Annotated in this window: 181 protein-coding genes, 1 tRNA gene and 32 pseudogenes (2 of these 214 only partly in view); 74 read left to right on the top strand and 140 right to left on the bottom strand. The window is 39.7% G+C overall.

Features of this window, described 5'->3' with window-relative positions; all coding sequences use genetic code 11:
- Positions 1-1,871, bottom strand: the 5' portion of a protein-coding gene (locus ACU8V8_RS07885; RefSeq protein ID WP_446889385.1) for a beta-ketoacyl synthase. Its footprint begins 28 nt before the window's first position; the window shows 1,871 of its 1,899 coding nt (coding positions 1-1,871); the start codon lies at positions 1,869-1,871; the stop codon falls past the left edge of the window.
- A gap of 126 nt (positions 1,872-1,997) precedes the next feature.
- On the opposite strand from ACU8V8_RS07885, the pseudogene ACU8V8_RS07880 reads away from it, so the two are divergent.
- Positions 1,998-3,009: pseudogene (locus tag ACU8V8_RS07880) on the top strand (GlxA family transcriptional regulator).
- A gap of 20 nt (positions 3,010-3,029) precedes the next feature.
- Here the strand turns inward: ACU8V8_RS07880 and ACU8V8_RS07875 are convergent.
- From ACU8V8_RS07875 to ACU8V8_RS07850, 6 genes and pseudogenes are all read right to left on the bottom strand, one after another.
- Positions 3,030-3,542 (bottom strand): MgtC/SapB family protein, encoded by a 513-nt coding sequence (locus ACU8V8_RS07875; RefSeq protein WP_446889384.1) that lies wholly within the window; start codon positions 3,540-3,542, stop codon positions 3,030-3,032.
- A 4-nt stretch (positions 3,543-3,546) separates the two neighbouring features.
- Positions 3,547-4,014 (bottom strand): peptidase C39 family protein, encoded by a 468-nt coding sequence (locus tag ACU8V8_RS07870; RefSeq protein ID WP_446889383.1) that lies wholly within the window; start codon positions 4,012-4,014, stop codon positions 3,547-3,549.
- 23 nt (positions 4,015-4,037) lie between these two features.
- A pseudogene (locus ACU8V8_RS07865) lies at positions 4,038-4,276 on the bottom strand (RimK-like ATPgrasp N-terminal domain-containing protein); the annotation flags it as partial.
- A gap of 186 nt (positions 4,277-4,462) precedes the next feature.
- The gene (locus ACU8V8_RS07860; RefSeq protein ID WP_446889382.1) at positions 4,463-4,939 is read right to left on the bottom strand and encodes a transcription elongation factor GreAB; all 477 of its coding nucleotides are present in this window, start codon (positions 4,937-4,939) and stop codon (positions 4,463-4,465) included.
- A gap of 146 nt (positions 4,940-5,085) precedes the next feature.
- Complete coding sequence (locus ACU8V8_RS07855) at positions 5,086-5,748, bottom strand: DUF2987 domain-containing protein (RefSeq protein ID WP_446889381.1); 663 nt, start codon at positions 5,746-5,748, stop codon at positions 5,086-5,088.
- Positions 5,741-6,543 (bottom strand): annotated as a pseudogene (locus ACU8V8_RS07850) (glucosaminidase domain-containing protein). Before ACU8V8_RS07850 ends, ACU8V8_RS07855 begins: the two are co-directional and overlap by 8 nt.
- Before the next feature lie 197 nt (positions 6,544-6,740).
- Between ACU8V8_RS07850 and ACU8V8_RS07845 the strand changes: the two are divergent.
- A pseudogene (locus ACU8V8_RS07845) lies at positions 6,741-8,031 on the top strand (anti-phage deoxyguanosine triphosphatase).
- Positions 8,032-8,107: 76 nt separating this feature from the next.
- On the opposite strand, the pseudogene ACU8V8_RS07840 reads toward ACU8V8_RS07845, so the two are convergent.
- Positions 8,108-10,264 (bottom strand): annotated as a pseudogene (locus tag ACU8V8_RS07840) (prolyl oligopeptidase family serine peptidase).
- Positions 10,265-10,417: 153 nt separating this feature from the next.
- Here ACU8V8_RS07840 and ACU8V8_RS07835 point away from each other — a divergent pair.
- From ACU8V8_RS07835 to ACU8V8_RS07825, 3 genes and pseudogenes are all read left to right on the top strand, one after another.
- A complete protein-coding gene (locus ACU8V8_RS07835; protein WP_446889380.1) occupies positions 10,418-10,738 on the top strand; it encodes an Mpo1-like protein in 321 nt (106 codons plus the stop codon).
- A gap of 65 nt (positions 10,739-10,803) precedes the next feature.
- Positions 10,804-12,651 (top strand): ABC transporter ATP-binding protein, encoded by a 1,848-nt coding sequence (locus ACU8V8_RS07830; RefSeq protein WP_446889379.1) that lies wholly within the window; start codon positions 10,804-10,806, stop codon positions 12,649-12,651.
- Between the two features lie 469 nt (positions 12,652-13,120).
- A pseudogene (locus ACU8V8_RS07825) lies at positions 13,121-14,638 on the top strand (DUF3360 family protein).
- A gap of 71 nt (positions 14,639-14,709) precedes the next feature.
- Here the strand turns inward: ACU8V8_RS07825 and ACU8V8_RS07820 are convergent.
- Both ACU8V8_RS07820 and nhaD read right to left on the bottom strand, forming a co-directional pair.
- A complete protein-coding gene (locus tag ACU8V8_RS07820) occupies positions 14,710-15,132 on the bottom strand; it encodes an MAPEG family protein (RefSeq protein WP_446889607.1) in 423 nt (140 codons plus the stop codon).
- Positions 15,133-15,537: 405 nt separating this feature from the next.
- A complete protein-coding gene (gene nhaD, locus ACU8V8_RS07815) occupies positions 15,538-16,974 on the bottom strand; it encodes a sodium:proton antiporter NhaD (protein WP_446889378.1) in 1,437 nt (478 codons plus the stop codon).
- A 308-nt stretch (positions 16,975-17,282) separates the two neighbouring features.
- On the opposite strand from nhaD, the gene ACU8V8_RS07810 reads away from it, so the two are divergent.
- Positions 17,283-18,485: an Nramp family divalent metal transporter gene (locus tag ACU8V8_RS07810; protein ID WP_446889377.1), complete on the top strand. Its 1,203-nt coding sequence runs from the start codon at positions 17,283-17,285 to the stop codon at positions 18,483-18,485.
- A 119-nt stretch (positions 18,486-18,604) separates the two neighbouring features.
- Here ACU8V8_RS07810 and ACU8V8_RS07805 read toward each other — a convergent pair whose 3' ends face one another.
- A complete protein-coding gene (locus ACU8V8_RS07805) occupies positions 18,605-20,836 on the bottom strand; it encodes a DUF5916 domain-containing protein (protein WP_446889376.1) in 2,232 nt (743 codons plus the stop codon).
- 141 nt (positions 20,837-20,977) lie between these two features.
- A complete protein-coding gene (gene fdxA / locus ACU8V8_RS07800) occupies positions 20,978-21,301 on the bottom strand; it encodes a ferredoxin FdxA (protein WP_290208426.1) in 324 nt (107 codons plus the stop codon).
- A 167-nt stretch (positions 21,302-21,468) separates the two neighbouring features.
- Here fdxA and ACU8V8_RS07795 point away from each other — a divergent pair, with 167 nt between their 5' ends.
- A complete protein-coding gene (locus tag ACU8V8_RS07795) occupies positions 21,469-23,079 on the top strand; it encodes an NAD(P)/FAD-dependent oxidoreductase (protein WP_446889375.1) in 1,611 nt (536 codons plus the stop codon).
- An 834-nt stretch (positions 23,080-23,913) separates the two neighbouring features.
- Here the strand turns inward: ACU8V8_RS07795 and ACU8V8_RS07790 are convergent.
- The 4 genes from ACU8V8_RS07790 to ACU8V8_RS07775 form a co-directional block, all read right to left on the bottom strand.
- Positions 23,914-24,060, bottom strand: coding sequence for a hypothetical protein (locus ACU8V8_RS07790; protein ID WP_446889374.1), 147 nt, complete (start codon positions 24,058-24,060; stop codon positions 23,914-23,916).
- Positions 24,061-24,315: 255 nt separating this feature from the next.
- The gene (locus ACU8V8_RS07785) at positions 24,316-24,753 is read right to left on the bottom strand and encodes a hypothetical protein (RefSeq protein ID WP_446889373.1); all 438 of its coding nucleotides are present in this window, start codon (positions 24,751-24,753) and stop codon (positions 24,316-24,318) included.
- Positions 24,753-25,886: an RHS repeat domain-containing protein gene (locus tag ACU8V8_RS07780; protein WP_446889606.1), complete on the bottom strand. Its 1,134-nt coding sequence runs from the start codon at positions 25,884-25,886 to the stop codon at positions 24,753-24,755. The genes ACU8V8_RS07785 and ACU8V8_RS07780 overlap by 1 nt, the downstream gene beginning before the upstream one ends.
- Before the next feature lie 240 nt (positions 25,887-26,126).
- Complete coding sequence (locus ACU8V8_RS07775) at positions 26,127-27,101, bottom strand: transposase (RefSeq protein ID WP_446889372.1); 975 nt, start codon at positions 27,099-27,101, stop codon at positions 26,127-26,129.
- A gap of 164 nt (positions 27,102-27,265) precedes the next feature.
- On the opposite strand from ACU8V8_RS07775, the gene ACU8V8_RS07770 reads away from it, so the two are divergent.
- Positions 27,266-27,412, top strand: coding sequence for a hypothetical protein (locus ACU8V8_RS07770; protein ID WP_446889371.1), 147 nt, complete (start codon positions 27,266-27,268; stop codon positions 27,410-27,412).
- 42 nt (positions 27,413-27,454) lie between these two features.
- Here ACU8V8_RS07770 and ACU8V8_RS07765 read toward each other — a convergent pair whose 3' ends face one another.
- From ACU8V8_RS07765 to ACU8V8_RS07740, 6 genes and pseudogenes are all read right to left on the bottom strand, one after another.
- Positions 27,455-27,961 (bottom strand): hypothetical protein, encoded by a 507-nt coding sequence (locus tag ACU8V8_RS07765; protein WP_446889370.1) that lies wholly within the window; start codon positions 27,959-27,961, stop codon positions 27,455-27,457.
- Position 27,962: 1 nt separating this feature from the next.
- Positions 27,963-29,444, bottom strand: a complete 1,482-nt coding sequence (locus ACU8V8_RS07760; RefSeq protein ID WP_446889369.1) for an RHS repeat domain-containing protein — start codon at positions 29,442-29,444, stop codon at positions 27,963-27,965.
- A 66-nt stretch (positions 29,445-29,510) separates the two neighbouring features.
- On the bottom strand, positions 29,511-29,960 hold the full coding sequence (locus ACU8V8_RS07755; protein ID WP_446889368.1) for a hypothetical protein: 450 nt from the start codon (positions 29,958-29,960) through the stop codon (positions 29,511-29,513).
- 61 nt (positions 29,961-30,021) lie between these two features.
- Positions 30,022-31,071, bottom strand: coding sequence for an RHS repeat domain-containing protein (locus ACU8V8_RS07750; RefSeq protein ID WP_446889605.1), 1,050 nt, complete (start codon positions 31,069-31,071; stop codon positions 30,022-30,024).
- Between the two features lie 313 nt (positions 31,072-31,384).
- Positions 31,385-32,359: pseudogene (locus ACU8V8_RS07745) on the bottom strand (transposase).
- An 89-nt stretch (positions 32,360-32,448) separates the two neighbouring features.
- Positions 32,449-33,702 carry an RHS repeat domain-containing protein gene (locus ACU8V8_RS07740; RefSeq protein ID WP_446889367.1) on the bottom strand — a complete coding sequence of 418 codons (1,254 nt, stop codon included), beginning with the start codon at positions 33,700-33,702 and terminating at the stop codon, positions 32,449-32,451.
- 38 nt (positions 33,703-33,740) lie between these two features.
- Between ACU8V8_RS07740 and ACU8V8_RS07735 the strand changes: the two genes are divergently transcribed.
- Positions 33,741-34,511: a hypothetical protein gene (locus ACU8V8_RS07735; protein WP_446889366.1), complete on the top strand. Its 771-nt coding sequence runs from the start codon at positions 33,741-33,743 to the stop codon at positions 34,509-34,511.
- Between the two features lie 56 nt (positions 34,512-34,567).
- On the opposite strand, the gene ACU8V8_RS07730 is transcribed toward ACU8V8_RS07735, so the two are convergent.
- The 32 genes and pseudogenes from ACU8V8_RS07730 to ACU8V8_RS07575 all read right to left on the bottom strand — a co-directional run bounded on the left by ACU8V8_RS07730 (position 34,568) and on the right by ACU8V8_RS07575 (position 68,480).
- Positions 34,568-34,858: a hypothetical protein gene (locus tag ACU8V8_RS07730; protein ID WP_446889365.1), complete on the bottom strand. Its 291-nt coding sequence runs from the start codon at positions 34,856-34,858 to the stop codon at positions 34,568-34,570.
- Positions 34,859-34,863: 5 nt separating this feature from the next.
- Positions 34,864-42,990: a SpvB/TcaC N-terminal domain-containing protein gene (locus ACU8V8_RS07725; protein WP_446889364.1), complete on the bottom strand. Its 8,127-nt coding sequence runs from the start codon at positions 42,988-42,990 to the stop codon at positions 34,864-34,866.
- A gap of 403 nt (positions 42,991-43,393) precedes the next feature.
- A pseudogene (locus tag ACU8V8_RS07720) lies at positions 43,394-44,696 on the bottom strand (DEAD/DEAH box helicase).
- Positions 44,697-44,763: 67 nt separating this feature from the next.
- Entirely contained in the window at positions 44,764-45,195 is a 432-nt protein-coding gene (locus tag ACU8V8_RS07715) for an excinuclease ABC subunit A (RefSeq protein WP_087532134.1), read from the bottom strand.
- Position 45,196: 1 nt separating this feature from the next.
- Complete coding sequence (locus ACU8V8_RS07710) at positions 45,197-46,009, bottom strand: MipA/OmpV family protein (RefSeq protein WP_290208430.1); 813 nt, start codon at positions 46,007-46,009, stop codon at positions 45,197-45,199.
- Positions 46,002-47,231 (bottom strand): beta-ketoacyl-ACP synthase, encoded by a 1,230-nt coding sequence (locus tag ACU8V8_RS07705; protein WP_446889363.1) that lies wholly within the window; start codon positions 47,229-47,231, stop codon positions 46,002-46,004. The genes ACU8V8_RS07710 and ACU8V8_RS07705 overlap by 8 nt, the downstream gene beginning before the upstream one ends.
- Positions 47,231-47,957: pseudogene (gene fabG, locus ACU8V8_RS07700) on the bottom strand (3-oxoacyl-ACP reductase FabG). Before fabG ends, ACU8V8_RS07705 begins: the two are co-directional and overlap by 1 nt.
- Positions 47,957-48,412: an ApeP family dehydratase gene (locus ACU8V8_RS07695; RefSeq protein ID WP_087532138.1), complete on the bottom strand. Its 456-nt coding sequence runs from the start codon at positions 48,410-48,412 to the stop codon at positions 47,957-47,959. Before ACU8V8_RS07695 ends, fabG begins: the two are co-directional and overlap by 1 nt.
- Before the next feature lie 3 nt (positions 48,413-48,415).
- A complete protein-coding gene (locus ACU8V8_RS07690) occupies positions 48,416-49,183 on the bottom strand; it encodes a beta-ketoacyl synthase N-terminal-like domain-containing protein (protein WP_446889362.1) in 768 nt (255 codons plus the stop codon).
- Complete coding sequence (locus ACU8V8_RS07685; protein ID WP_446889361.1) at positions 49,176-49,586, bottom strand: hypothetical protein; 411 nt, start codon at positions 49,584-49,586, stop codon at positions 49,176-49,178. Before ACU8V8_RS07685 ends, ACU8V8_RS07690 begins: the two co-directional genes overlap by 8 nt.
- Before the next feature lies 1 nt (position 49,587).
- Positions 49,588-50,076 carry a DUF3261 domain-containing protein gene (locus tag ACU8V8_RS07680; protein ID WP_446889360.1) on the bottom strand — a complete coding sequence of 163 codons (489 nt, stop codon included), beginning with the start codon at positions 50,074-50,076 and terminating at the stop codon, positions 49,588-49,590.
- A gap of 77 nt (positions 50,077-50,153) precedes the next feature.
- Positions 50,154-51,420: pseudogene (locus ACU8V8_RS07675) on the bottom strand (NAD(P)/FAD-dependent oxidoreductase).
- Entirely contained in the window at positions 51,420-53,747 is a 2,328-nt protein-coding gene (locus ACU8V8_RS07670; RefSeq protein ID WP_446889359.1) for an MMPL family transporter, read from the bottom strand. Before ACU8V8_RS07670 ends, ACU8V8_RS07675 begins: the two are co-directional and overlap by 1 nt.
- A complete protein-coding gene (locus ACU8V8_RS07665) occupies positions 53,725-54,309 on the bottom strand; it encodes an outer membrane lipoprotein carrier protein LolA (RefSeq protein WP_446889358.1) in 585 nt (194 codons plus the stop codon). Before ACU8V8_RS07665 ends, ACU8V8_RS07670 begins: the two co-directional genes overlap by 23 nt.
- Positions 54,299-54,727: an acyl-CoA thioesterase gene (locus tag ACU8V8_RS07660; protein WP_446889357.1), complete on the bottom strand. Its 429-nt coding sequence runs from the start codon at positions 54,725-54,727 to the stop codon at positions 54,299-54,301. The genes ACU8V8_RS07665 and ACU8V8_RS07660 overlap by 11 nt, the downstream gene beginning before the upstream one ends.
- 14 nt (positions 54,728-54,741) lie before the next feature.
- Positions 54,742-56,292: an HAL/PAL/TAL family ammonia-lyase gene (locus ACU8V8_RS07655; protein WP_446889356.1), complete on the bottom strand. Its 1,551-nt coding sequence runs from the start codon at positions 56,290-56,292 to the stop codon at positions 54,742-54,744.
- 24 nt (positions 56,293-56,316) lie between these two features.
- Complete coding sequence (locus ACU8V8_RS07650) at positions 56,317-57,303, bottom strand: LpxL/LpxP family acyltransferase (RefSeq protein WP_446889355.1); 987 nt, start codon at positions 57,301-57,303, stop codon at positions 56,317-56,319.
- A 15-nt stretch (positions 57,304-57,318) separates the two neighbouring features.
- A complete protein-coding gene (locus ACU8V8_RS07645; protein ID WP_446889354.1) occupies positions 57,319-58,056 on the bottom strand; it encodes a glycosyltransferase family 2 protein in 738 nt (245 codons plus the stop codon).
- 12 nt (positions 58,057-58,068) lie between these two features.
- Complete coding sequence (locus ACU8V8_RS07640) at positions 58,069-58,425, bottom strand: ApeI family dehydratase (RefSeq protein ID WP_446889353.1); 357 nt, start codon at positions 58,423-58,425, stop codon at positions 58,069-58,071.
- Complete coding sequence (locus tag ACU8V8_RS07635; protein WP_446889352.1) at positions 58,418-59,758, bottom strand: AMP-binding protein; 1,341 nt, start codon at positions 59,756-59,758, stop codon at positions 58,418-58,420. Before ACU8V8_RS07635 ends, ACU8V8_RS07640 begins: the two co-directional genes overlap by 8 nt.
- Complete coding sequence (locus ACU8V8_RS07630) at positions 59,742-60,308, bottom strand: hypothetical protein (protein WP_446889351.1); 567 nt, start codon at positions 60,306-60,308, stop codon at positions 59,742-59,744. Before ACU8V8_RS07630 ends, ACU8V8_RS07635 begins: the two co-directional genes overlap by 17 nt.
- Complete coding sequence (locus ACU8V8_RS07625; RefSeq protein WP_087532315.1) at positions 60,308-60,562, bottom strand: acyl carrier protein; 255 nt, start codon at positions 60,560-60,562, stop codon at positions 60,308-60,310. Before ACU8V8_RS07625 ends, ACU8V8_RS07630 begins: the two co-directional genes overlap by 1 nt.
- Before the next feature lie 51 nt (positions 60,563-60,613).
- On the bottom strand, positions 60,614-60,871 hold the full coding sequence (locus ACU8V8_RS07620; RefSeq protein WP_087532151.1) for a phosphopantetheine-binding protein: 258 nt from the start codon (positions 60,869-60,871) through the stop codon (positions 60,614-60,616).
- Positions 60,864-61,658 carry a lysophospholipid acyltransferase family protein gene (locus ACU8V8_RS07615; protein WP_446889350.1) on the bottom strand — a complete coding sequence of 265 codons (795 nt, stop codon included), beginning with the start codon at positions 61,656-61,658 and terminating at the stop codon, positions 60,864-60,866. Before ACU8V8_RS07615 ends, ACU8V8_RS07620 begins: the two co-directional genes overlap by 8 nt.
- Complete coding sequence (locus tag ACU8V8_RS07610; RefSeq protein WP_446889349.1) at positions 61,637-62,368, bottom strand: beta-ketoacyl synthase chain length factor; 732 nt, start codon at positions 62,366-62,368, stop codon at positions 61,637-61,639. Before ACU8V8_RS07610 ends, ACU8V8_RS07615 begins: the two co-directional genes overlap by 22 nt.
- An 82-nt stretch (positions 62,369-62,450) precedes the next feature.
- The gene (locus tag ACU8V8_RS07605; protein ID WP_446889348.1) at positions 62,451-62,573 is read right to left on the bottom strand and encodes a hypothetical protein; all 123 of its coding nucleotides are present in this window, start codon (positions 62,571-62,573) and stop codon (positions 62,451-62,453) included.
- Between the two features lie 11 nt (positions 62,574-62,584).
- Positions 62,585-62,974: a hypothetical protein gene (locus ACU8V8_RS07600; RefSeq protein WP_446889347.1), complete on the bottom strand. Its 390-nt coding sequence runs from the start codon at positions 62,972-62,974 to the stop codon at positions 62,585-62,587.
- Positions 62,975-64,060: a beta-ketoacyl synthase N-terminal-like domain-containing protein gene (locus tag ACU8V8_RS07595; RefSeq protein WP_446889346.1), complete on the bottom strand. Its 1,086-nt coding sequence runs from the start codon at positions 64,058-64,060 to the stop codon at positions 62,975-62,977.
- Entirely contained in the window at positions 64,060-64,332 is a 273-nt protein-coding gene (locus tag ACU8V8_RS07590; protein ID WP_446889345.1) for an acyl carrier protein, read from the bottom strand. The genes ACU8V8_RS07595 and ACU8V8_RS07590 overlap by 1 nt, the downstream gene beginning before the upstream one ends.
- On the bottom strand, positions 64,323-65,486 hold the full coding sequence (locus tag ACU8V8_RS07585) for an ABC transporter permease (protein ID WP_446889344.1): 1,164 nt from the start codon (positions 65,484-65,486) through the stop codon (positions 64,323-64,325). The genes ACU8V8_RS07590 and ACU8V8_RS07585 overlap by 10 nt, the downstream gene beginning before the upstream one ends.
- On the bottom strand, positions 65,480-66,403 hold the full coding sequence (locus ACU8V8_RS07580) for an ABC transporter ATP-binding protein (protein ID WP_446889343.1): 924 nt from the start codon (positions 66,401-66,403) through the stop codon (positions 65,480-65,482). The genes ACU8V8_RS07585 and ACU8V8_RS07580 overlap by 7 nt, the downstream gene beginning before the upstream one ends.
- A gap of 43 nt (positions 66,404-66,446) precedes the next feature.
- Positions 66,447-68,480 (bottom strand): FAD-dependent oxidoreductase, encoded by a 2,034-nt coding sequence (locus ACU8V8_RS07575; protein WP_446889342.1) that lies wholly within the window; start codon positions 68,478-68,480, stop codon positions 66,447-66,449.
- Positions 68,481-68,740: 260 nt separating this feature from the next.
- Here ACU8V8_RS07575 and ACU8V8_RS07570 point away from each other — a divergent pair, with 260 nt between their 5' ends.
- Complete coding sequence (locus ACU8V8_RS07570) at positions 68,741-69,541, top strand: hypothetical protein (protein ID WP_446889341.1); 801 nt, start codon at positions 68,741-68,743, stop codon at positions 69,539-69,541.
- A gap of 54 nt (positions 69,542-69,595) precedes the next feature.
- Here the strand turns inward: ACU8V8_RS07570 and ACU8V8_RS07565 are convergent, their stop codons facing one another.
- Positions 69,596-70,036: a DUF2141 domain-containing protein gene (locus ACU8V8_RS07565; RefSeq protein ID WP_087532161.1), complete on the bottom strand. Its 441-nt coding sequence runs from the start codon at positions 70,034-70,036 to the stop codon at positions 69,596-69,598.
- A gap of 83 nt (positions 70,037-70,119) precedes the next feature.
- Here ACU8V8_RS07565 and ACU8V8_RS07560 point away from each other — a divergent pair, with 83 nt between their 5' ends.
- The 5 genes from ACU8V8_RS07560 (at position 70,120) to ACU8V8_RS07540 (ending at position 73,634) form a co-directional block, all read left to right on the top strand.
- Complete coding sequence (locus ACU8V8_RS07560) at positions 70,120-71,040, top strand: dialkylrecorsinol condensing enzyme (RefSeq protein ID WP_446889340.1); 921 nt, start codon at positions 70,120-70,122, stop codon at positions 71,038-71,040.
- 9 nt (positions 71,041-71,049) lie between these two features.
- Positions 71,050-72,204 carry a beta-ketoacyl-ACP synthase III gene (locus ACU8V8_RS07555; protein ID WP_446889339.1) on the top strand — a complete coding sequence of 385 codons (1,155 nt, stop codon included), beginning with the start codon at positions 71,050-71,052 and terminating at the stop codon, positions 72,202-72,204.
- 12 nt (positions 72,205-72,216) lie between these two features.
- On the top strand, positions 72,217-72,618 hold the full coding sequence (locus tag ACU8V8_RS07550) for a hypothetical protein (RefSeq protein WP_087532164.1): 402 nt from the start codon (positions 72,217-72,219) through the stop codon (positions 72,616-72,618).
- Positions 72,619-72,720: 102 nt separating this feature from the next.
- Positions 72,721-73,077 carry a BtrH N-terminal domain-containing protein gene (locus ACU8V8_RS07545; RefSeq protein ID WP_446889338.1) on the top strand — a complete coding sequence of 119 codons (357 nt, stop codon included), beginning with the start codon at positions 72,721-72,723 and terminating at the stop codon, positions 73,075-73,077.
- Positions 73,074-73,634 carry a DUF4872 domain-containing protein gene (locus tag ACU8V8_RS07540; RefSeq protein ID WP_446889337.1) on the top strand — a complete coding sequence of 187 codons (561 nt, stop codon included), beginning with the start codon at positions 73,074-73,076 and terminating at the stop codon, positions 73,632-73,634. Before ACU8V8_RS07545 ends, ACU8V8_RS07540 begins: the two co-directional genes overlap by 4 nt.
- Positions 73,635-73,757: 123 nt before the next feature.
- Here ACU8V8_RS07540 and ACU8V8_RS07535 read toward each other — a convergent pair.
- Together ACU8V8_RS07535 and ACU8V8_RS07530 are read right to left on the bottom strand one after the other, a co-directional pair.
- Positions 73,758-74,685: pseudogene (locus ACU8V8_RS07535) on the bottom strand (electron transfer flavoprotein subunit alpha/FixB family protein).
- Position 74,686: 1 nt separating this feature from the next.
- Positions 74,687-75,437: pseudogene (locus ACU8V8_RS07530) on the bottom strand (electron transfer flavoprotein subunit beta/FixA family protein).
- A 196-nt stretch (positions 75,438-75,633) separates the two neighbouring features.
- Between ACU8V8_RS07530 and ACU8V8_RS07525 the strand changes: the two are divergent.
- From ACU8V8_RS07525 to ACU8V8_RS07505, 5 genes and pseudogenes are all read left to right on the top strand, one after another.
- Positions 75,634-77,280 carry an electron transfer flavoprotein-ubiquinone oxidoreductase gene (locus ACU8V8_RS07525; protein ID WP_446889336.1) on the top strand — a complete coding sequence of 549 codons (1,647 nt, stop codon included), beginning with the start codon at positions 75,634-75,636 and terminating at the stop codon, positions 77,278-77,280.
- Between the two features lie 98 nt (positions 77,281-77,378).
- Positions 77,379-77,849, top strand: a complete 471-nt coding sequence (locus ACU8V8_RS07520; RefSeq protein ID WP_087532169.1) for an acyl-CoA thioesterase — start codon at positions 77,379-77,381, stop codon at positions 77,847-77,849.
- Positions 77,850-78,086: 237 nt separating this feature from the next.
- Positions 78,087-78,659, top strand: coding sequence for an outer membrane beta-barrel protein (locus ACU8V8_RS07515; protein WP_446889335.1), 573 nt, complete (start codon positions 78,087-78,089; stop codon positions 78,657-78,659).
- 95 nt (positions 78,660-78,754) lie between these two features.
- A pseudogene (gene tsaA, locus ACU8V8_RS07510) lies at positions 78,755-79,460 on the top strand (tRNA (N6-threonylcarbamoyladenosine(37)-N6)-methyltransferase TrmO).
- Positions 79,461-79,550: 90 nt separating this feature from the next.
- Positions 79,551-81,276, top strand: a pseudogene (locus ACU8V8_RS07505) (proline--tRNA ligase).
- 50 nt (positions 81,277-81,326) lie between these two features.
- On the opposite strand, the gene ACU8V8_RS07500 reads toward ACU8V8_RS07505, so the two are convergent.
- Entirely contained in the window at positions 81,327-81,716 is a 390-nt protein-coding gene (locus ACU8V8_RS07500) for a hypothetical protein (RefSeq protein ID WP_446889334.1), read from the bottom strand.
- A 102-nt stretch (positions 81,717-81,818) separates the two neighbouring features.
- On the opposite strand from ACU8V8_RS07500, the gene ACU8V8_RS07495 reads away from it, so the two are divergent.
- Positions 81,819-82,649, top strand: a complete 831-nt coding sequence (locus ACU8V8_RS07495; protein WP_446889333.1) for a UDP-2,3-diacylglucosamine diphosphatase — start codon at positions 81,819-81,821, stop codon at positions 82,647-82,649.
- Between the two features lie 9 nt (positions 82,650-82,658).
- Here ACU8V8_RS07495 and ACU8V8_RS07490 read toward each other — a convergent pair whose 3' ends face one another.
- From ACU8V8_RS07490 to ACU8V8_RS07470, 5 genes and pseudogenes are all read right to left on the bottom strand, one after another.
- A complete protein-coding gene (locus tag ACU8V8_RS07490; protein ID WP_446889332.1) occupies positions 82,659-83,594 on the bottom strand; it encodes a response regulator in 936 nt (311 codons plus the stop codon).
- Positions 83,549-85,714, bottom strand: coding sequence for an ATP-binding protein (locus ACU8V8_RS07485; protein ID WP_446889331.1), 2,166 nt, complete (start codon positions 85,712-85,714; stop codon positions 83,549-83,551). Before ACU8V8_RS07485 ends, ACU8V8_RS07490 begins: the two co-directional genes overlap by 46 nt.
- A 140-nt stretch (positions 85,715-85,854) precedes the next feature.
- Complete coding sequence (locus ACU8V8_RS07480; protein ID WP_446889330.1) at positions 85,855-87,063, bottom strand: ABC transporter permease subunit; 1,209 nt, start codon at positions 87,061-87,063, stop codon at positions 85,855-85,857.
- Positions 87,056-87,843, bottom strand: a pseudogene (locus ACU8V8_RS07475) (ABC transporter ATP-binding protein). Before ACU8V8_RS07475 ends, ACU8V8_RS07480 begins: the two are co-directional and overlap by 8 nt.
- Positions 87,840-88,652, bottom strand: a complete 813-nt coding sequence (locus ACU8V8_RS07470; RefSeq protein ID WP_446889329.1) for a DUF3025 domain-containing protein — start codon at positions 88,650-88,652, stop codon at positions 87,840-87,842. Before ACU8V8_RS07470 ends, ACU8V8_RS07475 begins: the two are co-directional and overlap by 4 nt.
- Positions 88,653-88,758: 106 nt before the next feature.
- On the opposite strand from ACU8V8_RS07470, the gene ACU8V8_RS07465 reads away from it, so the two are divergent.
- Both ACU8V8_RS07465 and ACU8V8_RS07460 read left to right on the top strand, forming a co-directional pair.
- Complete coding sequence (locus tag ACU8V8_RS07465; RefSeq protein WP_446889328.1) at positions 88,759-90,384, top strand: M28 family metallopeptidase; 1,626 nt, start codon at positions 88,759-88,761, stop codon at positions 90,382-90,384.
- A 69-nt stretch (positions 90,385-90,453) separates the two neighbouring features.
- On the top strand, positions 90,454-91,626 hold the full coding sequence (locus ACU8V8_RS07460) for a putative manganese transporter (RefSeq protein ID WP_446889327.1): 1,173 nt from the start codon (positions 90,454-90,456) through the stop codon (positions 91,624-91,626).
- 49 nt (positions 91,627-91,675) lie between these two features.
- Here ACU8V8_RS07460 and ACU8V8_RS07455 read toward each other — a convergent pair whose 3' ends face one another.
- The 6 genes and pseudogenes from ACU8V8_RS07455 to seqA form a co-directional block, all read right to left on the bottom strand.
- Positions 91,676-93,229, bottom strand: a complete 1,554-nt coding sequence (locus tag ACU8V8_RS07455) for a dihydrolipoyllysine-residue acetyltransferase (protein ID WP_446889326.1) — start codon at positions 93,227-93,229, stop codon at positions 91,676-91,678.
- An 8-nt stretch (positions 93,230-93,237) separates the two neighbouring features.
- Positions 93,238-94,215: an alpha-ketoacid dehydrogenase subunit beta gene (locus ACU8V8_RS07450; RefSeq protein ID WP_446889325.1), complete on the bottom strand. Its 978-nt coding sequence runs from the start codon at positions 94,213-94,215 to the stop codon at positions 93,238-93,240.
- Positions 94,215-95,428, bottom strand: a pseudogene (locus ACU8V8_RS07445) (thiamine pyrophosphate-dependent dehydrogenase E1 component subunit alpha). Before ACU8V8_RS07445 ends, ACU8V8_RS07450 begins: the two are co-directional and overlap by 1 nt.
- A gap of 275 nt (positions 95,429-95,703) precedes the next feature.
- Positions 95,704-96,757, bottom strand: a pseudogene (gene astE, locus ACU8V8_RS07440) (succinylglutamate desuccinylase).
- A gap of 74 nt (positions 96,758-96,831) precedes the next feature.
- Positions 96,832-98,470: pseudogene (gene pgm / locus ACU8V8_RS07435) on the bottom strand (phosphoglucomutase (alpha-D-glucose-1,6-bisphosphate-dependent)).
- Between the two features lie 16 nt (positions 98,471-98,486).
- A complete protein-coding gene (gene seqA / locus ACU8V8_RS07430; RefSeq protein ID WP_446889324.1) occupies positions 98,487-99,071 on the bottom strand; it encodes a replication initiation negative regulator SeqA in 585 nt (194 codons plus the stop codon).
- 129 nt (positions 99,072-99,200) lie between these two features.
- Here seqA and ACU8V8_RS07425 point away from each other — a divergent pair, with 129 nt between their 5' ends.
- The 5 genes from ACU8V8_RS07425 (at position 99,201) to fur (ending at position 101,742) form a co-directional block, all read left to right on the top strand.
- On the top strand, positions 99,201-99,968 hold the full coding sequence (locus tag ACU8V8_RS07425; protein WP_446889323.1) for an alpha/beta fold hydrolase: 768 nt from the start codon (positions 99,201-99,203) through the stop codon (positions 99,966-99,968).
- Between the two features lie 95 nt (positions 99,969-100,063).
- Complete coding sequence (locus ACU8V8_RS07420) at positions 100,064-100,285, top strand: DUF2788 domain-containing protein (protein ID WP_256826032.1); 222 nt, start codon at positions 100,064-100,066, stop codon at positions 100,283-100,285.
- A 6-nt stretch (positions 100,286-100,291) separates the two neighbouring features.
- Positions 100,292-100,570, top strand: a complete 279-nt coding sequence (gene ybfE / locus ACU8V8_RS07415; RefSeq protein ID WP_058558703.1) for a LexA regulated protein — start codon at positions 100,292-100,294, stop codon at positions 100,568-100,570.
- Between the two features lie 14 nt (positions 100,571-100,584).
- A complete protein-coding gene (gene fldA, locus ACU8V8_RS07410) occupies positions 100,585-101,112 on the top strand; it encodes a flavodoxin FldA (RefSeq protein ID WP_087532186.1) in 528 nt (175 codons plus the stop codon).
- Between the two features lie 189 nt (positions 101,113-101,301).
- Positions 101,302-101,742 (top strand): ferric iron uptake transcriptional regulator, encoded by a 441-nt coding sequence (gene fur, locus ACU8V8_RS07405; protein WP_087532187.1) that lies wholly within the window; start codon positions 101,302-101,304, stop codon positions 101,740-101,742.
- Positions 101,743-101,812: 70 nt separating this feature from the next.
- Here fur and glnS read toward each other — a convergent pair whose 3' ends face one another.
- Positions 101,813-103,474, bottom strand: coding sequence for a glutamine--tRNA ligase (gene glnS / locus ACU8V8_RS07400; RefSeq protein ID WP_446889322.1), 1,662 nt, complete (start codon positions 103,472-103,474; stop codon positions 101,813-101,815).
- 227 nt (positions 103,475-103,701) lie between these two features.
- On the opposite strand from glnS, the gene ACU8V8_RS07395 reads away from it, so the two are divergent.
- Positions 103,702-104,772, top strand: a complete 1,071-nt coding sequence (locus tag ACU8V8_RS07395; RefSeq protein WP_446889321.1) for a DUF3083 family protein — start codon at positions 103,702-103,704, stop codon at positions 104,770-104,772.
- 80 nt (positions 104,773-104,852) lie between these two features.
- On the opposite strand, the gene trhO is transcribed toward ACU8V8_RS07395, so the two are convergent.
- The gene (trhO, locus tag ACU8V8_RS07390) at positions 104,853-105,860 is read right to left on the bottom strand and encodes an oxygen-dependent tRNA uridine(34) hydroxylase TrhO (RefSeq protein ID WP_446889320.1); all 1,008 of its coding nucleotides are present in this window, start codon (positions 105,858-105,860) and stop codon (positions 104,853-104,855) included.
- A 194-nt stretch (positions 105,861-106,054) separates the two neighbouring features.
- On the opposite strand from trhO, the gene ACU8V8_RS07385 reads away from it, so the two are divergent.
- The 4 genes and pseudogenes from ACU8V8_RS07385 (at position 106,055) to ACU8V8_RS07370 (ending at position 110,869) form a co-directional block, all read left to right on the top strand.
- On the top strand, positions 106,055-107,380 hold the full coding sequence (locus tag ACU8V8_RS07385; RefSeq protein WP_446889319.1) for a DEAD/DEAH box helicase: 1,326 nt from the start codon (positions 106,055-106,057) through the stop codon (positions 107,378-107,380).
- 2 nt (positions 107,381-107,382) lie between these two features.
- A pseudogene (locus ACU8V8_RS07380) lies at positions 107,383-107,514 on the top strand (S1-like domain-containing RNA-binding protein); the annotation flags it as partial.
- Positions 107,515-107,700: 186 nt separating this feature from the next.
- Positions 107,701-108,212, top strand: a pseudogene (locus ACU8V8_RS07375) (hypothetical protein).
- Between the two features lie 500 nt (positions 108,213-108,712).
- Complete coding sequence (locus ACU8V8_RS07370; RefSeq protein ID WP_446889318.1) at positions 108,713-110,869, top strand: AAA family ATPase; 2,157 nt, start codon at positions 108,713-108,715, stop codon at positions 110,867-110,869.
- Between the two features lie 552 nt (positions 110,870-111,421).
- On the opposite strand, the gene pyrF is transcribed toward ACU8V8_RS07370, so the two are convergent.
- The 9 genes and pseudogenes from pyrF to gyrA all read right to left on the bottom strand — a co-directional run bounded on the left by pyrF (position 111,422) and on the right by gyrA (position 121,676).
- Complete coding sequence (gene pyrF / locus ACU8V8_RS07365; protein WP_446889317.1) at positions 111,422-112,126, bottom strand: orotidine-5'-phosphate decarboxylase; 705 nt, start codon at positions 112,124-112,126, stop codon at positions 111,422-111,424.
- 38 nt (positions 112,127-112,164) lie between these two features.
- A pseudogene (gene lapB, locus ACU8V8_RS07360) lies at positions 112,165-113,298 on the bottom strand (lipopolysaccharide assembly protein LapB); the annotation flags it as partial.
- 2 nt (positions 113,299-113,300) lie between these two features.
- Positions 113,301-113,582 (bottom strand): lipopolysaccharide assembly protein LapA domain-containing protein, encoded by a 282-nt coding sequence (locus tag ACU8V8_RS07355; RefSeq protein ID WP_087532198.1) that lies wholly within the window; start codon positions 113,580-113,582, stop codon positions 113,301-113,303.
- A gap of 20 nt (positions 113,583-113,602) precedes the next feature.
- A complete protein-coding gene (ihfB, locus tag ACU8V8_RS07350) occupies positions 113,603-113,890 on the bottom strand; it encodes an integration host factor subunit beta (protein ID WP_087532199.1) in 288 nt (95 codons plus the stop codon).
- A gap of 65 nt (positions 113,891-113,955) precedes the next feature.
- The gene (gene rpsA / locus ACU8V8_RS07345; protein ID WP_256826045.1) at positions 113,956-115,623 is read right to left on the bottom strand and encodes a 30S ribosomal protein S1; all 1,668 of its coding nucleotides are present in this window, start codon (positions 115,621-115,623) and stop codon (positions 113,956-113,958) included.
- Between the two features lie 99 nt (positions 115,624-115,722).
- Entirely contained in the window at positions 115,723-116,433 is a 711-nt protein-coding gene (gene cmk / locus ACU8V8_RS07340; RefSeq protein WP_446889316.1) for a (d)CMP kinase, read from the bottom strand.
- Between the two features lie 106 nt (positions 116,434-116,539).
- Positions 116,540-117,817, bottom strand: coding sequence for a 3-phosphoshikimate 1-carboxyvinyltransferase (gene aroA / locus ACU8V8_RS07335; RefSeq protein ID WP_446889315.1), 1,278 nt, complete (start codon positions 117,815-117,817; stop codon positions 116,540-116,542).
- A complete protein-coding gene (gene serC, locus ACU8V8_RS07330; RefSeq protein WP_446889314.1) occupies positions 117,817-118,899 on the bottom strand; it encodes a 3-phosphoserine/phosphohydroxythreonine transaminase in 1,083 nt (360 codons plus the stop codon). The genes aroA and serC overlap by 1 nt, the downstream gene beginning before the upstream one ends.
- A gap of 80 nt (positions 118,900-118,979) precedes the next feature.
- Positions 118,980-121,676, bottom strand: coding sequence for a DNA topoisomerase (ATP-hydrolyzing) subunit A (gene gyrA, locus ACU8V8_RS07325; RefSeq protein WP_446889313.1), 2,697 nt, complete (start codon positions 121,674-121,676; stop codon positions 118,980-118,982).
- Between the two features lie 189 nt (positions 121,677-121,865).
- On the opposite strand from gyrA, the gene ubiG reads away from it, so the two are divergent.
- From ubiG to yfaE, 5 genes and pseudogenes are all read left to right on the top strand, one after another.
- Complete coding sequence (gene ubiG / locus ACU8V8_RS07320) at positions 121,866-122,576, top strand: bifunctional 2-polyprenyl-6-hydroxyphenol methylase/3-demethylubiquinol 3-O-methyltransferase UbiG (protein ID WP_446889312.1); 711 nt, start codon at positions 121,866-121,868, stop codon at positions 122,574-122,576.
- Positions 122,576-123,256 (top strand): annotated as a pseudogene (locus ACU8V8_RS07315) (HAD family hydrolase). Before ubiG ends, ACU8V8_RS07315 begins: the two are co-directional and overlap by 1 nt.
- A 377-nt stretch (positions 123,257-123,633) precedes the next feature.
- Positions 123,634-125,919, top strand: a pseudogene (gene nrdA, locus ACU8V8_RS07310) (class 1a ribonucleoside-diphosphate reductase subunit alpha).
- A 68-nt stretch (positions 125,920-125,987) separates the two neighbouring features.
- Positions 125,988-127,118, top strand: coding sequence for a class Ia ribonucleoside-diphosphate reductase subunit beta (nrdB, locus tag ACU8V8_RS07305; protein ID WP_290208487.1), 1,131 nt, complete (start codon positions 125,988-125,990; stop codon positions 127,116-127,118).
- A complete protein-coding gene (gene yfaE, locus ACU8V8_RS07300; protein ID WP_446889311.1) occupies positions 127,118-127,390 on the top strand; it encodes a class I ribonucleotide reductase maintenance protein YfaE in 273 nt (90 codons plus the stop codon). Before nrdB ends, yfaE begins: the two co-directional genes overlap by 1 nt.
- Positions 127,391-127,422: 32 nt before the next feature.
- Here yfaE and ACU8V8_RS07295 read toward each other — a convergent pair whose 3' ends face one another.
- Positions 127,423-128,445, bottom strand: coding sequence for a GGDEF domain-containing protein (locus ACU8V8_RS07295; protein WP_446889310.1), 1,023 nt, complete (start codon positions 128,443-128,445; stop codon positions 127,423-127,425).
- 240 nt (positions 128,446-128,685) lie between these two features.
- Positions 128,686-129,213, bottom strand: a complete 528-nt coding sequence (locus ACU8V8_RS07290; protein ID WP_446889309.1) for a YaeQ family protein — start codon at positions 129,211-129,213, stop codon at positions 128,686-128,688.
- Between the two features lie 146 nt (positions 129,214-129,359).
- Here ACU8V8_RS07290 and ACU8V8_RS07285 point away from each other — a divergent pair, with 146 nt between their 5' ends.
- Entirely contained in the window at positions 129,360-131,762 is a 2,403-nt protein-coding gene (locus ACU8V8_RS07285; RefSeq protein ID WP_446889308.1) for a TonB-dependent receptor, read from the top strand.
- Positions 131,763-131,886: 124 nt separating this feature from the next.
- Here ACU8V8_RS07285 and ACU8V8_RS07280 read toward each other — a convergent pair whose 3' ends face one another.
- The 14 genes and pseudogenes from ACU8V8_RS07280 to ACU8V8_RS07215 form a co-directional block, all read right to left on the bottom strand.
- Positions 131,887-132,504: an FKBP-type peptidyl-prolyl cis-trans isomerase gene (locus tag ACU8V8_RS07280; RefSeq protein ID WP_256826058.1), complete on the bottom strand. Its 618-nt coding sequence runs from the start codon at positions 132,502-132,504 to the stop codon at positions 131,887-131,889.
- Between the two features lie 93 nt (positions 132,505-132,597).
- Positions 132,598-132,984 carry a hypothetical protein gene (locus ACU8V8_RS07275; protein WP_446889307.1) on the bottom strand — a complete coding sequence of 129 codons (387 nt, stop codon included), beginning with the start codon at positions 132,982-132,984 and terminating at the stop codon, positions 132,598-132,600.
- Positions 132,985-133,032: 48 nt separating this feature from the next.
- Positions 133,033-133,123 (bottom strand) — tRNA-Ser (locus tag ACU8V8_RS07270).
- Positions 133,124-133,187: 64 nt separating this feature from the next.
- Positions 133,188-133,565 carry a hypothetical protein gene (locus tag ACU8V8_RS07265; protein WP_446889306.1) on the bottom strand — a complete coding sequence of 126 codons (378 nt, stop codon included), beginning with the start codon at positions 133,563-133,565 and terminating at the stop codon, positions 133,188-133,190.
- A gap of 194 nt (positions 133,566-133,759) precedes the next feature.
- Positions 133,760-134,308, bottom strand: coding sequence for an NAD(P)H nitroreductase (locus ACU8V8_RS07260; protein ID WP_446889305.1), 549 nt, complete (start codon positions 134,306-134,308; stop codon positions 133,760-133,762).
- A gap of 215 nt (positions 134,309-134,523) precedes the next feature.
- A complete protein-coding gene (locus ACU8V8_RS07255) occupies positions 134,524-134,817 on the bottom strand; it encodes a DUF3325 family protein (RefSeq protein ID WP_446889304.1) in 294 nt (97 codons plus the stop codon).
- Positions 134,818-135,234: 417 nt separating this feature from the next.
- Positions 135,235-136,389, bottom strand: coding sequence for a PepSY-associated TM helix domain-containing protein (locus ACU8V8_RS07250; RefSeq protein ID WP_446889303.1), 1,155 nt, complete (start codon positions 136,387-136,389; stop codon positions 135,235-135,237).
- A gap of 1 nt (position 136,390) precedes the next feature.
- Positions 136,391-136,681 carry a hypothetical protein gene (locus ACU8V8_RS07245; RefSeq protein ID WP_446889302.1) on the bottom strand — a complete coding sequence of 97 codons (291 nt, stop codon included), beginning with the start codon at positions 136,679-136,681 and terminating at the stop codon, positions 136,391-136,393.
- 46 nt (positions 136,682-136,727) lie between these two features.
- Positions 136,728-138,863 carry a TonB-dependent receptor gene (locus ACU8V8_RS07240; RefSeq protein ID WP_446889301.1) on the bottom strand — a complete coding sequence of 712 codons (2,136 nt, stop codon included), beginning with the start codon at positions 138,861-138,863 and terminating at the stop codon, positions 136,728-136,730.
- Between the two features lie 89 nt (positions 138,864-138,952).
- Complete coding sequence (locus tag ACU8V8_RS07235; RefSeq protein ID WP_446889300.1) at positions 138,953-139,246, bottom strand: ATP-binding protein; 294 nt, start codon at positions 139,244-139,246, stop codon at positions 138,953-138,955.
- Entirely contained in the window at positions 139,218-140,264 is a 1,047-nt protein-coding gene (locus ACU8V8_RS07230) for a histidine kinase sensor domain-containing protein (RefSeq protein WP_446889604.1), read from the bottom strand. The genes ACU8V8_RS07235 and ACU8V8_RS07230 overlap by 29 nt, the downstream gene beginning before the upstream one ends.
- Before the next feature lie 22 nt (positions 140,265-140,286).
- Positions 140,287-140,976, bottom strand: a complete 690-nt coding sequence (locus ACU8V8_RS07225; protein ID WP_446889299.1) for a response regulator transcription factor — start codon at positions 140,974-140,976, stop codon at positions 140,287-140,289.
- A gap of 155 nt (positions 140,977-141,131) precedes the next feature.
- Positions 141,132-141,947, bottom strand: a complete 816-nt coding sequence (gene dkgB / locus ACU8V8_RS07220) for a 2,5-didehydrogluconate reductase DkgB (protein ID WP_446889298.1) — start codon at positions 141,945-141,947, stop codon at positions 141,132-141,134.
- A 91-nt stretch (positions 141,948-142,038) separates the two neighbouring features.
- A pseudogene (locus ACU8V8_RS07215) lies at positions 142,039-143,209 on the bottom strand (MFS transporter).
- Between the two features lie 103 nt (positions 143,210-143,312).
- Between ACU8V8_RS07215 and ACU8V8_RS07210 the strand changes: the two are divergent.
- A complete protein-coding gene (locus ACU8V8_RS07210; protein ID WP_446889603.1) occupies positions 143,313-144,200 on the top strand; it encodes a LysR family transcriptional regulator in 888 nt (295 codons plus the stop codon).
- A 4-nt stretch (positions 144,201-144,204) separates the two neighbouring features.
- Here ACU8V8_RS07210 and ACU8V8_RS07205 read toward each other — a convergent pair whose 3' ends face one another.
- Complete coding sequence (locus ACU8V8_RS07205; protein ID WP_176372576.1) at positions 144,205-144,489, bottom strand: hypothetical protein; 285 nt, start codon at positions 144,487-144,489, stop codon at positions 144,205-144,207.
- 208 nt (positions 144,490-144,697) lie between these two features.
- Here ACU8V8_RS07205 and ACU8V8_RS07200 point away from each other — a divergent pair, with 208 nt between their 5' ends.
- Together ACU8V8_RS07200 and ykgO are read left to right on the top strand one after the other, a co-directional pair.
- Positions 144,698-144,949, top strand: a complete 252-nt coding sequence (locus tag ACU8V8_RS07200) for a type B 50S ribosomal protein L31 (RefSeq protein ID WP_087533968.1) — start codon at positions 144,698-144,700, stop codon at positions 144,947-144,949.
- 9 nt (positions 144,950-144,958) lie between these two features.
- Positions 144,959-145,102, top strand: a complete 144-nt coding sequence (gene ykgO / locus ACU8V8_RS07195; RefSeq protein ID WP_087533969.1) for a type B 50S ribosomal protein L36 — start codon at positions 144,959-144,961, stop codon at positions 145,100-145,102.
- A gap of 65 nt (positions 145,103-145,167) precedes the next feature.
- Here ykgO and ACU8V8_RS07190 read toward each other — a convergent pair whose 3' ends face one another.
- Entirely contained in the window at positions 145,168-145,557 is a 390-nt protein-coding gene (locus ACU8V8_RS07190; protein WP_087533970.1) for a cytochrome b562, read from the bottom strand.
- A gap of 155 nt (positions 145,558-145,712) precedes the next feature.
- Between ACU8V8_RS07190 and ACU8V8_RS07185 the strand changes: the two genes are divergently transcribed.
- Positions 145,713-146,789, top strand: a complete 1,077-nt coding sequence (locus tag ACU8V8_RS07185; RefSeq protein ID WP_446889297.1) for an ABC transporter substrate-binding protein — start codon at positions 145,713-145,715, stop codon at positions 146,787-146,789.
- Positions 146,790-146,847: 58 nt separating this feature from the next.
- Here ACU8V8_RS07185 and ACU8V8_RS07180 read toward each other — a convergent pair whose 3' ends face one another.
- The 5 genes and pseudogenes from ACU8V8_RS07180 to upp form a co-directional block, all read right to left on the bottom strand.
- Entirely contained in the window at positions 146,848-148,620 is a 1,773-nt protein-coding gene (locus ACU8V8_RS07180; RefSeq protein WP_446889296.1) for a sugar phosphorylase, read from the bottom strand.
- A 15-nt stretch (positions 148,621-148,635) separates the two neighbouring features.
- Positions 148,636-149,859, bottom strand: coding sequence for a glycosyl transferase (locus ACU8V8_RS07175; protein ID WP_446889295.1), 1,224 nt, complete (start codon positions 149,857-149,859; stop codon positions 148,636-148,638).
- Complete coding sequence (locus ACU8V8_RS07170) at positions 149,852-151,576, bottom strand: HAD-IIB family hydrolase (RefSeq protein WP_446889294.1); 1,725 nt, start codon at positions 151,574-151,576, stop codon at positions 149,852-149,854. Before ACU8V8_RS07170 ends, ACU8V8_RS07175 begins: the two co-directional genes overlap by 8 nt.
- 158 nt (positions 151,577-151,734) lie before the next feature.
- Positions 151,735-152,918 (bottom strand): annotated as a pseudogene (locus tag ACU8V8_RS07165) (uracil-xanthine permease family protein).
- 75 nt (positions 152,919-152,993) lie between these two features.
- A complete protein-coding gene (gene upp / locus ACU8V8_RS07160; protein WP_087533975.1) occupies positions 152,994-153,623 on the bottom strand; it encodes a uracil phosphoribosyltransferase in 630 nt (209 codons plus the stop codon).
- 212 nt (positions 153,624-153,835) lie between these two features.
- Between upp and ACU8V8_RS07155 the strand changes: the two genes are divergently transcribed.
- A complete protein-coding gene (locus ACU8V8_RS07155) occupies positions 153,836-154,675 on the top strand; it encodes a hypothetical protein (RefSeq protein WP_446889293.1) in 840 nt (279 codons plus the stop codon).
- Positions 154,676-154,677: 2 nt separating this feature from the next.
- On the opposite strand, the gene ACU8V8_RS07150 is transcribed toward ACU8V8_RS07155, so the two are convergent.
- The 4 genes from ACU8V8_RS07150 to ybaK form a co-directional block, all read right to left on the bottom strand.
- Complete coding sequence (locus ACU8V8_RS07150) at positions 154,678-155,550, bottom strand: Gfo/Idh/MocA family protein (RefSeq protein WP_446889292.1); 873 nt, start codon at positions 155,548-155,550, stop codon at positions 154,678-154,680.
- A 104-nt stretch (positions 155,551-155,654) separates the two neighbouring features.
- A complete protein-coding gene (locus ACU8V8_RS07145) occupies positions 155,655-156,611 on the bottom strand; it encodes a kinase (RefSeq protein ID WP_446889291.1) in 957 nt (318 codons plus the stop codon).
- Between the two features lie 173 nt (positions 156,612-156,784).
- Entirely contained in the window at positions 156,785-159,040 is a 2,256-nt protein-coding gene (locus ACU8V8_RS07140; protein WP_446889290.1) for an acyl-CoA dehydrogenase, read from the bottom strand.
- A 221-nt stretch (positions 159,041-159,261) separates the two neighbouring features.
- A complete protein-coding gene (gene ybaK / locus ACU8V8_RS07135; RefSeq protein WP_446889289.1) occupies positions 159,262-159,723 on the bottom strand; it encodes a Cys-tRNA(Pro) deacylase in 462 nt (153 codons plus the stop codon).
- Between the two features lie 349 nt (positions 159,724-160,072).
- Here ybaK and ACU8V8_RS07130 point away from each other — a divergent pair.
- A pseudogene (locus ACU8V8_RS07130) lies at positions 160,073-160,300 on the top strand (DUF3302 domain-containing protein); the annotation flags it as partial.
- On the top strand, positions 160,194-161,156 hold the full coding sequence (locus ACU8V8_RS07125) for an HlyD family secretion protein (RefSeq protein WP_446889288.1): 963 nt from the start codon (positions 160,194-160,196) through the stop codon (positions 161,154-161,156). The pseudogene ACU8V8_RS07130 and the gene ACU8V8_RS07125, both read left to right, overlap by 107 nt.
- A 61-nt stretch (positions 161,157-161,217) precedes the next feature.
- Here ACU8V8_RS07125 and dnaJ read toward each other — a convergent pair whose 3' ends face one another.
- Both dnaJ and dnaK read right to left on the bottom strand, forming a co-directional pair.
- The gene (gene dnaJ, locus ACU8V8_RS07120; RefSeq protein ID WP_446889287.1) at positions 161,218-162,363 is read right to left on the bottom strand and encodes a molecular chaperone DnaJ; all 1,146 of its coding nucleotides are present in this window, start codon (positions 162,361-162,363) and stop codon (positions 161,218-161,220) included.
- A 212-nt stretch (positions 162,364-162,575) separates the two neighbouring features.
- Positions 162,576-164,496: pseudogene (gene dnaK, locus ACU8V8_RS07115) on the bottom strand (molecular chaperone DnaK).
- 244 nt (positions 164,497-164,740) lie between these two features.
- On the opposite strand from dnaK, the gene ACU8V8_RS07110 reads away from it, so the two are divergent.
- A complete protein-coding gene (locus tag ACU8V8_RS07110; protein ID WP_446889286.1) occupies positions 164,741-165,556 on the top strand; it encodes an acyl-CoA thioesterase in 816 nt (271 codons plus the stop codon).
- On the opposite strand, the gene ACU8V8_RS07105 is transcribed toward ACU8V8_RS07110, so the two are convergent.
- On the bottom strand, positions 165,545-166,321 hold the full coding sequence (locus ACU8V8_RS07105) for a substrate-binding periplasmic protein (protein ID WP_446889285.1): 777 nt from the start codon (positions 166,319-166,321) through the stop codon (positions 165,545-165,547). The genes ACU8V8_RS07110 and ACU8V8_RS07105 overlap by 12 nt on opposite strands.
- Positions 166,322-166,474: 153 nt before the next feature.
- Here ACU8V8_RS07105 and ACU8V8_RS07100 point away from each other — a divergent pair, with 153 nt between their 5' ends.
- The 3 genes and pseudogenes from ACU8V8_RS07100 (at position 166,475) to ACU8V8_RS07090 (ending at position 169,977) form a co-directional block, all read left to right on the top strand.
- Complete coding sequence (locus ACU8V8_RS07100) at positions 166,475-167,692, top strand: PqiA/YebS family transporter subunit (protein ID WP_446889284.1); 1,218 nt, start codon at positions 166,475-166,477, stop codon at positions 167,690-167,692.
- 16 nt (positions 167,693-167,708) lie between these two features.
- Positions 167,709-169,363: pseudogene (pqiB, locus tag ACU8V8_RS07095) on the top strand (intermembrane transport protein PqiB).
- A complete protein-coding gene (locus tag ACU8V8_RS07090; protein WP_446889283.1) occupies positions 169,363-169,977 on the top strand; it encodes a PqiC family protein in 615 nt (204 codons plus the stop codon). The pseudogene pqiB and the gene ACU8V8_RS07090 overlap by 1 nt, the downstream one beginning before the upstream one ends.
- A 4-nt stretch (positions 169,978-169,981) precedes the next feature.
- Here ACU8V8_RS07090 and ACU8V8_RS07085 read toward each other — a convergent pair whose 3' ends face one another.
- The 5 genes from ACU8V8_RS07085 to ACU8V8_RS07065 form a co-directional block, all read right to left on the bottom strand.
- A complete protein-coding gene (locus ACU8V8_RS07085; protein WP_446889282.1) occupies positions 169,982-170,479 on the bottom strand; it encodes a GNAT family N-acetyltransferase in 498 nt (165 codons plus the stop codon).
- A 63-nt stretch (positions 170,480-170,542) separates the two neighbouring features.
- Entirely contained in the window at positions 170,543-171,562 is a 1,020-nt protein-coding gene (locus tag ACU8V8_RS07080; RefSeq protein ID WP_446889281.1) for a zinc-binding dehydrogenase, read from the bottom strand.
- A 17-nt stretch (positions 171,563-171,579) separates the two neighbouring features.
- Positions 171,580-172,956, bottom strand: a complete 1,377-nt coding sequence (locus ACU8V8_RS07075) for a TolC family protein (RefSeq protein ID WP_446889280.1) — start codon at positions 172,954-172,956, stop codon at positions 171,580-171,582.
- The gene (locus ACU8V8_RS07070) at positions 172,949-176,104 is read right to left on the bottom strand and encodes an efflux RND transporter permease subunit (RefSeq protein WP_446889279.1); all 3,156 of its coding nucleotides are present in this window, start codon (positions 176,102-176,104) and stop codon (positions 172,949-172,951) included. The genes ACU8V8_RS07075 and ACU8V8_RS07070 overlap by 8 nt, the downstream gene beginning before the upstream one ends.
- A gap of 8 nt (positions 176,105-176,112) precedes the next feature.
- Positions 176,113-177,282 carry an efflux RND transporter periplasmic adaptor subunit gene (locus tag ACU8V8_RS07065; RefSeq protein ID WP_446889278.1) on the bottom strand — a complete coding sequence of 390 codons (1,170 nt, stop codon included), beginning with the start codon at positions 177,280-177,282 and terminating at the stop codon, positions 176,113-176,115.
- Between the two features lie 118 nt (positions 177,283-177,400).
- On the opposite strand from ACU8V8_RS07065, the pseudogene ACU8V8_RS07060 reads away from it, so the two are divergent.
- Positions 177,401-178,347, top strand: a pseudogene (locus ACU8V8_RS07060) (LysR family transcriptional regulator).
- On the opposite strand, the gene ACU8V8_RS07055 reads toward ACU8V8_RS07060, so the two are convergent.
- Both ACU8V8_RS07055 and ACU8V8_RS07050 read right to left on the bottom strand, forming a co-directional pair.
- On the bottom strand, positions 178,344-179,381 hold the full coding sequence (locus tag ACU8V8_RS07055) for a GGDEF domain-containing protein (RefSeq protein ID WP_446889277.1): 1,038 nt from the start codon (positions 179,379-179,381) through the stop codon (positions 178,344-178,346). The pseudogene ACU8V8_RS07060 and the gene ACU8V8_RS07055 overlap by 4 nt on opposite strands.
- Before the next feature lie 152 nt (positions 179,382-179,533).
- The gene (locus tag ACU8V8_RS07050) at positions 179,534-180,391 is read right to left on the bottom strand and encodes a DUF6279 family lipoprotein (RefSeq protein WP_446889276.1); all 858 of its coding nucleotides are present in this window, start codon (positions 180,389-180,391) and stop codon (positions 179,534-179,536) included.
- A gap of 513 nt (positions 180,392-180,904) precedes the next feature.
- Here ACU8V8_RS07050 and ACU8V8_RS07045 point away from each other — a divergent pair.
- A pseudogene (locus ACU8V8_RS07045) lies at positions 180,905-181,631 on the top strand (tetratricopeptide repeat protein).
- 24 nt (positions 181,632-181,655) lie between these two features.
- Here ACU8V8_RS07045 and ACU8V8_RS07040 read toward each other — a convergent pair.
- From ACU8V8_RS07040 to ACU8V8_RS07010, 7 genes are all read right to left on the bottom strand, one after another.
- The gene (locus ACU8V8_RS07040; protein ID WP_446889275.1) at positions 181,656-183,098 is read right to left on the bottom strand and encodes a coniferyl aldehyde dehydrogenase; all 1,443 of its coding nucleotides are present in this window, start codon (positions 183,096-183,098) and stop codon (positions 181,656-181,658) included.
- A gap of 100 nt (positions 183,099-183,198) precedes the next feature.
- On the bottom strand, positions 183,199-184,671 hold the full coding sequence (locus ACU8V8_RS07035) for an SLC13 family permease (RefSeq protein ID WP_446889274.1): 1,473 nt from the start codon (positions 184,669-184,671) through the stop codon (positions 183,199-183,201).
- Positions 184,672-184,681: 10 nt separating this feature from the next.
- Positions 184,682-185,647, bottom strand: coding sequence for a porin (locus ACU8V8_RS07030; protein WP_446889273.1), 966 nt, complete (start codon positions 185,645-185,647; stop codon positions 184,682-184,684).
- A gap of 196 nt (positions 185,648-185,843) precedes the next feature.
- A complete protein-coding gene (locus ACU8V8_RS07025; protein ID WP_446889272.1) occupies positions 185,844-187,208 on the bottom strand; it encodes a sigma-54-dependent transcriptional regulator in 1,365 nt (454 codons plus the stop codon).
- A complete protein-coding gene (locus ACU8V8_RS07020; protein ID WP_446889271.1) occupies positions 187,205-188,941 on the bottom strand; it encodes a sensor histidine kinase in 1,737 nt (578 codons plus the stop codon). Before ACU8V8_RS07020 ends, ACU8V8_RS07025 begins: the two co-directional genes overlap by 4 nt.
- 27 nt (positions 188,942-188,968) lie before the next feature.
- Entirely contained in the window at positions 188,969-190,948 is a 1,980-nt protein-coding gene (locus ACU8V8_RS07015) for a TonB-dependent receptor plug domain-containing protein (RefSeq protein ID WP_446889270.1), read from the bottom strand.
- A gap of 121 nt (positions 190,949-191,069) precedes the next feature.
- Positions 191,070-191,333: a CBU_0592 family membrane protein gene (locus ACU8V8_RS07010; protein WP_087533711.1), complete on the bottom strand. Its 264-nt coding sequence runs from the start codon at positions 191,331-191,333 to the stop codon at positions 191,070-191,072.
- A gap of 334 nt (positions 191,334-191,667) precedes the next feature.
- Here ACU8V8_RS07010 and ACU8V8_RS07005 point away from each other — a divergent pair, with 334 nt between their 5' ends.
- The gene (locus ACU8V8_RS07005; RefSeq protein ID WP_446889269.1) at positions 191,668-192,582 is read left to right on the top strand and encodes a M14 family metallopeptidase; all 915 of its coding nucleotides are present in this window, start codon (positions 191,668-191,670) and stop codon (positions 192,580-192,582) included.
- 207 nt (positions 192,583-192,789) lie between these two features.
- Complete coding sequence (locus tag ACU8V8_RS07000; protein WP_446889268.1) at positions 192,790-193,203, top strand: hypothetical protein; 414 nt, start codon at positions 192,790-192,792, stop codon at positions 193,201-193,203.
- Positions 193,204-193,226: 23 nt separating this feature from the next.
- On the opposite strand, the pseudogene ccoG reads toward ACU8V8_RS07000, so the two are convergent.
- Positions 193,227-194,610, bottom strand: a pseudogene (ccoG, locus tag ACU8V8_RS06995) (cytochrome c oxidase accessory protein CcoG).
- Positions 194,611-194,764: 154 nt separating this feature from the next.
- A complete protein-coding gene (locus tag ACU8V8_RS06990) occupies positions 194,765-196,174 on the bottom strand; it encodes a sigma-54 interaction domain-containing protein (RefSeq protein ID WP_446889267.1) in 1,410 nt (469 codons plus the stop codon).
- A gap of 133 nt (positions 196,175-196,307) precedes the next feature.
- Between ACU8V8_RS06990 and ACU8V8_RS06985 the strand changes: the two genes are divergently transcribed.
- Genes ACU8V8_RS06985 through ACU8V8_RS06975 form a run of 3 tightly spaced genes read left to right on the top strand, consistent with a single transcriptional unit; the run spans position 196,308 to position 198,443 of the window.
- The gene (locus tag ACU8V8_RS06985) at positions 196,308-196,799 is read left to right on the top strand and encodes an ABC transporter ATP-binding protein (protein ID WP_446889266.1); all 492 of its coding nucleotides are present in this window, start codon (positions 196,308-196,310) and stop codon (positions 196,797-196,799) included.
- On the top strand, positions 196,777-197,244 hold the full coding sequence (locus tag ACU8V8_RS06980; protein ID WP_446889265.1) for a hypothetical protein: 468 nt from the start codon (positions 196,777-196,779) through the stop codon (positions 197,242-197,244). The genes ACU8V8_RS06985 and ACU8V8_RS06980 overlap by 23 nt, the downstream gene beginning before the upstream one ends.
- A complete protein-coding gene (locus tag ACU8V8_RS06975) occupies positions 197,241-198,443 on the top strand; it encodes an ABC transporter permease (RefSeq protein ID WP_446889264.1) in 1,203 nt (400 codons plus the stop codon). Before ACU8V8_RS06980 ends, ACU8V8_RS06975 begins: the two co-directional genes overlap by 4 nt.
- Positions 198,444-198,477: 34 nt before the next feature.
- Here the strand turns inward: ACU8V8_RS06975 and ACU8V8_RS06970 are convergent, their stop codons facing one another.
- Positions 198,478-199,023, bottom strand: coding sequence for a TIGR00645 family protein (locus tag ACU8V8_RS06970; protein WP_446889263.1), 546 nt, complete (start codon positions 199,021-199,023; stop codon positions 198,478-198,480).
- 282 nt (positions 199,024-199,305) lie between these two features.
- Between ACU8V8_RS06970 and ACU8V8_RS06965 the strand changes: the two genes are divergently transcribed.
- Positions 199,306-199,548: a hypothetical protein gene (locus ACU8V8_RS06965; RefSeq protein WP_446889262.1), complete on the top strand. Its 243-nt coding sequence runs from the start codon at positions 199,306-199,308 to the stop codon at positions 199,546-199,548.
- 92 nt (positions 199,549-199,640) lie between these two features.
- On the opposite strand, the gene topA is transcribed toward ACU8V8_RS06965, so the two are convergent.
- The 3 genes from topA to ACU8V8_RS06950 all read right to left on the bottom strand — a co-directional run bounded on the left by topA (position 199,641) and on the right by ACU8V8_RS06950 (position 206,464).
- Positions 199,641-202,346, bottom strand: coding sequence for a type I DNA topoisomerase (gene topA, locus ACU8V8_RS06960; RefSeq protein ID WP_446889261.1), 2,706 nt, complete (start codon positions 202,344-202,346; stop codon positions 199,641-199,643).
- 258 nt (positions 202,347-202,604) lie between these two features.
- Positions 202,605-204,329 carry a hypothetical protein gene (locus ACU8V8_RS06955; RefSeq protein WP_446889260.1) on the bottom strand — a complete coding sequence of 575 codons (1,725 nt, stop codon included), beginning with the start codon at positions 204,327-204,329 and terminating at the stop codon, positions 202,605-202,607.
- A gap of 32 nt (positions 204,330-204,361) precedes the next feature.
- Complete coding sequence (locus tag ACU8V8_RS06950) at positions 204,362-206,464, bottom strand: hypothetical protein (protein WP_446889259.1); 2,103 nt, start codon at positions 206,462-206,464, stop codon at positions 204,362-204,364.
- A gap of 205 nt (positions 206,465-206,669) precedes the next feature.
- Between ACU8V8_RS06950 and ACU8V8_RS06945 the strand changes: the two genes are divergently transcribed.
- Positions 206,670-208,001 carry a dicarboxylate/amino acid:cation symporter gene (locus ACU8V8_RS06945; RefSeq protein ID WP_446889258.1) on the top strand — a complete coding sequence of 444 codons (1,332 nt, stop codon included), beginning with the start codon at positions 206,670-206,672 and terminating at the stop codon, positions 207,999-208,001.
- 45 nt (positions 208,002-208,046) lie between these two features.
- Here ACU8V8_RS06945 and ACU8V8_RS06940 read toward each other — a convergent pair whose 3' ends face one another.
- The 4 genes from ACU8V8_RS06940 to ACU8V8_RS06925 form a co-directional block, all read right to left on the bottom strand.
- Positions 208,047-208,214, bottom strand: a complete 168-nt coding sequence (locus ACU8V8_RS06940; protein WP_446889257.1) for a hypothetical protein — start codon at positions 208,212-208,214, stop codon at positions 208,047-208,049.
- 12 nt (positions 208,215-208,226) lie between these two features.
- Positions 208,227-209,294, bottom strand: a complete 1,068-nt coding sequence (locus ACU8V8_RS06935) for a DUF4856 domain-containing protein (RefSeq protein ID WP_446889256.1) — start codon at positions 209,292-209,294, stop codon at positions 208,227-208,229.
- Positions 209,295-209,900: 606 nt separating this feature from the next.
- Entirely contained in the window at positions 209,901-210,914 is a 1,014-nt protein-coding gene (gene sohB, locus ACU8V8_RS06930; RefSeq protein WP_446889255.1) for a protease SohB, read from the bottom strand.
- Between the two features lie 111 nt (positions 210,915-211,025).
- Positions 211,026-213,455 carry a VolA/Pla-1 family phospholipase gene (locus ACU8V8_RS06925; RefSeq protein WP_446889254.1) on the bottom strand — a complete coding sequence of 810 codons (2,430 nt, stop codon included), beginning with the start codon at positions 213,453-213,455 and terminating at the stop codon, positions 211,026-211,028.
- Positions 213,456-213,707: 252 nt separating this feature from the next.
- On the opposite strand from ACU8V8_RS06925, the pseudogene ACU8V8_RS06920 reads away from it, so the two are divergent.
- Positions 213,708-214,461: pseudogene (locus tag ACU8V8_RS06920) on the top strand (YciK family oxidoreductase).
- A 62-nt stretch (positions 214,462-214,523) separates the two neighbouring features.
- Here the strand turns inward: ACU8V8_RS06920 and rluB are convergent.
- The 4 genes from rluB to ACU8V8_RS06900 form a co-directional block, all read right to left on the bottom strand.
- Positions 214,524-215,393, bottom strand: a complete 870-nt coding sequence (rluB, locus tag ACU8V8_RS06915) for a 23S rRNA pseudouridine(2605) synthase RluB (RefSeq protein ID WP_087534338.1) — start codon at positions 215,391-215,393, stop codon at positions 214,524-214,526.
- Positions 215,390-215,980, bottom strand: coding sequence for an SMC-Scp complex subunit ScpB (scpB, locus tag ACU8V8_RS06910; protein ID WP_446889253.1), 591 nt, complete (start codon positions 215,978-215,980; stop codon positions 215,390-215,392). Before scpB ends, rluB begins: the two co-directional genes overlap by 4 nt.
- Positions 215,981-216,128: 148 nt before the next feature.
- The gene (locus ACU8V8_RS06905) at positions 216,129-216,650 is read right to left on the bottom strand and encodes an EF-hand domain-containing protein (protein WP_446889252.1); all 522 of its coding nucleotides are present in this window, start codon (positions 216,648-216,650) and stop codon (positions 216,129-216,131) included.
- Between the two features lie 205 nt (positions 216,651-216,855).
- Positions 216,856-217,287: an exonuclease III gene (locus ACU8V8_RS06900; protein WP_446889251.1), complete on the bottom strand. Its 432-nt coding sequence runs from the start codon at positions 217,285-217,287 to the stop codon at positions 216,856-216,858.
- Positions 217,288-217,525: 238 nt separating this feature from the next.
- On the opposite strand from ACU8V8_RS06900, the gene xthA reads away from it, so the two are divergent.
- Genes xthA through rlmA form a run of 3 tightly spaced genes read left to right on the top strand, consistent with a single transcriptional unit; the run spans position 217,526 to position 219,810 of the window.
- Entirely contained in the window at positions 217,526-218,332 is an 807-nt protein-coding gene (xthA, locus tag ACU8V8_RS06895; RefSeq protein WP_446889250.1) for an exodeoxyribonuclease III, read from the top strand.
- A gap of 6 nt (positions 218,333-218,338) precedes the next feature.
- Positions 218,339-219,013: an energy-coupling factor ABC transporter permease gene (locus ACU8V8_RS06890; protein WP_446889249.1), complete on the top strand. Its 675-nt coding sequence runs from the start codon at positions 218,339-218,341 to the stop codon at positions 219,011-219,013.
- On the top strand, positions 219,010-219,810 hold the full coding sequence (gene rlmA / locus ACU8V8_RS06885; protein WP_446889248.1) for a 23S rRNA (guanine(745)-N(1))-methyltransferase: 801 nt from the start codon (positions 219,010-219,012) through the stop codon (positions 219,808-219,810). The genes ACU8V8_RS06890 and rlmA overlap by 4 nt, the downstream gene beginning before the upstream one ends.
- On the opposite strand, the gene yfbV is transcribed toward rlmA, so the two are convergent.
- Positions 219,807-220,253 carry a terminus macrodomain insulation protein YfbV gene (yfbV, locus tag ACU8V8_RS06880; RefSeq protein ID WP_087534345.1) on the bottom strand — a complete coding sequence of 149 codons (447 nt, stop codon included), beginning with the start codon at positions 220,251-220,253 and terminating at the stop codon, positions 219,807-219,809. The two genes, rlmA and yfbV, sit on opposite strands and share 4 nt — an antisense overlap.
- A 299-nt stretch (positions 220,254-220,552) precedes the next feature.
- Here yfbV and ACU8V8_RS06875 point away from each other — a divergent pair, with 299 nt between their 5' ends.
- The 7 genes from ACU8V8_RS06875 (at position 220,553) to ACU8V8_RS06845 (ending at position 227,183) form a co-directional block, all read left to right on the top strand.
- Positions 220,553-221,767 (top strand): acetate kinase, encoded by a 1,215-nt coding sequence (locus tag ACU8V8_RS06875; RefSeq protein WP_446889247.1) that lies wholly within the window; start codon positions 220,553-220,555, stop codon positions 221,765-221,767.
- Position 221,768: 1 nt separating this feature from the next.
- The gene (gene pta / locus ACU8V8_RS06870; RefSeq protein WP_446889246.1) at positions 221,769-223,919 is read left to right on the top strand and encodes a phosphate acetyltransferase; all 2,151 of its coding nucleotides are present in this window, start codon (positions 221,769-221,771) and stop codon (positions 223,917-223,919) included.
- Positions 223,920-224,118: 199 nt separating this feature from the next.
- Positions 224,119-224,511, top strand: coding sequence for an ACT domain-containing protein (locus tag ACU8V8_RS06865; protein ID WP_446889245.1), 393 nt, complete (start codon positions 224,119-224,121; stop codon positions 224,509-224,511).
- A gap of 2 nt (positions 224,512-224,513) precedes the next feature.
- Entirely contained in the window at positions 224,514-225,008 is a 495-nt protein-coding gene (locus tag ACU8V8_RS06860; protein WP_446889244.1) for a PTS glucose transporter subunit IIA, read from the top strand.
- Positions 225,009-225,013: 5 nt separating this feature from the next.
- The gene (locus ACU8V8_RS06855; RefSeq protein ID WP_446889243.1) at positions 225,014-225,361 is read left to right on the top strand and encodes an ArsC family reductase; all 348 of its coding nucleotides are present in this window, start codon (positions 225,014-225,016) and stop codon (positions 225,359-225,361) included.
- Entirely contained in the window at positions 225,358-226,488 is a 1,131-nt protein-coding gene (gene dapE / locus ACU8V8_RS06850; protein WP_446889242.1) for a succinyl-diaminopimelate desuccinylase, read from the top strand. Before ACU8V8_RS06855 ends, dapE begins: the two co-directional genes overlap by 4 nt.
- On the top strand, positions 226,485-227,183 hold the full coding sequence (locus tag ACU8V8_RS06845) for a M15 family metallopeptidase (protein ID WP_446889241.1): 699 nt from the start codon (positions 226,485-226,487) through the stop codon (positions 227,181-227,183). Before dapE ends, ACU8V8_RS06845 begins: the two co-directional genes overlap by 4 nt.
- Here the strand turns inward: ACU8V8_RS06845 and ACU8V8_RS06840 are convergent.
- Entirely contained in the window at positions 227,161-228,027 is an 867-nt protein-coding gene (locus ACU8V8_RS06840; RefSeq protein ID WP_446889240.1) for a DMT family transporter, read from the bottom strand. The two genes, ACU8V8_RS06845 and ACU8V8_RS06840, sit on opposite strands and share 23 nt — an antisense overlap.
- Before the next feature lie 181 nt (positions 228,028-228,208).
- On the opposite strand from ACU8V8_RS06840, the gene ACU8V8_RS06835 reads away from it, so the two are divergent.
- The 4 genes in view from ACU8V8_RS06835 to ACU8V8_RS06820 are tightly spaced (at most 17 nt apart) and all read left to right on the top strand, a layout consistent with a single transcriptional unit that may run on beyond the window.
- The gene (locus ACU8V8_RS06835; protein ID WP_446889239.1) at positions 228,209-229,582 is read left to right on the top strand and encodes a COG3014 family protein; all 1,374 of its coding nucleotides are present in this window, start codon (positions 228,209-228,211) and stop codon (positions 229,580-229,582) included.
- 8 nt (positions 229,583-229,590) lie between these two features.
- On the top strand, positions 229,591-230,016 hold the full coding sequence (locus ACU8V8_RS06830; RefSeq protein ID WP_446889238.1) for a YcfL family protein: 426 nt from the start codon (positions 229,591-229,593) through the stop codon (positions 230,014-230,016).
- 10 nt (positions 230,017-230,026) lie between these two features.
- Positions 230,027-230,656: a penicillin-binding protein activator LpoB gene (lpoB, locus tag ACU8V8_RS06825; protein ID WP_446889237.1), complete on the top strand. Its 630-nt coding sequence runs from the start codon at positions 230,027-230,029 to the stop codon at positions 230,654-230,656.
- 17 nt (positions 230,657-230,673) lie between these two features.
- On the top strand, positions 230,674-230,686 hold the start of the coding sequence (locus ACU8V8_RS06820) for a glycine zipper 2TM domain-containing protein (protein ID WP_446889236.1). It continues 455 nt past the right edge of the window; 13 of the gene's 468 nt are visible here — the first part of the coding sequence; it begins with the start codon at positions 230,674-230,676; the stop codon falls past the right edge of the window.

The raw sequence follows: 230,686 nt of genomic DNA, 5'->3' as shown, positions 1-230,686 counted from the left end.
TGACTCAAAGTAATGGATTTTTCAAAACCAGGGATTTGCATATCTTGCTCTGAGATGACGATGTCATTTTCATCAATCATGCCATCACCAAAACGGTAAATAAGCTCATAATTACCTAAGTCGGCTTGTTGCTGGTACTCAGCTTTGGCAACTTTAACCACTTGATGTAATTGCTGATAATTATTAATCGCAACTTCACCATGGCGTTTTTGTAACATATGCATAGTTACTGATGGTGATAATACGGTTGCAGTAGCATTGTTACCACCAAACCCTTTAGAGTTAATAAATGCAATATCCATTTGCCCGCAGTTATAGTGCTCTGTGCGAATATCTAAACGTTCGCTGTGCACGTCATCGGCTACTTTATCTATGGTTGTAATACCCGGCATAATATGATGTGTAAATACGCCAAGTGCCATTGCTAATTGATCGCCACTTGCAGGCGCAATTGTATGACCTACATATGCTTTAGGGGCCGCTACTTTCCAGTTATCAATGGCAAAGGTTTGTGCTAAGCGATGGTATATAAGTGATTCTGTAACGCGATTTTGCGGCGTGCTGGAGCCATGCGCTAGAATAAAACTTCGTTCTTGAACTGCTTCTTGGCCTAAAATACTCGTCGCTAATGCAACTGATTTAGCCATAGTAATATAATTTCCAGGGCCAGGTGCGGTAATTGATTTTTTAACACCATCTGCATTTACGTAAACATCTGGCACTGCTCCCATGATGTCAGCACCTAACTCAAGAGCAAGCGCATCATCCATTAATATCGCTACTTGTGCACCCTCACCAATAGTAAAACCACAGTTTTCACCAAAAGGACGACTAGTTCGACGATGGTCAACCACATCGGTGTTATCTAATCGTTTTAGCCCTTCTTCATTGGCTAATGCGCCCATATTACCAAAGCCTTCGATGATCTCAGGGGTAATTGCACATTCAGACGATGCAACAACCGCTACTCGCGTACGCCCTGCTTGAATATCATTAACCGCAGCACGTAAGTTATATAAGAATGTTGCACAAGCACCCGATGTAGTAAACGTTGTGCCTACATTACCAGTAACATATGCATTGATAAAATCGGTCGACATGGTATTTAAACCCAGTGCCAATTGCTTAGTACTTACACGTTCACCCTGTTGGCGAGAACGAATTAAACCACCAAATCCTTCATCGTTCACCTGTCCTGCAACAGAAGCTGAATAGGTACCAATTTGATCTGGTTGCACACTATTCATGATCTGTTGCCAATCAAGGCCAGTCGAGCGGATCGCATCTGTTGCTGCAAAAATAGTGGCTTGCAAACCACGAGGTTGATATCGGCTATTGTACATCACAGACGGATCAAACCCTGTTGGAAACTGGCCTGCAGCTTTAATTGGATTATCACGTGTACTGGCATGTTTTATGTCAATATCAGCCGCAATGGTCACTTTTACTTTTTTACCTTCTAGCTCCTCTACTTGCCAACTCGCAGGTATTGGTTGGGGTAAATCACGCGCGCGAGTTTCAAAAACAATCTTTTCATCATTTGACACACTTAAGGTCATTTTTTGCTGCCAAGACGTGGCATCAACATCAAAATGATTTTTTTCAATTTTACGGATCAACGTACCTGTAATAATCTGCTCACCATATAGTGCTTCGATATTAGCTTGCTCGACGGCTGCGCCATTTTGATCTACTAATTGGCCTTGCTCTAACTTAACGAGATTCATTAGTGAGGCTAAGCCTAAAAATGTTTCTTGGCGCGCTTTAGCATCTAAACGGTCTAACACGATACGACGATAACCTTGATGAAATGAAGTTCGGCCTGCGGCGTTGATTCCGCCCATACCGACAATAACGGGTAATGCTGTCATAATTTACCTTGGGAAAACGTGTTAATGAATATAACTGCAGTTTAGATGGATTCAACAAACTAAATTGTGCTTTAATAGCCAAATATCAGGCTTGAAATGCCAATACCAACTGGTCGGAGCAATTAAGTGGACAAACAAGAAGCCTATACACCATTAAAAATTAGTTTATTAGTCTATCAGCATTTATTGATAACCAGTTTAACCCTGCCAATTGAAATGCTCAGAGCAGGTGAAGCATTTGCTAAAAGTCATTTAGATAAAAACCAGTTTCGGCCGTTAGAAATTTACCTCGTTGCAGAGGAACAGCAGCCTATAAAAAATAGAACCGGTCTGGCTATCATTCCTGATTGCACGCCAAGCGATGCCCCAAAAAGTGACCTTATTATTGTGCCAGGTATATGGCGAAACCCTCGCCCTGTGGTCCGTGCTAACAACGCACTGGTCAATTGGCTTGAGCAAAGCTGGAAAAATAACAGTCAAATTATCGGGGTGGGCACAGGTAATTGCTTATTGGCACAAGCAAACCTGTTAGATGGTCATCCCGCGACAACTCACTGGCATTACGCCGAACAATTCAAACGTGATTACCCTAAGGTTCTACTTAAGCCTGACTTTTTTATCACTCAGTCAGAACGTCTGTATAGTGTGGCTAGTTTGAATGCTCTTGCCGACGTTATTGTGCATATCATTAGTCAATATTATGGACAACAAGCAGCTCAACATGTTGAGCGTAACTTTTCTCATGAAATAAGGAAGCCCTATGAAGATCAACGCTACCTTGAAGGTGCCGTTGACAAACACCCTGACGAACTGATAGCGCAAATACAGTTTTGGCTCAAAAACAACTTAGCTGGTGAGCATACTTTAACCGAAGTAGCTGAACTATTTGGTTTGAGTTATCGTACCTTCACGCGTCGATTTCGCCATGCTACAAATCAAAGCCCTGTTGAGTATTGGCAACAACTTCGGGTGCAATCAGCCAAAGAACTTTTTAGCTTCATCTAATCTTTCAATCCAAGAGGTGGCATTAGAGGTTGGCTATAACGACCAAGGGCACTTAACACGTGTATTTAAAAAATATTTATCGCAAACCCCCACAGCTTATCGCACTATTGTTAGACGTAAGTTATTTGGTTAAACAAAGTTACATAAGCACAATTAATGTTTAGGCTCTGTTGACTTAGTCTGCCGATAGTAACGTTTAGAATAAATCTTAACTTGGCGATGTACGCCTTTACTTAAACTTTTAAATTGAGCTTCGAGTACGTCTACACCATATAAGATACCAACCACCAAAACTGACAGCTTTATAGCAGCCCCATGATGCTGTGTCGCTATCATCACTCCTATTGATGCCAGTACCCAAATGGTTGCAGCCGAAGTCACTCCAACAACAGCACCATCCTTTGCTAACATTACCCCCGCACCTAAAAAACCAATACCAGTTATTATTTGCCCCACTACGCGAGAATGGTCAATCACATCACCATGGAGCATAAATGCAGATGCTAAAAACAAATAAGTACCCAGTATAATTAATACTGAAGTACGTATGCCCACAGGTTTTCCTCGCAACTGTCGCTCGGCTCCTATTAACGCACCACAAAAAGCAGCGGTGCCTATCGCGCTCCACGAATATGGGCTTACATCTAACACTTCATACAAAGTCACATTATTATCCTTTAAAACTCAAAGCAATGGCCGTTTTCAGCCGGTTTGAACCAAACGTAGCCATCTTTGAAAAATCAGCTCGAGCAATTGGCACATGTTGGCAATCTATCGCTAACTGTTTTTCAGTTTCACAAAATGGGTCATGCACATATAAACAGTGTTCATCTAAATGCGTTATACACACCCAATGGGGTGATTTCTTATCATCAAAACGATAAGTGCTGATCAGTATAAGAATAGCCATATCTGCTGCTAACCATTTAGCGATATCTTCAAGCGTAAAACCTTGGTATTTCACATCAAGCTGTTGATTAATCACTTCTTTGACAAACTGATTATGTACAGTATGCATAATTGCTTTTTTCTTCTCACTCCTTACACCATCAATAAACAGACTCTCACGGGTATTGAGCAACACTTGGGCATTAAACCCACCCTTTTTGCTGCCAAAGCAAGCCCCAGAGGGTGGCAACCGCCATGACCTGAGGTCATAAATAACGCATTGATTGTTTTTAAACTGGGTAATACTTGATGCTTGCGTGCTTGTACCAGTAATGAACAATTCAATACCCCTCACTCAAATATTGGCTTGAATCACACAAATTAATAATGCGTGTTTTTGGTTCGTTATGTTTTGGATAATCTCGTAAATAAGTATTGAATGTAATCACATTTTCAAAAGATTGAGCAAGTGATTGCTCATTGTTATCAACCACAATTAAGGTTTTAAACACGACTTTTGCTAAAGTAAGTCAAAAAAAATAATGCATATATAGAAACACCCATACTGCTAAGTGATGGTTGCAGACACGCTCACTTAACAGGATGGGTGCTTTAGCATAAGCTACAGGTGTTTTATAAATGCTTTTTGATTATTTGACTAACGAATAATTTTTAGCGTCAGGATAAGTAAAATTTATCTATAGAATTTGTTCAATAAAAAGCAGTTGTGTTTTATCTGCAATGGTAAAACTAAGCTCATCCTCTTTTTGTTTATTCATTAACAAGGAGCCTAAAGGCGAGTGCGGCGTTAACACGTAAATAAGCTGCTCTTTAATGGTCACGCTAAGGCCACCTGATAGTGGCCCAATAAAATACCACTTAGTGTTTTCGTCTTCATCACTCACACATACTAAAGACCCTATTGAAACTTTAGTCGAGGCAGACTCTTTAAATACTTTTTCAAATTCAATCATACTCAAATGGCAGTCATTAACACGTTCGGCTTGCCCTTGGGCTAAATACGCGGCTTCAAGACCTAATGTATCGTATTTATTTTCAGCTATATTTTCTTCGTGAGTCGCTGCATCGTGAGCCGTTTTCGCTGCTGCTTTCGCTGTCGCTAATTGTGCTTCAAGTGCAAATCGTAAATGTTCGATAACGTGAGCTTTAATCATAAGTTATTATTCTAATTACCAGTAATGAGGTGTATTTTAATCTGCTTTTTAAGTGTATAAAATGCTGTCAAAACTTATCACTTTAAGATGAAAAAGCAGCTAAAAGCACGCATAATTGTGCTTTTAACGATTAAGCCACGGGTTAGCTATTTAGCAATCCACGGGGTGACTTTTGTAAGGGAGGCTGAAACATCAAACGTTGTTTTATCGTCTTGCCAGTCATCAGTAACGCTCACGTGGCAAGTATTTTTTACACAATTAAAAGCTGCATCATCAATACTAACCGGCTCTGCAAATGTGAGTACCACGCCTTTTTGCTCAGGGAGTAAAAAACTCATCAGTTTACTAACAAAAAAACCTGATAAATCAGAGAGTAGTTCATCAAATTCATCATTCAATCTATAAAGTTGCTGCTTATTTAAATCGCTATTAGTAAATTCACGCGCTTCAATTTGTAATTTTAGCTGACAGTCATGGTTATCATTTTGTGGTTCAATAACAATCACAGCTTTGTCGGTATCAAGCTGCTTGTCATAAGGCAATAGCAACTGTGCGTGTTCTGTATAGTTAAGCGGATACTCTTGGCGTTCTGTTATAATGCGACCTGTTTTAATTAAGCACGCATCGTTTGAAGCTATATCTGTAATATAAAAATTTACTTGTGCAAACTGAAAATCACCTTTATTGACCACTTTTAAACGATCATAAAAACCATCATACGATACAACAAATTCTTTTGCCTGAAGCGTTGCACTAACAAAAATGCTGCACAACAAACCCACAAGTAAAGTAACGTTACACTTATTCATCAAAATAGGCCTTATTATGATTAATCATTTGGTTTAGCTCTTCTATATAAGCTTCACCGCGCTCTGAATACGACATTAAACCATAGCTGAGTTTAGTAGCGGTAACTGGCTTTTGTTGAAGGCGTAAATCAGCACGAATTGAACGTAGCTCTTTGTACGCTGCATGGGTGTTAATATTCTTAAAATAAGATGAAACTGCGTCACGAACAGATTTAAATGCGGCCACTTCATGTGCTGCACCAGAATTACGACGATTCGGGATCATGCCACAGCCCTGGCTGTAACACCATTGACCAAAAAAATTCAAGCCTATACGGGCAAAACGTGATGTCCCCCAAGCCGACTCGTTCGCCGCTTGCATTAAGGCAAGCTCTTTCGGAATAATATCCACACGCCGTAGTGCTTGGTTTAGCGATAAGTTATTTATTATATTAGGTAACTTATAACTATTTAGAATATTTTTTACTTGCTTCGTTTGTTTCGCATTCAAAGGCTCGTCATATTGAAGCATCATTAATGCGATTTCTAACGTAGCACGCTGTTGACGAATTTGTTTATTCTCAGCCTCGACGTGCGGGCGAATAAAATCAAAAAACGCGCGTTTTTTTCTTTTACATCAGTAAAGCTATTAAAGTCAGGTAGCTTTACACTGTGCAGTGGCTTTTCTTTTTCCTTGATGATTAATTGTTCAGTGCTTTCTTGCTCTTCGGGTTGAGTCGTTGTTTTAATAAATGGATAAACCAACGCCCAAATAAAAAATAGACTAACGAGTAATTTAACTAAGTACTTTAGCATGTATTCTCTCTAAAAAACTGATATCGATGCATGGCCATATTCACATGCATGTAGCCGCGTATTATACTTAATAACCGCTAATTTAGAAACATCAGCCCCTTAATATAGAAACTTTCATCAACTGAATGATTTATAATCTACTAAAATCCGTTACAATATTTATATCAACTTGTTAGAAGTCAGCGGAAAACCAATTCATGGAATTAGATTGGCAAAGTAGGATCATAGAACAGCAGAAATCTCGACCCAATGATAATCGCTCTGCTTGGCAAGTAGACCGTTCACGAATAATACACGCAGCTGCGTTTAGGCGACTTCAGGCGAAAACCCAAATTATGGGTATCGGGCTTAATGACTTTCATCGTACCCGTTTAACCCATTCACTGGAAGTATCGCAAATTGGTAGCGGACTACTACGTCATTTAGAAAAACAACACCCTGATTTTAATCATTTTCCAGATCAAAGTTTATTAGAAACCTTATGCTTAGCGCATGATATAGGCCATCCCGCGTTTGGTCATGGGGGTGAAATAGCATTAAATTATATGATGCGAGATCATGGTGGCTTTGAAGGTAATGCGCAAACCCTGCGAATAGTGTCTCGATTAGAGCCCTATAGTGATGGCCATGGTATGAACTTGACTCGCAGGACATTATTAGGCTTTATAAAATATCCAGCTTTTTATTGACGACCTATGGCATACAATTCCTGAACATGATTCTAGCAGAGCCTTTATAAAAGCAGATGATTGGCGACCAGCTAAAGGCTTGTACACTGATGATAAAACCACTTTTGAATGGATCATCGCCCCTTTATCAGACGCTGATAAAAACAATTTTAGTCAAGCAAAGCCTATTGACGAATACAGATCAAAGACACTGTTTAAGTCTCTTGATGCTGCAATTATGGAGCTAGCTGATGACATTGCTTACGCCGTTCATGATTTAGAAGACGCAATTGCCACTGAGCAAATAACCTTAAAAGAATGGCAGAACCATGCAATACCAGTATTACAAAGTGTTGACTGTGATTGGCTTGAAACAAGCAATATAACAGCGCGTCTTTTTTTAGGTAGTGAAGCTCAGCGCAAAGATGTAATTGGTGAATTAGTTAATTTGTTTATAACTCAATCTTCAATAACAAGCACCGATATTGTATTTGAGAATCCTATATTGAATTTTACCGTTGTATTACCAGAGTCTTACCAACACTTGCTCGAAGCACTAAAGTCATTTATCTACCATCGCCTAATTAGGGCTTCGCACATGCAGCAAATTGAATTTAAGGGTCAAAAATTGATTATTGAGCTTTTTGAAGCCTTTACGTGCGATCCACTGCGCTTATTACCCGAGACAACAGCAAACCTTTATCGTCACGCGCAGCAACAAAACGGGAATACTCATCGCGTAATTTGTGACTATTTAAGTGGCATGACCGATGAATACGCATTTAAAACACACCAGCGGCTGTTTTCAAGTAATAACTAACGATTAAAGTAAGAAGTAAGAATAGTTAAACGCCGAAACCATAGTTTCGGCGTTTTGTATTAAGGTAAAAGTGTTTTTACAGTGACTTTATGCCCATGTTATGCAATGTAAAACCATAGATATCTGCATACTGATCAATTATTTTACTCGTTGGTGTACCCGCACCATGGCCCGCATTAGTCTCTATGCGGATCAGATAAGGATTAACTCCAGCCCCTTTTGTTTGTAGTTCAGCGGCAAATTTATATGAGTGTGCAGGAACGACGCGGTCATCATGATCCCCTGTCGTAATTAATGTTGCTGGATATTCAACTCCTTGCTTAACATTGTGTACCGGTGAGTACGCTTTTAAATAATCGAACATTTCTTTACTTTGTTCACTGGTGCCATAGTCATATGCCCAACCCGCTCCAGCGGTAAATGTATGATAACGAAGCATATCTAAAACACCCACAGCAGGTAGCGCAACTTTAAATAGCTCTGGTCGCTGGGTCATTACGGCGCCAACCAGTAAACCACCATTTGAGCCACCACGTACTGCTAGGTAGTCACTTGATGTGTATTTTTTTCTCATTTAGGTATTCGGCTGCAGCGATAAAATCATCAAATACATTTTGCTTTTTCAGCTGAGTACCCGCATCGTGCCACGCTTTACCGTATTCACCACCGCCCCGTATATTTGCCACCGCATAAACGCCACCTTGTTCAAGCCATGCAGCAATCGTTGAGCTAAAACCTGGTGTCATACTTGCGTTAAAGCCACCATAGCCATATAAAATAGTTGGATTTTTACCATCAAGCTTGGTGTCTTTTTTGTATGAGATAATCATGGGTACCTTAGTACCATCTTTAGATGAATAAAAAACCTGTTCAGATGTATATTGCTCTGAATCAAATTGCGCCCCGGATTTACGATAAACGTCAGATTTACCCGTTTTCACATTAAATGCATAGGTATTACCTGGCGTTGTGTAGTTAGCAAACGAGTAATAGAGTGTGTCGCTTTGTTTTTTACCGCTAAAACCACGGGCGGTTCCCACCCCTGGAAGACTAATTTCACGAACTAACTCACCTGATTTATCAAATTGCTGAACTTTTGAGATTGCATCAACCATGTACTTTGCAAAAAGTAATCGCCACCTTTAGACATACTTAATACATTATCTGTTTCTGCAATTAAGTCTTGCCAATGATCAGGAGTCGGGTTTGAAGCATCAACAGTTACCACTTTTTTGTTAGGCGCATTAAGGTTGGTCACTAAAAATAGCTTACTGTCGTCGTTATCAAGTAGGTAAGTGTCTGATTCTGTGTGCTCTAAAATTGTCGTCAATTGACTATCAGGCTTTGATAAATCTTTAATGAAAAGCTTATTGCCTGATGTAGATACACTGGCTGAGATCAGTAAATAACGGTTATCACGGGTAACTGACGCACCAACATAACGGTGCTTTTCATCATCAGTGCCTCCATAAACTAGTTCATCAGAGCTTTGTGCTGTGCCTAATTTATGAAAATATACTTTATGCTGATCTGTTTTAGCTGATAACTCGCTGCCTTTAGGTTTATCGTAACTTGAATAATAAAAACCTTCATTAGCTAACCACGAAATACCGCTAAACTTAACGTCTACTAAATTTTCTTCAACAGGCTGCTTCGTTTCTGTATTTATAATAATAATTTTTCGCCAGTCACTGCCACCTTCGGAGATTTGGTACGCAGCCAGTGAACCATCTTCGGAAAATGTAAGGCCAGACATAGACGTTGTGCCATCATCACTGAACGTATTCGGATCTAAAAATACTTCTGCTTCACCATCTCCCAGTTTACGAAATAACACGTATTGATTTTGTAGCCCATCATTTTTATAAAAATAAGTGTATTTACCTTCAGTAAAGGGAGCAGTCACTTTTTCATAGTTCATTAACTTTTCAAGGCTGGCTTTTAATGTGTCACGATAAGGAATAGTGTCTAGATAGGAAAACGTCGTATTATTTTGAGTCTCAACCCACTGAGCCGTTTCATCACTCATATCATCTTCTAACCAACGATAAGGGTCGGCTACCTTTTCATTAAAATATACGTCGACAACCGCGCCTTGTTTAGTTTCAGGATAGGTTAACTGCTGTGCAGTTTCATTTTGAGTTGTCATATTTTTCTCGCTTTGGGTCGATGCCATATCCGAACAACCACTTAGTGCTGCTATGACAGCACAGGCTAAAACTTTTTTTAACATTATATTTTCATTCTCGTGAATTAGTTACCTTATAACATATTTTTTTACTGTTTAATTGTCTAGCGTAATGCGACTAATAGATTGTGCTACTGTGAATATATGTAAACATGCTAAATGCAAGTTAGAAAACTATTCACTTAAAAGGTGTATAAAATGGAACAACAAAATAAACAAAAAACCTTTACAACATTTAAAGATTTTTATCCATATTACTTAACAGAGCACAGTAATAAAATGTGTCGTAGGTTACATTTTTTTGGTAGTTGTCTCGTGATACTTGTTGCCATTTATGTGGTCGTCACACTCAATTTTGCCGCACTTTGGTTATTACCCGTTATAGGTTATGGCTTTGCTTGGATGGGTCACTTTTTGTTTGAAAAAAATCGTCCTGCTACGTTTAAATACCCGCTTTATAGCCTGTGGGGTGATTGGGTAATGTTTAAAGATATATTAGCGGGTAAAATTCGCTGGTAATGCGCCTGTTTTTATTTAGCTCCAATGCTATAGTAACGCTAATTTTTGCTATTTAAGATATTAAAATGTATCGACTATTTGAGCGGATGACAAAACCGTTCCCTGAACAACAGCCAACCCAACCACCTGCAACCCTGCTTGCCTTTTGCCTGCATTATACTAAGGGTATGGAGCTATCTTTAGTACTGATGTCACTCAGTGCCGCAATGCTGGCCATTTTAGAAGTATCTCTTTTTAGTTACATGGGTCAACTAGTAGACTGGTTAGGAACATACACGCCAGAAACGCTATTTGTTGAGCAAAAATCAGAGCTCATTAAGATGGCTGTTGTCTTGCTGGTGGTATTACCCATAGTTGTGTTTTTTCACTCGGCTATATTACACCAAGCACTTCTTGGTAATTACCCCATGTCGATTCGTTGGTTGGCACATCGCTATTTATTACGCCAAAGTGTTAGCTTTTATCAAAATGAGTTTGCTGGACGTATCGCCACAAAAGTAATGCAAACATCGTTGGCGGTTCGAGAAACCGTAATGAAGTTACTGGATGTACTGATGTATATTGTGGTTTATTTTGGCGCCATGGTATTTTTAGTTGCCGAGGCAGATTGGCGATTAATGATCCCACTACTAGTCTGGCTTGCACTTTATGCTGCAATTCAAATGTACTTTGTGCCAAAGCTAAAGCGTATTGCCAGCTCACAAGCCGACGCCCGTTCTGAAATGACTGGCCGAATTGTCGATAGTTATACAAATATTTCAACAATAAAACTGTTCTCATACACCCAGCGTGAAGAGCAATATGCAAAAGATAGCATGGACGTATTTTTACAACCTGTTTATAAGCAAATGCGGTTAGTCACCAGCTTAAATTTTTGCATTAATAGCCTTAATTATTTACTGGTTTTTAGTGTATCAGCATTATCTCTTTATCTTTGGTCATTAAGTGCAATCAGCGCAGGTGCAATTGCTATCGCTGTCAGTTTATCTCTTCGCTTAAATGGCATGGCACAATGGATTATGTGGGAAATTAGCAGCCTTTTTGAAAATATTGGCACAGTCAGTGATGGCATGAAAACCTTGTCGACACCGATTGATGTTGATGATGAACCAAATGCTAGTACACTGGCGGTTAGTGAAGGGCAAATTATATTCGATAACGTGTTTTTTAACTATGGTAAAGCGGCTAATGAAACCAACCGAGGCCCAGTTATTAATGGCTTAAATTTGAACATAAAACCCGGTGAAAAAATTGGCTTAGTGGGTCGTTCTGGTGCAGGTAAATCAACGCTCGTAAATCTATTACTGCGTTTTTATGATGTTGACAGTGGTGCAATAAAAATCGATGGCCAAGATATATCAAAAGTCAGTCAGCAAAGCTTAAGAAAATACATTGCGATGGTTACGCAAGACACCTCTTTACTGCACCGTTCAGTTAAAGAAAACATTCTTTATGGCCGCCCAGATGCAACCGATGAACAAATGATTAATGCCACAAAACAGGCTAAAGCCATGGAGTTTATCGAAGACTTAGAAGACAGCAAGGGCAATAAAGGGTTTGCCGCACAAGTAGGCGAGCGCGGCGTCAAACTCTCGGGTGGCCAACGCCAACGCATCGCAATTGCACGAGTATTGCTTAAAAATGCCCCTATTTTAATTTTAGACGAGGCCACAAGTGCCCTTGATTCTGAAGTTGAAGCTGCAATTCAAGCTAGTCTAGATGATTTAATGACAGGCAAGACGGTTATTGCCATTGCTCATCGCCTATCAACCATTGCCCAAATGGACAGACTAATCGTGCTTGATGAGGGCGGTATCGTAGAACAAGGCAGTCACGAACAGTTATTGTCTCAAAACGGTATTTATGCGGCGCTATGGACCCACCAAACCGGTGGATTCATAGGCGTTGAATGAAGGAAGCAAGTTAGCAAGTTAGCAAGTTAGCAAGTTAGCAAGTTAGCAAGTTAGCAAGTTAGCAAGTTAGCAAGTTAGCAAGTTAGCAAGTTAGCAAGTTAGCAAGTTAGCAAGTTAGCAAGTTAGCAAGTTAGCAAGTTAGCAAGTTAGCAAAGCTTAGTCGGTGCTTTAGGCTAGTCAATTTAAAGTTAAATATACTTCAGTTTTAACTATCTGAAGTATATTTAACATCGCTATCAAGCCTAAATAATCGAGACTAACATCAATTAGCATAGTCATATTGACTAAAGTACCGCTTGTAACTGTTAATATTTTTCTAACCTTCCCCCTTTTATAAGCTTCAATTCTAGACCTTTGACTAATCCCAACTTGTACAAACTTGCTTTACTCTAGGCATTCAATATTTATTGCTTTGAAAAAGCTGTATTTAATTTTGAAACAGAGCAGCAAGCATGTTGCCGGAGAAGTTATGACAACAACATCACAGGATAAGAATCCACCCAACGCTAACACCGGTGATCACGATAACAGTGTAAACGGTAGTTATGAAAACCTCCATAAGCCCAGTTCATCATTTGATACCCGAGATGAATATCTCGAGCATGAACTACAAATAATGCAGCCAAAACGCTGGCGAGCAAACTTGCCTTTTCGTGATTACCGTTTTGAGTTTGAAGATACTATTCCAGCTATGGCAGGAACTATAGGTAAAGTTGTGATGGTTGGTGCAATTGCTGCTACCTTTGCGGCTCCGCTCGGTTTAGGTGATGCCTTTATATTAGAGAATGTGCGCTACGAACTATTAATTGTCGCATTTTTCATTGTATTGTTTTCTGGATTCATTTTACCTACCGCTAATTTAGCGGGTACACATGGCCCTTTGATCCCCCTTATACCTATTGTGGTTGCAGCAGGCGGCCACCCAATGGCTTTTGGTTTATTGATAGGCGCATTTGGCTTTATTCTTGCCATCAGTAAAGGAGGTAGTTTACTTGCACGATTAACCAGCAAAGGTGTATGCGGAGGATTACTGCTCTATTTAGGGTTTATCGGTACTATTTCCCAGGTTAAAAAGTTATTTTCGTGGGCTGAAAGCATTAATATGAGCCACATAGCCTTCATTGTAATTTTAGCGACTATATTACTTTATGCACTCTTAGAGCACTTTAAAAAAACGTTGGCTTGCTGTGCCGTTAAGCTGCTTAATTGGCGGTGTCACAGCGTTTGCTTTAGGTGCACCTTTTGAATTCAAAACAGCACCTGGCCTACCAAATATGAATCCAATGTACTGGTGGGGTGAAAATACCGGCTGGATGCTTGGTTTACCTACCCTCGAAAGCTTTGTTGTTGTGTTACCTTTTGCCATACTCGCTGTAGCAATGTGGTCACCTGACTTTTTAGGCCATCAAGTATTTCAAAAAATTAGTTACCCGCAACGTACTGAAAAAGTACATATGAATATAGACGATACTATGTTTAGCGCATCGGTTCGTCAAACCTGTGGTTCGTTACTGGGGGCTCTAATTTCACCTCATCTTGGGGTACTTATATTGTGCCAGCGGCTATCGCTAAGCGCCCTATACCTGCTGGTGCTGTATTAACTGCCCTATTTTGTATTATTGCTGGTATTTGGGGATACCCTATGGATTTAGCCATATGGCAGCCAGTACTTTGCGTTGCGCTAATTGTAGGGGTATTTATACCACTGCTTGAGGCAGGGATGGAAATGACCCGCGAAGGCAAAACCACTCAGTCCGCGGCCATTGTTGTATTTGCATCAACGCTGGTAAATCCTGCATTTGGTTGGTCTCTGACAATGCTGCTTGATAACCTGGGTCTAATTGGTTGTAAAGAGCGAAGTGCTGAGCTAAGCCCGATGAGTCGTTGGAAAATCCCGTTAATAATGTTTGTTCTATTAACCAGTGTAATGGCTATGGTCGGAATGCTACCTGGAATACCTGCTCTGCTAAGTGATTTCAGACACTGATAAATAACCACCTTACACAAGCAGCAAACTGAAGGTTAGTTTGCTGCTTTTTATATTTTCTAAATAGATTTTTAAAAAGCAATTAAACGTAAACCTAATAGAACCAGCATCACCATATTTGCCCCTATACCCGCTAAAAAGAAATAGCTTCGAGGGCTTGGATTTTTTTCTGTCGCAATAACATAATAAAGAGCCATGTGAATACAGCGAGCAATGACGTAAACCCACATGCAAATTGCAAATATAGCACTGTGGTAACCAACTATAAATGAAAATAAAACCGTGCCTAAAAACAACACACTATTCTCAAGGGTATTTTGAAACGTACGATGCGCCCTAAAAACAAAGCTCTCGTGACTTAAATTAGAATCAATTTTACCTGGTACTGCATCTTTTCGGCTGGCTTTACTAAATGTGGCAACAGCCCATTGAGTAAAAATCATAATCAAATAAATATACAGTGCAAAATATGCGGACAAAGCAAGTTCAGTCATCATTATTCCTTTTATTGTTTAGATACTTACCCTAGAGCAAAAAACAAGCCTACAATAACCAACTGAATAATATGAAATTTTATATATATGATTATTGTCCAACATGTAAAAAATAGCCTTACTTGTATAAAAACTACATTAATGTGAGTCATCATGTTTTTGAGAGGTGTAATGTTTGTGGTATTAGATGGTTTTAAATGTAATAACAATAATGACTGCGGCTAAAATAAAGCTCACTGCTAATATTTTTTTAGATGACATAACATACCCAGAAACAAAAGATATATTAGTAATCTAATGTAAGCGTATTATCAATTGAAGTGTTCTAACAAACTAAGGTGTAATAAATTTTGATTGCAAAAAGCAAAGAAAACCTAGCTTCTTTGCTTTATAGAAGTTGTTTTGCTAAAACAAAGATGCATTTAACCACAAGTGCAACAAAATACTTGCAGCATAACCAAGTGCAATAACAGGCGTCCATTTTAAATGACCAAAAAATGTGTAGTAGCCTCTGGCTTGTCCCATCAACGCGACCCCTGCCGCAGAGCCTATCGATAACAAGCTGCCACCAACTCCTGCGGTGAGCGTAATGAGTAACCACTGTCCATGAGACATATCAGGCTGCATAGAAAGTACTGCAAACATCACAGGTATATTATCTATCACCGCTGAAATAACCCCCAAAAAGATATTAGCGGATGTTGCTGACCAATTGCCGTAAAGCATCTCAGACATTAAATTTAGATAACCCAAAAAGCCCAAACCACCGACACACATAACAATGCCATAGAAAAACAACAAAGTGTCCCATTCAGCGCGTGACACTTTACTAAACACATCGAATGGAACCACGCTACCGAGCTTAGCGAGACGGTCATTGTCACCAACTTGTTCTGCATGAGCCTTTTTGCGCGCTAAAGAGCCCGGTAATGTCATTCTTAAAAAGTAACCAAAAAACTGTAAATAGCCTAACCCCATCATCATACCTAGTACTGGAGGTAAATGTAAAAAGCTATGACATGCAACGGCCGTAGCTATAGTTAATAAAAACAGTGTTAGAATTCTCAGTGCCCCACGTTTAAGCTCTATTTTTTCATACACCGCTGAAGGCTGTTTATCTGCAACATAAAAACTCATAATCGCAGCAGGTACTAAATAATTTGCTAAAGCCGGTAAAAACAATACTAAAAACTCATTAAAATGAACGAGTCCTGCTTGCCAAACCATTAAAGTTGTAATATCACCAAAAGGACTAAATGCGCCACCAGCATTGGCCGCTATAACGATGTTAATACAACTTAGATTTATAAAAGATTTATCATCTTCAGCCACTTTCATTACCACTGCACACATTAATAATGCAGTTGTTAAATTATCTGCTATAGGGGAGATAAAAAACGCTAAAAACCCGGTGATCCAAAAGAGGTTCTTATAATTAAAGCCCTTTTGAATCATCCAAGAGCGTAGCGAATCAAACACACGTCGCTCTTCTAGGGCATTAATGTAAGTCATTGCAACGAGTAAAAACAGCATCAACTCTGCAAATTCAAGTAGATTATGCCTAAATGCAGACTCAGTAATGCCCGGCATATCATTGTTTACATAATACGCACCAATTAAAATCCAGATCAGGCCAGCAGCGACCAGTACAGGTTTAGATTTTCGTAAATGGAGTTTTTCTTCAAGCATAACCACTGCATACGCTATGCAAAATATAACAATACACAATAAACCAACGCTCGAAGTTGTGAGGTTTAATTGGCCTTCACTTGCCCATGCAGGAGAACAAAATAGTAGTAACACTAAGCTAAATAAACTTAAGCCTCGTAGTAAATTTTTCACACGGTATGTCCTGTTTTAATTTTAAATACGGTATTTTTATAACCAATTTTTTGTTGTAGTTATTATTAATGAGGGATGTTATAAAAAAAGTTGACGTAAGTTACCATAATTTTACATGAAGGCAATTATACTCAAGTCTAAATATGCATTCTTTGGTGTTATTTAAAAAATAATATAGATGAATACCTAAGCACGACTTTGAATTTTAGCCTGTATGGTTATAAACTTATTTATTGCACTTTTAACAACTTAGCTTTACTTGTAAGCTGTAGCTAACTAGTAACATCTACATTGAATTAAGGTAACTTATGCGATTAGGACCTGGTTTACTCGTCACTGCAGCTTTTATCGGACCGGGCACTATCACCAGTGCAAGTATTGCCGGTGCAAACTATGGCTTCGCGCTGATCTGGACATTATTATTTTCGGTAATTGCGACCATACTTTTGCAATCCATGGCAGCTCGTCTTGGCGTTGCTACAGGTTTAGATTTAGCACAAGCACTTCGCACTCATATACACACCCCTTTATTTAAGAAGCTAGCAGCAGTTTTAGTTATCAGCGCCATTGGGATTGGTAGTGCCGCTTATGAAGCTGGTAATTTGAGCGGCGCGAGTATGGGATTAATTGAAATATTCCCTGAAGTAAACGCTCAAATATGGACACCTTTAATTGCACTTTTTAGCGCTATCTTACTTTATAGTGGTAAACATAAAGTGGTGGAGTCTGCACTAATCCTGTTAGTAATTTTAATGAGTTTGGTGTTTATATCCACGTTAATCATGGCAGCCCCTCCTATTATGAAGGTTCTCGAAGGGTTTATACCCAGTATTCCAAAGGGCTCTATGACGACAGTGCTTGCATTAATAGGCACCACTATTGTGCCTTATAACCTCTTTTTACATTCAGGAGTGCTTGCAGCACAGCATGATAAAAATAGTGATAAATCCACCACTATCAAACAAACTAACCTAGATACTGGTTTATCTATTTCATTAGGGGGTGTGATCACCTTGGCTATTTTATCTACTGCTTCAGTTGCTTTTTATGGCACAGATGCCGGTAAAATAAGTGCTGCAAATATGGCTATGCAGCTAGAGCCGCTACTTGGCAATGCTGCACATTACTTTTTTGCTATTGGCTTATTTGCTGCAGGATTAACCAGTGCTATCACCGCACCTTTGGCAGGTGCTTATGCCGTTTGTGGTATGCTGGGTTGGTCTAACGATATGAATGAAAACCGATTTAAATTGGTTGCAGTTGTCATTTTAGTTTTTGGTGCCACAGTCGCATCACTTGGTTTAGACCCAGTTGCGGTCATTATTTTTGCACAAGCAGCTAATGGGTTGTTACTACCGATTGTTACTACCTACCTTGTATGGTTGGTCAATCAAGAGCCTGTGATGGGTGATTACACTAACTCACGATTTGTAAATTTTCTTGCGTTACCTGTATTAATACTGATTTTTTCACTCAGTAGTTATAAGCTAATTAGTTTATTGGTCAATTAATGCTAAAAAAGCCGCTATTGTTAAATAGCGGCTTCAAATATCTGTTTAGTTAAGAGTTGATAAACTTACGGTTAAAACAATAATTGATGGAAATAGTTTGTTCATTTTTATATCCTTATTTAAAGTTGCCAAGCGTAGCTAAGTTTAGTGAAAAAAGTACGCTGATCACGTTCTATATTTTTAAGTGAATCGTCTTGGTAACCTTTATCTGAATAGCCTAGGTAAAATAAAGTTTGGGCATTAATTTTATACGAGTAGACTAACTGACTACCATAATCACGATTTATTTTATCTACTACATAGTAATAAGCGTTTTCGTTGCGATCGATATCTTCAAATTGCAAAATAAGTTTAAGCATTGAACGCATATTGAATTTATAATAAATTCGTAAATCGGTCGGGTTCGCGGTAAATACATTATCCCCCTGTGGATTATTTAACCGACTGTAGCTATGCTCTAGTTGAACTTGCCAGTGATCATTTATATCCCACGTTAGTTCCGGCTCTAACGTAAATAAGTCCCCCAGTTGCTCATTGCTGTAATCTATTTTACTACCAAACTCAGTATATAAATTTAACGTGATATCCTTACTCGGTTTAAAACCGCCCCAGATATAGCCGATATTTTGGTTATAAAACTTATCGTCGTAGTTTTCATTTCTATGAACATAGCCAACCTCTAAAAATGACTGCATCTGCCCTTTTAGAAAAACATAGCCTTCGTATTCTTCCTCTAGCAAACTACCATCTTGCGCCCAAGTTTTATCCCAATCAACATTATATGAGTATTCCGTAACCAGCTCGTTTGCGTCTAAGTACCAAGTTTGCCCACCACCTAGTAACGCTTTTTTATAATCGACTTGAGCTTGATAGCCTAAGTCAGTGCGGTAGTCTTCACCAATATCTTCATAACTAGCCAGTAATTTATAATCACGTTTCTCACGGGAAAACTCGAGCTTATAAGCTGTATCTGATTGACTTTCATTTAAACCATAATTATCAATTAAAAAAGCTGAATTGTTAGTATCAGAGGTCGCAACTTGGTACAACACGCTATCTGATTGGTTAAACCAATAACTGCCATCAAGTGATAAAACCGTATTATGATAATTATCAGCTTCACGATGTGTTGTGCTAATACCAATTGTGCCTTGTTCGCCAATATCATACTGATAACGACCAACTGCAGCTTTTGATTTCTCTGCTAAATTTGCAAATCCTGAGCCTTGATTGGTCGGAAGTAAAATGCTGGTATTTTCATCATCAGCATACATGAACGCATAACTATGAGCGTCAGTTTTACCAGTTACTTTAGCCCCTATGTCAGGCTCGGCAATCGTACGGGTATAAAGTAGTTCGAATAGGCTACTTTTAAAATAGGATGCACCATCTAAAAAGAATGGGCGTTTTTCAGCGTAATAGATTGAATAAGTGGTGTTTACATCAAGCTCTAAACTATCAGTTTCAACTTGTGAAAAATCTGGGTTTATAGTGGCGTTTATAACAGCGTCTTGGCTAATACCCCAACGTATATCTAATCCTGCTTCGGTATCTATATCACCGTTTTGCCAATCTCCCGGCACTGTCTCTTTTACATCATGCCTTAGTGCTGTCAATGTGGGGGTTAACTGGATATTTTTACTGGGCTCCATCGCATTAAAACCCGTTATTTTATCAAATTGACAAAAGCTGCATTTTACATCACGATCAAAACCAACATTTGACATCTGATACATCACATCACGTGGGAAGTTACGCCACAAAGCGATACTCCACGTCATATCCGCTTTATTTTTTGGAAACCGTAATGCAGTGAAAGGAATGCGCATTTCTACCACATAACCTTGGTCAGTTATTTGCCCTGCACTATCCCAAATTGCATCCCAAGATGGGTCTTCACTCCAGCCATCAGTATCTGTCATACGCATATCTCCCTGCGCACCCAGTGGATTTACGTAAAACTCGTAACCTGTTCTTTCATCATTAAAGGTATCAATCATTAATGCAACATTGTCATCCGTCCACAATGTATCACGATCGCGAAGCGCAGCACGGATATTTTCAGGTTTGTCGTCATAAGCGATAATGGCAACATATAAATACGTTCCATCTTCATATAGATAAGCATCTGTTTTAACTGGTGGCGCGCCCTTTTCATTGGGTTCATTTTGATAGATTAGCGGAATCAGCGTGGCATCTTGCCAATGCGACTCTAAAAGCTGTCCGTCAAGATCAATTGATTGTTCAAGGTGAGCCAAGTTAAAGTTTTGTTTTTGTGCAAAAACATGCGTACTGAAATAAACCACAAAAATATAAAAAAGGGTTTTTATTATTTGATTTTGATACTGCATAAACATCCATTTAGGTTCGATTACTCAGCAGGAGTAAATTAACCAGAGGATTGTAATTTAGTAAGGTACATTTGTTAACACTTTTATAGCTAAAATGTTAAAAATAATAATTATTTCGCAGTGATTTGAGGCAAAGTTAGATTATGTTTCAATTAATTTTAGTTTACCCACCACACCATTCCAGCTGTCAGCATCATTGGGGGCTGTTTTTACTTCGGTTATTCGCGGCCATACTAACGCGAGCTCAGCATTCAATTCAGTAAACTCTTGCTGATCTTGAGGAAGTTCTTCTTCTTGATAAATTGCCTCAGCGGGACATTCAGGCACACATAAACCACAGTCAATACAATCAATTGGACTAATGGCTAAAAAGTTAGGACCTTCATAAAACGCATCGGCTGGACACACAGCTACACAATCAGTGTATTTACACTTGATACAATTTTCTGTAACTACAAATGCCATTATTCCGTTTACCTAAGGTTTATATACTGTCAGGGCGGGATCATACCCAACCACAGCGAAAATACAATAAATAATCGCTGCCATCATTAGCTAAATTAACGTAAAATACATGCCTATTGTGAGCATAGCTAATGCGTTATTGCTAAGACACCTAACAGAGAAAAAATATGATACGTTTAACAGAAATAAAGCTACCGCTTGATCATGAAGAAGATGCCCTACAACAGGCAATTTTAACTAAACTTGGCATAGAAAAAGCGCATTTAAATAGCTTTAATGTCTTTAAACGTGGCTACGATGCACGAAAGAAAACCGCTATTTTACTTATTTACACACTTGATATAGACGTCGAAAATGAAGCTGAACTGTTGGCTAAATTCAGTAAAGATCAACATGTAAAGCCCGCCCCTGACACATCTTACAAATTTGTCGCTCAAGCCCCAGCTAATTTATCACAGCGTCCAGTGGTTATTGGTTTTGGACCATGTGGTCTATTTGCCGGTCTTGTGCTTGCGCAAATGGGCTTTAAGCCTATTATTTTAGAGCGTGGTAAAGAAGTAAGGGAGCGCACAAAAGACACGTTTGGCTTTTGGCGTAAACGCACTCTAAATACTGAATCAAACGTACAATTTGGTGAAGGCGGTGCAGGTACATTTTCTGACGGTAAACTTTATAGTCAAGTAAAAGACCCTAAACATTATGGCCGTAAAGTGATCACCGAGTTTGTTAAAGCCGGCGCACCTGAAGAAATTCTATATGTAAGCAAACCACACATTGGTACATTTAAACTAGTCACCATGATTGAAAAAATGCGCGCGCGAATAGAAGAGCTTGGCGGCGAAATCCGTTTTAGCACTCGCGTTGACGATATCCTACTCGAAGATGGCCAAGTAACTGGTTTAAAGTTATCGACTGGTGAGCAACTCGATACACAACATGTCGTACTTGCTGTTGGTCATAGTGCCCGTGATACATTCCAAATGGTTCACGACAAAGGTATCTATGTTGAAGCAAAACCATTCTCGGTAGGCTTTAGAATCGAACATAAGCAATCAATGATTGATGAGTGCCGTTTCGGGCCTAACGCAGGTAACCCTATTCTTGGCTCTGCTGATTATAAACTGGTACATCACTGCGATAACGGCCGAACTGTGTATAGTTTTTGTATGTGCCCAGGAGGCACTGTCGTGGCTGCAACGAGCGAAGAAGGACGTGTTGTTACCAATGGTATGAGCCAATATTCTCGTAGTGAGCGAAATGCAAATAGCGCGATAGTCGTGGGTATTTCACCGGAAAAAGACTTTCCAGGCCACCCACTGGCAGGTATCGATTTGCAACGTAAATTAGAAGAGCAAGCTTATGCGCTTGGCGGTAGTAATTACGATGCGCCTGCACAATTAATTGGTGACTTCTTAAAAGGTAAAGACTCAAGTGACTTAGGTGATGTTAAACCATCGTATACACCAGGTATTAAACTCACTGATTTAGCTAAAGTATTACCAAGTTTTGCCATTGATGCGATCCGCGAAGCTATTCCAGCCTTTAATAAACAAATTCGTGGTTTTTCATCGAATGATGGTCTATTAACTGGCGTTGAAACACGTACTTCATCACCAATCTGCATTAAGCGTGATAAAACCATGCAAAGTATAAACACCCAAGGCTTATACCCAGCTGGTGAAGGGGCCGGTTATGCGGGTGGAATTTTATCTGCGGGTATAGATGGTATTAAAGTGGCAGAGGCGCTGGCGTTATCAATGCTAGAAAAACACAGCTAAAAGCACTTATAGATTCAAAAAGCCTGAACTTATCAGGCTTTTTTGTGCTTTAAAGTAACTGCGTGTTATTTCTTAAGCGTTAGTTTTTCACCCTTAAGTGACTTACGTACACCTGATATACGTGAGCGATTTTTAGCTCTTGCTTCACCTAACATAAATAGGCAGCCACTTTAATTGAGCAAATAAAACTGTGCTACTAAGTTTACTCTTTTGGGCTAAAAACCATCCGGTTTGACGTTGTTAGAGAAATTGATGAACGCTTAAATAATGACTTCAGCTCCTTAGCAATACTCTGTCATCCACTTTGGCAGCTTTTAGATAACACGCAGCCAACAGACCTGTTTATAAATCAAGTTTTAGCGCACTTACCCTACAACTACGCCAGTCTTTTATTCAAAGAATAATAGTCACGGCCAACTCATTAGAAAAGCAAAAGTTAACTCATAGTCATGATATTCATGCGTTAACATGCTGGCTAGCCTTTTGCCTAGAGAAAAAGGCGGTAGGATATAATCAAATTGACATCAACCAATTATGTGCAATTAAATATTTATTAAAGATAGCTATCGTTACACCATTTTCGTCAATTTCTGATGATTTTTATGCATATGTAAATGAGATGTTTAGTCCGCTGTACTCACACATGCCTGTGATGCGCTATCGTATTTTAATACCTAATAAAAATAACGGCCACACGGACTTTAGCCTCCCCATGAGATTAATATCTGGCAACTGTTTGACCATACAGCCAACGCTTGGTTTGTATAAAAAGCTATGCGAGCAAGCCATTAAAATTGGGCTAGTAGCTAATTCTTTTGAGGGGATGAATCGTTTTTATAATTTCATTTGCCATACAGAAATCGTTGAGCTTATAAACATTTTATTCCAACCAACTCCACCAACTCCACCAACTCCACCAACTCCACCAACTCCACCAACGAGCTTAAAGGCACTCAAACAACAAATTCTGTCACGATTCATTTAATTTATTGCGAACAACCACCACATAAATACAATTCATTAAGGGCAGTTTAAACCAGTACTGTGTTCATGTAAATTCAGTAAGCAGTGTTACTTAAAAACAGCAAAGCTAGCTATTTGAGCCAGCGCCACTAGGTAGTGGCACTGACACAAATTGCACAGCCTGCTGCTAGCAAGTGCGCAGTTCTACTGGGATTGGCTGCGCACCTCTATGCCTATTTAGTTTTAAAATCAGTCATAGGTAAAAGTAAAATGTTATAATTTTGAAGGTAATATTTCTTCAAGTAGTGGGTCTTCAGAAACCAATTCCCCTTTTAATAAAACATTTTGGTTAACCTTTATATCTCCCTCATTGATCAGTTCAACAAAAACTTCACCGTAGCATTCATTTAAAACAATAAACTCATCGGAATTGCCGCTTTTTACTAAACCTTTAATAATCGTGTGAGGTTTACGGTGTATAGGTTGCTCGAAAGAAGCATCCACTTTTTTACCTAAAACCAAAGAAGCTGAAATTAATTGAACTGATAAGCTAATGTCATTTTTTGAAAATTCGCTTAACGTGATAATTTCTTCACAGTAACTTCTGGAGTCCATAAAGGTAAAAGTAATTATTTTATCTCCGATATCAAAACAAATAAGGCGCTCGTACTCATCAGCTATTACTTCTTTTATTGTGCCAGTTAAAATCATTAATTTACCTTTTTAAAATAAGATTCTTTAGCTCTCATCACAGATTGAATCTTTCCGCTTTTCTGAATAACCATAACCCCTTTAGAGCCACCATTTGTAGATCTCATGAAATGTGCAGACCGACCATTTTCAAGATATCTAACATTTCCCTGCCGAATGATTAACTGAGCTTGCTCAGTAAATGCTTTAAAGCCTGTCCTACTATTACTAAATACTGTAGGGTTAATCCCTAAACTTTTAGCTATGCTTGGAATACGATCAGGGTATTGCTTTAGATATTGAAAATAATGCTTAATTCCTTGATTCGCACCATTTGCTACTCCCCATGAGTTTCTAATTCCATAGCTGGCATATGCACTATATACAACTCTTGCTCCAAACCCAATTGGCACAAAACTCGCTACCGTGCCATACATCTCTGCTCTGTTGTATAAATCGGCTTGAGTTAACTTTCCTGATAATAAGGCTTCAGTATCATGTTTACCCACATACAAATTGGAGTGGGTCATTGCTGTTTGTCCCCAATCACTCGGATCATGATTTAATGCAGCATTGTCATCATCTAAGTTGGCACCAAAGTCACCAAGGGTTTGCCCTCTATTGGCTTTCTGCTGATCGATATATCCGCCTGCGACCCCACCCGTTCCTTTAGAAGTACTTGATGGTGCGCCTATATCAGCTGTTGCAGACATATTGCCTATCTGAATATTAACCGTGCCATTACCATTGCCTGTCATGGTGCCGACTTTCACATCGCGTTTTATGCGGGAACCTGTGACAGATTGCTTCTGCGTAATATTTGCTTTTTCCTCTTTACCTAAACTTTCAGCAACTTCTTCGCAGCTTGCAGGATCTTCAACACTACAACTTGCATACCCTGTAGGGTCAGTACCACTGAGCGGGTTATTCATTATGTACGAATACGGATTTATACTCTGACTATTCGTTGGGCTTTGAATAATGGGGTCAACACTCATAAACCGACCAAGGTTATAATCGTACACCCGACCGTTCATATGAATGAACTCTACATCATCCAAGTGCTCATGGTCGGTAAAACCTCTGCGTGTTTTGGCTTTATCTAGATCATCCAGTTTTGAATTACCATACGCCTTTAAGTCGCCACTTGCCAGCCTAGGTTTACCAAATGGGTCAAAGTTACGCTGTGCAGTAAATAAACTAGACAGCCACCTTAATTGAGTAAATAAGACTGCGCTACTAAGTTTACTCTTTTGGGCTAAAACTTATCTCTTTTTCTATTATCACTTGCACATCTTGTATTAAGCGAGCGTTTATCACTGTTAAGCCTAAATTACACGCATAAAAATAACTGCATGATTGCAGTTATGGTTCTTTATTGAAGACTTATAACTTTATGCCAGTAGCTTTTCACTGTTACTGACGTTGCTACGCCGTTTTCTGTTCAAGCGTTCACAGTAACTCTCTTGTGAGGTCGTCCTACCTACTGCGCCATGAAATACGCGCGTAAATTGCGTGGTCAGTTTTAACCAGTTTTCTGGGGATATATTTACTCTTTCTAGTAAAGGTAAATGTGTGCTTTCAATATACCCGCGTTTGCCTTCTCGTATACAACGCCCTGTTAATTCAACCAGTTCAAGGTAGGATTTAAGTTCAAACGGTAATCCTTTTGGCATGATTTGACGTGGCATACCGGCAAAACGCAATAGTTTTTTTGGTTGTTTGCCTTCTGCTGCGCTTTCTAATCGTGTTTGCACACTCGTATGTGATGACTCTTCTGGCGTGTTTGCCATTTTGGCCCTAATAGGATTTAAATCAACGTATGCCATACACGCTGCCAATGCAGCTTCATCAAGAAGCGCTTGTGACTTGAACCGTCCTTCCCAAAACCTGCCTGTGCAGTTATCTTCTTTATTCGCTTTACGAGCAATATCTTCATTTAATAGCCGCATAAACCAGCTAATACTTGCTAGTCGTTCACGGTATTGTTTTACTGTTTGATTAAAAAAGATTAGTTCAGCTTTACTTAGCTTCTCACCTTGTAAGTATCTTTGCGTAAGTACGGTGCCTTTACACAGCTTGTGCCAGCGAATAACAATCGCTTTATCATTTAGCCGATCCGCTTTTTTATCATCAACATACAGCACTAAATGGGTGTGGTTACTCATGACTGCATAAGCACATACATCAATGCAAAATACCTTGGCTAATCCAAGCAGCTTATCTTCAACCCAGCCTCTGCGATGCTCAAAAGACTGACCTGTAAAACGATCTTCACCGCACAAAAAAGCACGTCGAACACAACGTGAAATACAGTGATAATACTTTGTATCAACCAAACTTACTTGACGCTTTCTTGCAATTGCCATGTATCACCCTGTTTGTTTTTTGCACTAATTGAAAGTTAGTTGAAAATATAAAAAATACAAACTTTAGGGTGGGTGTCCTTTTATTTTCCCTTTTTTTTTCCACTTTTTATTTTCCACTTTTTATTTTCCAAAGCGGTCAGGCCGACAAAGGCCAAACGCCTGATATGGCCACACGGCTGAAAACCTTAGCCCGCTGCATGAATATCAATAAACACAAAACCATGGCTAGTGAGTACATTGCTGAACAAAAAGCTGAACAAGAGGCCAGTAAACAGGCTGAGCTATCTAACGATAACGAGCTGGCTGCCTAACTCCAGAAACAACAAAGCCCACGGGGGTGGGCTTTGATTATCTTAGTCTTTGCTACCTAGACCTTTACTTTCTCGTAAGAAGTATAATTCTGTCAGTTTTTCCTCTAACGATGTTATTGAAAAAGCTAATAACCCATTATTTTTTGAATAGTAAAACTGGTATTTTTGATAATCGTTTGGCTTCAGATTTATTAAATAAACGCTTTGAGAAAACCCAAACAAATCAAGCGAAACTAAACGGTCTACGGCAAACTTATTACCATTGAAGCTCCACTCACACCCTTCTTTTAAGTCACTAGTTTTGACAGCAAAGTTAAAGCCTTCAGAGTCAATACAGAAAGAAAAATATTTAGACAAACAACGCTTGAATTCCTTGTATTCATTTGTTGGATCAAGGATATAGGTATCGTTCAGATTGAAATAGAATGTTCTCGGCACCTTCGTGTGCTCAGCATCTACACTGTAATTATCATAGTGATATTCGTTTGCTTGTAGCTTAAGACTCATAACTAAACTTATCACCCCTAAAACACTAATTAGCTTTTTCATTTTAATTACTCCCCCTCGCAAACTTGATATCTTTTCGCCTCACCTTGGTGCCAGATAACCTTCGAGGGTAATGCTTTTTAGCAAATGAATTAGCGAACCTTTCTTTCTTAGTTGAAGACCATTTTTTCGCATATTGACGGCCAACAACATGCCCAAACTCATGTAAACCAACAAATAGAAGACCAGTATCTCCACCTCTTATTGTTGTTCCATGGTATGGGAATCTTAGATCTGGATCATTTACATCTATCAGCTTCCTACCAACATAAACTGTAGTACTTTTTTTGTTGGCATATCTAAATGCTGCAACATCAGGACTCTTTTCAAAGACTTTATGCGTAGGATCATAAATAAATTCAGCATTATTCATTTCATCTATAAGCCCTTCATCTCCAGACTTTTCAATTGCTCGTTTCGTCATGGAAACCATTCTTTCAGTTAGTTCAAGTCCCTTCTTGTCTATGTCACTAGCATTTTCTTGATCAATGGTGGTCGATACTTTAAATGGTTCAACTTGATCTTGGCCTCCCCCTGATTGTGGGGCTGACTTAGCAATATTCTGTTGAGAACCAATATCAGCGACATTGAAACCTGCACTGGTCAAGCTATTGGTTAGCGCACCTTTCACGGCACTTCTTGCGGCTCCATTTCCGCCTGAAATCGTGACCGTTGCGCCCCCACTTCCATTGGATTTAGCAGAGACAGTTACGGTTCGTTTAATTCGACTACCTGTCGTACTGACTTTGACTTTCTTCTCTACTTCCTCAATCTCATAGCCAGTTGGATCAGTACCCGACAGAGGGTTGTTCATTATGTAGCTATATGGATTGATGCCTTGGCTATTCGTAGGGCTTTGAATAACAGGATCAACCGACATAAACCGACCAAGGTTATAATCGTACACCCGCCCGTTCATATGAATTAACTCTACATCATCCAAATGCTCGTGGTCGGTAAAGCCTCTGCGTGTTTTGGCTTTATCTAGGTCATCCAGTTTTGAATTACCATACGCCTTTAAGTCGCCACTTGCCAGCCTAGGTTTACCAAATGGGTCAAAGTTACGCTCTGCCTCTACTTGCCCGTTGTGGTCGGTAAATACCCGTGCGCTGCCTAGGCGGTCGCGGTGGGTGTAGCGAATAGTCGCCCCTTCACCGGTGGTTTGGCTTATTACGGCGATGTCGTCTATATACGCGCGCCATGTGATTTTGGTGCCCGTTATTTCTTCTTCATAGAGCTTGTCACTGTAGAAAGTGGTTACACTACCATTTACTTGTTTAAAGCGCATATGCTCTGGGCCATAGGTAAAGTTAAGTGTTTTTCCGTCTTTTTTGATTTGGGTAGGCTTATCCATCGCGTTGTACGTGGCGCTGGTTAAACCATCGCCTTGGGTCATGTTGCCACGGGTATCGTAGCTAAATGACTTCCAGCCGCCACTGCGCTCTGGTATTTTCTTCAGTTTCTGCTTAAATAAGTTGACAGGCAAAAAGAAAGACCTGACCCCATTTTTGTTCCACCGCTCAAAAGTCGGTGGACAAAATTATTATGATCCTTACCATTCATAAAAAGGCTTTAGCTCCCACACCCATTCGCCCACTGCTAAGAAAAAAAGTGCTAAGCAAAATATTGAAAACAAAAATATTTTTAATACAGTCTCAGTGGCATACGATAGAGTGGATGGTGATGGCACCTTTAATCTAATAACTTTTAAAAGCTCATCAATTAAGTTAAATGCTGCAAGACCTCCAAAAATTAAAAAGATACCCACAATCCGACTAATACTGACACCTTCCAGCACAAAGCTTGTTACTCCCATCCAAATGCATAGTGAAAATACTGAAAAATGAAAGGCAGCATCAATTGAATTATCAGTTTGCTTGATAGTGCTTATATCCTTACTACCTATCAAATACAGAATGCTCAGCACAAGTTTTGAGTAAAAACCCTTAGAGAAAGCATTTTGATCTGTACCATAGTCAATTATAAAACCATCAACAATCACGTATAGCACTACTAAAAATAATATATGCAGCAGAGCTATACGGTTGTAATAAACGTGTGTACTAGTCGACAATATACTGCCCATCTTTATTAACTTTAATCTTCGGCTTACCAACTGATGGTCCTACTCTCATCCTCGGGATAAGAGTTTTAGCCCCTTGCATTACTGCCGCTGCTGAACCATCAACACTGGTCGCAAGCGATGCAGCTTCCCCTATTAATCCAAAATACGCCAACTTTTCATTTGCCTTTAAAAATGACCATCTGGCAATTGAAGCCGCGGCAATTTCCCCTGCAAGAAAAGCGTAAGAGCCATACTCAACAGCCTTATACATGCCTCGAGCGACTTCCCTCTGAGAATGTAAGTAAGAAGATCTCATCGCAGCCATAGCTATGTCATGAGATGTTATTCTTCCCTGATTCGCAGCATCCATTTGACAAGCTCTATTACAACTAATGGTCGCATTGGTTATATTTCCATTTTCATCTCGCGTTACGCTGCCCCACTTAGCATCAACACCGCCATAATCAGCATAAGATCCTTGTCCCATATCAACACTAAGCTCTTCACCACCACGAACTATTGAATTATGAGCATCTGATTTGATTTGATCTTGGAGTGAGCCACTTCCTTGACTTGTCCCGCTATTTCCTCCGCCTGAGTTTTGAGCTATGTCCTTCTGCGACCCTAAATCCATTGGTTTACCGACATTGGCAATTGAGCTTGAAACAGCGGCTTGCCCTTTGTTGGAGCCGTTACTGATATGCACATTGCCTTGGCTATCTTTACCTACATGTCCAACCGTTTTTCCATCAGCGTTGGTGTTCGCTTGCGTTTTGCCTTCTTCAAGCCCTCCAGCACAATCTTTCAATGAGTCATCTGTCGAACAGTAGCCCGTGGGATCTGCACCTGATAGAGGATTGTTCATTATGTAAGAATAAGGGTTAATACTCTGGCTATTCGTTGGGCTTTGTATTACAGGATCAACACTCATAAACCTGCCAAGGTTATAATCGTACACCCGCCCGTTCATATGAATTAACTCTACATCATCCAAGTGCTCGTGGTCGGTAAAACCTCTGCGCGTTTTGGCTTTATCTAGGTCATCCAGTTTTGAATTACCATACGCCTTTAAGTCGCCACTTGCCAGCCTAGGTTTACCAAATGGGTCAAAGTTGCGCTGTGCAGTAACATAACCATTGTGGTCGGCAATAAACTAGAAGCTCAATAAACTAGACAGCCACTTTAATCGAGTAAGTAAAACTACGCTACTAAGCTTACCTTCTTAGGCTAAAACTTATCTATTTTCTATTACCACCTGTACACCGTTCATTAAGCGAGCGGTTATCACTGTTAAACCTAAATTACACGCATGAAAATGACTGCATGATTGCAGTTTTAATTCTTTTTGAAGACTTTTAACTTTATGCCAGTAACTTTTGGCTGTTGCTGACGTTGCTACGCCGTTTTCTATTCAAGTTTTCACAGTAACTCTCTTGTGAGGTCGTCCTACCTACTGCGCCATGAAATATGCGCGTAAACTGTGTGGTTAGTTTTAACCAGTTTTCTGGGGATATATTTACTCTTTCTAGTAAAGGTAAATGTGTACTTTCAATATACCCGCGTTTGCCTTCTCGTATACAACGTCCTGTTAATTCAACCAGTTCAAGGTAGGATTTAAGTTCAAACGGTAATCCTTTTGGCATGATTTGACGTGGCATACCGGCAAAACGCAATAGTTTTTTTGGTTGTTTGCCTTCTGCTGCGCTTTCTAATCGTGTTTGCACACTCGTATGTGATGACTCTTCTGGCGTGTTTGCCATTTTGGCCCTAATAGGATTTAAATCAACATATGCCATACACGCTGCCAATGCTGCTTCATCAAGAAGTGCTTGTGACTTAAAGCGTCCTTCCCAAAACCTGCCTGTGCAGTTATCTTCTTTATTTGCTTTACGAGCAATATCTTCATTTAATAGCCGCATAAACCAGCTAATACTTGCTAGTCGTTCACGGTATTGTTTTACTGTTTGATTAAAAAAGATTAGTTCAGCTTTACTTAGCTTCTCACCTTGTAAGTATCTTTGCGTAAGTACAGTGCCTTTACACAGCTTGTGCCAGCGAATAACAATCGCTTTATCATTTAGCCGTTCCGCTTTTTTATCATCAACATACAGCACTAAATGGGTGTGGTTACTCATGACTGCATAAGCACATACATCAATGCAAAATACCTTGGCTAATTCAAGCAGCTTATCTTCAACCCAGCCTCTGCGATGCTCAAAAGACTGACCTGTAAAACGATCTTCACCGCACAAAAAAGCACGTCAAACACAACGTGAAATACAGTGATAATACTTTGTATCAACCAAACTTACTTGACGCTTTCTTGCAATTGCCATGTATCACCCTGTTTGTTTTTTGCACTAATTGAAAGTTAGTTGAAAATATAAAAAATACAAACTTTGGGGTGGGTGTCCTTTTTATTTTCTTACTTAAAGTTATGGCTACCATTACCTTTCCAATGATTTGTTTTATAAAATTGAAACCCCTTAGTTTTCGTCGCTGCAACCCAATATGGCGAGTATGGTGCTACTAGGCCAGAGAAGTCAGATACAGAGCCAGCAACTCCTGCAAAGTAATTGGTACCATTGAGTAGCTCTTCTGGAATATTTCTATCTTCAAATCCACTAACATTATTAGATAACGGCGTGTTTCCGTCGCTAGGAATATTTGGAAACAAGCTGTCATTATTACTACGCTCACTTCTTGTTTTACCTATTGAGCCCTGTGAGCCTATATCCATAATTGATGAGTTACTTCTGTTGTTTGAAGTTGAACCTTGCTTTTGTTGACTTCCGTTTGATGAGGCAGACTTGCTTCGCTCATTTGAAATAGGGGAATTCGGATTGTCTGAATTTCCATCTCTACTTGAATCACCAGTAGCAGAGCTATCCTGAGGATTACTTTGTCCGGAGTCACCACAAGGATTATTTGCAGAGCAGGTAATCACAATTTCCAAAGGCTCTGATTCATACCCACTCGGATCCGTCCCCGCTAACGGGTTATTCATTATATACGAATATGGATTTATCGACTGGCTATTCCCCGGTGCTTGAATCACTGGGTCCACACTCATAAACCGCCCAAGGTTATAATCGTACACCCGCCCGTTCATATGAATTAACTCTACATCATCCAAGTGCTCGTGGTCGGTAAAACCTCTGCGTGTTTTGGCCTTATCTAAGTCATCCAGTTTTGAATTACCATACGCCTTTAACCCGCCACTTGCCAGCCTAGGTTTACCAAATGGGTCGAAGTTTCGCTCGGCTTCTACTTGGCCGTTGTGGTCGGTGAATACCCGTGCACTGCCTAGGCGGTCACGATGAGTATAACGGATTGTAGCACCTTCACCGGTAGTTTGGCTTATTACCGCAATATCATCGATGTACGCACGCCATGTGGTTTTGCTGCCGGTTATTTCCTCTTCATACAATTTATCACTGAAGAAAGTAGTGACACTGCCGTTCACTTGCTTAAAGCGCATGTGCTCTGGGCCATACGTAAAGTTTAAGGTTTTACCGTCTTTTTTGATTTGCGTCGGCTTATCCATTGCGTTATACGTTGCGCTGGTTAAGCCATCACCTTTGGTCATGTTGCCACGGGTATCGTAGCTAAATGACTTCCAACCGCCACTGCGCTCTGGTATTTTCTTCAGTTTCTGCTTAAATAAGTTGACAGGCAAAAAGAAAGACCTGACCCCATTTTTTCACTGGCAAAGGCTTGCTGCATATTGAGCAGGATAGTCAAAGCGCCCGTGAGCAATTGGTGAAGCACTGGAAGGCTTACACCGAGGCCAATCCAGACAAAGACACCCTAATCATGGCGCAGCGTTGGAAAGACGTAAAACCCTTAAATGATTTGGTGCGCACCGTCTATCAGGAGCAAGGAAAACTGGGCACAGAGAACATCCTAACCGAATGCGTGGTATCCAATCAGAGCCTGTATTTTGCGTTCTCAAAGAGCGAGCGCGTGCGCTTTACCAAGAACGACTATAAGCGCGATTTCACCAACGGTGAGCAAGGCACCATTACCCAAGTGCTGCAACAAGGGGATGATATTCGCTTTACCGTCAAGCTCAATAGCGGTCGTACGGTGAGCTTTTACCAATCGGATTACAGCGATGAACAAGGCAGGCTGCAACTGGTGCAAGCCTATGCCAGTACCGTCTACTCAAGCCAAGGGGCTACCGTGAATGGTGATACCTTTGTGTTGTATACCACCGCCATGGACAGAGCGGCAGCCTATGTGGCCGGAAGCCGTCATAAAGACAACTGTCACTGGTTCGTCAATGGCCAAGAGCTGGATGCCCAAAGTGGGCAAGCCGACAAAGGACAAACACCTGATATGGCCACACAGCTGAAAACTCTAGCCCGCTGCATGAGTATCAATAAGCACAAGGCCATGGCCAGTGAATACATTGCAGAGCAAGAGGCAGAGCAGGAAGCCACCAAACAGACTGAGCAATCTAATGATAACGAGCTGGCTGCCTAGCTTTCGATACAACAAAGCCCACGTGTGTGGGCTTTGTCTTACTTAACGCAACGACTTTACTCGATAACAAACTTCACAGGTAACACAAAGAACATCACTAGAGGCATCACGATAGTGAGCCAATAGATAAGGTCTAACTTTGCTCTCCTTGAAACAAAAAAGCCTATTAACCAAGCTAATGTAGATACCGCACCGTAACCTACAAACCAAAGTAGAGCAAATGAACCTATTCCTTTTCCTGTATAAATGAACTCCCAGCCAATAATAATAATAGCCAAGAAATTCAAAGCACTAAAGGCAATCGCAAACCAATATAAAATCAGTGATAATTTGTTTTTTAAGTCCATTATTGTTACCTCAAACCCGAGTTATACAAGTCTTTGGCAAGCTCTCTTCGCCTTGCTTGCCCAGCCGCTCCACTTCCTGCGTAATAGAAATGCCCAGTTCCTGTGACCTGTTGATAAAATAATTGTGGAGCCGAAGTAACAACACTAAAGCCGCTCATCCCAGCCCTTATAGGATCAACTTGAGCAGCTAAATCGCGCACAATAACATTCCTAATTCTGGGATTGTTACGTAAGGTTGTCAAGAACTCAGATGTGATTGGCGAGCCTATGAGAACAAGATTATCTACTGTTCCCCCTTTGAGTGTCCTTGTCATTGCAACGTGGGCGGCGACTAATGAGCCATAAGAATACCCAACTAAGTTAAGTTGGCCTTGACCATCTCCTTGGCCTTGAAACTTCTCTCTCATGGTTATCAGTTTCTCACTGACATCAACTTCTTCGTTTAGAGCCAATACCCCAACTATTGCGTCTGCGTATGTGGTTCCTGACCATTCCTCACGATTTATAGCATGAACATCAGATATTCCAGCTTCCTCAAAGGATGTGACCATGTCTGCAATGTAGTCGCCGTCCATACCTGCTCCACCAAAGAAGTATGTGCCATCGTGTGACTTTCTTTCGCTTGATTCAGCAGGCTTGCCAACATTTTCTTTACTGATATTGCCTTGTGACATGAGATCCACGGTATTGCCATTTTTCATGGTGGCTGACATACCGGTGATCTGAGCACCATTACCCAACTTGCTAGCAGCATAACTTGCTACATTTCCAGCAAAGTTACTGTGTTTACTGTTCATTGATTTTGTGGAAACTTCTCCTGTATCGGTGTTCGTCACCTCAACATCAACACAAGATTTAATTCGCGTACCAGTTTCAGCCGCGCAGTAACCTGTAGGATCGGTTCCAGCAAGTGGATTGTTCATGATGTAACTGTACGGATTAATGCTTTGCGAATTGCCCGGACTTTGTATGAAGGGGTCTACAGAAAGGAACCTACCCAAATTGTAATCATACACCCGCCCGTTCATATGAATTAACTCTACATCATCCAAGTGCTCGTGGTCGGTAAAACCTCTGCGCGTTTTGGCTTTATCTAGGTCATCCAGTTTTGAATTACCATACGCCTTTAAGTCGCCACTTGCCAGCCTAGGTTTACCAAATGGGTCAAAGTTGCGCTGTGCCTCTACTTGCCCGTTGTGGTCGGTAAATACACGTGCACTGCCTAAGCGGTCGCGGTGAGTATAACGGATTGTAGCACCTTCTCCCGTTGTTTGGCTTATTACTGCAATGTCGTCTATATACGCGCGCCATGTGGTTTTTGTGCCCGTTATTTCTTCTTCATAAGATTTATCACTGTAATAGGTAGTTACACTGCCGTTCACTTGCTTAAAGCGCATGTGCTCTGGGCCATAGGTAAAGTTAAGTGTTTTACCGTCTTTTTTGATTTGTGTAGGTTTATCCATCGCGTTGTAGCTTGCACTAGTTAAACCATCACCGCTGGTCATGTTGCCACGGCTATCGTAGCTAAATGACTTCCAACCGCCACGATACACACGCTTAACCGCATTCGGGCCACCTGTTGAACCCGTCGTGTAATCGTACTGGCTTGCATAGTCTGATTTAGATAACAAGTTACCTACAGCGTCATAACTGTAACTGGTGACTATATGATTATCCACCAAGTTACGCTCTAGGCGATGTAAGCTATCGTACTCATAGGTTTCAGTAAATTGATGTTGGTCAATCCCCACATTACCCGTGGTAACATTCACGTGCGTTAAGTTACCAAAACCATCATACCCTTGATAACTAATGTTCATCAGGTTATTGCTGCCTTTGGCGACCGTTTTTAACAGTATTTGGCCATTTTTGTTGCTGTACGATGCGGTTTCTGACGTGCCATTACCTTGGTCAGCAGCGGTAATATTACCAAACACATCTTGCTCATTAATGGTTTTATACACATAGCCACTGGCGGCATTCTTCACGTTATTTTGATAACCTGAGTCTGTGTAACCGTATTCAATGGTGAGGTTATTTGGGTAACGAAGCCCTTTTACTCGGCCATAGTTAGCATCATAGAAGGTCGTTGTGGTATAGGATTTACCATCACCGTTAATTGTTTGTGTGGTTGGTCGGCCGCGGTTATCAAAGCCAAATGTTTTGGTAATGCCATTACCTGAAGCTTGATTTAACTGCCCTAAGCCATAGCTTGCACCATCATAGGTATAGGTGAGTGTATTTTCACCTGTCGCGGTGCGCCGTGTTACACGGCCTAATACGTCGGTGATATAAGTGAGTGTTTTACTGCCACCCCGTGCTTCTTTTTGTAGCTCACCAAAGCCATTGTACTCGAAGTTAGTGACCCCTTGGTTGGGGTCATTCACTTGTGTTTTACGACCAAAAGCATTGTACTTAGCTACAATATTATTGCCATTGGCATCTTGAATAACAACAGGAAGCCCTTGGTTGTTATAGCTATAACGCGTTACACCATTATCAGCATCCTCGGTCTCCATCAGCTGCTTTAAGCTATTATAGGTGCGTGACATATCAAGCACTTTACTTTCGCAATCTTCCGATGCAGTTATCTCGGTTTTTAATCCCGAATAAGCATAGGTGGTGGTCATATCACCGCAATGTTGATTCGTCACTTTTTCAGTTAAGCGGCCCAACACATCATAGCTGCTATAACTCACGCCATAGGCAGTAGCACCGCTTTTATAAGGTACTGACTCAAAGGTTTTATAGCCTTTTTCATTGTAGGTAACATCAGTGAACACCCAGTCGCCATTAAAGTCCTCCACTGCGGTACGCAGTACACGACCTAGCGTATCTTGATAAACTTTTTGTGTCGGCTGGCCTGCTACACTTTGCAGCACTTGTAATACCGCATAGGCAGGGGCTTGTTCGTCAGGTAATTGTACCGCGGTGTAAACAATGGGCTGCCCATCTGTTTTGCTACTATAAGGACGATTGTAATCATCATAGGTGTAAGTCGTTGTAAGGTAGCTAGTCCCACTCAATTGTTGCTGTGTTTGTGTGACTTGCCCTGTTGCTGGATTTACTTTGGTATAACTAATATGCCCTTTTGCATTAGTTTGCTTGTAAGGAAAATAGCCATCGCTTGCCGCACTGGTGCCATTTTTACTGTACGTGGTTGAATTAGTGCGCGTTTGATTCCCCCAGTTACCACTGCTATTACGCACCGATGCTGTTTGGCTTACCTGTGTTGGTAAACCATAGTCATTAAAGGTTATGGCCGTTGTACTGCCTCGGCCTGACGCTGCCCCCGCACTTTGACCTGTCACTGCAATATTGCCAGCTTGCCTATTAGCATGGAAGTTACTGTATGTGAACGACGTATCAATTTTAGGGTCTAGTGCTGCTGCATTTGTAATTGGGTCATTTTCATTTCGCCTTGTAATCGTATACTTGCTCACTGTTTTATTGGTTAATTTATCAAGCCACCAATCATCTTCATTATATGCATACGTATTGGATTCAGAGGTTTTGTATGCCCCCCATTCATCTGTTTCTTGTGTATTACTCGCCTTAACATTGCCGTACTGGTCAATACTGGTAATAGATTTTATTGTCGAGGTAACTTGTGTTTTAGTGGCTGAATTAGCGATGTTAATATTTGTATCTGGCAGCCGAGTAATCCTGGTTGAAGTTTTAGGGTACACGCTATAAACACCTGATACTGCGTGACTTGGATTGTCTTGCCATATAATTTCTTGGTAGCTAAGTGCATCCGTTTCCGCTGTAGCAGTGCCCAATAAATCATAAGCATCAAAATCTTCACTAGCAAAAGTTGCTTGGCGTTCTAGTTTGCCTTGGTACGGAAACACCTGATTAAAGTCTGATTGGGTAACAATGCCCTTAGTAACATTTTCCTCTACTATGGATTTAAAGCCCATAAAGCCGCGACCTTGAGCATTATAAACCGCTCCTAAATAAGCATACTTTTTCTCGTCTAAGCTCCCTATGCCATTACTTTGTTTGAAGTTTGTAACTGTATACATACTTGAAGCAAAGTTCTGATAACCAGGTGCATGATTGTTTCCTAATTGATAATGCCCAGAACTACCTATAATACCACCTTGTCCAGAGCTCAAAGGCAAGTATTCCCAATAACTTTCAACACCTAATGAATTTTTAATAGATGTAACTAAGTTTGTTGGCAAATAGTTAGTATTTGTATTCCCTACCCCTGTATTATAATTAACATATATCCCATATTTATCTTCATAGTTCGAAAACGCAGTTCCTGACGAATCCCCTTCGAAGTAAGTGTTGTCTTTTATTCGATGAAGGAAAATAAAGCTACTCAGCCCAGTTCCATAAGCATCGATAAATGCTGATTCATACGCATTACCAATTAAGTTACTCTCAACAGATTCAATGGTTACATTGTTATCTATTGATAGATTCAAACGATATGCATTGAACTTATAGATGCTATCATCATTCCCTTTACCGGGAATTGATACCTCAGGACCACTCGTTGATACCCTAACTCCCTTATCATAAATTTCATCGCCACAAAAGGGTTCTTCTCTGAAGGATGTGCTCGTAATCATTACCTTTTTATATACACAACCAGTTAAAACTCGCTCTCCGGGTAACAACAACTCAGCTTGACCATCCCCATTAATATCAGCAACTTTAATAGCGCCATTAAATCTAGGAGTATTACGGGTTATTGGCTCACCATCTGAACCAATTAATACCTCTGTTCGAGTCTGTATAGGGTTATTTACTATCGTATATCCTTCTGAAAATATTCCTGCCCCAAAATTAATTCTAGCAACAAGCACTACCTCTCCATCGACTAAACTCCGCCAACCAAGCCAATCAGGGAGAGAATCGTTGTTAATGTCTATAAAATAACTAAATACTTGGCTAAATTGGTCATATTCACTCGATACAAAGCTGAGTTCTAGATGGCGAAATACTATTTGTGTACCAATTACATTATTTTCAAGTAAAAACGTTGGTAACGGCTGCGTGAAAGGCAATTCTCGGTTAATTCCGGTACTTGCAATAATTATATCAGGAAGCCCATCGCCTGTTAAATCGCCATTAAACTCAGCTACACTCTGCAATGCTGGTGAACCATGCTTGGTAACCGTCGAGTGAGTGTAAATGTCAATACCTTCCGGGAAAGGATCACTTATATCTTGAGAATGAAGGTACAGTGTCATTTTAGGAGTAGATGTGGAAGCATTAAATGTCACGATATCCGGATATGAATCTCCATTATAATCATCTATATTTAATATTTTATTTTTAACATTATAGAGTATAGAGCTTTCCGGTAAGTATACATTTGTCGATACCGTTTCAGCACCGATATATTCAATATTTAACTTATCATTAACTACATACCACTGATCAGATAATCCATCTTGATTAAAGTCTGCTTGTAAACATTGCTGCTGTCCTGTGTATGCACTTTCGATGCACTGTGTAAATTCAGCTTCATGTGTACCAACTTGATTACCCTCTGCATCGACTAAAATACTATTCCAATCCCTTACTCCATCCCCATTACTATCTCCTCTTGGTAAGTAGAGGCTAAGTAAAGATACATCCTGATATAAGAACTCATTACCTACAGTTCCTAAAGGTTTCAAATTATAGTTCTGCTCACCTCCTGACCATTCAAGTTCAATTGTTCTTAATAAGCATCGATCATAAATACAAGATGTAACTGACTCCAATGTACTTAAGTAGCTTGCAGCCTGACTGTACCTTAATTCAAATCTCTGAATTTCTTTCTTTGTGCCATTATCACTGATAGTTGTACTTATTTCAGATAATATTCGTGTATTTACCGTCTTGCCTCCGTAAATATAAGCAACAGCCCGATTATTGATTAGCTCATAATCAAATATAACTGCTCGACCACCATATGTGTTAACCGAATTACCTGTATATAAAATCTCTTTTATTAGCTTTTCACCAACCCCAAACTCTTCATACTCATAATGAATATAATTTTTTCCAGTTGCATCATGTTGATATTCAATCAACCACGAATAAGTCGCACTTTTGCCACCGTGCACCAATCTTGAATCCGCTGTTTTCCCAAAATACGCAACTCGACCATTTTTATACTCAGCTTTAAACCACGTTGAAGTGCCGTTGAGCGTACCACTTTGCGTTACACGCACAAAACTATCAATTTCGGTGCGGTATTCTGTGTCTGACTCTCCGTAAACACCTGATGTGGCAATCAAACGTTGGCCGTCTAAACAAAGTCGGTCATTACTGTTATATTGCGGGTTTTGGGTGAAGCCATCTTGAGCATAGGTTGCGGCGCAACGGGTTATACTGGAACCTGCCGATAATGACCATCCAACACCCGCAATCCCATTTCCACTGCGAGATGAATAATTAAGTGATACTTCAGGCTGCATACCTGCACGCCCAGTGGGAAGTTGAATTGGAATATGGTAGGTTGCAGCACCACCGCTCACACCAGCTTGGCCTTTTATTGCGCCAATGTTATCAACAGTGGGGGCATCTACACTGGAAAAAGCCGAATCTGCCAGTGAATTATTTGATATGTCGGCATATTCACTCTGATGAATGCGATAATCATTGAATTCAATATCACTATCTACCCACCCTAAGGAAGTAGCTTTTGCACAAAGTTTTGCATCACTGTCGAGTACCACTGGTGTTGAATAACTTAACCATGCACCACTCACGCAACTAGCACCATGTTGTACTAGCTTATACTGCAAGTTTGCATCACTATTATTAATAGATAAAGTGACTAATGTGCCAGCAATTATCTCACTAACGGCTGGTGATATACTTGGTTTCTCTAACTTAAAGTTGAAATCGGCATAGCTTATGTTGCTATCCAGCCACCCTGATTTGGTTGCTTTATAACAAACGCGCTGGCTCTTGATCAATGTGACTGCTGAGGTGTAATTTAACCAACTACTGTCGCTACATGTGGAGCCTACCGAGGCCATTTTATATTTAATAGCAGCGCTTTGCGGATTTGAGATTGAAAACTGTGTATTGGTAGAGTATTGACCACCATTCGGAGTGATGACTGGGCTCGTAAGTTTAAATTTCAAATTAAAATCTTTATAGCTAACTGAGCTCGAAGATTGCCCTGCTAATATGACTCTCGAGCATACCCTGCTACTGCCGTTAAGCTTAAAGGGAACGATATAAGTTCTCCATAAACCAACATCACAACTTTGTTGGTAATTCAAAGTTTTATATTCCACAACACCAACATTATAAATTCGCTGATGTGAATAAAACCCTGTTTTTTCGTATTGGGTATTGTTTAATGTAATCTTACTGCTGGATGATATTGTTCCTCCAGAAGGAGTCATTAAAGGATAAGCTAATGGCTCTAACAATGTAAAAGATTGGGAGGTACTGTCACTATCTAACCAGCCTTGTTTTTTCGCATATGTACAAATTTTCGAACTGCTAGAAAGAGTAAACGGCAAACTATATAACTGCCAACCTTCTGTGGTAGAGCAGCTGTCAAATTCACTACTAACTTTGAAATATATTTCATTCGTTTGCTCAGACTGTAATGAAACTTTAGTACCATCAACCAAATATTGCCCCGCAGGATATATGCTTACGGGGTCAACTTTAGGCACGATCACTGCGCCAAGTTTATTTAGAGCAGGACTATAAAGGTACTCGCTATAGTACACAGGCCCAGAGAAAGAGCTTTGCTTTACACGTATACGAAACTGAAAACTGCTATGGTTCGTTACTATATATTCATAATTACGAGTATCTCTCACTGTCGCTAAATGCCTGTAAGTGGCATTATCTTCTGAAACGCTTATCTCAAAAGCATTGTTTTTTGCACATCCTTCCGGACACACAGGAACAGGCGCATAGTTGTAATTTAGTGCTGCCGCTTGGCTTGTAGAAACCGAAAAAGATTCATTCCCACCACTAAAAGTCCCCCAGCGCCAGCTTATAGTAAACCTTCCAGATTCGTAAATGTAGTTAAAGGCCATAGGGGGTTCGAGTAACTGATAACCTACTTCATCAGCCGTTACTGTTTGACTAATAATCAGTAATAATAAAAAATGCACGCTCTGTTTTATTGTTTTTATTAATCGAGTCATTATTTGTATTCCTATATTGGGTGCAAATAATACGTCATACCCCTTTTAAGGTGCAATAATCTTTATTATCATTTTTTTACTTAAAAATTACAAAGTGATAATTTCTTATGTTATTAAGCATAAACTAAGGTGTGACGACAACTCTAAACAATCTCGTTAAGTTACAAAGCACTTATTGCAGCAGATAAGTTCATTGATAACAAGATAGAGATTTTGACATCTAGTTTTTTAACTTGAAAAATAGCTAACGTTGTTAGTGCTTTATTTAGCCCGCGAGAATGATTTAATATTTAAGTTGATTGGTATTAGCCATACTCGTACCCTCTTTTTCAGTTTTGCTTTGGAAACAAAAAAGCCTGAAATAAATTCAGGCTTTTGAGCAGGCTAACATTAACTTATTCGGCTATTTCTTTAAAGAAAGCTTTTCGCCTTTAAGTGACTTTCGTACACCTGATATACGTGAGCGATTTTTAGCTCTTGCTTCACCGGTTGCTTGTCCTGAAGGTTTATTTACACGACTACGACGAAGGTGTGAAGGCTTCTTGCCAATTTTATCAATTAAAACTTCGCGGTTACTCACTTCATAACCTGCTAGATATTCACGCTTAATTTTTTGGCCAATTAACGTTTCAATTTCAAAAAGCATGTTTTCTTCTTCACGGCTTACAAATGAAATTGCTTGGCCTTGATTACCAGCGCGCCCTGTGCGGCCAATACGATGAACGTAATCTTCAGCAAGCCACGGTAAGTCAATATTAATAACACGAGGCAAGCCATCAATATCAATACCTCGCGCAGCAACTTCAGTTGCCACTAATACACGAACCTTACCTTCTTTAAAGTCTCTTAATGCACGCCGACGATTTCCTTGGGTTTTGTCACCGTGACACACAGCTGCAGGAATACCATCAAGGTTTAATTCTTTAACTAATTTATCTGCCGTGTCTTTCATGTTTACAAACACCAGCACTTGCTGCCAATTTTTCTTGCCTATAAGCTCAGATAATAGCTCTTGTTTACGGCGCTCTTCCACAGGGTAAACCACGTGGTGAACGGTCGCAGCGGTGCTGTTAGTTTGATCAACTCTAATAATTTCAGCTTGCTTTAATACTTTACTGGCAAATTGTTTAATTGCCGAAGGGAACGTTGCTGAAAACAGTAAAATTTGGCGTTCTTCAGCACATCCATTTATCACTGTTTGCATATCAGTAATAAATCCCATATCTAGCATACGATCGGCTTCATCAAGCACTAAATGATTGACCTGCGCGAGGCTTAAATTACCAAGACGAATATGATCAAGTAAACGCCCTGGCGTTGCAACAACGATATCAGCCCCTTCTTTTAAGCCATTGGCTTGACCCGCAATGTTAACGCCACCAAATAAGCACACTGTTTTAAGTGAAGTGTATTTAGCAAAATCTTTAATATTGTTCGCGATTTGTTCCGCAAGTTCACGTGTAGGAGCAAGTACCAATGCACGTGGAGCGTTTGTCGCTGTATGCTCAACTTCAGATAGTTTTTTGTATAATAGGCAATGAAAATGCAGCTGTTTTACCTGTGCCCGTTTGAGCACTGGCTAAAACATCTTTACCTTTACGTACTGCAGGAATAGCGCCACGTTGAATGGGCGTGAGGGTGTGATAGTTAAGTTCGTCTAACGCCTGAATAAGCTCAGGGGCAAAACTAAAAGATTTAAAATTCATGCTGTATAACCTACGGCCACATTATCAAGGGTCGCAAATTATACAGCAATTCTGTGGCAACAGTTAGTTATAACTTAACTAAAGTGCCTTTTAATGCAACGCCGGCCATGATTGTACCTGCGCCACACTCATATTCAGTGCTACTAACAAATTCACGTTTTTTATAATAAGACTGAATATTAACAACGGCGTTCATTCCTTCTTTAACTGCGCGCTCTTGCAACGCTTTTAAAGCACTGAGCATAACCCACTCACACGCCTCCTGGTCACTTTTATTAAATGCATTGGTTTTTTTATTCGTGATCACTTCGCCGTATTTACTACTCTCGCTACCATAACTTTGATCAGCAAAGTAAAGAGGCACATCTAATAGCGCACTTTTGGCTTTGCTCGTTTCTAACAGTGACTGAATAGGATATTTACCTATATCGTCACGTGCTTCAACCGCAGTGACTGTTAGCATTGATGTAGCTAATAATAAGCTTGTCATTAATTTCATTTTATATTCCTTCTTTGGTATAGAACTTCCATGCAACTCCAAAACCAAACGAGATACTACTATCTTGTTTCACTAAGGGACTACGTTGCTGTTTACTTTGAGCTAGATGGTGATATTTAATAAAACCACCTAGCCAATATTTTTTACTATCAAAATTAAGCCCCAACGACATATCAGCGCCAGAATAGCCCGACTGACTGTTAAACTCAGAACGTGCATTATGTGTATCTAATGCAGATATACCATAATAATAATTTAAGTAACGGTCATCGGCAAAATTAGCATTTGCTCGTATACTGGTAGTAATTTCATACGTTGGCGTAATAAGCACAGGGCTCTCATAATAAACACTCGGGCCATAACGCCAACCGACGTTAGTCACTGAGCTAAAATCAGTTGCCATAGCTTTACGGGTAAATAAGCCAATATAAAATTGCTCTGCCGCTTGGGGATCACCTTTAAAGTAATAATTTAACGAAGGTCCAAGTTCAAATACCCAATCTAAATCATCCATGCCTTCACGTGCTTGATTGTCTTCACTGTCTACAGCAAGGCTCACACCCGCAGATATATCTAGGTGTACATTATCAAAATGCCATAAGTAACCAGTAAAGCTGTTACGGTCCACATCTAACTCATCACTTTGATAACGAACATAAGGCACTGGCATTATGTATTGTTCACTTTGATCAGAGCCTAAGTAATGAGGAATATCAGCCATAAAGGCGCCGCCACCAATTTCCAGTTTAGCAGCAGCCACACTCACCGAACTGTATAAACACAGCGAAATCAACAACCACGATATATTATTCACTTTTGAAGCGCTTAAATATTAATGAAGTATTGATGCCGCCAAACGCAAAGTTATTGCTCATTACATAGTCAGTGTTGATTTCTCGACCACACTCTGTGATGTAATCCAAAGCTGCACATTCATCGTCCACTTCGGTTAAATTAATTGTTGGGGCAAACCAGTTATCAGTCATCATATTAATACTTGCCCACGCCTCTATCGCACCACACGCACCTAGAGTATGACCAAGATAGCTCTTTAATGAACTGATAGGTTTAGCGCCTAAGGCATTAAAGGTGGCTTGACTTTCAGCAATGTCACCTCGGTCCGTTGATGTGCCATGCGCGTTAACATAACCAATTTGATCGGCAGATAAATTGGCATCTTGCAACGCCATCTCAATCGCAATTTGCATTGTGCCCGATGTTGGTTGCGTAACGTGTTGACCATCAGAGTTACAACCAAAGCCAACTATTTCGGCTAATATAGTTGCCCCTCGGGCTTTAGCATGCTCATATTCTTCTAAAATTAAAGTAGATGCCCCCTCACCAATTACCAACCCGTCACGCCTTTTATCAAACGGCCTGGGTGTCAATTCAGGGCTATCATTTTGGGTACTTGTTGCATATAAAGTATCAAACACTGCGGCTTCTGTAACACACAGCTCTTCTGCACCGCCTGCAACCATGAGTTTTTGTCGGCCAAACTTTATCGCTTCAAATGCGTAACCAATACCTTGAGAGCCGGATGTACAGGCCGAGCTTGTTGTAATCACTCGCCCTTTAATACCAAAAAACACGCCAACATTAACCGGGGCTGTGTGCGCCATCATTTGAATATAGCTGGTGGCTGTTACTCCATTCATTGAGCCTGTGTCCATCATACGGCCAAATGATACCAGCGGTGCCGTAGAGCCAATTGACGAGCCATAAGACACTCCAGTCGAACCATCGGTTAATGCAGGATGATCAAGAAGCTGAGCTTGCTCAAGAGCACGTTCAGTGGCTAAGGTCGACATTAAAGACACACGCCCCATTGAACGCACTTTTTTACGTGAGTAATGAGCAGGACGGCTAAAGTTTTCTATTGGGGCTGCAAGGTTGGTATTTAAGCCATCAATATACTCCCATTCCTTCATTCGTTTGACTGCATTTTTACCTGCGACCAATGCGCTTTTAAAATCACTCCAGTTATCGCCCAAAGCGGTGATAGATGACATTCCAGTAACAACTACTCGTTTCATTACGCCATACCACCATTTACTTGAAGAACTTGGCGGGTGATGTAACTGGCCCCGTCAGACATTAAAAACGACACCGCCGCAGCCACTTCCTCTGGATTACCCATGCGATTGGCGGGGATCATTTTTGTCATTTCTGCAATCGGTAGATCGTCGGTCATTCCGGTATCAATCAAACCAGGTGCAACACAATTAACGGTAATTTTTCGCTTTGCAAGCTCAACCGCAAGTGCTTTAGATGCGCCTATGACGCCCGCTTTTGAGGCACTGTAATTGACCTGACCACGATTGCCTGCCACACCAGACACTGACGACATAGCAACAATACGTCCACCCTTTCGCGTTTCTGACCATCGGCATAACAAGAGGGTGTAACACATTATAAAAACCATCTAGATTGGTGTGCACTACACTATCCCACTCTTCATCTGTCATTGCTGGAAATGCAGTGTCTGCGGTGATCCCTGCATTACAAACAACGCCATAAAATGCACCATGGGTTTCAACGTACTGCTCTAAAATTGCTTTTGCTGAGGCCCTGTCTGCTACATCAAACTGCAAGATATCAACATCTACACCCAACGCAGCTATTTCAGCTTTAACTTGCTCTGCCGCTTCTAGACCTGAGCGGCAATGCAGGCTAATATTAAACCCATCTTTAGCTAATTGTAGAGCAACTGCCTTACCAATTCCTTTACTTGAACCGGTCACTAATACTCGTCTTGACATTACATTTGCTCCGCTAAAAATTGTTCTGGGTTTTCAGGTTGAAATACATTAATTTTTGCTTCTACTAACAGGGTATCCGCTTGTTTAATACTACATTCGAAAGCACTTAATCCGTTTGCTTCGCTGTATAGTTTTTCTACTTTGATCGTTAATGTGCTATTTAAAGCAAAACGATTACAGTGCATTTTATATTTACGACTACTCACTAAAAAACCAATTTCTACTTTTGCGCCATTATCAACTTGGTTAGCGTTGGCGTAAGCAGCGATTGCTTGCGCCATATACTCAATGCCGACATGGCTGGCGACGCTTTGGCTATCGGCATCATAAAAGTTGCTATGTGGTGTAATAGTGACTGAGCAAATTCCAGTATTTTCATCGTAACTATCTAAGCTATCGATCAAAATCATGGGCGCAGTATGAGGTAAAATAGTTTCAATTGGGTGCACAGGCATCTCTTATAATCCGATTAATACACTGACGTTATTGCCGCCAAAAGCAAATGAGTTTGACAGGCATGTTTTAATTTTTGTTTCGCTCTTCGCCCCTACTGGTACGAGGTTGATAGTTGGCAAGGCTGGGTCCGCTTCGCCATCCCAAATATGTGGGGCAAACTCATCGTCACCAAGTAACAACCAACACAAGCCGATTTCAGTTGCGCCTGCTGCACCTAAGGTATGCCCTATCATGCCTTTAGAAGAACTACAGGGTGTGTCAGTACCAAACACTTCAGCCACTGCAATGGCTTCCATCTCATCATTTTTGGGGGTTGCAGTACCATGCAAATTAACATAATCAACGTCACTTGGTTGATAGCCAGCTCGAGACAACGCAGCTCGCATAGCCGCCACTGCACCTTCGCCTTGTGGGTGCGGGGCAGACATATGATGCGCATCGCTAGATTCTCCCACGCCGAGCAATTTAATTGTACCTTGTTTTTCAACTATGCATAATGCCGCGGCTTCACCTAAATTGATACCATCACGGTTTTTACTTGAAGGATTGCTTATACCAGCAGAGGTTGAAGCCAAAGCAGTAAACCCATTGACTGTCATACCGCACAAACTATCTACACCACCAACAATTGCAACATCAGCAAGATCGGCAGCAATTAATTCTTGCGCTGTAGCAAATGCTTTGGCGCTCGAAGAGCAAGCGGTTGATAAGGTCATCGCCGGCCCTTTCACTCCTAGATACAAACTAATAAACTGAGATAAATTATCCATCTCTTGCTGCTGATAATGATAATTTTCCCCAAACTCCCCCTTGCGCTAGCTGTTGCACCATGGCTTGTTCACCTTGCGCGATCCCTGAAGTACTCGTCCCGACAATAACCGCAATTCGATGTTCACCATATTGCTGTTTTAATTCGCTTACTGGGGGAATAAGTTGCTCGAGTGCTAAAGCAGCTAATTGGTTATTGCGGGTATGAAACTCACGAGGGTATTGGGCTAATGACGGTAACGCTGCTTGCACCGCGCCAACATGAATTGGCCCTTCATTAAGTAGTTCATTATTAACAATAATGCCGTCTTGATTACCTGCTAACAAGTTATGTTTAATTGTTTTATTGTCACACCCTAATGGGTTAACCATGGCATAGTGGCTAATAAATAGCGGTTGTTGCATATTAATATTCTTCTAATCGTTCTATTTTTAAGCGGTAGTTTTGCTCATACTCTGTCAGTAGAGTAATAGCACCATTATACGTGATTTCTCGAACTAAGGTGTCGTTGCGATAAAACTGTCGGGTTCGCATTAACGTGTTATCAGGTTCAATCACCTGATTATCATCGCGCATGTTTCGCTCAAGCATCGCCAACGGCCAAAATGCGCTTTGCATATCGTAAATAATTTTTTTGCCATCAAGCTCTACCGCTAATGTATTCGAAGTGGTTAGTTCATGTGTTTGTGTATCAAATTGCAGCTGTGTTAACGGCACCCCATCAAAAGTAAGGGCAACAACTTTAATTGATGATGTTGTAAACTCAGTTGATACCAACATTGATTCATCAACAATACCTGAAAATTGAAATCTTTCGAGCCAGCCTTGTTCATTCAGCTGTGTGGGTACAGGCATGAAATTAAACATTGGCGTTGCCACAGGATTGGCGGCCATTTGTTGGCACCCAACTATAAATAGCACACATAATGGCAACAGCGTTCGTCTAAATAATCGCAACATCAACAACACAGTTAAGCAACACTATCATTGTTATCTGGCTCGCAGATTTGTTCTAAAATCTTTAATCCACGTTTAGTATTTTTAACAAATGGGTTGCTTTTATCCCAGGCGTACCCTGCTAAAATTGAACAGACCATGGCTTTTACATCTGGTTGACCATCAGCAAAAAAGATCACCGACTGTAAGCTCGTGTCATACCAAGAATTAACAAAGTATTTAAAGACTTCAATCCCCTTCTCGCAGCGGCTCTTCGTACTGAGTTTGCCAATCAATTGCTTCACCTTGAAGCTGTTTCACCACCAATTCAGTCGCTTGAACTGCAGATTTTAACGCAATTGTGACGCCAGATGAAAATACCGGGTCTAAAAATTCACCAGCATTACCCAGTAAGGCGAACTTATCACCGTGTAATGCTTTTACATTCGCTGAATAGCCACCTATTGTGCGTACAGGCGCAATAATTTGGGCATCAGCAAGTAATGTGCTCAGGTTGTCATCTGCATGAATAAAGTCTAAAAGTGTTTGTTCAAGTGTTTTATCTGCCCTTTCGATTTGTGCTGTTTCACCTACGACACCCACACTAATTGTGCTATCGCTAAAAGGGATCGCCCAGTACCAAATATCAGGAATTGTAGGGTGTACGGTGATTAGTATCTTATTACGATCAAACTGGCTGTTATCAATATTATCTTTGAAATGGGTAAATACGGCCTTACGAGGAGTCAATTCACTTGGCTCTTCTAAATCAAGTAAACGCGGTAGTACACGACCAAAGCCACTACCGTCTAGCGTAAATCTTGCCGTTATTGTTTTTTCTTGTTGCGTTTTTAAATCAATAACATCTAATGAAGTTATATTGTGTTCAGTACTAAAGCCGGTCACTTGATGTGAAAAGCAAATAGTTGCTCCCTGTTTTTGCGCTTCTTCAGCTAACAAATTATCAAATTCTGCACGTTTTACCTGATAAGTTGTACCAGGACCTTCACTGAACTTTTCTTCAAAATTGAAGTAAGTATGGTGACCACTACGATAAAAAGCAGCACCGTTTTTGAATTGAAAACCAAGTTCATCCGCATTGTCGATTAAAGCTTCAAGCATATTTGCTTGCTTAAGATAATCCATTGATTGAGGTAATAAGCTTTCACCAATTGAAAAGCGTGGAAACTCATCGCGCTCAATAATACACACAGTTAAACCATGCTGCATTAACAAACAAGCCGCAACTGTTCCTGACGGGCCAGCACCTATGATAGATACATCAAAATCAGTTGATGTCATTAAATGTTCCTTTTCGATACTAAAGCAAGGCGCGGTGAAATTAAAAACACCACCACCACACCGATAAATACAGTGAAACCAAATTGGCTTACCGCAGGTGTTGAGCTAACAATTAATATTGCAAACACAAACAATGAGCTCAACGCTGATACACAGGTTGTCAGCGTAATTTTTTTACACAAACCATGCTCCGCATAAAAAATACAATAGTCTAGACCAAGGGCTAAAATAAGTATCCCGGCTACATAATTAAAAACCGTTAAGCTGCCATAAAACCATGTACTTAAAATAAGTGCAACTAGAACTGCAATGAGCGGACGAGTCACTGCAACAAAGGCATTTAACAAGCCATAGCGCAACCAAAATATTGCCATAGCCATAGTCAAAGCTAAGGCATAGATAAAAATCAATTGCAGTCTAAATTGCCCTATTTGCTCGCTAATACCGGCTACTTTATCAATAAAAAAGACATCCGTATAAGTGTTAGCTAAGCTTTTAACCGAGCTTGTGTTTTGTAGACTTTTTAGCTTAATCACACTGTAAAAACGATTCTCAATTTGCAACCATTGGTTAGTAAACAAAGGCGCTACTTTAGTGTTTTGCCATGTAGCAAAGTCAAGTTGTTGGTAGTCATCTAACGGCCTAGCTATTGCGTTAAAGCCAAGCACTGAGTTTAACTGTGTAAAATACCCGCGATTGACTGCACCACTTAGCAATTGTTGATTACTCTTTTGCATTGATATTGACGGCAGCCATTGGCTGATACTGGAATACGCTGCAATCTCTTTGTCTGCTTGCAATTGCTCAAGCTTTGGTAACAGTTGCTCCATCTGCCTCAGCACCTGCTGCTCGTTGTCACCGGCGATCAACAGATATGAACTGTCCCATTGCGCTGCTAATAAATCGCTGATTGTTTGTTGCTGAGTAATTAAATCATCGGGAACTTTGTAGAAATGTCGTGGATCATCATCATTATCTAAAAACGTTAAGCCAAATAACCCGACAATGATAAACAGCAATTGCCAACACATTGCCAACTTATTATTTAGCCAAACTTGCTGTAGGTTATGCAACCCTGAAATAAAGTTCGGTACCTGCATAGCGCTTTTAGCTTTTAATACCACTAAGCTTGGATAGAGTAGCAATACACACAATAAAGCCCCCAACAGCCCTGCCATGGTGAAGACTGCAATTTGTTTAAATAATATTAATGGCGTAAACACCAGTATTAAATATCCGGCAGTCGTTGTTAGAAAGCTTAATAACAATGAGCTACGAATAGTATGCAGTGGGTTTGCTACTTTTGGTTTAGAAAAACGTAATTCACTCAGAGCATGAAAACTATAATCGGCTGCAATCCCAATTAAGGTCACTGCAAATACGAGTGTTAAAACATTAACCTCAGTAAACAATAAACGCAGTGCAGTGTAGCCATAAATCATACTGACTGAAACAACGAATAACGTGCAAAACACACTCAATACACTTCGGTAGATAACCATGATCAATAACAAGGTTGCAAATACTGAAATGGCGCCAAACAGTGTCATTTCATTTTGTGCACTTGAGCTTGCGCTCGCGGTAAAAAAAGCAGCCCCTGTGGCCAAATAATCCACACCTATATCTTGTGTTAATGCCTGTTGTTTAAGAGAAGCGACGTTTGCTGCAATCTTTTTCGCGACATTTAAATCCAACCCCGTACCATTACTCATAAAGTTTACCAGCACATAATAGCGAGCCTGTCCTACAGGCTCGTTTTTAGTCGCAATCAAAAAGCCATCATGATTTTTAAGTTTTGCTGAAGGTAAGCGTTGTTGATTAAAAAAGTCGGCTAAAGCTAAAGTTTTGTCGCTTTGCAAAGTTGCTGCAACCCAAGGCGACGCCACGTCATTAAGGAGGTTAAATTGGTAATTGAATAAGCGTTGACTATCGTTTGCTTGCAACAAGTATCTATATTGCTCACTGATAAAAGCATACGGATAATTAAGGTAATCACGTACTATTGAGTCAAGTTCGGGTAAAGTATCAAACTTTACTTTAACAGCAATACCCGTAATTTCATTTAATGACTTAGCCGCTCTCTGGGCATATTTAATTGCCGTGGCTTTATCTTGATGGCCCACTAATAAAAGATGCTGGCGTAATTGCTGTTGTTCTAATTGGTCACTAACGAGTTGTATTTCTGGATCTTGTTCTACGCTAAATATTTGATTGAGATCAGCAACAATCGTAAATGACTTAAATAGCCATAAATAACTCAATCCCGCTAATAAAACGGCAAACTGTATGCACCATACAACGAGCTTACTGCGTGAGCTTAACGGCATCCATGTCACCTTGACTAAGCTCCTTAGTGATTATTTTCATCGTAATGTGGGTATTATTATTTTGTTGATCGGTTATCACTATCTCACGTTGGCTATCACCATTTCGGCACAGTTTAACTTGCTTAAACATCTGTGAAACTTGCACTAAAGTTGGTACTAATTGATAACAGCCGGTTTGCTCAATAGCAGTTACTTGCCAATCGGAATTCTGAATTTGGCCACTTAATAACTTGGCTAATAACTGGTTTATTTGCTTATCTTGAGTCAATACTTGGTAATCTTGCTCAGCATCATTACGTCGATAAATGCCATCAGCTAAAACCAGGAGCTCACTTTTCACCGGCAAAAGCGTATGCCAATAAACTTGTTGCTGAAAAATAACAAATTCACCTTGTGATTTAATAGCTCGCTTTAAAAAGCTAAACTGCTTTGCTTGGCTAAACTCCCCTTTTCCTTGTTTAATTTCAAACCCACTAAAATCAGTTTGCGCAAAACAATTCGTCGCCACACAAACGAGCAACATGGCTACAAGCCATAATGTATGGCTAAATTTATTCAACATATGCACGTACTTTATCGGTAAATACAGCAGGAGATTCAAATTGTAATTCTTGATTTTGTAAATCTAAGGCAACTTGAATGGTATAGGCTTTAGTCAACACCTTCTGGCTGTCTAAACATTCAATTTTATAGTCAATTTTGATCCGTGTTTCGAACTCAACCAAACTCGCATGAATACGTATTTTCGAACCAAACACAGCCGATGCAACATACTTTAACCGCATATCAACAATCGGCCACATATAGCCTGAGCGTTCCATCGCATTGTAATTATAGCCAATTTTGTCAAGCAATGCGCATCGTGCATCTTCTATGTATTTTACATAGTTACCGTGCCACACAATTCGCATTGGATCGACATCGTAAAATGGCACCACCATATCAACATAAGCGGTTACAATAGCGTTGGATTTTTTCATTTTAGCCCTTAGCGTTATTGATAAAGCGACCAACGTTGAGTTTGAATATACTCGATGGTTTGGCGTAATAATTTATCGGTTGGGCGATCTTCTTCTAATAGCTCAAAGAAGCTGGCAACGTCATCAATCATGGCGGTGATCTCTGGATTCAGTGAATTTGCATCTATTTCATTATTTAAAATACGGATGCGCACACCTTGTACTGCTGCAAGTAAAGTCGCAGCTAAAACTTGCTCAGTCAGTTGTAAAATACGTAAGCAATCACGCGCAGCTATGGTTCCCATACTCACTTTATCTTGATTATGGCACTCTGTTGAACGAGAAAATACACTGGCTGGCATGGTTAACTTTAACGCCTCAGCAGTCCAAGCAGAGCAGCCAATTTGAATTGCTTTAAAGCCATGGTTTATAAAACGACGCTCACTTGAAGCCGCGCTTAAGTTAGACGGTAAACCGTGGTTCATTTTCACATCAACTAGAGTGGCGATTTGGCGATCTGCCAAGTCTGCTAAGTTAGCCACGCAATTTTTCATTGAATCCATTGCCATGGCGATATGGCCGCCATAAAAGTGACCACCATGTAGCACATGCTCACCGACACCATCAATAATCGGATTATCATTGGCACTATTAAGTTCATTTTCAATCATGTTTCTCAGCCACGGTAGGCTGTCTTCTAACACACCAATAACATGAGGTGCACAACGGATTGAATAACGATCTTGTAGACGATGTGAATTACGCGGATGTTCAACATGATTTAAATCAGTTTGAATGCGCTTTGCCACATTTTGCTGCCCTGGATGCGGTTTAACACTGAATAAAATATCATCAAAGTGATTGCTATTACCCTTTAGTGCAATACTTGCAAGAGCAGTAATTCGCGTCATCAAACGGCTTGCGTATTCACTGCGATCATAAGCCTGACACGCAAGCGCTGTCATCACCGCTGTGCCGTTCATTATTGCTAAGCCTTCTTTCGGGCGTAAGGTAATAGGCTCGAGACCTTCTTCTTTAAAGGCCGCTAATGAGTTTACAACTTGATCTTTATAATAGGTGTCGCGCTCACCAATTAAACTTCCTGCCACATATGAAAGCGGCGTTAAGTCTCCACTTGCACCCACTGAACCTTCTTGTGGGATAACAGGAATAATATCGCGGTTGATCATTTCTACGAGTAGTTTTAGTAAATCCCAGCTAACACCTGAATAGCCTTGTGATAATGATGCTAAACGGCTAGCTAAAATCAATTTACCTTGTTCAGGCGTAAAAAAATCCCCCAAGCCACAACCGTGGAAGCGCGTAAGGTGCATAGGTAACTCATTTACTAATGCTAACGGAATTTCTACCGTACACGAGTCACCATAGCCAGTAGTTACACCATAGATATGGCCTTCTTCAGCTAAAAGCTTATCTAAAAAGGCGACGGCTGAATCAATTTTTTCAGCAAACTGGCTATCACCAGATAGCGCTACGCTGCGGTCTTCTTTTACAACACTAATAATGTCTTCAATCGTTAAACGGCCTGCGCCAAATAAAAGGTGTGTTGATTTATTGTTTTCCATTTACTACTGTCTCCAGGTATTTAGCTAGGCTTTGAATCTTTGTCGCTGGCTTTTTTGCCAGAAATTAAAAAAATTGTACCATTGATAAGGCGCTTTTTTACAATAAAACTCAAGACGCTCAGCAAACTTAGTTGCCATTGCTTGAAAATGCGCTTGGCGCTCTTTGCGTTTTACTTTAATGGGATCGGCAAACTTCTCAATATAGGTTCTATAGCGGCCGTGTTCATTAATGCAAAACATTAAAAATACAGGGCATTCCATGATGTTTGCCAGCGCGAATGGACCAACAGCAAAAGGCGCCTCTTCCCCTAAAAACGGTGCTTGATGCACACTTGTTGGGTTATTGACCGAGGTTCTATCAGCAAAGATGACCACCGCTTCACCATCATCAATTTTTTGTTTTAGTTTAATCGTGTCATCAGGACCGAAGTTATTAATATGAATAAAATTAATGGCCGCTTCTTGGTTTACTTTCTTTAAGAAATTATTAAATGACGGGGTATGCTCATTATAAGTGATCACATTAAGTGGACGCTTATTATCACCCATACTAAAAATTGCACGGCATATTTCCATATTGCCTAAATGAGCACTAAAGATGACCGCCCCTTTGGCTTGCACTAACGCTTGATAACCGTCAGGGGTCGCTATTTCGATATCTTTAATATTTACTTTACCAAGCCATGCATCAAACTTATCGAGTATCGCCATACCAAATGAAAAATATAATTTAAAACCTTGTTTAAAACGCGCTAAGCCAACCCGCTTTTGCTCGCCTATACTGGTGTTTAAATTGTCTAAGTAATGCCAAATCGCATGTCGTGATAAGCGCCCTGTAATATAAAAGTAAAACATCACTGGCGTTAATACGACTTTAAATAACCATTTGCCAAATACTTTATAAATAAACACTAACACTTCAATACCAAACATCGAGCCACGCTCTTTTAATTGTGACCAATGAAAAGTACTGTCGTTGTGCGGTTGCTGTGGTTTGTTGTTATCTGACACTGTGTTTATTACTTCCTATTTAAATTTATTCGCGATGAGCCGAGGTAAACGCAGCAACATACCAAAAAACAAACGCGTATGCATTTTTGATATCAAAACGTTATCTTCCCATACATTAAAGTGGGATACACCATTTTCTGGGTACAATACTTTAGTTTTAATGAACTCAACGGGTGTGCCCTGCCAATAAAGCTTTACCATGACCTCTATATCAAAATCCATCTTATTGCCTAAGCGCGTGTTATTTATTAACTGCGCATAAGCAGCTAACGGATAAACCCGAAAGCCACACATAGTGTCTTTAATTTTGAAAGAAAGCGTTTCAATATAGACCCAAAAATGAGTGATAAAGCGACCGTAATAACGCCCTTTAGATATTGATTCATCGTAAACAGGCTGGCCACTTATCAACGCTGTAGGAGCAAACTTAGAACGGGCGATTAGTTGCTCTACATCATTCAAATCGTGCTGACCATCGGCATCAACTTGAATCGCATGACTCCACCCTGCTTGATGAGCATGGGCTAACCCTGTTTGTACCGCGGCGCCTTTACCACCGTTTTTCGTCCTACGAACAAGCGTGACCAGAGCAAACTCTCGCTCAACATCCTCTAACACTGTTTGAGTTTGTTGATCACTACCATCGTCAACCAAAATAATAGGTAAATTAAAACTAACTAAATCTGCAATGGTATCGCGAATAACTAAATGATGATTGTAATTTGGGATCACAAACCCGTATTGGCTACTCATGACCAGTTCGCCTTAATCATCTGCAAGTACTACTTTGCCAGAGGCATGCTGACCATGTGTAGAACTGTAGCTAAAGCTAAATTTATTTGCTTTGATTTTTTTTAAAAGCAGATCAACCTCATAATTAGGCTGTACAATAATTTGAAACTTCAGGGCATCAATCGACATCGTTTTAGTGCAATCGACCGCCATAAATTTTGTTAAATAATGCATCACCCAGTCAAGTTGCGCTACACCGGGTAAAATAGCCGCCTGCGGAAAATGGCCTTGGAAATAATAGAGATTTTCAGGAATTGTTAACTTTAGCAAAACATGTTCTTCACTTTGCTCAATCAGCTGACAATCCGGTTTATATACAAAATCAGTCAAACAACTTCTCCAACTGCGCTTTATTCAGTTTACCCTGAGAGTTATATGGTAACTCAGTTAGATAACGATATTTTCTAGGTATCACTAAGGGTTCGAAAAATGCTTTTAAATGTGTTTTTAATGCTTGAGAAAACTTAAATTTGCCAAGCTGCTCTAATGCCTGCTCACCAACCTCAGTTAATACTAGTACAGCGGCAATTTCATCCCGCTTACCCGTACTTGAATCATGTTGCAGTAATAAAACATAACTATCTACAACCCAATCAGATTGATTTACTCTGAGGCTTATTTCATCGAGTGAACAACGTTTTTCTTCTATTTTGACAATGCGGTCAGCGCGACCTAATAAATTAAACTGGTTATTTGTCAATAACTGTACCCGGTCATCAGTTTGATACCACTGCCCATTATCAACATAAGGAGATGAAATAATAAGTCGCTGACAATCATCGAGTTTAAGCTTAATTGCTGAAAAAGCCTGCCAATGATCATGGGCGTTTTGTTTACGCCATGCAATGCCACCGGTTTCTGTGCTGCCTAAAACTTCTATTGGCGCATCACCAAGTTGACAAGCCAACTGTCTTGCCGCGGCGGTTTTTAGTGGCCCACCTGATGAGAATAATCCACGTATTTTATGCTTTATAGCCACAAGCACATTATCTTGTACTAATCGATGATAATAAGCTGGGCTGCTGATCACAACGAAGTCATGAACATCATTTTGTTGATTTATAAAGTGCAGTAAATGCTCTGGGTAGTCAAAGCTATTAAAACAGACATCACGCCCAGTATACAGCGGCCACAAAACCTTAAACAATAAACCATAAATATGCTGATGCGACACAGTCGCAACCATCATGGTTTGTTGTATTTGTTCAGCAAATTGTTGTTCCAGCTCTTTAACTTCAATCAATAACTGGGAAAAGGTTTTATCAATTGCTTTTGGCGTCCCACTTGAGCCAGAAGTAAAAAATCGGATCGCGGCGTTTTCATCAACCTCAATGGCAGTATTTACGACATGCTCAACACTAATGTGTTTATTAAAAGCCACTTCTGCGCAGGTGTTATCGGCTACGCCAGTGAACGCCTCAGCTTGCGCTAAGCACTGTGCAAGCTGCTCTGGTTGGCCATTTTGTGGCAATACAATGGACTTGTTTGCAGCTAATAATGCAAAAAATAAAACACTAAACTGGTAACTGTCAGCATCAAATAATAACCATGTTTGTTCATCACGCGCAGCAAATAGACTGGCATGAGCATGTACTTGCTGTTGCCAAATATCAAAGCCATGATGTTGACAATAAAAGTAGGTCTTGTTAGTCGGCCATTTCATTTGATTTATTTTTTGCCTTTTGAAACTTTCTTATTATAAATTCTACGGCCATTAATGTCCCCATTAACAAATAGGAAATTAAACCATTATAGGTTAGCCAAACCACTGGATCTGGATGAAAAATCGTTGCTGTCGCAATTAATCCATTAATGATAAAAAATGCACACCATATTTTTGTTACGGTACGAGTGTAACGCTTGCCGTGCTCGTCAAGCGTTTCAAATTTACTGGCGATCATTTCAACAAAACTAGGTGGTTTATAAAGTGAATACGCAAATACAGCTAAAAAGCAGCTACTTATTACCACTGGGTAAAACTTAAGTGCCAATTCAGAGTTAGCAAAAGTCGCAAAACCTAATAAAGCTATACCACTGATAGTTATTATTTTCATGTGTGCAAAATTAACTATACTGCTTTTTGTTAACCAGTATCGCGCTAAAATGACTAAAATAAAGAGTGCAGCAATTAACGCAGGCTCGCTAAACTGCAAGCCAAAATACACGGCTAGCGGATATAAAAAAAGTAACCCAACTAGCACGGCTTTGTTCATTAAGCGTCTGCTGTCATCAGTTTTTCAACAGCATCAATGACGTCTTGCACTGTACGAACTTGTTTAAAGTCATTTGGCTCGATTTTTTTACCAGTTTGCTCACGTAATTTAACGACCAAATCAACCGCATCAATGCTGTCTAAATCAAGGTCTTCATATAAATTCGCGCTGCGGGTAATATCTTCTGCATCTATCTCAAAATCCTGCTCTAGGATTTCGCTTAGCATTGCAAAAATTTTATCGCCATTATTCATGTTTTCATTACTCATAGTTACTTCCAAACAATGCAGAGTGACTGCCGTTTATTATGCCCGTGTTGAGGCAATAAAATCACATAAGGTTTTAACCGAGTAAAAATGCTTTTTACTGTCGTCGGTATTACCATCAATTTTTACGTCATAAGCTTTTTTAATCGCAACACCTAATTCAAGTGCATCAATAGAATCAAGGCCTAAACCATCGACGAATAATGCTTCATCATCATTAATATCTGATGCTTCGATATCTTCTAGGTCAAGAGTTTCAATGATTAGTTGTTTTACTTCAGTGCTTAAATCACTCATGTTTTAATTTTTCCTCGTTAAAATAAGCTTGTAAGTCGCGTGTTAGTTGTCTAACGGTGTTCGTTACATGATCACCTTGTAAATAAGGTTTTATCTCATAAATCGGTAGCACGCGCATTTTAAAGGTAAAGCGACGATCTGTCACTTGATACCACTTTTGCCCCTTGGTCAGCGTGACCGGTGATACATCTATCAAAATTGGCAGCATATCGACTTCAGTACGAAGGGCTATATTTGCTACACCTCGTTTAAATTTCCATGGCTGACCGGGTACACTTCGCGTGCCTTCAGGGAATACAATCAAGTTATTACCACGGGCAAAACTTTGCTGACACTGATTTAAAAAATATTCAGGATCAGCATCATTGTTAATATAGCCCGTAGCCTTTACCACTCCTTTTAAGAATGGATTTTTCCAAAGGTCTGCTTTGACGACACAATCGGCATTTCTGACTATCGAAATAAGCACCACCACATCAATTAAAGAAGGGTGATTAGCAATAATTAGCTGCCCTTTCGCATTTTTTATTGTATCTAATTTATCAAGATCAATTCGTAAAATACCAACGAGGCGCATATAACCGACAAAGAATTTAAACGAATAATGCACCGCTGTGCGCGCGGCTTGATTTCGTTGGTTTATATCAGCATAAAGTAAGCGTTGAATCGAAAACACCAAAACCGATAAAACCAAGCCCCCACCGCTAAATAAGGCAAACGCACTGCCTGTTGCTATTACGCGGTATAGTTTTATGAATGCGGCTCTCATACGCGGCTTAACCGCCATTGATAGCGCTTTGACTCAATGGCTAACTGTTGATTGTTTGAATAATAAAAACGCAAAAACGCCAATGCCTGTAAGTGTGATGACTCAGCACTGTTAGGCAGGTCATGGCTGGTAAACTCTAAATTAACGCATGCATGTGATGTGCTTTTCTCGATTAATAAAGCCACAGCGACATTATCAGGACTTTGCTGTACATAAGGTTGGTATTGCTCAGGTACGGCTAAATCGCTATATACATATAAAATACGATCATAATTGTAAGCATGTAATTTTGAGACCGCATCAACCAAGCCCATAAAAAAACTATCTTCGCCCGCCGACACTGCAGACAAAGGCGCTTTATTACCAGTAAATATGCTAAATAAACCACCTACAGCATTATGAACAGATAAGCCAAAGTGGGTTGGAGACAAAGCTTCTTTATTTGCCACATCAGCAATTAATTTGCTTGTTTTATGTAAATCACCATGACGAGACGAAAATACGCTGGGTACTGTTTGTTCATAGGATTCACTGGCAGCAAGTGCGCAGTGCAGCGTTAATTTAGCAAATGGACTAAGACGTCTGCGCTGCATAGCAGGCATTTGTTTTAATTCAGGAAGTGTTAACGTTTCAGTGTTTAGACTATCGTTATTAGCAAACGCATACCAATCCTCGGCGCTGGTTTTACCGTCGCCCCACGCTATGCATTTTTTTATAGCAAATTTCAACGTAACAATCCTTATTACAAAGGTGATGACAAAAAGAGGCTAGATTCTACAGTTGTGCATGTTCTGATTCAAGGGAAACACACTAATCTTTATCACGTTCGCTGGAAAAATCCGCGTTTTCTATAATTTTAACTGAACATTGCCGTGTTTTGTCATCTTCTTGCCACACTACTAAGATAGCAATATCAATGATCCCACTTTGCATATCAGCCTGCGCTAGCAATTGATTTTTTTCATGCCTAACTTATCCGAGCCAATGAATAGATTAGGCCCAGTAATAGAGTAAGCACTGGCAAGGTAGTAATTAGCAGCATTGCCCACACTCGCTACAAAGCTAAGCGGCTTAATGGCTTCACGGTTGTGCACGTCAAGCAACATAGATTGCATTAAATCACTAGAAAAATAATCAGCGCAACTGTACAAGCCAATCCTCGAGGTTAAATCAACGCCCTGTTTTGCCCTAAACACGGCCAGTAAGGCAATCAGTGTAAATGCATCCATTCTACGAACTGTTAAACCTGTCTCTTGTTTTATTTGCTGGCGCAGTGCTTTTATATCCAGTGATTTATCTAAACTAACTAATGAGTTTGCAAGTACGTTCATCATCTAAGCCTTATGCCTTTGCATCACTAATGCTGCGTTATTTCCGCCAAAACCAAAGTAATTAAGTAGCACTGTGTTCACCTGAGTAAAGTCTGGCTTTACATAAAACGGCCACATTAATTCTTTGCTATCGTGGGCATAACTTGCCACTGCGTAATTTTGTTGTTGCTGACATTGCTGGTACAAGGCTATTTCAATAACACCACATGCTCCCAAGGTGTGACCTGTAAAAGGCTTGAAAGCGATTAAAGGCGGTTGGTGCTGGTTAAAAACCCTTATTAAGGCGTTGCACTCTGCTTCATCGTTACCAAGCGTTGCTGTGCCATGAACCTTTACAACATCAATATCGTCAGCGCTAATACCGGCATCGCTAAGCGCATCGCTGATCACTTGCGCAATATGGGTGCCGTCTTCTTGCGTCATAGTTAAACTGTAAGTATCACACGCAGAAGCACCACCTAATAACTTAAACTGACACTGCTCAGCTGCGTTTGCAGATAGGTATAATGCAGCAAGGCCTTCTCCTAACACCAGACCGGAGCGCCCTTTAGCAAATGCAGCTAAACCAGATTGACTAATCAAATCTAGCGACTTAAATCCTTCGACTGTTAAAGGATTATAAAACTCACAGCCAATGACTAACGCATTGTCTATTTTACCTTGTGCAATTAAGCGTGTTGCGTATAAACATGCATTAGCGCTAGCGGTACAGGCCGTACTAAAAGTAAATTCTAAGTCATTGAGGCCATAACGCTGAACTAAAGCACGATTTATTTTGTTGGTAGTAGAGAGCCAAAGTTCACCACTGGCACCAATATCAACTGCACTGATATCTAATGATGTCGAACCTAAAAACAAAGATGTCGTTTTAAGATCTTCAGCAGTTAATGAAAGTTTTGCAAACAGCGGTAATAGCAATTGATCAAAGTAAGCTAAAATGTCGCCAAACGGACTGTTGTCTATTTCATCTCTAAATGATTTAAACGCCACTATTTCACTTTCATTAGTCACCACGCTATTGCTTGTTTCAGTGCCTAGCGCTGCACACATAACTTCACTAGCATTTAAATAGACACTGCGTAAAGTCATTATTTAGCGCGCTCACTAACAATAAAATCAACAATAGTATCAATAGACTGTAAATGTTTACGGGTTTCTTTCGAGCCCTCAACTTTAATACCAAAATGCTGCTTTAGTACTAAAGATAACTGTAACGCATCTAATGAGTCTAAATTTATGCGTGACTTACTGCCAAATAAAGGCTCTGAGTCGATAATGTCTTCAGGGGAAAAATCATCCTCTTTGTCACATTCGGTTATAATCAGCTGCTTTAATTGTAGTTTTAGCTCGGCTAATTCCATGTCAAATTCCTCATTTTTTTATTAAATATCCATAGTGCGGCACTAAAGCATGACAATGAAAAACCCCAAAGTAATACGCTGTAATGCCAAAAACTGTGTGTCATTGTCTCGCCCATTATCAGCCTTAAAATTTGTGCTGACCAATACATAGGCGAACCATTTGCCAGAGCGGCAAGATTGCTTGGCATGATCTCAAGCGGCACCATAAAGCCACTCAATGCCGCTAGGATGATATTCACCCCTCCCCCAATAACAATAGCTTGCTCATAGCTTGATACTAAACTGGCTAAAAATAATGCAAATGAAATAGCCGCAACACTCAAAGTGATTAACGCAATCACAGACAAGCTAAAGCTGTTTAGTGATAATAGCGGCAAATCTAAACAAAAAGGGATCACCACGCAGCCTATTAACGCTAATAACACTGTTTGCACTAAGCTCACGAGTGTATAGGCGCATGCTTTATTATAAAAATAACGCGCCATGCTAATAGGGTAGGTTTTTAACCGCACTAAGGTGCCATTATTTCGCTCGTTTATAAAAGTTAAAGAGATTGGTAGAACAATAAAATACACGCCAAACACCCACCATGCGGGAATACTGTTTAATGCTGGGTTGTGTAGCGCTTTTACTGGCGTATTGGCAAGTAAATAATTGACATCAGATGCTGTTATTACTGCGTTTATTTGCTCATCAATAACGTCATCGGCGTTTAAATCACCGGTTTCGAGCATATATAAATAAAGTTTCAGTTGGGCTAAACACGCTTTAACTTTTTCTCGCAGTAATAAACGTGTTTGTGGGGCAAGATCATCACTTATAATAAATTGTAACTGGCTTGTACCTTGGCGCATAAGGATTTGTTGATCAAACTGCGGGTTGATAATCAACTGACTGACTTGCTCGGTTCTGCTTTTATTAGCGCTAATGGTAAACCCTTGTGCTTGCAGTAACTTAGTAATAACCAGGCTGTGTTGGCTATTATTTTCACCCGCCACTGACAGTATCAAGTTCTGCTGTATACTTTGTTGTGACTGACTACTTGCCATGGTCATAATCACCATGAACACGATAGGCATAAGTAATAATACAGCTAAACTGTGTAAATCATTAGCAATTAAGCGCGCTTCTTTTTTCAGTGTGTGAATTAACATGCCTGCTCCGAAAACAACGCCCGATAAAGCTGCTCAATTTGGTTATCAGAAAAATTAACAGACTTTATTTCATCACTGAGCTGACTTAGAGCGCTAAAAAGACTGCCAAGTAGCTTGGTGTCTGAAATAGTCAACTGATAGTGAGCCTCACTAATCACTGTTAATTGCTCTGTAAATAACGCTAACTGCGCCTGAGATAAACGGTTTTTAGTAGTAAAGTTAAGCGTGAGTTGAGCACTGTTAATAGCTTGGTTCGCGACAATTTTACCGTTTTTTATAAACACTACATCGTCACATAATTGCGCCACTTCATACAACAAGTGTGAGGTATAAACCAAGGTTTTTCCTTGTTTTTTTAAATCCTGCAACAAACTAATAATGCCATCACGAGAGAGCGGATCGATACCCACAGTCGGCTCATCTAAAAATATAATATCAGGTTGTTTGCTTAGTGCGATTGCGATATTTAAACGCCGTTTATAGCCACCTGAAAGTGTACTTGCACGTTTATTCGAAACCGCTTGTAAATTGCAGGCTGCAATTGCGGATTCAATATACTGCGCATGTAGACGGCGATTTTTTTCACTTATTGAAACAAAAAAAGCAAGATTATCATACACAGTTAGCTCTTCATAAAAGGCAAAATCTTGTGGTACTAAAGCCACTTTTTTTGCTATTGCTTGTTTTAGGCTTAACTGTTGATAATGCGGGTACTCTATCCGTCCAGCAACAGGGGCTAACAAGCCAGTCATTAACGAAATTAATGTCGATTTACCTGCGCCATTTGGACCTAAAATAGCGGTGCATGTACCTTGTTTTAACTGCAATGAGACAGCATCAACTGTCAACCGTTCAGCCCCTTTGTAAGCAAAGCTAAGTTGTTGTAATTCGAGCATGATAGGTGCTATTTTTGCCATAAGGTATCCTGCGCCATGATTACTGTCCTTGTTGTTATTTTAATTATAAACGTTGCGCAAGGTGAAACGCCTCGCCAATAGCCCGTTGTAAATCTAGTTTTTCGGCTTTTAATGCACCACCAATATAGCTTACAGGAATAGAGAGTTCATCTAGCTGCTGATGATTGCAAGGTAATACGGGTTCTTGCCCACTACAAATCACAACATGGTCAACCGCCAAAATCCGCTCTCTTTTTCGTACACTGATATGTAACCCTTGTTGATCAATTTTAGTGTAATTTACCGCAGCTAACATCTTAACACCTTGATGTTTTAAATGTTCACGGTGGATCCAACCTGTGGTTTTCCCCAAGTCAGCCCCATGCTTTCGTAATTTTCGCTGTAATAAGTACACTTTAGGTGCTGTATCAGCACTGTCGGCTTTCGGCTGTTTATTTATCACACCACCTGGTGAATTCACCGTTAAATCAATGCCCCACTGATTCGAAAAACCCTGCGCAGATTGTTGCACACTGTGTCCAGATTGATTGCCAGTAATAAAACTTGCAACGTCAAAACCTATGCCACCAGAGCCGACAATCGCCACACTGCCTTTAATTGGTACACTGCCATCTAACACTGCTTGATAGCCGACCACTTTCGGGTCGTCAATTCCCACAATATCAGGTGTATAGCCCTTTACCCCAGTAGCAACAACACAATGATCAAACTGAGCCAAGGTTGCAGTATCCGCTTGTGTATTCATGCAAACTTTAACATTAAGGCTCGATAAACGATTTTTAAAATACCGTAATGTTTCTTTAAACTCTTCTTTACCCGGAATATTTGCCGCTAATAAAAGTTGCCCACCCAGCTGGTTGCTTTGTTCAAACAAGCTCACTTTATGGCCTCGCTCAGCAGCATAAATTGCGCAGGCCATGCCCGCAGCCCCACCGCCGATAATTGCTATCTGTTTACTTTGTGTAGCTTTAACTGTCGGCATTAAGGTTTCATTACATGCGCGAGGATTAACGATGCATGTAGCGGGTAAATTAACAAAAATATTATCGAGGCAAGCTTGGTTACACGCTATACAGGTATTGATCTGTGCACTTTGCTTGTTATGTGCTTTGGCAACAAATTGGCTATCAGCTAAAAATGGTCGCGCCATGGAAATAAAGTCAGCGTGTTCGTCCGCTAATAATTGCTCTGCGACTTCCGGGGTATTGATACGATTACTGGTGATCACCGGCACCGAAACCGCCGCCTTTAAACGTTGGCTCAATGACGTAAATAGCGCCCTAGGAACACTGGTTACAATGGTCGGCACGCGTGACTCATGCCAGCCTATGCCTGAGTTGAGCATATCGACTCCTGCATCTTCAAGCGCATGTGCAAGCTGTAATACCTCAGCAAAAGTGCTGCCATCTGCAACTAAATCCAGTAATGACAACCTAAATACTAATAAAAATTCAGGGCCTACGGCTTGGCGAACCTGTTTTACAATTTCAATCGCAAAACGGATACGATTTTCATAACACCCGCCCCACTCATCAATACGCTTATTGGTCGCTTTAACAATAAACTGGTTAATTAAATAACCTTCTGAGCCCATGATCTCAACGCCATCATAGCCTGCTTGTTTAGCGAGTTTTGCACATTGCGCAAAATCATTAATTTGTTTTTCTATTTCAGCGGTGGTTAATTCTTTTGGCGTGTAAGGACTGATCGGTGCCTGAATGGCCGAAGGCGCAACTTGCTGAGGCTGATAGCCATAACGACCGGCGTGGAGTATTTGCATGCATATTTTAGTACCGTGTTGTTTTACGGCATCTGTTATGAGCTTATGCTGTGCCACCCCAGTTTGGCAATCAAGTACACTTCTATTCGGTGCCAGTATGCCTTCGGGATTCGGTGAAATCCCCCCAGTGATTATTAAACCGACCCCACCCTGTGCACGTTCACCGTAAAAAGCAGCAAGGCGAGTGAAGCCATCTGGTAGCTCTTCTAAATTTGTATGCATAGACCCCATTACCACGCGGTTTTTCAGCGTAGTAAAAGCTAAATTATAAGGGGTAAATAATCGACTGAATGACATACAAACTACACAACTGTGGTACAAAACCGCGCTAGAGTAGCAAGCTTTAATAATGACTGCAAAAATTACCCACTAATTTTCTTCTCAGCATATTAAACAGTACATTTTATAGGCAAAATTAAAAATAAGGGCTTGTTGAATAGCTAAACCGGCATTATGATAAACTCAATTAACGGATAAAAACGTTTGTACCCTCTGTTTTTATTGATTTTATTTTATTCTACCAACAAGGAATGGTTATGTTTTCATTCAAGCCTTTATTGGTTGGCTTAACATTAGCAACCTTATCAAGCTCAGCATTTGCCCTTACAACAATAGAGCAGCGCGATTATGATCGTATTATATCCGGCAAACTTTCTCAAATTAAAATAGCTTCAAAATCATTAGTTTCAAATCACAATAGTAACTCAGAATTATTAGATATATTAGCGCAATACGTTGTAGATAACTATATGAGTGCGTCCACGAATAATGAGGTTGATACAATTGCTTGGGCCTGTCGCGCTTTAGGTGAAACCGGTACAAGTCGCTATAAAGACTTACTCAAAGAAGTAATGAATAACTCTCAAAATAAAAAATTACGTAAATACGCAGGAAAAGCATTAAACAGCACTCCATCTAAACTCAGCAAACAATTCAAATCGGGTAGTGTAAACTTCGAAACTATCAGAATTGAAAAAGGGTCTAAAGTTTCGAAAAATAGTATTGAAAAGCTTGCTATTAATGACATTGCAAGCGGAAATTTAAATGAGATAATGATACTAGCTAGACAGTACTCTGCCTCTGGCATTCCCTCTGAACAAGTTGGTGATATATTGGCGGAGTATTTTGCACAAAATTTTAAAACAGGCAATCAAAAGCAATATGATACACTTGCATGGGTATGTAAAGCCTTAGCAACAGATAAAAACGGTCGCTACAAAGCCTTAATTGAAGATGCCGAAGAAAATAGCCCTATTCGCGCAGTGCGCAAGCATTGTCCTGACGAAATAGAAGGCAAAGGCCCCTATTATCAGGCAGGTACGGTTGACCTAGTCAAAGTCGAAAAACAACTACAATAATACAGGGTCTGTAGACGTTATAAGCTCAACAAACCTTAATAACAACGCCGCATTTTAGCGGCGTTTTTTATTATTAACCTTGATGCGAATATCGCTATCTTGGTTAAGTTCAAAGACAGTATCTTCTGGGGATGGCTGGCCAAACATCAAATTAGGGTTATTTGAAAAACCAACTGGCTCTTTGGGTATCGAGCTGGCAGCTAAATCTAGCTCACCATTGCCATTTAAATCCTGAAAAAAGCGTACACAATAGCTGCCTGCTTGCAGTGAAGTTGACTGCTCAAGTGAGCTGGCTGAAACGGCTACTTGTTGGGTGAGTAAATTAGGTAACTTTTCCCAACTCAAGGCCACATTGCTGCAATCAAGAATTTGATAATGCACCGTGCCAGTGACCTGTTTAAATTTTGCTAACGATAGCTTAAGTGTGTGCAGCTCCCCCGCGACACTTTGGCTCATCATTAAGCATAAGACTAATAATCCAATGAATTTTTTCATGCCCTATACGCTCCTTTCTATGGCTTGAGTACCTATATCTAGGTATAATAGCGGACTTTTAGGAAGTTACAAAAGGTTAAAGGATGCGTAAAGTCCTCGTTATTCACTATTCGCAAACGGGTCAACTCACTCAAATAGCAGACTCTATAGTCGCACCGATTAAAGCTGGTGACGATATAGTTGTCGACTACCTTAATTTAAAACCGAGTCAGCCTTTTCCTTTCCCTTGGCCGTTTTTAACCTTTTTTCATATTTTTCCTGAATGCGTAAAAATGACTCCACAACCAATGGAGCTCATAGAGCCTGAGCATGATGACTACGATTTGGTAATTTTAACTTACCAAGTATGGTTTTTATCGCCTTCGTTACCTATATCTTCGTTTATGCAGTCTGAACAAGCGATTAAGCTGCTCAACAATAAACCTGTTATTACCGTAATTGGTTGTCGCGGTATGTGGCTAAGCGCGCAAGAGAAAATGAAACAACTACTGAGTAATGTAAACGCTAAGCTCATTGATAATGTGGTACTAAGCGATGAATGCGGCACCGGTTTTAGCTTTTTAGCCACACCACTTTGGATGTTTTCAGGAAAAAAGAAATCAGTATCTTGGGTGCCAGCGGCGGGTGTAGCAGAGCACGAAATAACCGCAGCAAGTCGTTTTGGTGTTGCTATCAAAAAAGCCTTATTAGCCTTAGAGTCTGAACAAAAATTAGAGCAACCCGTGCTTAAAGGATTAGGCGCAGTCAAGGTGAACGAAAAGTTTATAGCCAGCGAACGTGTAGGCCAGCATAGCTTTAGAATATGGAGTAAAATTTTAACTACACTTGGCCCGATGCATTCAACGCGCCGAAGTTGTGGGCTATTGATCTATGTGTTATTTTTGCTGACCTTAATCATTACTGTTGTACCAATAACAGCACTAATAAAAAAATTAATTGCCCCCTTAACTAGAAAAAGAATAGCCAAGCAAAAAGCCTATTTTGCTGAGCCATCTGGAGAGTAACCGTCCGTTATGGAAAATGCTGTATATATAAATAACTTACACGCTGTCTTACCCAATAGTCCTGTAAGCAATAAAGAAATGGAAGTCGTTTTAGGTGAGGTTGGCGGACAACGGTCCCGCGCAAAACCCGTTATATTACGAAGCAACCAAATAAAAACTAGATACTACGCCATTGACCCACAAACCGGTGAATACAACTACACCAATGCGTCATTGGCTGCGGATGCAGTGCGTGGTTTGTTTAATCAGCAAGGCACACAACTTGAACACCTAGATTGCTTAGTTGCCAGTACCTCAATGGCTGATCAAATTATGCCTAATCACGGTGTGATGGTTCATGGCGAGCTTAAAAACCCGAGTCTTGAGGTGGTCTCAACCGCTGGTATTTGTTTATGCGGGATCACCGCACTTAAATACGCATACTTAAATGTAAAAGCAGGTGAAAGCCAGCACAGCGCAGTGGTAGCCAGTGAGCTTGCCTCAAATGTCATGCATTCGCGTAATTTTAATGCTGAGAGCGAACATAAAGTTGCAATGCTAAACCAAAAGCCTGAAATCGCCTTTGAAAAAGATTTTTTACGTTGGATGCTTTCAGACGGTGCCGGTGCTGCATTATTAAGTAACAAAGCCAACGAACACGGCTTATCTTTGCGTATCGACTGGATTGATGTTACTTCGTATGCTGATCAACTTGAAGCCTGTATGTATGCCGGCGCTGAAAAAGTTGACGGTGAGCTTAAAAGCTGGACACGTTTTGATTCACAAGAGCGCGAACAACACTCTATTTTATCAGTAAAACAAGACGTAAAACTGTTAAATGAAAATATTGTAAAATACACCGTAGAAGACGCGCTGAGTAAAATAGTTCAAAAACGAGGCATTAAAGCCTGTGATTATGACTTTTTCCTGCCGCATTATTCTTCGGGTTATTTTCGTGAGCGTTTATTCGATGGGCTTTGCAATATAGACTTCCAAATTCCGTACGACAAATGGTTCACAAATTTAACGCAAAAAGGCAATACTGGCTCTGCGTCGATCTTTATTATGCTTGATGAACTGTTTAAATCAGGTCAATTAACTGATGGACAAACACTATTGTGTTATGTACCTGAAAGCGGCCGTTTTTCTAGTGCTTTTATGCAGTTAACCGTTATTAACAAATAATGTGAGTCGCCTGTGAAAAAACACGATGTGCCCCAAGACAACAGTAAAACCTATCAAGGCCAAAATAAACTTGTTTACGCCGTGGATGAGAGCGGCCATTATGAAGGCGTAAAATCATCGGGTTGGGAAGTAGAAAGTTTTGCCACCCAACTGGCTGTTGACGATTTAAACGAGCAAACCAACGAAGCCCTAGCACAAGCGCAACGTGGTGAAGTGTCGCCATTAGCTTATCATATGTTAGCTAGACGCTTCGATATTCCCACACTCGCTGGCGCCAGTGGTTTTTTTCAATGGCAAATTAAACGTCATTTACGCCCTGCGGTGTTTGCAAAATTGTCTGATAAAAAACTTAATCGCTACTGCGACACCTTAAAAATTAGCCGCGAAGCATTGCTGACTTTGCCCTCACAATAGATACTTTCATGCCTGATATTATTTTTACCAATAAACCACCAGCAATCTTCGCATTGTGAAACTGGCGTAGTTGCTACGCTATTGCAAAGTAAAGGCATAGACATGAGCGAGCCAATGGCATTTGGGCTTGCATCGGCGCTTACTTTTGCTTATTTACCTTTTGTTAAAATTAGTGGTATGCCATTAATCGCCTACCGCATGCCACCAAAAACCATCATCAAAAAGGTATGTAAAAAGTTAAATATAGAATTAGAAAGCCGCAAGTTTTCAACTCCAGAAGCCGGTATGCAAGCACTAGATGACGAGCTTGAAAAAGGCAATTTAGTGGGTCTGCAAAGCTCAGTTTATTGGTTACCCTACTTCCCTGAGGATATGCGCTTTCACTTTAATGCCCATAATTTGGTTGTGTATGGTAAAACCGAGCAAGGTGATTACTTGATCAGCGATCCGGTTTTTTGAGAAACCCTGTTACTTGCGCATACGATGATTTAAAAAATGCCCGCTTTGCCAAAGGTGCATTGGCTGCAAAAGGCTTAATGTATGTGATTCGCTCAGCGCCAAGCCAATGTGACTTAGCCCCAGCAATAAAGCCTGCAATCAAAAAAACCGCTAAGATGATGAATGGTCTAGTGTTACCTTACTTTGGCCTGAAAGGCATTCGCCACATGGCAAAACAAATACGTCAACTTGATAAAAAGCCAGCAAAATATACACGTTTATATTTAGCGCACATCGTACGAATGCAAGAGGAAATTGGCACCGGTGGCGCTGGCTTTAGGTTTATGTACGCCAGCTTTTTGGTACAAGCCAGCGAGCTGACAAATACCCCAGCATTAAAAGAGTGTGCAGAGCATACAACACAGGTAGGTGATTTATGGCGCGAGTTTGCCATGTTAGCAGTAAAATACTGTAAAAAACGCAGCGACGTCACTCTGCATGATATAGCAGCGAAATTAGAGCAAGTTGCTGAGCAAGAAGCGAAGTTAAGTAAATTATTACAAAATGCTCTTGTCTAGCTATAATTATGAATTTTTATCTAGGTATTACCCGCTCTATAGAGAATTAAAATAATTTGACTTGAAAAAAAGCTGCGCACTTAACAAGTGCAACAGCTTTTAACAACCAGAATAGATTTAAATTTACAGGGCAGTTTCGAGTTGCGGTAATACCTCGAATAAATCAGCCACTAGACCATAATCAGCAACTTGAAAAATTGGCGCATCTGGATCTTTATTTATTGCGACAATGACTTTTGAGTCTTTCATACCAGCTAGATGCTGGATCGCACCACTTATTCCTACAGCAATATATAAGTTAGGTGCAACGATTTTACCTGTTTGACCCACTTGCATGTCGTTTGGTACAAAACCCGCATCAACAGCAGCACGTGATGCACCAACTGCTGCACCTAATTTATCCGCAATACCATGCAGCAGTGAGAAATTATCACCATTTTGCATACCACGACCACCCGATATAACTACTGAGGCAGCCGTTAATTCAGGTCGCTCTGACTCTGTTTGTTCAACACTAACAAAGCTACTTAATTGATTATTAATAGCGCTATCTAAAATTGAAACTGGTGCAGCAGCTTGTTCTGTTTGTAAATCAAAGCTACTTGCGCGCACTGTGATTACTTTTTTACTATCTAACGATTTCACAGTCGCAATTGCATTACCCGCATAAATCGGGCGCTTAAATGTATCTGCATCCACGACATCAATAATTTCTGATATCTGAGCGACATCTAATAAAGCTGCAACCCGTGGCATAAAGTTTTTTACCCGTGGTTGTTGCACTTGCAACGATGTGCGAATAATCTTCCGAAAGTGATATAACAAGCTCAGCGGTATTTTCTGCTAATTGGCAGGCATAAACTGAATGTTCAGCTACTAGTACCTTGCTTACACCATCGATTGACGCAACTTGAGTAGCCATTTCATTGATATTTTCACCAACTACTAACACATCTATTGGATTGCCTAACTTCACTGCCGCATTAATCGTTTTAGAAGTTTCTGGTTTTAAAATACCATTATCATGATCGGCTATTACTAATGTTTTCATGTTAAATCACCTTCGCTTCTGTTTTTAGTTTTTCAACTAATTGGGCAACATCATCAACAATAATACCACCACTGCGTTTTGCTGGCTCTGAGACTGAAACCAATTGCGTTCGTGGCGCTAAATCAACACCTAAACTGTCGGCAGCAATTACCTCAAGCGGCTTACGTTTGGCTTTCATAATATTAGGTAATGACGCATAACGAGGTTCGTTCAAGCGTAAATCAGTAGTGACAATTGCGGGTAGTTTTAATTCTACCGTTTGTAAGCCCCCATCCACTTCACGGGTCACTTTGACCATTGCATTTTCGATATCAACCTTTGATGCAAACGTACCTTGCCCACGATTTGTTAGCGCAGCGAGCATTTGACCTGTTTGGTTATTATCTGAATCGATTGACTGTTTACCTAAAATAACCAACTCAGGTGATTCTTGCTCAACAATTTTAGCCAGTAATTTAGCAACATGAAGTGATTCTAGTTTTTCATCTGTTTCAATATGAATGGCCTTATCTGCCCCGAGTGCAAGCGCTGTACGAAGCTGTTCTTGAGAAGCTTTTTGTGCCGATAGTCACAGCGACAACCTCAGTTGCAATCCCCGCTTCTTTTAAACGGATAGCTTCTTCAATAGCAATTTCACAAAATGGATTCATCGCCATTTTTACATTAGTTAGATCAACGTCGCTGTTATCGGATTTAACGCGAGCTTTAACGTTATAGTCGATGACTCTTTTTATTGGAACGAGAACTTTCATAGGAACTCCCTGATTATTTAAACCTACAAGCTAACGTGTACGTCAACCTATTTATTTTATGATTTCAGACTACTTCCTGTTGACGTAAACGTCAACCTAAAATAACCTTAAACTATCCAAAGCCTGTAACGTTTCATTTGCAAGTATGAAATATCCTTGTTTTAAGGTGCAGGTCCGTCACACACAAGAGGTTATTATGGTCGAACGCGAAACCATGGAATTTGATGTAGTTATCGTGGGAGCCGGTCCTGCGGGGCTATCAACGGCGATTAAATTAGCGCAACAAGCACAACAAAAAGAACAAGAATGCATGATTTGTGTTGTTGAAAAAGGCTCAGAGGTCGGCGCCCATGTACTTTCTGGAGCTATTTTTGAAACCACCGCTTTAGATGAGTTATTACCGAACTGGCAGGAATTAGGGGCACCAGTGAGTACAAAAGTAACTTCTGATGAGATTTATTGGTTCAATAATGAAAATAAAGCAACCTCTATTCCTCATTTTGCCACTCCCAAAACATTCCATAATGAAGGTAATTATATTGTCTCTATGGGAAATGTTTGCCGCTGGTTGGCTGAACAAGCTGAAAATTTAGGCGTCGAGATCTTCCCTGGTTTTAGTGCTCACTCGTTAATAGTTGAAGATGATACAGTAAAAGGCATTATTACTGGCGATATGGGTGTTGATAAAGACGGCAATGAAAAAGATGGTTATATGCCTGGTATGGAGCTGCGCGCCAAATACACTGTATTCGCAGAAGGTTGCCGTGGGCACTTAGGTAAACAACTAATCAATCATTTTGCACTAGATAAGAATTCCTCACCGCAACATTATGGTTTAGGATTTAAAGAAATTTGGCAAATAGACCCATCTAAACATAAAGAAGGGACTGTTGTACACGGTACTGGCTGGCCATTAGCAAGTGATACTAATGGCGGTGCATTCATGTACCACAGCGAAAATAACCAAGTTGTAGTAGGTTTGATTGTGGATTTAAATTATTCAAATCCACATTTAAGCCCATTTGATGAGTTTCAACGAATGAAACATCACCCAGTCTTTAAAGAAGTTCTCCAAGGGGGTGAACGTATTGCTTATGGTGCTCGGGCAATTGCCAAAGGTGGACTACACTCATTACCCCAAATGCACTTTCCTGGCGGTTTATTAGTCGGCTGTGATGCAGGTACACTGAACTTTGCAAAAATTAAAGGCAATCACACGGCTATGAAGTCAGGCATGATTGCAGCAGAGATTATTTTTTCAGCCATCGAAAGCGGCCAGCAACACACTAACTTAAAACAGTATTCAGAGGCCTTCAAACTAAGCTGGGCATATAAAGAGTTGTATCAATCACGAAACTTCGGCCCAGTTATGCATAAATTGGGGAAATTTATTGGCGGGGCTTACAATACCCTTGATCAAAATATTTTTGCCGGAGGCCTACCTTTTAATTTCAAGGACAATACACCCGATCATGCAACATTAGTTGACCAACATGCAGTGGATAAAATTAATTACCCAAAACCAGATGGTCAGCTTAGCTTTGATAAACTCTCCTCGGTGTTTTTATCAAATACCAATCATGAAGAATCGCAACCGTGCCATTTACAGTTAAAAAACACGGCTATTCCAATTGAGGTTAATTTAGTTAAATTTGATGAACCGGCACAGCGCTACTGCCCTGCCGGTGTTTATGAAGTACAAGAAATTGAAGGCAAAGATGAGTTTGTTATTAATGCTCAAAACTGCGTGCATTGTAAAACCTGTGACATTAAAGATCCAAGCCAAAACATAACCTGGATCACCCCTGAAGGTGCTGGAGGTCCTAACTACCCAAATATGTAAACACCTCTAATTTATAAACTAATCCTAAATTGCAGGGGCTTCGGCCCCTTTTTTGCGCTATGCTCAATAATGTCGAGAAATAATAAGAGAGTCAGAGTATGCCGTCATCAAGTGTCGTATTTCGTTTTTTAGCAGAACCAACCGATGTGAACTTTGGAGGGAAAGTCCATGGCGGTGTTGTCATGAAGTGGATTGACCAAGCAGGTTATGCCTGTGCCGCTGGTTGGAGCGGACATTACTGCGTCACAGTATCTGTCGCTGGAGTTAAATTTAGACGCCCTATCCTTGTGGGTCAAATAGTCGAAGTTGAAGCTAAAATAGCGCACACTGGCAAAACAAGTATGCAAATTTTTATACAAGTGCGTTGTGGCGATCCTAAAACTCAAAATTTAGTTGAAACAAATCATTGTATTATTAGCTTCATTGCAATGGATGAAACCGGCTATCCAGTAGCAGTTCCACCTTTTACTGCTGTAACAAAAGACGACAAGCAACTGGAAAACTATGCAATAAAAATGAAAGAAATTGCGATTGAAACAGAAACGCTACTGCATAAATCAGCACCTTAAAGCTTGACGGTATTCATTGAGCAAGTAAAACTTACAAATTCCCTTGAAAAAGCTGCATCCATGAAACTTAACGTGTGATCAATAAAACAGCAAACACAGCAAAAGCGATTTAAAAACATACAAATAGAAGGGTTTTTTAAGCTGTTTATTGTTGGCACAATAGATGCTCCTAAACAAATGACTAAACGACAAATAACGATCAGTTATTTATTTTTTATTTTGTAAAGGAGCTATTAAATGATTAAATCACTTTCAATTTCTGCTGTTGCACTTGCACTATTTGGTTTTAACAACGCGGCTCACGCAGAAGTAACTGATATGGATATGCCGAGCATTTATACTGGTATCGGCTATGGACAATATTCTTTTGAGTTTGAAGACTCAGAAAACGATACAGACTTTGATGACGACTCACAAATGCTAAAGGGTTACGTGGGCGCTCAATTTAATAAATACGTGAGTGTAGAACTTGCTTATCAGAATTTTGATGAAGTAAGTGATATCGATAGTTATGCTGAGGTTGATGGTGTGTCGCTTGCAGCACGCTTGGCAGCCCCACTTACAGAAAGCTTTTCAATTTACGCAAAAGGTGGTTGGCTTGAGTGGGATGCTGAAGTAACTCAGGACATTCCTGCAATTGGAAGTGTGTCGGTTGATCAAGATGGTGGCGATGTGTTCTATGGTGCAGGTATTGAGTATGCGTTTACGCAAAATATTCAAATGCGTTTAGAGTATGAACGTTATAAATTAGAAGACGATATTGATCCAGATATGGACGTAGCTTCTGTCTCAGTCCAGTATATGTTTTAATTAGACCTCTCGGTTTAATATTAAAAGGCAGCATCAGCTGCCTTTTTCTGTCTTTTACGGTTAGAATAACGCAAAATAAACAAAAAATTGGTTTTATGAGCGACTATCAGTTAACGGCCGTAGGCCATATTCACTCTCCATATAAGCAAAAGTTTGCAATCCCCCCGCCAACCTAGATTAGTACCACAAGCAAAGGCCAAACTTGTATTTTGTGCTGATTTCAATCGGGAAGAATTTGTCAGAGGTTTGGATGACTTTTCTCATATTTGGCTGCTTTTTCGTTTTCATGAAACGGCTGATAAAGGCTACTCTGCTATGGTAAGGCCGCCACGCTTAGGAGGAAATGACCGCAAAGGCGTATTTGCCACTCGTGCTACATTTCGACCAAACGCTATCGGTATGAGCGCTGTTAAGCTTGAAGGTATCGAATATGTAAATGGTCAGCTCAGCTTGTTACTTTCTGGGATAGATTTACTCGATGGCACACCAATTTTAGACATCAAACCTTATCTGCCTTACTCTGATGCAATGACCGATGCAAGTGCAGGGTTTGCTGATGTAAGGCCAGAAACACAAATGAGTGTCGATTTTAGTGAATCTGCTACTCAATTTATTGCTCAGCAAAAGCAATATCCCGAGCTTAAAGAGTTTATCGAAAATGTGCTTAAGCAAGACCCGCGTCCCGCGTATAAAAAACAAAAAGATGGCGAGCAAAATTATGGCATGACCTTATATGAATTTAACATTCGCTGGCAAGTTAATAACGAACACAACTATGTCAGTCATATAGAAAAAATATAGAAAATGTCACTTAGCGCTTTAGTGTAAAAGCAACCGCTGCTAAACTGTGGCTCTTATTGAAATAATAATTTTATAACTATCGGAAAAAACATGCGTACCAGTCAATATATACTCGCTACACTTAAAGAAACGCCGTCTGATGCTGAAATAATATCGCATCAATTAATGCTTAGAGCCGGCATGATCCGCCGCGTTGCGTCGGGTTTATATACGTGGCTACCCTCTGGTTTACGCGTGTTACGTAAAGTCGAAAATATCGTTCGTGAAGAAATGGACAAAGCAGGTGCAATTGAAATGTTGATGCCTGTTATTCAACCTGCAGACTTATGGCAAGAGTCTGGTCGTTGGGACCAGTTTGGTGATGAGCTAGTTCGGTTCAATGACCGACATAACCGCCCTTTTGCGCTTGGCCCTACTCACGAAGAAGTTATCACTGACTTTGTTCGTAAAGAAATAAGTTCATACAAGCAACTTCCGTTAACACTTTATCAAGTACAAACTAAAGTACGTGATGAACGTCGCCCTCGTTTTGGTGTAATGCGGGCTCGTGAATTTACCATGAAGGATGCATACTCTTTTCACTTAAGTGAAGAGTGCCTTGATACTACATATCAAATTATGCACAAAGCGTATTGTAATATTTTTGAGCGTTTAAATTTAGATTATCGCCCGGTATTAGCTGACACAGGGTCAATTGGTGGTAGCTTATCACATGAATTTCATGTACTTGCTGAGTCTGGTGAAGATGCGATTGCTTTTAGTGATGTTAGCGACTACGCAGCAAATATTGAAAAAGCAGAAGCGCTTGCACCAAATGAAGAGCGTCCTGCCTCAAGCAAAGAATTAAAAGCATTTCCAACACCGGATGCTAAAACAATTAGTGAGCTGAAAAAACACTACGGCGTGAAGCCTCATCGTGCAGTAAAAACGCTGATTGTATATGGTGTTGCTGATGAGAATGGTCAACGTGGTTTGGTTGCCCTTGTTCTGCGAGGCGATCATGAGTTAAACGAATTAAAGGCTCAAAACCACCCACTAGTACATTCGCCACTTGAAATGGCACCTGAAGCAGAAATTGTTGCTGCAATTGGTGCAAAACCAGGCTCCCTTGGCCCTGTTGGTTTGACTATGCCAATAATTGTTGATCGTACTGCCAATGTAATGGCTGACTTTGTAGCGGGTGCAAACAAAGATGATGAACATTACAGCGGCATTAACTGGGATCGTGATGTGACACACTATGAAGTAGCCGATCTACGAAATGTTGTTGAGGGCGATCCGAGTCCATGTGGCCAAGGTACATTGCAAATTAAACGTGGTATTGAAGTAGGCCATATTTTCCAGCTAGGCACAAAATACTCAGAAGCGATGAAAGCTGGTGTCTTGAGCGAATCTGGTAAAAACCAAGTTATGACTATGGGTTGTTATGGTATTGGTGTTTCACGTATTGTTGCCGCTGCCATTGAACAAAATAATGACCAATATGGTATTAAGTGGCCACAGCCAATTGCCCCATTTGACTTGGCAATAGTACCGATGAATATGCATAAGTCACATCGTATTCCAGATATTGCAAATAACCTTTACGATGAACTAAAAGCTGCAGGGCTTGACGTTTTATTTGATGATCGTAAAGAACCGCCCAGGAGTCATGTTTAATGATATGGAATTACTTGGGGTACCGTTTACTTTAGTGATAGGTGAACGTAATCTAGATGAAAACAAAGTTGAGCTGAAAAATCGCCAAACAGGCGAAAAGCTTATACTTGATTTAGATACTGCTGTGCAGACAATTAAAGCTGCATTAAACGCCTGATTATTTGCTGCCATCATTTTAAAAAACCGCTTAACGCGGTTTTTTATTGACTATTTAATTGCCTCCACGGCTATTTCAACCTGCCTAACCTCGCTAAGTAATAACGTTAACTTATAATTAGTTTTACTATCAAAACTTGTGGGTGGTTGCACAGTAAATTGCTGTTCAAAATAGTTATTATGTTGATTACTCCAACTGACACTAAGCATTTCTCCATTATACCCTTTGGTTGGAAAACCTGTCCCACAACGGTTATTCGCATCGACGACACTGCAAGAAACATGGCCACCTGTAGAAATGACAGATAAAGTGACATTCTCAATGACCTGATCGCTTATATTTTTAAATTCAACTGCATTAATTTGTAACTTATGTTCGTTAATTAGTTGGCAACCAATTAATGTAAACAGCGATACGCTAAGGGCTATCATCTTTATCATATTTGAATATCTTTATAGTTGTCATAGAGATTTAGTAAAAGTGTCGTGTAAGCGTAACTAAAGATACCTAAATTGGTTATTATTACACCGCGAGTAACTCTCATGAACGATACAGAAAAAAGTGATAAAAAGCACTATCCAGCCGTTTGGATCTCCGATGTACATCTAGGCTATAAAGATTGTCAAGCAAACTATTTGCTCGACTTTTTAAATAGCATTGAATGCGACACTCTATTTTTAGTGGGTGATATCGTTGATCTATGGTCGATGAAAAGGCAGTTTTTCTGGCACCCAAGCCATTATCAAGTGTTGGCGTGTATACAAAAAAAAGCGCAATCAGGTACCCGTGTGATTTATATTCCAGGGAATCATGATGAGACATTTCGACATTATGTAGATAACACATTATTTGGTGTTGAAGTCCACCAGCAATATATTCATACAACCAAAGCCAATAAACGTTTTTTACTGGTTCATGGTGATGATTTTGACTCTGCAACCCGCTATAACAAATTTATCAGTATTGTCGGTGATGCAGGCTATGACCTCTTATTATTTTTAAATCGTTGGACAAACCGAGCTAGACGGTTGTTTGGTGGTAATTACTGGTCTCTTGCATCATGGTTAAAAGCGCGGGTACATAAAGCACGTGAGGCCATTGAAGCATTCGAAAATGCCGCTATCCATGAAGCAAAAAAACAAGGTGTTGACGGTATTATTTGTGGCCATATTCATCACCCACAACTAAAAGTTGTGGATGGGATTGTGTATTGTAATGATGGTGACTGGATAGAAAACTGTACCGCGTTAGTAGAACAAGAAAATGGCCGTATTGAATTACTACACTGGTCAGAAACACAAAGGGTCATTAATTCAGCAGATATTACTATAATTAATGACTCTCAAACTAAGCCTGAAAAATCAGCGGCGTAAACTAACTGGCTATGAGTTATGACTTAACCACATAGCCAGTTTATTTTTCAATGTCGGCGGCTTAATGGGTTTAGTAATATAATCATTCATCCCCGCGGTTATACAACGCTCACGATCCCCTGCCATGGCACTGGCTGTCATTGCAATAATAGGCACATGTAAATAAACTTTTCCCGCAGCCCCCCTTCTTATCTCTGAAGTTGCTTCATAGCCATTTAAATTTGGCATCTGACAATCCATCAGAACCACATCAAATGGGTTCTCTTGATTTTGCTTTAAGATATCTATGGCATCAATACCATCACTGGCACAGGTAATACTAATCGAAGTGCGTTTTAAAATTGCCTTAGCAACTTCAAGGTTGATCATATTGTCATCAACCAACAATACTCTATAGCCAGATAACTCAAACTCTTCAACAACTCCAGCTGTTTTTTCAGTTGGTAATATAAAGCTGTTATTAGCACCAAATATACTGGCAAGCTTATAACTAAATTGATCTTGTGTTAACGGCTTATTCAACACGTGACAACTTTGCGGGTAACTGGCTTTTATATCTTTGCTGAGCAATAAATCACGTAAAATTAGCATGTATTTTTTATTCTGTTTTTCACATAATGTTATTAATGCATCTAATTGAGGGTGTTCATTATCTATGACTAGTAAATCAACTTTGACTTCTTCGCAATTAAATTGATAGTCAAATCGTTGAATATTATTCGAATCAACTTGGCAATTCTTAATAAGTAAATTTTTGATATTGTTAAAGACACTTTCTTTTTTAATCAATACACCCACTTCAATATCTTTAGCAAGTTCGATTGGAGTATTTAGTTTTTTCTCTGTTGCGACATGAAGCTCTATCTGGGCTGTAAAACAACTTCCTTTTCCCTTCTCACTTACAACCGAAATATCCCCCCCATCAACCGGGCAAGCTTTCTGCATATTGAGAGCCCCAACCCCGTGCCACCAAAATGGCGAGTTGTGCTGCTGTCTTCCTGTGTGAAAACTTCAAATAGTTTATCTATATTTTGCGCCGCAATCCCTATTCCAGTATCTTGTATTGCAAAACTCATGATCAGCTTATTTTGGGTTAAATACTGACAGTCTAAACTCAGACTCACTTCACCTTGATGAGTAAATTTGAACGCATTATTTAGTAAATTAATTAATATTTGTTTTAATCTGTGGCTATCACCTACCAGCATTCGATCAAGGACTTTATCTGTATTTAATATGATCTCTAAACCTTTTCGTTGCCCTTGTAAGGCCATTGAAGTAATTAAATCACTGCATACGCTAATAACATCAAAACTGTGGTTATCAATATCGAGTTTGCCTGCTTCTATTTTTGAAAAGTCGAGAATATCATTAATCAACGTCATTAATGACGTTGCACTTGAGTTTGCTAATTTAAGGTAATTAGCTTGCTGCTGTGTTAGCGGCTCCTCGGCAAGCATGCCCAACATACCCAATACACCATTCATGGGGGTGCGGATTTCGTGGGAAATATTAGCTACAAAATCACTTTTAGCTTTACTTGCTGCCAACGCTTCATCAATAGCCATTTCGAGTTCAATAGTACGTTGTGCTACTTTTTGTTCAAGTGATCCGTTCAACGCTTGTAACTGCGTTTGGATTGTCTTTAATGAGTTTATATTTCTTAAAATAGCAGCAACTTGGTGGGTTTGAGTAAAAATATCATAAACAGAGGTGAGCGTAATTGAGTAAAAATGTTGTTGCTTATTTTCATCTATATAGATTGCTTCAAACGGAGGTTTAGTGCCTAAATTAATTGTTTCACTAATGTAATCATGATCTTGCTCATTAAGAATAAATAAATCAGAAAACCTAGTAGTTCCCTCTATTAATTTAAAGTTCGCTTTAGCTGTATGATTAGATTGGCAGATAACGCCTTGTTCTTCAATCGTAAGAATCGCATCAAGAGAATTTTCTATTATCTTATTATTTTGTTCTTTTAATGAATGGAACTCTAACTTACGGTTAATATAACGTTGGTACAACCAGACTAAAAAGAGAATGACTGAAAACAAAGTAGCTAATACAATTATAAAGTTATTTCGTCGCTGAGAGACCTTTTCAAGCAATATTTTGGTATCAATTGAAACCGCGATCTCTAGCGGTTGCATTGCAATATTACCCTCCAAGTTTAAGCGTTTTTTTAAATAATACTGCTGTGATAATCCCGTCATCGGCAGTGTAACCTGCGACGACATATCTTGGTTTTTTGTAAATAGTGTCGACCATGCCACATCTTGACCAAACTCAAAACCAAATTGGATACGAGAGTCAGGGTGATAAAGAAATTGATTATGACTATTTAACAGATAAACACTAACACCTTGCGTTGTATTTTTAGGTAAATTAGCTAACAAGGGTTCAGCAAAGTAATTGGTCACTAAAACTGCAAACACAAAACCCTGATCATCAAATACCGGCTTAGCAACTCTGTATGTACTTGTATATGGACGCTGAATATCTCCATTTTCACGATTGTAATTTATCGGAGAAATATAAATTGTGTTTTTATCTTGCATGCTCGCCTTGAGCATATAATCTCGTTGCCCTTTTTGTTGTAACGCATCTCCTTCGATGCGTATTATCTCATTATTTATACGATCAACTCTGACTAACTCCATCCCTTGATTCGCTAAAGTGATATAACGAGCTTGTGATAGGGTTTCATCTGTTCGCATAAACCCTGTGAATATTTCAGCTAAACGGGTTTGCCAAACAGACACGGAGATATCAAAAGCGGGGTCTATATTATTGTTAGCATGAGAACGACGTATACCTGAAACTGGAGGAGTTGAGTCTAAAAAGTGGATTGACGATACACTGGTTTGTAGTTGAGCTTTAAGATACTGTATTTTAGTTTCAAGTACATGTTTAAGCGCTACTTTTTCATTATTGAAAATATCACTTCGAGTTTTTAATTCAAAAACATATATACTCGGCAGTGCCAACATAACAGATATTAGTAGCGCTAAAAGAAAAACTTTGCTTGATTTGAACATACTCGTCAAAGAGCGTGGGCTTTGCATGAAATCAATGCCATTTTGATAAATTTTGTTATCACCGAGTATAGATCATTTACACACTGAATTAATCGATATTTCTGAATTATTTATCTTATTTATTGAAATATATAGTAATGGTGGCTGGGCAGCCACCATTACAGAATTTACCTAAATAATACTTCTTCTTTATTAAACCACTTAACACAAAATGCAATCAACGCGCCTGCAACAATAACCGTTGCTAAAAAGATTAACCCCACCAAAGTGTAATCAACGGTTCCTTTGATTATCTCTTTAATAGCAAGAGCAACATTAGTAACTGGGATGAAAGCAGTTTTAGCCGTCAATTCTATATTAGGCAAAAGTGCCACTATAATTGGGAAAATCACGCCCATGCTCAGTGGAGTCATGTAATTTTGCGCCTCTTTAAAGCTACGGGCATAAATTGATATAGCCAACGCAAGAGATGCAAAAATAGCTGCTAGAGGTAGCAAAATAATAAATATCAACGCAAAATCTATTACATTTAAAGTACTAAAGGCCGTTTTTGCAATCTCTAAATCCATAACATTTATGGCAATGGTGATCCACACGCCCATGCTCAAAACAGTGATACTGGTGGTCACAATTGATGACACCAATAAAGTGATAAATTTACCAAGTACCAGTTGCGTACGTGTAATAGGCGTCAATAACAGCGTTTCAAGTGTGCCACGTTCTTTTTCTCCAGCCCCAATATCGATGGCTGGGTAGCTTGCTCCCATTAACACTAGCGGAATTAATAAATAGGGTATAAATCCACCTATTTTTTCACCTAAGCTTTCGCGCTTATCGGCAGTGTCAACCTTAACAACTTTAATTGGATCTATAATGGCAGTTTGTAGCTCCTCACTAATACCATAGCTGATTAATTTATCGGCTCTTATTGCGTTGCCAAATTCTGTTGCTAAATCTTTTACGCGCTGGAATAAAAAGTTTATTGATTTGGCGTCATTGAATACAACTTGCCACTCACTTTGTTTTTCATCATCCAATGTTGCTCTTGCGTCACTTGGCAGATAGATCCCCATATCAATATCGCCTGCTTTTACAGCATCTTTGAGTTGCTCAGCCGTAGTAAACGTTTTATCACCTTGATAAAGTTTAAAACTTTTATGGTAAAAGACTTTGTCTGTGAATTCTTGCGCGTATTCACCATTAATAATGGCATACGTATGAACTTCTTGTTCGGCCTCAAGTGCAGCTTGAGAAGTGATAAACGCCATTACAGCAAAAATTAACGGAAATACGGCTATTGGTAACGCAACAATAAACAATAATGTTTTTTTATCACGAAGAAGTTCTTTTAATTCCTTTTTAAATACCTCAAACATCGCGCTTCTCCGTTAAAATATTCATAAATGCTTGATTTAGTTCTTCGCTTTTACCGACTTGTTTAAAATCTGCAACAGAACCATCAAAACAACTAATACCTTCGTTAATAACCGCTACGCGATCACACAGTAGGGCGACTTCATCTAAATGGTGAGTTGAAAATATAACGGGTGTACCCTGCTCTTTTAACCCTTTAATAAACTTAATCACGGTTTGAGTAGTCATGATATCAAGCCCCGTTGTTGGCTCATCAAGTACAACAACTGCGGGTTGATGAACAACAGCGCGAGCGATATTTGCTTTTTGTTTCATGCCCGTTGATAGATTGTCAGCGCGTTTATCAATAAAGCTGTGCATATCAAGTAAATCAAATAGCTGTGCACAACGCGAGGTAATGTCTGCTTTTTTCATACCATGTAATTTAGCGAAATACTCTATATTTTCTTTCACTGTTAAACGGCCATACAACCCTGTACTACCAGACAAAAAGCCAATTGACTTACGGCCAAACAATGGTTTTTTTATAATATCTTGCCCAACTATGGTAATACTGCCTTCATCTGGCACAAGTGCAGTCGAGATCATTCTCAATGTGGTGGTTTTTCCTGCCCCATTTGGCCCAAGTAAACCAAGTACTTCACCTGCATTACAATGGAAGCTTACATCCCTCACTGAATGAAAATAATCTTTATCTTCCCTTGGGTCTGTTTTTTCAAGTTTGTTTTTTTATGATCTTTAGTTAGCTTAAACTTCTTTTTAAGCCCTGCTACTTCTATCATTTTCGTGTCCTTCGTTTTGGCCTAAAGTAATCCGTATTACTGTAGAAATCACTGTTATTATTATCAATATGCCAGCCAGGAACACCTAACAATGGCAAAGGAGATAATAAACTATTATCAGCTAGACAATTATTTTTCCCAATCATCTCATAAAGCACTGTATCTAGGTACGCATATTGTGCAGTTAAATCTTTACAAAATGTGTCATCAGGCACTTTCACAAAAAAGGCTTTACCTGTGAGCCCTATATACGGTTTAGTCAGCATTTCATAGTTTGCATGACCAAACATATAGGCATTGATGCTTTTACCCCACTGTGCACGTAAATCAACAAAGGCAGTTTGCCACTGATGATCTCTAAGTAATTCGGGCCATTGAGAATCTGTTACGGCTAAAATAACGCCGCATTCATCAAACAGTGTTAATGCATTACGATGTTTAGTTCGTTGCTTTGAGCCATGTAAACTGATTTCTTCAACATGGCGTTTATTCAATAAAGCTTTGGTTTTTGGGAATAGGCACCAAATAAAGCCACCAAATAAATCATGCCAGTTTTGTTGCCGGGTCGGCACACAGCCTGTATCAAAAATGATTTGTTCGTAATAACGCTGTTCTTCACTAAATAAAGCGTCATCTTTAAATACGATCGGTCTATTATTTTCATTTACGCCTGTTAGAAACGGTGTAAACCAATCACACGTGGGCCAATCTAATTGTTGATTTAACTTAAATAGACTATTTAAATGCTCAAAGGCACCACTGCTCACTAATTGCGGGTGCCATTGCTCATAAGGGGTAAACCGCTTCATGAGTACCTTTTGCTTTACAGAGTATTAGCTCAGTTTACCGCAAAAACTGGTTCTATTTAATAGAAGTTCTTATACTGTTGGTACTTAAAACAAAAAAAGAGTGACTATGAAACGTTATTTTTCTCTTACACTACTGGCAAGCGCAGTGCTTGCAGGTTGTGCAGCAACAAGTCTCACTTCTGAAGATGTTGAACAAGGCTATGAGTCAATCAATGCACAGCAACTTGCAGAGCATGTAAAGGTATTAGCATCTGATGAATTTGGTGGTCGTGCGCCATCATCTAAAGGCGAAGAGCTGACTCTTGCTTATTTAACTGAACAATTTAAAGCAATTGGCTTTGAACCTGGTAATGGCGACAGTTTCTTGCAAGAAGTGCCACTTGTATCACTCGAAGCTGATTCTGATATGGTTTTATCAATTGGTGGCAAAGATTACCAATATAAAAAAGATATGGTCATGGGCAGTAGCCGTATTAGCGAAAACGAGAGTATTAAAGATTCAGAACTTGTCTTTGTTGGCTATGGTGTAAACGCGCCAGAGTACAACTGGAATGACTATGAAGGCCTTGATGTAAAAGGTAAAACAGTTGTAATGCTGGTGAACGATCCTGGTTTTGCCACAAAAGATCCAGCGCTATTTACTGGCGATGCTATGACCTATTATGGTCGTTGGACATACAAATATGAAGAAGCAAGCCGTCAAGGTGCTGCCGGTGCAATCATCATTCATGAAACAGCCCCGGCTTCTTACCCGTGGTCTGTTGTTGAAAACTCATGGAGTGGCGAGCAATTTGGTTTTCAAAAAGAAAATAACAACATGGATCGTGTCACTGTTGAAGGTTGGGTTACAACTGATGTAGCTAAAGAGCTATTTACAAAAGCAGGACTTGATTTTGACACTGCAAAACAAAACGCAGCTAAAGGTGCCTATCATGTCGATATGGGTGATTTAACAGCGTCAGTAGCTGTAAAAAATACTATAAAAAAATCTATCTCATATAATTTCATCGCGACGTTACCAGGTAGCGAAAAACCTGATGAGCACATCATTTATTCGGCGCATTGGGATCACCTAGGTACAGATAAAAACCGTAAGGGCGATCAGATCTATAATGGTGCTCACGATAATGCAACTGGCACAGCAGGTATGATTGAAGTGGCTGAAGCATTTGCTCAGCTGCCTAAGCACCCTAGCCGTTCAATGACTTTCTTAGCAGTAACAGCAGAAGAGCAAGGTTTACTAGGCTCTAAATATTATGCTGCCAACCCAGTGATCCCTGCCCAGCAAACTGTGGCAAATATTAATATGGACAGCCTTAATTTATTAGGGAAAGTTAAAGATATTAGTGTTGTTGGTATTGGTAAATCACAAATGGACTCTTTACTCGCTAGCGCTGCGAAAAAGCAAGGCCGTACTGTGTCTGGCGACCCTAAACCATCTTCAGGTGGTTACTACCGTTCAGATCACTTTGCCTTTGCCAATATGGGTGTTCCAGCAATGTACGCTGGTGGTGGTAGTGAAGCGTTTGACGAAGAAACTGCAAGCTATCGTAAACGTATGAGCTTAGTGCTTCGTGGTTGTTATCATCAACCTTGTGATAGATACCGTGATGAATGGGATTTATCAGGGGCTGTGCAAGATTTACAGCTGTTTTATCAAGTAGGTTTTGATATATCTGAGCAGGTAGAATGGCCAAAATGGAATGAAAATTCAGAGTTTCAAAGAAAATAATTTAAATGATATTGATTTTCATTTAAATTAACTCTAAAGTGCAACTTAATAACGTTTTAGGTTGCACTTATGTTTACTCTCACATTGCCAAAGTTTATGACATCTATATCAACACGCTCTTTTATTGAAAATAAACGCATGGTGTTGCCTCTGATTTTACTTATCTGTTTGGCCTACTCCCCTTTTCGCGACATTACGCTTGCAGCAATGAGTGATGCATTTTTTCAAGTCAGCGTGTTTGTCGCTGCTACGCTTTTTATTTACTACTACTTGATTGATAGACTTCCCCAATTAGAATTAGCCTACCTTAATGCTAAATCACCTACGTTAGAAGTTAGTTTTGCCTCTTTTTTAGGCGCTTTGCCTGGTTGCGGTGGCGCCATCATCGTGGTAACTCAATTTACAAAAGGACAAGCTAGCTTTGGCTCTATAGTCGCTGTGTTAACAGCCACCATGGGCGATGCAGCCTTTTTGTTACTCGCAACTAAACCAACTGAAGGTTTGCTAATAATGCTTATTGGATTAAGCGTTGGTGTGATCAGCGGTAGTTTAGTGAATTACTTTCATAAAAGTGACTTTTTAAAGCCAGAACACCAAGATGTAGAACATCAATACAAGTGCCAGCCAAGTAAAGCTATCATTTTTAGTAAATCAATCTGGAAAGTAATATTAATTCCGAGCCTTATTATTGCGTTACTCATCGCACTCAATGTTGATTTTGCACAATTTGGCTCAGGATTAAATGATAAAATAACAATTTTTGGTGCTGCAATGGCATTATTTGCAGTAATCACGTGGGCTTTTTCATCTCAAGGTCGGAGCTATCAAGACATCACCTGTGAAGAAGAATCTAGCCAACCGCCTTCTAAGCTCTATAAAGTTTTACAAGACACGCATTTTGTTACGGCCTGGGTTGTGGCGTCTTTTATGTTGTTTGAATTATTGGTTACTTTTGCTGGTGTTGACCTCAAAGCGTGGTTTTCACATTATGCCTACCTTGCTCCTCTTATCGCTGTACTAATAGGCTTCTTACCTGGTTGTGGTCCACAAATCATTGTTACTACATTATATATTCAGGGTATTATTCCGTTTAGTGCCTTGGCCGCAAATGCTATTTCTAATGATGGCGACGCCCTATTTCCTGCAATAGCAATGGCACCAAAAGCCGCACTTATTGCAACCTTCTACTCAGCGATTCCTGCAGTACTGGTTGGTTATGGCTTATTTTTTTATGGTGTGTAAAGCAGATATAAAAAAGCTCAACAATTACGTTGAGCTTTTTTATTAAGCGTTAGCTCATTGCCATCATCATTTTAGCGGGTTCTTCTAAATACGATTTCCATAGATTATTAAAACGAGCAATAGTGCCCCCATCAATAACACGGTGATCGCCAGACCAACTTATCTGCATAATCGCTTTACTGATCACGTTACCTTTATCATCAAAGCGAGGTAAATACTGAAGTTTACCTAACGCAACGATCGCTACTTCTGGTTTATTGATAATAGGCGTTGCCACAGTCCCACCTATTGCGCCAATATTAGAAATACTGATTGTGCCACCTTTTAAGTCATCAGGGCTAACACGACCGTCTCTAGCAGCATCAGTTAAGCGTGTAACAGCATTTGCAACATCAATAATACTCTTATTTTGGCATTGCTTGATATTAGGCACTAAAAGACCAATTTTAGAATCAACGGCCATGCCAATGTTATGGTCGTTAAAATAGGTTAATTCAGTACACTCATCATTTACTTTAGAGTTTAGTACCGGGTATTCTTTCATAGCTAACGATAGCGCCTTAATAAAAAACGGCATCATCGTTAATTTAATGCCCTGCTGCTTGTATTGTTCTTTCAACGAGCTACGTAAAGCAATTAAATCAGTTAAGTCTATTTCATCACAAAAAGTAAAGTGTGGAATGCTACTAACAGAGGCAACCATCTGTTTAGCCATGGCAGCTTTAATCCCTTTAATGGGCTCAACACGTGTGTTTTCATTACTAACGGCCGCTGTATTGACCACAGGTGCGTTAAGCTCAGATGTATCAATAGTATTTGGTACTTCTGAATTTACAAATTGCTCTATGTCTTCTTTATAAATACGGCCGTTTTTTCCGCTTCCTGGTACGCACGTTAAATCAACATCCATTTCACGCGCTTTTCGACGTACAGCAGGCGAGGCAACGGCCTTTTTATTCACAACCTGAGTACTAACATTACACCTTGGTGCAGCTGGTGTGTGCTCTTTGGCGTTGGACTGCGCTTTAACAACAGCGTCATTCACATCAACCTGGGGTTGGCCACTACCTGCAATGCTCATTTGAAAAAGCGGACTATGAACTTGAGCAACATCCCCTTTTGCATAGTATAGCTTATGAACTGTACCAGTATATTTAGCAGGAATTTGTACCAGCGCTTTATCTGTCATTACATCACAAACAGCTTGGTCTTCTTCAATGTGCTCGCCTTCTGCGACTAACCATTCAACAATTTCACACTCAACAATTCCTTCACCTATATCAGGTAAAATAAAATCTTCTAATTGTTCAGAGCCATTATTTGCTAGGTTTGTTGGTTGCTCAACTGGTTGCGAGCTCGCTTCACCTGCAACATCCATCGCAAATAAAGGGGCATGTACAGCCGCGATATCACCTTTTTGATAATACAACTTGGTAATTACGCCATCATGAACGGCGGGGATTTGTACCAACGCTTTATCTGTCATTACATCACAGATAGGTTGATCTTCAGCGACTGTGTCACCTTCACTAACGAGCCACTCAACAACTTCGCATTCAACAATGCCTTCGCCAATATCGGGTAAAATAAAATCTTTTGCCATGATAACTCCTAAAATTCGACCGATTGCTTAATGGCAGCAAGTACTTTTAATGCATCTGGCACGTATTCTTTTTCAAGTGCCAACGGATAAGGTGTATCAAGTCCACACACACGTAGGATTGGAGACTCTAAATGTAAAAAGCATTCTTGCTGAATCGTTGCCGCGATCTCGCTACCAAAACCGTTAGTGACTGGTGCTTCATGGCTTATTACTAAGCGCCCTGTTTTCGTAACTGACTGCGCAATTGTCTCAACATCCCAAGGTAATATGCTGCGTAAATCTATCACTTCACAGCTAATACCTTGCTCAGCAGCTTGTTTTGCTGCCTCTTCGATAATTTCCATTTGTGCACCCCAAGCAAGTAATGTTACATCACTTCCTTGCTCAACAACCTCAGCTTTACCAAGCTCAATGCTGTAATCTTCTTCAGGTACTTCACCTGTAGATGCACGGTATAAACGTTTAGGCTCAAAGAAAATAACCGGGTTATCGTCTTTAATAGATGCACGTAATAAACCTTTAGCTTGGTATGGGTTACGAGGCACTACAATTTTTAAGCCTGGGGTATGAGCAAAATAAGCTTCTGGAGATTGAGAATGATATAACCCCCCTGCTATACCACCGCCGTAAGGCGTGCGTATGGTTAAATTACCCACATTAAATTCATTACCACTGCGATAACGGAATTTAGCTGATTCATTGACAATTTGATCAAATGCAGGAAAAATGTAATCGGCAAATTGTATTTCTGCAAGCGCTGGCGCGCCAAATGCAGCAAGGCCATTAGCAAAGCCCATGATACCTTGCTCAGTCAATGGGGTATTAAAAACACGATGCTGACCATACTTTTCTTGTAACCCTGACGTGGCACGAAACACGCCACCAAAATAGCCCACATCTTCACCAAAAATACAGGCTTGCGGATGCTCTGCCATCGTAATATCAAGGGCTGAATTAATTGCATGTAACATATTCATTTTAGCCATTACTTAATTCTCCCCGCAGTGACTGGATAGGCATCAGGATGTTGCTTAATATGCGTTTTTAATTGCTCATATTGACGTTGTAATGATGGTATTGGCGTGTCGTATACATCAGAAATCAACTCTTCTAATGCTGGCTTCTCAATCACCTCTGCACGTTTTAATGCAGCAAGAATGTCTTCACGAATTAGTTCTTTCGCTTTTACATCGTCTTCATCATTGAGCCATTCTTGTTTTATTAACCACTTACGAAAACGTTCGATTGGGCAAGCCTGATAGTTAGCTTCTTCTGCTTTAGAACGATAACCACTGGGATCATCCGATGTTGAGTGAGCACCTAAGCGATAGGCAATTGATTCGATTAATACCGGTTCACCTGTTGATGTTGCTATTTCTCGCGCTTTTTGAGTTGCCGCAAATACCGCTAATGCATCGCCGCCGTCAACTCGAATGGTTTTAATACCATAGCCAACACCACGAGAAGCAATGCCATCACCTTTAAACTGCTCATCTGCTGGGGTAGAGATAGCATAGCCATTATTACGAGCAAAAAGATCACCGGGGCTTTATGCACAGCAGCCATATTTAAACCTGCATGAAAATCACCTTCAGAGGCCGCCCCTTCACCAAAGTAACATATAGTGACATTGTCGATATTACTTTTTAGCTCACCAGTTTTAGCGTCAACGTGCTTAATTTTTTGACCATAAGCGTAACCCGTTGCCTGCGGTATTTGGGTACCTAAAGGCGACGAAATAGTCATATAGTTCAATGCTGCACTGCCATAGTGAATCGGCATTTGACGCCCTTTACCTAAATCAAGTTCATTTGAAAACATTTGATTCATAAACTGGTCGAGGGTGAAACCACGATAATGCAATGCTGCTTGCTCACGGTATTGCGCCATGATCATATCATCTTGATCCAGTGCTGCTGCTGAGGCTGTAACCGCAGCTTCTTCACCTAAACATTGCATATAAAAGCTAACGCGGCCTTGGCGTTGTGCTGCTTGCATACGTTCGTCAAGCGCACGGATAAAACGCATTGTTTCGTATAAGCGAATTGCTGTGTCTTTATCAATATCGGGTGCACAAGCACCGCTGTGGATATCGCCATCCTCGGTTAATATACTCAAGGTTGGAATATTTAAGGCATGACCATCAATAAATGTAAGTTCATGGCTAATATTCTGCGATACGTTATTTGGGTTACTCATAACCTACCTTCTTCTGTTGTCGAGAAATACAGTGCTAAATTAGGTAACCTAAGATCAGGTTAATTATTATTATTAGTAATTTTTGCTAGGTTAATCTTTGCAAAAATTGCACTGTAATTAAATTAAAGCTGCCAACACTTTACGTTAACGTAAAATGTTATTCAACTAATCATAGACGAATGATTGATAAATGACGAGAGAGGGACTGGAAAGTTAACTATACAATATAAAGTGATATTTAAAATCATATAGTTAACTAAAATACTAGACTGAAATTAATTAAAATTCTCATTAATTTCAAGGGGAACAACGGTTAATAATGCACGTTGGCCTAGTGCTACATCTGCATTTGGAAAAATAATTGCTTCCCCATCTACATCTGCGTAATAACAGGTCTGACCATCTTTGGCGAGTAATTCGCCTTTCGCAAAGCCGGTAAAATTAACGGCATCATCAGAAAATGGAAAAGAAAAATCCTGCTCCGTGCGATTAATTGAACGATGGACAGAGAACAGCTCAAAATCATCTGCATTAAATTGCTTGTAGTTAACTTCATTTTGAGTAATTAATGCAATTAATGTATCTTTAGTTTTGGCAAAGCGAGACATATCATTTTCACCAAAAGGTTTAACCTGGCCCTAGTTCTACGGTGAATGAATCTGCGCCATGTACATAAGACGAGTAATAACTGAATGTGGTAGCGGCAGACTTCATCATCAATACAGTATTTACACCACAACTGAGTAAAAACTGTAGCTGAGATTTTTTCCACGGTTTACCATGCAAAAAAGGATACACTGCAAATTTGTCATTTTTCGAACCTCGTATCGCAGTATGTAAATCGTAATGATAGCGTTCACGTTGTTGACCACCACGATTATAAAAATCTGTCACGTACTGTTCGAGTTTTGCTGCCCGTTTTCGTTCATTATTCATAGGTATACCATCAACTGTATGATGGCCATTAAATAAACGGTTTAAGTTTTCTTCTACAAATCGTTTGCCAATATTAATTGATTGCGGATTACCGTAAATAAACAAAACCCTTTGTGCGAGTGTAAGTTTACCGCTGATAATACTTTTAATTAGCGCATCACATATTTCAATTGGAGCTGTTTCATTTCCATGAATAGCACTTGATAGTACAACGTCTTTTGTGGTGTCGCATGTTGGTTGGAATTCGATAACCCCTGTATCATGTACATTTACTTTAGTACCGTTAGACAAGGTGAATTCACCTGGGTCTAAGTGCCATTCATTTTTTCGGCTTAATGTGAGGAAGTCCCCTGAGGTGTGTAATTGTTCAATATAATCTGATGTGGCTGACATGTGCATCGCCTTTTGTGTGGAGTAAATACAAAAACGGCTGATCAAGTCAGCCGTTTATACAACAAATTTTTAACTTAGCTAATTACAGAATCAACTAGCTTTTTTAGCTTCTTTTTCTAGTAAGGCTAAGTGCTCTTCACCTTTAAAAGATTCTAAATAGATTTTATAGATATCTTCTGTACCCGATGGACGTGCTGCAAACCAACCGTTTTCAGTCACAACCTTAAGGCCGCCAATAGCAGCATTATTACCTGGCGCGTGCGTTAATTTTTGTAAAATTGGCTCACCTGCTAATGTATCCGCAGTGACATCTTGTGCACTTAAAGCTTTTAAACGCTGCTTTTGTTGTACCGTTGCTGGTGCATCAATACGCTTATACAAAGGCGTACCAAATTCTTGCTCAAGCTCTTTATAAAGTGCTGATGGCGTTTTACCTGTGACTGCTAGAATTTCTGCAGCAAGTAACCCCATAATAAAGCCGTCTTTATCTGTATTCCATACCGAGCCGTCAAAACGCAAAAATGACGCGCCTGCACTTTCTTCACCACCAAATGCGAGTGAACCTTCGTTTAAGCCCTCTACAAACCATTTAAAGCCAACTGGTACTTCTTTAACGTGACGATTATTACGTTCAACTACGCGATCTATCATCGCACTTGAAACTAAAGTTTTGCCGATTTGAACATCACTAGACCAATTACGGTGGGTAAGTAAATAATCTATCGCAACGGCTAAGAAATGGTTTGGATTCATTAAACCATCTGGGGTTACAATGCCATGGCGGTCATAGTCAGGGTCGTTACCAATGCCAATATCAAATTTATCTTTTAGCGCGATTAAATTTGTCATTGCATAAGGAGAAGAGCAATCCATGCGAATTTTGCCATCTTTATCTAGCGGCATAAAAGCAAAACGCGGATCAACACTTTCATTTACGACTGTTAGGTCTAAATTAAATTTCTCTGCAATTATTGGCCAAAAGTTAATCCCTGAACCACCAAGTGGATCAATGCCAACTTTCACTTTTGCTTGAGCAATTTTAGCAACATCAACTACATTGACCAAGTCGGCAATATACGGTGTCATCAAATCTTGGTACTTTATAAAACCCGAGTGCGATGCTTTAGCAAACGGGAATAACTCGACTTCAACTAGGTCTTCTAATAACAACTTGTTGGCTCTGTCTTCAATCCATTTCGTTACGTCGGTATCTGCCGGACCACCATTAGGTGGATTATATTTGAATCCGCCATCTTCAGGTGGATTGTGAGAAGGCGTCACCACAATGCCATCAGCTAATTCATGTGGGTGGGTTTTATTATGACAAACTACCGCATGACTGATCACTGGTGTTGGGGTGTAATCGTCATTTTCTTGAGTAATTACTTGAACTTCGTTAGCAACTAATACTTCAATTGCAGAGTTATAAGCGGCTTCACTTAGTGCATGGGTATCTTTCCCTAAAAAAAGAGGACCGAAGATATTATTTTGCTTTCTGTAATCGCAAATAGCTTGGGTAACAGCAAGGATATGAGATTCATTAAATTTCACATCGTAAGAGCAACCACGATGCCCTGATGTACCAAACGCAACACATTGCTCTGGATTTTGTTCTAAATCTGGCTCATTTAAATAATAAGCCGACACTAATTTTGGTACGTTTACTAAATCAGATTGAGTTGCAGCTTTACCTGCACCTGGATGAATCGCCATTACATTTCCTTATTAGTTATAAGTAATCTCTAATTTGTTCTGCTTGTTCGGCATTGTAACCCAAGCCAAGCGCCACTTCGTGCAACATCATTTTCTTTCGTGTTGTATTTGAATTTGTCATGACCCAATATTCACTGTCAGTGATATTTTTTGGATTCATGCTACTTCCACTATTGACTAAATCTTCTTTACTAGTAGCAAAATAGACACGGTCACGGCCTTGAACATCAAGAACTGCTGAAAAATCGTCTTTGTGTGTACGGTGTAATGCAGACAGAATAAATAAAAATCGCCCAACTACGCCCTTTTGCATCGCAAGCTCTTCTTTATTGAGTACATTAAAGACACTAGCGTTTTTTTGCTTCATTTTTGTGACTGGCTTTGTTGGAGCGTCTTCAGTTGTTGCCTGTACGGCAGTTTTATCACTTTGCGATGTAGCATCAACCTCTGCGTGGGCCTGCTCAACGTTGTCAGTTGTTTGTTCAATATCGCCGTTAAGGTTTAATAAACGACGTAAAATAGTTGATGCACTTTCGCCAATACTTTGCGTATTACTCGCAATGTATTGATACAACTCGTCGTCTATGTCAATTTTTTTCATGTTATTCCTGTCGTTACGGGTCATATTTTTTCATTCAGCTTGATTATACCCAAAGCTGATTTAATTCTCTATGTTTTGCAATTTGTTATTTCACTAGGCAAACTAAGCACACTTTTATTGGAGACCACAATGCTATTAAATTATAAACAATCGGGCCAAGGTTTGCCTGTTATTCTTATACATGGTCTATTCGGCTCACTTGAGAACCCGAATGTCATTGCAAATTCACTGGCTGACAATTTTCTCGTTATCAACGTAGACTTGCGTAACCATGGACGCTCACCACACAGCGAAACTATGGACTATGCGAGTATGAGTCAAGATATAGTAGACCTTATGCAGCATTTAAATATAGATAAGGCACACTTTGTTGGCCATTCTATGGGTGGTAAAGTCGCTATGCAAGTAGCTCATTTATATCCTGAAAAAGTCAGCCGTTTAGTCGTTCTCGATATTGCACCGGTTGCTTATCAAGCTCGCCACACAAGTATTTTTAAAGCCCTTAATAATGTAGCTAATCAAGCAATTAATGATAGAAAACACGCTGACTCTATTATGCAAGAAGATATTAGCGAACTTGGCGTACGCCAGTTTTTGCTTAAAAGCTTAGCAAAAAATGAGCAAGGCGCTTTTGCTTGGCGGTTCAATTTAGCGGCTTTGAACAATAAATATGAAAATATTTTATCAGATATTAAAGCAAATGATTCTTGTTTATGCGATACTTTGTTTATTAAGGGTAATGACTCTGATTACATATTGCCTCAGTATAAAGAAGCAATTATGGCTCGCTTTAAAAATGCGAAAGCGAAAATTATTCACGGCGCAGGTCACTGGCTGCATGCACAAAAGCCTCAAGCCGTGAATAAAGCAATCAGTGATTTTTTACTTGCCGACTAGGCCAAATTTAATCACGTGTTTTTGATCAAGCACACTAAATTATTACGATTTAGTGTGCTATAGTACGCGCCGTTTAATTTAAAGGTTATACGTTGATGGTCAGTCAGTTAATTAACGAATTTGATACCCTTGGGTTGTATTTTGGCTTAGCCGGTGTGTTCTTTTTTATCGGTATGGCTATTCAAGATGTACTAAAACGAGGCAGTGTGCCTAAATTTGGTCGTTATATAGTATGGCTTGTACTCTTTTTAGGCTGTTCTGGTTTTATTGCCAAAGGACTTATTCAAGTGTTTTGGCAAGGCGCAGGTGTAGGATAACTAACCATGGCTAAATCAGAAACAGACAGAACAACGCTCGATTTATTTGAATACGAAAAACGCCCAGGCAGGCCTAAAACGAATCCCCTTCCACGGGACATTCAGTTAAAGGTAAATAAACGTAATCAAATAAAAAGAGATAAGGCACGTGGTTTAAAACGTGTTGAATTTAAAGTTTCATCACAGCTTTATCAGGCGTTAAGTGATATGGCCGATGCACAAAATATTAGCCGCAGTGCACTGATTGAAACGATTTTACAAGAAAGATTGGCTATTGATAGATAAAAGGTTTTAAATTCATGGCAAGTGTAGGTATTTTTTTCGGTAGTGATACAGGTAACACAGAACACGTAGCTAAAATGATCCAAAAAGAATTGGGTAAAAAGCTTGTGGCTGTTCATGATATTGCGAAAAGCTCAAAAGAAGAGATCGCAGAATTTGATTTAATCTTATTTGGCATCCCTACCTGGTATTATGGTGAAGCGCAATGTGACTGGGATGACTTTTTCCCTGAACTTGAAGAAATAGACTTTGATGGCAAACTTGTTGCTATTTTTGGCTGTGGTGACCAAGAAGACTACGCTGAGTACTTCTTAGACGCGATGGGCATGATTAACGATATTGTTACTGAACGTGGTGCTATCGTTGTTGGCCATTGGTCAACAGAAGGCTATGACTTTGAAGCATCTAAAGGCATGGCTGATGATAACCACTTTGTTGGTTTAGGAATTGACGAAGACCGTCAACCCGAATTGACAGAGCAACGTGTTAAAGCATGGTCTGCCCAAGTTTACGAAGAAATGTGCTTAAGCGAACTTGCTGACTAACAAATTGAAAAAGCGTCAAATGATGCTTTTTAATTATACTTTTGTTTAGCAATTAAGCTTTCAGATACTTTATTGAAATTGATCTTTGCACTTAAGCGTTTAGCACGTTATTCTAAGCGTTGCTAATGTGTCGTGCACATCTTTTTTAAGGTGTACTAGTATAACCAAATTAAAATTGAGACAGATTTAATGACTGATCACAACTTGGAATTAAAAAAAGCCGGTTTAAAGGTAACTTTACCGCGTATTAAAATTTTAGAGATTTTGCAATCTCCAGATAACCAACACATCAGCGCTGAAGATGTTTACAAAATTCTTTTGGATCTAGGCGAAGAAATTGGTCTTGCTACGGTTTACCGTGTTTTGAACCAATTTGATGATGCAGGTATTGTTTCTCGTCACCACTTTGAAGGTGGTAAATCAGTATTTGAACTATCTGGCAGCACTCACCATGACCACCTAGTTTGCTTAAAGTGTGGAAAAGTTGTTGAGTTTGAAGATGACTTAATTGAACGACGTCAGGTTGAAATCTCTGAAGCAAATGGTATTAAGCTTACTAACCACTCTCTTTACCTTTACGGCGAGTGTACTGATACTGAGGCGTGTAAAGCTTTTGCTGACAGCCAATAATATAGATTTATAAGTAATAAAAAACCTGCTAAAAGCAGGTTTTTTTGTATCTATTATTTTTAGAGCAGAATTACTTCTGCTCTATTTTAGCCCATGAATCACGAAGACCCACTGTTTGATTAAACACTAAGGTTTCAGACTTAGTATCTCGGCTAAAGTACCCTGTTCGCTCAAACTGAAAACCTTGAGCTGGCGTAGCTTTTGCAAGTGATGGCTCAAGCTTTGCGTTAGGTAAAACAACTAGAGATTCTGGATTTAGTGTAGTTGCAAAATCTTCAGCAGCGGCTGGATTTGGTACACTAAATAAACGGTCATATAAACGTACTTCAGCTGTCAATGCTTCAGTTGCGCTAACCCAGTGGATCACACCTTTGACTTTACGCCCATCACTTGGATTTTTACCAAGTGTTTCAGGATCATAGCTACAATATATAGCTATAATTTCACCATTTTCATCTTTTTCAACACGGTTCGCTTTGATCACATAAGCACCGCGTAAACGCACTTCTTTATCAAGCACTAAACGTTTAAATTTATTGTTGGCTTCTTCACGGAAGTCTTCGCGTTCAATATAAAGCTCACGTGTGAAAGGCACGTCACGACGACCCATTTCTTCCTGATTTGGGTGATTAGCAACAGATAATATCTCTTGCTCACCATCAAAGTTTTCGATAACAACTTTCACAGGATCTAGAACAGCCATTGCACGTGGCGCGTTTTCATTTAGATCTTCACGAATACAGGCTTCAAGCATGCCCATCTCAACCATGTTTTCTTGCTTAGTTACACCAATTCGCAAACAAAACTCGCGTATTGAAGCTGGTGTATAACCGCGACGACGAAGACCGGCTATTGTCGGCATACGTGGATCGTCCCAGCCTTCTACGTGCCCGTTTACCACTAAGTCATTTAACTTACGCTTAGACATAATCGTGTATTCGAGGTTTAATCGTGAAAACTCAATTTGTTGCGGATGACATTCTAGACTGATGTTATCAAGTACCCAATCATATAGGCGACGATTATCTTGGAACTCTAATGTACACAAAGAATGAGTAATACCTTCAAGCGCATCTGAAATACAATGCGTGAAATCATACATTGGGTATATACACCACTTGTCAGCAGTTTGATGGTGATGCGCAAAACGAACACGATAAATAATTGGATCGCGAAGCACCATAAATGAGCTTGCCATATCAATTTTAGCGCGTAATACACATTCACCCTCTTTAAACTCACCATTACGCATTTTTTCAAATAACGCGAGGTTCTCTTGCGGTGATGTATCGCGAGTTGGGCTATTTTTACCAGGCTCTTTTAATGTGCCACGGTATTCACGGGCTTGATCTGCCGTTAAAAAGCACACATAAGCCAAGCCTTTTTCAATTAACTCAACCGCATAACCATATAGGGCATCAAAATAGTTAGATGAATAATTGATTTCACCATCCCATTGGAAGCCTAACCACTGCACGTCTTCTTTTATTGAATTTACATAGTTGATGTCTTCTTTTTCTGGGTTAGTATCATCAAAACGTAAATTACACAGACCGTTATAATCTTGTGCGATACCAAAATTTAAACAGATCGATTTTGCATGGCCAATATGTAAGAAACCATTAGGCTCTGGTGGAAAACGCGTATGCGTGGTCGCATGCTTTCCTGATGCTAAATCTTCATCAATACGGGTTCTAATAAAATTACTTGGGCGATTCTCAATTTCCGCCATAGGAGTACAATCCTCACATAAGTGCATGGTTACAAAACTACTGCATTATTACAAAAACAACCGTTAACATACAGTAAAACATGTGGGTTTATTACATATATACCCAAGCAACCTCACAAAGTGACACAGGGTTTAAAAATTGGGCTATAAATTGTTCTAGCGCAATAAAAAAGTCATTCAAACAAGTTAAAGTGGCGCCATTAACGAAACAATATTAGGGAATAAATATGGCTTCATTATCGCAACATCGCGTGTACATACCAACGAGTGCACGAGCAAATCAATATATACTTGCTGAATTTAAACCAAGCAATAAACTCTACTCACAGTTTGAAACGCCGCGGCAATGCTATGAGCGAATCGCAAGGCAGCTATTTGCTCTATGTGATGAATATGAGCTGCACAATGTTCATCTAATCGCCAACGATAAATTACCTGTCGTTAGATTTCACGAAGAATCCTATTGTTTACAAACAAATAAGCAAATATTGTTTTTCTATAACCCTCGTTATCACGAAGCGCATAAGTGTTTTTATGACACTGAGCAAGCAAGTACAAAAATTCGCCTACTATTTTTAGCAACCGGTGATGATTTACGTGCTAACAGTGCTATTTTTCATAATAATGTGAAGAAGGTATTAGACACTTTGCAAGAAAGTATTCTTGATGGCGAGGAACAATTTAAACTGCGTGACCATCAGCATTTAACTTACGATCTATTTGCTAAAGCGAAAGGTCACAAAGAAAGCTACGGCTACAAACTACGAGGCTTATATCAACGCTACCAAAGTCGTCATTGTAGTTTACCCGAACACCATAATGAAATGACCTACGCGACCTTTAAAATTCCTGTGACTCGCACCATTAAAACCCAATTTCAACATTTACTGAACAAGGGAGACTACACCGAGTTTTATGAGCATTTCTACAGTGAATTTATAAACGCGTGTGAAGCTAAGCAGTTGAATATTGCAGCCATGGTGGCTAATGGCAGTATGCCCATAATTCGAAACAGTAAGATTGACAAAAATGACAGTAATTGTGAACTACAAAAGTTAAGCTTTTCGACCAATGAACAAACCTGTCAGTTTAGTCATTACTTTCTAAAGAACAAGCTTGTTGAAACCATGCATTTTATTATTGTAGCCAATGAAAACGATGAGCAAGGCATTGGTCATGGCCGTTTTATGAATAAGGTAGAAAGTGTTATTCGTAATATGGTTGAGCCTCTTGCGATTAATAAAGAGCGTCAAGATATCACTGTGCGTTTCTTTCAACATATCAGCTATTATCAATAGCAAATAATTCATAACAGCAGTTTTGCTGCACCCATAAAAAAACCCCAAATAGTTGGGGTTTTTCTGCAAGCTTATTTAGCTTAGTTATTACGTTGCGCGTCTTTTTGTGCTTTTTTGGCTTCTTTACGTTTTTGTAAAACAGCCTGCGCTTCATTACCTATATGCCCTTCGCCACGCGCTTGCGCTAATTCAATTTGCTTTTGACGTTCAGCAAATCTCGCACGTTGTTCATCAGTCACATTATCAATGCAATGATGGCACGAAACCCCTTCCATGTACTCAGGTTTTAGTTTTTCTTCTTCAGTGATCGGCATACGACACGCATGACATTGATCGTATGAGCCTTTTTGTAAATCATGATCAACCGCTACGCGATTATCAAACACAAAGCATTCACCTTGCCACATGGTCTCTTCTTTTGGTACTTCTTCAAGATACTTCAAGATGCCACCTTCAAGGTGGTATACATCATCAAACCCTTGCTCTTTCATATACGCAGTTGATTTTTCACAGCGAATACCGCCAGTACAAAACATAGCTACTTTTTTATGTTTTGTTGGGTCGAGGTTTTCTTTTGCCCATTGTGGGAATTCACGAAATGTTTTTGTATTTGGATCGACTGCGTTTTCAAACGTGCCAATTTCAATTTCATAATCATTACGGGTATCAACAAGAATAACCTCAGGATCTGAAATTAGCGCATTCCAGTCTTTTGGTTTAACGTAACTGCCAACCACTTTAAGTGGGTCTACCCCTTCAACACCCATAGTGACAATTTCTTTTTTTAATTTCACTTTGGTACGGTAAAACGGGCATTCATCGTCATAAGACTCTTTAGACACGATATTGTCTAAATTAGGTTGGCTATCAAGCCAAGCGAGTAAATTATCAATGCCTTCACGTTTAGCCGCAACTGTACCATTAATGCCTTCGGCAGCAATTAACAACGTACCACGTACATCGTTTTTCTCCATTACATCAAGTAAAGGTTGGCGAAGGGCTTCATACTCAGGCAGAGCAACAAATTTGTAAAGTGCACACACAACAAAGTGCGCGCTAGTGACATTATCTTTATGAATGGCAGTCATGGACGTTCCTAATTTTGCTTTTTGATAACCGAATCGTAAATCCGGCGCATTGGGGCGCATATTTTACGCTTTTTCAAATTAAATGCAAAAAAACTAATGATTAACGGGTTTTTACTGTGAGCAATCACCTTGACTAAGCTATAATAGCGGCCAGATTTATGAAGATTTAAATTACTCATTTGGAGATAGACACTTTGCACTTTACTGATCTTGGCATCGATAACCGCCTTGAAACTCAACTTGCGCACCAAGGCATTACTAAGCCTACAGATATTCAGGCTCACGCTGTGCCGACAGCATTGGCTGGCCATGATATTTTTGCTCAATCTAAAACTGGCTCAGGTAAAACATTAGCGTTTTTATTACCTGCCGTTCAACGTGTTATGAAGCAAAAAGCGCTCAGTAAACGTGACCCGCGCGTTTTAATTGTCGCTCCAACTCGCGAGCTTGCCACCCAAGTTTTTACTCAACTTAGGTTACTTATCGCTGGTACCAACATAAAAGCGGTAAAAATACTCGGTGGTGAAAACTTTAATGACCAAATAAAAGCGCTAAGAAATGATCCCCATTTTGTTATTGCTACCCCTGGTCGTTTAGCTGATCACTTAACCCAACGTTCATTGCAGTTAAGTGGTTTAGAGTTATTAATTTTCGATGAAGCAGATCGGATACTTGATTTAGGCTTCACTGAACAATTAAAAATGATTAATGATTTGGCCGACCACCGCTTACGCCAAACATTATTGTTTTCAGCAACGCTTGATCACGCCCAAGTTGATGCGCTATCACGTAATTTACTCAAAAAGCCTAAACAAATAATGCTAAGTGCTGCAAATGAGCAGCATTCTGATATCAAACAAAGCTTATATTTAGCTGATCACTTAGATCACAAAGAAGCACTATTAGAGCACTTTGTTAAACAAGAAGACGTTGGTCAATGTATTATTTTTACCGCGACACGTGCAGACACTGCCAGATTAAGTGAGCTTTTAAATAGTAAAGGGCTAAAAGCACAAGCACTTGCTGGCGATTTAACACAAAGTAAACGCCTTGAAATCATGGATGCCTTCAGCCGAGAAAACTTCAAAGTGCTTATTACCACTGACGTTGCCTCGCGTGGCTTAGATTTATTAAGCGTCACCCATGTAATCAACTTTGATTTACCCAAACATGCAGAAGAATATGTGCACCGTATTGGTCGTACAGGTCGCGCTGGATTCAAAGGCACAGCTATCTCATTGGTCGGTCCTAAAGATTGGCCTAGTTATAAGGCCATTAAATCATTTTTAAATGATGAATTAGCATTTCACACTGTTGAAGGGCTAACGGGTAAATTTAAAGGCCTGCGGGATAAAAAACCGCAAGTACAGAATAAAGTAAACGATAAAGTAAAACCAAAAGCTAAAGCTGCACCTAAGCGCAAAGCTAAGCCGAAAAAACCTCAAGCACCAATAAAAGCACCATTAAATATTGATGGTGATGCACCTATGCGCCGTCGTAAAAAGCCAGAGCAGGAATAATTATGAGTTACCTTGGTACAACCCAAACCTTATTTGTTAACGAAGTCAGTAATGAAGGTGCTTACCTTGATGGCCACGATTTAGGCGAAGTTTTTTTACCTAGCCATGAAATAAAACATGAGCTTGAAGCCGGCGATAGCATCAGTGTTTTTATCTTTTTAGATAATGCTAATTTACCGACAGCAACAACTAAAAAACCACACGCACAAGTGGGTGAATACGCCCTACTGCGTGTTAAAGAAATTAATAGCATCGGCGCTTTCTTAGATTGGGGTTTAGACAAAGATGTACTTGCCCCGTTTAATGAACAAAAGCCTCGTATGCAAGAAGGCCACTCCTACTTAGTACGTCTTTACTTAGATAACGCAAGCTCACGTATCTGTGCTTCTAGCAACTTTAATCGTTTTCTATCAAAAGATGAGCCACAATACACTGCCCTTCAGGAAGTTAATTTAATTGTGGCTGGCAAAACGGATATCGGCTACAAGGTATTGATTGAAGAAGCACATTTTGGTGTGGTTTTTTATAATATGGTATTTAAAAACCTGTTTGTTGGTCAAAAGCTCAAAGGCTTTATTCAGAAAGTCCGTGAAGATGGCAAAATAGACGTCATACTTGAAAAGCCAGGTATGGGGAAAGTCAGTGAGCTGGGTGAAAAAATAATGCAAAAGCTAAAAGACGAAGGCGGTGTTTTAGCAATTGGTGACAAGTCAGACCCTGAACTTATTAAAAAGTCTTCTCAACCAGCAAAGCAAACTACAAAAAAGCCATTGGTGGTTTGTTTAAGCAAGGGTTAATTGATATTGAAGCTAAGTCTATTAGGCTTAAGTAAGCGGTCAGCGGTCAGCGGTCAGCGGTCAGCGGTCAGCGGTCAGCGGTCAGCGGTCAGCGGTCAATTTAAAATGATATAGAAAAGAGTAAAGTGAAAGCTTTGCTCTTTTTTGTTTTTATACGCTCCAATGGCAACTATGAGCGATCACCTGTCATTGAAAAGGTTAAATTTATTCCTACTTCTTTGAGTAGGAGCCTAATTTTGTCCGATAACATTATTAAACGCCGTTTTAGTGCAAAAAAACAAGCTCAATTCCTAGCTATTTTAATTATTTGTTTACAATGGTAATTTTTGGTGAAATTATCAGGGTATGTAATATACGCCGTTTTGGTTTGTTATAAACCACCAAAATGGTGTTCAATAAGCTGTTATGTATCATAAATCGAAAATGGAGTTACGATGTTAAAGTCATTAAAGAAAATCCAATCATTCGGAGTCTACAACAACTTCAGTAGTTCAGCTGATCTTTCGGATTTTAATGATAAAAACATCATTTATGGTTGAACTATTCAGGTAAAACTACTTTTTCTAGAATCTTCTCAACTTTAGAGCATCGCAATGCCCATCCAGATTATCCGGCCGGAAAATTTACATTTGAGTTAGGTGATGGTACGAAGCTAGATGAGAATAACTTTAAAGATATTGCACCAGTGGTCAGGGTATTCAATTCTGACTTCATTGAAAACAACTTAAGCTGGGATGGAGAGTCTTTCAATCCAATTCTTCTTTTGGGCGAGGACACAATTGAAGCCGAGAAGAAAATTGATAAATATGAAGCTTTGGTTGAAAGATGCAGAACAGGTTACAAGAAAAAGCAAGATGAAGATAAAGAAATCGATAAGTTAATTAGCTCCTTAAAAACCAACACAGCTAAACAGATTAAAAACACACTAAATATCGTAGAAGCTTACACGGCGACTCATCTAGATAAAACAATAGCCATATTACCCACCCCCATCAACCAATCTTTACTAAGTGATATTGAAGTATCATCTAAGCTGAAGATGGCTTTATCCACTAATAGCGACAGATTGGAAAAGGTTAAAAATATCAGTGTTCCGCTCGGCGCAGGAGAGTTTTTTGATAAATGCAATGCAAAACTTAAGGAGACTCCCGCCTTTTCTTCAGTTATTGAATATCTGAGGGATAATCCATCAATTTCGAATTGGATTGAAACTGGGTTATCTATCAATGAAGGTAAGGAAAGTTGTGAATTCTGTGGTGGAAAAATTGATGAAGAGAGAATTAAAGGTTTTAAATTACACTTTTCTAAAGACCTAGCTAAATATAAAGGAGAATTAAAGGGGCTTATTAGAAGTGCTGAGAAACTTCCAATGGCTTATGTACACTTGAACGAAAATCAGTTGTATCCAGAGTTTAGAGCTAACATTAACGAATTTAATAGCAATATAGAAACATCAATTAAGAATTATAACAATCAAATTGAGGAGCTGATAAACAGACTTAAAGAGAAGCATGATGCGCCATTTTTAGAAGTTAATAAAATCTCTTATTCTAAAGCTCATGAAAGCTTAGTCAAAGATTCGTTAAAACAACTAAATGAGGCAATTGATCAATCCAATAAGGCTACTGAAGACTTTGATGGCCAGAAGAAAAAGGCTATAGATGAGTTGAAAAAGCACTATGCTGCGACTTTTTTGATCGATAACGAAATAGAGGAAAAGAAATCTAAGCGAGCGCTATATTCATCTCATAAAGAAAAATATAGAAATATAGCTGAGAATCTTAAAGCTGAAATTCAAGAATTACAGGCTTCAATAAGTAAGGCTCAAAAAGGTAGAGAAATTATCAATGAGTATATATCTGAATTTCTTGGTCGTGATGAAATTAGAATTGATGTAGTTGAAATAGACGGGTATGAAAGGTTTAGGCTGTCTAGAGAAGGGAGTATCGCCAAAAACCTAAGTGAAGGTGAAAAATCTGCGATTGCATTTTCATTCTTTTTAACAAAGTTAGGCGAGATTAAAGAGCTTAATCAAGCTATTGTGTATATCGATGACCCGATTTCGAGTCTTGATAGTAACCACATATTTCAAGTGAACGCATTGATTAAGGAGTATTTCTTCGGAAAAGTAAAAAATCCTGATAATGGTTCTGTTCAATGGCAATGCAAATGTAAGCAACTTTTTATATCGACTCATAATTTTGAGTTTTTCTCTTTACTAAAAGAGTTGCCACTGGGTAATAAGAAAAGTGCGTTCTTTCAAATCAAGAGAGTTTCTGGCAAGGAATCCAAAATCGTCAACTTACCAAAATCAATCGAGATGTATTCCTCAGAGTATCACTACCTTTTTAGTATAATTCATCGATTCCATAAAAGTGAAGATAAAGAAAACCTAGAGCTACTATTGTCGATTCCAAACGCAGTTAGACGATTTGTTGAACTATACACATACTCCAGAATACCAAGTTTTACCAGAGACACAGTCGATCAGCGTGCAGAACAATTATTTGGAGCACAGGAATCTAAAAGGATATTGAAAGTGCTACATTATTTTAGTCACTTGAACAATATCGAGCGATTGGCCAATAATTCAGATTTAATCTGTGATATAGGTAATGCTGTCGAGGATATAATTAAACATCTTCAAGCAGATAAAGCTCACTATGAGGCTCTATTAACGTCTGTAGCATAGCATGCATAATCGGGTAGCTGGAGGTCTCTAACCTCCAGCCCCCACACCACCCATCAAGCGCTTTTTATTAGCAGGAAGTGCAATGGGCGGTTCATCTCCCGTAATGAATATTGATCCAAATATCTCTCAATGACACTAAACCTTGTGAAGCCAAGTTGTCATTGCCTTGTGCTAGGTTTACGCCACTACCGTCAGTAGCAATTCTTATCCTTCAGCGTATCCAGTGATCTAAATCCACCGTTAGCTGATAAGCGTTGGCTATTAGGTAGTAGTGTCCTCAGGCGCGCAAATACTTTTGAGCCTAGAACCTGTATCACTCTTAAGCGCAGCGTCTCTTAACCTCTTTGTGAATCATTTACTAAATTTTTTGCAAAATAAAAGTGGGTAATGGGGTCGTGTCTTGCCTTTTGCCATTTTGTGTTTTAAATAACCGCAACTGGCATATTCAGCCTATTTATCACCAAATGATTAAGTTTGAGTATCTATAAACAAAAAGAGCAAAGTAAGTACTTTGCTCTTAGTATCAGTAATAATAATTAAAATAGCGGCTGTTTATTTTAACGAGTCATTAATTTCTTTAAGAACCGCGACTGGATCGGCGGCTTGGGTGATCGGACGACCAACAACTAAATAATCACTGCCATCATCAATGGCTTGTTTTGGCGTCATAATGCGCTTTTGATCCCCTGCATCGCTGCCTGCAGGGCGAATACCTGGGGTGACAAGTTTAAAATCTTCACCTAGTTCTGCTTTTAATTTTTTCGCTTCTTGTGCTGAGCACACTACCCCGTCAAGGCCTGACTCTTTTGCAAGCTTAGCTAAATAGATTACTTGCTCCGCAGGTGTTTTCTCGACACCTAAACGCTTAAGCTCTGTTTCATCCATGCTGGTTAAAACGGTTACGGCAATTAATAATGGCGCTTTATCACCAAATTGCTCAAGCACTTGTTTGGCTTTAGTCATCATTTCAACGCCGCCACTGGCGTGAACATTAACCATCCATACGCCCATTTTAGCAGCAGCAGTAACCGCTTTTGCAACGGTATTAGGGATGTCATGAAATTTTAAATCTAGGAAAACATCAAACCCTAAATCAATCAGCTCTTTTACAAACGTCGGCCCAAAATAGGTAAACATTTCTTTGCCTACTTTTAATCTGCAACTATCTGGAGAAAGTTGTTTTACAAAATTTAAGGCTGTTTGCTGATCATCATAATCAAGGGCGATAAGAACTTTTTTTGATTGTTCGAGAGACATAACTTTCCTAACAAGAATGAAAATATAAGTAAAATTAAAAAACCGTCTATGCCACGGCTTGGCACTATGGTTTCCCAGTGCTTACACGAAGGACACACCCAATAAATAGTGTGGCTAGTAAAACCGCAGTGCTGGCACTGAAAGTCTGGTTTAGTTGCAATATAGGACGTAACTAAGTTATCAATTTGGTCGAGCACTTCTTTAATATCATGATTTTGCTTAGCTAATAACTGCAATAAAAAACTAAAACCACGAATTGTCGGCTGGCGTTTCAGGCTATCTGTTAAAAACTTAATTGCTTGTTCTGTATGCCCTTGCTCTAATAAAGCTTGGCAATGCTTTATTTTTATTAAAACGCCACCTTTATCAAGTAGTTGTACTAGCAGCTCGTGAAATTGGTGGGTTAAATTTAACTGACTGTAACTATGCGCTAAATCGTCAATAAATAGTGGAGCGAAAAACGTAAAGTTGGTAATTAGTTCGCGCCAATAGTAAATGGCTTTTACGTAATCTTCTTTAGCAAAAGCCGACTTTCCAAGCTCAAATAATGGCCTCATGGCTTTTTGGTTTAAGCTAATTGCTTTTCGCATAATCTGCGGGTCGTTTTCAAGCAATGCTGCTTCACAGTAAAAATTAGCAATCGCTTTAAAATGTTGAGGTTTTGAAAATAAGTCGCTGTGGGCTTCAAACATATTAATGCCTTTTTCCCACTCACGTGTTTGTGAATACAAGGTAAGGATAGGCTCGAGCGCTTCACTTTGATTCGCTTTAACTAGCCATACTAAATGCTCTTCTGCACCATCTAATAGTCCAGCCATAATATAGTCTTCAGCAAGCTCTAGACGACTAGAGGCTGCCTGCTGTTCATTGAGGCTAGGATGCTTTAACAAAAGTTCATGGATTTTAATTGCACGGTCTAACTCACCACGGCGACGAAACATGGTCGCAAGTGTTGAATAATGCTCTACAGAGTCCGCTGCAACTTCTAACAAATTAATGAGGTGTTCAAGGCCTTGATCTTCTTCTCTATCGAGTAAGAACTTTAACCCTTTACTGTATTCTGAGGTGATCTGACGGTTTAATTGATGAGCTTGGTTTTTAGCACTGTTTTTACCCATGATCCAGCCATAACCAGCCGCAACAGGTAAAAGTAAAAACAAAAGCTCAATCATAGTTAGGTGTCTTTATTAGCAACAAGCTTATTATTATTTTTTTCAGGCGCTAATTTTTTTTTCAAACGATAATTTTGCCACTTCAATTGTGAAAACAATTTAAAGCTAATAAAACAACCAATTGCGACACCTAAAGCAAAGCAGATACTAATTATCATTGCTAAGGGTAATGTATTACTAGCAATAATGTAATTAATTTGTACCAACTGTGGATTCTGTGAACCAAGTACAAATGCAAAAATTAAGCATATTGCTACCAAGATTACTTTTAATACCCGAAACAAGTAACTACTCCTGCTGGTAACTAGGCAATGCTCGCGTTAACGCGATCTCTAAGTTCTTTACCTGGTTTAAAATGTGGTACATGTTTACCGTCTAGTTCAACCGTATCACCTGTTTTAGGGTTACGGCCAGTACGCGGCGAACGAAAATGTAATGAGAAACTACCAAAGCCACGGATCTCAATACGATCTGAGCTTGATAATGAGCCGGCCATTTGTTCAAGAATTTCTTTAACAGCATTTTCAACATCTTTCACAGGTACGTGTGCATGTTGCTCGGCAAGTTGTTCTATCAATTCTGACTTAGTCATAGCGTTTCCTTAAAAAGAGATAAAGGAAGGGCAACACTGCCCTTCCAATTATTAAGACTGATTAATTAGTCTTTTTGTGCATTTGCGAATGCAGCAGCCATTGCGTTTTCGAACACTGGCTCTTCTTTCTTAAGCTTTTCTAGTACTTCTTTCTCTTCTGCTTCGAAAAGAGCTTTAACTGAAAGGCTTAAAGTGCGGTTCTTACGATCAACACCAACATATTTCACTTCAACTTCGTCGCCTACAGAAACAACAGTAGTTGCATCTTCAACGCGCTCTTGAGCGATATCAGCTACACGGATGTAACCTTCAACGCCTTCGATAAGTTCAACTGTTGCGCCTTTCGCATCAACTTCTGTCACTTTACCTTTAACAATAGCACCTTTTTTGTTTGCATCAAGGTAGTTATTGAATGGGTCAGCTTCGATTTGCTTAACACCTAGAGAGATACGTTCACGCTCTGGGTCAACTTGCAATACGATAGCAGTGATTTCGTCGCCTTTCTTGAATTCACGTACAGCGTCTTCGCCAGGTGTATTCCAAGAAATGTCTGAAAGGTGAACAAGACCATCAATACCACCGTCAAGACCGATAAAGATACCGAAGTCAGTGATTGATTTGATCTTACCAGTAACTTGATCGCCTTTGTTTTGAAGACGAGCAAATTCTTGCCAAGGATTAGCAATACATTGCTTAAGACCTAGAGAAATACGACGACGTTCTTCGTCGATTTCAAGAACCATAACTTCAACAGTGTCACCTAGTGAAACAACTTTTGAAGGGTGGATGTTCTTGTTAGTCCAATCCATTTCAGAAACGTGTACTAGACCTTCAACGCCTTCTTCGATTTCTACGAAGCAGCCGTAATCAGTAAGGTTAGTTACACGACCAGAAAGTTTAGAACCTTCTGGGTAGCGACCAGCGATAGCTGCCCATGGATCTTCGCCAAGCTGTTTAAGGCCTAGAGATACACGAGTTTTATCTTTGTCGAATTTAAGAACTTTAACTGCGATTTCGTCGCCAACATTAACGATTTCTGAAGGGTGCTTAACACGCTTCCACGCCATATCAGTGATGTGTAGTAGACCATCAACACCACCAAGGTCAACGAATGCACCGTAGTCAGTAAGGTTCTTAACGATACCTTTAACTTCTTGACCTTCAACAAGGTTAGCAAGAAGCTCTTCACGTTCTTGTGAGTTTTCAGATTCGATAACTGCACGACGTGAAACAACAACGTTGTTACGTTTTTGGTCAAGCTTGATTACTTTGAATTCAAGCTCTTTGCCTTCAAGGTGAGTTGTGTCACGTACTGGACGAACATCAACAAGTGAACCAGGTAGGAAAGCACGGATTGAATCAACTTCAACTGTGAAACCGCCTTTAACTTTACCGTTGATAACACCAGTAACAGTCTCTTGCTCTTCACATGCTTTCTCAAGACGGATCCACGCTTCGTGACGCTTCGCTTTCTCACGAGAAAGGATAGTTTCACCGAAACCGTCTTCGATTGCATCTAGTGCAACATCTACTTCGTCGCCAACTGCAACTTCTAGTTCACCAGCAGCATTTTTGAATTGCTCTGCAGGGATAGCACTTTCTGATTTAAGACCAGCATCTACAAGTACAATGTTATTCTCGATAGAGATTACTGTACCTTTAACAATAGAGCCTTGCTCTGCTTCAAAACCCTTTAGGCTTTCTTCAAATAACTGCGCAAAATTTTCTGACATACGAATATACGTCTCATATATTTAATACCAATAAGCAACCATGCTGCATGGGGTTGTTAAAATAGCACTGGCATCCTGCTGGCGCATGTAAAAATGTGTTTACTTTCTGCTAGGAAATTTACCTTCAGAAACCGCTGTATCCAACAAAGTCATAACTTTATCAAATACTTGCTGCGCATTGAGCTCGCTAGTATCAAGTTCAATAGCATCATCTGCCGGTACAAGCGGCGCAACTTCACGATTCATATCGCGTTCGTCACGAGCTTGAATATCTTCTAATAGACCACTTAGTGTAACATCAAGACCGCGTTCATTCAACTCAACATAACGTCGGCGTGCGCGTTCTTGTGCACTGGCGGTTAAATAAATTTTTAGTGGTGCATCAGGGAATACCACAGTCCCCATATCACGACCATCCGCAATTAAGCCATTTTCGGTGCGAAAAGCACGTTGGCGACGAAGTAGCGCTTCTCTCACTCGAGGTAAAGCTGCCACTTTTGATGCCGCGGCTCCAACTTCTTCATTACGAATAGTGGTTGATACATCTTCGCCTTCAAGAATAACCTTTCCAGCATTGGTTTGACTATCAACTAAAAACTGCACATCCAGATTGGCAGCTAAAGGCACCAATGCCTCTTCGTTGTCCAATGCAATTTGATGATGAAGTGCTGCCAGTGATAACACACGATAAATCGCGCCACTGTCTAAAACATCCCATCCTAATTTATCGGCTAACAAGCGACAAACAGTTCCTTTACCTGAACCACTTGGGCCATCAACGGTGATTACGGGCATTAATAACGCCTGCATTTAAAACCTCCTGCAATGCACACCAAAATAAAACCGCCGTATTATACGCCAGATATTAAAATAGATCCGCTTTTTGTACGTAAGTTTTTATTTTTACGTATTGTAACTATTTACTTACAGACGCTAGTACATTGAAAAACGTTGGAAAAGTTTTATAGGTACATTTAGGATCGTTAATTGTGATTGCTTGACCACCCACTGCTACCATGGCAAAGCACATGGCTATTCTATGGTCATCGTAGGTGTCTATGGCCACATCATTAAATTTAGTTGGTGGCGTTATTTCAATAAAGTCTTGGCCTTCAACAACCTCAGCCCCCACTTTACGTAGCTCAGTGGCCATGGCATACAATCTGTCAGTTTCTTTAACCCGCCAATTATATATATTTCGAATGGCGGTCGGCCCATCGGCAAATAATGCGACGGTGGCAAGGGTCATAGCAGCATCAGGAATTGCATTAGCATCAATATCGACTCCTTTCAACTGGCCTTTACGCACCACTAATCGCTCATCATACCAATCAATTTGTGCGCCAACCTGCTCCATTACTTTGGCAAAGCCAATATCGCCTTGAACTGATTTTGCACCCACGCCTTTTATTTCAATTTCACCACCTGCAATGGCCGCTGCGGCAACAAAATATGATGCTGATGAAGCATCCCCCTCTACCATAATTCGCTCGACAGCTTTGTATTGCTGTGAACCTTTAACTTTAAAAGATTTATAATTATCATGACTAACATCAACACCAAAACGCGCCATCACATCTAAAGTAATATCGATATATGGTTTTGACACTAAAGTACCTTTAATAGTGATTGTGGTATCGCCATTAAATAGTGGTGCAGCCATTAATAGTGCGGTTAAAAATTGACTTGAAATACTGCCATCAATTTCAACATTACCACCATTAATTTGACCACCCGTGATTTTCAGTGGCGGATAATCTAAATGCTTTAAGTATTTAATTTCACCACCAAGCGCTTGTAATGCATCAACCAAATGGCCTATTGGGCGCTCTTCCATACGCGGTTCACCAATTAGCTCATACTCACCCTGTACAGCCGCTAGCACGGCTGTTAGAGGGCGATATGCTGTACCTGCGTTACCTAAAAATAAAGGCTCACTTGGCGTTAAAAACTGCCCACCAACGCCTTGCACGGTAGCCACTGTTTTATCTTCATTAAGTTCAACATTAACCCCTAATAGTTTTAGGGCGCCAAGCATATGACGAATATCGTCGCTATCAAGTAAGTTTTCAACAACGGTGGTGCCTTGTGCAAGAGCAGCCAGTAATAATATCCTATTAGATAAACTCTTAGAGCCAGGGAGGGTAACACTGCCATTCACAGACGATATTGGCTCAAGTCGTAACTGTTCCATTAACTGTTCTCCTGAGCAAATTTAGCCATGAAATCAACCAGCGCTTTAACACCAGCAAGCGGCATTGCATTATAAATACTCGCGCGCATGCCACCGACTATTCTGTGCCCTTCCAATGCAAGTAAACCCGCGGCTTTAGCTTGAGCTAAAAATTGCTCATTTAAACTTTCGTCATTTAACCAAAATGGTACATTCATCCGAGAGCGGCAATGTTTAGCTACTTTATTGTTATAAAATGGCGACTCGTCAATAAAGTTGTATAACAGCTCAGCTTTTGCAATATTTTGCTGTTCCATGGCTTTAACGCCACCGTTTTGCTCAAGCCATTCGAATACTTCAGCGGCTAAGTACCAAGCAAACGTTGGCGGTGTGTTATACATGCTGCCTTGTTTAACTTCCAGAGCATAATCAAAAATCCCCGGCTTTGGTAGGCCTTGGCGTTCAAGCAAACTTTTACGAATGATGACTATCGCAAGCCCTGAAGGGCCGATATTTTTTTGTGCACCGGCATAAATTAAATCAAATTGCTCTACATCAAATTCGCGAGACAGAATTGTTGATGACATATCAGCGACAATTGGCGCTGTTGGGTGGCTTGGTACATCGAACATTTCTATACCATCAATGGTTTCATTTGGGCAATAATGAATATATGAAGGGTCTTTTGGAAATTCCCACTCACTCACTGGTTTAATTGAAAATTGCTCGTTTGTATCATTACGTACATCGAGCTCTTGAACTTGCGTAAACTTTAATGCCTCAGCAACTGCACCTTTTGACCACACCCCGTTTTCACAATAAACAGCGGTTTTATCATCTAAGTGTAAGTTTAAAGGCACAGCTGCAAATTGACCACGACCACCGCCGTGCATAAATAGTACTTCAAACTCATCGCTAATATTCATTAAACGACGTAGGCTAGCTTCGCATTTTTCAGTTAAAGCTAAAAATTCTTTACTTCGGTGACTAATTTCCATCACCGATACACCTAAATTTTGCCAATCGACAAATTCTTTTTGTGCTTTTTCCATCACAGCTGGCGGTAGCATTGCTGGACCCGCACAAAAATTATATATACTCATTACCTTTCCTCATTCCAGTAATTACTTTTTTTATTTATAAATAAAAAAAAGCGGCCGAAGCCGCTTTTTAATGGTCAATGTTATTCAACCGGTGGATTATCACCCGCGTCTTCATTAACCGTTTCGACTATTTCTTCGCTCTCGCCTTCGATAGCGTCAAGCTCATCGATTTCGATCTCTTCGATACGTTGTAAACCAACTACTTGCTCTTCGTCAATAGTTCTTATCAAAATAACACCTTGAGTATTACGCCCAACGGTAGAAACTTCGTTTACACGTGTTCGAACAAGCGTACCACGATTAGAGATAATCATGATTTCGTCATTGTCGTCAACTTGCACAGCACCGACAACAGCGCCGTTACGCTCACTCACTTTAATCGATACAACACCCTGTGTTGCGCGACTCTTAGATGGGTAATCTTCAAGTGATGTACGCTTACCGTAACCATTTTCAGTCACAGTTAAGATAGCACCATTTGTTTTTGGTACAATTAAAGATACAACACGTTGCTCATCGGCCATCTTGATACCACGAACACCTGTTGCGGTACGACCCATTGGGCGCACACCTTTAAAGCGGATTTCAGGGTTACCATCTTCATCAAGCACAGGGTTACCATTTTCATCAACAACCGCTGTCTCTTCAGCTTCTTTAAAGCGTACAACTTTACCTGCGTCAGTGAAGAGCATGATTTCGTTGCTACCGTCGGTGATATCAACACCGATTAAGCTATCGCCTTCATTAAGATTTACGGCGATGATACCGCTAGCACGTTGACGGCTGTATGCAGTCAGTGGTGTTTTCTTCACTGTACCAAATGCAGTTGCCATGAAGATGTATTTATCTTCTTCGTATTCACGTACCGGCAAGATAGCGGTAATACGCTCATCAGCTTCAAGTGGTAGTAAGTTAACAATTGGCTTACCACGTGCTGCACGACTCGCTAGTGGTAATTGATACACTTTAAGCCAGTACAAGCGCCCTGCTGTTGAGAAGCACAAAATCGTATCGTGGGTATTAGCAACAAGGAGACGTTCGATGAAATCTTCATCTTTCATCTTCGTCGCTGATTTACCTTTACCACCACGTCGCTGCGCTTCGTAATCTGATAATGGTTGATACTTCACATACCCTTCGTGAGACAGGGTAACAACAACATCTTCTTCATTGATCAAGTCTTCAAGACTAATATCGTGGGCTGCGGCGTTAATTTCTGTACGACGCTCATCACCGTATTGGTCTTTAATTTCAACCAATTCATCACGAATAACTTCCATTAAACGCTCTGGTGAAGCCAAGATATGTAATAACTCAGCAATTAAATCTAACAACGTTTGGTATTCGTTTAAGATTTTTTCATGTTCAAGACCAGTCAGTTTGTGTAAACGTAGGTCTAGAATCGCCTGTGCTTGCTGCTCAGAAATATAATATTGGCCGTCACGAATACCTAAGTCATCCGCTAACCAATCAGGGCGTGCAACGTTTGCTTCACCTGCTTTTTCAAGCATCGATTTAACGTTACCTAACTCCCAAGGGCGTGCTGTTAATGCGGCTTTAGCTTCTGCTGGTGTCGGTGATTTACGAATTAATTCGATAATCGGGTCGATATTCGCAAGCGCTATAGCTAAACCTTCAAGGGTATGAGCACGGTCACGGGCTTTACGTAAGTCAAACACGGTACGACGCGTAACCACTTCACGACGGTGAATGATAAACGCTTCAAGCATTTCTTTTAAGTTAAAGCATTTAGGTTGGTTATTGATCAAAGCAACCATGTTCATACCAAACACTGTTTGAAGCTGTGTTTGTGCATACAGGTTATTAAGAATAACTTCGCCTACGTCGCCACGTTTTATCTCGATAACGATACGCATACCGTCTTTATCAGATTCATCACGTAATGCGCTGATACCTTCGATTTTCTTATCTTTTACAAGCTCGGCGATTTTTTCAATCAGACGCGCTTTATTTACTTGATAAGGGATCTCATGAACAATGATAGTCTCACGACCAGACTTTTCGTCCACTTCAATTTCAGCACGGGCACGAATATATACTTTACCACGGCCAGTTAAATAGGCTTGTTCAATGCCTTTTTTACCGTTAATGATTGCTGCAGTTGGGAAGTCAGGACCAGGAATGTATTCTATTAACTCATGAATAGTTAAATCTGGGTTTTGTATTAAAGCCAAACAGCCATTAATAACTTCAGATAAATTGTGTGGCGGTATATTTGTTGCCATACCTACCGCGATACCTGATGAACCATTGACTAACAAGTTAGGAACTTTCGTTGGTAACACATCAGGGATTTGTTCAGTACCATCATAGTTAGGTACAAAATCAACGGTCTCTTTTTCAAGATCGGCTAATAATTCATGAGACATTTTTGCCATGCGCACTTCGGTATAACGCATTGCTGCCGCAGAGTCACCATCAACAGAACCAAAGTTACCTTGGCCGTCTACTAACATATAACGTAAAGAGAATGGCTGGGCCATACGGACTATGGTGTCATAAACCGCACTGTCGCCATGGGGGTGGTATTTACCAATTACGTCACCGACAACACGTGCCGATTTTTTATATGGTTTATTCCAATCATTACTAAGCTCGTTCATTGCAAACAAAACGCGGCGGTGAACTGGCTTTAAACCATCACGCACGTCAGGCAATGCACGTCCAACAATTACGCTCATCGCGTAATCTAAATAGGACGTTTTTAACTCGTCTTCAATATTGACTGGCAGAATTTCATTGGCGAGATCAGTCATTTGATATCACATTCCTTCAGTATTAACTCACAAAGTGCCGTTTTAAAGGCGCTATAGAGTATTTGTTGTTATTAAACGTATTCTAATAGACCATGCTACCACAATTAATTTAGATTTACAGGCGCTAAATCTTTGCGATTTATTAATTTAGCCCTATATAATGGCCTCAGATTGACGAGGAAGTATTTTATGACCGAACATCAAAATGTAGATAGTGCAGAAATTGCAAAGTTTGAAGCCATTGCCGAAAGGTGGTGGGACCGTGAAGGTGAATTTAAACCCCTTCATGAAATTAATCCGTTACGATTAGATTTTATCTGTAATAAGACACAAGGGGTATTTGATAAGGAAGTACTTGATGTTGGCTGTGGTGGCGGAATTTTAACTGAAAGCATGGCCCGTATGGGCGCTAAGGCGACCGGCATTGATATGGGGCAAGAGCCATTAACAGTGGCAAAGTTGCATAGTTTAGAAACGGGTGTGAATGTAGATTATATAAAAGTACCTGCAGAAGAGTATGCACAAGCTAACCCTGCTCGCTTTGACGTAATTACCTGTATGGAAATGCTTGAACACGTCCCTGATCCAGCTTCAATTATTCATGCAGTAGCGGCCTTAGCTAAACCAGGGGCTGATGTGTTTTTTTCAACGCTTAACAAAACCCCAAAAGCGTATTTATTCGCTATTGTCGGAGCAGAAAAGCTTTTAAAAATGGTGCCTGAAGGTACTCACGATCATAAAAAGTTTATCAAGCCCGCACAATTGATTGCTTGGGCTGAACAAGCGGGCTTAAAAGTGCGCGCCAGTACGGGTTTAAATTACAATCCACTATCAAAGCAATACACATTAAATAGTGATGTAAGCGTTAATTATATTCTACATTTTGAGAAACTTGCCTAATGGTGAGTTTTAATAAATCACACGACATTAATTATGAAGCCTTCATTTTCGATTTAGACGGTACCCTACTTGATACAGCGGATGATTTAGGTGCTGCACTTAACAGTGTACTCAAAGTGCATTTGATGCCGTTGGTAAGTGAAGAGATATACCGCCCAGCGGCTTCAAATGGTGCGGTAGCACTTCTTGAAGCCGGCTTTGGTCAGATATGGCACTCACGTCCAGATCAGGCTGAGCTTCGCCAGCAATTACTTGATGCCTACAGTGCCAACATTGCGACCCATAGCCGTTGTTTTACTGGCGTCGCGCAATTGTTATTAGCGCTTGAGCAACAAAAGATCAAATGGGGATCATGACAAATAAGCCTGAGTTTCTCACTAAACCATTAGTTGCCCAAATACCAGAGCTAAAAGATACGCAAGCCTTAGTCAGTGGTGATACCCTTAATATTGCAAAGCCCTCCCCTTTACCTTTGTTACATACTGCCGAGCTTTTTAGGTGTCGAACCCAAGCGCTGTTTATATATCGGCGATGCGCAACGCGACATAGAAGCTGCGAAAGCCGCCAATATGTACAGCGCGACCGCACTGTGGGGTTATGTACCAAGTGAAGCAGAGGCATTAAGTTGGAATGCAGATTTTAACTGGCAAAGCCCAATTGATGGATTTAACCACATATAGTGCATTAACAATTTAAAAACACTATATGTTGTGATTAGTTTAAAATTAGCTCAAACTGTGTTGATAAAAAAGCAGCCAAAATTTATTTTCAAAATGACTAAATTTAATAGATCTTGAGTTGCTTTTTATAAATTTCATCTTAATCAAAAGGTCAAAGGTTAATGGCTACTAACACAAGCATGTTATCCCAAACTTATCCACAAAAGGTCTCATTTCTGTCCCTTGCAAATGATCGCAGACCACACTATCTTGTGATCTAGAATTTGAAGAGCACCAGATATTGTGGCTAAATGTTATTCAATTAAATTCGCTTTTAACTTTATAACTAGAATAATAATTTTCTAAGACTATATTTCCCAAGGAATACAGGCAAAACTATGAACCAACAGCTATCTGTAAGCAAACGTGACGGCCGTAAAGAGTCACTTGATCTTGATAAAATTCATCGCGTTATTGAGTGGGCCGCCGAAGGTTTAAATAACGTTTCTGTTTCTCAAGTAGAGTTAAAGTCGCATATTCAGTTTTATGATGGTATTCGCACTGAAGATATCCATGAAACAATTATCAAAGCTGCCGCTGATCAAATATCTAAAGACAGCCCGGATTATCAATACTTAGCGGCTCGTTTAGCTGTATTCCATCTACGTAAAAAAGCGTATGGCCAATTTGAGCCACCGCGTTTATATGATCACATTACTAAGTTAGTAGAAGATAAGCGATATGATGCGCATCTACTGGTTGATTACACAGAGCAAGAAATTGACGAGCTAGATAACTACCTCGATCATAGCCGAGATTTAAACTTCAGCTACGCAGCAGTGAAGCAGCTAGAAGGCAAGTATTTAGTACAAAACCGTGTAACGGGTGAAATTTACGAAAGTGCACAATTTTTATATATTCTGGTTGCGGCAAGTTTGTTCTCGGATTACCCAAAAGAAACACGTTTAGATTACATCAAGCGTTTTTATGATGCGGTATCAATGTTTAAAATTTCATTACCAACGCCAATTATGGCGGGGTACGTACACCAACACGTCAATTCAGCTCATGTGTACTGATTGAGTGTGGTGACAGCTTAGATTCTATCAATGCCACTTCTTCTGCCATTGTTAAGTACGTATCGCAACGTGCAGGTATTGGTATTAATGCAGGTCGTATTCGTGCACTTGGCAGCCCTATTCGCAATGGTGAAGCTTACCATACGGGTTGTATCCCATTTTATAAACACTTTCAAACCGCTGTTAAAAGTTGTTCGCAAGGCGGTGGTTCGTGGTGGTGCAGCAACGTTATTCTACCCATTATGGCATCTAGAAGTAGAAAACTTATTAGTACTTAAAAATAACCGTGGTGTTGATGATAACCGTGTTCGTCACTTAGATTACGGCGTACAATTTAATAAACTAATGTATGCGCGTCTGATCAAAGATGATTACATTACGTTGTTCAGCCCGTCTGATGTGCCTGGTTTATACGATGCATTTTTTGAAGATCAAAACGAATTTGATCGTTTATATGTTCAATATGAGCAAGACGAATCAATTCGTAAAAAGCGTATAAAAGCAATCGAGCTATTTTCAATGTTTGCCCAAGAGCGTGCTAGCACTGGCCGTATTTATTTACAAAATGTTGATCATTGTAATACGCACAGCCCATTTATTGCTAAAGTTGCGCCGATCCGTCAATCTAACTTATGTTTAGAAATCGCATTACCAACTAAACCGCTTAATAACGTAAATGATGAAGAAGGTGAAATTGCATTATGTACTCTTTCGGCCTTTAACTTAGGTGCTATTGAGTCACTTGATGAATTAGAAGAGCTTGCTGAACTTGCAGTACGTGCACTAGATAACTTACTTGATTTCCAAGATTATCCTGTGCCTGCAGCTAAAAATGCAACGATGGGCCGTCGTACACTGGGTATAGGTGTTATTAACTATGCTTATTACCTTGCTAAAAATGGCAAGCGTTACTCAGATGGCAGTGCCAATGCACTTACCCACAAAACATTTGAAGCAATTCAATATTACCTAATGAAAGCGTCAAATGAGCTTGCAAAAGAACGCGGTGCATGTCCTAAGTTCAATGAAACAACGTACTCACAAGGTATAATGCCCACTGATACGTACAAAACAGACTTAGATAAAATCTGTGATGAGCCACTGCATTTAGATTGGGATACATTACGTGCCAATATTAAAGAGCACGGTATGCGTAACTCAACGCTTTCAGCCTTGATGCCGTCAGAGACTTCATCACAAATATCAAACGCAACTAATGGTATTGAGCCACCACGTGGTCATATCAGTGTTAAAGCAAGTAAAGATGGTATTTTAAAACAAGTTGTACCTGAGTATGACCGCTTGAAAGATAACTATGAGTTATTATGGGATATTCCTTCAAACCAAGGGTATTTGCAACTTGTGGGTATTATGCAAAAGTTTGTTGATCAAACTATCTCAGCAAATACAAATTATGATCCAAATAAGTTTGAAGGTGGTAAAGTACCTATGAAGGTATTACTGCAAGACTTGCTTGCTGCTTATAAGCTTGGCGTAAAAACCTTGTATTACCACAACACCCGCGACGGTGCATCAGATTCACAAGATGAGCTTGCTCCGCAAGTAGAAGATGACGATTGCGCAGGCGGTGCGTGTAAAATATAAAAATATTTAAATAAAATGACAGCGGGCTTCATGCCTGCTTTGCCCTGTTAGTTTTTTTGAGTGAACCTATGTCTTATACTACTTTTAGCCGAAACCATAATAACCAATTACAAGAACCGATGTTTTTCGGCCAAACAGTTAACGTATCTCGTTATGATCAACAAAAGTATCCTATTTTTGAAAAGTTAATCGAGAAGCAGTTATCTTTCTTTTGGCGCCCTGAAGAAGTAGATGTAAGTAAAGATCGTTTAGACTTTCAAGCACTGCCAGATCACGAAAAACATATATTTTTAAGTAACTTAAAATACCAAACGTTACTTGATAGTGTTCAAGGCCGTTCTCCAAATGTTGCTTTATTACCTATTGTATCAATCCCAGAGCTTGAAACGTGGATTGAAACATGGGCGTTCAGTGAAACAATTCATAGCCGCTCATACACACATATTATTCGTAATGTGACACAATCACCTGAGCTCATTTTTGATGATATTGTGAGTAACGATAAAATTAGCGAACGTGCTGATGCGGTGACTAAATATTATGATGAACTGATCAACAAGGTGGCTATCTACAACCTTTACGGTGAAGGCAAACATGAGTTAAATGGTGAAACAGTACACATTAGCTTATTTGAGCTGAAGAAGTTGTTATACCTTGCCATGATGTCAGTTAATATTTTAGAAGCAATTCGTTTTTACGTTAGTTTTGCTTGTTCATTTGCATTTGCAGAGCGCGAACTTATGGAAGGTAATGCAAAAATCATTAAGCTCATAGCCCGTGATGAAGCATTGCATTTATCTGGCACTCAGCATATTTTAAATATTATGCAAGATGGTAAAGATGATCCTGAAATGGCTATTGTCGCAGCACAATGTAAAGATGAAGCTATAAAAATGTTTGTTGATGCCGCCGAGCAAGAAAAAGAATGGGCTGAATATCTTTTCAAAGATGGTTCAATGATTGGTCTTAACAAAGACATTCTTTGCCAATATGTAGAGTACATCACCAATGCACGCATGAGTGCTGTTGGCCTGCCAACACAATTTGCTAATAACAGTAACCCAATCCCGTGGATAAACTCTTGGTTGGTTTCTGATAATGTTCAAGTAGCGCCACAAGAAGCCGAGATCAGCTCTTATCTGGTTGGTCAAATAGATTCGCAAGTTGATGCGTCTGACTTTGGTGATTTTGATCTGTAATGCCTGATAGTAAAACTGTAAGGGTTGACCTTACAGATAGCAGCCAGAATGTTAGCTTTGATTCTGGCTGCCCTTCTCTTTTAGATTGCCTCGAACAGAATAAACTAACAGTGTCATATCAATGTCGTGAAGGATATTGTGGGGCCTGTAGAGTGAAATTAACCAAAGGCAGCATCATATATAACCAAGAACCCCTCGCGTTTGTCCGTGAAGGTGAAGTATTGCTTTGCTGTTGTAAACCCGACGGCGATATAACGATAGCTGTAGAATAGTACAAATAAGATGATCAGATAATGTCTGAGGTTTATGCACTACACACTTTATTTTTACCTGTACTCTTAGCTAAATACAAATTTTCATCTGCTTTTTTTATTGCCTGGTCGATACTATCTGTACCAATAACTTCACTCACACCCACGCTTACAAATAAGTTAATCTTTTCCTGCTCGACACTAATTGGCTGTGCAAGCAAGTCTTGCTGAATACGTTTGGCCAACACAATAGCCCCATCAACATTCGTTTGTGGTAGTACACACAAAAACTCTTCACCGCCCCAGCGACAGAAAATATCTTTTGCTCTAGCAAATTTACGAAAAGTATCAGCTAGATGTATGAGAGCTAAATCCCCAGCTTGGTGGCCATATTTATCATTGATTTTTTTAAAATCATCAACATCAAAGATCATAATTGATAACGACGCATTTGATTTATCACTTAGCAATTTTTCTTCGTACAAACGTTCCATGGTGTATCGACGGTTAGGCAGTGAGGTAAGAGGATCCGTAGTCGCTAGAATCTCATTAGTTTTTGCTAGTTGTATCAACTTGCGGCTATAACTCTCACGAAAATACTCATAAAAGCCACTTAATAAAGCAACCACAATAAAAGATAATATTATCCGAGAAAGTAATTCTGGTGAGTTATATTGATAACCATTAAAGTTATGTGCTATCACAAAGGCAACCATCACAGCTAAAATAAAAATAGTTATGTCTATAAGACCTTTGCGCAGCCCTCGCATGAAGAAAGTGACAGGAGAGACTATAAAAATCCAAATGGGCCCTGTACCATGGCTTCCTCCCGAATACACCAAAAATAACATTAATATAAACAAGGTGTATAATAAAATACTGGATGAAAGTCGGTCGTTATTGTTAATAAAACATGGAACCATAAATAAGCTTGAAGCAATAACTAAACTTAAAAATAATGGATAATTGGCATCAATAATTGCAAAAAATGACATCACTGTAGTTGCAATAGAGCCGGTAAATGCAAAAGATTTTATAATTAATTTTCTTTCACTTTGATCTGAATACTTTATCATTTGCTACTTTACTACCCCTAAAGTTATACAATAACTACAGTTTACCCATAATTTGAACGTTTATGCACTGTCCTCGTAAATACGTAACTCTGCACTTATTCGCCCTCTTACAAACCGACCTACTTAAACACACCATATATTACAGGCAAATAAATATAAGTGTAGCGATTGAAGCACTCAGTGTTTTAATTCAACAATATAGAAATGACTCATTTTACTATTTAATATTAGCTTGAGTTATTAATGCCATACGAACTCTTGAGTATGATAAAAATAACGATCATCACTAATACTCACACAGTTTTGATCAATAGTAATATCCCAATCAAGGTTTCTTGTTAAATGTGCTTTGAGCTGATCTATAAACTGTTTATCAATTTCAATTAAATGGCTGTTAGGTAATAATCTTAATTGGGGCTTTGCCTGATTTAACCACTCACTTTGGGCCGTTGTTAAAATAATAAATTCATCCACGACTTTTGCAGCCTTAAGCATGCGTTGTAAATCTGGCTTATCAACACTTAACCATTTTGTATAGTGTTCATTTAGCGCTTTTACAGATACATCTGGTCTATATTTATCAGAAAAATTATTTATTTGCGCAGATTTATCATATGACAAAAAACTGTAACCCAATAGTTTTAATATGAAATGCTCAAGTGTTTCATTTTTAGTCAGTGACGTAGTAAATACTTCACGATGATTTCGTTGTTGGCGTAAATCAGCAATGGTAAATCGTGCTTTAAATATACGGCTTTTGTCAGTCATTTTCATGACTCCAGCAGTGAGCGAATCATAAGTATAGTTGAAAATAACTAAACTGGCATATCAAAGTTATGGTATAACATTATTGATAAATCAATATACTTATGTTACATTATATCACAACATCACAATCAAATAATGTAGTAATTATGAACCGATATTCAATTCTTTCTGCTGCGATCATTACAGCGCTTAGCTCTTACTCTGTCCATGCTGCAACTGTAAATGGTCATGTTGTAAATCCTAATAATCAACCAATAGCTAATGCAGTTGTTCACATACATGGCAAAACGCAGTCTATAAAAACAGATAACGAAGGTAACTTTACTATTGATATCGATGCCAACAGTCAATTGCATATCAGTAAAAATAACTACCTTGATGCACGTGTTAACGTAAATGAAACCAATTCAACTGTAAACGTGACTTTAACGCCCACATCTGTAGAAACTGTCGTTGTTTATGCATCTGCTTTACACAAGAATAGTTTAGAGATGATTTCACCAGTGAGTGTATTGTCAGGTGATGAACTAAAAAACAAATCAAAGCCAACACTTGGTGAAACGCTAAAAGGCATTCCTGGTGTTAATGCCAGCTACTTTGGCCCAGTGTCATCAAGCCCTATTATCCGTGGCTTAGACGGTCCACGTGTTAAAATTACTCAAAATGGGCTAGATAGCAGCGATGCATCACGCATTGGTCCAGATCACGCAACCTCCAATGACACTCTTTCTGCCGAGCAAATTGAAGTACTTAGAGGCCCAGCCACTTTACTTTATGGTTCAGGTGCCATTGGCGGTGTGGTAAATGTGGTTGATAACCGAATACCTACTGACAATATTGAACAATTTACTGGTGCTGCAGAATATAGCCACGACACAGTATCAAATGCCAATACTTATGCCGCAAAGCTCGAAACAGGTCATAACAACTTTAACTTCCACTTTGATGGAACCAAGCGTACTGGTGATGATTACCAAACGCCTGAATTTGAGCTGCCAGAAGAAGAACATGATGAACACGATCATGAAGAAGAAGCCCACGAAACAGCAACTTCTGTAGAGAACACCTTTATTGATAGCCAAACAGTTAATTTTGGTACTAGCTATGTTGGTGAGCATTTAACCCTGGGTGTCGCTTATGGCCGTATCGATACCGATTATGGTATTCCTGCGCATGAGCATATTGGTCATGATCATGATGATGAAGCTCATGAAGAAGAGCATGATGAAGATGAATCTGTCTATGCCAGTGTAGAGCAAGACCGTTGGCAAGGCCTAATGAGTTACGCACTGCACAATAATTGGATTGAAACGATTAACTTACGCTTAGGTTACACTGATTATCAACATAGTGAAATTGAAGACGGTGTTATTGGTACAACCTTTAAAAATAAAACAACTGAAGCGCGTTTAAATATCGAACATCAATTTGGTAACTGGCATGGAATGGCAGGATACCACTTTAGCGATTCTGACTACGATGCCGATGGCGAAGAAGCCTTTACGCCAGCTAGTCAAACAACGAGCCATGCTGTTTTTATTTTAGAAGAGCAACAATTTGGTGATGTCACGGTTGAGTTAGGTGCCCGTTTAGAAGATTACAACATTGACAGTAATATTGCAGCACACGACGACCATGACCATGACCATGACCATGAGCATGAAGAGCATGAAGAAGCTGAAGAAGAACACGATGAAATAACCGCCTACAGCAAAAGCTTTACTAACTTAAGTATATCTGCTGGCGCTATTTGGCAATATACACCAGGTCAAAGTATTGCTCTAAGTGCATCACATTCAGAGCGTGCACCACTGTCTGCAGAGCTGTTATCAAACGGGCTACATATTGCAACAGGTACGTATGAACTTGGCTTAGGTTATGTCATTGAAGATGGTGAAGCGCATTTTAAGCCACAAGACATTAAACAAGAAACGTCGACCAATCTTGATTTAAGTTTTAGACGTTTCAGCGGAGACTTCGGTTACACTGTTAATTTATTCTATAACGATATTGAAAACTTTTACTTTCAACAAAATACAGGGCTCGTTTATGATGAAGAGCATGGTTTTGAACTAAACAATGATGATCACGAAGAAAGCATAGCGGTATATCAATTTGTAAGTAAAGATGCAGAGCTTTACGGTATCGAATTTGATGCTCACTACCAGGTGAACGCAAACGCAATGGTTAAAGTGTTTGGTGATTCAACAACAGCAAAACTTAAAAATGATGAAAACTTGCCAAGAATACCGGCTAATAAATTAGGCTCAGAGTTACAATATACGCTTAGTGATTGGCAATTTACACTCACTGGCACTCATTATTTTGAGCAAAATGATATTACTGATTATGAAACAACAACACAGAGCTATACCTTATTTGATGCTCAGGCAAATTATCAATTAAGTGTAGGGCCTGTTGATTCAGAGTTTTATATTAACGTTGACAACATAACTGATGAACTTGGTTTTGTGCACAGCTCATTTATTAAAGAAAAAGCTCCTTTACCTGGCCGTAACTTTAAAATTGGTGTTCGCGGATATTTCTGATTATAAGTAACTCATCTATAACTATGTAGTTGAGTTACTGTTCTTTGAATATAAAAAAACCACGCTAAAATGAATAAGCGTGGTTTTTTATATCATCGAACTTTATTTAGCTCAGTGACAGCTATTAAAGAATAGCGTGTAACTCAACATCAAATACAAGTGTTGAGAAAGGTGCGATTGCAGCACCGGCACCGCGTTCGCCATAAGCAAGCTCATGAGGAACATAGATGCGCCATTTAGTACCAACAGGCATCATTTGTAATGCTTCTGTCCAACCTTTAATAACGCCACCAACTGGGAATTCAGCAGGCTGACCACGTTCGTAAGAACTATCAAATACTGTACCGTTGATAAGAGTACCGTGGTAATCAACGCGTACTGTAGACTCAGCTGTTGGCTTTTCGCCTTCACCTGTTGCAAGTACTTCGTATTGAAGACCTGACTCAGTTACTGTGATTTCTGGACGTTTAGCATTTTCTTCTAAAAATGCGATACCTTCAGCAGAAAGTACTTTTGCTTCTTCTTCACGACGAGCTTGAATTTCAGTGTTGATTTTTTCAAATGCAGCTTGGATTTCAGGAATTTCAACTTGGAATTCGCCGCCGGCATAAGCATCTTTCATGCCTTCAAATACTGAATTTAAGTTTAGACCTTCAAAAGGATTCGCTTTAAGTTGCTCACCCATCTGTAAGCCAATACCGTAACTTGCTTTTTCAGCATCTGTAGTAAAATTATCTGACATAATGTGTTTCACGTTTGTTTGTACCAGCCGAGCCTGCACTGATACCAGTTAAAAGACGCGCCTATGCTATCATAAAAAAAAGCCCTTTTGGGCTTAGTTTTTATGGAGTTTTTGCTTAACGTTACCCATTATTAGGGTAAATATCGGTAAGCTGATTAAAATACCTGCAAGCAACTCCCGACTAAGTAATGCATGAGTCCCTACCAATATAATTGGCACTAAAATTAACCCCACAACGCCAATCACACAGGCCCCTATCACCGGCCAATACTTGTCGTATTTGGTTATCAAATGTGCAGTTAACACATTAAAGCCTAAGCAATATAATAATGAACTAACAAATACGGCATCAGGTTGGGCATCAATAGCCATTTTTACGAGTAAATTTATGGCACTGTGATAACAATATGCAAATACAATCCACAACAAGCTGTGCTTTAGTAAGCGTTGTAATGTATTTAATTGACGAGGCTCAGACATATAAACTCCAGATAGCAAAAAGCCGCCCATAAGGCGGCTTTTTAAATATGGTGGAGAGATAGGGATTTGAACCCTAGATGGGCTACAAACCCATGCCGGTTTTCAAGACCGGTGCATTCGACCACTCTGCCATCTCTCCGTACGGCGCGCATAATAGGTGTTACTGAGTTGATTGTAAAGCCCTATTGATGAAAAAGAGCAAATTAGTAGTATTGCTTAGGACGTTTAGCAATCCACGAACAAACCAAACATACTAATAAACTCAATGTGGTAAAACTTAAACATTGAAATATCAGGTCAAACTTATTCAGATCATCACTTGGCATGATCACTAATATAAATGCAGGTAGAATACTCAACATTAATACATAAAAACACACTTTAAATGCACGACCAAAATCAAAACGACGTGTGCGCTGCATCCACCATGTAAGTACAACTAAAATTGAGATTGAGGAAATGGCTACTAAATGAGGGGCTTGCGTACTAAAAGCCGTGTAGAGAGTGACCACAGCACCAACTAACCCCCATAGCGACCAGGTTAGCCATTTTTCTTTTTCGCGTAAAAATAAATTTCCCATTGTTCTCGTCTTCTTTATTGTTATTGTTAAGACATTCCATACAGTAACAAAAAACAACAGATTAAAAAACAGACTGAAGAAGAATAAAAGAAATTGCCTCCTAGCACTTCTCACAGTATGCAACTGATACCAACTTATCAGTTGCTGGCTTAATAGAGTATGACTGTGAAATATATACAAAGTTCATTTGTCTATTATAAATTTGTGAAAAAGTGTTCAGGTTTATGTTTTACCGCTTTTTTACAATCAACCTCAGGAGTACCTAAATATAAATAACCCACTATCTCGTCTAACTTATTTAGCTTCAATTGTGCTTTAACCTGCTCACTTTGAGCAAAGTAACCTGTACGCCAAACACCGCCTAAGCCCTGCGCAAATGCAGCTTGCTGCATTGCTAAAACGGCACATCCAGCACTTTGTACTTGCTCTATTCGGGGGACTTTCGGGTGTTGTTGGTATTTAGCAATAGCAATAATGATCATCGGTGCGCGTAGAGGTGGTTCCTTCGCCCGTGAAATCACTTTTTCATCTTGTTGCTCTGTAACAGCGCTTTTATAATATATTTCACCTAAGCGATCACGTCCTTCACCTTCTACAATGATGAATTGCCACGGAGCGATACAACCATGATCGGGCACACGTAGTGCAGCTTGTTTAATAATGGCTAATTGTTCATCATTCGGAGCGGGCTGTATTAAACGAGGGTCGGATTGTCGGGTTAATAAAAGCTCAATAGCATCCATAGTCATTCTCAAAGGTAAAAAATGTAGCATACCATTGATGATTTATTGAAGTATAGACGTTAGTAACATCATAAATAAGTTATCAACACAATACGTTTAAATTTTAGAGCCAGAATGCAAAAAAGCCTCAAATGAGGCTCTTTAAATAATTATTAACGACGCCGAGGTATGGGTCTCAATAAAATAATATTCTTGTAGTGCGAGTAACCTATTAATTACTCAAGCATTGCCTTTAATCTTGTAACGTAAGCGAATAAAATAGCTAATGTAGTTGCTACCAGTGTTGCGGTTGCAAAAGCATACACTAAGCCAAGTGCGATACCCCACATACTTATTGCTTTAGCCGTTGCAACCACCAGCAATGTAAAGCCTATGAACCTTAACAGTATACAACTGCGTTTTTTTAATTGCTGCCTTTGGCTAACTATATCATTATAATGGCGTTGTAATGATAAACTCAGTAGTATAAAGCCCAATAGTTGCAGTGTTATTTGTAGTAATATCAACATAGTTAAATACCTTTTGCTGTTTGCTTTATATGTGTGTTTGAAGCGCCAATAGCATTTCGCTTTTGCAACACAACCGCCGCAAAAGCAACCCCCCAGCGAATGCCAACATAGTTAAATCAAACCCAAACATTAGCCAGTCACTGTTTTGAAAGCTCACTATTAAGTTGTGCTCTGTTGTCAGCATATTAACGAGCGGCACTAGGGCGAAAATGGAGGCTGCCAACCACAACATTCTTTGCCAAGCCTGCTTCGCTGTTTGCAGCACACAAAAGCAAGCACACAGGGCAAATACAATAAATAAACTATGCATCTCCCATGCAGCTCGATTTGCCATTTCTACAGGTAATAAGCGGTTAGCCCAAAAGTACCCTGCGATAGCGATGGGTAGGCCAACAACCACTGCGGCGTTAAGCTTATCTAGAATATTGATAAATCTAGATTGTTGCTTTTTCGCTTTTGCACCCAAATAATCATGCCCGTCGCAATCATACCGGCACCTAGTAAACCTGATAAAAAATACAACCATCTTAAATAGACATCAGCAAATAGTCCTTCATGTAAATGTTCTAGTACATCATACACTTTTGCTGCGCTGTACTTTTTACCTATGGCTTGTTCTATTTGAACTTGGTTATCTACCACCCGGTAGGTAATTAATGTTGCAAACTCAATACCTTGTTCTGCATCAAACCATACTTCAAATCCAGGTTGCGCGGTGTTACGGTCTATTAAACCTAAATAACTAACCGCTTGGTTTTCAAAACGTGATTTTGCATCAACTAATGCAGCTTCAAGGGATAGTTCATGTGCTGATATATCTATGATTTTCTTTGTCGTGTTTTCGGCTTGTGTTTCATCATATAACTGGCGGTGCATTTTTTTGCCTTCACCATAGGTTGCATCAACCACAGGCGCAAATGACACGCCCATTAATAAAATAAGTCCGCTGTAGGTAATCATCAAGTGAAAAGGCAGTGGCAACACACTAAAAATGTTATGAATATCAAGCCAGCTCCGTAGCCCCTTGTTGGCACGAAAGGTAAAAAATTCGATGAATATTTTTTTATGAATAATCACCCCAGTGACTAAACCAATCAGCATCAGCATCGTTGCCAAACTAGTAACCAAATACCCGACAACAATCGGCACATAATGTAAGTTATAGTGCAGTCGGTATAGTGTTTCACCGCCGCTGGTTGCTCTGGTGGTTATAAGCTCACCGGTATTAGGTGCAAGGTTTTTTTCATGCCATTGCCTACGTGTCCCGGTCTCTTTATTTGCTGGTTGTAACCATGAAATATCAATATATGGATCACGCGTTGAAGGATAACTAATGTACCACTGAGCAGCGCCTTGTGCATTGGCGGTGAGTTGTTGCTGCGCCTTATTGAGTATAGTTAAATCATCAATAGGTTCATTGACAATGGCTATTTCTGGCTTCATCCATCGGTCTATTTCATTTTCGAAATAACCCACGGTGCCAGTTACAAAAATAAAAAATAATAACCAAGCAAATACAAAGCCTGACCACGTATGTAGCCAGTTCATGGTTTGTCTAAATCGCGGTTTCATACTACTGCGGCCCCTGCAAATAGTAATTAAATGTATTAAGTACTAGGCATAAACCGAATACGACGAGAAAAGCACGTAAAGTGGTTTTAGTGGCAAACACAAATAACACAGTGATAAGGTACAAAATAAAGCTAAACATTAATCCTGTAATGATACTGTTTGTTTTATCGCTAAGCAGATGATTGCCAATAATGATAGCGCCATACATTGATACAAAATAACCGCCGACTAACGCAATAAGCACGCGAGCAGTTACATTAAATGCGTTAAGATGTTTTTTTGTAAGATTCATTTATATAAGTTAGGTGCTTTATTAAAGCACCTAACTAATTCCGCAGTTAAAATTTATACGACACACTCAGGCGAACATCACGCCCAGGCTCTTTAATTCCAACTACACCTTCGTAACCTGGGATGTGACCATAATCAGCAACACTACCGTGACTACGGTATGATTCATCAAGTAAGTTTTGTACTGATAAATCAAATCTTAGGTTTGTAAGTGGCTCGTAGGTTACATAGGCATCAAATAAATCGTATCCTGGTTTATTGATTGTCTCTAGCTTGCTCATCCAACCCAATTCGATCGAACGGTGGAATACTTCAATGTCATTGAGGCTCGCAACATGGTTATAGTTTAAACCAAACTTAATTTGCTCATTCACATGGTAATTAAAGTTAACATTGATTGAATCGCCAATCGCGTTACCTAACCCGCCGTACTCGTAAGCGGCCATCTCAATACCATCAATATTAACCGTGCTGTAACCAGAGGCATCATTGGCATCAGGCCATACAAAGGAAGCGTTATTTAATTCAACATCGTTATGGCTGTAACTTACAATGACATCGAAATTATCACCTTGATAACCTGAAACAAGTTCAAGGCCTTTGGTTTCTAAATCACCTATGTTTTCGTAAAATACGCCTTCACGGCCTTTAAATTTATCAAACACCAGATCATTAATTACACTTAAGTACAGTGATGCTTCAAACAACCATGTACCGTCGTTATAGACTAAGCCAAGTTCAGTGTTATCAACCTCTTCAGGTGATAAGTCTTGATTTGGTTTTAGCTCGCCCACAGTAAAGGCATCAGCTACTTGTCTACCTCTAAGCGCTTGCGCATACCCAGCAGATAGCTTTAATGATTCTGTAAAGCTGTACTCAAAACCGATGTTGCCACTGACTCCATCTTGCTTATCTGTTGAGAATTCATCTGAGGTTGTTACAGGCGCACCACTGGCATCGGTTTCAACAATCCAGTTACCATCAACTTGCACCCAGCTAACTTCAACACCACTGTGATCAAGTTCATACGCGTCATAACGCGCACCAAAGCTAAGTAATAGAGCATCGCTTAATTGCCAATGGTCTTGAATATATACACCAGTCACTGTGCCTTCTTCATCAAAAATCCCACCAAAGTCTTCATAAGACTGTGCATGCACTTTATCAACTTTCTGTTCTATACCGTAAGTTAAAGTATGCATACCTAAATCACTGGTATTGCGGATATCAAAACCCGTTGTTTTTATTGATGCATCCCAAGTATAAAGCTCACGTTTAAATGACGACTCAGTTTGGTAAATCGTTGTTTCCAAGTTTACTAAACTATTTAAGTACCACGCATGATTTAAAACGATGGTTTCGCGCTCTCCCCACGACATAAATAGCGGATCTGTTTCAAGGGGTGCCCAGTTGGTTTGTTTGCCAAACTCACCTTCTTCTTTGCGATTTTCGTAGCTTATTGAGAGGTTTTGATTTTCTGTCAGTTCGGCGTTTACTTTTATAAATGCAAGGGTTTGATCGGCAGCAGTACCCGGTAACTCTTCCCCATCACCGTCATCCATGTTGTCACGGCTAACGTTTACATAAGAGGCTAAAACCCCCACTTTATCAGTTAACTTACCGTATAAAGCAAGGCTTTCTTTATGGCCGTCATTACTGAAATAACTGGCCTTGGCAATACCACCAAACTGCTCATTTGCTGCAAGTAAATTATCGGCGCTTTTGGTTTTAAAACGTATCGCACCGCCAACAGCGCCCGTACCGGATGTTGCTTCACCCGCACCGGCTTGTACTTCTACGCTTTGTAATAGTTCAGGCTCAATCGCCACACGACCAATATGATGAAATAGCGTACTGGTTTGCGGCGCACCATCTACGGTTACATTCACCATAGAATCTTCCATACCGCGTACAAATATTTTTTGTGCAATGCCTAGCGAGCCACCAACGGTGACTGATGGTGTATGACGAAATATATCTGCTAGGTCATTTGCTTGGTAGTTTTCAAGCTCTGTAGGGGTAATTTCTGAGTTTGTGGTGGCGCCAACAACGGTGATTTTTTCTATTTTCTTTTCTTTTTTTGAATCTGGCTCTGTAACTGCGTTGGCATTAAAGCACAAAGCAAGCACTGCGCTGGCAACACTGGTTTTTACAAACGTTTGACTTTTTAATACAGATGGCATGAACTGAGTCTCAATTAAATGTTAAATAATTAATTAAGAATTATTACCATTTACAATCAGTAATGATACGACTTTTACAATTGTTACATTTAAGAAATAGGAATCATTATCACAACAGATAGACCTTCTAGTGTCTCATTTTTTGCCGTGACTGTTCCCCTAATACTATTCAGGTGGCGTTTTGCAAGGGCAAGGCCTAAGCCAAAGCTGTCATTTTCAGCCATTCTAGAATTATCAACACGAAAAAATGGATTAAAGATCCGATCCAAATATTGTTCAGGGATACCAGGGCCTTGATCAATAATCTCAATACAGTAGTAATCATTAGCCTGCGTTAATTTAACCCAAACATATTTACCTTTTTGGTGTATAACGCAACGCATTTCGAATTATATTTTCAATGGCTGGACACAGAGCTCTATGACTAGTATTTTGAATCAGAGCATTGCTTGGTGTATCTAATAAAATATTACGGTCTGGAAATTCAAATTTTGCATCCTCAGTCAGCACATCGAGCAAATCAACCAAATCTACGTCTTCTTGTTGAATAATAGGTTCTTCATTTTCTAGCCAAGCTAACGTTAACGTATCTTCTACCAACTTACGAATATGTTGTGATTCTCTCGCAATACGATCTAAATGATACTGGCTTTCTCTCTCTTCATAGCTCTCAACTGCAATATCTAGTCGTGTTAATGGTGTACGTAATTCATGGGATAGATCTGAAATCAGTTGCCGTTGATTTGAAATAAGCTGACCTATACGACTTGCCATCTGATCAAATGTGGTGGCTAAATGAGATAACTCGTCATTTCGACTACCTAGATGCTTTCTAACTCTTACATCAAAATCACCCTTACTGAATGCTGTAGTGGCTTTATCTAACTGTTTTAATGGAGTAATTATATGTCTATACAATAAGATAGAGAGTAGAATTAATACTGCCATAGGCGCAATTATTTGCATCAAAAGTCGCGTTGTTCGCCAATATGTTCCAGGTCTCATTCGCTCTGGTAACTGGATCAAAAAACTGCCAGTACTACTTTTAAATGGTAGCTCCATTATTGGATTGTATTCAAAATATAGATGAATTTTCCAATCAACACTGCGTCCAAAATGATAAGCTCCAACGATGTGTTTTTCCGGTTTTTCACCCGCTAGATGTTCTATTTTGAAACGAACAACAGAAACTCGGGTATTTTCTGTCGTTCTTATTGATTCCAGTAAAGCTTCTAACTGATCATGTTGATTAGATAGATAAAGTTGCTCAACCTGATTTCCCCATGCCTTCAACTGATTCCGGTCTTTATCTGCAATAAAGCTCATACCTTCTTCTGTTTTAGATGTTAAAGCACTTAATGCATAAAAAAAGCAACCAAGCCTATAGCAATAATCAAGCACAACTTCCAAAGTAATTTACGCTTCATTTAAAGCAGTATCCTTTACCATGTACTGTTTGTAAGCGCTCTCCTAGCCAGTTTGCTTCTGTTAGTTTTCTGCGTACTCGGCTCAAGTGCATGTCGATACTGCGATCATAAGCGCCTAATTTTTTATTGAGTACCGCCTGATATAAGTCTGCTTTGCTGACTATTTGATTTTGGTGCGACACAAGCTCCCAAAGCAATTTAAACTGTATAGGTGTGAACTCAAGCTCTTCACCATTTACATTAATAACTTGCTTGGCAGCATTCAGCATTAGGCCATCAATGCTTATTTCTACTTGGCTATTAGGAGGCTGAACGCTGATTTGACTACGCCTGAGTAGGCTTTCAATTCTAAGTAGCGGTTCTTGGGTGTTAAATGGTTTAGCAACGTAGTCATCTGCACCATGGCTTAAGCCTAAAATCCGTTCTTCCTCAGCGCCTTTGGCTGAAACCATAATAACAGGCTGTTGGCTGGTTTCGCGCAGTGTTTTTAAAAGTGATACACCGTCTAACTTAGGGAGCATTTTATCAAGTAAAATAAGATGATGCTGTTGACGTTGAGCTATTTCTAACCCAGTTGAACCATCAAAACACTGCTCAACACAGTAACCTGATTTAACCAATAGATCGGTGAGATAATTATTTAAGATATTATCGTCTTCAATTAATAAAACTTTTATTTTCGCCACTGGAGCACCTAAAATTAACACAAACGATAATTACTATTATTTTTATATTAATCATTGCGCTTAGCGATGTAAATAAGGCATAGGGCTTTAAAATAAAAAGCGCGGCTTTTCGCCGCGCTCAGATGTGAGTTTTTAGACTGGGATTATTTTATAATTCACTCATCCCATTGCGGCGAAAACTCTGGGCTAGCTTGCCTATCGCCACAATCGAGCGCATTAATACGATCGATATCGTCGTTATCCAATTTAACTGAATCATCAAAATTATCTTTTAGGTTTTCACGCTTAGTAGATGATGGAATTGTGGTCATGCCATTGGCATTTATCCACGCAAGTACAACTTGGGCAGGCGATGCATTATGCTTTTTCGCAATATCGAGTACCGTGTCATCTTTAAGTACCTTACCCACTACAAACGGCATATACGCTGTTACATGAATATCATGCTGCTGACAAAAAGCACGCAGCTTAGTATTAGTAAGGTAAGGATGAACTTCGATTTGGTTAGTGAAAATTTCACGACTATCAAGTGTTTGCATTGCTTCTTTCAAATTAGCAATGGTGAAATTTGATACGCCTATATGTTTTGTTAACCCCAGCTCTTTGGCTTTCTTCAGCTCGGTTAAGTATTCACTCATAGGCTCACTATTACTCGGTGAAGGCCAGTGGATCAATAATAGGTCAACTTGTTCAACCTGCAGCTTTGCTAAGCTTTCTTTGACACTGTCGATAAAGCTCGCTTTATTTAGCTTATCGTTCCATACCTTGGTCGTAATAAATAACTCTTCACGGGCAATATTACTGTCTTGTATAGCTTGTCCTACCTGCGCTTCATTGCCATATATTTGCGCTGTATCTATATGCCTGAACCCTACTTCTAGCGCCATACTTACCGAGTTATAGGCCGTTTTACCTTCTAAGCGGAACGTACCTACACCTAAATCAGGCATTTCAATTACGTGCTGAGTCATAACATCTCCTTATAACATTAATTTAAATAAGTGACTGTGGTCGTAAACATGTATTTCATGTCATGGTGACAAACAATCACTGAATGTGCCCTTAAGTAGCCGTTTTTGATTTATCAATATGGCCGGCCACAAATGTCGCAGCTAAAGCAGTCAAACAAATAAGCGCACCTATCCATGCTGTATCTTGTAACGATAAATGCTCAACTACAAATCCACCACTTATTGAGCCCAATGCGATGCCTACGTTAAATGCCGCAATGTTTAACCCTGACGCAACATCAACGGCTTTTGGTGCATCTTGCTCAGCAACTTTCACTACATACAGCTGTAAACCGGGTACATTACCAAAGGCAAATGCGCCCCAAATAAGCACTGTTGCAACAATCAGCCAAGGTGAATTCATAGTAAATGTCAGTGCAAATAGAATCACAGTCAGACCTATAAATACCACTTTTAATGCTGAAATAGGCCCATGTTTATCCGCCAGTTTACCACCATATATATTACCAATAGCCACGGAAACACCGTAACCCAACATAATTAAACCAACGAAGGATGAACTAAATCCGGCTTGTTGCTCTAAAATGGGTGCCAGGTAAGTAAATGCTGTGAATGTGCCGCCGTAACCTAAAATAGTGATTAAATACACCAGTAATAAACGGGGTTTAAGTAATACTTGCAGCTGATCCTTAACCCGTGCAGGCGCAGATTTAGCTAAATTATTTGGCACTAATATGATGCTGCCCACCAACGCCACAAAACCCAGTAATGAAACAGCTAAAAATGTACTACGCCAGCCAAATTCTTGACCAATCCAGGTACCAAGCGGCACTCCAGTAACCAAGGCTACTGTTAGCCCGGTAAACATAATTGCAATCGCACTGGCTGCCTTATCTTTACTTACTAAACTTGTGGCTATCATAGAGCCAATAGAGAAAAACACACCATGGGCCAGTCCCGTTAATATCCTTGCTACAATAAGTGTTTCGTAACTAGGTGCAAGCCAAGCGAGTACATTACCAGCTATAAACAACGACATTAACGCAACTAGTAAAGTTTTACGTTGCCAATGCCCTGTAAGCGCAGTTAATACAGGTGCCCCTATGGCAACACCTAAGGCATACAAGCTCACCAACAGTCCGGCAGAAGGCAGGCTCACGGCTAAATCGTTAGCGATTGTTGGCACTAAGCCGACAATTACAAACTCGGTTGGTTTCTATTGCAAATGCGCTTAAAGTAAGCGCCCATAATGCCAATGGCATAATAAAATCCTCAGTAATTAAATGAAGATCAGAGTGTGGGCGAATATTTGTTTGCAAAAAACAGCCTTAATGGCAAAATACTTTTGTCGAAAATGATAAAGTGATTACAATGAAAGTTAAAACTGAAGATCTTGAAGCATTCTTAAGTGTGGTTGATGCAGGGAGTTTTTCTGCCGCGGCGCGTATCTTAGATGTACAAGTTGCAAAAGTATCACGCTCAGTGAATCGACTGGAACAGACCTTACAAACAACTTTGCTCAACAGAACAACCCGTCGTATAGAGCTAACCCAAGAGGGTCATGTTTATAGAGAGTTTGCCCGCGAAGGGATAAATCAAATATTAAAAGGCAGTGAAGCGCTATCACTACTCGATAAAAAACCCGCAGGACGTTTAAAGGTAGATGCCGCAAGCCCTTTTGTGCTGCACCAAATTACTCCCTTGATTGCCGGCTTTAATGAGGTTTACCCTGATATCACACTCGATTTAGCATCGGCTGATAACATTCATGACTTACTTGAATACAAAACTGATGTAGCCATTCGAATTGGTTATTTAAAAGACTCAAACTTACATGCCCGCCTACTTGGTAACAGTAAACTATATCTGGTTGCAAGCCCACAATACCTTGCCCGTAATGGCTCAGTATTCAACACTGCTGACTTAAATAAACACAAACTAATTGGCTTTAGTAACAACAAAGCTCTAAACCAATGGCCATTAAATAATTTACCCGATCTACGCTTTAGCATTACTGCCAGCAGTGGTGAGACAATTAGACAACTGTGCCTTGCGCATCAAGGGCTGGCATTGTTGTCAAATTTTATGATTAATAAAGATATAGCCGCAGGACGGCTGGTGCAGGTATTAACGAGTGACATAATAAGCCCAAACCCGCGCGAGACGGTTAACGCTGTTTATTACAAAAACAGTGCCGTTTCATCACGTATTACAGCATTTTTAGACTTTATACAGCCAAAACTCACTTTATAAGCTGTTATTCTTGATGCTCGAATTGACCACGATACACCTCAAATACTTTTAACACAGTGTGCTGTGCTTTATTGAGCCCATCAAACCACGTATCAAACAAATCATCATCATCTTGATCGCTCAATGCCAAATACTGAGCAAGTAACTCCACAATGTCGTTATGAGTGCAACTAAGTGGATCAATTTGCTGAGCGAGTAATGAATTATCTTTGCTGCGTAGTGTATCCATCACGCTTTGATCTATCTGCTGACTTTGCTCATCGGTGCTCTGTTGAATGTGTTCGCTCATACTAAAGCTTGCCTCCTTTTGCTCGATTACATCCTATTTATAACAGGCTAAATGCCAATAGCCAGTTTTTTTATACTGACTGCTCATCTTTTGACTTGTTTGTATGAATTGCAAACAAAAATGTTATTTAACGAGCAAAATACTATTTGCAAAAGATTCTTATTTACTATAAATTATAGTTATACTATCACATAACATAGAGTTCATTATGAAACCAAATATTCACCCTGATTACCAAACTGTTGCTTTTCACGATACAGCTGCTGACAGTTATTTTATTATTGGTTCAACAATAAAAACGAACCGCACTATTGAGCTAGATGGTAAAACCTACCCTTATGTGCCGATTGATGTGTCGAGTGATTCTCACCCGTTTTATACTGGTAAGCAGAAGACAGTCGCTAGTGATGGCCGTGTAGCAGCGTTCAATCGCCGCTTTAAAAACCTCGCGACTAAATAGGAGAGCTCTATGAAAGTATTAAGCTCGTTAAAAAGTGCTAAAAACCGCCCAGGCTGCCAAATTGTAAAGCGCAAAGGCCGTGTGTTTGTGATCTGTAAAGACAATCCACGCTTCAAAGCTGTGCAAGGTATGAAAAAGAAAGGGAAAAAGTAACGTGCCCGTGAGGGCGTTGAGCAATTTGTGCGCTTTATTATAACGCGCACAAATAAACGATGGGGCTACTTACCAAACAATAACTCCCAAAACCCTGGTGGCTCATGTAATTCATGATACTGCTTACGCAAGCCATCAATCGCTTTTAAAGGTTTTTTCGCTGCCTCTACCCCCTCACTATTAGCAAGTTGTTTTGCCAACTTTGCTTTCGCTATTACTTTATCAAGTCCTTGCAGTGATTTTTGTACTTCTTTATTAAATCCAACAACTTTGCTTTGTTCTACTAGCGTTATAAATTCATCGATCGCCAGATTAAACTCGTGCAGTTGCGTTGCTTGCACGCTTTGCTTATAAGCAAGGCCCATATTTTTCATGTTGGTTTCTAAGTTATTCTCTTTAACAGCGAAGACACTTTGACTAAATAGTAATACGAACACACACAAAATTGCTTTCATTAAATAAAACCCTAAAGGTTGATGGCGACAGATATGCTAGAATGCATATTATATAGCACTCTAGTTAGAAATATAGCCTTCCCTAAAGTAAGGTTGTTATGTATGCTCTAGTCCTACAAGGATTTGTTCGTTTATTAATAATTAAGTGAGTTCAAATGCCTTTATCTCGTTTATCTACATACCTTTCATGTTTTTTTATACTGTTAAATTCATTTAACGTTTATGGCTTAAATGTCACTTTCATTAATCCGGGATTCTCTAATACTGCTGATGGTGATAACAACACGGGTAACTTTTGGTTTAAAGTATCTAACCAAATACAAAATGTTGCCGATGATTTAGCAATAAACTTGACTGTAAAATATGCTAATCGAAACCATATTTTAATGAAAGAGCTGATCCGCCAAGCGGTCATTGATAATCCTGACTATCTAATTTTGGTTGATGAAAAAAGTGTTGCTAGCGAATATTTAACCAAATTGAATACCAAAGACATTCCTATCTATTTTTTACTCAATAAGCCAGATCCCGATAAGCTCGCTACTCTACACCGAGATGGCTTAAACATTATAGGTAGTGTGATACCTGACAACTATAATGCAGGTAAAGATCTCGCTCATCTACTTTTTAACAAGCATACATTAACATCTAATCAGCCAGCTAATATGCTTGCTTTATTAGGTGACTATACCACTGCTGCCTCTATCGAGCGTGCTCAAGGCTTGCAAAGATTTGCAGAGCAAAAACAATCACTCAATATTGTTGCCCAAGATGTCGCAAATTGGTCAGAAGATGAAAGCTACATTAAAACCATGGCTTTTTTGCAACTTGCCCCTGAAGTTAATATTATTTGGTGCGCAAATGACGCGATTGGTTTTGGTGCTAAAAGAGCCATTAAAAAACTAAAAAAACAAAATATTTTAGTGGGTGGTGTGAATTGGGATGCCCCGCCAAAAGATTTAACGTCGTTAGATGTTTCTCTCGGTGGACATGTTCTGTTAGGGGCTTTAGGGCTTATTACAATTTATGATCACCACCAAGACTCAATTAAGTGGCCCGCTTCCCACCAAGTTACTGCGATATTTAAACCGCTTTCCAGTGAAAATCAAGAGCTGGCTAAACGTATCAATAACAATAAGTTAAAAGACATCGATTTTCGAATGTTCAGTAAAACATCTGCTTCGTGGCGACCATTTACAATTGATAACCTATTAGATGCCGCTAATAAGTAGGGCTTTAATTAACTCACTAACTAAAACCCTCAACCTGTCTACTCTTTTAAATATAGCGTTATTGTTTATTTGATAACCATAATGCTTGATAAGGTTCAAGCTCAAATGTCTGTAAATCTTTATCTAAGGCTTGAGCCGATATAAGCTCAAACCATTGCTCGGTGTCAATCAAATTAAGATCGGCTAAGACCAATGTTTGAGGTTCATCGCTAATGTTATAGACGCAGAATATACTTTGTCTACGATCGATACTTTGCCGCCAAAAACCAAACAACGCCCCCGTTAAATGCAGCGTAAATTGCGTTGCATTAGGGTGAAAAGCATCTTGCTGCTTACGTATCGCTAATAAGTTATTAATACGAGTAAAGACATGATAATGATGACTCGTTTGATCTGATAGTTTTTCAAGCAGTGCCTTCTCTTGCCAGCGATGACGGTTTATGCAGCGATTATGTTGGCTATTTTCAAATCGCTCATAGTCATTGGTTGTACCAAGTAAACTATGGATATATAAACCAGGGATCCCTTCTAAGGCAAACATAATAGCGTGAGCACACACAAAACGCTGTAGCCCCCACTTATCAACTCCTTTATGTGTTCCTTGTAAAGCATCAAATAATGCGATGTTCAATTCATACGGTGAACTGGTGCCATTATTTGCGGTTCGCATAGAAACCTTGCCACCAAATCGACTAATGGTATTAACCATTTGACCAAGCTGTTGCTCATCAAGTAAGCCCTCTGCTGGGCGTAGACCAATACCATCATGTGAGGCGATAAAGTTAAAGTAAGCAGTGCCGTTCTGTGCCGGTGGCATACTCATCATCCAGTGCTTTAGCGCTTTGCTATCGCCACTGAGTAAGGTATGTAATAGTAATGGAGGTAAGGAAAAATTATAAATACAATGGGCTTCGTTTGCATTACCAAAGTAAGACAAGTTTTCACGGTTTGGAATATTCGTTTCCGTGATAATAACTGCACTTGGTTCGACATGTTCTATTAAAGTCCGTAATAAACGAATCACTTCGTGAGTTTGCGGTAAATTAATGCACGAGGTGTTCAGCTCTTTCCACAAAAAGGCCACTGCATCCAGTCGAAAAATCTTGACTCCGTTGTCTAAATAGTGACGAATAATCCCCACAAACTCATTAAGGACTAATGGATTTGCAAAGTCTAAATCGACCTGATCTGGACTAAATGTACACCATACATGACGTTCACCTAGGACTGTTTGTACCGTGTTTAATAAAGGGGACGTTCTAGGCCTGACAACGCCAGATACATCATCCGTTAAGTTCGCGGTTTTAAAATAACTCAGGCCAGGCTCTTTACCTTGTATAAAATTTTCAAACCAACGGCTTCGGCTTGAACAATGGTTGATCACTAAATCCGCCATAAGTTTTACATCTTGAGCAATACCTTGGATATCTTCCCAGCTCCCTAACGACTCATTAACTTGAACATAGTTCATTACCGCAAAGCCTTCATCTGAGCTATACGGATAAAATGGTAATATATGTAATGCGTTGATTGTTCCTGCACATTGATTTTTCATAAACCGATGCAAGGTATGCAAAGGCGGTTCGCTCGGTACAGCGACCGCCTGATCTGCATCTTGATAACGCATAATAGAATCGCCATATGCGATAAGAATAACATCTTGCTGATCCCAGCGATTTTTATGGGGCGTTGGGTCGCGTACAGGATCATCTTTTAACATGGTGGTGATCAACATGCTGGCTAGCGCATCAATACTCATACATAGATCAACACCTTCGTATATGCTTGCTAAATGCTGTTCAATCCGTTGTTCAAATAACGCTTTACTCATACCCTACCCCATTTTTTATGCTGAAAACTCTTTATTATCAAGCTCTACCGCTTCTTCTAATCGTGCGAATACGTCTGGCATGGCAGACGCCACACGGTTCCAACTTGGCACAAAAGGCGCTTCCATTGGGTGTTGTAAAAAATGTTCGCCAGCATTCATGATATTTTGCGCGAACATTTCGACTGCTTTTTCTTCTTGGTGAATATCTAATGTAAGGCCATTCATCATCGCATCATTGTGATATGTTTCAATAAAGTCCAACGCAATGCGGTAGTATGTTGCTTTGAGTGAGCGAATGGTTTCGGTAGTAAATGTAACGCCTTGTGTGGCTAGTTTTCTAAATAACGCTTTGGTAATATCAATCGACATTTTTGATAATCCAGCCGCTTGATTATCCAGTGAAAGCACCTGATGTTTATGGTCATAATTATCTGCAATATCAACTTGGCACAAGCGGTTATGTGAATAGTTACGATACATTTCTGATAAGACACCAATTTCTAAGCCCCAATCACTTGGAATACGAATATCATTAAGTACGTCTCGGCGGAACGAAAATTCACCCGCTAATGGATAGCGAAATGAATCCATATATTCCAAATAGTCTGTGCTACCCAAAATTGTTTTAAATGAACGTAACAGTGGCGTGACAAGCAAACGAGACACCCGGCCATTTATTTTGCCATCGGCTGTACGTGGGTAAAATCCTTTACAAAACTCATAGTTAAAGCGTGGGTGCGCAACCGGATAAATTAAACGCGCTAAGAGCCCTCGATCATAAGTTAAAATGTCGCAATCATGTAATGCGATTGATTCGACCTTTGAGGTGGCAAGCTTATAACCCATGCAATACCAAACATTACGTCCTTTACCTAGTTCTCTTGGCGCTACTCCGAGTTGTTGCAATTCTTTATCGAGCGCTTGTAAACGTGGGCCTTCATTCCATAACACGCGGTGCGGTTGGTCAAGCTCTGAAAAAAACTGTAATGCGCTGCGGTATTGACTTTCATCAGCTCTATCTAAGCCGATTGTGATCTGCGATAAATAAGGAACTTGTTTAAGTTCTTTCACTATATTTTGTAGCGCTGGGCCTTCAAGCTCACTGTATAATGACGGTAAAATGAGTCCCATTGGACGCTGCTTAGAGAAACTCAACAGTTCTGCCTCTAACTCTTCTACCGGACGATCTGCGATGTTATGCAATGTAGTAATTATGCCATTTTGGTAAAAATCAGCCATGTGACGGCTCCTTTGTTGGCGCTAATTGCGCTTTAATAATCTGTAAGTCGGCCACCTCATCAATCCAACCTAAAGGGGCAGGACGTTCACTAACATGCCACGGTTTATGTGCCAATTTGGCTTTAGCCTTACTGTTTGGGTTAGTAATTAAAATTGCGATATCGGCTTCATCGAGCATTGCCATATCATTTTGGCTATCCCCTAACGCAATAGTGGTAAATGGGTGACGATAATGTATTTTAAATTGGTTTAATAACCAGTTTTGTGCCTGTCCTTTGTTGGTTTGTTTATTTAGATGAATAAAACGTCCACCAACTAATACTTCATAATCAAGTGGTTCCATAAGTGCTAAAAATGCACTTAGCTGCTCATCGTCTCCTTGCCAATATATTGGGTCTGAATATTCTCGTGTCAAAGCAAGTTTACTTTGTTCAACACTTAAACCTGTGAGCTCTGAGACTTCTTGAGCACTCAGTTCACTAAATAAGCGATAGCAGTTTTTAAATTCCCTTGCGTGGCTTATTAAATCTTCATGAAGTTTTGCGCAAGTAGGTGCCAGCGCATAACGCCAATACAGCTCAAGTTCTTCACAGCCAATTGGTTTAATAGGAAAGAAAAATTTGGGGATATAAACCGCTGAACCATTTTCGGTAATAAATGGCTGGTGATGATTTAACATAGCCTGCAAATCCGTCACTTCAGCAAATGTTTTACTGGTGTTGAAAACCACTGTCACATCCGCAGCGCTCAGTTTAGCTAAAAAAGGCTTAATTGCGGCACAGTCATAGTCATCATGATTGAGTAATGTGCCATCCAAATCGGTGAATATTAACGGCTGGGGGACTGAGTCTGCTTTTAGAGTCATTGCGCTGATGTCTCGCGCTTCATCCAACGTAAGAAGGGCGTCAACGCTTTCGGGCAAAGTTTGCAGGTTCTGACGTGTTATGCGTTCAAAATGAGAAATAAATTTAACCAAGCTCGCCTCGTCAAATGTGCCCTTGCCGGTGCCTTTTTTAGCTAATAACTTTTGTTCTTGCTCTAACCGCCAACCATACACATCCTCAAATGAGGGGGCTTGCAGCATGACCGTGTAATCAATTAAGCCAAATACACTTTGATATTCATTTGCTAAACAACTATTTACGCAGCGACGCCAGACTCCCGCTTCATCTTCACTTTCTTCAAGCTGATTAATTGGCTGCTCTAGTTGATAGGGTTGCTGAGCTTTACTTGCAACGCACCAGCCTTCAAATAAAATAATATCAACCGTTTTTTTGTTTTTATGCCATTGTTCTTTCGCTAATGGATCATCCGTTTGTTTGTCAAACTGAGGTAAAGCGATACCGGTTTTACCCGCGAGTAAATCAGTTATGGTCTGTTTCATTAACTCGGTATCATGGGTACCTGGCACACCTCGAGTAGCAAATAATGGGTGAATATCTTTGGCTAAACTAGCACGTTGTTCACGGCTATAATAAAAGTCATCAATTGAAATACTAATACTATTAAATTCAGTGTTACTGTTTATCCAGGTAACTAAAAAGTCCGCTAAGGTGGTTTTACCTGAGCCCTGACAGCCGTTGACTGCTACAAGCATGGATTGATTTGAAGGCTTTGCTGCAATAATATCTTCAGCTAAAGGGATAAAGAACTGCTCACTTAAATACTGATATTTAAGGGGTAACTGATGCTTTGCTAAAAACGGAGTAATGTCCACTAAATTGACCTCTTTACATATCTCACCATCTTGATATTAATAATACTAAATGCAGATAGCAGACCAATATTTAAAATGTATAACTTTTAATAAGTTAAAAAAATAGCGCATATGAAATGCGCTATTTTGGTGCAATTAATTAACGTTATGTTCGATTACTATGCGCTGTTTTGCGCCTTCGGTAATACTAGGTTTAGCACAATACCTAAGATTGCACATAAACTGACGCCCTGCAGGCTGAACTCATTACCACCTATATGCATGCCGCCAATTCCACACACTAAAATAAGTGCAACTATGGATAGGTTACGAGGGGCGGTGAGATCTTCACCCGATTTAACTAACGAGTTAAGACCAACAACCGCTATTGAGCCAAACAATAAAATCATAATGCCGCCCATTACAGGCACAGGAATAGTCTGTAAACCAGCTCCCATTTTTGCCACAAAGGCCAAAATGATCGCAATTACTGCCGTCCACATCATCACTTTAGGGTTAAAGTTACGTGTCAACATAACCGCCCCAGTCACTTCAGAATAAGTCGTATTAGGTGGCCCACCAAAAATAGACGCTGCAGTAGTGGCTAGACCATCCCCAAACAAAGTTCGATGCAAACCAGGCTTTTTAAGATAATCTTTATTAGTCACTTGACTTATTGCCATCATATCGCCGATGTGTTCAATTGCAGGAGCAATAGCGACAGGCACCATAAATAAAATGGCTTGCCATTTGAACTCAGGCCACGTAAATGCTGGCATAGCAATCCACTGTGCATTACTTACAGCATCAAATTGTACAATCCCAAGAACTAACGACAAGCTATAACCTGCTACTACACCCGCTAAGATCGGGATAAGTTTAATAACACCTTTCCCCACACAGCAAAGATTAAAGTCACTAAAAGTGAAAATGCAGCCACCCAAATAGCTTTTTCATAGGCTATCAACTGGATTGAGCCATCACCACTTTTACCCATAGCCATATTAACTGCAACAGGAGCCAGCGCTAAACCAATCACCATAATCACCGGGCCAACTACCACCGGAGGCAATATTTTATGTAATGTCGCAACGCCTTTTAGTTTCACTAAAATGCTTAACAGCATATATGCGCCACCAGCAGCCATTAAACCGCCCATTGTGGCAGGCACGCCCCACATTTGTACACACGCAATAATTGGTGCAATAAAAGCAAATGAAGACGCTAAGAAGATAGGAACTTGCCCTTTTGTCACTACATGAAATAGTAAAGTGCCAATCCCTGCTGTAAATAACGCCACATTCGGATCAAGACCCGTTAACAGTGGCACTAATACAAGCGCACCAAAGGCGACAAATAACATTTGCGCCCCAGTTAAGATAGTTTTTACAGAAAAGGTTGGCTCTTGATTCACACTATTTTTAGTCACAGTAATAACCTAAACTGTGCCAAAAATTTTATCACCTGCATCACCCAATCCTGGAATGATATAGCCTTTTTCATTTAAATGTGAGTCAAGTGATGCAGTAAAAATTTCTATATCCGGATGCGCTGCTAATGTTTTTTCTACGCCTTCAGGAGCGGCAACTAACACAATCACTTTGATTTCTTTACAGCCGGCTTTTTTTAGCATATCGATAGTAGCGATCATCGATCCGCCCGTTGCTAGCATCGGGTCAATAACTAAACTTAAACGTTCGTCAATTTTACCAACGAGTTTTTCAAAATAAGGGATAGGCTCTAATGTTTCTTCATTACGTTGCAGGCCAACGACGCTTACTTTAGCTGCAGGTAATAACTGCATAACGCCATCCATCATACCAAGGCCTGCTCGTAAAATTGGCACCACGGTAATTTTTTTCCCTTTTATGTGCTCTACTTCAAGCTTATTACCATCCCAACTTTGAATTTCGACTTTTTCAAGTGGCAAGTTTTTTGTGGCTTCATAGGTTAATAACGTACCCACTTCAGATGAAAGTTCACGAAAACTTTTAGTGCTAATGCCATACTCGCGCATTAGGCCTAATTTATGTTGAACAAGAGGGTGATTTATTACATGAATTGTCATTTTAGTGCCTGATAGAAATTAAACTTGCCTTATTTTAGCGTAAAAATACTAAAGTGACTTTTAAAAAATGCTAACTCATATCAATTTAATTAAGAATGATTGCGATAGTGGAATTAAATACGCAATTTATGTCATTTAACGCAACAATCTATTATCAAATAGAACTTAAACAGGTATAGTTTATTATATCTTTTTTAAGTATGGCGCATGGCATGAAAAGCCCTTTATTTTTTGCTTTGAGTTTCTGTGTATTATTTGCTTCTTCGATTAGTGCTGAGCAAAAGCAGCTAACTAAGATACAAATAGTAAGTGATTTCATTCCTGAAAATAATAAGGCTGATAAAAATATCGCAAATAAAATTATGCTAACGATTGGGGAACGAATATCCCCCGCTACGGTATTAGAATTTATACCTGCAAGCCGATTACGCGAATGGAAACAGCTACAAACAATGCCTGATGTGTGTTTGTACAATAAAGTGAAAAATAGTGAACGCGAACAAAGTGCCTTTTTCAACCAATACCCAATCATGGCCTTTCCGGCTAATCGATTAGTAATTTACAATCATCCAGAATTATCTCAAGATATAACGTTAGAGGAAGTTATTCAAAAACATAAATTTTTAATCGGTATTTCTGCTGGTCGCTCTTATGGCAAGCACATCGATCAATTTATTGTCTCTCACCCGGATAACTTTGTAGACATCAATGGTGACAAAAGCTCACGACGTTTACATGAAATGTTATTCCAGAATAAGCTAGACGCCATATTAGAGTACACTACGGTGCTTAAAGAACGTTTTAAAAACGACCCTCGAATCGAAAAAACTCGTTTTTTATCAATAGATGAAGAAAGCCACGCAGTATTTGGTTATCTTGCCTGTTCTCGCTCAGAGCAAGGAAAGCTAAACATTGCTACATTTGATAAAGTGTTAAAAGAAACGACAATGCAAAATCAGATCATAAAGCTTCATCAGCAACTTTTTACTGATCCCGAAAGAAGCTTATTAATTTCTGCGTTAAAAGCAAAGTTTAATTTACCACTAAATTAACCTTATTTACTTGATAATATTTGCTCCATCACCCAGCTTGTATGGGTTGCCGAATAGCCTGTAGATGGGTGAATTGTATTATCAAGTAATGCCGATGCCATATTTTCAACATGATACTGCTGAACATGTGTTGGATTCTCTATAGTGAATGCTTGTTGTCCTTGAGCATTGACAACTTTAATTGCTTGCTCATCGAACACACTAAAAGTTATCTCGCCTTTTTCACCATACACAGTAACAATATCAAAGCGTGAAAAGCCGCCAAAATTCCAACTGCCTGAGCCGGTAATGCCACTTTTATGTTGCCAGCAGGCACTAATGGCATCAAACGCGCCATAGAGATTTTGCTGATTGGTAGCGAGTCCTTTCACTGATTGATACTCACCAAATAAATAACCAAACAGATCAAGGCCATGACTGGCTAAATCATCAAAATAGCCACCTGGTGCAATGTCTTTATCTGTGCGCCAATTATAATCCCTGGACTTATCAACTTCGCTAGGGGGTTTACTCAAATGCCAATTTACATGACGCACAGAGCCAATTTCACCAGCATCAATGAGGCTTTTAACTTTATTAAAGCGTGGCAAAGAGCGACGATAATAAGCAACAAATAAAGGAATTTTTTTAGCAGAAAAGGCAGCAAGAATTGCCTCACTTTGCACTAAAGTTGGTGCGAGGGGCTTTTCAATACAACAAGGTTTACCAGCAGCAGCTACTTTTAATGCTATCTCAAGGTGACTATCAGGTGGCGTGGCAATATACACTGCATCTATTTCATTACTGGCAATCAACTCATCCGCAGTTTTAAACACCAAAGGCACGTTATGACGTTTAGCATAATCTTCAGCAAGAGCGTTATCTCTGCGGGTCACCCCCGTGAATAGCAAAGCCCTCTGTGTGCTGATAAGCAGGCCCACTTTTCACCTCAGTCACCGCACCACAACCAATCATGCCCCAACGAATCTGTTTTGTCATTCTACCTTGCTCCAAAGTTTATTTTTGTAATTTGAAATTGTTTACGCATATAGGTATTGATCTTTGTATGTTCTGGGCTCCAACCTGCTAAAAAGCGATAAAAATCAGCCCACGCAACGGGCCAAAGTTCCCGCCAAGCATTAATAACGACGGGCGTAGATTTAGCATGACCAAACGTCTGCATTGCATCGCTAAAGTACTTAAAATAGTTAGCTAAATAATCATCGGCTGTATCGTTTAGCTGCTGTTCATTCAAACAACTACCCAAAAAGTACATGACATCAACAACACCAACGCCGCCACCGGTATATTGAAAATCATAACCTAAAACGTCCATCGTCGAACAATTAACAGCAAAGTTTGCAAGCTTTGCATCACCATGAATAAGCGTCCTATATTGGCACTCACGCAATATTTTATCTATATTTTTTGCCTGTAGTTTAAGTGCACTATCAGGCATTTTTTCATATTCATCTGGGCGAGTTGCTAAGTGCCAGTAACTGCCTTGTTGCCAAAGACCATCGGGGTTAACTTCAAAGTTAAATGCATGAAAATATGCTAACCATTTGAGAATAGCTGCTATGTGTCGTTGATGTACTTGTGCATTAGTAAAGCCATCTGCTGCAAAATCAGCAAATACTAATACCTTTTGTGGTCCATGCTCTATGGCTTTAAAACAACTAAGCGCCCGAGATTGCTGAGGTAATTGCGGCGCATAATGTAAATACCAATGGTATTCAACATTATAAGAACAACGTTTACGGTTAATCGCAAACTGCGTTTGTGAAATTCGCGGGTGATTAATGTGCTTGGGAACATTAATCGCTTTAATCACACACGCTTTATCGTCCAAACGACAACGTACTATTTCGCCACAACCACTCCATAATGAAGTAATAGTCTCTGTGATTTTAATCTTCTTATAATGAAGACGAATTAAAGGCAGATAAAAAGACATACAAACCTACGTTAACAAAACCAATGCGTAGTATGGCATAACTAACTGTAGATAAAATGCTTTAGTCAGTTTGTTAGAGCTATTACAAAAAAAGCCCACACAAAATTGCATGGGCTTTAAGTATAAAAGCGCCCTTACTGCTAGGCGCTTACATTGTTGAATTAAGTTAAATATTACTGATTAACAACACTCTTCAGTGGATTCACTGGCTGTGCGTTTTCGTCAAGTAAGTTCATATCAAAATCAAACTCATCTACACGAATAGCGCGTTCACGTTTGATGTTGTAATCAATTAGTTTTGCATACTCTTCTTCTGTGATAATACTTGCAACAAGTGCATTATCAAGTGTTAATGCAAAGCGTACACCTGGTTTGATTGTTTTACTACGTAGTGCTTTTTTCACTTTCGCAAGCAAATCTAAACAACCCATTTTAGCTTTATAGGCTTGCTCATTAATATAATGACCATCACCCTCAATTGGTTTAACCAAATGCGTAATTTGCTTTTTAAACGCAGTATCTAATTGCGCTTGTTTCGCTAATTCACGAATTAAATCATCACTAATTTTTGGCATTTTAGTCGAGTAGTTCATCGTAATGAAACGCATGAACTTACGTGTACCACTTGCAGGGAAGTTATCTAAAAACTTATGTAATGCTTCTTCAGCACTTTGTAGAGCAAAACGAGTCGCATAGTGGAAATAAGGTGCAGCTTGCTCACGCTCACTGCTTGCTACTTTTTGCTCGTAATACTTAATTGAGGCCATTGCAGCATATAAGAAGCTCATTACGTCGCCTAAGCGTGCAGAAAGCATTTCTGCTTGCTTAAGCTTACCGCCAAGCACTAATAATGAGAAATCAGCGTATACAGCAAGTTTAGCTGATAATTTCTGCGCTGCTTTTTCATATTCACGTACTTCTGGTAGCTTAGACTCTGCGCCAGCGGTGAATGGTAATACACCTAATCGAAATGCACGTAAGCTGTTAGCTACACTGTAACCCACCGTTTTACGTAAAATGCTGTTAAATTCTTTATCTGCATTTTTGTCTTCGCTGTGGATAGACTCAACCATAGACTGTAAATATGGGTGACAACGCATCACACCTTGACCAAAGATCATCAGGTTACGAGTAAGAATGTTCGCACCTTCTACCGTAATGGCAATAGGCTGTGCGACATAACCACTGGCTAGTGTATTTTGCGGTCCATTTTGAATCGCTTTACCTGCTTGAATATCCATTGCTGAATCAAGCACATCGCGGCCAATTTCAGTCATGTGGTATTTTGCAATTGCGGTAACAACTGATGGTTTTAAGCCCATGCCCAAACCTTCGGTAGTTAATACGCGCATTGCTTCTTGAAGGTATGTTTTACCCGCAATATCAGCGAGTTTTTCTTGAATACCTTCAAATTGGCCAATGGATAAACCAAATTGCTCACGGACAGCGGCGTACTCTGATGCCCCTTTAAATGCCACCTGTGATGAACTCACACCCAGTGCAGGTAATGAAATACCACGGCCAGCACCTAAACAGCTAACCAACATTTGCCAACCACGACCGATGTTCTTTTGTCCACCGATAATGAAATCCATTGGTACAAATACTTTGTTACCACGTGTTGTACCGTTGTAAAAACGAATACCCATAGGATCATGACGATTACCAAGTTCAACACCAGGGTGCTCTTTTGGAATAAGCGCACAGGTAATACCTAAGTTTTCTTTGCCACCAAGTAAACCCTCAGGATCGACAACCTTAAAGGCTAAACCAAGCACTGTGGCAATGGGTGCAAGGGTGATATAGCGCTTGTCCCACGTGATCTCAAGACCAAGTACTTCTTCGCCATTGTGCATGCCTTTAGTCACTACGCCGATATCAGGAATACCGCCAGCATCTGAGCCTGCTTCAGGGCTAGTCAATGCAAAACATGGAATATCACGACCATTAGCTAAGCGCGGTAAATAATGTGCTTGTTGCTCTTGTGTACCAAAGTGCAGTAATAATTCACCCGGCCCTAATGAGTTAGGCACCATCACCGTTACTGCAACTGCTGAGCTCTTAGTCGCAATGGTTGCAACAATTGTTGAGTTTGCATACGGGCTGAACTCTAAGCCACCAAATGACTTTGGAATAATCAACGAGAAAAAACGTTCTTTTTTCAAAAACTCTAGGATGTAGTCAGGTAAATGAACACCGCTTTGTATTTCAGTATCGTCGATCATTCCCAATAGTTCTTGTAATGGGCCGTCGATAAATGCTTGTTCGTCAGCGCTTAATGTTGCTGCAGGCACTGCACGTAATGCACTGAAGTCAGGTTTACCTTGATAGATAGACCCTTCTAACCACACATCACCGGCATCAAGTGCTTCTTGTTCTGTGATTGAAATACTTGGTAAAACTTTTTTTAATTTTGTACGTAAGCTCATAATGGACTCATCCGACCAGATAGTAATATCTACATTACGTCATAAAATGAGCAAGAGATCAATTGGTCCAACCAGTTTTTTTAACATTATTTTCAATTATTTTTTAATAAAGTAGCTAAGCCATTGAATAAAAACAGCTTACACATGTACGCTGAATTTCGGATATTCCGGCTTTTTGCAGCCTCACTGATAGGTAAAAAGATGAATGAGTGATTTAAAGATTAAAAATCAGCAAGCTGGGCATTACACTGTGAAATTAAATCCTGTGGGCTGAGCGCTATTTCCAACCCCCGCTTGCCGGCACTGACATAGATAAGATCAAATAGTATTGCGCTTTTATGTACAAAGGTGGGCAAGCGTTTTTTTTGTGACAGCGGACTTACGCCTCCCAAAATATAACCTGTGCTTTTTTGTACTTTTTGCGGATCAGCCATGTGGACTTTTTTAGTACCGCAGACCTGAGCTAATTTCTTTAAATTAACTTGTTGTACCACAGGTGTAATTGCCACTATCAGTGCGTTTTCTGCAGTTTCTAGCACTAATGTTTTAAATACCTGGGCCGAATTTAAATTAAGCTTTTCAACCGCTTCATAACCAAACTGAGTATTTTTTGGATCGTGCTCATAACTTAAAATAGTAAATGGAATATTTAACTTTTCGAGCATTAAAATAGCTGGTGTCACAGTGTATTCCTTATGGTTATCCAACTAATAGAAACATAGACTAAATTACATATCAACACACTCACGAAGGAGTGAACAATGAATAATACCTCTGTCACAACTTTATTTAAATACGCAAGTATTGCCGTGTGATTTTATCGTTATTAACTTTAGTGCCAAAAATATACCCATTGGGTAAATAGTTTATCTTGCCAACAAAAACTCCAAATCTAGGCACTTAAAATGATCGTATCCATGGATGCGTATATTTAAGTAAATCGACTCTATGGCAGTGCTTATGTGGTTAAAATTTGGCACTATGACGTTAACATCACCGCTTTTAACTAAAGCATAATAAAAAGGACACTGAATGTTTTTAGATTACTTTGCCTAGGAATATTGGTATTTGTCGGTATTTTTTATTTTATGGCATTATCGCATTGCATGATATTCCCTACGAAATAGCTAAAAGCGTAATCACCCACACCTAGATGCAATTCATTACGCTGGTTGGGTTAGTTTATTTACGCTTCACGTTCTTTGGCCTTTTTTGTGGATTTGGGCCACTCTATGGCGTGACGATCGTGGTTGGGGCTTTAATCATTAATGACACACTTTATCAAGCAAAATTAAATGAAGCAACGGCACAATTGCAAGATGCTATTCAAGCAGCTAAAGGTTTAGAGGCATCATATAAATCAGCCCAAGCAAGCACTTTAAGAGCAAAAGCTGAGTTCTTACGCAGTAAGCTTGAGTTTGAACGCTATCAGGAAGGAGCGAAAAAAGGCGCTTACTCTAAAGGAAGTGTTGATAATATGAAGGGGGTATATTACGCCGCAAAAGCAACATACGAAGCTTCGCAAGCTGAGGAAGATCGCCAACGTATCGCATTTGAATCAAAGGTAAATGGTAAGCAAACCATTGTCGCTCAAGCTGAAGCTCGCCTTGAGCAAGCACAATTTAACCTTGATAGTACCAATATTTATGCACCTACTGATGGTTATGTAACCCAACTAACCTTGCGTCCTGGTATGATGGCTGTGCCTATGCCACTTCGTCCTGTAATGTCGTTTGTGCACGATGAAGAAGCTCAGTTTGTTGCTTTATTTCGTCAAAATTCGGCATTACGCTTAAAGCCAGGCTATGAAGCTGACTTTATTTTTAAGGCTATTCCAGGAAAAACCTTTGCCGGAGAAATTGTCTCTGTATTACCCGCCATGGCTGAAGGTCAACTACAAGCACAAGGCACATTAATGAGTAGCGAAAACTTTAATCGTAATGGTCAAGTAGTTGTTGTATTAAAGCTAATCGATGATATGAGCGAATATAAATTACCAAAAGGCACCAGTGCTGAAGTCGCTGTTTATTCTGACCACTTCGAGCATGTTTCGGTAATGCGTAAGGTATTGATCAGAATGAAAAGTTGGCAAAACTACCTATTTTTAGATCATTAAACTGATTTATAAGTTAAAAAATGGCGCCAATTGGCGCCATTTTTATTTAATACGTTGATGACTACTTAGTTAAATCATCAAAGAATTTTTTCACACCATCAAAGAAACCTTTTTCTTTTGGGCGGTTTTTAGAACCATCTTTACCCATGGTTTGCTCTAACTCTTCGAGCAGCTCACGTTGACGTTCATTTAAGTTAACAGGTGTTTCGATCACAACTTTACAAATTAAATCACCCACTGCACCGCTGCGTACAGATTTTACGCCTTTACCACGCATGCGGAACATTTTTCCCGTTTGACTCTCTGGTGGTATTTTTAACTTTGCACGGCCATCAAGTGTCGGTACTTCAATTTCGCCACCTAAAGCCGCCGTTGTAAAGCCTATTGGTACTTCACAGTATAAGTTATTGGCTTCTCGAACAAAGATTGGATGTTCACGTACAGATACTTGCACATATAAATCACCGGCGGGTGCTCCATGAGCCCCCGCTTCACCTTCGCCAGATAAACGAATACGGTCGCCCGTATCAACACCCGCAGGTATTTTTACTGATAATGTTTTTGTTTTCTCTACGCGGCCTTGACCATGACAGCTATTACATGGATCAGAAATAATTTGTCCTGTACCGTGACAAGTAGGACAAGTTTGTTGTACGGCAAAGAAACCTTGACGCATTTGAACTTGGCCTGCGCCATGACAGGTTGTACATGTTTTTGGTTTAGAACCGGGTTTAGCGCCACTGCCATCACACGGTGAACAGCTCACCCATGTTGGAACTTTAATTTCAACTTCTTTACCACGAACGGCTTCTTCTAAGCTTAGGTCCATGTTGTAACGTAAATCGGAGCCTCGTTGCTGACGAGATTGACGACGTCCGCCGCCACCGCCGCCAAAGATGTCGCCGAAAACGTCACCAAAAATATCTCCAAAATCACCCTGACCACCGCCACCAAAGCCGCCGTGTCCACCACCGCCACCTTGTTCAAATGCCGCATGACCATATTGGTCATACATTTGGCGCTTTTGATTATCGGTTAAAATTTCATAAGCTTCTTTTACTTCTTTGAACTTATTTTCGAGCTCTTTATCACCGGCGGTACGATCTGGATGATATTTCATCGCTAAGCGTTTATACGCTTTTTTAATGTCTCTTTCGCTGGCATCTTTAGCCACACCAAGAACTTCATAATAATCGCGTTTTGACATATCTATCACACTACTCTTTTTGCTACTGCAGCTTTGCTGCGGATAAACCGATAAATCATATCGATTTACCATTGAATTGTTTTAATTTTTTATGCACGTTTTAACATGCAAAAGGCGCGTTAAGCTTTAGCCTACGCGCCTCATTCGTTCATCCTAACTTAAACACCACATTTAGTCATGGTGTTTAAGTCAGTGAGAAGCGTCAGCAACAATTACTTGTCGTCTTTAACTTCTTCGAACTCTGCATCTACAACGTCATCATCTTGCTTAGCTGACTGTTGTGGTTGCTCACCAGCGTCACCGCCAGCTTGTTGTGCTTTAGCTTGTGCGATTTCCATCAATTTCTGTGACTTTTCTGCAAGAGCTTGAGTCTTCGCTTCAATCTCTTCTTTGTTATCACTCTTGATTGCTGCTTCTAGGTCAACAACAGCCGCTTCAATTGCGTCTTTGTCTTCACTAGGTAGTGCATCGCCAGCTTCTTCGATTTGCTTACGTGTACCGTGAACCATTGCATCTGCTTGGTTGCGAGTCGCTACAAGCTCTTCGAATTTTTTATCTTCTTCAGCGTTAGCTTCTGCATCACGAACCATTTTTTTCAACTTCTTCGTCACTTAGACCTGAAGACGCTTGAATCGTGATTTTTTGCTCTTTACCTGTATCTTTATCTTTTGCTGATACGTGTAAGATACCATCCGCATCTACATCGAAAGTAACTTCGATTTGTGGTGTACCACGTTGTGCTGGACGAATTCCTTCTAGATTAAATTGACCTAGAGATTTGTTATCGCTCGCACGTTTACGCTCACCTTGTAGTACGTGAATTGTAACCGCTGCTTGATTGTCTTCAGCTGTTGAGAATGTTTGCGATTTCTTAGTAGGAATCGTCGTGTTTTTCTCAATTAGCGCAGTCATTACAGAACCCATTGTCTCAATACCTAAAGATAATGGAGAAACATCAAGTAGTAGTACGTCTTTAACGTCACCTGCAAGTACGCCACCTTGAATCGCAGCACCTACAGCTACAGCTTCATCAGGGTTAACATCTTTACGTGGCTCTTTACCAAAGAACTCAGCAACTGTTTTTTGCACTAATGGCATACGTGTTTGACCACCAACAAGAATAATATCGTTGATGTCACTTACAGATAAATCAGCATCAGCAAGAGCGCGCTTAAGCGGTTCAATTGACTTAGTTACTAAGTCTTCAACTAATGACTCAAGCTTAGCACGTGTTAATTTCACGTTCATATGCTTAGGACCTGTTGCATCAGCAGTTACATATGGAAGGTTTACTTCAGTTGATTGTGCTGATGACAGTTCAATTTTCGCTTTTTCAGCCGCTTCTTTAACACGTTGCATTGCAAGTGGATCAGTTTTCAGGTCAATGCCTTGATCTTTCTTGAATTCTGCAACCAAATAATTGATTACACGGTTATCGAAATCTTCACCACCTAAGTGAGTGTCACCGTTTGTAGCAAGTACTTCAAATGTATGTTCGCCTTCAACTTCATCAATTTCAATGATTGATAAATCGAAAGTACCACCACCTAAATCATATACTGCAACAACGTTTTCACCTTTGTTTTTGTCCATGCCATATGCAAGTGCAGCGGCTGTTGGCTCATTGATGATACGTTTAACTTCAAGACCCGCAATACGACCAGCATCTTTAGTTGCTTGGCGTTGTGAATCATTAAAGTATGCTGGTACTGTGATAACGGCTTCAGTTACTTCTTCACCTAAGAAGTCTTCCGCTGTTTTCTTCATTTTTTTCAGTACTTCAGCTGAGATTTGTGGTGCAGCGCGTTTTTCACCGCCGGCTTCAACCCATGCATCGCCATTATCAGCTTTGATAATTTGAAAAGGCATGATGCCGATATCACGTTGCACTTCTTCGTCTTCAAAACGACGACCAATTAAACGCTTAATCGCAAATAGTGTGTTAGTTGGGTTTGTCACTGCTTGACGTTTTGCAGGTTGACCAACTAATGTTTCACCATCTTGCGTGTACGCAATGATTGATGGTGTTGTGCGATCGCCTTCCGCATTTTCAATTACGCGTGCTTTATCGCCATCTAGTACTGCCACACAAGAGTTAGTAGTACCTAAATCGATTCCAATAATTTTACCCATGAATCTTCTCCAACTTCAAAATTCGTTAATACGTTCGATGACTAGTTAATAGGGATGCACCAAACTGAATTCAACTGTAAAAATAAAAAAAAGTGATTTTTTGTCATTTATTTTGCAAATAACCCTATTGAGAGTGTGGATTGGTGTTTTTTATAGCAAAAACGTTGCTTTTCACAAGTGGTCTGAGGAGTTTTAGTGTGATATAAATCTATAAAGCACATATTTATTTACAAAAGGAATGACCATGCATTTTGATGAACTATTAAATAGCGCGGCTTCAATTGGCAAAATGTCAGTCGAACAACAAAAAACGGCCACCATGCAGTTTCCTGCAAACTGGTGCCAAGGTCGCACCGCATTTGGTGGGTTATCGGCCTCTTTATTGTATCAAGCCATACGTCAACAGATTGAGCCTTCACGTCGCCTACTGTCATTAAGTACTAATTTTGTTGGCCCCTTATTAGCTGATACCGATTTTTCTTTGCACATTGAGATACTCCGTGAAGGTAAAAACAGTACTCAAGTATTAGCAAAAGCTGTACAAAATGGACAAGTCAGTGTCATTGTTCAAGGCTGTTTTGCTAAGTCTCGTGATTCGGGAATTCATGTTCCTGTCTGTAAAGAAATGACCCTAAAGCCAGTTGACCCTCGTTATATACTGCCTTTTCAATCTGGTGCGATGCCGGAGTTTTTTCAACATGTCGATTTATGTCCGCAGCAAGGGGGTATGCCATTTGTTGGTGCTGACACATCTCATTTGGGTGGTTGGATGAGGTTAAAACAAATGCCGAGTGCATTAAATGAAGCGCATATAATTGCATTAACTGATGCATGGCCGCCTACGCTTTTACAAATGTTCAAGCAACCTGCTCCTGCTAGCAGTATGTCTTGGTACTTGGAGTTTGTACAACAGCCACATCTTGAGCCTGGGCAATGGCTCGGTTTTGAAGCAATAACACACCACTGTAAAGACGGATATGGTTTGGAAGATGGTTGCATTTGGTCACAATCCGGTGAGCTTATTGCGCTAACACGACAAACTGTTGCGTTATTTGATTAAGTTTGGTTTAGTAATTTTTGCATAATCACTGCCATCAAATTCCATAATTGCATGGTATTCACCACTTTGAATGATATGGGTCAGGCCCATATCAAAGGTTTCCTGTAACACTTTATTATTAAAATAAGCTGGCCGAGGAGATTTGACAAAAACTGGATGAATCGTCACTTTTTTAACTTCATGAGATTTCTGATATTGCTGCAAATAATATAAGAAGATCCGTTTTTCTAATACAACAACGTCAACCCACTCTTTCATCAAGTGATCAACTTGTGCTTCTTGATTAGCGACTTCCTCATAATGATTTAGTTTCGCAGTTATGGTCTCATAGGGTGGTGATATGAATGCCGTAGCGTTTTGAAAAGCGAGTACACTTTTTCCTAATAGATCATAAACCGAATTAATTTTGAAATTATTAGCCGCTAAACTAACCGCAACATTTTGATAAAATAGCAGGTTCTGGCTGGGGTAGATGCCATTTACTCGCGTACCAGCATAATTCACTGCCACATCCACTTCAAGCTGCTCTAGTGAATATTCTACACGTTTATTAGTCATATATATAATATCTAAGTCAGTGATACCTTGGCTTTTAAACGCAGATTTGATTATTTCTAACTGTAGACCCGTATCATCATGGCTAAAAACATAAGGTGGTAAAGATGGGCTAACTGCCACTGTTATACGATTGTCAGGTTGCGGTGCAGACAAACCAAAAACGTTTAGACTTATTCCTGTTATAAAGATAAAAATTAAGTACTTCAAAATGAGCCCTTGGATTATATAATGTTATCTATATTGCACATGCACAATTATTTTGTATCTCAACTTAGAAAAGCAATAAAAAATCATATAATTGTATTTCGCCATTATTTGATGCAAACTTTGATAACTTTCTTACTTTATTAGGTTATTGATTTGCAAACAGCTTGCCCTAACTGTGATCTAATTATCGACATCCCTGAAGTTGGCGCAAAGCAAATGGCTGTATGTCCACATTGCCATAGTAAGCTCGGTGCCGCAAATATAAACTACGATGCTAGAATTGTTGCATTGTGCTTAAGCGCTCTTTTAATGCTATTAAGTAGTATGTTCTATCCTTTTATTTCATTTAGTAGCAGCGGCATAACTCAAACAATTACTTTACCTGATGCTGCTAGAATTTTATTTAATTACGATAGTGATTTACTTGGCCTATTTATAGATATCAGTATCATCGGGCTACCAATGACATTGCTCACTCTTTTAATACCATTGCATTTAGGTATTTTAAAAGTCTTACCTTATGGTATAGCAAAACGATTACTTAAATTTACGTTAGCGCTTGAGCCTTGGATCATGTCAGAGATATTTTTAATTGGTGTGCTCGTGAGTATGGTCAAAATAATGTCTATGGCAGATATAAGTTTTGGTGTTAGCTTTTGGGCTTATATTGCCTTCGTAATTTTTTATATTGCTGCGCTTGCCCATTTAAATCGTGCTCGTTTATGGGATCAAGTAAAGCCTGTTGAAGCTATCAATGAAGCAGAGCATAGCCACAGAGCTATCGATAATAACATCAGCGCCTGTCATGTTTGCCACCAGCTATGTAACGATAAGTATTGCTCACGTTGCCATACTAAAACCCATGTACGTAACCCCCATAGCATTCAAAAGGCCACGGCATGGCTTATCACTTCAGTCGTTTGTTATATACCCGCCAATTTATTTCCAATTATGTATACAACGAGTTTAGGCGACCAATCTCCATCGACCCTCATTGGCGGTGTCATTGTGTTATGGAAAGCTGGTTCATACCCTATTGCTATGATTATATTTCTAGCAAGTGTTGTCGTACCTTTAGCGAAAGCATTAGTATTGAGCTTTCTGTGTTATATAGTCAGGCACCCAGTAAATAATCAAACTAAAAGGTATACTAAGGTTTACCAATTAACTGAATTTATTGGTAAATGGTCTATGATTGATGTATTTGTTGTTGCTATTTTAGTAGCCTTAGTACAACTTGGTAATCTGATGTCAGTGACCCCCGGTGTAGGCACCATATTTTTTACCGCTATGGTGCTTAGCCAAATGATGGCTGCCCATGCGTTTGACCCACGACTTTTGTGGGACTCACCTAACAACGAAAAAAAATAGTAATTAGAGATTACCCATGAGTGAAACTGCAACAGTAGAAAAAGAACCTACAATATCCGCTATCTGGATAATACCTGTGATCGCGTTACTTGTTGGTGCTTGGATGCTTTATCAATATCAAGCGAATAAAGGGGCAACCATTTTTATTTCAATGCCTCATGCCGAAGGCATTATTGCAGGTAAGACCGAAATTAAAGTACGCAGTGTGAAAATTGGTCAGGTTGATCATGTTCGTCTTTCCGATGATAAAAATAGTGTTATTGCACGCGCACAAATTGATAAGCACTACGATAATTTACTTACTGAAGATGCTAATATTTGGGTTGTTAAACCGCGGATTGACGAAACAGGTATTAGTGGCATGAGTACACTTTTATCCGGAGTCTATTTAGAATTTGCCCCAGGTGAAAGTAAAAAAACCAAAGAACGATTTACGCTCCAAGATGAGCCTGCACTGATAGCTAAAGACGTCAAAGGTGGACGCTTTACTTTACTTAGTTATAACGCTGAAGTACTTGATGTAAGTACCAGTATCTACTTTAAAAACTACAAGATAGGTCAAGTTGAGACTGCTACGTTTGATTGGAAGAATCAAGCTATGAAATACGGGATTTTCATCAATGAGCCATATCAAAACCTTATCACAGTCAACTCTATTTTTTGGGTCAATGCAGGTGTTGAAATAGACCTATCTGCCGATGGTATTAATGTTAATACAGGGTCTTTGAGTAAATTGCTTAAAGGAGGGATTTCGGTTGGTTTGCCAGAACAACAAGCCCCGGGTGATGTTGCCAAAGATGGCCATGGCTTCTCATTAAGTAAAAGCTATAAACATGCATTAGAAGAACGATTTTATGATTTTGATTATTATTTAATAGAATTTGAACAGTCTATTCGCGGTTTACGCCCAGGTGCACCAGTAGAGTACAGAGGCATGCGAGTCGGTACCGTTGTAGAGGCACCATCAAATGTAATGATTGATGGTGTTCCTGCTCATTTTAAAACAGATAATACCGCTGTTCCTGTACTTGTTAAAATAGAATATGGCAGGATTTACCATAACAGTGATCAAGCACGTGATTTTTGGAAAAAAGCGTTGATGGTTGGATTAAAAACGGATTACGAGCATCACTCAAGCCTGGCAACTTACTAACAGGTGCGGTGTACGTAGATTTTGATATATATCAGGATGCGCCTGAAGCGCAACTAACAATGCTGTCGCAATACCAAGTATTCCCGAGTATTTCCAGTGGTATTACGGTCCTTGCGGATCAGGTCTCAGATGTACTTAATAAGGTTAACAATTTAAAAATTGAGGATAGCCTTGCTCAAATCGAGTCAACTTTCAATGATTATCAAGCGCTAGCTAATGAAATGCGTGAATTGTTGAATAAAAAAGATACACAAGATTTACCAGGCGATATCAATCGTAATTTTGCTGAAATGACTAAAAGTATGCAGCAGTTTGATGTCACCATGAAACAGTTTGAAAAAACCATGGCAAGCTATCAACAAGGTTCTCAATTTCATCATCAGTTACAACAAACGTTATCTGAATTTAAACGCTTAAGCGAAGAGCTACAGCCTCTTACCCGTGGTCTTAACGAGCAGCCTAATATGTTTATATTTGATAAATCATTACCTGCTGATCCAACGCCGAGGAAACAATAATGCAGATTTCATTTTTAGCAAAAGCACTTAGTATTGCAGGGTTTGCATTAGTAGCCGGTTGTAGCCAATCGTTAAATGCGCCCGTTGACTATTATCAATTTGAGCAAACTATTCAGCCAATGGCACGTACCAGCACAAATACTCAAGCACAGCTACGTATAAATACAGTCACTTTGCGTGGCGCACTTAATAATCGTGGTATAGCAATGAAGCTAGACAATAACCAAATTTCTGCGGCTAATTATCATTTGTGGAGTGAAGCACCAGATATCATGTTAACGGCCAGTGCACATCAAACCTTATTTACTGAGCTGACAAACTGGATGGTAGTAAAAGGCTTGCCCGTGATCACCGATACAGATCAACAAAGCTTTTATGAAATCGAATATGAAATTCATCACTTTAATGGCGATGAATATGGTAATGCTGACATCTCAGGGCTATGGCGTTTGTACCACACTGAGTTTGAGACAGGCAGGGCGTTAAAAGAAATACATTATTTTAGTGAAATCACACCGTTAATCGATGATGATTATGAAGGGCTTGTAGCCACCCTAGAGCAAACGTGGCAAACCGTTAACTCGCAGGTGGCTAAAAAATTAAAGGCCATGTAGCCCGTTAATTGTTAAAATATACGCAAACTGGTTGTTTATTTTGACTGGTAAGTACATCGCCTCGTTTAATAAATGCCAGTTTGTTTAATACTTGTTGGGATGCTTTATTTTCATTGGTTGTAATTGCCGCAAGAGATGGAAAACGGTTACTCATTAGCTTTATTAAACTTGTACAGGCCTCAGTTGCATAACCATTACCAGTGAATTGTGCTAAAAATGCATAACCTATATCTGGAACTTGTAAATAGTCACGTTGGAATAAGCCGACGATACCAATGGCGGTTCCATCTGCAAGCATTACCACATAAGGCCCGAATCCTTGTTTTTGTTGAGCATCAATGAATTCAGTTTGAATGTAGTCCGCAGCTTGAAGGTGTGTATTAATACCTTTATTACCGATATATTCATAAAAACTAGACTGATTAAGAAGTGTTAAAATAAATTCAGCATCCGTTCGCTGCCCTGAGCGAATTATTAAACGTTGAGATTTCGTAATAATCATAACTTCACTTCTTTAAAACAAATAAACCTCGCCATTGCGAGGTTTATTTAAGCACTTTGAGGGTTAGCTAATTTGTACTATTTGCTTACCTGTAAAGCCACCTTGAAGTTGCTTATTAAGCGCCGCTGAAACACTCTTCGCATCAAAATCAACAGCAATAATTTCAGGGATAGTCAAAGAATTATTAGCCATGTTTTCAAGCAATAAATTACCCATAAAGCTCATTCTTTGTTGTGCACATAAACTGTTAGCCAACCATGCACCACCAAGCGAGACAATGCCAATATTAGGTGCGCGACGATACATTAACTCTTGTTCAAACTTAGGCAATGGATTTAAACAGGCTATGCGACCGCAAAAGCGCATTAATTCGACGTTGCGAATCGTGGTATCACCACCAATTGAATCAAGCACCGCATCAAAGCCTTGTGGCCCTAACTCTCGACGTATTTTATCAACCAGCTTTTTATCGCTGTAATCAAATACCATATCTGCGCCAAGCTGTTTAACCAGTTTGTGGTTACGTTTACTAGCCGTCGTAAATACGGTAGCCCCTCGCTGCTTTGCAAATTGAATCGCAAATTGCCCAACGGCACCGCCGCCCGCTTCAATTAAAATTGAATCACCTTCACTGAGTTGTAATTTATCAAGTGCCACTAAGGCTGACATACCAGCACAAGGAAGTGTAGCTGCATGGCTTGATTTAACATCATCAGGAATAACCGACACTGCAAAATTAGGGACTTTCACATACTGTGATAAAACCCCCTGCTCTCCCACGTTGCCATGAAACATAACCCGAGCACCCACACAGGGGAATACACCTTTGTCAGCTTTTACGACTACACCCACTGCATCTAAACCTAAAGTATGTGGGTATTGCCACTTACAAAAACCTTGTTTTGCAAACTGTGCATCAACTGGATTTAACCCCACATACTCTACTTTTATAAGCAGCTCATTTCCCGTGACTTCAGGCACCGGTAACTCGAGCTCAGATAACGTTATCTGCTCATTAGGTTCTTGTAGTACAATTGCCCTCATTGAGGCTGGGATTGTTGATAAAATATCAGTATGTGGCATTAAAAACTCAACTTTACTTAATTAACTAACGCATAGCTCCAACGTCCATTAAAAACTTGATAAGTATCAACCTTAGCAAGTAATGATGAAATTGTTGAATCCACCGCATTTTCTTGTGCTATTAAAACATCCTGTCGCGCATCTAACAACTCTAAGTAAGGTATTTGCCCTTCTTGATACATAGCTTGCGCTTGTAAGAATGCATTATTAGCATAGCTAAAGCGCTCTTTCGCATAGCGGTTCTGCTCATTCTGTTTGACCAAAAGTTGCAGTGATAGTTCACTTTCACTCATCGCATTTAATACCACTTGTTGGTATTGACTATAAGCCGCTTGCGTTAAATATTGCTGGGCATCACGCTGGGCTAATAATGCTGGATAGCTCAATAATGACCACTGTATTTGGGGTGAAACCTGCCATTGCTGCTGTGTATTAGAGAGCTGATTATTGCCCAAGCTTATAACGCCTGCAAAAGCTGTAAGGCTTATATCAGGCAATAACGCTTTACTTGCCGCAACACTAAATGAATTCGCTTGACTAAATTCAAACAAAGCACGGCTGATATCTGGGCGTAACGCAATTGCATCGCTTGGGCTTGTTAAACTCACCGTAAAATCGCGCGAAAATAAACCGCTCTCATCATCTAGCAATAAATCACCGGGTAATTCGCCTGTTAATAACGCCAATGTAGCTAAATCGCGAAACCGAGCATATTCAATCTCAGGTATTAAAGATTGTTGTTGCTTTAATTGAGCTAAAGTGCGATTTAAATCAAGTTCACTGGCAACCCCTTCTTCTACTCTCGCTTTTAGTACATCAATACTTTGTGTCAGTGCCTCTATTTGCAGATTAATAATTTGCTGTTTTTGTAAATTACCTTGGTAACTAACAAAACCTTTAACAACCGATGACACAACCTTAATTTGTAATGCTCTCACTTGTTCTGCTTGGCTCATCGCGCCTGCATTCGCGCCATCAACCAATGCCGTCACTTTACCAAATAAATCAAGCTGCCAGTCAAGGTTAACACCTGCTTGTGATTGGCGTGATTGCACGCCACCTAAGCTCGTACGTGATGCATCAACACTTACATTACCTTGAGGTAAATACGCAGCTCGTTGAGCACCTAAACGCGCTAACGCACTTTGTAACTGTAATTGACTAGTTTTTAAATTATAGTTGCTAGCACGCGCTTTAACGACTAATTCATTTAATTGCGTTGACTCTAACTGCTGCCACCACGTAAGCTCATCTGTGCCTTGTAATTGCGATGCTATTTGCGTTTGCGCTACAAATGATTGCAAATCAGCTTGGTATTGCTGCTCATCAATTTTGCTGGCGCAACCGCTTAACAAACCCGCTATTGCAACAGCGGCTAACGTTAACTTACTCATTAATTTGCTCCTGTGGTTGAGCTTTACGGGTTTTAGTCACCAAAATATAAAATACAGGTGTAAATAATAAGCCAAATACCGTCACCCCTATCATTCCTGAGAACACAGCGTTACCCATAGCATGGCGCATTTCAGCGCCTGCACCTGTGGCTAACACTAATGGGATAACCCCAGCGGTAAATGCAATTGAAGTCATTAATATTGGGCGCAACCGCATACGGCATGCCTCTAATATGGCATCAAAATGACTCATATTTTGCTTCGTTTTGTCTCTAGCAAATTCAACCATTAAGATGGCGTTTTTCGATGCAAGGGCTACCAATACAATTAATGCAATTTGGGTGAAAATATTATTATCATCACCCACTAACCACACTCCCATTAATGCTGAAAAAATCGTCATTGGTACTATTAAAATAATTGCCAGCGGTAAACGTAAGCTTTCATAGGTTGCTGCAAGAACCATAAATACTAATAACACGACCAGAGGGAAAACATACACCATAGTATTACCTGCTAAAATCTGCTGGAATGTCACCTCAGTCCATTCATATTCTATTCCTGTTGGTAAGGTGTCGGCTAAAATAGCTTCAATAGCATATTGTGCTTGATCAGAACTATAGCCTGGTGCAGGACTGCCGTTAAGTTCAGCGCTTGGGTAACCATTGTAATGCATTACTCTGTCAGGCCCTGTTGTTGGTGTAGCCGTTAATACAGAGCCAAGCGGTACCATTTTTCCTAATTTATTACGTACCTTAAGGTTTAAAATTTGTTCAGGGTCTAATCTATAATCAGCATCCGCTTGTGCGTTAACCTGATACGTTCGACCAAATAAATTAAAATCATTTACATACATAGAGCCTAAATAAACTTGTAACGCGTTAAATACTTCGTCTAATGGAATACCTTGTATAAGCGCTTGCTCACGGTCGATATCAATATCCATTTGTGGAACTTGAATTCTAAAGCTTGAGTACAAGCCCATTAGCGCAGGATCTTGTTGCGCTTTACCGATAACTGCTTGCAGGCTATTAAATAATGCTTCAAACCCTTTATTTCCACGATCCTCTATTTGCAATTTAAACCCACCGGTAGTGCCTAATCCTTGAATTGGCGGTGGCGGGAATACAGCAACAAATGCTTCATCTATGGCAGTAAAGCGCTTATTAAGTTGCGCGGCAATAGCCATCGCAGATTGACTTGGATCAGTGCGTTCACTAAATGCTTCAAGCGGAGTAAATACAATTGCACTATTTGGGCTGTTAGTAAATCCATTAACCGAAAGTCCCGGAAATGCAACAGTGTTCGCAACTCCTGGCACTTGCAGTGCAATTTCTTGCATTTGTTTTACAACCTCTTGAGTACGATCAAGGCTTGCTGCATCAGGTAGCTGAGCAATTGAAACCAGATACTGTTTGTCTTGCGCTGGAATAAAACCGCCTGGTACGGCATCAAACAACTTAATCGTACCGCCTAATAAAGCAACATATGCAACCATGACGATAACGCTCATCCGCATCAACTTTTGTACTAATTTTTGATAGCCATTAGCACCTTTATCAAATACGCGGTTAAATGGCTTAAATAACCAGCGACCAAATAAACGGTTTAATAAACGCGTTAATGCATCAGGCTTTGCATCATGACTTTTCAGTAACAATGCCGATAAAGCCGGAGACAGTGTTAGTGAGTTAAATGCTGATATCACGGTTGAGATAGTAATCGTTAACGCAAATTGTTTATAAAATTGACCCGATAAGCCACTAATAAACGCAGTAGGAATAAATACCGCACATAATACCAGTGCAATAGCAATAATTGGCCCGGTTACTTCTGTCATAGCAACACGTGTAGCTTCCAGTGGTGATAAGCCTTGCTCAATATTACGCTCGACATTTTCAACTACAACTATGGCATCATCAACCACAATACCTATAGCCAATACTAAGCCAAATAAAGACAGGGTATTGATAGACACGCCTAGCCATTGCATTACCGCAAAAGTACCAATTAAAGATACGGGCACCGCAATTAACGGGATTATCGAAGCGCGCCACGTTTGTAAAAACAGCACCACGACAATAACAACTAACGCTACCGCTTCAAGTAAGGTCGTAATAACTGCATCAATTGAGCCACGCACGAACACAGTAGGATCGTAAACGATGTCATATTCTACTCCTGCTGGAAAATCTTTAGACAACCGAGCCATAGTCTCACGCACTTGGTCTGACAGCTCAATCGCGTTCGAACCTGGACGTTGAAATATTGGCATAGCTAATGCCGGTTGATTATCAAGCTCTGCGCGTAATGAATAGGTATTTTGGCCTAAATCTAAGCGCGCGACATCACTTAAACGAGTTAACTGCCCCTGCTCTCCAACTTTAATTATGACCTGTTCAAACTCTTCAATACTATTTAATCGGCCTTTAACGTTTAATAATATTTGAAACTGACTATCTGTAGATGCTGGTTGTGCGCCTAGACTCCCCGCCGCGACCTGCTGATTTTGTGAGCGCAGTGCCGTAACTACATCCATTGCTGTCAATTCTCGTGCGGCTAATGCATCAGGGTTCAACCACACACGCATAGAGTATTGGCCACCTCCAAACAGTTTTACATCACCAACGCCTGCTAAACGAGCAATTTGGTCTTTAATATACAGATCGGCATAGTTTGATAAATACGCTGTATCATGAGTTTTCTCAGGTGAGTACAAATGCACGACCATGGTGAGATCTGGCGATGATTTTTCAGCCACCACACCTAAGCGCTGTACTTCTTCCGGCAAACGAGGCAGTGCACTGTTTACACGGTTTTGTACTTGTACTTGTGCGCGGTCTAAATCTGTACCCAGTGCAAAAGTAACCGTGAGCGTCATTCGGCCATCACTTGTGGCTTGAGAAAACATATACAACATGTTTTCTGTCCCATTGATCTCTTGCTCAAGCGGCGTTGCGACGGTTTGTGCAATTACAGTTGGATTTGCCCCAGGATAATTCGCCGTGACTACGACAGTCGGTGGCACTACCTCTGGGTACTCGCTAACAGGTAATTGGAATAGTGAGATTGCTCCTGCGATTAAAATCACTAGCGACAACATAGCTGCAAATATAGGCCGTTGAATAAAAAAATGTGAAAATTTCATTGCTTATCCTACTTCTTAGCCATTAATACAGGCGAAGCTGTTGGTTTTAAAGTAAACGCAATACCCGTGGTATCCAGCTCGACATTGTTTGGCGTAATTGGCATACCCGGACCTACTCGAGCAGGTCCATTCACAGCAATAACATCAGAGCCAGACAACCCTGAAGTGATAACTCTAAAGCGGCCATAACGCTCACCAACAGTCACTAACTTATATTCTAAAACATCGTTCTCGCCGACAGTTAATACAAAACGGTTTTTCAAATCAGTACCAATTGCTCTATCTGGAACAATAATGCGTTCTTGTACTTCGTTTGCAGCCAACTTAATACGCGCAAATGAACCTGCACGAAGTGGTGATTTTTGCTCATCAAAACGTGCTCGAACACGAAGTGTGCCGGTCGCAACATTGATCTGATTATCAATAAAATCAATGTAGCCTGTGTGCTCAAATGCCTTTTGACCAACCCTTTGCATTACAACCTGTTGCTTATCGGAGCTAGTTACCTCACTGAATGAGCTATTCCAAGTACGTTCATCTACATCAAAATACGCGTACATTGTTTTATTCGATACAATTGAGGTTAAAATTGACTGGCCTGCAAGTACGTTATTGCCTTTGGTAATATTGGCGCGAGACACAATACCGTCTATAGGTGAGCGTATTTGGGTAAACTCTAAATCCAATTTAGCTGACGTCAATTGTGCTTCATAAGCCGCTAGCTGTGCTTTACGTTGATGCAAAGTCGAAGTACGTGACTCAGCTTGCTCAGTTGAAATCGCTTTACGCTGTGTTAATCGCTCAGCTCTTTTTGCTTCACTTTGCGCTTGTTCTAATGCAGCCTGAGCACTAGCCACTTGCGCCTCTAAGCTTGCAACTACCGCAGCAAACGGGCGAGCGTCTAACTCAAATAATAAATCCCCCTGCTTCACTGTATCCCCTTCATTGAAAGTGATTTTTTCGATAACACCAGCTACCCGCGGCATTAATGAAACCTCTTCGGGGGCTTCTAGACGGGTGGTATATGTATGCCAACTCTGCACAGGTTTCGTAATAACAGACGCTACATCAATAGGTTGTAAGTGTTGTTGCGATGCTTGTTGAGCAGGCTCTTCAGCACAGCCAACCAAGGTGGCTGATGCTGCTAAAATTGCAGTGGCGATTAAGTGTTTGTTCATGTCGACGCTCCTTTTGTATATATTTTTAATACTACGGAAGTAACATGCGGACAAAAACCATAGATTTTTAAATTCATTAATGCCAATATGGCATCAATTGAATTTAATTGAGCATATTATGGATACCACGAGTCGTTTATTAATGTTGTTAGAAGTTGTCGAGCGTGGCTCATTTGCCAAAGCGGCAGAAACCCGCAATATAGACCGTTCAGTTATTTCAAAACAAATAAGCCGCTTAGAAGATGATTTGGGAGTACGCTTACTGAACCGAACTACCCGTTCATTCTCGCTAACGGCAGCGGGTGCCGAAATGATAAAAAAAGCAGCCGATCTCAGAGAGCTGCTAGGCGAGACCATTCGTTTAGCAGAAAACTACCATCAAGAGCCACGAGGTGTACTTAAAATTACCTCATCGACCATTATTGGTAGGCGCTACTTACAGCCAGTAATTAATGATTTTCAAAAACGTTTCCCCAAGTAGAGGTAGAGCTAAGACTCGACGACAAGCTTGTTGATTTAGTCTCTGAGGGGTTTGATTTAGCGTTTCGTGTGGGGGAGCCAAAAGACTCATCGCTTATTGCACGCAAAATTGCTCGTAATAGGCTGCTATTGCTAGCAGCGCCAGAGTTTATAAATACCTATGGCATGCCAAAAACAATTGAAGATTTAGCAGACTTGCCCGCTGCAAGTTATTCAAGTTCATCATTGCGTGTAGAAGGCGTTCGTTATATTGACCAAAATGGCGATACTCAAGAGCAAAAAATTAAAAGTGTATTTAGAGCCAATGACGCTGAAGTGTTAGTTGAAAAAACGCTTTCAGGAACAACGTATGTACTCGCCCCTGCTTTTATTATTGGAAACGAAATACAATCAGGGCGCTTAGTGCCATTACTTACAGACTTGAATCTTGCTCATTACAGTGCAATGTATGCAGTGTACCCACACCGCGACTTACCAGTTAGAACACGGCTTTTCTTTGATGCAATTCGCGAGCACCTGGGCAAAGATATTCCACTTTGGGAAAAGAACATCCCTGATTTTGAGCGAATGTATCAACCAACTTAACACACGTTTTCAAGTTGTGTTGGGTTAAGGTTTGGCTCTATAACGACTTGATTACGACCGTTGCGTTTTGCTTGATACAGCCTATCATCTGCCGCTCTTATTAATTGCTTCAAGCTACTTTGTGCTTGAAACTCAGCGACACCAATACTCGCCGTAAGAGAAATTGAGTGACCTTCAATTAAAAACTGATGCGCGGCTATACTACTACAAAGTAGTTCTGCTTCATTAGCTGCCAATTGTAATGATGAGTTCGGACTAAAAATAGCAAACTCTTCCCCACCTATTCTAAAAATTTTTGTTAAGGGCAATTTTTCACACATCAAATGAGTTACTTCGATTAATACCTTATCACCAACTGCGTGCCCAAACTTATCGTTAATGCGTTTGAAAAAATCCAAATCCAAAATCATGGTAACAAGACCATGCTTGTTTGTTAGTTCACTTTCAAAAAATTGGTTCATTGCAAGGCGATTTCCTACCCTGGTTAAAGGATCTAGTAATGCCAAACCTTCTAATCGTTTATATGAATTTTCACGGCTATTTTCAAATACATGGGCAACGACCCAAATTGCAACATAACTTAATGATAAATTGAGAAATAGATTTAATGTGGCAAAGGGTAGAATATCCTTTTTTGCCCATAAAGCAGTGCATTCAAGCAATAATAATAAACCAGATAACACACAGCCCCAGGGCGCGCCCAACAGCAAATAATATAATACCGGTAGAGTCAGCATCCAGACAAAAAGCGCATGTTTCATCATCGACAAATAGCTGCCCAAAACCACCAACACGGTAATACAAATGCAAATGCTCAATGGTTGCCATAGCGCGAGTTGCTTTTTAGATATGTAAATAAAAATACTCGTGCAATAAATTGCAAAAACACCCTCTAGAGCACCTAAAACAATAAAATCGTTTATAAAAACATTGAAGTAGGTAAATACAGTAGACAAAATAGCTAAGCACAGACACACCCACTTGAGTACTTTTGTACGTAACACCCGAGTACTATTAAAAGCCGAAATATCCATCAAAAAGCTTAATATTTTAATTATTAACCTAAGTGTAAACCGAATTAGCCATATCTCAAGGGTAAATAGCTGAATAAGCCAATAAAAATGAGGGTTTATTGTTATTGGCTTTTGCTCTTAGCTTAAATCACACTAAACTCAATATATTCAACTTACCCGATAATCAAGTCATCAATTTGCTCGATCATCTCATTAAACTTCTGATGAGCCTTTTTAATTTGCGCTGCGGACAAGGTAACCCTTAAATCAACCAATAGCTTGGCATAAAGTGCAAGGTTTTGTTCATCAGCCACATTCAACTCACTACTCATAAAAGCATGACGCTGAGTAATAATTCGCATCATATTTTCTGTAAACTGGTGTGCTGAAAGTAAGGGGTCAGAAAATGTATCAGCTAACGCATTTAGCCGTATTTGTTTGTATTGTTGCCACATTACAAACGTGGATATGTGTTGCTCATTAGCCTCAGTAATTAAACTAACTTGTTCAGTTGATAGTTTACCTAGCCAGTCCTTATACCTTTGCAGCTGCTCCTCTAAACGCTCGGCTTTTCTTTCTTTAGCTGTTTGCTCAGAAAACTCGTGTAGCTCTTCATCCATCTGCTCCTTAATTGCCTCGATAAAGTATTGACGTTGCTCAGGATCGAGTGTTATTGCGACATCAATGAGTGGTTGTGCAATTTTATTAACTAATGTCTGCCAATGACCTTTTGAATTGGTAAAATGCGTGATCAGTTCAGCTTGCGAAGGTGATTGCGCTAATAATTGCTGTAAATGGACAAGATCGCTCTTATACAAGGGTAACTGCGTTTTTCGGTGCCAATCACGAGTCTCCTTTACTAATCGCTTTATCGTTTTAGTTTGTTGTTTATCTAGGTCGACATAGTCGTCAATCCAAAACCCTGACAGCCAGCCTATATTGTTATAAGTAAAACTTGCCGAACAGCCACCCAATAATAGGATGAAAGCTAACAATAGCCCTGTTTTTAAATTTACTATTTTTTTCAACATGTATAATCAGCCTAAAGTATCTTTTACCTTACGTTAATCAACTTATTATGAACTGTAAACGATTGATTTTGACGTTATTGAAAATAATTATCATTTAACTATTGACCAACCAATTAAACTAAGTAATAATCGTTCGCATCAACATAGAATAACCCAACTCATTAAGTATAAAGCTTGATGTAATTAATGGGCAGTACCGACCTCAGTGCCTAGGGAAGAATAACCAGTAAGGATGCTGGACCTTTATTAACATGTTGATGAAGATCGTGCTTCTTCAATAAAGCGGTTTACTCGACCCAAGCCGCCGCATTAAAACACACTTACTTGCTACATTGCTCATATCGGTGACGGTTGATATGAACCCGAAAAGCCCCTCAGGGGCTTTTTTTATTGCTTTAAATTTTCTGTAAAATCTGTATCTTATCTACATAATTCTGATTATCAGCCATAGTTTGGGGTTTACCCTTACTTGGAGCTAAAATTAAACAGTTCAAATTGATTGGAGGTCTTGTCATGTGGCAGCCTAAATTAAAAATATGGTTAATGGTTGGAGCCTTGAGCTTACCGTGTGTAACTCATGCTGGCTTAGATGAAGGTATTAAAGCAGCGAATGAAGGTCAATTCGAAGAGGCATTAAAAGAATTTAATTATCTGGCTGATAAAGGCTATGCCCCTGGTATGTATGAACTAGGCAAACTTTATGAAGGTGGTCACGGCGTCACTAAAAATTACCGCAAAGCCGCTGACTTATATCAACAAGCAGTAAAAAAACGGCACGTAGACTCTATGTTTGCCCTCGCAGTTCTCTATGATGAAGGCAAAGGCGTTAAGCTAGATAAACAAATGGCGGTGTCATTATTTAAACAAGCAGCTGAAAAAAATCTGCCCGCTGCCCAATTTAATCTCGGTGTTATGTACTCAAATGGTGATGGCGTAGCTCAAGATTACAAACAAGCAATGAAATGGTACGAAAAAGCAGCTGGTAACAACTATTCTTTAGCGCAATTTAATATGGCACTTATGTACTTTGAGGGCTTAGGCGTAGATAAGAATATTGAAAAAATCTTACATCTGGAATACAGTGGCAGAATTTAATGGTAATTTAAATGCCAGTCACAGTAGAAAGTTAGACGAGCGAAAAATGTTACCCGCAGAAATCATTGAAGCAAAAGAAAAAGCCAATGAGCTATACGAGCGCATACAAGCTGGGCTATATGGCGGTGAAGGCCGACTTTATTAATAACGCACTGGTTGTACTGACGTCTTAGGGTCGTAAGTACAACCATTTAAGTGCTTTGACCAATAATTTATTATGTGTCAATAGTAAGTTCAGTCTTGGGTTGAATTTACCTGTGTGTAGTTTATTACGCACATGGCTAAAAGTTATAAACCCTTCTTTGCCATGGTAGTTGCCCATTCCCGACTCCCCTATCCCTCCAAATGGCGCATCATCAGAGGTGACTTGCAGTAAGGTATCATTAAACGCAAATGTTCCACTTTGAGTTTGTAGTTCAATCGTTTGAATAAGCTCAGAGTTATATCCCATTACGTACAAAGCAAGTGGATGCGGGCGCGCATTTATAAATGATACTACCTCGGAGATATTGTCATATCCTAATATAGGCAAAATAGGGCCAAAAATTTCTTCTTGCATTACGGCCATGCCATCATTCACATGTGTCACAATATGCAGACCCATACGGTGTTTTTGCTCATCAGCCATATTCTCATCAAGCGGCTTGACTACTTGCGCTCCGTTACCTTTGGCATCGTTAAGTAATTCACTTAATCTTTTAAAATGTTGCTGACTGATCACAGAGGTTAAATTTTTTCCTTCAACTCCTTGTGGGTAGTACTTTTTATACAAAGTACATAAGCTATGTATTAATTGGTGCTGCAAATTTTTTGGTACAAATATATAATCGGGAGCCACACATATCTGCCCAGCATTTGACATTTTACCAAATAAGATTGTTTTTGCTGCTTTGTTAATGTCTGCATCGCGGGTGATAATTACAGGTGACTTTCCACCTAGCTCTAAAGTTACCGGCGTTAGGTTTTTACTCGCCGCGGCCATAACATGACGCCCTACATTCGTCGAGCCGGTAAAAAATAAATGCGCAAAGGGCAAATTTGAAAACTCTTGACTTAACTGGGCATCGCCTTCAATTAACAAACAATGTGCATCTAGCCCTTCAATGAATAGCTGCTTTAATACTTGATTAGTATGCGGGGTAAACTCACTGACTTTTAATAAAACGCGATTACCGGCAGCCAATGCTGTGATCACGGGCACTAAAGCTAATTGAATTGGGTAATTCCAAGGAGCAATAACACCTACGACGCCTTTGGGCTGATAGCTAACCGATACCTTAGACGGTGCCAAGCTCAGCCCTGGATGACGCGGTGAATCCTTTACCCATTTTGGTAAGTGCTTAATTGTATGGGTTATAGCCTTAATACTGGGTAGTACGTCACCCATAACAGTATCAAAGGCAGTACGATAACCAAAGTCTTTTGAAGTAGCAGCAACCAAGTCGTTCTCAAGTGCAATAAGTTGACGCTTTAACTGTTTAAGTAAACGGATCCGTTCTGCAATTGCTAAATAAGGAGCTTCATTAAAGCGCTGTTGCATCTGTATAAAATGCGGCATTAAATCACCTGTCAGTGATGTATTCGTTGCATTTTCAGTCAAGCGTGTATCCATGAATAAGATTAATATGTAGACACTATAACGGTGTTTAAAGGTAGGGGCAATAAAGAGTGCTTAATATAAACTAAGCACTCTTGGTTGGGTAACTAATTGATTAAAAATCAAATACTGATGCGGCAATGGTCATAGTGACTAAAGTAATAAAAACAATTGCAATGATATTTAATACAAAGCCAGAACGTATCATGTCGCGTATTTGTATTTGTCCTGAACCGAATACAATTGCATTCGGTGGTGTTGCAACCGGCATCATAAACGCGCAACTACACGCTATGGCTGCAGGAATAACCCATACTAACGGAGTGCCTGTTACGGACTCAGCAACTGGGCCCAGTAAAGGTAAAAAGCCCGCTGCAGTAGCTGTGTTACTGGTTATTTCTGTAAGAAAGGTAATCAATGTAGCAATGACTAATATACTCAATACCAGCGGGATCGTACTCGCTCCCTCTATCATGTGTGCGATATATTCGGCCAAACCAGAGGATTTTATTTGTGCAGCTAACGTTAAGCCCCCACCAAATAATAGCAACACGCCCCATGGCACACCGGCGGCGCTTTTCCAATCTAAAATTCGCTCGTCACTGCCTTTGTTGGCAGGCAACACAAATAGCAATAATGCTGCGGCAATAGCGATACCTGTATCTGATATCTTTAAGCCTGCAAAATCAGCCAATAAGGGTCTAAAAATCCAACATAGTGCAGCCAGCGTAAATACGCATAGCACACCTTTCTCAGCGCGTTGAATTCGGCCAAGTTCTACTAACTGCTTGCTAAATAGAGACTTAGTATCAACTTTTCCTGCACCAAGTTTGGTCTTATCCACTTTATAAGCAAATTTGGTCAACCAAACCCAGCAAATCAATAACATGGTGATTGATAACGGCACGCCTATTTTCATCCACTGAGCAAAACCTATCTCTATTTGATAACTGTCAGATAAATATGCTGCCATTAAGGCATTCGGTGGAGTCCCAATTAGCGTCGCAATTCCTCCGATACTTGCACCATAGGCAATCGACAATAGTAACGCTTTGCCAAAGCCATTATTATTAGGGTTTGATTTTTGTACTAAATGCGTAATTGATAACGCTATAGGTAGCATCATCACTGCCGTGGCCGTATTAGACATCCACATAGATAAAAATGCAGTTACAAGCATCATGGCAAGAATTTGTAAACTAGGTTTACTGCCTGCATACATCATTGTCTTAAGCGCAATACGCTTATGAAGACCCCACCGTTCCATCGCAATGGAAATTAAAAAACCACCTAAAAATAAAAATATTAATGGGTGAGCATAGGGTGCAGCAACACTTTTAATTGCTGCTATGTCGGCAAGCGGCGAGAGCACGAGTGGTAATAATGCTGTTGCAGGTATTGGCACAACCTCACTGACCCACCACGAAGCCATCCAAAAAGCCAATCCTGCGACTCTAAAAGCTGCAACACTTAATCCTGTTGGAGGATCTACCAAGCAGGTAATTAACATAACACACGGTCCTAGCAATAGCATAAAGTATTGCATGAGGGGTGATTTCTTTTGATTATTACTAGTTAATACACTCATCACTTATCCTCTAAAATTTATACTTAAGGCCTAATGCAAGGCTGCTATCACTTTGTTGATCGAGGTCTAAATTTGTATAAAGCAAGTAAGCGGTTGTTTGCTTATCAAATACATAATCTACACCGCCAGTCCACTGGCTGCCATCAGTCGCATGGCGCAACTGCGAGTCATCACTAGCAAACTGTACTTTTGGTACCCATTGACCCATTTTGTAACTAGCACTGAGTACATAGCCATTACCCGACTTACTACCATCAAGTGATTCACTGCGCTGATAGATTGCACCAAACTGCCACTGCGCTTGTTTAAAGACACCCGCTATACGCGTAGCATTAATATTATTGAGGGAATCAACATGACTGATAGCCACATAGTAATTTTTATTTTTTAAACCACGATCACCATAAATTATTGTAGCTGCATACCCACCTTCGTTATTTGCACTGTCATCTTTAGGTGCATAAGTGAGAGATAGTTGTGCACCCGAAAACGATTTTGATGTGTAGGTTAGCGTGTCACCTAGTCTATCTTGCCCTGGTAAGAGCTGGGCAATATCAGCTTGAGTCTCATTAAAGTTATCTACTTTACCTTCAGAATACTTAAATTGCGTATCATTACGGCCAAAAACCACTTGACCAAAACTGCCCTTCAAACCCAAGTATGTATTACGCGCGCTGAAAGGTTCACTGGTATTATCGTGTTCAAACCCCTTTACCTGCACCTCATATTTAAAAATTGCACTGAGTGATTCACTCAGCTTATGACTTCCTTTAACACCAATACGAGAAAAAGGTGCATCAATCTGTGTGCCTTCTTGCGCATAGCGCATAGTACCTGTATCTGTTTTAGCTATTTGCACTTCAGCTTTGCCATAGATATCGTAGTCTGCGCCGTACGCTTGATAAGTAGCTGTTGAAGTAGTCAGCGCTGTAAAAATAGTCAGCGCGGTTTTATGGGGTTTATATTTTGTTATCATTGTGTGCCCTATTGTTAGGAGAATATGTTGTTCCTAATCAATAAAGGCAACTTTACTGCCAACGTGCACCAATTAAAATAACCAATTAATTATCAACAACTTGATAATAAAAACAAAATAAAAGATAAATTAATGGGTGGATTTACACCTATTTTTTTATAACGCCTGTCACTAAAACCACCCATTTATAAGCTTATTAATCTTTAAACATTTCTTTATTGAGTCCGTACTTATTCATTTTGTCATAGAGGGTTTTGCGAGCGAGCTGTAATGTTTGCATTGTGTCTTTTATACTACCTTGATGACGTTCGAGGGCTTCTTCTAATAACGACTGCTCATAAAAGCTAACTTTTTCAGCCAAACTCAGATCAGTAGGCAAGACATTGTGATGTCTATTAGTTTTTGCAAATGCAAGCTCGGCACCAAGTAATACTGCACGTTCCGCTTGGTTTCTCAGCTCCCGAACATTCCCAGGCCAATCATATTGCATCAAGTATTGTTGTGCTTCGCTATTAAGAGGTGCTGGCGCTTTATGAAAACGAGTCGCAGCGATTGAGCTAAAGTGTTTAAATAGCAATGGAATATCGGCTTTTCTATCACGAAGGGCTGGAATACTTACTTTAACGAGATTCAAACGATAATATAAATCAGCCCTAAACTCGCCTTGCTCAACCAAATGTAATAGGTCAACCTTAGTAGCAGCGACTATTCTCACATCTAAATCAATCGGTTTGTTTTCTCCTACAGGCGTTACTTTACGCTCCTCTAGAACCCTTAATAACTTTATTTGCAAAGCCATTGGTGTACTTTCTATTTCGTCTAAAAATACGGTGCCACCTTGGGCAAATTCAAACTTACCTTGACGACTTTGGGTAGCGCCTGTGTAAGCGCCACTAACTGCACCAAACAACTCACTCTCAATAAGTTGCTCAGGCACAGCCCCACAGTTTATTGCAACAAAATTACAATTAGAGCGTGTGCTCTGATCGTGTAGATACCGCGCTACAAGCTCTTTACCAGTCCCGGTTTCACCTTCGATCATCACATCTGCCGGAGTGTCGATAACAGTGTTAAGTAAATGCATCATATGCTGCATTTGCGGGGTGTCACCTAGAATTCTCACCCCGGGTGCAGATGTTTTCTCAACAGCTAGCTTTAATGCTCTATTTTCCATTACTAACGCACGCTTATCAGAGGCTCGGGCTAAACAATCTAATAACTGCTCAGTAAGTGGCTTCTCAAATAAATCATATGCGCCTAACTGCATTGCTTTAACAGCAATTGAGACATCAGCAAAACCGGTTAAAAAAATGACGGGAAGTTCACTATCAAAAGCTTTTATTTGTTCAAGCAATTCCAAGCCGTCCATTTTTGGCATATTTATATCGCTCAAAACAATACCATTAAAACGGCGATTTAATTTACTAAGCGCACTAATAGGATCACTAAAACATTGAACTTTATAGCCTTCAAGCGAAAGTAATTGTGATAATGAATCTCGAATTATCAACTCATCATCAATTACAATGACATGGTTACAATCTTGATTTAATTCGCTCATAAAGCTCCCTTATCTGAGGCCAATGTTATAATAAACTGGGCACCACCATTAGGCCTATTATGTGCAGTTAAGCAGCCATCAAATGACTGAATAATTTGTTTTGAAATAGATAAGCCCAGACCTAAGCCATTACTTGATTTAGTGCTGTAAAACGGTTCAAAAATTGAGTTCAAAGCATGTTGTTCAATACCTGGGCCGGTATCTAAAATGGATAACTTCACTCTGTCATCAAAACGTTCAAGTTCAAAACTTAGTTCTTTAACCGATTGCTTATCCATAGCTTGACTTGCATTTGTGATCACATTCACCAGTACCTGTTCAAACTTAATACCATCAACCCAAACACAAACTGCATCATTAATCTGGATAGGTTTTACCTTTACTTGATTTTGCTTTAATTGTGCGCTTGCAATCAACATTGCATTTTTTAATAACTGAGCAAGGCTTATCGAGCGCAATTGAGTTTGCGCTGGTTTACTAAAATGCTTTAGTTGGCCAACTATCTGGTGAACACGGTCAATTAAACCTTGTACTATAACGATATTCTTCTGTGCTGCCGTTATATCACCCTTAGCAATAAACCTTTTAGCACTGACTAAGTATGTGTTCATCGCACTTAAGGGCTGATTTATCTCATGATTAATACCTGCACTTAGTTGGCCAATGGTGGCCAGCTTTGCTGTTTGTATGAGTGCAAGTTGGGCCTTTTCAAGTGCTTGGGTACGCTCAATCACTTCTTGCTCAAGGCTATGGCGAGAAAATAGAAGCTTTTTATATCCGGCAAAACGTGCGATTAAGCTGTAACCTATAACTAATGCTAAAACATAAAACAAACTCAACCAGATTAACCGAGGTATTTGCTCTAAGCTCACCGATGTCACATCAACTAATACTGATATTTTTCCATTTAATTGACCAATTTTCGCATCGGCAAACACATACTGCTTCGTTGTTGTATTTTGCTTTATGTCTAATAGATTTATGCCTTGAACGTTAATTATTGTAGTACTTACATTATTTGGCTTATGATCAAGATACCTTCGCGAATTAATCAGCTTTTGCAGGACTGTGTCACTTAACTCCTGAAATGTATTTAAGCGCCAACTAGGCTGATTCGACATAGCAATCACACCATCATCAAGCATCAAATAGAAATCACTTGTTTGAGAGGTATTTAGCAATTGCCTATCATTTTCAAATTTAGATACATTGATTTTCAGCACGACTACGCCAATAACTTGATTAGCATTGTAAATAGGCTCTGAAAAGTAGATACCACGCTCTTGGGAGCGTTGGCCAAGGGCAAAATATGCCAGAGGCTGCCCCGCTAAGGCTTGATAAAAATAAGGACGAAACGCGAAATTACTACCAACATAACTGTAATCCAACAACCAATTACTAGATGCTATGACATCTCCATTAGTATCAAGCACATAAGCGTCAGATGCACCACTTGCTTGCTGAATATCTACTAAATAACTATTTATTGCATTGTTTGATAGATCGTTATTTTCAATAAACTGACTAAGCAGCTGATTATCACTTATAAAATGTGGAATTGAAGCAAAACGAGTTAACTCGGCTTTTAAGTAATGACTCAATTGCTGAACTTGTTGCTCAGCTTGGTTTTGACTTTTAGACAGATCGTAATGACGACCAAAGTAATAAGCACTGAGTAATAATGCCAGAAGTACTGCAAAGCAAACTGCATTTCGTTTTAATAGAGCTTGCATTATTTACCTAGCTAGCAAGAGAAGAACTTAAAATTTTAGCTGATAGTGTAACGATATTTCTCTCGATACTCCAGCGACTGCACCATCAGCCACTCTAGGATCAAAACTATCATAGTGCTTATCAAAAAGGTTATGAATTTTTAAGGATATATTACTTTGCTCAGTTAGTTCATAGCTTGCCGCTGCGCCAATTAATAAGTAACTTGGTTGTGAAAATTTAGCTGCATCATACCCTGTAACGCTCACCCTATCTCGCCATATAGTATTAACACTAACCATCATTGGCTTCATATCAAAGCTCGCCACAAGGGTTGCAAAACGTTTAAAGGTTGGATTCATTGGTTTATCAAAGTATTGCGTAAACGTTCCCGTTAATGAAAATATAGGCGCAACTTGCCACTGACTATCCAATTCAATACCACGGTTGATATCATCTAATTGATTTTCAAAAGTGAACATATTCGTTTTAAAAGCGTGAGGGACTGTGATAATAAAATCATTAAGTTGGTTGTAAAAAAACACCGTATTAAAATACCAATTTTCTACCTGATAACGCCAGACTAGCTCAGTTGTCTTAACATATTCTGATTTTAAGTTTGTATTGCCCACGGTTACATCATCATTGGAATATAACTCATTCGTCACAGGTGTCCTAAATGATTCACCATATTGCAATTTAACTGTGTTTGCTAAACTTGGTTGGTAAATAGCGGCTATTCTAGGAGAAAGTTTACTATCGATGTTTTTAACGTCATCATAGCGCCCACCCACAAATAATGTGAATTGATGTGATAAAGGTAGTTTTAATTGTGTATATAAACTGTGTGTTTCAAACGTAGCTTTAAGGTTTTTAAATGCGGAATAGTCTTTAATCGTCTTTATAGCCCCTAAATAGTAGGGTTGTTCAACAATTATTTCACCGCTCACTTGGTCATAATAATTAGTGCGTACATCTGCTGAAATTTGTTTTGAATTTACATATTCATAGCCTGCATTTATCACCCAGTCATTATTAAAGTGATGGCTATAATCAATGTCTAGATTCAAATCAGTGGTTTGCCAATCAGGTCCTAATAAAAAATCATCACTTGCATCAAGGTTATCCGCCCCCGCTAAGATCAATCCAGCACTGGCTATTTTGTGATCTGAATAAGCTATTTTAGTGGCAAGTTCTGTCGTCGAGTTTTTTATGATGCTGTAAGCGAGTGACACAAAACTATTTTCACTGTTGTGCTGGTTTTGTTTCGAGTAGCCAGCTAAATTAATAAACTCATTGAGTTCAACCTGATTATAGCGACCTCTTAACTGTAACTCGGCTATATCGAGACCAAATTCAAAATACACTGATTGCAGCGGGTCTTTTACTCCTTGCGGGTAATTTTCTCCCTCTTTTTGGTTTACTGTAATTGACGCAAAGCCCATTAGATCATCGTTAAACTGCTTAGAGATGCTGGCAGAAATACCATACTTACCGTGAGTACCAATCATAGCGGCTAAGGTATTATCGGTGTGCTTAGTAATTATATTCATTACACCGAGAAATGCATTACTGCCATATAAAGCCGAACCAGGGCCACGAATAAACTCAACCTTATCGATGACTTCAATTGGGATAAACGGCATATACACAGATGCTTTACCAAAGGATGACTCGTTAATTCGCTCACCATTAATCATCACTAATATATTGCCGCTATCTAAATAGACACCTCGAGCATGATCTTTTGGTACAGCACCAACCCAATCGCCTCGGGTAGACTGCATACCTGGCACAAAATTCATTAATTCGTAGGCACTTTCAACCCCTAATAATTGAATAGATTTTTCATTAAATATTGTGATTGTAGAAGGAGCTGATGCAATTGTTTCTGGTGTTTTCGATGCAATATCCACTTGTACTTCTAGTAAGTCTTCAAGTTGCATAGTGAATAATTCATTTGACTCAGTTGCAAATAAGGAAGCCGTGTGGAAATAGAAAAAGATACAAAAAAAATGCTTTAGAGTCATTACGCCGCATTACACCTAGGATTTATATTGAATTTATTAGATTGTTTACACAAACTACTATTAACAATAATAATACAAATGCACGACGGCGTGAGGTTTTTTTCTAACTATTTACATTTAGTTAAGCAGTAACTGTAGTGCGTTTCGCTTTAATATATTTATACAAGCCAATTAACGAAGCTGCTATCCAAAATATTTCAATAACAAAACTTGCTAAATTAAAGTTATAGCAAAGACTTATAAGCAATAAAATAGCACCTGAAAGGTTCATCATATTATAAAGCAAGCCAGTAGGTGTTGCTTTACCAAGTTGTAGCATAAAAAACGCGCCAACCACCAAAAAAGTACCTGTCATACCAATAATATCAAATAAAAGTGCAATCACGAGGGGTTCCCTTGTCCATTACGATAATCACCCACACTACTGGCCCATTCCATGGGGAGGGTTGTTTTCATTCATTGAAACAGCAAACCGGGTGATCTTAACAAACTTCTTTGAACAACACAGGATAAATGTCCTCCCCTATTAGACAAAGTAAGCAAGGGATTGCTGCTAAAACAACCCATTCTCTCGAAGGGAAAGCACACCTTCGTGTCTATTTATTTAATATGCATAGGCGACCATATGCCAATTTATACTGCGGTATTAATGCCTGTTAGTTGCGCTAAAGTACCTGCATAGATAAGCTATGCCCTTTATTGTTAAAGATGAAGGTTTTATGAGCGAAAATAGATACCCAATTGGCACTACAGGGACACCTTGGTCAAACCAAGAAAAACAACAGTGGTTTAATAAACAAACTATTAAGCGCAGCTATCAGCAGCAAGTTGTCTCTGAGATTAATGAATTAAGCGAACAGTTTGATGTTCAGCAGTACGGTGCACTGGAGTACGACACTGAACACTACCCGCTTTATGTTATCAAATCTAAAAACTGGCAAGCTGATAAACCATGCGTATTAGTCACAGGTGGCGTTCATGGTTATGAAACCAGTGGTGTACATGGGGCATTACGATTTGTAAAGACTAAGGCTGCGCAATACAGTGAACATTTTAATTTACTTGTTGCTCCTTGTATCAGCCCTTGGGGATACGAAACGATTAATCGTTGGAACCCTGCGGCCATAGATCCTAACCGCTCTTTTTATGCTAAAAGCCCAGCTCCTGAGTCAGCAGCTATAATGGCCTATATGCAAAACAACAATATCGCGCCGATTGCACATATTGATTTACATGAAACCACTGACACAGATAACAGCGAGTTTAGACCGGCCCTTGCAGCCCGTGAAGGTACGGTAAATACAAATTGGAATATACCCGATGGATTTTACCTCGTTGCAGACTCAGTAAAACCACAACCTGATTTTCAAACAGCGATTATTAACACAGTTGCACAGGCCACTCACATTGCGCCAAGTGATGAAAACAATCAATTAATTGGTGTGCCTCAAGAGCAACTGGGAGTAATTAATTACAGCGCTCGAGAGTTAGGTTTATGTATGGGCTTTACAGATGCGAAATATGTAACCACCACAGAGGTTTACCCAGATAGCCCCACAGCGACAGATGAAGAGTGTATACTTGCCCAAGTTGCCGCTATTACTGGCGGATTAGATTACATTTTAGCAAAATAATTAACAATTTTGACCAAAGTATATAGACGTAAAGCCTAATTTTTTAGGATAGAATATCTACTTTGGTCAATTTTAAAGCTGTACAAACTGCAAACAATTAAAATGGTAGAAAATTTATGCAAAACACGTAATTCGATAATAAAGAACTAGACTTAAGCTTGTATTTGTATAAAATTCGCGCTCTTTTTGGTTTGGCAAGGATAGAAATTGGAATTTAAAAATAAGTATGGTCACGTCACTTTGCAACATAAAAACAACATTATTACAGCTAGCTTTGCCGGCAATATTAATGAGCGTTTAGCTAATGAGTTTAGTCATCAGTTATTAACCTGTGTTAAACAATTCGCAGGGGCTCCTTGGGGTTACATAAGTAATTCATTCTCAGTGCAAGCTGCTACCCCTGACGCAGAAAAAAGTTTTGTTAATTTAACAACCAATATGTTTAAAGAAAGCTGTATCGCCAGTGCTTATATTTTAGGTTCAACCCTTGCTATAAACCAAATGCAACGCGTACTGAATAATGCAGGCATGAATCACTTAAACATTCATGACTACTTATTTAATAGCTTAGATGAGGCAAAGTCATATATTGATAAAATGATAACAGAGCCTGCATTCTAAACTTTAAAAACCTTCCCGAATCTTTAATTTCGATAAAATAAACTTGGCTGCGTTTGTGTAATACTCGCATCTTCATTTGCTGTTACAACAAACTCAAGCTTTGTCATTTTTTTAGCTAAATCATAACCATCAGCTACAATAGTCACAGGTATTTGCTTCATAGAGCCTGGCTCCACTCGTGTATTCTGCGGGCTCTTAAGTTTTGCAATATCAAGCCCCTTTAATGAAATACGGTAGTGTAACGGTTGCTGTGTTTTATTAATAATAGTTAAAGTATAAGGGTTTTCTACCAAGCCTTCGTAGTTCACTCTGTATAAGGCATTTCTATCACGTAAAACTGAGACTTCGATTGGCGTTCCGTGCGCCAAGCCACGCAACCATAGCAATCGATAACAGCAATGTTAGCCCACCATACCCAATAAGCTTTAATCTAAATGGGTTGGTCGTCCCACCGGACATTTGTTTTTCACTGGCATATTTTATTAACCCTTTTTCATAGCCAAACTTGTTCATCGTATCATCGCACGCGTCGATACATAAACCACAATTAATGCACTCATACTGTAAACCATTACGAATATCTATACCCGCTGGGCATACTTCTACACACAAATTACAATCAACACAATCACCTAAACCTAACTTTTTAGGATCTGCTTTACGTTTACGTGGGCCACGGTTTTCACCTCTTTCACTATCATAAGTAACGAGCAACGTATCTTTATCAAACATAACTGATTGGAAGCGTGAGTAAGGACACGCAACCGTGCACATTTTTTCACGCAAGAACCCTGCATTGCCATAAGTACAAAAAGCAAATAAAAACACCCAAAAACTGGTGATACCTGTCCATTGTAATGTAAGCATGTCGCTATATAGTGACTTTGCAGGTATAAAATACGCCATAAATGAAGTCGCTGTAAAAATTGAGATCACTAACCAGGCGCTGTGTTTAGTGATTTTTTTACGCCATTTAGTAAAGCCCCATGGTGAATTATCAAGCTTAATACGTTGATTACGAGTCCCTTCAACACGTTGTTCCACCCACGAAAACAGTAACATCCAAATGGTTTGCGGGCATGTATACCCGCACCATACCCGGCCCAGCCAATTTGTAACAAAGAAAAGCGCAAATGCACCTAACATAAACAACAACGCCAAGATCATAAAGTCTTGCGGTAACAGGGTTAAGCCGAAAATACTGAACTTTTGTGTTGCGACATCAAGTAAAACAGCTTGCTGCCCTTTGTAGGGGATCCAGGGGATAGCAATAAAAGTAAGCATTAGCAACCACCCGAGTTTTTGTCGGATGCGTTGAAAAAAGCCCTTTTGCTCTCGAATGTAAATTGGCCCTTCATGCTTGTAGGGCTTAATGATCATATCTTCTTCTTTAATATCAAACTTCATAATACTTACTTCATAGTGACGGTGACACGTAAGTATTTGCAACTTTCAGACCAAACTGAAATTTGCAATTATTACCTTAAATTCAATTACTTAAAATTAAATTAAAAAACTTTACTCACGATATATAGCGACATTCACGATATATCACGAATCTTTAACTATGCCTAATTTTTTTCATTTTGGATCTGAGTGTACTTTCTGGGATCCCTAATAAACTTGCAGCTCCATTAGCACCTGATATTTTATTATTTGCTAAAGAAAGAACTGTACTGATATGTTGCCTTAGTAAATCATTAAGTGTCAGTGATGAATTAACTGACATTCTCGAGTGTGAATTCAGCGGTTGGGTCAAATTTAAAATTGATTGTTTTGATAAAATGGCTTCACGTTCAAGTACGTTTTGTAATTCACGAATATTACCTGGCCAATCATAGGCTTGTAATTGACTAAGGGCCTTATTACTGAGTCCCCTTAACTGTTTTCCTAAACGTTTATTGAGCTGTTGAACCAAGTTACTACATAAAAGTGGAATATCTTCTTTACGCTCTTTAAGTGCAGGGACTCTTATCGGAAACACATTTAGTCGGTAATATAAATCAATTCTAAACGTCCCCTCTTCTACCATTTTCCATAAATCACGATTTGTTGCTGCGATGACACGTATATTTACCTTTATCGTTTGGCTTCCACCGACTCGTTCAAACTCTTGTTCTTGTAACACTCGCAGTAATTTGCTCTGCGCTTCAAGTGGTAATTCTGCTATTTCGTCTAAAAACAGTGTGCCATTATGGGCCAATTCAAAACGGCCTTTGCGCCTTTCATTTGCGCCCGTGAAAGCGCCTTTTTCATGACCAAATAATTCAGATTCGAGCAAACTTGCAGTAAATGCTGCGCAATTAACTTTTATAAATGATTGAGTGCTGCGATTGCTCAAACGATGTAAGTTACGTGCAACTAGCTCTTTACCCGTGCCATTTTCACCTAATATTAATACAGTACTGTCAGTTGGACTTACTAATTTAATTTGTTCTAACATAACGTGAAAAACATGGCTTTTACCAACTAACCCTGAGTCTTGCCAATCTTCGTTTAACTGTGCCGTAAGGTAACTATTTTCATCTCTAAGTTGCTCACTTAAGTCACGAACTTGCGCGAGTGCTTGACGTAAAGCCAGTTGGGTTTCGTGTTGCTTTGATACATCGCGAAATACAGCGACTGCACCAATTAGTTGACCGTTTTTATATACTGGGGTCGATGTATATTCCACAGGAAAACAACTGCCATCTTTACGCCAAAACACTTCATCTTTTACTTGCCTGTGAACGCCATCAAACATTGTGCAATAGATCTGACACTCGTCTGCTGGGTACGCTCTACCATCTGCATGGCTATGGTGATGATACTGATGAATTTTTTTACCTAATAATTCATCAGCACTCCAACCAGTCATTTGTTCTGCTGCTGGGTTGACAAAAACTGCATTTCCGGACAAATCAAAGCCATAAATCCCCTCTCCTACGGCATTTAAAAGTAAACTAGGGTCATTTAGAAATTGCTTAATCATTAAAATGCATCCACTCGCGAAATATCGCGACAATTATGACACTGTTCCTCGATTCTTTACACTTTTTCTTACAATTTTCTTGTTACATTATATTTACCAGACAGTTACAGTTAAGAAAAAACGTAAGGCACCTATGTCATTAACCATCTTTAATCTCGAAAAACACTACGATAAAGTAACCGCAGTAAATAACCTGTCATTTGACGTGCAACCGGGTGAAATTTTTGCGTTACTAGGCCCAAATGGGGCCGGGAAATCGTCTCTGGTGAAAATGCTGGTTGGGTTTACTTACCCCGATGCGGGCTCCATTAAACTAACCGATGACAGTACAGCCTATTGTACTATTCCAACTCACTTATTAGGCTATTTGCCTGAGGATAGAGGGCTTTACCCCGAAAAAACAGTTAAGCAGAATTTACAATTTTTTGCTCAACTGCACGGCGTTACAGCCACTGATTTTGATATCCGGTGCCAACATTGGCTAGATAAATTCAACTTAGTTGAGCGCATAAATGACCCTCTTAAATCTCTCTCCAAAGGAAATCAACAAAAAGTACAACTGATCACAGCCATCTTACATAAACCTAAATGGGTTATTCTTGATGAACCGGTTCTCAGGGCTTGATCCAATCAACCAAGAGTTAGTCGTAGAGTTTTTAGCTGAGTTAAAACAACAAGGCATGACCGTTTTGCTAAGTGCACACCAAATGGCTATGGTTGAAAAGCTAGCGGATAGAGTACTGCTGTTAAATAAAGGCCAAAGCGTACTGTATGGTCAGCTTAATGATATTTTTAAACAATTTAATAACAATGTGATTGATGTCATTTTTGAGCAGTCTATCGAGCCAGAGCAATACGCTCTTTTAGATTCTTACCAAAGTAAACAACTCAGCACTAATCATGTGTCTATAACGTTAGATAAAGAACAACCAATCAGTCAATTACTGCCAATCTTGATCAGAATTGGAAATATTAGTGAGCTTAGAAACCAATCACAATCCTTACATTCAATTTATTTACAAGCAGTCGCTGAACATAATAATGAAGTTCATCAAGGAGCAGCATCATGAACAAGCAAAGCTCACTGACACACAAACAAATTTGGACAGTAGCAAAATGGGAGTTCTTGCATTTTTTTAAATTAAAACAAGAAATTATTTCTAAACTTATCATGTTGGTCATTGCGGGAATTATTTATTTTTTTGCTACTAACAATATGCATCTCGCCAAACAATATAATATCGCTGTCAATACAACATTTGGGTTAGCAACCCACATTGACTCTACATTTAAATTCATTAAGGTCGATGATCTCAATGAGCTCGAACATAAGTTAAATGAGACCAATGACTATGATGGCTTACTCAAATATGATTTCATAACTACAAAGTACACACTCATAACTGCTGAAAAAGACACCTGGCAAACTACATTAAAAAGCCAGCTCAATTCAGCGCTCAAACAAGCACAACTCGATGCAATTAACCTAACTCAAGCGCAACGTGATGGTTTAGCTAAAAATACAGACGTTGAACATTATATTCTAAATGAAGAGCTTAAAAATCAAGCTGATAAAAGCCAAACATACACTGCTTTTGGTGTGTTGATTTTACTGTTTGTTGCAATGTTTGGGGTATTTGGTCAGTTATTTGTGAGTATTACTGGTGAGAAACAAAATCGAGTAACCGAGCAGTTAATGGCCACTATGACACCGCAAACATGGATTGACGGTAAACTTAGTGGGCAGATTTTATTAGCAGTTAAAACCATGATCGGCACATTACTCTCTATTATACTTTCTATGCTATTTTTCACCGTTGTTATCAAGCAACAAACGTTAAGTTTAGATTTTATAAACTGGGCAATGCTGCCTTGGTTCATTGTGTTTGCTATTTCAGGGTTAGGGATATGTGCTGCATTTATGGCTGCAATTGCAGCAGGTATTGATGATCCAAACCACAGTAGCAAAAGCGCATTAATGATGCTTCCCATAGCCCCAATTGCCATTGCTTTTTTTATAATGGATACACCAAATAGTGTTTTAAGCATAGTATTGAGTTACTTGCCCATTACAGCCTTTGCAGTAATGCCAGTGCGTATGTCATTAGTTGACTTACCCTTTTGGCAGCCATTGCTTTCACTCTTACTGAGTTTTGTCTGTTTTTATTATTTACGCATTTGTGCCGCACGGATTTTTAAAATGGGTATGAATATGTATGGAAAAGAGCCGAGTTTAAAGGCAATGTGGTTGGCAATTTTCAAATCATAAAATAAGGTAGGCTACTAAAGCCAGCCTACCTAGTTTAATGACTTTGTGTTTTACTATTTATAAAATCTGTTAATGCGAACAATGCGCCTGAGATTACAAATGTGACGTGTATCACTACTTTTAAAATAAGCTCTTCACTTGTGTAGGCTGACGAGCTGATAAATACTTTTAATAGCTCGACCGCTGAAATAGCAACGATCGCGCTAATAAGCTTCATTTTCAAACCTGAAAACCCCACCTTTCCCATCCACGCAGGACGATCTTCATGATTGTCAATATTGAGCTTGGAGACAAAGTTTTCATAACCACTAAAAATGATGATTAGTAATAACCCCGCCAGCAATGCGGTGTCTACTAACGTTAAAATACCCACTAGCAATTCTTGATTTGTTGCAGTAAAGGTTGCAACCCCCATAAGGTATAGCTGTTTGAAAAACTTGATCAGTAATAAAATAACCGCAAACAATAAACCAACAAAAAATGGGGCGAGTAACCAGCGTCCGCGAAAAATTAATGATTCAAGAGCAAGTTCTGCTTTACCTGCTTGTCTTGGGGTTTTATTGGTTGGTTGCTGATCCATAACACTCTTAATTTACTAAAAAACAGACTTTAAACGAGTTTGTATTGTGATACAAATACTTACATCGTTTTCATGGTATATTTATTTTATCTTAACGATAAAAATTTTTCGTTTTCTTTTATTGTCATTTCGATTAAGAATCCCACTACCAACTGAGCATTTCTCTATTGGCTAACTGTTACTTATAAAAAAGTAATCGTCATACCCTATGCATATGAAGCGGCATTAATTAATAACCAATACTTATGGCATTGGGTATATACACTATTTAGGAATGAACAAATGAACAAAGCATTGCTCGCACTTATCGTTGCACCACTTTTTAGTCTAACTATTACCTCTGCTGTAGCACAGAATGAAGTTGAAGCCTCTGCTGAGACTATTCAAGAATACACCGAGATGTGTTTAGATTGGGCTAAAGATGACGATATCAGCAATGAGGCGCTTAAACCCTACGTTTTAAAATGCGTAAATGATGAACTTGAGAGTGAAGGCTACAAAAAAATAACTGACGTAAATATTTAAATAGCTTATTTATCAAAATAAAAAACCGGGATGGTACAAGGTTGTACATCCCGGTTTTTCTTTTTAGCAAACAGCTTAATGCGCGACTTTATTTATTCAGCCGCTTTCTTCGCTTTAGTGGCGGTCTTTTTCACTGCAGCTTTTTTAGCTGGGGCTTTCTTTTTAGGTGCGGCTTTTTTCTTCGCCTCTTCAACCCACTTTCCAGCATTGTAATGCGCAGTCCAACCAGTTGCTTTACCTTCAACTTCTGTCATTACGTATTGCTCTTTATTCTTACGACTATAACGTACTACAGCTAGGTTGCCATCAGGATCTTTAGCTGGTGCATCTGCTAAGTAATAAAATTTCGGCGAAATACGATCTCTAAAACGTTGTGGTTCTTCCACTTTTGGTGCACGTGTTTCACGAGACTTAGGGAATGTATTAGCCGCTAAGAAAATACCCGCAGCACCGTCACGCAATACAAAGTAGGCGTCTGATTTTTCACATTCTAGCTCTGGTAATTGGACCGGATCTTCTTTTGGTGGCGCAGCTTCGCCGTTACGTAATAACTTACGGGTATTTTTACACTCGTCGTTACTACAACCAAAATACTTACCAAAACGCCCCGATTTAAGCTGCATGTCTGAGCCACATTTATCACATTCAATAATAGGCCCATCATAGCCTTTTATCTTAAAAGTACCTTGCTCAACCACATAACCTTTACAACCTGGGTTATTACCACAGACATGCAATTTACGTGTTTCATCAATCAGATATGAATCCATTGCCGTTTCACAAATTGGGCAACGCTTCATTTGCATTAATGTTTCGGTTTCAACATCTTCTACATCAGCCGCAACAGCCTCATCACCTGAAACTAAGTTCATAGTGGTTGTACAACGCTCTTTTGGCGGCAGGTTATATCCTGTACACCCTAAGAATACCCCTGTAGAAGCGGTTCGAATGCCCATTTTACGAGAACACGTTGGACAGTCGATATCGGTTTCGACCATTTCATTTTTACGCATTCCACCTTCAGCTTCTTCACCACTTGCAATGGTAAGTTGGGTCGAAAAATCAGCGTAAAATTTATCTAATACTTGGGTCCAAACACGTTCACCTTCAGCGATATCATCCAAACGCCCTTCCATTTTTGCAGTAAAATCAAAGTTCATTAAATCGGTAAAGTTCTCAACTAAACGGTCTGTCACTATCTCGCCCATTTTCTCTGCAAAGAAACGGCGATTTTCAACACGAACGTAACCACGATCTTGTATTGTTGATATGATTGATGCATAAGTAGATGGACGACCGATACCCCGTTTTTCAAGCTCTTTAACTAAACTTGCTTCACTAAAACGCGCAGGTGGCTTAGTAAAGTGTTGCTTAGGATCAAGCTCTATCAAGGTCAGTACTTCGCCTTCTTTTACTGCAGGTAATGATTGATCTTCTTCATTCTTTTTACGTACTGCCGGCTGTACACGAGTCCAACCATCAAAGCGTAAAACACGCCCTTTAGCTTTTAAATGAAAATCATCAGCTGCCACAGTGAGCGTTGTTAAGTCATACTCAGCTGGTACCATTTGGCACGCGACAAACTGACGCCAAATTAGCTCGTACAGTTTTTTCGCATCTGGGTCTACACCATCAAGGTGGCCTGATAACACTGTGACGCTAGATGGACGAATCGCCTCATGCGCTTCTTGTGCATTGCCTTTAGAACTGTAATTAATTGGGTTTTCTGGTAAGTACTTTTCCCCAAACTGTTCTACGACATAGTCACGACACATGCCTACAGCGTCTTTTGACAAGTTAGTTGAGTCAGTACGCATATAGGTGATGTAACCTGCCTCATACAAGCGCTGAGCGAGCATCATGGTCTTTTTAACACCATAACCTAAGCGAGTGCTTGCCGCTTGTTGCATTGTCGAGGTAATAAAAGGCGCACTTGGTCTACTCTTACTTGGTTTTTCATCAACACTTATAACTTTATATTCAGCGTTTTCTAATGAAGCCACAGCAGCCATTGCTTGCGACTCATTAACCGGTTTAAACGGCTTATCTGCTTGCTTTGCAACTTCTAAACGTAAGTTCGACTCAGTATTTTTTACATCAGCATGAATATCCCAAAACTCTTCAGGAATAAACGCTTTAATCTCACGTTCACGCTCAACTAACAAACGAACTGCAACTGATTGTACACGCCCTGCGGATAAACCACGGGCTACTTTTGCCCACAATAATGGCGACACCATAAAACCAACAACTCGGTCTAAGAAACGACGAGCTTGCTGAGCGTAAACCATATCGGTATTTAGCTCACCAGGGGTTTCAAACGCTTGTTGAATCGCATTTTTAGTGATCTCATTAAAAACCACGCGTTTATATTTCTCAGGCTCACCACCAATAATTTGTTCGAGGTGCCATGCAATAGCTTCCCCTTCTCTATCCAAATCCGTTGCGAGATAGATTTGGTCAGCATTTTCAGCAAGCTTTTTTAATTCTTGAACGACTTTTTCTTTACCGGGAAGAACTTCGTAGTGAGGCTCCCAGCCTTTCTCTGGATCGATCCCCATCCGAGCAACTAGGTTGGTGTAATCACGCTGCTTTTTATAAGCAGCTTTATCTTCAGGAGACATTTTGCGCACTTCAGCTGGCGTTTTTGTCGGCGCAGTTTTGGTTTTGCCAGAACCTGAGGTAGGAAGATCTCGCACATGCCCAATAGAGGACTTGACGATAAAATCGTTTCCTAGATATTTATTAATTGTTTTAGCCTTAGCAGGAGACTCTACAATTACTAGCGATTTGCCCATAGTTGCCTATTTCTAACCAAATATTTTAAATGTGTTTAGCCCACTTCGGGCACGAATATTTATAGGTATATCTACAAACACCAATTGTTACAAGCTTTTAATCGAAACTTTTCTATTTTTAATGATTAATTAAACAATTATTGCCTTTAATTTAGACAAAACGGTGTTTTTACATATTTGCAGTGGAATATATAAGAATAGATACAAAAATGCCAACCTAATGGTTGGCATTTATTTTATCTAAGTGCTCGAAAGCATCTAACCATCATCACTAATTTGTAATCGTGCTGTGGTGTTATTGTCTTTTGGCGTCGTAAATGAAATAGATAAATCACCAACCGATTTTTTATTCGGCTCAGCTTCGCGACTAATTGCAAGTCCAATAACGGCGGCGTTTGTTGCTGTAGAGTTACCAATCACAAAATCATCTACACCACTATAATCGCCATTCTCACTGCCAACCACTACACTTGTATTTGCTGCAAGAGGGTTATTATAGATATCTGAGTAATAAAAATTAAAAGATAAGGCATCCAACTCCACACCAGAGTCATAAGTCTTAATATTTATTTCTGTAATATCACACAGTTGATCGTCTTCACTTTCTTCAAGGCCGAGCACCACAATAGATGAATTATCATACTGATTCAGAATATCTGAACAAGTGCTAATACTATTAGTAACACCCAACGCATTTGCTGAAAGATTTCCTGTTAGATTGCCATCTGCATCTAACTCAGCTTCCGTCATTGCTGCAGCAAACTTACGACGTAATGATGCTTTGTCGATTGCAAAGCGATAATAAACGGTACTACCCGACATAATAACTTCAAAAGAACGACGCACATCTACAAGTTCTTTATTACATATATTGGCTGTTTGTGCAGCTTCTGTGCATAATAAGCCATTATATTTGCCATCACGTAATGTATGCATACCATTAGAGTCTATGTCACCAATTGGTTCCTCAAAATGGGCACCGTTTGTTGCAAACTCACTACATAGATCAGTGTCTGAACCATCAGTACAAAGTTGAGCATCTTTGATTATAGAAGCAGTTACTGGGTCATAAATAGCTGATAAGCCATCGTAAGTACCACTTTCATTGTGATCAACAAACGCTTCACTCAAATCATAGCCAGAATAATACTCATTACTATCAAACAATCCATTGCCATTAATATCAATGAATGATTCTTGCCCTTTTGCTGTAACTAAAACTGTTGCTCGGGCTCCAAGTGGCACTCCTAACTCATTACTATTCGCATTTAAAATTCCGTTCAAACAGGGTGCTGGTGCATTTCTATATAAATCACAGTTGCGCGTTTCTTCTAGTAATCCAGCAAAATTTGTATCTGCGTTTAATTGTGTCAATGATACTGCATTACTTTGTTCAAAGGTTGGATCAACAATACCTTCGATATCTTCTAAGTACTTAGCTTTAACAAGTAATAATTTTTTGGGGTTATAATCTGATACTTTATTCCCCCACTTACTTTCCGTAAATGGTCGAGGATTTTGGCTACGCCATTGCACCGTACAGGCACCATCAATAGATCGGCATTCTAGTTGGGGGTTGCCCTCTTCACCATCTAAAGTACCAATAGCCCCTCCCTCTGTTGTTAAATAGACAGCGGTTCCATCTGGAACTGGGTTATTAAAATGGTCTGCAATGAGTACTGTAATATCAAAGGTTTCGTTGTCATATTGCAGCGTTTCTGTTGAAAAATCAGTTATGGATGCTGTGAAACTATTATTATCAGGAAGACCCGTACTAATAGAAAGTAAGTCAGATACGCTGATGATTTGTTGATCTAAGGATACGAGCGATAAATTCCCAATTGGACAGTTCACACCTTCAGTTCGATCTGCTTCTGGTTGTTGGCATTCGGCATACACATCTTGCCAACACGTTACATCATCATTTTGATCAGCAGGAATTTGATCATCTGGAATAAAGCACGCTTGTACTCTCACTGCCATTGGCACAAAACCTGAATTAACTTGAACTCGTGCTAATCCATCCGCATCAGTGTCAACACTATGATGCGATAAACTGATCCCCCATTAGTCGATGTAAGACGAAAATCTAAGCGTTTGCTTGTTACATCTTGACCAATTTTATCGATTAATTTAAATGTTAGTTCACTATTTTCTTGACGGTCAACGCCTCCAGTGCCTTTTAATGCAATCACATTTGGCTCCGCTGAAATAAATTCAATTGATGCCACATCAGCTTCAGAAACTGGAATGTTAACAGATGCAATTTCAGGTGTTCCCCCAGTTAATACCGTTGCGATAACGGTATCACCTTGTGCACTTTTACAGCCATTTGTTCTATAGGTTGAAGTCGCAATCCCGCCAATGCTGATCACGTTTTCATCAATAATCGATTTTCCACTTTCTACACAACTTGATGTAAACTGAACATCAAAAGGAGTAACTATTAAATCATCATTATTGTCTCTAATTTCAACAGTAATAACGGTTGTTGCGCCCGCCGCTAATGGTTGATATTGTCCTTCGACTGGGTTGCCCGAGCCATCTAATAAATTGGGTAAGCCATTATCAATAGATACATTTAATTCTGCCGTACTAATTGAGAAAGCTTTATCTAAACTGCTATCTTTTGCTGTTGCAGTTAATGTTCCAGCACCACTACTTGCTCCAGGTTGTAATTTTAATAATGCAAAACCAAAATTATCTGTTAATGCTTTTCCTGAATCAGGCAGTAGCTGCCCTAAATCAGTGGACAATTCAGCGATAATACCAGCGATGCCGTCACCACTACTGGTATCAACCACTTTAATAAGAACATCAATCAATACATCTGATGAAAATGTATTAGTCACTGCACAACCAGTCGAAGGATCGAGTGGATTTAATGCCTCAGAATTTCGATTCGCATCCCAATTAGCATTACACCCTTGTAAAAGTTTTATATCTAACTCGGCTTGTGCATTTTCTACCGGAGCGTCATCGCCATTTGAAACAAAACCAGCTGTTTTAGTTATTACTTCGTCACTCTCAGACCCATAGCTTGCTATAACCTGGCCTGCACCTTTGTAATTACCGCTACTTAATGTCACAGTAGCTATACCACTTTCATCGGTTAATGCCGTCCCTAATTCTGGGGTTATTTTACCAGTATATTTAGACGTGAAACTAATTAATTGTGACGCTAATGGAAGTCCATCATCTTTTAATGTTGCAGTGACGATACCTTTATTATCTTTACTGACCGGGTTTAACTCTGAAAATACAGCACCACTTTGGTCTAAAATATTTAAATCGAGAGTAATTGTACCTGATACCCCTGTATCGGTTCCTTGCCCACCAGTTGACTGAAAATCAAATGTACCTGAGTAAGAATCTCCATCTATACTGTACGTAGCTGTAACCATACCTGCACCAGCATCCTTACCTGCGGTAAGCTGAACTGTTGCTACGCCGTCATTTTGTGTTAAAGCAGATCCTGTCGTAGGCTGTAACAAACCGATACTATCAGTTAAGGAGAAAACAATGCGCTTACCGGCTACAACTGAATCGTTGTATTTTAATGTGGCCCTTAAATCGAGTGGCGCAGTATTTGTCACTGTATTGGATGCAGTCCCAGTGTCCTGCGTATACCCTTGTACAGTAATTGTGTAGTTATCTTGTACAGTGCCATCAGCATCTCCAGTTGATGTAAATGCAAACGACTGTGTGCTACTAATCGTTTCGCCCTCAATCGTGACAAAAGCATCAACAGTGCCAGCTCCTGCGTTACTCCCCACCGCAAGAAGAACTTTTGCAGAACCATCATCATCAGTGATCGCAGTGCCTGATGTTGGTTCAAAAACTCCGTACTCACCGTCTGTGCTAAAAGTAACTCTGACATCTGAAACTGCAGCTCCATCTTTCAACAATTTTGCCGTTAGCTGTAAACGTTGTTCTGAGGAGACCTCATTAGCGGCTTCACCTGTTGTTTCAGATACACCACTTACAGTTAATGTATACGTTGCAGAATCTGTACTGTCATCAAGTGATCCCCCGTCCTTTTCAATTGAACCACCGCCACCACAGGCTGCGAGTAGAAAACTGAACATCACAACACTGAGCCATCGAATTAAAGGCATTGATCTCTCCCTAGCGTTTGTTATTAATATTAAAATATATATTTACTCAATATTAACCTATAACTGGCACTAAAATCACAACTTTTTATGAGTTTATTAGTTGTTTTTTTGATCCGACTTTTTTTTTACATATTTATCGATTTTTTCTGTATAAAAATCTGCAGGCTGGTAGGCTATGGCAAATTTATAAAAATAGATTGTTACTATGTCGAAAATCCGTTCAATGAGTTTAACTACCCGTATTATGATTGGCATGGCCCTAGGTGTGGCTGTAGGCTTTATTTTCCAAGCTATTTTAGCTGGCGAAGACGATTACCTAATCCCGCTTGGGTTATTCTCTTTGCCAATTAAAAGCTTCTTTGTAGATGGTTTATTTCATATTGGTGGACAAATATTCATCGCCAGTTTAAAAATGCTGGTAGTGCCATTAGTATTTGTGTCTCTCGTGTGTGGAACCTGTAGCTTAAGCGACCCTAAAAAATTGGGCCGCTTAGGTGGTAAGTCCATTGGTTTATATTTAATCACCACAGCAATTGCAATAACAGTCGCTATGACCCTTGCTCTTCTTGTCAATCCAGGTGAGGGTATAAATCTTCCAACTGAAGCAGCCTACAGTGCAAAAGAAGCACCAACACTTGCTCAAGTTATTATCGACATGTTCCCTACCAATCCAATCGATGCGATGGCAAGTGGGAATATGTTGCAAGTCATCGTATTCTCGCTTTTATTTGGTATCGCGATGGCCCTCAGTGGTAAAGCCGGTAAACGCGTCGCTTTAGTATTTGAGGATTTAAATGCTGTTATTCTGAAGTTAGTAACACTATTGATGAATGTCGCTCCGTATGGTGTGTTTTGTTTAATGGCAAAACTATTTACCACTATAGAGCTTGATTTAATTGTCAGCTTAGCAAAATACTTTGGTGTGGTGATGGCTGCACTCGCTATCCACGCGTTTATAAATTATTCAATTCTTCTAAGAATTCTTACAGGTCTAAATCCTGTCACCTTTTTAAAGAAAATGAAGCATGCTTGCTTGTTTGGTTTTAGCACCTCGAGCTCAAGTGCCACTATGCCAATTACCTTAGAAACTGCGACAAAGAAATTAGGAGCTCATAACTCCGTTGCCTCATTCACTGTTCCTCTAGGTGCTACTATCAACATGGATGGTACTGCCATCATGCAAGGTGTTGCTACGGTATTTATAGCACAGGTGTTCAGTGTTGATTTAACCCTGTCTGATTACTTAATGGTTATTTTAACTGCTACCTTAGCCTCTATTGGTACGGCAGGTGTGCCAGGCGTTGGCTTGATAATGTTGGCAATGGTGCTTAACCAAGTAGGTTTACCGATTGAGGGTATTGCAATTATTATTGGTGTTGACCGCTTACTTGATATGACTCGTACAGCCGTCAATGTTACTGGAGATTGTATGGTTACCTGTGTTGTTGCAAAGTCAGAAGGCCAATTAGATGAAACTGTATTTAATGACCCTAATGCCGCAAAAGAACTGGAAGACTACCACCAAAAAGTGAGCTAAGCTCTCCGAATACATAAAGAGCCAGCATATGCTGGCTCTTTTAGTTCATACCGTTTTATTTTGTATTTCAGTGGTTTTTTTTGTTTTACGAACGCTATAGACAAATAGTGCGAGTAAAAAAGCCATGATGATATAGCCAATAAAAATTCGTTTATTGGGGTCAAACAAATAACCAGGTGTTTGGGCTAATGTTTGGCAAATTGTATCTATCATGACTTATCTCATTTAAAAACTAAACTTATAACCTACTGTAAGTGTTCTAGGTTTACTCGGTCTTGCATCATATAGACGCCGGCTGACAAGCTTATCGTCATCAAATAGATTATCTAGTTTTAGATAAATTTGACCATAATTAACTAAATCGTAACCTGCAGCTAAATCAACCACAGTACGAGATGGTACATGTTTGCCCGCAAGCGCAAGATCAAAGCCTTCATACGAGACACCTGCAATTTCAGCCATTTGCTCATCAGTCAAAGCAGTGCCAACGGCTTCATTAATAAGCTTACGAGCGGAGATAAATGCATTCATTGCCGCGGCTGTATAGTCTGTTCGAACCTCAGCACCACGATCACGTTTTGCTGCGTTAGTTGAGTTACCCCAGTTATACTCAGACGCTAAATCAATTTGACCATCACTTGAGTAATCGTTATAGCCTGCTTTGAATTCATCACGACCATCTTTTGCCGCGATTTCGTCATCGCTGTATTCTAAGTAATTGCGCGCTGCACCAAAATAGCCGAAGCCTTCATCGAATTGATGCTCCAGTGCAGTGTATAAAGTGCCATCTTTTTGGCTTGTTATATTATCGGTCTCTAAACCTTGCTCAAGGTAGTCATCAGTACCCTGCGAGAACATCACCGCCCCTAGAGTATGCTTTTGAATTAATTGGTTTAAATCTAAACCTTGTGCAGTGATATATAAATTGGTGATTGGGTTGCCCGCAGGAGCAGTTATCACTTCACCACTATTATGTTTATCTATATTGGCAGCTAACAAATCAAAGTAATAATAAACGAGACCTTCAGGCGTTTTCGCTTGCGTACCAAAGTCAGTCCAACCTAGAAATGTGCCTTCTACTAACCAGTCTTTGTACATTTTAGCTGCATCTTCACTTGCCACTTTACCCGATAGCTCTTTACCTGAAGAAGAGATATCAGCAAATGATTTTTGCACACTATCTGCTGGCACAAAGCTCATCGTATTGTCTTTTACAGCCTCTATATCAGTTACGCTCACGTCTAATTCTTTAGAGAAGCTAAGACCGCCTGCGTCTATAACAGTAATTGCCACAGTAACTTGCGCTTCTTGTTCAAAGTTTAATGCAATACCGCTTTTAAGTTTAAGCGTGGTGTCATTAACAATTTCAAATCTATCTTAGTCATCTGCTAGAGTAAATGTAAGTCCTGAATCAGTATCATCAGTTGCTGAGAAAGTCCCCACTTCGCCAGCTGTTACATCATCATTTACTACTGCAGCTGATAAAGTGATGTCTGAAGGGGCTGTGTTCGCTGGAGTAGTTGTATCAGAATCATCGCCATTATTGTTGTTATCGTTTGGGTCTGAACCACCACATGCGATTAAACCAAGTGTTGCTGCAAAAATAGCAGTACTAAGAAGTGTTTTTTAAGATCATTATATTACCGTTTAGTTGAAACCATTAATGGTAATCTCACATTTTAATTAAATAGGAATCAATAAATAAAAACCACAGGCAGCACGCAATACAAAATAATCAAGCTTTTAGTTCAAAGCAGTGTATTAGGATGAGTAGGATAATAAATTGTTTAAAGTGAATGTAATTAAAGTTATGCAGAATGCGCGGTAATTAGGAAAGTAGTTGAGTAATACAAAGATGAGTATCACTGAGGATACTCATCATATGTTTAAAAAATATAGTTACGGTTTTAGCTTTGCAAAGCGAGAATACAAAGAAACACCTACAGATCCAATTGTCGTAGAAAGACCAATTGCAAGCTTATCACTTAAGTTCTTTTTAATTTTATAACTGACTTTATATATCTGTTTTACTTTGTACTGAGCCATAAGTAAATCATCACTGGTATTGATTTCATCGACTAAGCCTTTATCAAGTGCTTGAGTCGCGAACCAATGTTCCCCTGTCGCAACGCTATCAATGTCTAAGCTAGGGCGTTGTTCAGTCACAAATTGTTTAAACAAGCCATGAGTTTGCTCTATTTCTTCTTTAAATTTTTCACGTCCTTTATCGGTGTTTTCGCCAAACAACGTCAATGTACGTTTATATTCACCAGCAGTGATTTGTTCAAACTCTACGTCATTCTTTTTAAGTATTTTATGAAAGTTAGGAATTTGAGCAATCACACCGATTGAACCGACAATCGCAAATGGTGCAGCAACTATTTTGTTTGCGACACATGCCATCATATACCCGCCACTTGCTGCGACCTTATCAATAGCCACAGTTAAGTTAATATCTGCTTTAGTTAATCGTTGTAGTTGAGACGCCGCTAAGCCATAGCCATGTACTACACCACCACCACTTTCTAATCGTACAAGTACACTGTCTTTTTCTTTATCAGCAAAAGTTAAAATAGCACTAATTTCTTCACGTAAGCTATCAACTTCATGAGCGTCAACACTGCCATTAAAGTCAATTACATACAGTCTAGGTAAAGGTGCTGGTTCGGTTTTTTTTGCCTCAGCTTTTTGCTTTTTCTGATACGTTTTTAATTCTTTTTTCGATAAAGTGCTCGAAATAAAGCTATCTTTTAGTTCTGTTAATTGCTCAGATAAGTCATCTACAACAATCTCACCTTTTTTACTTTTAGGCTTAACTGATGAAGCAACAACAATAGTCACAACTGCTATAGTAGCAATCACAAAAGTAATGGTTTTTGCGAAAAACAAACCATATTCATATAAAAATTCCAAAAATATCTCCAAGTACTTTTATTTAATTGGCAACAATTTACCATGCTTTACAATAAAAAAAAGCCACACAAGGTGGCTTTTTACTTATTGGTTGAATTGAGTACTATAAATCTATTCAGTTACGACATCTGAGTTAGTAACTTGTAAAAACAGGCCGCGACTCTTTAAGAAGGTAGCGATTTGCATCTGCATTTCTGAGGTTACAGCAGGGCTTGCTTCAGGTGATAATACGGAGCTATGGCCGCCATCAGTAAATTTCACAACATAGCTACCAGGCGCTTCATTAGGTCCTTGCGTAGTTGCTACAGTAGCAAGTCCCATTAGTTTAGCCAGCGGTAATGAACCTGCGATTGGGTTGTTCACTGTTGTTGGTGGTATTACTTGATCCGGTAGGTTACTTACACCATCACCAACCACAACGTTCATATATACAGGTGTTGCCAATGCAGCAAGTGAGTTTGCGTAGTTCGTTGGATCACCGCTATCAAGAGCCGATTGAGCTGCAAACGAGAATTGCGACATTACACCTTGAATATTAGCTATTTTAGTTGTTTCACCCGCAACTGTTAAAGAAGTCATGTATTCAGCATAACCACAAGAAACACTTAATTGGGTATCTGCACTTTCGCCACAATTAGCTACTGCTGGACCTTTGCGATAAGCATCAAATTCGGCTGATTCAGCCGTTCCTGCTGATTTTAAAACAGAGCCTTGTACAAATGGGCCAAAACTCGCTGACTCTAACAAGAAGCTAGCGATACCGCCGCCGCCACTAGCTAAAGCAACCGTATTAACATTAAATAAACCATCAACCTGGCTATCTAAAGGCGTATTAGCTTGAGTCACAAATGCTGGCGCAACAATAGAGCCTAATGAGTGTCCAATAAAAGATACATCCTGCGCGTTCAGTGATGAGTCATTAGTAAAGTTCAAACCAAAACGTAAACCAAGTAAGTCAGCAGCTGACTGTCTTAAGTTATCACGCGCAACTAATAATGATTGTAAATTCATGTAGGCAAGAACTGAACCAGTTGATGCGTTAAAATCATCTTCACCGTCGCCATCAACGTCGATACCACGCTCACCATGAACTGGATGGTCAATTGCAACTGTTGCAAAACCCTGCAGTGTTAAAATTGCAGTCAAGGCTAGCATGTCTTCTTTTTTAGAGGTAATACCATGCTGCATAATCACTACAGGCCAGCCATTTTCTGGCATTGTCAACGCTTCCATATCAAGTTGTCCACGGATTGCATTGAGAACAGGCAAGATAGGTTTCGTAACCTGAGTAGGTACATTGGCAATACTTTGGGTTTTCGGGATAGAATTATATTTAGTTAAGTGCTTCGTTGTATCTAAACCTAAATCACGTAAACGACCATCACTTAAGGCTGCACATGTGGTGTCATTAATTGAGATAGGATCCGTAGGGAATGCATCCCCTGCGGCAGCTTGATAACCTAGAACAGCGACTGCGTTATCACACATGCCTTGCCAATATGTATCTGCTAAATCAGCAACGTCAGTACCTGTTGGAGTTGATAGGTACATTGGTAGCATGATACTACCCTTTTGATACTCTGTTGCTTTAAAAAGTGCATACTCTGGTGTATCAGGCAAACCTAATACTGTTTGCACATTGATCATAGTCTCTGGTGTAGAAGTTGGTACTTGCAAAGTGGGCATGGGTAACGCTGAATTTTGTAAACTACCAGCAAGCATTGATTTAATCGTGTTAAGTACGGGGCCCACGGATTGGATTGTCATTGCAGCAGAGTAAATTATTTCGTCTTTACTAATAGCGCCACCGGAGGTCACCACATTTTCATAACTATTTACGGCACCTTGTAAACCCAATTGAGCTTCAGTGATTAACGGAGCTTCTTGTTTAACAAGTCCGTATGTTGAAGAGGGCTCTATCGAGCGGCCTAACGAATCTTTTAAATCTGTGGTTAATACATTAATGTACGAACTGCCCGCTTTAAACGGCTTAAGAGGGATAACTGCCACGGCATCGCCACTGGCTTGGGTTATAAAGTCAACACCAAAAGTTAGTTCTCCGATCAGTTTACATGCTGTACCAGCTGGTGCTTGAGCACACTCTGCATCAGTCAGGCTTGCGCCCATAATCACTTCAAAAATTCTTACAGCACCAGGGGCAGCCGCAGAAGCTGCATCTAAACTAACACCTTCAGGTACATCGTCACTAACAAATGAAGGCATTACTAAATCAATTTTATACGGAACTTGGCTAGACCAACCATCTAGTGCGCCCAAAGCCATTGATGGATCAGCATAGGCTGCACGCGGTACTGATACGCCGTCTTCATCTAATTCATTCGGAATATTAATCGTGCCATCTTTTGTGCCACTCATTAACAGGTCATTCGGTACGGAAATATCTCCATTTGCAGGGTCAAAATAAACGGTTGCAGTAGGGATAACTGGTGGTGTGTCGTTCTTCACATCTTCTAACGTTTCACCGCCGCCGCAACCAGCAAGTGCTGCTGTAATTGCGAGTGAGAGTAGCATTTTTTTCATATGTTTTGCTCCGCACATAATCTTATTTTTATTGTGTGTTCAGTTGAATAAGTATAGTTAATGGTTCTAATTTACTGTCATGGATATTGTCAATAATAGTTAAAATAATGTAATTAGTTTATTAATGAGACATTAGACCAGTTAAAGTTAACGTAAAGTTTCAAATTTCGCCACCTTATTTTGCAATAAATTCGATAACTTGGGGATTTGCTATGTTAAAATCACAAAAATTGATACTTTTGGACCTCTATTATGCAGACCTATAAAGCGGCTAAAAATGCCCTGCAAGACAAAGTTATTCTGATCACGGGTGCTGGCGATGGTATTGGCCGCGTTGCGGCTTTAACATACGCCCAACACGGAGCCACAGTAATTTTACTTGGCAAAACAACTAAAAAATTAGAATGCGTGTATGACGAAATTATTTCTTTAGGTGGCCCAAAACCGGCGATAGTGCCAATGGATTTAAAAGGCGCGACCAAACAAAATTACCGTGATTTAGGCGCTACCATTGAACAGCAATTTGGTAAGTTGGATGGCTTATTAAATAATGCAGGCATCATCGGCTCACTAGGCCCGTTAGAGCACTTTTGCGCCTCAACGTTTGACAACATTATGAAAGTGAATGTCACCGCACAAGCGATGATCACTAAATATATGTTTCCGGTATTGCGCAAATCACCTAATGCTTCGGTAATTTTTACTTCCTCAGGAGTTGGACGCCAAGGTCGTGAATTTTGGGGAGCTTATGCTATTTCTAAATTTGCGGTTGAAGGCATGATGCAAACGTGGGCTGCAGAAGTCGGTAAAACCAATATTAGAATAAATTGTATCAATCCAGGCGCCACTCGTACTTCCAATGCGAGCAACGGCATACCCAGGTGAAGACAGAGATAAACTAGCAACACCAGAAGAGTTAATGCCTACTTACTTATATTTAATGAGTGATGACTCTAAAGATATTAACGGGCAGTCGTTAGATGCGCAGGAAAAAAAACCAGCATAATCCGATCCTAAAATAGAAAAGCCGCTTTTAAAGCGGCTTTATTTACCTAATAAAGCAATGACTTAACGGCGTTTAGTTTGTTTTACACGATTATTGTGCTTTTTAACCGCTTTACGTATTTGGTTAATTTTGGCGCGTTTATCTTTGCGCTTTTCAGGCATTACTGACAGTTTAGTTTGTGTTTCACGACCCAGTTTTACAGTTTTACGTAGGTAGTTAACAGTTTCTAAATCTAGCTCACTCCAGCCACCTTGTGGGAGACGCTTATCAAGCTCTAGCTTTCCGTAACGAATACGAATTAGACGAGAGACTTCAACTTCTTGAGATTGCCATAAACGACGCACTTCACGATTACGCCCCTCAGTTAGGGTCACATTATACCAGCGGTTAATTCCCTCACCGCCAAGTGGTTTAATGTTTAGAAATTTAGCCATACCATCTTCAAGCTCAACACCTTTGGTTAAGTTCTTAATAGTCTCATTAGTCACTTCACCAAATACCCGTGCAGAATACTCACGTTCAACTTCATAACTTGGGTGCATTAAACGGTTAGCCAACTCACCATCATTGGTAAATAGCATCAAACCAGCTGTATTGATATCTAGACGACCTACAGCAATCCAGCGTTCGCCATCAATACGTGGTAAACGATCAAACACGGTACGACGCCCTTCTGGGTCTTTGCGTGTACACAATTCACCTTCAGGTTTGTTGTACATTATTACGCGGCAAATACGCTCCGCTTTTTCTTCAATTTTAACGGTGTGGCCGTCAACACGGATTTGGTCGGTCTCTTCGACCCGATCACCTAACTTGGCAACTTTACCATTTACACTCACACGATTTGCATCAATGTATTTTTCCATCTCACGGCGTGAACCTACGCCAGCACGGGCTAGGACTTTTTGTAACTTTTCACCTTGTATACTCATTCGGATAGTTCTCTCACAGAAGGATCACTCAATAACTGGTCTATTTTACTTTGTTGCTGCTTTGGCAAATCAGGTAAATTATCAAGACCCGTTAACGAAAAATAATCTAAAAATTGTTTTGTTGTCGCATATAAAGCAGGCCTTCCTGGCACCTCTTTATGCCCGACCACTTGTACCCACTCTCTTTCAAGTAGGGATTTCATAATTCCAGAACCCACAGCCACCCCACGGACTTGCTCGATTTCACCACGTGTTATAGGCTGACGATATGCAATTAGTGACAGTGTTTCTAATAATGCACGAGAATATTTAGGCGCTCGCTCTTGAAATAAATTACTCAGCCATGGAGCTAAACTTGCACAAGCTTGAAACCGATACCCACTGCCGACTTCAACTAATCGAATACCCCGCGTTTGATAATGAACTTGAATATGATCAATAGCATCATTAACTCGCGACATCGATACACTTAATTCACTTAAAACGGTTTCTTTAAGGTGCCGCTTACTTAACGGCTTACCTGCAACAAAAATTGCCGCTTCAATGATTTCAATCAGTTGCTCATCACTAATTCGTTTTGTTGCCATTTAAATAACCATTTAAGAATAGACGCGCTAAAGGTTGGATATTATGAGCGTTATATTATGACAGAACATTAGCTAGGTTGGAAAATTTATTATCTAAAAAAGCAAAAATGCCAGCATAAAGCTGGCATTAATATCACTAAAAATAAAATTAGCTATTTTTTACCATTTCAAGAGCTTCATCTTCAGCAACGTCACTACCGTGAGTTTTGATATAAGTGACAAATTCGTTTTTGCTGATACGCTTATCTTTATTGCTATCCATGTAACCAAAGTGATTTGAAATATCGTCGTCGTTTGCTTCGACGACTGAGATATAACCATTACGATCGTTATCTAATGACTTAAAATCACTTTCAATCGGATCAAACTTTGCGATTTCTGCCTTAAATGCTGACTCAGTTACTTCGCTGTCTGTTGCAACTTTACCTGTATTTAGGTGAGTGTAATTTGCAAATTCTTTGCGGCTAATTTGCTCGTCCATATTGGTATCGATGTTTGAAAAATGCTCCCAAATATCGTCATCATCAGCTTCGACTTTAGAAATATAGCCATCATCATCATTGTCTAAGCTATCAAAATCACTATCGATTTTTGCAAGAGAAGAATTCGCTGAACATGCGCTTAGAGTAAGAGCGGCAAAAATAGTTGATGCAAGTGTTAACTTTTTCATAAGACGTTTCCTTGTAATAAATAAAAATTAAATTCAAACGAAATAATACAAGGACTACGCCAATTCTATAAATAGACTATTATCAATCAGTTAACTAAAAACAATTTCACTAATAGAATAAAACTGTAAAATCATTGCACGACTTTTGTAAAAATTGCAGGCATAAAAAAAGCGCTGATAAGCGCTTCTTTACAATAATTAACCGTTATATTGCTGCATTTTGATAACGTTTAACGAAATCAGTTACTGGCTCACCATTACAGCGTAATGAGTTTAAGTTGCCAATTTTTTCACGCACAGGTGTAAGACCTTGCTTTACAGCAGTAACACAAAGTTGAGTTTCAGTTTGATCATTGGTGGCAAATACTTCTACAACTTTTACATTACGCTTTTTGCCACTCTCTTTTTTTGCAATATCACGAATGTCTTGACCGTTACATAAAATGCTTTGTGAGTGACGAGAAATAAAAATACCATGTTGGTGAGCTACTTTACGTGCGGCAGAAAAACCTTCGTTTGCACTAATTGAGCAAAGTTGAGATTCAATTTTTTTATCAGCACTGAAGTACTGAGCTGCTTGAGCAACGTCAGAGAGTGAAGCTGTTGCAACGAATAAAGTTAAAAGCTGTTTTTTCATGACTTACCTGTATGAATATAGAGTGAACGGGTGAATTTCGCGCATTATATATACAATAAAAATCAGATCAACCGAATAATTCATTTAATTTTTTAATTAATTTAAGTTTAACAATGTTTAATATTTAATCATCATTTGTTCAACATTAGTCCACCTATATTTCCAAATAATCACATGTACCATCGACATTTTAATGGTAGAATTTGTCGCAAATAAATATGCACTTTAGGCCAATAATATGAAAGTTATTTCATTTAACATCAATGGGCTTCGCGCTCGACTTCACCAACTTCAAGCAATCATCGATAAACATCAACCTGATGTTATAGGTTTGCAAGAAATCAAAGTACATGATGAAGCTTTCCCTTTAGAAGATGTACAAAAAATGGGATACCACGTTTACTTTCATGGCCAAAAAGCTCATTACGGTGTAGCTATGCTCTGTAGGAGTGAGCCTAAGTCAGTATTTAAAGGTTTTGCTACTGATACTGATGAATCACAAAAACGTATGATAAGTGTAACACTCACACAAGAAAATGGACGAGACCTAACGATTATGAATGGCTACTTTCCACAAGGTGACAACATTAATCACGAAACAAAGTTTCCTTATAAACGCCAATTTTATAAAGACTTAATGACTCACCTTGAGACTAACCATACTTCGGATGAAGATGTCATTGTTATGGGTGATATAAATATTTCTCCGACCGATTTAGACATTGGTATTGGCGAGCCAAACCGTAAACGTTGGTTAAAAACTGGCAAATGCTCTTTTCAACCAGTTGAACGTGAGTGGCTAGCCACATTAATGAATTGGGGCTTTAAGGATACCTACCGTGAACTTTACCCTGACACAGGTGAGCAATACTCTTGGTTTGATTACCGCTCAAAAGGGTTTGATGACAACCGAGGCTTGCGTATCGATGTGGTTCTTGCAACACAAGCATTAGCAGCACGCTGTACCGATGCGGGTATTGACTACGAATTAAGGGGCATAGAAAAGCCGTCTGATCATGCGCCAATTTGGTCAACTTTTAGTTAATTTATAATGTTTAATAACCCTGATCTTACAGTTCTTATCAGTATGAATACGCTATTGGTTTTATGGCTTGTGGTTGGGGTTATTGCTTGGAGCAGTTTTGATAAGGTACTCTATAAAAGCCTTATTACAACACCGGCACGTCAAACCGGCGTATTTTCCTGCGCAATCGTATTCTGTGTTTTATGGCAGATTAAAGCGGGTATTCTACCAGGCCTTGAACTCCACATATTAGGTGTCACCGCTATCACTTTAGTGCTTGGTTGGCGCTTTGCTATTTTAAGTGCACTGTGTGCAAGTGCTCTGCTTGTAGCTTTTGGCCAACTTAGCTTGGTACAATTGCCCGTACATTTATTATTAACAGCATTTATTCCTATACTGTTTACTTACGCTGTTTTTATTATTTGTTACAACCTATTACCGCGCCATTTCTTTATTTATATATTTATCTGCAGTTTTTTATGCGCAGCGTTAGTCAGTTGCGTTAAAATAGCGACAGTAAGTGCCTTTTATTATTTTTCAGGAAATTATAATTGGTATGAATTAAGTGAAAATTACTTATACCTATGCGCCATCATTTGGTTTCCTGAAGCGATGCTCAATGGCATGGCTATTTCAATACTTATTACTTACCGCCCACACTGGGTGAAAACATTCTATGACAAGGATTATCTAGACTCATGAGTCTCGCGTATCAATGCCCTTTATGCCAAACAGCTTTGCAGCTAAGTGAAAAATCACTGCGTTGTGTGAATAATCATACTTTCGATTATGCAAAAGAAGGCTATGTGAACCTTTTGCCAGTGCAAAATAAAAACTCAAAACAGCCTGGGGATAACCTTGATATGGTGCAAGCAAGGCGAGCATTTTTAAGCACCGGTCACTATCAGTTTTTGCAACAAGCAATCGCAAAACTTGTAGCAGAGCAGGTTCCAAAAAGTGTGATCGATTTAGGTTGTGGAGAAGGCTTTTACACACACGCAATTGCTAAAGAGTGCCCTGACAAGGTGTATGGTGTTGATATATCTAAGTCAGCCATTAAATATGCCGCCAAACGCTATGAAAACTGCCAATTTAGTGTTGCCTCAATAAGCCAAGCTCCATTTTCTGATAGTCAAGCTGATGTTCTTGTGAGTATTTTTGCGCCATTATTTGAACACGAACTCGCTCGTTTATTGGGCCAAAATGGTTCGCTGATTGTTGCAAGCCCAGGCCCTTGGCACTTAAAAGAGTTAAAACAAAAAATTTATAGAGAAGTAAACGCACATACACCTATTGATGTGCCTAGAGGTTTTGCATTAACCCAACAAGACTTAATTGAACAACAGGTAAAACTTGGGTTTGAAGACGTTAAAAACCTGATTACTATGACACCATTTGCATGGAAGTTTAGACCAGAACATTGGCAAAAATTAGAGCAACAAGGTGAACACACTGTCACCTTGTCATTTTATGTAAGTCATTTTAAAAAAGTCGATTAGAGGTTCTCTTTAGTAAAAGCACGGTCCATTTTGTCAAACATATCGTTAAGTAAATGGGCCAAATCTGCGTAGCGTGGTTTGTTTTTACCCAAAGCACCTTGGTAACCATTAGCCACCATTTTAGTATGAAGCTCTTTAAACCAATGTTCCATTGCGGGTTCAAGTGTGGTCTCTGCACGCTTACCTAACCACAACAGCCCTTGTAGCGGTAAAGATAAAAAGAACAGCGCTACGGCAATCGCTTGCGGTAAAAAATCACTCCCTAGATAATTAATTTGCATAAATAACGTTAACATTGCCAATATCGGCATAACTGTAATTGCATGTTCGGTGGCTTTAATGACCTTAAACTCGGCAAATAACGGTGCTAGCTCTTTTCGCATTGGCCACTTTTTTGCGTACTCTCGACCAGTTTGGACTTGTGACATCACACTTTTTTGCATCATGACTCCTAGGTGTCGCTAGTTTAACGGTTAGACTCTTTAAGTGTACCATACCCAAAACGACATTCCTTTGTAAAATCTAATTACTCATTACTTGTGTTTGATCAAGGTTATGGCTAACGTTAATTCAATAAATGAGTTAAAATATTTAGGCATTAAGTCAACTAGACTTTAGTTTAATCATAGTTGTTAATCGGCAAAATACTATTTATCTTTAGCCTGTATAGCACTATCTCAACAGATATACATCAGCTTAACTTAATGCGCACTTACAGACATACACAATAATGAGACTTTATATGCCTTTGCAACCTAGTTCCCCTCACCATGTGCTTGTACTTAATTGTGGAAGTTCAAGTTTAAAATTTGCGATTTTAGATGCGCAAACATCGAATGAAGTTATTTCAGGTCTTGCTGAACGCTTAGGCTCTGATACACCATCTATTAAATATAAATTTCAAGGTAAAAAAACACTTGTCGAACTGGCAAAGGGCCAAGCTCACGAACATGCCATTAATACGCTTGTTAATCTTATTAAAGATCATCACTTAGCAGATAACCTGATTGCTGTTGGTCACCGTGTTGTTCACGGTGGAGAACACTTTACTAAATCAGTTCTTATTGATGAGTCTGTTATTGAAGGTATTACAAAAGCTGCGGCACTTGCTCCATTGCATGGCCATGCGAATTTATTAGGTATCGCGGCTGCGCAAGCCTCATTTGAAGGACTCCCACAAATAGCCGTATTTGATACTGCATTTCATCAAACAATGGAACAAGTTGCTTATTTATATGCCCTACCTTACAAGCTTTACACAGATTATGGAGTGAGGCGCTATGGCTTTCATGGTACCAGTCATTATTATGTTGCAAGTCAAACAGCCAAGTTACTAGAAAAACCACTAGAACATAGCAACTTCATAAGTGCACACTTAGGCAATGGATGCTCGGTATGCGCCATTAAAAATGGCATAAGCGTTGATACAAGCATGGGACTCACCCCTCTTGAGGGCTTAATGATGGGCACTCGCAGTGGTGATATAGACCCAGGTTTATTTAATTTTTTAACAACCCAGCTTAACTATAGCGCTGCTCAAATAGATGACTTGTTAAATAAAGAAAGTGGTTTATTAGGTATCAGTGAGCTGTCAAATGACTGCAGAACTATTGAAGACGCAGCTGTAGCTGGAAACAAAAGGGCGATGCTTGCTCTTGATATGTTTTGTTATCGCCTTGCAAAACAAATTGCCGCATTTATGGTGCCAGTACAACGCTTAGACGCACTTATTTTTACCGGCGGCATTGGCGAAAACTCAGATATAATTCGTCAAAAAGTAATCAAGCAACTTGCCTTTTTAGGGCTCGACTGTGATGAACAAGCAAATTTGAATGCCCGTTTTGGTAGTGAAGGCATAATTAGTTCAGCACATGCTAATACGATCGCTGTTGTAATGCCGACAAATGAAGAGTGGGTAATCGCCCGTGATGCAGCAAATATTGCACAGGAGCAATAATATGGCCCGTCGAATTATGTTAGTGCCTATCTCGACCGGCGTTGGTCTAACGTCGGTGTCAGTGGGTTTAGTACGTGCACTTGAACAAAAAGCAGTAAAAGTTAATTTTTTTAAACCCATCGCACAACCTCGCTCTGGTGAAACCGGGCCTGAGAAATCAACCTTAATTGTGACACAAGGCTCACCTATCAATCCGCCTACCCCATTTGCATTAGATTATGCAGAGCAGATGATTGGCGATGGCAAAGGTGATGATTTACTTGAAGAAATTGTCGAACGCTTTGAAAGCACAATCAGTAATGATGAAGTCGCAATTATCGAAGGTATGGTCCCAACGCGTCGCCAACCGTACGCAGGTCGAGTAAACCGTGAAATAGCCCAAACCTTAGGTGCTGAGATTATTTTTGTGCTTACCCCAGGTAATGACAGTAACGATCAAATTGAAGATAGATTAGAAATAGCCGCTGGTTATTATGGTGGCGTAGGTCATGCAAGGGTACTTGGTTGTATATTTAACAAAGTAAATGCCCCACTTGATGATGAAGGCCGTGCCCGTGCCGACTTAGTTGATTCCCATAACCCTGAAGCACTTGAAAATGAGCTTAACCGCTTAGCATCTTTGCCTATTTTCACAAAGCACCCTTTTATGCTGTTAGGCTCTATCCCCTGGGACTTTGAATTAGTGGCACCACGTGTAAAAGATTTAAGCGCTTATTTAAAAGCTCAGGTATTAAATGAAGGCGACATGGCACACAGACGTCTACGCCGCGTTACATTTTGTGCACGAACTGTATCAAACATTCTTAACCACTTTACTCCTGGAGCATTACTTGTAACACCAGGAGATCGTTCTGATGTTTTAGTCGCTGCGTGTTTATCTGCAATGAATGGTACTAAAATTGGTGCTATTTTGCTAACGGGCGGGTTCACACCAGAGCCTCGCATAATGACGTTATGTGAACAAGCAATGGCAACAGGCTTACCTATCTTGTGCACAGACGCAGATACCTGGCGCACCTCTTTGTTATTACACAACTTTAATATGGAAGTTCCCTGTGATGATGAACAACGAATTGATAAAGTTAAGCATCATAACGCAAGCCATATCGATTCAGATTGGTTAGACACGCTAGCTAAAAGTGTAGGTAAAACCCGTAAAATGTCCCCTCCAGCATTTCGTTATTTACTGACAGATAAAGCACGTAATGCCAATAAAACCGTTGTTTTACCTGAAGGCAACGAACCACGTACGATCAAAGCGGCCGCTATTTGTGGGCAACGCGGGATCGCAAAAACGATTCTACTTGGTAATCGAGAAGAAATTCACCGCATTGCAAGCCAGCAAGGTGTTGAGCTCAATGAAAATGTAACCATCATTGAACCTCAATCTGTACTCAATGATTATGTTACACCTATGGTTGAAATTCGAAAAGGTAAAGGTTTGACTGAAGTTGTAGCCCAAGAGCAGCTTCAAGATAACGTTGTATTAGGAACCATGATGTTAGAGCGTGGTATTGTTGATGGCTTGGTTTCAGGTGCTGTCAATACCACTGCAAATACGATTAGACCACCACTGCAATTAATCAAAACGGCCCCAGGTTCTTCGTTAGTTTCATCAGTGTTTTTTATGTTGCTACCGGATCAAGTACTGGTATACGGTGATTGTGCAATTAACCCGGATCCAACCGCAGAACAACTGGCTGATATTGCAATTCAATCTGCCGATTCTGCACAAGCATTTGGTATTGAGCCACGCGTCGCTATGATAAGTTACAGTACAGGTACCTCAGGCACAGGTGCTGATGTTGAGAAAGTTCGTGAAGCAACCAAGCTTGCTCAACACAAGCGTCCTGATTTAATTATTGATGGCCCATTGCAATACGATGCAGCAATTATGGAAAATGTGGCACTGAAAAAAGCGCCGAATAGCCCAGTAGCAGGTAAAGCAACGGTGTTTATTTTCCCTGATTTAAATACAGGTAACACAACTTACAAAGCTGTACAAAGAAGTGCCGACTTAATCAGTATAGGCCCAATGTTGCAAGGCATGCGTAAGCCCGTTAACGATTTAAGTCGTGGGGCTTTAGTTGATGATATTGTTTATACGATTGCTTTAACTGCAATTCAAGCAGCTCAAGTGAGTGATAAATAGTATCGAATGAGGGTATAAAGCAACGCTCCTCTTGCTTTATACCCAAATTAAAAATGAATAATATATTAATAACTTAACTTGGTTATACCTTTTTAACCCCATTGTTATCCACAGAAATTGTGGACAAAATTACTCTTTTATTCAACTCTTTTTAACTATACTATTAATAAACCAAAGTGGTTAAATAAAAGGGCTTTTAATGTCTAAACAAACGTTACAACTTCACAGCACTGAATTTACAATTCATAGCCTTGATGTTGATAGCCCTATCCCGACGGAATTATTTAAACAAACGCTGTTTTTCATTGCTAAAACGTATGACGAACTATCGATTGTGTGTCCTAGTGATTTTGCAATAAACAGCCTTGATGCCGAGCATCATTGGTTAGCTCTTGAAGTTGTTGGGCCACTAGGGTTTTCACTAACGGGGATCATGGCTAATATCTCTGGTGTATTAGCTCGTGCCAATATTTCTATTTTTGCCATCTCAACGTATGACACCGATTATGTGTTAGTGAAAAAACAGGCCATAAAAGATGCTATAAAGTCGCTTAAAAAAGACGGCTATACTGTCATTGACGATTCACTCTAAAAATGCAAAATAACGATATAACCTATCTGCCACAGCAGCAAATACAAACTAATACCCTGGCTATTAGCAGTCCCTTTAGTGGTAAAGTGCTTCCTTTAAGTGAACATCCTGAGCCTTTTTTTAGCTATGGCACGCTTGGGCCTGGTATTATGGTTGAGCTAACGAGTCACAAAATATTATCCCCATTTGATGGTATCTTATTACAGGTAAAAAATGCGGGATGTGAGTTCATTCTGCAAGCAAAAAATGGTCTCAAAGTGTTGATCAATTTACATCTTGATAAGCAACTTGATATTCACCATACCCATATTGCTCAGCTCAATGGCAGTAAAATAGCAAAAGGTCAACGGCTTGCTTACTTTGATTTGCGTGATTTAAACACCCCGTTACTTGCAAGTTTAATTTTGTTAAACGGCCATCAATTAAAACCTATGTATTTTTCTTTATCCCATGTAACTGCTGGGAATGACACTCTTTTAACTTTAACTAAGAAGTAAATAATATGACCATACTTTACGGTATCAATAATTGCGATACGATAAAAAAAGCAAAAAAATACTTAACCGACAGAAACATAGATTTCACTTTTCATGACTACCGTAAAGATGGTGTAAACCTGGAGATGATCACAGAGTTTGCAGCGCACATTGATTGGCAAGATTTAGTGAATAAACGTGGCACAACATATCGCCAATTATCTGATGAACAAAAGCAAAATCTAGACAAAGAGACTGCTCTCAGTTTATTAGTGGAGCAGCCTGCAATGATCAAACGCCCTGTTATGATCCATGATCAAAGCTATCATTTAGGCTTTAAACCCGCTCAATTTGACGAGATTTTTAGCCTATGAAAAACCCTGTCATTGAACTTGCCCAAGCACTTATTCAACGTCGCTCTATCACTCCTGAAGATGCAGGCTGCCAAGCAATGATGAATGAACGATTAGCAGCACTTGGCTTTAATATTGAATCACTGTTTTTTACCGATACGCTAAATACGTGGGCAAGAAAAGGACAACAGTCACCTCACTTTTGTTTTGCTGGCCATACTGATGTTGTACCTACAGGGCCTGAGCAAAGCTGGCAACATCCACCTTTTTCAGGGCTAGTAGAAAATGGCATGTTGCATGGTCGCGGCGCTGCTGACATGAAAGGGTCTTTGGCTGCGATGATTGTAGCTACTGAACGGTTTGTAGCTAAGCACCCTGATCATAAAGGCTCTATTTCATTTTTGATCACCTCCGATGAAGAAGGCCCGTTTATCAATGGCACCACTAAAGTAATTGATACCCTTGAACAGCGTGGCGAAAAAATAGATATGTGTTTAGTCGGTGAGCCTTCTTCTCGCAACATGTTAGGCGATGTGGTTAAAAACGGCCGCCGTGGTTCTTTGACCTGCTTTTTGAAGGTTAAAGGTGTACAAGGGCATGTCGCATACCCGCATCTTGCTAAGAACCCGATCCATTTGGCAGCGCCTGCGCTTAGCGAACTTAGTCAAACTCAATGGGATAATGGTAACGCATTTTTTCCGGCAACCAGTTTTCAAGTATCTAATATTAATGGCGGTACTGGAGCTGGCAACGTGATCCCTGGCGAACTCGAGATCCAATTTAATTTTAGGTTCAGTACAGAAGTTACACATCAGCAATTGCAGCAACGTGTTAATACTATATTACAAGACTATGATTTTGATTATGAGCTAAATTGGATCGTGAATGGCCAGCCATTTATTACCGAAGGCGGCCCATTAATAGAGGCCACTGTTGCAGCTATAAAATCAGTAACAGGCCTTGATACTGCACTTGAAACCTCGGGAGGCACATCAGATGGCCGTTTTATAGCGCAGACAGGCGCTAAAGTAATAGAACTTGGACCTCGTAATGAAACCATTCATAAAGTAGATGAATGTGTAAGCACCGATGACCTAATCGAATTGTGTGATATTTATGAACAAATATTGGAGAAGCTATTAGTATGACCACCTTATCACTAAGCCCGTTACAATTATCTGTATGCGCAACGGGTTGCAGTGACGCACATTTGGTTGATTTTGCTAATCACCGTATTCATGTCGGTATAGTTGATGACTTTATAGCATTGCAAAACGCGGCAAAACAAGCTGGCTTTGAGCTTGCAATAGCCTCTAGCTTTAGAGATTTTGAGCGACAAAGTTCAATTTGGAATGCTAAATTCTCGGGTACTCGTCCTGTACTGGATAAAAACCAACAGCCCGTTGATTTATCAACGTTATCTGAACTCGATATTTGCCATGCAATATTACTCTATAGTGCATTGCCCGGCGCGAGCCGACACCATTTTGGTACTGATGTTGATATATTTGATCAAGCAGCCATTGAGCAAGACTATAAATTACAACTTGAGCCACACGAATATGAACATGCGGGTCCATTTTCAGCAATGACAGCTTGGCTTAACGATAACCTTGCTAAGTATGGTTTTTTCCGCCCTTATGAGAAAAACTTAGGCGGGGTAGCACCTGAACCTTGGCACATCAGTCATATTCAGCAATCACATATTATGTGTGAAGCAATCAATATCGAGGTGCTTAGTAAGCAAATTCAGCAAAGTGATATACTGGGTAAGCAAACCATTTTGACCCACCTACCCGAATTATATGAACGCTATGTTACTAATGTGTCGGCGCCGACTTAGCCATCAGAAAAACCAATACAGCGCCAAGGATCACGGCGCTGGCTATAACAAATTGCACCGTTAACGCCTCATCTAAAAATATCATACCTGCAATAGCCGCCAAGACAGGCACGCATAATTGCACCACTGCTGCCTGACTGCTTTTTAATAATGGAAGAGCAATATACCAAATACTATAACCGAGCCCTGACGCCACAGAGCCTGAAACACACGCAAGTAAAACTCCTTGCCAACTTATTTGAGATACCGCCATAAACCCTAAAATCATCAATACAGGTAAGGCTACAATGCTTCTAGCAAAATTATAACTTGTCGCTTTTAAAGGCGCCGTACAGCTTTTACCACGAATACTATAAACTCCCCAAGCAATACCACTCAAGGTCATTAATAACGCCGGCAACAATGATGGCACCGCGGCGGATGGCATCATTAAATAAACAAAACCTGCAAGCGCCACAAAAAACGCTAACCACTGTACCATTGAAAAACGCTCTTTGTTGAAGATACCCCACCCTATCATGGTCAATTGCACCGCCGAGAATAATATTAAAGCACCCGTTCCCGTATCTAATTCAACATAGGCAATAGAAAAGCACAGCGCATAAACAAGCAAACTCACACCACTTCGCCAACTCCCTCGCTCTTGGGTAATATCCGTGCTGTTAATTACCAAACCTTTTTGTTGTATTAATAATATAATTCCTAAACACACCGCACCACTGAATAAACGTATCGACGTAAAGTTCCATGGATCAATAGCCCCCTCAGCTAATGCCATCCGTGCTAGTAAAGAGTTACCTGCAAAGGCAACAAGCGCAAGCACTGTATATATTATTGCTTTCAAATCTATTCCTTATTACCTGGCTTTTTTGACTTTGAGCTGTGAAACAAGCTATAGCAGGGTATCAGTTTTCATAAGACCCATATAGGCTAATATCAATTGATACTACGAATTTTTACATTGTTTATCATCAACCGTTAATAAGACTATGCTAATCTATATTAAAAGCATAAAGGAGTGACGTGTGAAGCACCGTTTTATTGTTGGGTTGGGTTTAATATTAACGAGTCTCAGCGGCTGTAGTACAGTGGGCTTTGGTGATCTTTTCACTGATTATGCAACACAAATAAACCCAGTACGCCAAGCAATACGTGTAAATGATGTTACCCAAGCTCAACAACTTTTACCCAATAATTCGCAATCGCATAGCAACTATTTGCTCAATCAATTAGAGCTTGGGCGTTTAAATGATTTAAACAATCAAAATAGCAAAGCACAAACAGATTACGAAACTGTGTATCAGCAAATGGAAAACATTCGCCAAGCAGCCAAAGTGCAATTATCTAGCGGTCTAGAACAAAGTAATGCATTACTAACCAACGACTCTGTGATTGCCTATGAGCCAGCGCCTTATGAAATGAGTATGCTACACAGCTATAAAGCACTTAACTATGTGTTTAATAATGATATAGAAGGTGCACTGGTTGAAGTACGCCGAGCTAACAAAGTACAAATTGATGCTTTAGCACAAAACCAAGGTGAAATTGATGCCACAGTTAAGGAAGCGCAAAAACATTATCCGAGTATGGATGAGATAATTAAGAACGTAAAAAATGGCTACCAAAATGCCTTTACGTTTTATTTATCCGCACTACTTTATCAAAGTAACAAACAATACGATGATGCTTACATAGATTATAAAAAAGCATTGGAAATAAACCCGGACAACCGTTACTTACAGCAAGGTGTCATGCGTTTAGCAAAACAACAAGGCTTTGAGCAAGATTTAGAACAATTTATCAAGCGTTTTGGTCAACCTAAGCAAGCAACTAGCAATGGCGAGGTAGTTGTAATTATTGAGCAAGGGTTGGTGCCTCAAAAAGATGAATTTGTATTACGTTTACCCATTTACACCTCTCGAGGTGACGCACGCTTTTACAGTTTAGCGATGCCAGTTTATAAAGACAGTGCGTTTGTGCCTGCGATTGAGCAAATAAAGATTGCCAGTCAAAATGTATCACTTAGCCCTTTGGTGCGTATAGAGGCGTTAGCAGCTAAAACATTACAAGAGCAAACGCCTGCACGTGTTACACGCCAGGTTTTACGCTTAGTTGCAAAAGAAAAAGTACGAGCTGAACTTGCCAGAAGTGGTGGTGATGTTGGGAATATCTTAGCAAATATCTATAACTTAGCATCTGAGCAAGCTGATACCCGAAGCTGGTTAACTTTACCAAATCAAATAAGTGTTGCACGTACGGATATTACAGCAGGAACCCATACACTAAACATTGGTAACAATCACCCAGATATAAACTTTGAAGTTAGTAAGCAAGGGTTAACGTTGATTTACCTAACCTCTATTAATAATTACTTTAACTCTCATGTAGTGCAACTTTAGGAGCGGCCATGAAAATTTTAATTCCAATACTCGCGGTATGTATACTTGCAGGATGTTCCAGCAGACCAACAACATCAGGTGTTGCAGTGGAGCAATCAAGTGCACAATATCAGCAACAGTTAAAAGTAAACAACCCTGAGCTTGGAAAAAAATTAGCCATTACAGACGTTAAGACGCGACAGACAAATCAACTAACTGATGTTGTTGTTACATTGTCGAGTCAATATAAAAAATCTCAGTATTTACAATATCAATTTACATGGTACGACAATGATGGCTTTGTAATAAAAGGGAATCATTCTCCTTGGCAGGCACTTACATTGTTTGGTTTTGCCAATATACAATTGCCGGGGCTTGCACCTACTTCTGACGCCGTTACTTTTTCGCTCGCGGTACGTGAAGTTTCCACCGAAGCACAAGAATTTGAAGATTAAGGAAATAAACATGAATACAATTCATCAAAAAACGACTTTTAATAAGCTGTCAGGGTTTGCTTTAGTAGGTTTAAGTGTGCTCACTTTAGCCGGTTGTGCTAATAAAGCAGTCGTCAGTTACGGCGATGCACAAGCAGTTGAAACCACGGATATCAATTTTGGTTCTACTGATTTACAAAAAGTAGCAACACAAATGACAGATTCACTACTTTCATCCCCTGTAGTAGGGACTATGACAGCTAACAGTCGCCCTATCGTATTTGTCGAACGTATAAAAAACAAAACCAGTGAGCATATAGATACTGAATCAATTACTGACTCTATCTCGACTCAGCTTTTACGCAGCGGTAAGTTCCGTTTTGTTGATATGGGCCGTGTCGAAGCAATACGTGAGCAATTAAATTTTCAAAACGTAGACGCACTGGTTGATCCATCTACTGCGGTTGCATTTGGACAACAAGTGGGTGCGCAGTACATGCTTTATGGCAACTTATCGAGCATTGTTAAATCTAACGAAGATAAAGCTGATGTGTATTATAAGTTCACAATGCGTTTAATGGATCTAAAAAGTGGTTTAGTTGAATGGGCCGATGAAACTGAAATACGTAAAACGCGTGAAAAATCAACCTTTGGCTGGTAATAGCTAAGGAGAAAACCATGAAAAAATCAG

This window comes from Pseudoalteromonas sp. SaAl2 (assembly GCF_052947895.1).
Note: the sequence above shows the minus strand (reverse complement) of the source record. Positions and strands in the feature narration are given on the sequence as shown.

Excerpts from the sequence above, each read along its gene's own strand:
- ykgO (WP_087533969.1), top strand. The coding sequence starts at position 144,959 with ATGAAAGTATTAAGCTCGTTAAAAAGTGCTAAAAACCGCCCAGGCTGC.
- yfaE (WP_446889311.1), top strand. The coding sequence starts at position 127,118 with ATGCCTGATAGTAAAACTGTAAGGGTTGACCTTACAGATAGCAGCCAG.
- rluB (WP_087534338.1), bottom strand. The coding sequence starts at position 215,393 with ATGAGTATACAAGGTGAAAAGTTACAAAAAGTCCTAGCCCGTGCTGGC.
- ACU8V8_RS07835 (WP_446889380.1), top strand. The coding sequence starts at position 10,418 with ATGGAACAACAAAATAAACAAAAAACCTTTACAACATTTAAAGATTTT.
- ACU8V8_RS07860 (WP_446889382.1), bottom strand. The coding sequence starts at position 4,939 with ATGATTAAAGCTCACGTTATCGAACATTTACGATTTGCACTTGAAGCA.
- ACU8V8_RS07485 (WP_446889331.1), bottom strand. The coding sequence starts at position 85,714 with ATGCAAAGCCCACGCTCTTTGACGAGTATGTTCAAATCAAGCAAAGTT.
- nrdB (WP_290208487.1), top strand. The coding sequence starts at position 125,988 with ATGTCTTATACTACTTTTAGCCGAAACCATAATAACCAATTACAAGAA.
- ACU8V8_RS07785 (WP_446889373.1), bottom strand. The coding sequence starts at position 24,753 with ATGATTTTAACTGGCACAATAAAAGAAGTAATAGCTGATGAGTACGAG.
- ACU8V8_RS06955 (WP_446889260.1), bottom strand. The coding sequence starts at position 204,329 with ATGGCAGTGAGAGTACAAGCGTGCTTTATTCCAGATGATCAAATTCCT.
- ACU8V8_RS07600 (WP_446889347.1), bottom strand. The coding sequence starts at position 62,974 with ATGATGAACGTACTTGCAAACTCATTAGTTAGTTTAGATAAATCACTG.
- ACU8V8_RS07810 (WP_446889377.1), top strand. The coding sequence starts at position 17,283 with ATGCGATTAGGACCTGGTTTACTCGTCACTGCAGCTTTTATCGGACCG.
- ACU8V8_RS07260 (WP_446889305.1), bottom strand. The coding sequence starts at position 134,308 with ATGGATGCTATTGAGCTTTTATTAACCCGACAATCCGACCCTCGTTTA.
- ACU8V8_RS07560 (WP_446889340.1), top strand. The coding sequence starts at position 70,120 with ATGCGTAAAGTCCTCGTTATTCACTATTCGCAAACGGGTCAACTCACT.
- fdxA (WP_290208426.1), bottom strand. The coding sequence starts at position 21,301 with ATGGCATTTGTAGTTACAGAAAATTGTATCAAGTGTAAATACACTGAT.
- ACU8V8_RS07715 (WP_087532134.1), bottom strand. The coding sequence starts at position 45,195 with ATGAAATTAATGACAAGCTTATTATTAGCTACATCAATGCTAACAGTC.
- topA (WP_446889261.1), bottom strand. The coding sequence starts at position 202,346 with ATGGGCAAATCGCTAGTAATTGTAGAGTCTCCTGCTAAGGCTAAAACA.
- glnS (WP_446889322.1), bottom strand. The coding sequence starts at position 103,474 with ATGGCGGAAATTGAGAATCGCCCAAGTAATTTTATTAGAACCCGTATT.
- ACU8V8_RS07615 (WP_446889350.1), bottom strand. The coding sequence starts at position 61,658 with ATGGCGGTTAAGCCGCGTATGAGAGCCGCATTCATAAAACTATACCGC.
- ACU8V8_RS07855 (WP_446889381.1), bottom strand. The coding sequence starts at position 5,748 with ATGAATAAGTGTAACGTTACTTTACTTGTGGGTTTGTTGTGCAGCATT.
- xthA (WP_446889250.1), top strand. The coding sequence starts at position 217,526 with ATGAAAGTTATTTCATTTAACATCAATGGGCTTCGCGCTCGACTTCAC.
- ACU8V8_RS07520 (WP_087532169.1), top strand. The coding sequence starts at position 77,379 with ATGCCGTCATCAAGTGTCGTATTTCGTTTTTTAGCAGAACCAACCGAT.
- ACU8V8_RS07275 (WP_446889307.1), bottom strand. The coding sequence starts at position 132,984 with ATGTCTGAGCCTCGTCAATTAAATACATTACAACGCTTACTAAAGCAC.
- ACU8V8_RS07790 (WP_446889374.1), bottom strand. The coding sequence starts at position 24,060 with ATGAATCGTGACAGAATTTGTTGTTTGAGTGCCTTTAAGCTCGTTGGT.
- ACU8V8_RS07645 (WP_446889354.1), bottom strand. The coding sequence starts at position 58,056 with ATGAGTAGCCAATACGGGTTTGTGATCCCAAATTACAATCATCATTTA.
- ACU8V8_RS07830 (WP_446889379.1), top strand. The coding sequence starts at position 10,804 with ATGTATCGACTATTTGAGCGGATGACAAAACCGTTCCCTGAACAACAG.
- ACU8V8_RS07015 (WP_446889270.1), bottom strand. The coding sequence starts at position 190,948 with ATGACTCTAAAGCATTTTTTTTGTATCTTTTTCTATTTCCACACGGCT.
- ACU8V8_RS07765 (WP_446889370.1), bottom strand. The coding sequence starts at position 27,961 with ATGAAAAAGCTAATTAGTGTTTTAGGGGTGATAAGTTTAGTTATGAGT.
- ACU8V8_RS07730 (WP_446889365.1), bottom strand. The coding sequence starts at position 34,858 with ATGGACTTAAAAAACAAATTATCACTGATTTTATATTGGTTTGCGATT.
- ACU8V8_RS07555 (WP_446889339.1), top strand. The coding sequence starts at position 71,050 with ATGGAAAATGCTGTATATATAAATAACTTACACGCTGTCTTACCCAAT.
- ACU8V8_RS07005 (WP_446889269.1), top strand. The coding sequence starts at position 191,668 with ATGAGCGAAAATAGATACCCAATTGGCACTACAGGGACACCTTGGTCA.
- ACU8V8_RS07690 (WP_446889362.1), bottom strand. The coding sequence starts at position 49,183 with ATGGATAATTTATCTCAGTTTATTAGTTTGTATCTAGGAGTGAAAGGG.
- fur (WP_087532187.1), top strand. The coding sequence starts at position 101,302 with ATGACTGATCACAACTTGGAATTAAAAAAAGCCGGTTTAAAGGTAACT.
- ACU8V8_RS07575 (WP_446889342.1), bottom strand. The coding sequence starts at position 68,480 with ATGTCATTCAGTCGATTATTTACCCCTTATAATTTAGCTTTTACTACG.
- ACU8V8_RS07635 (WP_446889352.1), bottom strand. The coding sequence starts at position 59,758 with ATGAAATGGCCGACTAACAAGACCTACTTTTATTGTCAACATCATGGC.
- dkgB (WP_446889298.1), bottom strand. The coding sequence starts at position 141,947 with ATGACTCAGCACGTAATTGAAATGCCTGATTTAGGTGTAGGTACGTTC.
- ACU8V8_RS07805 (WP_446889376.1), bottom strand. The coding sequence starts at position 20,836 with ATGCAGTATCAAAATCAAATAATAAAAACCCTTTTTTATATTTTTGTG.
- ACU8V8_RS07425 (WP_446889323.1), top strand. The coding sequence starts at position 99,201 with ATGCTATTAAATTATAAACAATCGGGCCAAGGTTTGCCTGTTATTCTT.
- ACU8V8_RS07295 (WP_446889310.1), bottom strand. The coding sequence starts at position 128,445 with ATGATAAAGTATTCAGATCAAAGTGAAAGAAAATTAATTATAAAATCT.
- ACU8V8_RS07025 (WP_446889272.1), bottom strand. The coding sequence starts at position 187,208 with ATGAGCGAATTAAATCAAGATTGTAACCATGTCATTGTAATTGATGAT.
- ACU8V8_RS07490 (WP_446889332.1), bottom strand. The coding sequence starts at position 83,594 with ATGCAGAAAGCTTGCCCGGTTGATGGGGGGGATATTTCGGTTGTAAGT.
- ACU8V8_RS07625 (WP_087532315.1), bottom strand. The coding sequence starts at position 60,562 with ATGAATAATGGCGATAAAATTTTTGCAATGCTAAGCGAAATCCTAGAG.
- fldA (WP_087532186.1), top strand. The coding sequence starts at position 100,585 with ATGGCAAGTGTAGGTATTTTTTTCGGTAGTGATACAGGTAACACAGAA.
- ACU8V8_RS07070 (WP_446889279.1), bottom strand. The coding sequence starts at position 176,104 with ATGAAATTTTCACATTTTTTTATTCAACGGCCTATATTTGCAGCTATG.
- ACU8V8_RS07565 (WP_087532161.1), bottom strand. The coding sequence starts at position 70,036 with ATGAAAAAATTCATTGGATTATTAGTCTTATGCTTAATGATGAGCCAA.
- ACU8V8_RS06945 (WP_446889258.1), top strand. The coding sequence starts at position 206,670 with ATGTCGAAAATCCGTTCAATGAGTTTAACTACCCGTATTATGATTGGC.
- ACU8V8_RS07770 (WP_446889371.1), top strand. The coding sequence starts at position 27,266 with ATGGCCACACGGCTGAAAACCTTAGCCCGCTGCATGAATATCAATAAA.
- ACU8V8_RS07725 (WP_446889364.1), bottom strand. The coding sequence starts at position 42,990 with ATGACTCGATTAATAAAAACAATAAAACAGAGCGTGCATTTTTTATTA.
- dnaJ (WP_446889287.1), bottom strand. The coding sequence starts at position 162,363 with ATGTCAAAACGCGATTATTATGAAGTTCTTGGTGTGGCTAAAGATGCC.
- rpsA (WP_256826045.1), bottom strand. The coding sequence starts at position 115,623 with ATGTCAGAAAATTTTGCGCAGTTATTTGAAGAAAGCCTAAAGGGTTTT.
- ACU8V8_RS07175 (WP_446889295.1), bottom strand. The coding sequence starts at position 149,859 with ATGGCTGATTTTTACCAAAATGGCATAATTACTACATTGCATAACATC.
- ACU8V8_RS07525 (WP_446889336.1), top strand. The coding sequence starts at position 75,634 with ATGGTCGAACGCGAAACCATGGAATTTGATGTAGTTATCGTGGGAGCC.
- ACU8V8_RS07255 (WP_446889304.1), bottom strand. The coding sequence starts at position 134,817 with ATGTTGATATTACTACAAATAACACTGCAACTATTGGGCTTTATACTA.
- yfbV (WP_087534345.1), bottom strand. The coding sequence starts at position 220,253 with ATGCAAAAAAGTGTGATGTCACAAGTCCAAACTGGTCGAGAGTACGCA.
- ybfE (WP_058558703.1), top strand. The coding sequence starts at position 100,292 with ATGGCTAAATCAGAAACAGACAGAACAACGCTCGATTTATTTGAATAC.
- trhO (WP_446889320.1), bottom strand. The coding sequence starts at position 105,860 with ATGACTGCCATTCATAAAGATAATGTCACTAGCGCGCACTTTGTTGTG.
- rlmA (WP_446889248.1), top strand. The coding sequence starts at position 219,010 with ATGAGTCTCGCGTATCAATGCCCTTTATGCCAAACAGCTTTGCAGCTA.
- scpB (WP_446889253.1), bottom strand. The coding sequence starts at position 215,980 with ATGGCAACAAAACGAATTAGTGATGAGCAACTGATTGAAATCATTGAA.
- ACU8V8_RS07285 (WP_446889308.1), top strand. The coding sequence starts at position 129,360 with ATGAACCGATATTCAATTCTTTCTGCTGCGATCATTACAGCGCTTAGC.
- ACU8V8_RS07155 (WP_446889293.1), top strand. The coding sequence starts at position 153,836 with ATGAAAAGCCCTTTATTTTTTGCTTTGAGTTTCTGTGTATTATTTGCT.
- ACU8V8_RS06855 (WP_446889243.1), top strand. The coding sequence starts at position 225,014 with ATGACCATACTTTACGGTATCAATAATTGCGATACGATAAAAAAAGCA.
- ACU8V8_RS07515 (WP_446889335.1), top strand. The coding sequence starts at position 78,087 with ATGATTAAATCACTTTCAATTTCTGCTGTTGCACTTGCACTATTTGGT.
- ACU8V8_RS06830 (WP_446889238.1), top strand. The coding sequence starts at position 229,591 with ATGAAAATTTTAATTCCAATACTCGCGGTATGTATACTTGCAGGATGT.
- ACU8V8_RS07620 (WP_087532151.1), bottom strand. The coding sequence starts at position 60,871 with ATGAGTGATTTAAGCACTGAAGTAAAACAACTAATCATTGAAACTCTT.
- ACU8V8_RS07205 (WP_176372576.1), bottom strand. The coding sequence starts at position 144,489 with ATGAGCGAACACATTCAACAGAGCACCGATGAGCAAAGTCAGCAGATA.
- ACU8V8_RS06905 (WP_446889252.1), bottom strand. The coding sequence starts at position 216,650 with ATGAAAAAGTTAACACTTGCATCAACTATTTTTGCCGCTCTTACTCTA.
- ACU8V8_RS06860 (WP_446889244.1), top strand. The coding sequence starts at position 224,514 with ATGCAAAATAACGATATAACCTATCTGCCACAGCAGCAAATACAAACT.
- ACU8V8_RS07085 (WP_446889282.1), bottom strand. The coding sequence starts at position 170,479 with ATGATTATTACGAAATCTCAACGTTTAATAATTCGCTCAGGGCAGCGA.
- ACU8V8_RS07680 (WP_446889360.1), bottom strand. The coding sequence starts at position 50,076 with ATGGCCGCCAATCCTGTGGCAACGCCAATGTTTAATTTCATGCCTGTA.
- ACU8V8_RS06940 (WP_446889257.1), bottom strand. The coding sequence starts at position 208,214 with ATGATAGATACAATTTGCCAAACATTAGCCCAAACACCTGGTTATTTG.
- ACU8V8_RS07075 (WP_446889280.1), bottom strand. The coding sequence starts at position 172,956 with ATGAGTAAGTTAACGTTAGCCGCTGTTGCAATAGCGGGTTTGTTAAGC.
- ihfB (WP_087532199.1), bottom strand. The coding sequence starts at position 113,890 with ATGACTAAGTCAGAATTGATAGAACAACTTGCCGAGCAACATGCACAC.
- serC (WP_446889314.1), bottom strand. The coding sequence starts at position 118,899 with ATGAGTATATATAATTTTTGTGCGGGTCCAGCAATGCTACCGCCAGCT.
- ACU8V8_RS07795 (WP_446889375.1), top strand. The coding sequence starts at position 21,469 with ATGATACGTTTAACAGAAATAAAGCTACCGCTTGATCATGAAGAAGAT.
- ACU8V8_RS07395 (WP_446889321.1), top strand. The coding sequence starts at position 103,702 with ATGGCTTCATTATCGCAACATCGCGTGTACATACCAACGAGTGCACGA.
- ACU8V8_RS07090 (WP_446889283.1), top strand. The coding sequence starts at position 169,363 with ATGCAGATTTCATTTTTAGCAAAAGCACTTAGTATTGCAGGGTTTGCA.
- ACU8V8_RS07040 (WP_446889275.1), bottom strand. The coding sequence starts at position 183,098 with ATGGATACACGCTTGACTGAAAATGCAACGAATACATCACTGACAGGT.
- gyrA (WP_446889313.1), bottom strand. The coding sequence starts at position 121,676 with ATGACTGATCTCGCCAATGAAATTCTGCCAGTCAATATTGAAGACGAG.
- ACU8V8_RS07580 (WP_446889343.1), bottom strand. The coding sequence starts at position 66,403 with ATGGCAAAAATAGCACCTATCATGCTCGAATTACAACAACTTAGCTTT.
- ACU8V8_RS07595 (WP_446889346.1), bottom strand. The coding sequence starts at position 64,060 with ATGACTTTACGCAGTGTCTATTTAAATGCTAGTGAAGTTATGTGTGCA.
- cmk (WP_446889316.1), bottom strand. The coding sequence starts at position 116,433 with ATGCAGGCGTTATTAATGCCCGTAATCACCGTTGATGGCCCAAGTGGT.
- ACU8V8_RS06975 (WP_446889264.1), top strand. The coding sequence starts at position 197,241 with ATGAACAAGCAAAGCTCACTGACACACAAACAAATTTGGACAGTAGCA.
- ACU8V8_RS06980 (WP_446889265.1), top strand. The coding sequence starts at position 196,777 with ATGAACCGGTTCTCAGGGCTTGATCCAATCAACCAAGAGTTAGTCGTA.
- ACU8V8_RS07470 (WP_446889329.1), bottom strand. The coding sequence starts at position 88,652 with ATGAAGCGGTTTACCCCTTATGAGCAATGGCACCCGCAATTAGTGAGC.
- ACU8V8_RS07140 (WP_446889290.1), bottom strand. The coding sequence starts at position 159,040 with ATGAGCTTACGTACAAAATTAAAAAAAGTTTTACCAAGTATTTCAATC.
- ACU8V8_RS07250 (WP_446889303.1), bottom strand. The coding sequence starts at position 136,389 with ATGAAACCGCGATTTAGACAAACCATGAACTGGCTACATACGTGGTCA.
- ACU8V8_RS07630 (WP_446889351.1), bottom strand. The coding sequence starts at position 60,308 with ATGAACAAAGCCGTGCTAGTTGGGTTACTTTTTTTATATCCGCTAGCC.
- ACU8V8_RS07590 (WP_446889345.1), bottom strand. The coding sequence starts at position 64,332 with ATGGAATTAGCCGAGCTAAAACTACAATTAAAGCAGCTGATTATAACC.
- ACU8V8_RS07480 (WP_446889330.1), bottom strand. The coding sequence starts at position 87,063 with ATGTTTGAGGTATTTAAAAAGGAATTAAAAGAACTTCTTCGTGATAAA.
- lpoB (WP_446889237.1), top strand. The coding sequence starts at position 230,027 with ATGAATACAATTCATCAAAAAACGACTTTTAATAAGCTGTCAGGGTTT.
- seqA (WP_446889324.1), bottom strand. The coding sequence starts at position 99,071 with ATGAAAAAAATTGACATAGACGACGAGTTGTATCAATACATTGCGAGT.
- ACU8V8_RS07185 (WP_446889297.1), top strand. The coding sequence starts at position 145,713 with ATGCCTTTATCTCGTTTATCTACATACCTTTCATGTTTTTTTATACTG.
- ACU8V8_RS07420 (WP_256826032.1), top strand. The coding sequence starts at position 100,064 with ATGGTCAGTCAGTTAATTAACGAATTTGATACCCTTGGGTTGTATTTT.
- ACU8V8_RS07190 (WP_087533970.1), bottom strand. The coding sequence starts at position 145,557 with ATGAAAGCAATTTTGTGTGTGTTCGTATTACTATTTAGTCAAAGTGTC.
- ACU8V8_RS07705 (WP_446889363.1), bottom strand. The coding sequence starts at position 47,231 with ATGAAACGAGTAGTTGTTACTGGAATGTCATCTATCACCGCTTTGGGC.
- ACU8V8_RS07495 (WP_446889333.1), top strand. The coding sequence starts at position 81,819 with ATGAACGATACAGAAAAAAGTGATAAAAAGCACTATCCAGCCGTTTGG.
- ACU8V8_RS06925 (WP_446889254.1), bottom strand. The coding sequence starts at position 213,455 with ATGAAAAAAATGCTACTCTCACTCGCAATTACAGCAGCACTTGCTGGT.
- ACU8V8_RS07775 (WP_446889372.1), bottom strand. The coding sequence starts at position 27,101 with ATGGCAATTGCAAGAAAGCGTCAAGTAAGTTTGGTTGATACAAAGTAT.
- ACU8V8_RS07545 (WP_446889338.1), top strand. The coding sequence starts at position 72,721 with ATGAGCGAGCCAATGGCATTTGGGCTTGCATCGGCGCTTACTTTTGCT.
- upp (WP_087533975.1), bottom strand. The coding sequence starts at position 153,623 with ATGACAATTCATGTAATAAATCACCCTCTTGTTCAACATAAATTAGGC.
- ACU8V8_RS07290 (WP_446889309.1), bottom strand. The coding sequence starts at position 129,213 with ATGACTGACAAAAGCCGTATATTTAAAGCACGATTTACCATTGCTGAT.
- ACU8V8_RS07020 (WP_446889271.1), bottom strand. The coding sequence starts at position 188,941 with ATGCAAGCTCTATTAAAACGAAATGCAGTTTGCTTTGCAGTACTTCTG.
- ACU8V8_RS07180 (WP_446889296.1), bottom strand. The coding sequence starts at position 148,620 with ATGAGTAAAGCGTTATTTGAACAACGGATTGAACAGCATTTAGCAAGC.
- ACU8V8_RS07110 (WP_446889286.1), top strand. The coding sequence starts at position 164,741 with ATGCATTTTGATGAACTATTAAATAGCGCGGCTTCAATTGGCAAAATG.
- ACU8V8_RS07030 (WP_446889273.1), bottom strand. The coding sequence starts at position 185,647 with ATGATAACAAAATATAAACCCCATAAAACCGCGCTGACTATTTTTACA.
- ACU8V8_RS07500 (WP_446889334.1), bottom strand. The coding sequence starts at position 81,716 with ATGATAAAGATGATAGCCCTTAGCGTATCGCTGTTTACATTAATTGGT.
- ACU8V8_RS06900 (WP_446889251.1), bottom strand. The coding sequence starts at position 217,287 with ATGAAAAAACAGCTTTTAACTTTATTCGTTGCAACAGCTTCACTCTCT.
- ACU8V8_RS07280 (WP_256826058.1), bottom strand. The coding sequence starts at position 132,504 with ATGTCAGATAATTTTACTACAGATGCTGAAAAAGCAAGTTACGGTATT.
- ACU8V8_RS07125 (WP_446889288.1), top strand. The coding sequence starts at position 160,194 with ATGCAATTCATTACGCTGGTTGGGTTAGTTTATTTACGCTTCACGTTC.
- ACU8V8_RS07455 (WP_446889326.1), bottom strand. The coding sequence starts at position 93,229 with ATGGCAAAAGATTTTATTTTACCCGATATTGGCGAAGGCATTGTTGAA.
- ACU8V8_RS07245 (WP_446889302.1), bottom strand. The coding sequence starts at position 136,681 with ATGAATCTTACAAAAAAACATCTTAACGCATTTAATGTAACTGCTCGC.
- ACU8V8_RS07145 (WP_446889291.1), bottom strand. The coding sequence starts at position 156,611 with ATGTCTTTTTATCTGCCTTTAATTCGTCTTCATTATAAGAAGATTAAA.
- ACU8V8_RS06890 (WP_446889249.1), top strand. The coding sequence starts at position 218,339 with ATGTTTAATAACCCTGATCTTACAGTTCTTATCAGTATGAATACGCTA.
- ACU8V8_RS06875 (WP_446889247.1), top strand. The coding sequence starts at position 220,553 with ATGCCTTTGCAACCTAGTTCCCCTCACCATGTGCTTGTACTTAATTGT.
- ACU8V8_RS07465 (WP_446889328.1), top strand. The coding sequence starts at position 88,759 with ATGAAACGTTATTTTTCTCTTACACTACTGGCAAGCGCAGTGCTTGCA.
- ACU8V8_RS06985 (WP_446889266.1), top strand. The coding sequence starts at position 196,308 with ATGTCATTAACCATCTTTAATCTCGAAAAACACTACGATAAAGTAACC.
- ACU8V8_RS07685 (WP_446889361.1), bottom strand. The coding sequence starts at position 49,586 with ATGCAACAACCGCTATTTATTAGCCACTATGCCATGGTTAACCCATTA.
- ACU8V8_RS07265 (WP_446889306.1), bottom strand. The coding sequence starts at position 133,565 with ATGGGAAATTTATTTTTACGCGAAAAAGAAAAATGGCTAACCTGGTCG.
- ubiG (WP_446889312.1), top strand. The coding sequence starts at position 121,866 with ATGACCGAACATCAAAATGTAGATAGTGCAGAAATTGCAAAGTTTGAA.
- pta (WP_446889246.1), top strand. The coding sequence starts at position 221,769 with ATGGCCCGTCGAATTATGTTAGTGCCTATCTCGACCGGCGTTGGTCTA.
- aroA (WP_446889315.1), bottom strand. The coding sequence starts at position 117,817 with ATGGAACAGTTACGACTTGAGCCAATATCGTCTGTGAATGGCAGTGTT.
- ACU8V8_RS07665 (WP_446889358.1), bottom strand. The coding sequence starts at position 54,309 with ATGTTGAATAAATTTAGCCATACATTATGGCTTGTAGCCATGTTGCTC.
- ACU8V8_RS06950 (WP_446889259.1), bottom strand. The coding sequence starts at position 206,464 with ATGCCTTTAATTCGATGGCTCAGTGTTGTGATGTTCAGTTTTCTACTC.
- ACU8V8_RS07050 (WP_446889276.1), bottom strand. The coding sequence starts at position 180,391 with ATGTTGAAAAAAATAGTAAATTTAAAAACAGGGCTATTGTTAGCTTTC.
- ACU8V8_RS07065 (WP_446889278.1), bottom strand. The coding sequence starts at position 177,282 with ATGAACAAACACTTAATCGCCACTGCAATTTTAGCAGCATCAGCCACC.
- ACU8V8_RS06865 (WP_446889245.1), top strand. The coding sequence starts at position 224,119 with ATGTCTAAACAAACGTTACAACTTCACAGCACTGAATTTACAATTCAT.
- ACU8V8_RS07660 (WP_446889357.1), bottom strand. The coding sequence starts at position 54,727 with ATGAAAAAATCCAACGCTATTGTAACCGCTTATGTTGATATGGTGGTG.
- ACU8V8_RS07450 (WP_446889325.1), bottom strand. The coding sequence starts at position 94,215 with ATGGCTAAAATGAATATGTTACATGCAATTAATTCAGCCCTTGATATT.
- ACU8V8_RS06845 (WP_446889241.1), top strand. The coding sequence starts at position 226,485 with ATGACCACCTTATCACTAAGCCCGTTACAATTATCTGTATGCGCAACG.
- ACU8V8_RS07695 (WP_087532138.1), bottom strand. The coding sequence starts at position 48,412 with ATGCCTGTGCACCCAATTGAAACTATTTTACCTCATACTGCGCCCATG.
- ACU8V8_RS07655 (WP_446889356.1), bottom strand. The coding sequence starts at position 56,292 with ATGGAAAACAATAAATCAACACACCTTTTATTTGGCGCAGGCCGTTTA.
- ACU8V8_RS07200 (WP_087533968.1), top strand. The coding sequence starts at position 144,698 with ATGAAACCAAATATTCACCCTGATTACCAAACTGTTGCTTTTCACGAT.
- ACU8V8_RS07080 (WP_446889281.1), bottom strand. The coding sequence starts at position 171,562 with ATGCCACATACTGATATTTTATCAACAATCCCAGCCTCAATGAGGGCA.
- ACU8V8_RS07240 (WP_446889301.1), bottom strand. The coding sequence starts at position 138,863 with ATGCCATCTGTATTAAAAAGTCAAACGTTTGTAAAAACCAGTGTTGCC.
- ACU8V8_RS06990 (WP_446889267.1), bottom strand. The coding sequence starts at position 196,174 with ATGATTAAGCAATTTCTAAATGACCCTAGTTTACTTTTAAATGCCGTA.
- ACU8V8_RS07585 (WP_446889344.1), bottom strand. The coding sequence starts at position 65,486 with ATGTTAATTCACACACTGAAAAAAGAAGCGCGCTTAATTGCTAATGAT.
- ACU8V8_RS07605 (WP_446889348.1), bottom strand. The coding sequence starts at position 62,573 with ATGCAAAGTGGGATCATTGATATTGCTATCTTAGTAGTGTGGCAAGAA.
- ACU8V8_RS07235 (WP_446889300.1), bottom strand. The coding sequence starts at position 139,246 with ATGCGTTGCGTTATACACCAAAAAGGTAAATATGTTTGGGTTAAATTA.
- ACU8V8_RS07820 (WP_446889607.1), bottom strand. The coding sequence starts at position 15,132 with ATGACTGAACTTGCTTTGTCCGCATATTTTGCACTGTATATTTATTTG.
- ACU8V8_RS07055 (WP_446889277.1), bottom strand. The coding sequence starts at position 179,381 with ATGGATATTTCGGCTTTTAATAGTACTCGGGTGTTACGTACAAAAGTA.
- ACU8V8_RS06970 (WP_446889263.1), bottom strand. The coding sequence starts at position 199,023 with ATGGATCAGCAACCAACCAATAAAACCCCAAGACAAGCAGGTAAAGCA.
- ACU8V8_RS06965 (WP_446889262.1), top strand. The coding sequence starts at position 199,306 with ATGAACAAAGCATTGCTCGCACTTATCGTTGCACCACTTTTTAGTCTA.
- ACU8V8_RS07670 (WP_446889359.1), bottom strand. The coding sequence starts at position 53,747 with ATGCCGTTAAGCTCACGCAGTAAGCTCGTTGTATGGTGCATACAGTTT.
- pyrF (WP_446889317.1), bottom strand. The coding sequence starts at position 112,126 with ATGTCTCTCGAACAATCAAAAAAAGTTCTTATCGCCCTTGATTATGAT.
- ACU8V8_RS07460 (WP_446889327.1), top strand. The coding sequence starts at position 90,454 with ATGTTTACTCTCACATTGCCAAAGTTTATGACATCTATATCAACACGC.
- ACU8V8_RS07035 (WP_446889274.1), bottom strand. The coding sequence starts at position 184,671 with ATGAGTGTATTAACTAGTAATAATCAAAAGAAATCACCCCTCATGCAA.
- dapE (WP_446889242.1), top strand. The coding sequence starts at position 225,358 with ATGAAAAACCCTGTCATTGAACTTGCCCAAGCACTTATTCAACGTCGC.